Below are 227,838 nucleotides of genomic sequence, written 5' to 3'. Positions count from 1 at the left end.
GGGCGGCGCGGCGCGCAGGAGCCGACGGTCGCGGCCTGAATTCAGTCCTCGCCGCGTTCGGCATCCGCGGCGACTACCGGCGGCAGATCCCCCGGCGGCGGATCGCCGAGCCAGCGCCGCGCGCCGGGCCCCGAGCGCGCGGCCCGGTCGTTGGGATTGGTCAGCTTGCAGCGCTTGAGCGACAGGCACCCGCAGCCGATGCAGTGGTCCAGGTCGATATCGAGCCGTTCCAGCTCCTCGATCTTGTCCCTCACGCGCTGCTTCCATCCTGCCGAGAGCCGCTGCCAGTCGCGATTGGCCGGCAGCTTGGCGGTGGGCAGGCTGGCCAGTTGCCCGGCGATCTCGTCCAGGGAATAGCCGATGCGCTGCGCGAACACGATGAAGGCGATGCGGCGCAGCGAGGAGCGCGGGAACGAGCGCCGGCTGCTGCCCTGCCGCACCGATTCGATCAGCCCGCGCGATTCGTAGAAACGCAGCGCCGAGGCGGCCACGCCGCTGCGTTTGGCCACCTCGCTGATCGGCATCAGCGGGTCCGGGGTCTTGCGCTGGACGGTCATTCGAGCCTCCCGAAAATTTTCCGTTTTCTTCAAGTTCACTTGAGCTTTCAGGCTGTCCGCCACTCTAGTCCTCGAGATGCTGATACGGCGTGACGGTGGATGAAATGAGACGAATGAGCATGAATATGCGAGATGCGAGCATTAATCAACTCGCCTGACGCGCCTAAACTGGCTTCACCGTCACAGCCGTGACGACCCACTGAAACCAGGAGCGCACCATGTCCCGTCTGTCCACCCTCGCCGTCGCCGATGCAACCGGCAGCACCGCCGAACTGTTCACGAAGATCCGCAAGGCCGTCGGCAAGGTGCCGAACGCCTACGCGACGATCGGCACCCACCATCCCGAAGCGCTGGCCGCCATGCTCGGCATCGACGCGATCCTGGCCGGCGGCACGCTGAGCAAGGCCGAGATCGAGACGATCAAGCTCGCCGTCAGCGAGAACGCCGGCTGTGACTACTGTATTGCCGCCCATACGCTGGCCGGCAAGTTCGCCGGGCTGTCGCCGGAAGCAATGCGCCAGATCCGCGCCGGCGAGCCGACCGGCGATGTGAAGCGCGACGCGCTGGTGACCTATGTGCGCAGCGTGGTGAGCACGCGCGGCACGGTGCCGGCCGAGCAGCTCGACCACTTCATCGCGGCCGGCTTCACGGAACGTCAGGTGATCGAGGTCAGCCTCGCGATCGCGTCGATCACGTTCACCAACCTCGTGAATCGCGCCAACGACACGACGCTGGATTTTCCGGCGGTGGCGTGAGGGGAGGTAAGCGCGGCGAGCCTGGCCGAAAGGGCCGTGCCGCGTATCGGAAGGCCGGGGCCGCGGCGCGAGGGGTGACTCGCGCGGGCCCGCAAGGGGCCGGTGCCCGGCAGCCTGACTGGCTGCGGGCCGCCGGCTTCGGCCTTACTGCGCGCGTTGCGCGAGGCCGGCCGTCAGCAGCTCGGTCAACAGGCCGGTCATGCCTTCGGGATGATCGGCCGCCTGCTTCTGCAGGTCCGCGACCAACTCGACATTGAGCTTGCAGGCGAACGGCACCAGGCCTTGCGCCTGCTCGATGCGACGGCGCTCGCGCCGATCGAGCGCGGCCGTGTCGGTTGCGCCCTTGCCGAAGCGCTGCGAGCTCGATGCCTTCATCGATTGCGTCAGCTTCAGCGCCTTGTTCTTTTCCAGATCCGTCTTCTTCATTGCCATCGTCGGCACCACCTTGGGTTCAAATGGGTGCGATTGTACGCATCGCGGTGGGTAAGCGGAGCGATAGGTCGTGGCTTGCTCGTATTTATGCGCAGTGGGGCGCGTTTTTGTTGCGCGCGTGTCCGGTACCGGCAATCGGATGACTGGCGGTTTGTCCGAAATTTGTAGTACTTTTTCGGACGCACTAAAAAAATAAAACTTTTTGCGCATAAACCGCCAACGCCCTCCCGCCACGGCCCCGGCCGCATTGCCGGCTACAATGCGGCAGCCCGGAATTCACGACTGATCCCATATCGCATGACCCAAGCTTCCCGCGCGTTCCTGCTCGGCCCCCTGCTGAAAGGGGTATCGCGCTCGTTCTACCTGACGCTCGCCGTGCTGCCGGTCGGCATGCGCGATCCGATCGGTCTGGCCTATCTGCTGGCCCGCGCGGCCGACACGATCGCCGACACTTCCCTGCTGCCGCCGGCGCGGCGCCTCGAATGGCTGCTGTCGCTGCGCGCGCAGGTCAATGGCCGGCCCGACGAGGCCGCGCTGCGCAGCATCGCCGCCGAGGTGGCGGGCCAGCAGACCGATTCCGACGAGAAGGTGCTGCTCGAGTCGCTGGGCCCGGCGCTCGGGATCCTGGCGCAGCTCGACGACGCCGATCGCGCGGCCGTGCGCGGCATCGTCACGACGCTGAGCGAGGGCATGGAATTCGACCTGGTCACGTTCCCGGACGAAACCTCGGGGCAACTGGTCGCGTTGCCCGACGATGCCGCGCTCGATCGCTACACCTACATGGTGGCCGGCTGCGTCGGCGAGTTCTGGACCACCATGACCTTCCTGCACGAGCCCGGCGTGGTGAAGCGCGATGCCGACGAGATGAAGGCGCTAGGGATCCGCTTCGGCAAGGCGCTGCAGCTCACCAACGTGCTGCGCGACGCGGCCAAGGACCTGCGGATCGGCCGCTGCTACCTGCCCGCCGATCGCCTCGCGCGCGGGCGCATCGCACCCGGCGACCTGCTCGGCCAGGATGCCTCGCAGCTCGCGCGTCCGGTGATGTTCGACCTGGTGCGCGTCGCGCTGGCGCATTACCGTGCCGGCATCGACTACACCTTCGCGATCCCGCCGCGCGCGATGCGGCTGCGGCTGGCCTGCATCTGGCCGATCGTGATCGGCTTGATGACCTTGCGGCTGCTGGTGTCGAACCCGAACTGGATCGAGCCGGGCCGCGCCTCGAAGGTGCGTCGCAACGAGGTCTACAAGGCGGTGGCGTGGTCGATCCCGCGTTCGCTCTCGAATGGCTCGCTGCGTCGCTGGTTCGATCGCCTGCTCGGTGATATCGAGCGGGTGCTCGACGCCGCCGTGGTCGCGCGTCACCGTTGAGACGTGGCGCGGCCGGCGCGGTGAGCCGGCCAGCCGCGATATCGTCGAACAGCGGCGCGCCCTGCGCCCTGCATCCTCGCCTGCCTTGATCTCGAGCGCTTCGGCATTCGCCTGAAGCCTCGCTTCTCCCTCCCGCCTTTCCCTTGCGTCGCCCGTCGCTTGCTCGATTTTCGCGATCTTTCCAAAAAATTTGAAAATACTTCAAGCGTCGGCCTAATTATCAATATCGACCGTCGTATTCAGAATGGGCACCGGTTCTTCACCGCCCAGGGCGAATCATGCAACTCGATCACGCGACCATCGTCACCGACCAGCTCGACAGCACCTGCCGCTTCCTGGCCGAGGTGGTCGGCCTGACGCGCGGCGCGCGTCCGCCGTTCGCGGTGGACGGCGGCTGGTTCTATGCCGCCGGCCGCCCGGTGATCCACGTGGTGCGCGCCACCGTGGCGGCCATGGCCGCGCGCAGCGTGCCGCGCATCGATCACCTCGCGCTGCGCATCGAGGATCGCGACGAATGGCATGCCCTGGTCGAACGCCTGGACCATCGCGGCATCGGCTACCAGCTCAGCGAAGTGCCGCTGTCGAACGAGTTGCAGTTGTTCGTGGCGCTCGCGCCCGGCGTCGCCTTCGAATTCGTCACCGCGCTGGGCCCGGCCGCGTATTGAGCCCCGCGCAGGCCGCTTCCGTCTTCCCAAACCCGAATCCAAACCGATCCACTTCTCGCCTGGAACACATCGACCATGAGCACTGCAGAACTCTTCAGCCCCGCCAAACTGGCCGGCCACGACACCGCCCACCGCATCGTGATGGCGCCGATGACGCGTGCCCGCAGCACCCAGCCCGGCGACATCCCGAACGCGATGAATGCGCGCTACTACGCGCAGCGTGCCTCGGCGGCGCTGATCGTGACCGAGGCCAGCCAGATCACGCCGCAGGGCAAGGGGTATTCATTCACGCCCGGCATCCACAGCGATGCGCAGCGCGAAGGCTGGCGCCTGGTGACCGATGCCGTGCATGCCGAGGGCGGCCGCATCTTCCTGCAGCTGTGGCACGTCGGGCGCATGTCGCATCCCGATTTCCACGGCGGCGAACTGCCGGTGGCGCCCTCGGCGGTGCCCTTCGACGGCCAGATCTGGAAGGTCGATCCGGCCACCGGCATCGGCGCGATGGTGGACTGCCCGACGCCGCGCGAGCTGCGCCATGAGGAGATCCGGCAGATCGTGCAGGACTTCCGCCAGGCCGCGCGCAGGGCGATCGAGGCCGGCTTCGACGGCGTCGAGATCCACGGCGCGAACGGCTACCTGGTCGATCAGTTCCTGCGCACCACCTCGAACCGACGCGAGGACGAATACGGCGGCTCGCGCGAGAACCGCCTGCGCTTCCTGCAGGAGGTGGTCGACGCGGTGGCCGCGGAAGTGGGCGCCGAGCGCACCGCGATCCGCCTCGCGCCGTTCCTGACCGCGCGCGGCATGGCCTGCCCCGACATCCTGCCGACCATCCTCGACGCGGCGGCCTGGCTGCAGGCGCGCGGCATCGCCTACCTGCACCTGGTCGAGGCCGACTGGGACGATGCCCCGCAATTCACCGAAAGCTTCCGCCGCGAGATCCGCGAGCGCTTCGCGCGGCCGATCATCGTGGCGGGCAAGTACGACCTCGAGCGCGCCAACTGGGTGCTGGCGAACGGTTATGCCGATTTCATCGCGTTCGGACGCAAGTTCGTCGCCAATCCGGACCTGCCGCGACGGCTCGCCGAAGGCCTGCCGCTGGCCGATTTCGACGGCGCCACGCTGTTCGGCGGCGACGAGCGCGGCTACAGCGACTACCCGGTGCTGGCCCGCTGAGCGGCGCGTGGCTCTCGAATCACGAGGCGCGCATTTCACGAGCGATGAACAAGGATGGAGGTCAAGATGAAAACCCGATCGATACAAGCAAGTACGGGGCTGGCAGCCGCGGCCCTGGCGTTGATGGCGATCTTCGCGTCGCCGGCCATCGCCGCACCGAACGGCGACGATCAACTGGTGCAGCCGAAGCAGTTGATCGTCGACCATAGCCTGCCGCCGCAACAACTGGCCGCGCAGATTCGCGCGGCCCGGCTCTACGACACGTTCTGGACCACCGGCGACGAGGCACAGGCACGCGAGGCGCTTGCTCCCGACTTCATGGACCGCACCTTGCCGCCGGGTCGGCCGCAAGGCCTGGCCGGGCCGCTGGCGGCCTCGAAGGGATTTCATGCCGCGGTGCCCGACGTGCATGCCGAGGTCGAGCAGATGATCGTGGCCGGCGACCGCGTGATCACGCACCTGCGCTTTCGCGGACACTTCAGCGGCAGCTTCCAGGGCGTGCAGGGCAAGGGCCAGCCGGTCGACTTCATCGCCACCGACATCTACCGGATCCGCGACGGCCGGATCGCCGAGAACTGGCATCTGGAGGACAACCTGACGTTCCTGCGGCAACTGGGCGTCGTGAAGCCCTGAACCAGGGCGCATCGCAAGGGCGCCCGGGCGGGCGTCCATCGGCAATCATCGAAGGGAGGAAGGCATCATGAATTTCGACGGCAAGCAGGTACTGGTGGTGGGCGGCAGCTCGGGCATCGGCGAGGCGGCGGCGCGCGCCTTCGTCGAACGCGGCGCGACGGTGACCATCGTCTCGCGCGACAGCGGCAAGCTGGCCGCCAGCGCGGCGCGGATCGGCCAGGGCGTGCGCACCGGCGTGATGGACATCACCGACGAGGCGAGCGTGCGCGCCTTCCTCGATGCGGCGGGCGAGTTCGACCATGTGGTGGTGTCGGCGGCGCAGACGGCCACCGGCCCGGTGCGCGGTCTCGAACTGAAGGACGCGCAGGCCGCGATGGACAGCAAGTTCTGGGGCGCCTACCGCGTCGCGCGGGCGGCGCGGATCCGCGAGGGCGGCTCGCTCACGCTGGTTTCGGGCTTCCTCAGCGTGAGGCCGAGCAGCGCATCGGTGCTGCAGGGGGCGATCAATGCCGCGCTCGAGGCGCTGGCTCGCGGCCTCGCGCTGGAGCTGTCGCCGGTGCGCGTCAATACCGTTTCGCCGGGGATGATCGCGACGCCGCTATGGTCGAAGCTCGACGAGGCCGCGCGCGAGAAGATGTACGCGGGCGCGGCGGCACGCCTGCCGGCGCGGCGCGTGGGGCAGCCGGAGGATGTCGCGAACGCGATCGTCTATCTCGCCGCGACGCCTTATGCGACCGGCTCGACCGTGCTGGTCGACGGCGGCGGCGCGATCGCCTGAGGCGAGGCCCGCCCGATTTCTCCCGCGCGCCCGTTCGTGTGGCGCGCGCCTCGCGTTACCATGCCCCTGCCGCGCCGAAGCGCTGCGCGGCGCCGTCCGGGCGCTGCCGTGCCCGGCCCGATCACGCTCCCGCCATCACGCGACCCGCCAGCATGGACAACCTCGGCGACATCCGTCTCTTCGTGGAAGCCGCGAACCTAGGCAGCCTGTCGGCGGCCGGCCGCAAGCTCGGCCTCTCGCCGGCGGCGGCCAGCGCGCGGCTGATCAAGCTGGAGGGCGCGTTGAGCACGCAGTTGTTCGAGCGCTCGACGCGCAAGCTGCGCCTGACCGACGAGGGGCGGCTCTATCTCGCGCATTGCCAGCACGCGCTGCAGACGCTCGACGACGCGCGCAGCGCGCTGCAGCTCGGGCGCGCCTCGATCGGCGGCGCGCTGCGCGTGTCGGCGACCTCGGATTTCGGCCGCGTGGTGCTGCGCCGCTGGCTCGACGAATTCAACGACCTGCATCCGCAGGTGGCGCTGAGCCTGGTGCTGGCCGATTCGCTGTCGAACCTGCTGCACGACGACATCGACCTGGCGATCCGCTTCGGCTTGCCGGCCGACAGCGGCATGGTCGCCAAGCGCCTGGCCGACAACCGCCGCGTGCTGTGCGCCTCGCCCGCCTACCTGGCCGCGCATGGCGCGCCGCGCCATCCCGAGGAACTCGGCGAGCATCGTTTCGTGCTGCTCAGTTCCTCGGCCGGGGTGGCGAACCAGTGGAAGTTCTCGCGCGAGGGCGAGACGGTGCAGGTGAGCGCGCCGCTGGCGCGCGCCCGGCAGACCAACGACGGCGCGCTGGCGCGGGAATGGGCGATCGAGGGACGCGGCGTGGTGATGAAGTCGATCTGGGACGTGGGCGCGGACCTGCGCGCGGGGCGGCTGGTGATGCTGCTGCCCGAGTGGCGCTGCCCCGAGATGCCGGTGCACGCGCTGTTCCAGCGCAGCCAGTACCTGGCGCCGCGGGTGCGTGCGCTGCTCGACTTCCTGCAGGAACGATTCGGCGAGGCCGCCGAGGAGATCGCGCCGTTCCTGCGTTGAGCGGCGCGCCGCCACGTCGGCGCCGAAGTGCCCGGGCCTACCTGGTGACGGCGAACAGCGTGAGGTTCATGAAGATCTTGAAGGCGTAGCCGAGCGCGACCGCGCCGGCCACGCCGCCCATCCAGAGCAGGACGAACCACAGCCAGCCCGGCAGGCGGCGCTTGCCGCCGGCTGCGGCGGCGCGGTTTTCAGTGGTGGTAGTAGTGCTGGTCTTCATGGCGGATCTTGCCCCGGAATACCCAGTAGCCCAAGGTCGTGTAGGCGATGATGATCGGGATGATCACGGCCGCGCCGACCAGGGTGAAGACCTGGCTCGAATGCGGCGCGGCCGCCTGCCAGATCGTGACGCTGCGCGGGATCGCATACGGGAACAGGCTCACCAGCAGGCCGATGTAGCCGAGCGCGACGATCGCCAGCGCGAGCACGAAGGGCAGCGTATCACGGCGCTGGCGCACCGCGCGAACCATCCAGGCCCCGCAGGCCACCACCAGGAACGGTACCGGCATCAGGTAGACGAACAGGCCCGAGCCGAACCAGCGCTGCGCCACGGCGGGCTCCTGCAGCGGCGTCCACAGGCTGACGATGCCGATCAAGGCCAGCAGCACCAGGGTCAGCGGCAGCACCACGCGATGCAGGCGGCGCTGCAGGTCGCCCTCGGTCTTCGCCACCAGCCAGCAGCAGCCGAGCAACGCGTAGGTGGCCACCAGGCCCAGTCCGGTCAGCAGCGAGAAGGCGCTGAGCCAGCCGAACGGGTCGCCCGCGAACTGGCCGTCGCGCACCGGGATGCCCTGCAGGTAGGCGCCCAGCGCGATGCCCTGGAAGAAGGTCGCGCCGGCCGAGCCGCCGATGAAGGCCAGGTCCCACAGATGCTTGGTGCGGCGCGCCTTGGCGCGCAGCTCGAAGGACACGCCGCGGAAGATCAGGCAGACCAGCATGAAGATCAGCGGCAGGTAGAGCCCCGACAAGACCGTCGAGTAGACGACGGGGAAGGCCGCGAACAGCCCGGCGCCGCCCAGCACCAGCCAGGTCTCGTTGCCGTCCCAGACCGGCGCGACGGTGTTCATCATCAGGTCGCGCTCGCGTTCGTCGGGAAAGAAGGGGAAGACGATGCCGATGCCGAGGTCGAAGCCGTCGAGCACCACGTACATGAAGAGGCCGAGCGCGATGATCGCTGCCCAGATGACGGTGATGTCCATGATGGTTCCTTGTGCGTGTTCTGTCGTGGCCGAGGCGTTCAGGCCGCGTCGATCATCTGCTCGGGCGCGGACAGCGGGCGGCGGCCCGATTGCTCGCCGTGGCGCTTGCCGCCATCGTCGCCGTGCGGGCCTTGCGGCGCGTCCGGCAGCGCCGGGCCGGCGTTGATCAGCTTCAGCAGGTAGTAGATGCCGGTGCCGAACACCAGGAAGTAGACGCAGATGAAGGTCAGCAGCGACAGCCCGACCTGCTGCGTGGTCAGCGGCGAGGCGGCGTTGGCGGTGCGCATCACGCCGTACACGACCCAGGGCTGACGGCCGGCCTCGGTGGTGATCCAGCCGGCCAGCAGCGTGATGAAGCCGGTCGGCCCCATCACCAGCGCGAGCTTGTGGAACCAGCGCGCCTCGTAGAGGCGACCGCGGCGGCGCAGCAGCCAGCCGGCCAGTGCCAGGCCGATCATCGCGAAGCCCAGGCCGACCATCACGCGGAAGGTCCAGAACACCAGGGTCGAGTTCGGCCGGTCCTCGGCAGGGAAGCTCTTCAGGCCGCGGATCTCGCCGTCCCAGCTGTGCGTGAGGATCAGGCTGCCGAGGTGCGGCACCTTGAGCGCGTAATGGGTGGTTTCGGCCTGCATGTCGGGGATGCCGAACAGGTTCAGCGCGGTGCCGCCCTGCTCGGTTTCCCACAGACCCTCGATCGCGGCGATCTTGGCCGGCTGGTACTTGAGCGTGTTGATGCCGTGCTGGTCGCCGACCACCGCCTGGATCGGCGCGAGGATCAGCAGCAGGCCCAGCGCCATCGAGAACATGGTGGTGACGGTCTTGTCGCGGCGACCCTTGAGCAGGTGCCAGGCGCCCGTGGCGGCCACCACCAGCGCGGCGACGATGAAGGCCGCGATCGCCATGTGGGCGAGCCGGTACGGGAACGAGGGATTGAAGATGATCTTGAGCCAGTCGGTCGGCACCACGCGGCCGTCGACGATCTCGAAACCCTGCGGGGTCTGCATCCAGCTGTTGGAGGCGAGGATCCAGAAGGTCGAGATCAGCGTGCCGATCGCCACCATCAGGGTCGCGCCGAAGTGGGCGCGCGGGCTCACGCGGTTCCAGCCGAACAGCATGATGCCGAGGAAGCCGGCCTCGAGGAAGAAGGCGGTCATCACCTCATACATCAGCAGCGGGCCGGTGACGGCGCCGGCGAAGCTCGAGAAGCCGCCCCAGTTGGTGCCGAACTCGTAGCTCATCACCACGCCCGACACCACGCCCATCCCGAAGGCCACCGCGAAGATCTTCGACCAGTAGAGGCAAAGCGTCTTGTAGTGCGGCTCGCCGGTCTTCAGCCATCGATACTCGAGTACCGCGATGAAGCTCGCGAGGCCGATGCTGAGGGCGGGGAAGACGATGTGGAACGAGACCGTGAAGGCGAACTGCAGGCGGGCCAGATCCAGGGCAGACAGGGCGGTTTCCATGAGCGTGTGACCGATCGTGCGACGGCCGCGGGCGGGTGCCGGGCGGCCCTCCCTTCGCCGCGCGATACATCGCGGCATCGGGGATGTGGGCAGTATCGGGATCGCGATTCCTCGGTGAAATGTGCCAACTCGTCGCACTTTGTGCGCGCGGTTTTCCTGCTCTCGATCAATATCGAGATAACGCGTTGATAAGCATCAAAAAAATGGCGGCCGATCGGTGAGGGCTTGGATGCGGTGGCGCGCCGCACCTGCGGCAATCAACCGCTATATCCGGGAGGGGGCGGGGGCAAGGCGGGAGGTTGCGACAGCGCGGCATCGGGCGAGCCATATGCAGCGCGAAGCGGCGGCGGCGGGCGGGTATTTTCGCTTGCCTGTCGTATCGCTTCCACTGCGCTGACGAAGCCGCCGAGGTGGCGTGCCAGGCCGCCTTCCCAAATATTTCCGCGCGTTACCGGGTAATGCGGATCGAACGATGAAAGACCATTCCGCCATCATCTCGACACGCTTGTAACGACCGGCAAAATCCTTGCGCAGACTCGTAATTGAAGTCGCGGCACGCGCGAGTAGCGTCTCGGGTATCGACAATCGCGGGGCCAGTGTCCCGTGTATCCCGGAGCGTGAAGTGAGCAAACTGAAGATCGTGCTCGGCGTCGCGGCGATCGCCGCCGTGACCGCCACGAGTGCCGCCCATGCGGCGCGGGTGGGGGTGTTCATCGGCCCAGGCTGGGGTCCCGGCTGGGGGCCGTATTGGGGGCCACCGCCCATCTACTACGCGCCGCCGCCGCTGGTCGCGGTGCCGGTCGAGCCGGCGCCGCCGCCCGAGTATGTCGAGCAGGGCCAGCCCGAACCGGCGCCGCCGCCGCCCGATGCCGGCGCGCCGCCGCTGCAGCCGGGTTATTGGTATTACTGCAACGCCTCGCGTCGCTACTACCCCTATGTGAAGACCTGCTCGTCGGGCTGGCGTGAAGTGCCGGCCCGGCCGCCGCAATGATGACGAGGCGAGCCATGAGATTCGAAATTCGCAATGGCGGGCGCTGGGCGCTCGTCGCGGCCGGCGTCGGCTTGCTGAGCGCCTGCGCGGTGATGCCGCCCGGACCCAGCGTGATGGCCTTGCCCGGCACTGGCAAGAGCTTCGACCAGTTCCAGGTCGACGACGGCAACTGCCGTCAGTACGCCGCCAACCAGGTCGGCGGCGTGTCGGCCAACCAGGCGGCCACCGCGAGCGCGGTCGGCAGCGCGGCGATCGGCACCGCGCTCGGCGCGGCGGCCGGCGCGGCCTTCAACGGCGGACGCGGCGCGGCGGTCGGCGCGGGTGCCGGCTTGCTCGCGGGCAGCGTGGTCGGCATGGGCACCGCGCAGGGCTCGGCTTATGACGTGCAGCGTCGCTACGACTACGCGTACATGCAATGCATGTACGCGGCCGGCGATCGCGTGCCGGTGCCGGGCCGCGTGCGCGGCGGGGCCTATGGTGGCAACGGTGGTGGCTATGGTGGCGGCGCGTATGGCGGACCGCCGCCGAACGCGGGCTACCAGGGCGGTGCTTATGGCGGCAATCGCGGATATACGCCGCCTCCGCCGCCCGACATGCCGCCACCGGATTGATTGACCTGTCGCATGACCCGGCATGATGTGATGCATGCGCGCCGCGCATCGCATCACATCGCGTCGAATCGCTGCGGCGGGCTCGACGGCATCATGCGAGGCGACGCATCACGCGCTTTCCTCCGACCACGACAAGCGACGATACCCTCGACGAGGCACCTCGTCCGAGCGCTTCCACGCATTTCCCCGTCTCTTCATCTCCCCTCGTTAATCCTTCGTAATCCGGTCTTTCATCGTGCCGGCATTAGCTTCTCACGCTAGTAATCACAAACTTCGAGATTTCGGCGAGAGGCCTTCGCAAGGTCCCGCGACCTATCGTGTCGAATTTCGGAACGCATGTATGGTTTATGTCTTCTTTCCAGGAATATCAGTTGCGCGCGCAACTGATATTGCAACCCATTCGCATTTTTCGCCATCATCCATCCCGCCGACTTGCCAATTTCCGCTGAAACCTGGGCAGTCGTGAGCGCGTGCGGATGGCCACGAACCCGATAAACCTCGGGATAAACCATGCATATGCAATGTTTTCGAAGCACGGGTTGGCTCCGACCCCGAGGGTTCGCATGTCAATACTTTGATCAAGCTCAAGTTGTCTGCAAATAGGGAGCTTTAGCGGAAGGGGCACGTGTCGATATTGCGGGTATTCGCAGGCGGGAACGCGCCGTGCGTCCGCTCACGGTATCGTGCGGCGTCGATGCGCTGCGATACCCGACGTTCCGAATCGGTGCCTTCCAGTGCGGGCGAATGCACTGCGATCGTGCAAGGGCCGGTGTGACGCGGTTCGAATCGGCCGGCATTTTTGGCGGCAGCGGCTAATCCTCGTTTCACACATTCCACGGTTTTGGTAACGGTTATTTACAGTCGTATATGGGAAAAGCCGGGACGATCGATTACCATTTTTTAATCAACTAATTTCTGAGAGATGCTCCGCGAGATGGAAGATTCATCGACACCTCCATTGAAACTGGTAGGCCTCACCACGCGACTCTATACGCGCGTCGTCGACAGGCCCTTGCGCGAACTCGGTTTCGCGCTCAGCCAGGTCCCCGTGCTGGGCCTTTTGAAGGTTTCCGGTGCCTTGTCGCAGGCCGAGCTTGCCCGGCGCATGCAGGTCGAGCAGCCGAGCATGGCGCAGTTGCTCAACCGCATGGAGCGCGACGGCCTGGTATGTCGCGTGCCCGACCCGGCCGACAAGCGCAGCCGCCTGATCTCCCTGACCGAGGATGCGATGCGCAAGCTGCCCGAGGGCAAGGCCGTGCTCGACGAGGCCGGGCGCATCGCGCTCGACGGCTTCAGCGAGGACGAGCGCGCGCAACTCGCTACCCTGCTATGCCGCGTCAACGCGAATCTCGAACGCGCGGTGCAGGCCGATGGCACGGGTCGCGACCTGCATGTCTGTTGCGAGGAAAACGCCTGATTGTTCGCGATCGCCGGTTTCACTGCAAGGGATACCGGTCTGTATTGTTTCGGGGTTCACTGCCCGTTTTCATGCCTCGGCACGCAAGCGCGCAGTGAATTGCGTACACTCGGATTTTTTCCAGGTTCACGCGTCGGCGATGCCGACGCTTCTCCGAGGACGCCCCGATGATCGATCTACGTAGCGATACCGTGACTCGCCCGAGCCAGCCGATGCTGGCCGCGATGACTGCCGCCGAACTCGGCGACGACGTCTGGGGCGATGATCCGACCGTCGCACGATTGCAGGCCGCGGTGGCCGAGCGGGCCGGCAAGGAAGCCGGCCTGTTCTTTCCGAGCGGCACGCAGAGCAATCTCGCGGCGCTGATGGCCCATTGCGGGCGAGGCGACGAATACCTGGTAGGCCAGCAGGCCCATACCTACAAATACGAAGGCGGCGGCGCGGCGGTGCTCGGCAGCATCCAGCCGCAGCCGATCGACAATGCCGCCGACGGCACGCTGCCGCTCGAGCGGATCGCCGCCGCGATCAAGCCCATCGACAACCACTTCGCGCGCACGCGCCTGCTCGCGCTCGAGAACACCATCGGCGGCAAGGTGCTGCCGGCCGGTTATGTCGACGAGGCCACCGCGCTGGCGCGCGGCAAGGGCCTGGCCACCCACCTGGACGGCGCGCGCGTGTGCAATGCGGCGGTGGCGAGCGGCAAGCCGCTCGCGGCGCTGTGCGCGCCGTTCGATACCATCTCGATCTGTTTCTCGAAGGGGCTCGGCGCGCCGGTCGGCTCGGTGCTGGTGGGCAGCCGCGCGCTGCTGGAGAGCGCCGCGCGCTGGCGCAAGGTGCTCGGCGGCGGGATGCGCCAGTCGGGCGTGCTGGCGGCAGCCTGTCTGTACGCGCTCGACCATCATGTCGAGAGCCTCGCCGAGGATCACGCGAACGCCGCGCGCCTGGGCGAGGGCCTGGCGCGCATCGAGCAGGTGAAGGTGCTCTCGCAGGCCACCAACATGGTGTTCGCGCAATTCCCCGAGGCCGACTGCGCGCCGCTCGAAGCCTGGCTGAAAACGCGCGGAATCCTCACGCAGATGCTCTATGCCTCGCGCTTCGTCACGCATCGCGACGTGTCGGGCGATGATATCGATACCTTCGTCGAGGCGGTGGGCGCGTACTTCGCGCAGAAGGGGCGCGGCTGAGCGATGCGCATCGCGGCCCGCGCGCGATGCGCGGGCGGTTGCGTTGCCCTGCCGCTTCCCCGATCTCGTTTCCTATTCGCTTTCACCGGCCCCTCAGGCCGGCACCATCACCGGCGGCGCCCCGTCGCCCGTCTCGATCATCTTCACCGCGAAACCGAAACAGCGCTCGATCAGCGCCGGCCGCATCACCTCGGCCGGCGTGCCTTCGGCCAACACCTCGCCGTCGGCCAGCAGCGCGACGCGATCGGCATGGCGCGCGGCCAGGTTCGGATCGTGGACGATCGTCAGCACGCCGAGCCGCCAGTCGCGCGCCAACTCGCGCACCGTGCCGAGCAGATGGTGCTGGTGCGCGAGGTCGAGCGCCGCGGTCGGCTCGTCCAGCAGCAGATAGCGCGGCGCGGCGCCGGCGTCTCGCGCGTCGTGCTCGGGCCAGAGTTGCGCGAGCACGCGCGCGAACTGCACGCGCGCCAGCTCGCCGCCCGACAGGGTCGTCACGTCGCGGCCGGCCAGTGCGCCGGCGCCGGCCAGCACCAGCGACTCGCGCACGATCTCGTGGTCGCGCGCGGCGATCGCGCCGGCGCGTCGCGTATGCGGATAACGCCCGAGCATCACCAGTTCGTCGGCGACGAAGGGAAAGGCCGGCTGCGCGGCTTGCGGCAGCACCGCGCGCAGGCGCGCCAGCGCGGCGGCGCCGAGATGCTCGAGCGCTGCGCCGTTCAGCGTCACGCGCCCGCCCAGGCGCACCTGGCGCGCGGCGCCCGCGCCGTGGAATTCACCGGCCAGGGCCTTGAGCAAGGTGCTCTTGCCGGCGCCGTTGGGGCCCAGCAAGGCGGTCACGGCGCCCGGCACGAGCCGCAGCGAGAGCCCGCGCAGCACTTCGGTGCGGCCGCGGGCGATGGAGAGACGATCGGCGATCAGCATGGGAGGACTCGAAGTGCGCCGCATCAGCCGCCGAGCGCGTCGCGGCTCTTGCGCAGCAGCGCGAGAAAGAACGGCGCGCCGATCAGCGCGGTCAGGATGCCGAGCGGAATCTCGACGGGCGCGACCACGGTGCGCGCGACCAGGTCGGCCACCACCACCAGCAGCGCGCCGAGCAGGGCCGCGCCCGGCATCACCACGCGCTGGTCGGGCCCGCAGACGAGCCGCACGCAATGCGGCGCGACCAGGCCGATGAAGCCGATCACGCCGGTGCAGGAAACCAGCGCGCCGATGCCGAGCGCGGTGGCGGCCAGCACGCCGCGCTTGACGCGCTTTACCGGCACGCCCAGGTGCAGGGCCTCCGCCTCGCCGAGCTGCAGGGCATTGAGCGCGTCGCGTTCGCGCGCGAGCCAGGCGGTGCCGGCCAGCGTCAGCGGCGCAACCGCCGCCAGCGTCGACCATTGCGCGCCGCCCACGCTGCCGAGGCTCCAGAAGGTCAGCGAGCGCAGTTGCGCATCGCTGGCGATATAGGTGAGCAGGCCGATCGCCGCGCCGGCCAGTGCATTGATCGCGATGCCGGCCAGCAACAGCAGCGGCAGCGCGAGCCGGCCGCGCGTGGCGGCGAGCCGATAGACCAGGGCGGCCACCGCCAGCGCGCCGGCGAACGCGGCCAGCGGCAGCCAGCCGGCCGGAATGGTTGTGGACGCAAGCATCGGGCCGAGCACGATCAGGCCGGCCGCGCCAAGGGCCGCGCCGCTCGAGACGCCGACCAGGCCAGGATCCGCGAGCGGATTGCGGAACAGTGCCTGCATCGCCGCGCCGGCCGTGCCGAAACCGATGCCGACCAGGGCCGCGAGCACCACGCGCGGCGCGCGGATCTCGAGCAGGACCGCGCGCGCCTGCTGCAACGAGGCATCGGGCGCGAACAGCGCGGCCAGCAATTGCGCGGGCGTCAGGCGGTAGGCGCCGATGCAGCTGGCGGCCAGCATCGCGAGCAGCAGCGCGATGGCGGTGGCGGCCAGCATCGCGCGCGCGATCGTGCGACGCCGCGCGATCGCCGAGGTGCCGGTGTGAGCGGCCGGTCCGCTGCCGGCGAGCGTGGAGAGGCCGGGCATCAGGTGGTGGTCGGATCGGTGACGGCAGCGGCCGAGGCATCGCGCCCCTGGCCGGCGGTCGCGCTGGACGAGGCGCAGCCGGCCTCGAGCGGATCCTGATACGCGTCCACCGCGAAGGCGGAGCCGGAAGCGGGGTTCGCCGCGGCGGTGCCGGGCTGCTGGAGGTCGAAGGCGCCGGCCGGCGCCACGCGGCGCAGTCGGCGGAACAGCGGATGTCGGTGCATGGGATCTCCCGTTGAGGCGTCGAGCTTGGCTGGCTCGGTGGCAGATCCACCTGGCTGGCGTGCCGCCGACCTGCCGGGCCGGCGAAAGACAGTCGTAAAGCTGCGATCTTAGATGAGAATGATTATCAGTACAACGCCGGGTAGTCGTATTTCATGGGCAAAAGCACGAGTTGACCGATCCAATAAGCAACTAACGGTCGATCGCGACGAACCCCTTCAAGCCGGGGCGCGGCCTGGCGCCAGCCCGTCGTCCCCGTTGCCGTCCAGCCGGCAAGGACGGACGGGGAAAATGCCGGGCATAAACGAAGATAAGCGGGTGTGTAAACGACTCATGGCCCGGATCGCTCCGGGCCATGCAAAGGCAAAACCAAACCGCTCACGCGGCCAATCGAGCCCGCGGGCCCGACGTCCCGGCCTATTTCGCAGCCGCCGCCGTGGCGGCCGGCTGCGCGGCCTTGGCGTCGCGCACCACCTGGGCGACCTGTTCGACGAACTCGCGCTCGACGCTGACCACGGCCTCGCGCTTGCCCTCGGCGGTATCGACCATCAGCCGGTAGGTGACGTCCTGGGTGATCCAGGTCAGGTAGCCGACCACGGCCAGCATCGCGCCGACCACGATGCCGCCGCTGACGGCATAGACCGCGCCGGCCGCGATCGCGGCCACGCCGATCAGCGAGATCAGGATCGGCACGACCGCGTTCTTGTTGACGGTGACCACGGTCAGGTCGCGAATCTCGCGCAGCGGGAACACCAGCCCGGCGCAGGACAGGCCGTTGCGGGTCACGCTGACGCCACGTTCGTTGAATGCGTTTTCCATGGATGAGATGCGTAGCGGAAAACGGGGAGGGTAGCAGAATTCCCGCCGCGCCTGCCCGTGACGGCCGGCTGGCGGGATGACGACGATCAGGAAACCTGAATGCCGCGCCGCCGCGAACGGCGCGTCAGAACAGCGAGGCGCCGTCCTCGTAGAGCCGGCCCGGCACGTGCGAGGCGACCGCCTCGGCGATCTGCTCGTCGGTGCTTTCGGCGGGGACGATGCGGCGTCGTGCGGGGGCGTCGAGGTGCATGGTCCACTCGACCAGCCGATAAGGTCGGCCCCAGGGACGTTGCATGGCCACCGAGACGCGGCAGCTCTGGACCGGGAACGCGTGCTCGCGCGTCAGAATCATGGGGAGATGGCTGAAAACAATATCTTCGATCATCGTTTCCTCCGGTCCTGTCTCGTCCGGTGGCGGCTGCCGCCCGGCATACGATCAAAAAAAAAGCCGCCGATGCTCAGGCGGCCAACAGGGGGGGTGAGAGGATGCTCTCAATCCAGAATTAAATGAAACTTAAAAGCCGAAAAAAAACGCCCCGCCGGATGGCGAGGCGTTTCTGCCGTAGTGTCTTCGCGAGTGAAGCGCTTGCTTAGAACTTGTGGCGGATGCCGACGCGAGCAGCGATCTGGTTCTTCGAACCCGTGCCCGACGTGTTGAAGTAGCTGGTGCTCGAGCCGATCTGCGCTTGCACGCCGTGGCCCGAAGCCTGCTGGTAGACAGCCAGGGCATACACGTCGGTGCGCTTGGACAGCGCGTAGTCGACCGTGCCGTTGACCTGGTTCCAGTGGTACGAGTTGCCGCCTTGCGTGGCGTTCGAATACGTGTAGCCGACGGCGCCCGACAGCGCCGGCGTCAGCGCGTACTTCAGGCCCGCTTCGTACGCGTTGTACTTGGTGCCGGCCAGGTTGATCGCGTCGAACTGCGTGTTCGTCCACAGCAGCCATGCCGTTGCCGGGCCCCAGACGTAGCGGCCGCCGACGCCGAAGGTGCGCAGGTCACGCACCGTGCCCGTGCCGATGTTGGCGATCGTCGTCGAGAACGACGGCGTTGCCTGGCCCGGGAAGCGGATGTCCGTGTAGGCCGCGCCGATCGAGGCCGGGCCGTTCGCGTAGTTCACGCCGAAGCTGTAGGCGCGCGACGAGCCCGCCGTGGTGGTCGTGCCGACCGTCGTCGAGTTCGCGCCGGCGAACGCGCCAGCCTGGTTCGAGAAGCCGTACAAGGCGCCGAACGTGAAGCCGTAGTAGTTCGCGCTCTGGTACTTGACCGAGTTGTTGATGCGGCTCGAGGTCAACTGGTCGATGTCGTTGACGTGGTAAGCGTAGTTACCGACGACCGTGTTGCCACCCGTCGAGTAGCTCGAGCCGAGGATGTCGGTCGAGAACGAGTACTGGCGGCCGAACGTGACCGTGCCGTATTGCGTCTGGCTCAGGCCGACGTAGGCTTGACGGCCGAACATCGCGCCGCCCTGGCCCAGCGTGCCGTTGCCGCTGTTGAAGCCGTTTTCGAGCACGAAGATCGCCTTCAGGCCACCACCGAGGTCTTCCGTGCCGCGCAGGCCCCAACGGCTGCCCTGTGCGACGCCGTCGTCGTACTTGAACAGCTTGCTCGAACCGCCGGCGGCGTTCTTGCTGTGGTTAACGTAGCTGATACCGGCGTCGATGACGCCGTACAGCGTGACGCTGCTTTGGGCGTGGGCAGCGCTGGCCGTGGCGGCGAGCATGGCAGTGGTCAACAGTTTCTTGTTCAAGGCAATCTCCGAGCGAAATAAGGTTGTGCGGTTCCGCGCTCTTGAAGGCGTTTGGAAGGAACGGAGCGCACTTTATCGGCGGGGCAGGTAATGAATGTGACAGCGATTGTCATAGTTCAGAATGTAGCGCCCGCACCACAGCAGGCGATATGACGGTTGCGCCCGCAATCGATATGACGATTCCACGTTTGCTTTTCGCGCAACAGCATCGATGCCCATCAGCAATGCTTGGTTGGACCGACCGGCCGGTCATGCGAGCATGCGCCGCTCGTTCATGGCAGAAGAGGGGATCGCAATGCGGCGTTATTCGGGGTGGTTCGCGCAGGTTTCGCGTCTTGCCGTGGTCGGCGGGACCTTGTCGGTCGCGCTGATGTCGGCGGCCCGGGCGGATGGCACGCCGCTGCGGATCGGCACCATGAGCGGACCGGATGCGCAGATCTGGACGGAAGTGGCGAAAGTGGCCGCTCACGACGGATTGCCGATCAAGGTGATCGAATTCAACGATTACGTGCAGCCGAACGCGGCGCTCGATTCCGGCGATCTCGACGCCAACGGCTTTCAGCACCAGCCCTTCCTCGACAGCCAGATCAAGCAGCGCGGCTACAGGATCGTCAGCGTCGGGCTGACCTATACCGCGCCGATGGGCTTCTATTCGAAGAAGATCAAGTCGCTGAAGGACCTGCCGGTGGGCGCCAAGGTCGGCATCCAGAACGATCCCTCGAACGGCAACCGTGCCTTGCTGCTGCTGCAGAAGTACGGCGTCATCAAGCTGAAACCGGGCGTCGGCGGCAATGGCGTGAACGCCACGCCGCTGGACGTGGCCGAGAACCCGAAGAAGATCCGCATCGTCGAGCTCGATTCGGCCCAGTTGCCGCGCGCGCTGCCCGACCTGGACGCCGCCTCGATCAATACCGACTACGCCGTCAAGGCGGGCCTCACGCCGGTCAAGGACGCGATCGCGATCGAGGATCTCAAGGGCCCCTACGCGAACCTGATCGCGGTGCGCGCGCAGGATCGCGACAAGCCCTGGGTGAAGAAGCTGGTGGCGGCCTACGAATCGGACGACGTGCGCAAGTTCATCGACGCGAAGTTCAACGGCGCGATCGTGCCGGCGTTCTGAGGGGCTGACTTGCCGGGCAAGGCCGGCAGGGGGAAGCGGCCCGAGTGACGGGCCGCGACGGGGAGGATCGACCGTGGGTCATGACGGCCGGCAGCCGCGTAGCGACGCGTTGCCGGCCGTTTTGTATCGCGGCCGCCGAGGATGGCGGCAAACCCGGGCGCGGGAGGCCGCCGGAGCTCAGGCCGACAGCAGCGAGCCGCTGCGGAACGGCGTATTGCCGGCGATCCGCGCCACTTCCATGCCGGCGGTGGCGAAGCGCACCACCTGGCGCGCGTAGAGCACGCCGCGCACGCTGGCCTTGAGCGTGACCACCCGGTCGGTCAGCGGATCGACGATATCGGCGATCTCCTGGCCCGGCTCCACCACGATGCCCACCGGCGTGCGGAACACCAGCACGCCCGATACCGGCGCCACCAGCGGCTCGGTGCCGGCCAGCGGGGTGGCGGGATGGGCCAGCGGCGGCAGCGGCGCCGGGGTGCCGTCGATCGAGCCGCGCAGGGTCAGGTAATCGACGATCGCCTGCGCGTCGCGCTCGGCGAATTCGTAGGACACGTCACGCTCGCTGCGCAGCTCGACCGTCACCGAGATCGCGCCGTTCGGGATCGGGAAGCGGCTGCCGAAGCGCTCGCGCAGCTCCGACCAGCAGAAGCTGTGGACCTCGTCGAACGGGTTGCCGACCGAATTGAGCGCGAGCAGCGAGGCCTGGGCGTCCAGGTAGCGCGCCAGCGGCTCGACGTCCTCCCACAGATCGGGGTTCGTATAGAGGTGCATCACGGCGTCGTTGTCGCAATGCAGGTCGAGCACCACGTCGGCGTCGAAGGACAGGCGCTGCAGCGCGAGCCGCTGCGATTCGAGCTCGGTGCGCGGCTTCTGCTCGTCGAGCGCCTCGCGCACCGCCGCGCGCACGGCCAGCAGGTTCTGCGCCGCGTCCTTGCTCAGCCGGCCCTCGATGCGCGGCATCACCAGCGCGGCCAGGTCGTGGAAGTTGCGGTTGAAGTTCTGCATGGTGTTCAGCTCGAAGCGGCCGAGATGGTCGCCGAACACGTGCTGGGACAGGCCGATCGGGTTCGGCACCGGCACCACCACGATTTCGTCGCGCAGTCGCCCGGCCGCCTCGAGCGCGGCGAAATGGCGGCGCAGCAGGGTCGCGACGAGCATGCCGGGCAGTTCGTCGGCATGCAGCGACGACTGGATATAGACCTTCTTCCCGCTGCGCGGACCGTAATGGAAGCTGGTGATGTGGCGTTCGGTGCCGAGCGCGGGGGAAATCAGCGGATGGGTCAGCGTTTGCATGATCGGGGGGCGGGCGGCCTGGGCCGCCGAGCGGAGTCGTCAGGAACGGGGAAACGACGATTGTACGTTGCGCGCGGCAAGCGGGGGCGCCGGGCGGAGGATCCCGGCCGAGCGGCTCGGGCGCGCGCTCGCGCGGGCACCTGCCGCGCCAATGACAACGGGCCCCGAAGGGCCCGTCGGCTGCCGCGTCGCGGCGGGATTTACTTGCCGTAGACGTCGAAATCGAAGTACTTCTTGGCGATCTTGTCGTACGTGCCGTCCTTGCGCATCGCGGCGATCGCGCCGTCGATCTTCGCCTTCAGGTCGGTGTCTTCCTTGCGCAGGCCCACGCCGGCGCCTTCGCCGAGCGTCTTCGGATCGTCGATGTCGCCACCGGCGAACGCGTAGCCCTTGCCGCGCGGCGTCTTCAGGAAGCCGATCTCGGCCTGCACGGCATCCTGCAGCGTGGCGTCGAGGCGGCCCGACAGCAGGTCGGCGTAGACCTGGTCCTGGTTCTGGTAAGGCACCACCGTCACGCCCTTGGGCGCCCAGTAGGTCTTCGCGTAGGTTTCCTGGATCGTGCCCTGCTCCACGCCCACCGTCTTGCCCTTGAGCGAATCGGCGGTCGGCAGCAGCTTGGCGCCGTCCTTGGCGACCAGGCGCGTCGGCGTGTTGAACAGCTTGGCCGAGAAGGCGATCTGTTCGGCGCGCTGCGGCGTCATCGACATCGACGACAGCACGCCGTCGAACTTGCGGGCCTTCAGTGCCGGGATCATCCCGTCGAAGTCGTTCTCGACCCACACGCACTTCGCGGCGATGCGGCGGCAGATTTCGTTGCCCAGGTCGATGTCGAAGCCGACCAGCTTGCCGTCCGCGCCCTTCGATTCGAACGGCGGGTAGCTCGCGTCGACGCCGAAGCGGACCGTCGACCAGTCTTTTGCGTAGGCGCCGCCTGCCGACACGGCAAGCAGGGCAACCGTCAGGGCCGCCAGAACTTTTTTCACTATGACTCCTCGTTGTACGGTGGTTTGCGCGCGGTCGTGCCGCATTGCGCTCCGCCCGGTGCGGCTGCTGCCGGGCTGACTGGAAACGCCCGCCCGATGCGGACGAGCGTTCGCGGAACATTATCAAGACAAAAAGCCGAGCGGGTGCCTAGTGGAAGCCCGGATAGCGGGACGCGCCCACGAGGGGCGGGTTTTGTTGAGCTTTTCGGAAGAATGTAAGAAACCTTTCGGTAATTGATGCCGAAACCGGTTTGGGCGCGAGCGCGTGCACCGCGCGAGTGCATGGCTCGTATTTCGGCCTTCAGCCCAGCGTATCGGCCGCCGCCTGCTTCAGGCAGGCGATGAACTGCGTGACCGCTGGCGTCGGCAGCAGGTCGCGGCGCGACAGGATCGACAGTTCGTAGTTCGGCAGCGTCTCCTCGATGGCGGCGATGCGGATTCCCAGCGGCGCGACCATCTCGGCCAGCGGCTTGGTGAAGCAGCCGATCACGTCCGAGCGCGACACCAGGCCGAGCGTGACCGAGAACGAGGAGGGCGCGCGCAGCAGGCGGCGGGGCAGCGGCAGCCCGTGGGTGGTGAACATCGCCATCATGACGCTGTGCGGAAAATCCTCGGCGTCCACCGTCACGATCCATTCGGCGTCGAGCAGCTCGGCGAGGCTGCGTGCCTTGGCGAGCGGATGGCCGGCGCGCATCACGATCACGAATTCAGTGGACAGCAGCGGCGTCTGCACGAACTCGCGATCGAGCGCCGGGATGTGATGGATCGCGGCCAGGTCGAGCGTGCCGTTGCCGAGCTGCGTCATGGCCTCGGGCACCGACAGCTCGGCCAGGTGCAACTGCACGCTCGGCATGGTGGCGCGGAATTTCTGCACCGCGCGCGGCAGCGCGGTCAGCGCGATCGAGGGCATGGTGGCGACCGCCACCCGCCCCGACATTTCGCCCTTCACCTGCTCGACCGCCTCCACCGCGCGGCGCATGTCGCCGAGCAACTGCTCGGCGCGCGGCAGCAGGGCATGGCCGCAGGCGGTCAGCTCGACGCCGCGCACGCTGCGCACCATCAGCTCGGCGTTCAGCGCGTGCTCGATCTCGCGGATCGTGTGCGTGATCGCCGGCTGGGTGACGCCGAGCTCGCGCGCGGCGGCGCGCAGGCTGCGATGATGCGCGGCGGCCACGAAGGCCTGCAACTGCGCGAGATTAAGAGGATTGCGAATACGGGTCATCGAGGCGGTCCGGAGTGAAGACATCATGCGAGCATCATGGCGCATCGCGCCGCGATTTGGTTGCGCGCGGGAACATATTGCCGTGCGGCAAGCGCAACGCGAGGCGATCCGAGCGGCGACGGATCGGCCGGCCAGGGCATCGAGGCGAGCAATGATCGCGGCGCGCGACGCCGTCATTGTTGCGGCGATTGTTGCCCCTCGCAATGCAATGCCGGGCAGGCGCGCCCGCCTCGCGGCACGATTTCGCCGGATCCGTCATGCTGCACGTCCGTGCTTCGTTGCACCATCGATCGTGCCTTGATGCATTGCCGCAAAACCTCGACCCTCATCGTTTCGACATGAAGCGCGGCTACGCTGCGCGGCACGTGCGGGTTGCAGGGTCCCAGATGCCGGGTGTTAGTTTTTTCGATTCCCGTCGATCAAATAATCCAATTTCCGCTTGGCAAATGCAGCGTTTAGTATTCACCAGCACGATGATTGACGAGCACCTGGCATTCCCGGCTCCTCCTCCCCCACGAGCCGGGCAAGCGTTAGCGAACAAGGAGAATACAGATGTCGAATGAGGCGAAGTGTCCGTTCAACCACTCGGCCGGCGGCGGCACCACCAATCGCGATTGGTGGCCCAAGCAGCTGCGCGTCGATCTGCTGAATCAGCATTCCAATCGTTCCAATCCGCTTGGCGAGAGTTTCGACTATCGCAAGGAATTCAAGCAACTGGACTACAGTGCGCTCAAGGCCGACCTGAAGAAGGTCCTGACCGACTCGCAGGCGTGGTGGCCGGCCGACTGGGGCAGCTACGCGGGCTTGTTCATCCGCATGGCCTGGCACAGCGCCGGCACCTACCGCATGGTCGACGGCCGCGGCGGCGCGGGGCGCGGCCAGCAGCGCTTCGCACCCCTGAACTCGTGGCCCGACAACGTCAGCCTGGACAAGGCGCGTCGTCTGCTGTGGCCGGTCAAGCAGAAGTACGGCCAGAAAATCTCGTGGGCCGACCTGATCATCCTGGCGGGCAATGTCGCGCTGGAAAATTCGGGTTTCCGCACCTTCGGTTTCGCGGCAGGCCGCGAAGACGTGTGGGAGCCGGACCTGGACGTGAACTGGGGTGACGAGAAGGCCTGGCTGTCGCACCGCAATCCGGAAACGCTCAAGGACAATCCGCTGTCCGCGACCGAAATGGGCCTGATCTACGTGAACCCGGAAGGTCCGAACGCCAGCGGCGATCCGGCTTCCGCGGCGCCGGCGATCCGCGCGACCTTCGGCAACATGGCGATGAACGACGAGGAAATCGTCGCGCTCATCGCCGGCGGCCACACGCTCGGCAAGACGCACGGCGCGGGCTCGGCAGACCACGTCGGTGCCGATCCGGAAGCTGCCTCGCTCGAAACGCAGGGCCTGGGCTGGACCAGCAGCTTCGGCAGCGGCGCGGGCGCCGACGCCATCACCTCCGGCCTCGAGGTGGTCTGGACGCAGACGCCGACGCAGTGGAGCAATTACTTCTTCGAGAACCTGTTCAAGTACGAATGGGTGCAGACGCGCAGCCCGGCCGGTGCCATTCAGTTCGAGGCGAAGGATGCGCCGGACCTGATTCCCGACCCTTTCGATCCGTCGAAGAAGCGCAAGCCGACGATGCTGGTGACCGACCTCACGCTGCGCTACGACCCGGAATTCGAAAAGATCTCGCGTCGCTTCCTGGGCGACCCGCAGGCGTTCAACGAAGCCTTCGCGCGTGCATGGTTCAAGCTGACCCACCGCGACATGGGCCCGAAGGCACGCTACCTCGGCCCGGAAATCCCGAAGGAAGACCTGCTCTGGCAAGACCCGCTGCCGGCTGCCACGCACCAGCCGAGCGCCGCCGATATCGCCGATCTGAAGGAAAAGATCGCCGCGTCGGGGCTGTCGGTCGGTGAGCTGGTGTCGGTCGCATGGGCCTCGGCCTCGACCTTCCGCGGCGGCGACAAGCGCGGCGGCGCCAACGGCGCCCGGCTTGCCCTGGCGCCGCAGAAGGACTGGGCGGTCAACAAGGCCGCCGTCGACGTGCTGCCCAGGCTGCAGGCCATCCAGGCCGCGTCGGGCAAGGCATCGCTGGCCGACGTGATCGTGCTGGCTGGCGTGGTTGGCGTCGAGCAGGCCGCGGCCGCCGCGGGCGTGAAGATCGATGTCCCGTTCGCACCGGGTCGCGTCGATGCGCGCCAGGACCAGACCGATGTCGAATCCGTGTCGGTGCTCGAGCCGGTCGCCGACGGCTTCCGCAACTATCGTCGCGTGGAAGGCGGTCCGTCGACCGAGGCCTTGCTGATCGACAAGGCGCAACTGCTGACCTTGACGGCGCCGGAATTGACCGTGCTGGTCGGTGGCCTGCGCGTGCTTGGCGCGAACTTCGACGGCAGCCGGCACGGCGTGTTCACCGATCGCGTCGGCGTGCTGAGCAACGATTTCTTCGTGAACCTGCTGGACATGGGTACCGAGTGGAAGGCTGCCGACGCGAGCGCCGAAGTGTACGAAGGGCGCGACCGCGCGAGCGGCGAGGTGAAGTACACCGGCACCCGCGCGGACCTGGTATTCGGCTCCAATGCGGTACTGCGGGCGCTGGCCGAGGTGTACGCGAGCGGCGACGCGAAGCGCAAGTTCGTCGAGGACTTCGTCGCGGCCTGGACCAAGGTGATGAACCTGGATCGTTTCGATCTGGGCTGATCCGGTCTCGCGAGCGTGAAGTGAGCGTATGATCCGCCGGGCCGACTGGCCCGGATCGAAGCCGAGGACGGCCGATCGCAAGATCGGCCGTTTTCTTTTGGCGCCGCCGGGCCGCCATCGATGGAGCCACGAGATGACGAATGCCGAAATCCTGCCGATCGCGACGCCGATCACCGACGCCCTGGTGCAGGGCGCGCTCGAACTCGAGACCACCGCGCGCGGCGTGCTGGTCCATCGCCTGCCGGCCTGGGCGCGCTCGCGCGGGCTCGACGCGCAGTTCGCGATGGTCGAGGCGCAGCCCTCGGGCGTGCGCCTGGTGTTCCGCACCCGCGCCAGCGCGATCGAACTCGATACGCTGCCGACGCGTTATCGCTATGCCGGCGTGCCGGCCCGGCCGCCCGGTGTCTACGACCTGCTGGTGGACGGCGCGCGGGTCGCGCAGGCCAGCGCCGAGGGCGGCGACACCGTGGTGATCTCGCTCGGCACGGGCGCGGCCAGCCACGAACCCGGCGCGGCCGCCACGCTGCGCTTCGCCGGCCTGCCCACGCACGACAAGCGCGTCGAGCTCTGGCTGCCGCACAACGAGGCCACGCTGCTGGTGGCGCTGCGCAGCGACGCCGCCCTCGAACCGGTCGGCGACGACGGCCGGCGCGTCTGGCTGCATCACGGCAGCTCGATCAGCCAGGGCTCGAACGCGGCGAGCCCCTCGACGATCTGGCCGGCGCTGGCCGCCGCGCGGGCCGGCGTCAGCCTGCTCAATCTCGGCTTCGGCGGCAGCGCGCTGCTCGATCCCTTCGTGGCACGCACCATGCGTGACACGCGCGCCGACCTGATCAGCCTGAAACTCGGCATCAACCTCGTCAACGCCGACCTGATGCGCCAGCGCGCGTTCGCGCCGGCCGTGCACGGCTTTCTCGACACGATCCGCGATGGCCATCCCGACACGCCGCTGCTGGTGGTCTCGCCGATCCATTGCGAGATCCACGAGCGCACGCCGGGCCCCGGCGCGTTCGATCTGGAGGCACTGGCCAGCGGCAAGGTGCTGTTTCGCGCCACCGGCGAGCCGGGCGAGCGCGCGGCCGGCAAGCTGACGCTCGAATTCATTCGCGAGGCCTTGCAGCGGATCGTGGCGCAGCGCGCGGCCACGGATCCGAACCTGCACTATCTCGATGGCCTCGCGCTGTACGGCGCCGAGGACGAGGCCGAGCTGCCCTTGCCGGACCGGCTACATCCCGATGCGGAGGCGCATCGGCGTATCGCCGAGCGCTTCGTGGCTCGCGCCTTCGAGGGCGGCGGCGCATTCCGTTGAGCGAGAATCGCCGGCGGCTCGCCGGCGACGACCCGACTCAGAAGTTCACCACGGTGCGCAAGCCCGCCACCACCTCGTTGCCGATCCTGCGCGCCGAGCCGCCGTTCGCGGGCAGGTAATAACCGCCGCTGGGCCGCACGATGTATTGCAGGTCGCCCTGCAGCATCCACCATGGCGCGACCTGGTACTGGTAGGTCGCCTCGAACACCGTCTCGTTGATGCGCTTCGCGCCGGCGATGCCGAGCGCCGCGCCGGCCGCGGCGTCCACGTTCAGCGTGGCGTTGGTGTAGCCGATCGCGAGGCCCGCCGTGTCGTTGTCGCGGCCGTCGAACGGCGCCTTCAACGCGATGCCGGCCTGCGCCGAGAAGCTCACCGAGTTGCGATTGTCGGGCGCGCCCATCACGCGCGTGAACACGCCGAGCGAGCGCGCCGCGTTGCCGGCCGAGCGCCACACCATCTGGTCCGCCACCGCGTAGGCGCCGTAGTTGCCGCGATGCGTTCGCGCGATGCCGTTCGAGGCCGGCGAGTCGAGCGGCAGGCCGCTGCTGTCCTGGCGCGGATCGTCGAAACGTCCCGAGAGATACCAGAAGCCGAGCCGGTAGGTGCCGGGCAAGCCGCTCGGCCTGGCGTCGGACGCATCGCCCTGCGCCTGGTTGAGCGCGTATTGCAGCTCGCCGATCCATAGCGCGCCGTCATGCAGGTTGAAGCGCGTGCCGTGCGCGTTGCCTTGCTGCGCGTCGTTCTGCGCGCTGCCGCCCGGGTAGCCGTCGAACACGCCGGCCAGCACCGTGATCGCCGGGCTCGGCTTGAGCTTCAGGCGCGCGCCGAGCGAGGAGAGCGGATAGGCGGGGCCGCCGCCGGGCATGTCGACCGAGGGCAGCACCGGCCAGCCGAAGGTGGCATTGGCGAAGCTGCTCGCGTACTGGCTCAGCATGAATTCCTGGTCGAGGCTCTGCTGGCCGATGCGCAGGTCGGCCGCGCCGCCCGCGAACTGCTGCCCGTACCAGAGCTCCCAGAGCCGCGTGCCCGCGTTCGCCTCCACGCCGCTGACGGCTTGTTGGGCGCCCAGCGCGCGCGCGCTGAGGTTGCTGCCGTGGATCTGCAGCGCGCTGACATTGAAGGTGCCGCCGGCCAGGCCGAACAGCTTGCCGGTATCGACGCTGAGGGTGCCTTGCGTGAGGCCGTCGTAGGCGCCGATCCGCTGCGTGCCGCCGCTGGCGTTGCGGAAGTATTCGCTGGTTTCCTGCAGCGCCAGCGCGATGCCGAGCGTGTCGAGCGCGGGGCGCAGCCCGCCCATGTCGCCGAACAGGACGGCGCGTTGCCAGAGCCCGGTAGGCGAGGCGTCGTCGCCGCCGGGCGCGGCGGCGGGCGTCTCCTGCGCATGCGCCGACGCGGCGGCGAGGATCGAGACGGTGGCGGCGAGCATCGCGAACGGCCGAGGCTGGCAGGGCGTGGCCGAAGCGAAGGGCTTGGATGCGCGCGGCGAACGCGTGGGCAACTGCTTGAGGGCGAGTGTTTTCATCGGCTTGCAGGGAGTGTGGTTGTCGACGACGAGGGGACGTCGCACATCGCGGGCATGAATCGGCTGCGGCGCCCGCGAGGCGCGTAACGCGGGATTCAGTCGCGCCGGGGCGCGTCGGCTGCGGTGCCGTCCTGCCTGTCCGCCCGGCGGGAATCCTGCACCGGTTCCGATACGGCTTGATGACGGCGCGGCGCCGGCGCCGGGCCCGGGGCAGCATAGGCTCGCGGATCGGCGGCGGGCGGCAGGCAGCCGCCGAGCGCGTCGTCGCGGTTGGTAAAGTAGGAATGCGAAACGAAAAGGAATTGCTGCACGTACATGATGCACCTCCGCTTCGCCCGCGTCGGGCGAAAGCGATCCATGGCCGAGGCGGGCAGGCCGCATCGGGTGTTCGAGGCAGGGGAGCGTGCTGGGGCGGCCGTGATCGGGCCGGGGAGGCGCGCTGCACCGTCAATACGGGCAGCGGCTACGGGAAAGGCAGGCGCTAGCGCGTATTGGTCCTGGGGTCGCCGGGCAGGGCCGGCGAACGACTGTCGCTACTAGGCTGGGGTTCCATGATGAATCGGCTTGGGTTCGAGACAGGGCGGATTCTATGCCGCGTCCGTCACGCGGCGCAACAAAAAAATGCTTCGCAGTGCAGGGGATATTCGAATCGTCGGCGGCGCGCCGCGCGGCGGCGGCTTCATGCCTCGAAGGCGGCACGAAGCGCGTAAGAAGGGCGTAATAAAAATCCTGCGAAAGACGGTTGACGCCTCGAATCCGACCGCGCAGAATTCGCCCGTTTTCCGACTGAAGGTCATCCATCTTGGACAGTAGCAGTAGTCGATCTCCGATCTCTCTTTCCGCCTGACCGGCGGGACTCCACGCGCTGATTCCCATCTCGCCGCCGTCCCGCCAGCAGGCAGGACGGTGCGCGCCGAAGTTCCCCTTGCTTCCCGTGCACCCTCATTGGTGCGGCCTCGAGCCGTTGCCGACGCACGTCCGTTGCCGGATGCCTGCGTTCGCGACGTCCCGGGCCGTATGGATCAACACGCCCGTATCGATGCCGATACGAAGGGAGGGTTCGATATCGCGCGCCGCTTCATGCCGATATCCCGCAGCACAGTGATCCACGACGAGCCGCGCTGATCCCCGTGATCCGGCGCCGGCCGGCGCGTGCCAGCGCCGGCCCATCCGACGACCGAAACGGCAGCCCGCCGCGGCTTGCCGCCTTGCGTATCCGCATCCGTCATCGCGTGCGGGGCATGCCGTTTTCGTCGTCCATCGATCCATCGTTTTCGCGACCTCCCGAGGCGGCATGCATTCCCGGCATGCGGCTCGCGTCGTCGCGCCCTTTCGACGAGACACCCCATGTCCACTTCCCCGCAATTCCCGCCGACGCAGGCCAACCACGCGGTCCTCGACGAGGCCCATCTGGGCGACATCCGCGGCGCGCTCGGCACCATCGAGCGGCACGACACCGCGCCGCGCAAGGGCTGGCTCGCGCGCTGGCGCACCCTGCTGGCGATCCTCGGCCCCGGCCTGATCGTGATGGTCGGCGACAACGATGCCGGCGCGTTCGGCACCTACACGCAGGCCGGCCAGAACTACGGCACCACCCTGCTCTGGACGCTGATGCTGCTGATCCCCGTGCTCTACGTGAACCAGGAGATGGTGGCGCGGCTGGGCGCGGTGACCGGCGTGGGCCACGCGCGCCTGATCTTTGCGCGCTTCGGCCGCTTCTGGGGGGCGTTCAGCGCGATCGACCTGTTCGTGCTCAACGCGCTGACCATCGTCACCGAGTTCATCGGCGTCACTTTCGCGCTGCATTATTTCGGCCTGCCGAAGGTGCCGGGCGTGATCGGCGCGGCGCTGATCACCATCGCGGCGGTCTGCACCGGCAGCTTCCGGCGCTTCGAGCGTTTCGCGCTGGTGCTGGTGGCCGGCAGCCTGCTGCTGGTGCCGGTGCTGCACGCGGTGCACCCGCCCGCCTCGCGGATGCTGCACGACTTCCTGGTGCCGGGCTGGCCCGCGCATTCGAAGCTGGCCGACGTGATGCTGCTGGTGATCGGCATCGTCGGCACCACGGTGGCGCCCTGGCAGTTGTTCTTCCAGCAGAGCTACGTGGTCGACAAGCGCATCACGCCGGCCTTCAGCCGCTACGAGAAGCTCGACCTCTGGCTCGGCATCGGCCTGGTGATGATCGGCGCGGTGGCGATGATCAGCTTCTGCGCGGCGATGTACGCCGGCAAGCCCGAGTTCGGCAACTTCACCGATGCGGGCGCCGTGCTCGCCGCGCTCGACAAGTACGTGGGCAGCTACCCGGCCACGGTGTTCGCGATCGCGCTGCTCGATGCCTGCGTGATCGGCGCGGCGGCCGTCTCGCTGGCCACCGCCTACGCGGTCGGCGACGTGTTCGGCGTGCGCCATTCGCTGCATCGCCCGGTGCACCAGGCGAAGTGGTTCTATGTCGCCTACGCCGGCCTGATCGCGCTGGCCGCCACCGTCACCCTGGTGTCGAGCGACGCCTTCCTCGGCTTCCTGACCAATGCCGTGCAGGCGCTGGCCGGCGTGCTGCTGCCCAGCGCGACGGTATTCCTGCTGCTGCTCTGCAACGATCGCTCGGTGCTCGGCCCCTGGTGCAACGGCAAGTGGCTGAACCTGTTCACCGGCGCGGTCGTGTGGGTGCTGGTGATGCTGTCGGTCGTGCTGACCGCCGCCACCGTGTTTCCCGACATCAGCGGCGAGACCATCGTCGACATCCTCGCGGGCGGCAGCGCGCTCGGCGTGGTCGGCTTCGTCTGCACGCGGTTCTATCGCCACAGCCGCTTCCCGCGGCGCGCGATCGGCGCGCAGCGCTGGAGCGACGAGGAGAAGCGCGTCTGGCGCATGGCGCCGATCGAGCAACTGCCCGCGCCCTCGATGCCGATGGAAAGCAAGCTGTGGATGGCGGTGCTGCGCGGCTATCTGGTGGTGGCGGTGGCGATGATCGGCTACGAGATCGTGCGCTCGGCGCTGAACTGATCGCGTGCCGATGAGGGACGGCCAGCGCGACCCCGGCGGGCGCGCCGGCCGTTTCCTGTTTCAGCGCCGTGCCGCGATCAGGCGCGCGCGGCGCGGCGGCTCGCCAGCAGCGCGTCGAGCAGCACGCGCACGCGCAGCGGCACGTGGCGCTGGCTGGGATAGACCAGCGAGATCGGCAGCGGCGGTGCGCGATGGCGCTTGAGCACCTCGACCAGCTCGCCGGTCTCGAGCGCCCGGGTGGCCAGGTAGCGCGGCGTCTGCACCAGCCCGAGCCCGGCGACGGCCGCCTCGATCAGGGCCTCTCCGTCGCCGAGATGCATGCGGCTGTCGGGCGTGAGCGAGCGCTCGCGGCGGCCGCTGCGGAAATGCCAGGCGCGCTCGCGGCCTGTCGAAGGCACGCGAAACAGCAGGCAGGTGTGCTCGCCGAGCTCGTCGAGTGACGAGGGCTCGCCGTGCTGTTCGAGATAGGTCGGGCTCGCGTAGGTGCAGAAGTATTGCGCGTCGAACTGCCGTCCCACCAGGCTCGAATCGGCCAGCGGGCCGATCCGGATCGCGGCGTCGAGCCCGTCCTTGACGACGTCCACCGTGCGATCGGAAAAGCGCGCGTCGATCGTCAACGCAGGATGCCGCGCGTGCAGCTGCCTGAGCACCGGCATCACCACCTGCTTGCCGTAGCTGAGCGGCATGTCGATGCGCAGCGTGCCGCGCACTTCGCCGCGCGCCTCGATGGCGGCGGTCTCCAGCGACTCGACTTCCTCCAGGATCAGCCGGCAGCGCGCGTGGATTTCCTCGCCTTCCTTGGAGAGCGTGACCTGCCGCGTGGTGCGATGGAACAGGCGCACGCCGAGCCTCGCCTCGAGCCGCGCGATGTTCTTGGCGATGGTCGACGGCGAGAGCCCCAGCTCGCGCGCGGCGGCCGCGAAACTGGCGTGACGGGCCGCGGCGGCGAACGAGGCGAGCAGGTCGAGACCGATCATGGGCGCTCCGGCGATTGAGGACAGGCAGTCATGAATATTGTGGCCGCGCGGGGCATGCGCGGCCCGATTTGCCGCGACTATACTGCAGCCCATCGAATCCGGCGAACCCGGTGGTGCGCGGCCGAGGCGAGATGGCGAAGGCGTTCGCGAGACAGGGCGATCATGCCGCCGGAAGCCCCTCGTTCGTGCCGTTGCCGCATGCTCCGCCCGCTTGCCGATCCTTCCCATCCACCGAGACAGGAGCCGATCATGAGCACCAGGCACGACCAACACTACGCATCGCAGTACCGGAAGTTCGAGGACGAACGCACGCGCCCGGTACGCGACCTGCTGTTCGCGGTGCCCGACATCGCGGTGCGCGAGGCGGTCGACATCGGCTGCGGCCCCGGCAACTCCACCGAGATGCTGGCCGCGCGTTTTCCGCAAGCGCGGGTGAGCGGCCTCGACAGCTCGGCCGACATGCTGGCCTCGGCGCGCCAGCGCCTGCCCCGGCTGAACTTCGAGCAGGTCGACATTTCCGCCTGGGACGCGCCGGGGCCATTCGACCTGATCCTCGCCAACGCGGTGCTGCAGTGGGTGCCCGACCACCCGGTGCTGTTCCCGAAGCTGCTCGGCAAGCTCGCCGAGGGGGGCGTGCTGGCGGTGCAGATGCCCGACAACCTCGACGAGCCCGCGCATCGCATCATGCGCGAGGTGGCCGCCGACGGCCCCTGGGCCGCGAAGCTCGGCGGCGCCGAACGCACCATGCGCTTCGGCGCGGATTGGTACTTCTCGCTGCTCCGGCCGCTGGCCGCGCGTGTCGACGTCTGGCGCACCGTCTATCACCACCAGCTCGAGGGCGGCGCCGACGCGGTGGTCGAGTGGTTCAAGGGCAGCGCGCTGCGGCCCTTCCTGGCGAGGCTCGACGAGCGGGAACAGGCTGCCTTCCTGGCCCGCTATCGCGAGGCGATCGCGGATGCCTATCGCATCTACGAGGACGGCACCGTGCTGCTGCCGTTCCCGCGCCTGTTCATCGTCGCGACGCGCTGAAACGACCCGGCCCCCGAGCGCGGCCGCCCGCGCTCGCGCTCACATCGGGATTTCCGAGGTCAGCTTGATCTTCTGCGTCGGGATCTCGGTCTTGACGCTCTGCACGCCGGGGATCCGCGTCAGGTGCTCGGCCTGGAAGCGCCGGTATTCCTCCAGGTCGGCCACTACCACGCGCAGCAGGAAATCGCAGTCGCCCGCCATCAGGTGGCACTCCACCACGTCGGGCAGCAGGCGCACCGCGTCGGCGAAACGGTCGACCGTGTCCGAATCCTGCGCCTTGAGCCAGACGCGCACGAACACGCTGAGCGCCTTGCCGACCTTCGAGGCATCCACCACCGCCACGTACTTCTCGATCACGCCGGCCTCCTCCAGCAGGCGCACGCGCCGCAGGCAGGGCGAGGGCGACAGCCCGACCTCGTCGGCCAGGCGGATGTTCTGCATGCGCCCGTCGCGCTGCAGCGCCTGCAGGATGCGCCGATCGATGGCATCGAGCTTGAATTGGCCTTTCATTCCAATATCTCCATATTAATTGGCATCCAGTGCCAAATTATTTGGTTTGTCTGGCAACTACGCAACCCGATTTCATGGCGTTTGGCGGAGAATGCTACCCCGCAAGGAGGTAGTGATGAGTCGTTTGCTTACGTCGGATGCTGTATTGAAGGGGCCGGTGGCCGCGTCGGAATTTGCCCGCGGAATGCGGGCCGCGGTGCCGGTGATGATGGGTTTCATTCCGTTCGCGCTGGTGCTCGGCGCACAGGCGGCGCAGAAGGGCCTGAGCGTGCTCGAGGTGCCGCTGATGGCGGGCATGAATTTCGGTGGCGGTTCCGAGTTCGCGGCCGTGCGGCTGTGGACCTCGCCGCCGCATATCGCGCTGATCGTCGCGATGTCGTTCCTGGTCAATGCGCGCCATATCCTGATGGGCGCGGCGCTGGCGCCGCTGCTGCGCCACGTGCCGCTGCCGCGCGCGCTCGCCGCGCTGTTCCTGATGTGCGACGAAAGCTGGGCGATGGCGCTGGCCGATGCCGGCGCGCGCCGCTCGGATCGCGTCAGCATGCGCTATTACGCGGGCATCGCGCTGTGCCTGTGGGGCACCTGGGTGTCGTTCACGGCGCTGGGCGCCGGCCTCGGCCCGGTGCTCGGCGATGTCGAGCGCTACGGCTTCGACATGGCCTTCACGGCCGTCTTCCTGGTGTTGCTGCGCGGCATGTGGAAGGGCGTGCGCGCCTGCCATCCCTGGCTGGTCAGCCTGGTGGTGGCGGCGGTGGTCTACCGGCTGGTGCCGGGTGCGGCCTGGTACGTGCCGGCCGGCGCCTGCGCGGGCCTCGTGGCCGCCTCGATCGCGGCTTGGCGCATGGAGGCGCGCGATGCTTGACTGGCCCACCCTGGTCACCATCGTGCTGATGGCGGCCTCCACCTACCTGACGCGCATCCTCGGCTACGTGGCGCTGCGCGATCGCACGCCGGGGCCGCGCCTGCGCGCCGTGATGGAGAACGTGCCCGGCTGCGTGCTGATCTCGGTGATCGCGCCCGCCTTCGTGGCGCGCGACCCGGCCGACCTGCTGGCGCTGGCCATCACCTTGCTCGCCTCGACGCGCTTGTCCCTGCTGCCGACGGTGCTGATCGGCATCGCCAGCGCCGGTTTGCTGCGGCACCTGATGGGCTGACGGCGCGCGCGGGGCGCTTGGACCGAGCCACGGGTGACCGCCCCGGCATCCACGCGCCAGGTTCATGACAGCGATCGGGTGTACGCTCGCCCGGCTGACGCCCGGGCCGCGTATCCCGCGCGGCCCGCTTCGACCCAGGAGCGAGAACATGCCGTTTATTGCAGGATTGAACCGCCGCATCCGTCTGCTTGCCCTCGGCGCCGCCGCCATGGCCGCGCTGCTTCCCGCCGCCGGCCATGCCCAGCCCACGGGCACGCCGCCCGTGGGCAGCCAGGTCGCCACGCCCGACAACGCGGTCCTGCTGACCATCTTCCTCAAGCACGACCAGTCGCGCCCGCTCAGCGAGTTGAACGCGCAATTGGCGAAGCAGGGTTTCTACAAGGCGTTTCCGCCGCCGGGCGTGGAGGTCGTGAGCTGGTACGTGGCGATGGGGATCGGACAGGTGATCACGCTGCGCCTGCCGGCCTCGCGCGTGCGCGAGGTGAACCGCGTGCTCGAGGACACCGCCTGGGGTGCGTATCGCACCGAGTTCTACCCGACCTACGACTACAAGGCGATCGGGCTGGCCGAGCACGACAAGGGGAAGTGAGCATCTCGCACCCGGCGGCTTCGGGTGCGCCGGCTCAGGCGCCGCGCTTGCGCCGCGTGGCGCCCTTGCGTTCCGGCTTGACCTGCACCAGGTACTGGCAGATCAGCCGATCCCCGCGCAGGCAGCATTGCGTCACCGGGTTGCCGGTCGCCTCCGAGAAGAAGGCGGCCAGCGCCTTGCAGACGCAGGGCGCGCTGCGCGTCGCGCCGCCCAGCGGGCAACTGTAGTTGCGCACCATCACGCCGTCCTCGACCGGCACCGCCTCGGTGCTGGCGCCGAGCGAATCGGCCGCGCTCATCGCGCGCGCCAGGTCGGCCGCGAAATCGGCACCCGGCGCGAGGCCGCCCTCGCTGGTCTTTTCCCGATGATTACGGCGCGTTCCGCCGCGTATCCGGTGTCGTTCGCGCGGCGCCATAAGTAAGGCACCGCGCTCGGCTGCCGGGCGTCAGCCCGGCAGCTACAGCGTGACGAGCAAGGGCTCGATCGCGCGAATCTCGCTTTCGGCGGCCGGCTGCCCGGCGCTCAGATGCGCGATCAGGTCGAGCGTGGTCGAGGCGCGCGTCAGCATCAGGCAGCTCGCCTCGCGGTCGTGCACGCGCGTCGCGTGCCAGGTGCCGGGCGCCATGCAGACACCTTCGCCGACGGGGATCCCGAAGGCGCGCAGGGTGGCCGGATCGGGCGCGCCGCTCGCGTCGGAGCGCGCCACCACGTGCACCACGGGGGCGGTGAGCGGCACGATCGCCTGCTGCGTCACGCGATGCAGTTCCAGCGAGGCGATCCGCATGTCGCGATTGCGATAGCTCACCCAGAGGATCTCGGGCTGGCCGCCGGCGCCGGCATCGAACAGATGCTCGCGCCAGAAATCGGAAGCCGGGCTCAGGAAGGCCGGCGTGTCGCCGCCCGCGCGCACCGGCTTGCCGAGCTTCCAGCCATAGGGTTCGAAGCGGGCGGCGTCGAGCGTTTCGAGGCGGATCGGGCGCAACTGGGCAGCGGAGCTGGGCATGGAAGGGTCCAGGATCGAAACAAAAGGGCGAAGTCGTTCGCGCGAGGATCGAGGCGTGACGAAGCGCCCCTCAAGCCTCCGGAATCGGCAGCCGCGACGAGAACTTCACCTCGCGCAGCGCCAGGCTCGACTGGATCGAGGCGATGCCGGCCTGGCGGCGCAGCACGCGCTCGACGAACTCGCCGTAGGCGTCCAGGTCGGCCGCCACCACCTCCAGCAGGTAGTCGGCATCGCCGGTGATCTTGTGGCAGGACAGCACCTCGGGCCGGCTGCGGATCACCGCCTCGAAATCGTCGGCGGTGTTGTCCGAGTGGATGTGGAAGCGCACGTGCACGAAGGCCAGCAGGTTCAGGCCGACCGCGCGGCGATCGATATTGGCCTGGTAGCCGGTGATCACGCCCTGGTCCTCCAGCAGCTTGCGGCGCCGCCAGCAAGGCGTGACGCTCAGCGCGAGTTGCTCGCCTAGCGCGGCGTTCGACAGCGCGCCATCGTCCTGCAGCAGACGCAGCATGGAACGATCGACGGCATCCATTTCGGTTTTTGGGCGATTTGTGCTCATGGGAATCGATAAGTAGGCGTTTTTTCCGGAAGTGTAGACTTTCGCGCAAGCGAAAGCAAAATCATTGCGGTGCCGGATGCGTAGACTGTTTCGCAGCCTTTTCACCCGGTTGCCTCCATGCTCACCATCTACAGCAGCGCCCACGGCCTGCACCGCGGCGTCGAACTGAAGGACGGCGCGATCACCGAATCCTTCGAGAAACCCATGCGCGCCGAGACGGTGCTGGCGCGCGTCAACGCCACCTCGCTCGGCGACGTGATCGCGCCGCGCGACTACGATCCGTCGAGCTACGTGGGCGCCCACAGCGCGCGCTACGTCGATTTCCTGTCCCGCGCCTGGCGCGACTGGCTCGCCACCGGCCGCGACTGCCAGGCCCTGCCGCTGGTGTGGCCGGTACGCGGCCTGCCCTCGGCGCGCATGCCGGCCTTCATCGACGGCCAGCTCGGCTTCTTCTCGATCGATGCCGGCTCGCCCATCAACGCCGGCACCTGGGAGGCCGTTCGCTCGAGCGCGAACAGCGCGCTGACCGGCGTCGACACGCTGCTCGACGGCGAAGGCGCGCGCTCGGCCTTCGCGCTGTGCCGCCCACCCGGCCATCATGCCGGCCACGAAACCATGGGCGGCTACTGCTACCTCAACAACGCGGCGATCGCCGCGCAACGCGCCATCACGCGCGGCGCGAAACGCGTGGCGATCCTCGATGTCGATTTCCATCACGGCAACGGCACGCAGGACATCTTCTACGCCCGCGACGACGTACTGTTCGTCTCGATCCACGGCGACCCTTCGGTGTCCTTCCCGTACTTCTCGGGCTACGCCGACGAGCGCGGCAGCGGCGCCGGCGAGGGCTTCAACCTGAACCTGCCGCTGCCCAGGGGCACCGCCATCGACGGCTTCGCGAGGGCGCTGCAACAGGCCGGCGAGCGAATCGCGCGGCATGCGCCCGAGCTGCTGGTGGTGTCGCTCGGCGTGGACACCTTCGAACACGACCCGATCAGCCATTTCCGCCTGCGCACCGCCGACTATCCGCGCGTGGGCGGGATCATCGCGCGCCTCGGCATCCCGACCCTGTTCGTGATGGAAGGCGGCTACATGGTCGACGAAATCGGCATCAACGCCGTCAACGTGCTGCTGGGTTTCGAGGCGCGCGCCTGACGCGCCCCGGGCCCGGAACGCGGGCCCGCCCCATGAAGCGCGCGCCGCTCGCGCGGGCGCGCCCCGGCAGCCGCCAACCAGGAGGAGCAGGAACCATGACGCGATATCTCGACGTCGCCGATGTTGCAGCACTGATCCAGGACGCGGGCATCGCGCGCGTGCTGGGCTCGATGGCCAGCTATATCGAGCAGGACTACCGCCGCTGGCACAGCTTCGAGAAGACCGCGCGGCTCGCCAGCCATTCGAGCGCGGGCGTGATCGAGCTGATGCCGACCGCCGACGCGCGCCACTACTCGTTCAAGTACGTGAACGGCCATCCCGGGAACACGCGCGCCGAGCTGCCGACCGTGATGGCCTTCGGCGTGCTGGCCGAGGTCGCCACCGGTTATCCGCTGCTGTTGAGCGAGATGACGCTGACCACGGCGGTGCGCACCGCCGCCACCTCGGCGCTGTTCGCGCGTTTCCTGGCGCGGCCCGATTCGGTGTCGATGGCGCTGGTCGGCAACGGCGCGCAGGCCGAATTCCAGGCGATCGCCTTCCACGAGCTGCTCGGCATCGAGGAGCTGCGCGTGTTCGATGTCGACGCGGCCGCCACCGACAAGCTGGTCGCGAACCTCGCGCCGTTCCGGCGCCTGCGTATCGTGCGCTGCGGCTCGACCGCCGAGGCCGTGCGCGGCGCCGACATCGTCACCACCGTGACCGCCGACAAGACCAAGGCCACCATCCTGAGCGCCGACATGCTCGAGGCCGGCATGCACGTCAACGCGGTCGGCGGCGATTGCCCGGGCAAGACCGAGCTCGATCCCGAGCTGCTGCGCCGCGCGCGCGTGGTGGTCGAGTACGAGCCGCAGACGCGCATCGAAGGCGACATCCAGCGGCTCGAGGCCGACTTCCCGGTGATCGAGTTCCATCGCATCGTGTCCGGCGAGCAGAAGGGGCGCGAGTCCGAGACGCAGGTGACGGTATTCGACTCGGTCGGCTTCGCGCTGGAGGATTTCTCGGCGCTGCGCTACCTGCACGCGGCCACGCGCGAGCGCGGCATCGGCACCGATCTCGAGCTGGTGCCGGCCCTGCGCGATCCGAAGGATCTGTATGGCCACGCGAGCGCATCGATCCCGGCCCGTGACGTCGCGCGCGAGCGCCATGCCGCGAACTGGACGGCGCCGGCGGCGCGCGCCGAGGCGATCACCCGACAATGACCAGCCCGATGGGAGACAACAAGATGCCATACCTGAGAACCACCCTGGCCGTCGCGGCCCTGTCGTGCGCGGCCGGCGCCGCCCAGGCCGACGACGTGGTGAGGATCGGCCACGTCGCGCCGCTCACGGGCGGCATGGCCCACCTCGGCAAGGACAGCGAGAACGGCGCGCGGCTCGCGATCGACGAGATCAACGCGAGCGGCCTCACCATCGCGGGCCGGCGCGTGACGCTGCAGCTCGATGCGCAGGACGACGCGGGCGACCCCCGCACCGCCACCCAGGTCGCGCAGAAGCTCGCCGACGACAAGGTGGTCGGCGTGGTCGGCCACCTGAACTCCGGCACTTCGATCCCCGCCTCGCGCATCTACAAGGAAGCCGGCGTGGTGCAGATCTCGCAGGCCGCCACCAATCCCGGCTACACGCAGCAGGGTTTCAGCACCACCTACCGGGTGGTGGCCACCGACGCGCAGCAGGGCCCCGCGATTGCCAGCTACGCGGCCAGGGCGATGGGCGTGAAGACGGTGGCGATCGTCGACGACGCCACCGCCTACGGCCAGGGCCTCGCCGATTCGTTCGCGAAGGCCGCGCAGGCGGCCGGCATCAAGGTGCTCTCGCGCGACGCGACCAACGACAAGGCCGTCGACTTCCGCGCGATCCTCACCCGCATCAAGGGCGAGAATCCCGATGCCGTGATGTACGGCGGGATGGACGCGACGGGCGGGCCGTTCACGCGCCAGGCGCGCCAGCTCGGCCTGCGCGGCAAGATCCTGAGCGGCGACGGCGTGTGTTCGACCGACGTGATCAAGCTGGCCGGGCCGGCGGCCGACAACATCGTCTGCTCGGTGGCCGGCATGGCGCTGGAGAAGATGCCGGGCGGTGCCGAGTTCGCGCGCAAGTACGAGGCGCGCTATCACCAGCCGATGCAGGTGTATGCACCGTTCTCGTACGACGCCGTGCAGATCATCGTCGCCGCCATGAAGCGCGCCAACTCGACCGATCCCGCCAAGGTGCTGGCGGCGATGCCGGCCACCGATCATCACGGCGTGATCGGCGAGACCAGCTTCACCGCGCAGGGCGATCTCAGGCACGGCGCGATCTCGATGTTCACCTATCGCGACGGCAGGAAGGTGCTGCTCGACGTGGTGAAGCTGTAGGCGGAATGCGCGCCGCGCGGGATCGATCCGGGCGGCGCGCATGCCGTGAATCGGCGCGATCCGACGTGCCGCTTCCGATTGATCGATCCCACAGATTGATCCATCGATAAAAAGCATTTCCTTGCCCGCCACGTCGCTGGCAAAGTGTGACGCTCGATGACCGGGCGTCGGGGGCGCGCCGCCGCCGTCGCTGCCCCGGCAAGGTGCAGCCGCCGCGAGCCCCGAGCGCCTGGCGCGCGTCCTTCCTTCGAGCCCGGCCGCCTGACACGCGGATCTCACCCGCCTCGTGTACAGTGCCGACCTCGCGCATCGCTGCGCCCCGGCGTGTCCGTCCCGCCCGCGCGTCCTTCTTCAACCCCGTGTTTCAGTCCTGGATTCCCTATGTCTGGCAGTTCCGACGTCGCCGGCGACGTCATTTCCGTTTCCGCCGAGCTTTCCCCGCGGCACACGCGTCGCGCCCTGTTCGCGCTCGGCGTGGGCGGTTTTGGCATCGGTACCGGCGAATTCGTGATCATGGGCCTGCTGCCCAACGCGGCCGGCGACCTGGGCGTGTCGATCCCGAGCGCCGGTTACCTGATCAGCATCTACGCGCTCGGCGTGGTGATCGGCGCGCCGGTGTTCGCCGTGCTCGGCGCGCGCTGGCCGCGCCGCTCGCTGCTGATCGCGCTGATGCTGTTCTTCGCGCTCGGCAATCTCGCCAGCGCGATCGTGCCGGGTTTCGCCGGCGTGGCCGCGGCTCGCTTCCTGAGCGGGCTGCCGCACGGCACCTATTTCGGCGTCGCGGCGCTGGTGGCGGCCGGGCTGGTGCCGCGCGAGACGCGCGCGCAGGCGGTGGCCAGCGTGTTCCTCGGGCTGACCATCGCGACCCTGCTCGGCGTGCCGATGGTGGCGGCGATCGGCGAATGGCTGGGCTGGCGCGCGGCCTTCGCGATCGTCGGCGCGATCGGCGCGCTGACCGCCGTGCTGGTGCGCTGCTGGGTGCCCTTCATGCCCGGCGACGCGGCCGCCAACCCGCTGCGCGAGATGGGCGCGCTGCGCCGCAAGCAGGTGCTGCTCACGCTCGCCACCGGCGCGATCGGCTTCGGCGGGCTGTTCTCGGTGTTCAGCTACGTCAAGCCCACCATGACCGAGCTCGCCCACCTGCCGGTGGCCGCGGTGCCGATCGTGCTGGCGCTGTTCGGGATCGGCACGGTGGCCGGCAACCTGCTCGGCGCGCGCTTCGCCGATCGCGCGCTCGATCGCACCGCGCGATACGTGCTGGTCTGGACCGTGCTGGTCACCGGCGCGTTCTGGTTCACCGCGCACTACGCGGTGGCGGGTTCGATCAACGTGCTGCTGGTGGGCACCGTGATGGCGCTCGGCGCGATCCTGCAGACGCGCCTGATGGACGTGGCCGGCGACGCGCAGACGCTGGCCGCCGCGCTCAACCATTCCGCCTTCAATATCGCCAACGCGCTGGGCGCCTGGCTCGGCGGCCTCGCCATCGACGCCGGCATGGGCTGGTCCTCGACGGGCTGGGTCGGCGCGCTGCTGGCGATCTGCGGGCTGGCCGTGCATCACTGGGCGGTGGTCGACATGCGCCGGCATCCCGAGCATCACCCGGCCCAGCCGATGTGAGGCGAGGGGCGCGCCGGCCATGGCGCGCTCCTCGCGCGGGCTTCAGCGCGTCGGCGCCGGCCCCGCGCCGATGCGCGTGCGCAACAGCACGTAGGGCTTCCGCCGCTGGTCCTGGCCGCCATGGAAGCCGGGCTGCCGCGCCAGCTGGTTGGCCGTGAAGTACAGGTAGCCGTCCGGGCCGACCGACAATGTGTCGGGCCACAGCACGCGCGGGTCGTGCACGATGGTGGTCCACTCGCCGCCGGGCGCGAGCTTGCGGATCGAATCGTGCTCGTAGTCGCCCGCGTAGATCACGCCGTTCGCATCGACGGCCAGCCCGTCCGAGGCGCCTTTTTCCCCGAGATCGACCACCGCCGCCGCGACCTGCGCCTCGCTCGCCGCGGGATCGCGCAGCAGCGCGGTGGGCACCGCGTACAGGCGCCGGCTCGACAGCGCGCAGTAGTAGAGCGTCTTGCCGTCGGGCGACAGGGCGATGCCGTCCGAGGCGATCGCCAGCGGCGTGCTGCTGCCGTCGGCCTGGCGCAGCTTCATGGTCTCGCCGTCGAACACCGGCGAGAATGTCGGATCCGCCGAGGTCGAAGGGTCGCCCGTGAGACGGCGCAGCGCGCTGCCGCTGGCGAGATCGACCACGATGATGCCGCCCGTGCCGCTCAACGAGGAATCCGTCACGTAGGCCACCCCGGCACGGCCGACGCGGAAGTCGAAGCGCACGTCGTTCACGTAGGTGCGCGCGCGCATCACCTCGGCCGGGAACACGATGGTCTTCACGATGCGGTTGGTCTTCAGGTCGATCGCGACCAGCTTCGCGCCGCCGGCCAGCGGGTTCGCGAAATTCGGCGCGGCCGTGTCGAGCACCCACAGCCGGCCCTGGCCGTCGGCCACCACGCTCTGCACGCTGAGGAAGCTGTCGGCGGGGCGATGCGGATCGGCGCGATTGATCTCGGCGTCGGGGTAGGGCACCACCTTGCCGTCCTTCAGCTCGCCGACCGTGAACGGCACCTCGTCGCCCCAGCGCGGGTAGTTGACGAAGATGCGGCCGGTCTCGGTGACGGTCACGCCGGTCGGCATCGCGTCGTGGAAGGTGGCGACCGTCTCGAGCGCGCCGTAGCTGCGCTCGACGGCCAGCGAGGCGGCTGCCGGCGCCGCGGGAGTCGCCGCAAGCGCCGCGGCCGGCAGCGCGCCGAACGCGGTCGCGCAGGCGAATGCGAGGGCGCCCAGGCCGTGGCGCAGGCGGGGGAAGGTCGAAGGCATGGCTGGCACGAGGGTTCTCCTGGTCGAAATCGAGGGATGCTTGAAGCAGCGAAGCAAGACGGAACGCATTGTCCGTCGTGCCGCTTTCCTCAAAAACGGGGAAAATCGGGCAGCACTTTCACTGCGGTAATGAAAATGATCCGGATCGACGACCTTGGCCTGTTCGTGCGCACCGCGGCGCTGGGCAGCTTCTCGAACGCGGCGCGCGAGGCCGGGCTGCTGCCGGGGCAGGTCAGCGCGGCGATCCAGCGGCTCGAGCGCGAACTCGACATCCGCCTGTTCGCGCGCTCGACGCGCAGCCTGAAGCTGACCGCCGAGGGCGAGCAGTACCTGCCCTATGCGCAGGAGGTGCTCGCCACGCTCAGCGAGGGCCGCGACCGCCTGCACGGCGAGCGCCAGGTGCTGCGCGGCAGCCTGCGCATCTCGGCGCCGTCCGACCTCGGGCGTAACGTACTGCCGCGCTGGCTCGGCGAGTTTCGCGAGGCGCATCCGGGGCTGGTGCTGAAGCTGTCGCTGTCGGACGAGCTGGCCGACGTGTTCCGCGATCCTGTCGACGTGGCGCTGCGCTACGGCGTGGCCGAGCACGGCAGCTTCGTCGCGTTGCCGCTGGCCGAGCACAACCGGCGCGTGCTGGTGGCCTCGCCCGACTATCTCGCGCGACATGGCCGGCCCGCCTCGCTCGACGAGCTGGGCGCGCATCGCTGCCTGCTGTTCGTGCGCGGCGGGCGCGTCTACGACCGCTGGGTGTTTCCGGAGGGCGAGGGGCGGCGGCTGGTGGCGGTGGGCGGCGGCCTGCATTGCGACGACGCCGACCTGGCGCGCCGCTGGGCCGTCGACGGCTTCGGCGTGGCCTACAAGTCCTGGCTCGACGTGCATCACGACGTGCGGGCCGGCCGCCTGGAGGTGCTGGTGCCGAACCAGCCCGGCGAACCCGCGCCGCTCAACCTGGTCTGCCCGCATCGCCGGCAGTTCTCGCCCGCGGTGCGCTACCTGCACGCGATGCTGCGCGAGCGCATCGCGCCGATGGCCGAGGCGCAGCGCGCCCACGTCGGCTACCAGGAGCCGGCGCGGCGCGCGCCCTGAGCGCCGCCGCGCGCCTTATTGCAGGTCGGCCAGGAAGGGCGACTTGAGCGTCCTGGGCGGGAAGCTCGGCGTGCCCGTCTGCGAGGTGAAGCTGTAGCGCAGGTAGACGGCCCCCAGCCACTCGCGATACTGGTAGGCGTTGCCGTAGGAGGCCATCGCGCCCACCGCGAGCTGCGGGGCGAGCTGGTACTCGCCGCTGGCGAACAGCGAATAGGCCACGCCGGTCTTGCTCTGGCCCGGGTAGATCGCGTTCTGGTCGAGCACCAGGGAGGTGGTCGAATTGGCCACCGCCGCGTTCATGTTGGCCGCCGCGCTGCCCTGCAGGCCCGCGTCGAGCGGGAAGTAGGGCACCGAGTTCTGGCGATAGTGCTGCATGCCGATCGAGCCCTTCACGTCGTAGGAAAAGGGCCCGTTGCGGCCCGCGTATTCGAGCGGGATGTTCAGGATCACGTACTGCTGCGGGCTGAAGTAGCCGCCCTGGCCGTAGGTGAAGTACGACTGGTTGCGCGCGAAGCTCATCCAGGTGCCGTTGATGCCGGCCGTCAGCGTCTGCTGCGCGTCCTTGTAGAGCCGCGTGTAGAAGCCGCCGCCCACCTTGCCCTCGATGTTGCTGCGCACGTGGTGGCCGTTGTAGTACATCAGCTCACCGTTCACGTAGAGGCCGTTGGTGCCGTCGTCCCAGGCCAGCGCCGAGCGCGCGCCGCTCTTCACCACCCCACCCCAGTCCAGGCCCGTGCTCAGGTCGTGCGCGCCGGCATAGGAGGCCAGGCTGTCGGTCACCGCCTGGCGCGTGACCGCCAGCGAATACGAGACCTTGTCGCTGGCCTGGCCGGTGTAGCGCAGCTCGCCGATCACGTTCTGGTAGCGGAAGCCGACCGGCGTGGTGCCCACGCTGGCCTTCAGCGAAGGCGTCTCGTAGCCGATCGACAGGCCCACGCCGGTATCGGTCTGCGAGCCGAAGCTGGTGCCGCTGCGCGCGAGGTTGTTGGCCAGGCCCGCGCCGAAGCGCGCGTGGGTCTGCACGTCGTTGGTGGCCGAGCCGGCGTCGAGCGTGACGGGCGTCGCCGTCACCACCACGTGGCCGTTGCCGGCCTTGATGCGGCCTTCGATCGGCGCCTCGATGTCGGTCAGGCTCGACAGGCCTTCCTCGCCGGCGCGATTGCGGAACACCAGGCCGCTCGACACGGTGCTGGCCTCGTCGCGGTTGATCGCCGCCAGTTCGTCGGCCACGCCGAGCGTCTGCGGGTTGGCCGCCGCCGCCGGCACGCCGCCCGCGCCGTTCGCGGCCACGGCCGCCGCCGCGTAGGGTTGCGCGTAGCCGGCGGGCGGCGGCGGGATGTAGGCGGCCTGCTGCTGCGGATAGGGCGGCTGCGGCGTATAGGGTTGCGGCTGGTAGGCCGGTGGCGGATAGGCGCCCGGTGCATAGGGCTGCGGCGCATAGCCTTGCTGCTGCGGATACGGAGCCTGGCCGTAGTAGCGCTGCTGCTGTGCGTAGACCGGTTGCGCGGCGGCGCGCGTGGTGTTCTTGCGCGCGGTGCCGCGTCGTGCCGACTGCGGGCGGGCCGTCGCGGCCGGGGCTTCATAGCCCTGGGCATAACCGGACGAAGCCGCCTGCGCGGCCGGCGACATCGGCCAGGGCGTGGTGCCGTAGGGCTGCTGCGTGTAGGCCGGGGCCGGCGGCGCATAGGTTTGCGGCGGCTGGGCATAGCCTTGCTGCGCATAGCCCTGCTGCGGATAAGCCTGGGGCGCGTAGCCCGCTTGCTGCGGATACGGCTGCTGCTGCCCGTAGCCCTGCGGGGCATATCCCTGCTGCGGATACGGCTGCGGTGCATAGCCTTGCTGCGGATAGGCGGGCGGCTGCGCATAGCCCTGCGGCTGTGCATAAGCCTGTTGCTGCGCATACGGCTGTGGCGCATAGCCCTGCTGCGCATACCCTCCCGGTGCATAAGCCGCCGGCGCGTTCGGTGCCTCGGGCGCGTACTGCGCATAAGGCTGCAGCGGCCGCGCCGGGCCGCCCGATTCGCCGCCGCCATAACCGTCGGGACCATAACCGCTGCCCGTATCGACGCGCGCGCGCGGGCGCGACGCCGGGGCGGGCGCGACGTAGGGCGCGGGTTGCGCCGGGGGCAGGTAGGCAGGCACGGTCGGAACGGATGACGAAGGATTGAACGAGGAGGGGCGCGCCGGGCCGGCCGGCGCGAAGAAATTCACGGCGCTGCCGCTGGGCGCATCGGGGTCGCGCGCCACGTCGACGGCGGTCTTGCCCTCGAACGGATTGGTGCCGGGCAGCGGATTCGCGCCGATCGGCCGGCTCAGCGCCTCCCAGCCGCGCGGCACGGGCAGCCCGCCCGGCAGCGTGACGGTCGCCGCGCGCGCGCCGACCGGCGTCGAGCTCGCCACCAGCGAGCGCTTCAGGTATTGCGCGGCCAGCGGCAGCTTGCCTTCGGCGCGGTACATGCGGCCCACCGCGGCCAGCGTGACGGGATCGTCGGGCGCGGCGGCGAGGGCCGCCTGCGCGAGCTGCTCGGCCTCGCTCCAGGCGCGCGCGCCCGAGGCCGCGTAGAGCGCGGCCAGCCGCAGGCCGGCATCGCCGGGGTTGCGCCTGAGCGCGATGCGATAGCAGGTCAGTGCATTGGCCGGGTCCCCCGCCGAGGTATAGAGCCGCGCCAGCGCGCCCTGCAGGTCGGGGTCCTCGGGCATCGCCGCGAGCCAGGGCGCCATCACCGCGTAGGCGCCGGCCAGGTCGCCGCTCTGGCGTACCAGATCGGCGCGGCGCACCACGATGGCGAGGTTGATGCGATCGAACTCGGCGTGCTGCGCGGCACTCATCGGCGTGGCCTGCAGGCGGCGCATCTCGTCGCCGAGCAGGCCGTCCTGGTGATTGGCCAGCAGCAGGTTGGCGTATTGCAGGCGCAGGTCGAGGTCGGCCGGCGCGGCCGCCATCGCGCCCTGCACCAGTTGCATGGCGTGCGCCGGATCGCCGGCCGCCAGGTAGCCGCCGGCCAACTGGCCCATCATTGCCGGGTCCGCCTGCGCCACCGGCTCGGCCGCGCGCAGCATCGCCAGCGCCTGGGCGTTCTGGCCGCGCCGGGCCATCTGCCCGGCCAGTTCGGATTGCTGGGCCAGCCACAGGCGGCGCTGCAGCTCGCCCATCGCGGCGGTGCGCTGGGCGGGCGCGACGCGGTCCAGCATGCGCAGGCCGTCGCCGTAGTCGTGGGTCTGCTCGGCCAGCAGCGCGCCCGCGTAGAGCGCGTCGGGCATGTCGGGATGCGCGGCGAGCAGGCCGTCCATCATGCTGCGCGCCGAGGCCACCGCGCCCTGGCGCACGTAGATGCGCGCCAGGTCCAGGCGCAGCCAGGGATCGTCGGGACTGCCGACCAGGGCGTCCTCGAACAGGCTGCGCGCGCGGCCCAGGTCGCCCTGCGCCTCGGCGGCGCGCGCCTGGGCGGCCTCGGCGGTGCCGCGCAGCCGGTCCAGGCCGCCGGCCTTGGCCTGCTGCTCGGCGGTGAGCTGGTTGGCGAACTGCAGCGCCTCGTCGCCGCGCCCCTGGGCGGCCAGCGCGCCCACCAGGCCGCGGATCGCGTCGGGGTTGTCGGCCTGGCGGCGCAGCGCCATCCGGTAGGCCTGCTCGGCGCCGCGCGGGTCGTGGTTGGCCAGCAGCAGCTCGCCGAGCATCAGCTGGGCGGCCGGCTCGGACGGATCGGTCGCAATCGCGTGCTCGAACAGCGACTTGGCCTTCGCCACGTCGCCGCGATTCTGCGCGACCAGCGCGTCGCTCGCGTCGCTCCAGTAGCCGGCGCTCTTCAGCGCCTCGCGCCAGCGCGACGGGTCGCCGCCGCGCGAGGCACGCTCGAGATCGCTGCGGGCCTCGCGGAAATGCTCCTGCTTGAGCTCGACGATGCCCAGGCCGCCCAGCGCGTCGGTGTCGTTCGGCGCGCCGGCGAGCACGGCGTCGAAGCGCGCGCGCGCGGTGGCGAGGTCGTTGCGGTCGAGCGCCGCGAAACCGTCGCCGATGGCGCGGCCGCGCGCGCTGTCGGCCACCTGCTGCGCGCTGCGCGCGTCGCTGGCCTTTTCCTGCAGCACCATCGCGTCGTAGCGCGCCTTCACCGCCGGGTCGTTCGGCACGAGCTTGAAGTAGGCGTCGAACATCGGCTGGTCCGAAGGCCGCGCGGCCAGCCACAGCAGCGCCTGCCGCCAGCTTTCGCGGGCCTGCCGGCCGAACTTCGCGTCGCCGGTGAGCTGCTGCAGGCGCGCGATGCCGTCGCGGCGCGTGACATCGCGATAGGTCAGGTGCTGCGCATAGGCCAGCGCGTAGCGCGGGTCGTCGGGGTTGTCGCGCGCCAGCGCCTCCAGACCCTTGCGTGCCTGGTCCCAGCCGTTGGGCGTGGCGGCGAGCGCCTGGTAATACTCGAGGCGCAGCTCGGGCGTGGCGGGCGCGCCTTCCATCGCCTTCTGGTACTGCTCCACCGCCGAGGCGCTGTGGCCCGACTGGGCCAGGCGCCGCGCGTCGTTGACGGTCTGGTCGCGCGGCGAGGACTGGCCCAGCCGCCGGCCCAGTTCGTCGATGCCGGGATAGTTCGGCGCGACCTGGCGCAGCCGGTCCAGATAGGCCGCGGACTGGCCGCCGTCCTTGCGGTCGGCCATCACGAAACCCATGCCGAGCAGCGCGTCGGGCTGCTTCGCGTCGATCCCGAGCACCTTCTTCCAGGCCTGCTCGGCCAGGTCGCTGCGGCCATGCGCCTGCCAGTACTTGCCCTGGTCGATCAGCGCCTGCAGCGCGTCGGAGCCGGCGGCCAGGGCATGCGGCGCGTGGCCGAGCGCGAGCGCGCCGGCCAGCGCCAGGGCGGCGGCGAGCGAGGCCCGGCGCGGGGCGAGGAAGAACTTCATCGACATGCCTCACTCCATGCGGGCAGCAGTCGGCCGCTCGCGTCGAAGCGGTAGCGGCCCTCCACGGCGCCCCCGCCGAACAGGCCGAGCACGCGGTCGTAGTAGACGGGGCCGCGGCCCGGCGCGTCGGCATCGAGCGCGCTCAGGCGGGCACGCGCCAGCGCCAGGCCGCGCGCGTCGCCGAGCGCGGCGAAGTACGGCGCGAGCGCGCCCCAGTAGCTGAGCGGGCCTTCGCCGCTGCCCACGCCGGTGGCGACCGCCACCTTCTCGGGCGGCACGCCGCTTTGCGCGACCTGCGCGGCCATCCCGCGCAGCGCGTCGAGCCAGGGACGGGCCAGCGGATCGGCGGGATTCGCGAGGCCGGCCCACAGGTAGGTGCGGATCGCGTCGTAGCTGCCGAGGTCGCCCGTGCGCGGATCGACCACCACCTGCCCGGCGCGCCAGGCCGCCCAGTCGGGCGCGAAGCCGCGCGGCGAGGCGCCGGCCACCAGCCGCAGGCCGTTCCTGGCGATGGCGTTCCATGGGCCGCCCAGTTCGCCCGCCAGCGCGCGCAGCACCGGCAGCGGCAGGTAGCTCGGATTCAGGCGCGTCACGTCGCCCTCGACGAAGCCTTGCGGGCCCGGCAGCAGCATCGGACCGAGCCCGGCCAGCTCGACCACCTCGCGGCGCGCGATCTGCGCGGCCAGCGCCGCGCCGAGCGCGCTGTAGTCGGGCACGTGCCAGAGCCGCCCGGCTTCCAGCAGGTCGTAGGCGATCCACAGGTCGGCATCGGCCGCCGAATTCGGATCGAGCACGCCCCAGCCGCCGTCGGCCCTGCGGCCCCACAGCCAGGCGGGCAGGCGCGCGTCCTTGGCGTCGAAGTGGCCGCCGGCCAGGTTGGCGCGGGTCCATGCCAGGATGCGCCCGAAGCTGTCGCGATCGTTGGCCACCAGCGCGAAGAACAGGCCGTAGGACTGGCCTTCCGAGGTCGACTGCTGGGCCGGCGTGCTGGCGTCGAACACGCGGCCGTCGGGCTGCACGATGTGCGCGAGGAAGGCGCGATAGGCGGGCCATTCGCCGCAACGCGGCGCGGCGACGATCGGCGCGGCGTTCGCCGCGGCGCGTGCCGTGGCGGCGTGGGCAGGCATGACGTTCGCCAGGCCGGCGCAGGCCGAGGCCAGCATCGCGGCCGCCAGCGAGGCCTTGGCGGCGAGGGCGCGCAGGCCCCCGTGAGGAACGGAACGGTTCATCGCATCAATCCTGCAGGCGGCGCGCCGCGATACGGCGCAGCGCTCGATACAACAGGGCGGCCATCGCGATCGCCGCGAGCACGCCGCCGAGCACCAGCAGCAGCGGATGCGAGGACAGCGCCCAGCGCAGGTACTCGAACGGCGGCAGCGTGCCGAGGTAGTAGCTGTCGCCGTTGGTGGTGACCGTCACCGAGCGGCCGTGCACCACGTCCATCGCGCCCTGCACCTGGGGCAGCACGTCGGCGTCGAGCAGGGCCGAGGTGATCTCGGCTTCCGATTCGCCCGGCGAGCTGATCAGCGCGACCACGCTGCGGCCGGCGCGCAGCGGCGATTCGAAGCCGGTGATCAGCGCGCTGTCGCCGTTGCTGACCAGCGAGAGGTCGGCGCGCGCCGGGGTGCGCTCGATGCCGTGCGGGCCGTGCCACCAGTTGGCGATGCGCGGGCCGAGGTCGGACAGCGTGAAGCGGCTGGTCTCGCCGTCGCTGGAGAACGGCATCGACTTGGCCCAGCGCTGCAGCAGCGGCTGGCGCCCCGGGCCGCCGATCATCAGCAGGTCCTTGTCGGCGAGGCTGTCGACCTGGCCGGGGCCGGCCACCGTCACGCCGGTCACCGGGTAGCCGGTCGATTCGCCCATCCGGCCCATGGCCAGCAGGAACAGGCTGTAGTCGCCCGGGGTGGCTTCGTCGGGCAGGATCGCGGCAGTCTGCGAGAGATCGGCCAGGCGTGTGAACGGGAAGCCGCTGTTGGCGAACGCGGCCAGGTCGGGCAGCGCCATGTAGTGAGGGAACGGCGAGAGGTCGAGGGTCGAGTCGGGGTCGATCGTGCCTCCCACGTTCGGCAGCAGCGCGCCCGCGCAGTCGCCGGTGTTCGGGATGTCGTAGTAGTACTGCAGGTTCAGTTGCGAGTGCGGGGTCAGCAGCAGCGGCGGGATCTGCACGATGTGGCGCGCGCTGCCGGTATCGCCCGACTCGGCGCCCAGGCGCCCCAGGAAGCGCGCGATGCTGAAGCGCGAGGGGTCGACCGCCGGGATCTGCAGGGAGCGCACGAAGCGGTTGTTGACGTTGATGTTCAGCGAGGAGCGATCCGGGCGCGGGCGCACCGAATAGCGGTAGCGCAGGTCGAGCGAGGCGCCGTTGGTGTTCCACATGAACAGGTCGGGCGGCACCCGCATGGTCAGCGAGATCGCGCCGGCGTCGTAGCCCTTCACCGACAGCGCGCGCGTGTCGGCCAGCTCGCCGAGCCGCACCGGGCGCGAGGTCGGCAGCCAGTTCGGCGCGTCGTAGGGCTGGCGCGGCTTGAGCGTGACCAGCTGGGTGATGGTGGTGCTGGTGCCCGACAGCACATTCTGGCCCAGCGCCAGCGCCGCCGCGGCGGTCTTCAGTTCGTCGCCGTTGCGGCCCAGCACCAGCAGCAGCGAGCCGCGCGCGTTGTCGTCGCGCGCCATCACCGCGATGGTCGGGCCGCTGATGGCGGGCAGCGTGAGGCCGGCCGGATGCGAATCGGCCAGCGCGAACAGCACCGCGTTGCCGGCCAGCGGCAGGCTGCCGACCTGGGCCGGGAACAGCGCGCCGCGATAGCCCGCCAGCGAGCCGAACCACGAGGCCAGCGTGCCGGCCGCCTCCAGCGTGGCCGGGTCGGGCTTGTCGGCGAACACGAAGGGCAGCTCGAGGCGGCGCACGTCGCGGCGGTCGAAGAAGGGCGCGGGCAGCGCGCCCAGCTCCGGCTTGACCGGCAGCGAGGCGTAGCTGAGGTCCAGCGAGCTGGCGTTGCTGACGGTGGCCCACAGCGTGGAGTTGGCCGGATCCTCGCAGCGCCGCGTGTAATGGCCCACCAGCTGGACGTTGAGGTGGTTGAACTCGGTGATGAAGCGCGGATCGAGCGGCACGTCGCGCGCCACCGTGGTGCCGGCCTGCGCCTGCGGCACCGGCAAGGTGGCGGCCACCTCGCCGTTGATCAGCACCTTGAGCTGCGACATGTCGGGCAGCAGGGCCGGCGAGTAGCTGTAGATCAGGTGCAGGGTGGCGGCCGTCACCACCTCGTCGTTGCGTACCGAGAAGGGCACGCCGTTCTGGCCGTCGGTGCCGCGCAACTGCAGCGGGTCGAGCGCGCCGAGATCGGCGAAGCTGAGCGTCTGGCGGCGCCCGCCCGGCACCAGGGTGCCGGGGTTGGCGGTGGTCGGCGCTCGCAGGCCGAGCAGCTTCTGCTGCTCCGGTGGCAACGGCGGCGCGACCGGCGCGAAGGCCGGCTGGCTGCCGGCGCGCGGGTCGAACTGGCGAGCCGCGCTGGGCGCGCCGACCGAGCCGACCGAGAGCGCGCCGTCGCTCGCGGCGTGGCCGCCGCCGGGCGTGGCCGCCGCGCCGGCCGATGCGGCCTGGGCGCTTGCATCGGCCGCCGCGCCCGCGCTCGCGGCATGGGCGCTCGCGAACGGCGCCAGCGTCAACTGGAAGGCGAGCCCGGCGGCCAGGGCGCGGGCCAGGCGCGGCAGCCGCGCGGGATTTCCGGCGCGGCCGCGGTCGCGGGCGGCAGGCGCGCTCGGCTCGTCGGTGGCGATATGGGGCGCTGCCCCGTCCTGCGCGGCGGCGCAGGCCGCGTTGCCGGCCCGCTCCCGCGCGTGCTCGTCGGCGCGATGGCCGGCCGCGTGCGCGGCCGGGTCCCGGCCCCAATGCGGCGCGCGCGCGCCGTCATGCGAGGCCGCAACGCGCGCGCTGCCGCCCTCGCCCGCTCGAGGGCGTGTCATGGCGATTCCTTTCTTCATCTGCCGTCGCAGTCCGTGATCCGGTTCAGCGGCCCGAGCGCCGTTTCCAGGTGCGCAAGTCCGCATAGAGGTGTTCGAAGAGATTCCAGATGCCGCGTGCGCCGGCCGACAGCACGCTGCCGAGCGCACGCAGCGGCGCGTCGGGCTTCCTGCCCTCGGCCCAGCCGGTCCACGCGTCGGCGCGCGCGAAGGTGGTCTTCACGAAATTGAATTCCTGGTCCTTGGTCATCTCGACGAAGCGCAGGCCGGCACGGCCCGGCGCCGAGAAGCTGACGATCGCGCGGAACGCGTATTCCTCGTCGCCGCGGAACAGCGAGACCGTCACGCGCTCGTGCAGCGGCACCGAGATGTTCTGCGGCAGGGCCACGCCCACGCCGCCCTCGGAGTAGTCGATGGTCTCGCAGGCGAGCGTGCGGCCGGTGCCGAAGCGCAGCATCACCGGCATCTTCATCGCCACCCGGTGCACCGCGCGCACCTGCTTCTGCTCGGCCGCGGCGGCCACGCTGGCGCCCAGGATCAGCATGTTGTAGGTGGTCCAGCCGAGGTTGAGGATGGTGGTGTACACCTCGCTGCGCACGCTCCAGTGCGTGTGGATGTGCCAGAGGCCGATCAGGAAGCCGAGCAGGTTCAGGATCAGCAGCAGCAGGTAGGGCCGCGAGATGGCCCAGTCGAAATACTTCTGCTCGATCATGCCGCCCTTGGCCGTCACGTTGAACTTGCCGAGCTTCGGATTGATCAGGGCCAGCAGGGTGGGCGGCGTGATGTAGGAGGCCAGCACCGATTCGTAGACCTCGGCCCAGAACGAATGGCGGAACTGGCTCTGCATGCGAGAGTTGGTGGCGTTGGCGTGCAGCATGTGGGGCATCGCGAACAGCGCGATGGTCACCGCCGAGGCCTGGATCACGTGGGCCCCGAAGAACAGGAACGAGAGCGGCGCGGTCAGGAACACCAGGCGCGGGATGCCGTAGAAGAAGTGCATCATCCCGTTCAGGTAGCAGATCCGCTGCGCGAGCGACAGGCCGCGGCCCATCAGCGGATTGTCGATGCGGAAGATCTGCGTCATGCCGCGCGCCCAGCGGATGCGCTGGCCGATGTGGCCGGACAGGCTCTCGGTGGCCAGGCCCGCGGCCATCGGGATCGCCAGGTAGGCGGTGGTGTAGCCGAGCCGGTGCAGCTTGAGCGCCGTGTGGGCGTCCTCGGTGACGGTCTCCACCGCGATGCCGCCGATCTCCTCCACCATCGAGCGGCGCAGCACCGCGCAGGAGCCGCAGAAGAAGGTGGCGTTCCACAGGTCGTTGCCGTCCTGCACCAGCCCGTAGAACAGCTCGCCCTCGTTGGGCACCTTGCGGAAGGTGCCGAGATTGCGCTCGAACGGGTCGGCCGAGAAGAAGTGGTGGGGCGTCTGCAGCATCGACAGCTTCTTGTCGTGCAGGAACCAGCCCAGGCAGATCTGCAGGAACGAGCGGGTCGGGATGTGATCGCAGTCGAACACCGCGAAGAACTCGCCGTGGGTGATCTTCAGCGCCTCGTTGATGTTGCCGGCCTTGGCGTGGCGGTTGTGGGCGCGGATCGTCCAGTTCACGCCCACTTCCTCGCAGAAGGCCTTGAACTCGGGGCGGCGGCCGTCGTCGAGCACGTGGATGGTCAGCTTCTCGGGCGGGTAGTCGAGCGCGAGCGCGGCGTAGATGGTGGGCTTCACCACCGACAGCGGCTCGTTGTAGGTGGGGATGAACACGTCGACGGTGGGCCAGTCGGCGCGCGAGGCCGGCAGCGGGCGCGGCTTGCGCTTGAGCGGCCAGGCGGTCTGGAAATAGCCGAGCAGCAGGATCAGCGCCGCGTACACCTCGGCGGCCACCAGCAGCAGGCCCCAGGCCGCGTCGAGCGGATGCGACCAGTAGGTGGTCTCGGTCAGGCGCCAGACCATATAGCGGCCGGTGGCGATCACCGACAGCATCATCATCACCAGGGTGGCGTAATGGCCTTCGATGCGGCGGAACAGCAGCGCGGCCGCGAAGCAGCAGGCCGCGAAGATCAGTTGCTGGCCGTTGGACAGCGGCACCGTGAAGACGAAGAACAGCGCGCCGGCCGAGAACAGCGAGAGCAGCACGATCACCGGCAGGCTGCCGAACAGGCGCGCGTCGACGAAGCGTTCGAGGCGCGAGCCGCCGCGCCGCAGCGGCTTGCCGGGCTTGGCTGGCTGGCGGGCGGACACGGCGGCGCGCGGCGCGGCCTGCGCCGTGGCGTGACGGGTGGATTTCATGCGGCGTTTCCTTTCTCGGCGGGCTCGTCGCTGCCGAGCGCATCCAGCAGCCAGGCCGCGCAGGCACGCAGGTCGGCCGAGACCTGGCTGACCGGGTCGTAGCGCACGATGGTGGTGTTGCAGGCCAGCGATTCGCTGACGCCCTCGTCGTCGTGGATCACGCCGGGAAACATGTGCTTGCCGAGCATGTCGCGCAGTACCCGCAGCACGTCCTTGTTGAGCTGGCGCGACTGGTCGATCTGGTTGACCACGTAGCCCTCGCCGATGAAGTCTGGCCGCGAGGCCGCGTAGGCGTCGATCATGCGCTGCATCTGCGGGATCGCCGCGTAGGAGGCGGCGTCGGCGAACACCACGTTGACCGCGAAATGCGCGGCCGTCAGCGCGGCGCGCGTGAAGGCCGAGGAGCCGGGCGGGGTGTCGATGATGACGATGTCGTCCTCGCCCAGGCGCAGGTCGTCGATGCCGCGCGCGAGCCAGCCCGGATCGTCGTCGAGGCGCCGCTCGAACAGGTGCTGCTCCTGCTCCACCAGCGCGCCGAACGCGAGCACCGTCACGCCGTCGTCGCCGTCGACCATCGCGCCCTGCCAGAGCGAGCCGGCCAGCCCCGCGCGCGACAGGCCGTCGACGCTGTCGAGCGGCACGCCGAAGTACAGGCGCAGCGAGTTCTGCGGATCGAGGTCGATCGCCACCACGTGGCGGCCCTGCGAGGCGATCACCGAGGCGAGGTTGGCGGCGAGCGTGGTCTTGCCGACCCCGCCCTTCGCCGACACGACACTGACGACCTTCATGAGCGTGGCGCTCCACGCAGGAACCACGGGCGGCGCGGCGCCTCGGCGGCGGATTTCGGCGCGGCCGGGGCCGGCGCGCTGCCGCCGTGGCGCAGGCGCGTGAACAGCGAGTCGAGCCGTTCGCCGTCGGCCTCGGCGGCGCCGGCACGTTGCGGCTGGCCCGGCCGGGCCGGCGCGCCGGCGGCCAGCTTCTTCAGGGCCGGGGCCGGCTGGAGCGGCACCGGCGCGCGGCCGAGCGGGTCGTGCGAGGGCAGCCGCGCGGCGGCGCCGATCGGCGCGGTGAAGATGCCGCGCGCCATCGCGCGGCGCGGCGGTTCGGCCGTGCGCGGCAGGGCGAGTCGCGGCGCGATCTGGGCCGCCGCGCGCGACAGCGACATCGGCGCCGCCGGGGGGGGCGCGGCGGGCGGCGTCGGGATCGTGGCTGGGGCGGCGGTTGCGGTCACGGTTGCGGCGGGCGCCGGCGGCGCGGCCGGGGCAAAGCCCGCGCCCGCAGGCGCGGTTGCGGCCGGCGCGACGACCACCGGCGTCACCGCCGAGGGCGGTACCGAGACGGCATCGCGCGGCGCCAGCGAGGCCTGCAGCGGCGCGAGCAGCGTGGCGGCGGGCGAGGCGGGCTCGGCCGCGGCGGTGTCGGCGCCGGCTGCTGCGGCAGCCAGTGCGACAGCCGGCGCGGCGAGTTCGGCCGGCTCGGCGGCCATCGCGGCCGCGTCGGGCGCCGGCGTGAAGCGGTAGGTCGAACCTTCGGGCGCGGCGGGCGCCGGCTGCGGCGCGATCGCGGGCGGCACGTCGCGGCGCGGCGAGCGCGTGAACAGCGGGGCGGTGCTGCGCAACACCGCGTGGGTGCGATTCTGCGTGGCGGCCTTGCCGCGCGCGCCGGCCTCGGCCGGCGATGCCGCCGCGCGCGCCTCGTCGGGCTGGCCGGAGGCGGCCGCCAGCTCGGCCTGGCGCGGATCGATCATGCCGAGCAGCGGCCAGCGGCGGCGCGCATCGAGGGCTTCGTTCTCCATCCGGATTTCCTGGTAACTGCTTGCATCTCCGCCGAACCGGTCGAAGAGGGCTTTGACATCGCGCGAGGTGTTCATGTGTTTCGTGAATCCAGTGAGCCGGCCGCGAGCGGCCCGGCTGTTGGCGGGCTACGCGCTGCGGCGGGGGTCAGACCGTATCGGAGGTCAGCAGGAATTCGACGGCGAACCCGTCGTCCTCGCTGCCCGATTGCACGACCGTGAGCTGGCTTGCCCCCATCGCGTCGAGCCAGGTCTGGTAGCTGCCTTGCAGGAAGGCCGGCATCCAGGCCAGGGCGCCGTTGCCGAAGGCCGTGATCGGCGCGCCGCAGTGGACGATGCGCAGGTGGCTGCCCTGGTCCGACAATTCCACGTATCCCCAGCGGACCGAGGCCCAGTGCAGGTTCAGGGCATGCTCGAGATCGGCGGTGGATTCGCAGGGGGCGAGCGCGTGCTCCCCCGCATAACGGCATCCGACGCGAAACATTAAGTGACGCAGTTCGTCGGGGCTCAGTTGCGATTCGAATTCCTCGGCCAGCGCGCGCAGGAAACCACGCCATTGGGAGGAAAGATTCTGCTCGAGCAGGAAATCAACGGCAGTCGGCATGAACGGCGCTCGCACGATAAATCTGAAGAAATCCGGGCGCGTGAGTACCCGGCTCCAAAACTAGCAGGCACAAACGGCAAAGTTTTTAAGTATCGCTTGCATCAAATCCATTAGCAAACTCCGTCAATGACGAGTCGAATTTCCCGGTGAATTTTTCCGGTAATTCCGTGGTTGATGCATCGAGATGACAAAGTCATTACAGCGCGCGATGGACACTCCGCGTCGACTGTTCGAGACCGGGTCCGAGCCACGGCCGCACCGGCACTGGTGCAAGCGAGGCCATCATCGCGCAGGATCGGCCACCGTTTGTTACAGGAATGGAAACTTCCTTCCGCCGCTTCAAGACGAGCGGTAAAAAACGGACGTTCAGCGAGGCAATGCCGATTGTCGACAATCGATGGCGCCCGCTTCGCATGCAACGCGGCGTGTCGCGAACCTGCCACGCGGTGGTATGACCGGTCGGCCCCGACGACGGACCAGTCGGTACAGGCGCCGCGCGCCGGGGCGTTTCGTGATCGGCGCGGATCCGCGTCCGGGCGCGATCATCGCCGCGAATAGCATTTCGTTATACGGCGGATTTATTTTTCTTCATCGACTCGCTTCCGATGCCGCGCCGACAATCCGGCCAGCACAACACGGCATGCCGCGCCCGCCGGCCGGCAGCCTTCGGAGATGAAGTCATGGAAGTCACGCAGCAATCCGCGCAGGTCCCCTCGTCGCAAGCCGAGCCCGTCGACGACGGCCGCTGGCAGTTCTGGGTCGATCGCGGCGGCACCTTCACCGACATCGTCGCGCGCCGGCCCGACGGCCGGCTGCTCACCCACAAGCTGCTGTCGGACAACCCCGAGCGCTATCGCGACGCGGTGGTGCAGGGGATCCGCGAGCTGATCGGCGTCGGTCCCGGCGAGCCGCTGCCGCGCGAGCGCATCGAGGTGATCAAGATGGGCACCACGGTGGCGACCAATGCGCTGCTCGAGCGCAAGGGCGCGCGCACCCTGCTGGCGATCACGGCCGGATTCGCCGACCAGTTGCGGATCGGCTACCAGGAGCGCCCCGACATCTTCGCGCGCCATATCGAGCTGCCGGCGCAGATGTACGAGCGGGTGGCCGAGATCGAGGAGCGCGTCGACGCGCAGGGCCGCGTGCTGCGCGCGCTCGACGAGGACGCCGCGCGCCGCGCGCTGCGCTCGGCGCGCGAGGCCGGCATCGAGGCGATCGCGATCGTGCTGATGCACGGTTACCGGTTCCCGGCCCACGAGCTGCGGGTGGCCGAGCTGGCCCGCGAATGCGGCTTCGCGCAGATCTCGGTGAGCCACCAGGTCAGCCCGCTGATGAAGCTGGTCGGGCGCGGCGATACCACGGTGGTGGACGCCTACCTGTCGCCGGTGCTGCGCGACTACGTGAACCGCGTCACCGAGCACACCGGCGAGGTGCGCCTGATGTTCATGCAGTCCAGCGGCGGGCTGGTGGACGCCGCGCGCTTCCAGGGCAAGGACGCGATCCTGTCGGGGCCGGCCGGCGGCATCGTCGGCGCGGTGCGCACCAGCGAGGCGGCCGGCGAGCGCCGCGTGATCGGCTTCGACATGGGCGGCACCTCCACCGACGTGGCGCATTACGACGGCGCCTACGAGCGCGTGTTCGAGACGCGCGTGGCCGGCGTGCGCGTGCGCGCGCCGATGATGGACATCCACACCGTGGCGGCCGGCGGCGGCTCGATCTGCAGCTTCGAGCACGGCCGCTTCAAGGTCGGCCCCGAATCGGCCGGCGCCTATCCGGGCCCGGCCTCGTATCGCAACGGCGGCCCGCTGACCGTGACCGACTGCAACGTGATGCTGGGCCGCGTGCAGCCGGCGCATTTCCCGCATGTGTTCGGCAGCCGGGGCGACCTGCCGCTCGACGTGACGATCGTGCGCGCCAAATTTGCCGAACTGGCGCGCCGCATCGAGCGCGAGACCGGCCGCGCGATGAGCGGCGAGGCGGTGGCCGAAGGTTTCCTGGCGGTGGCCGTCGACAACATGGCGCAGGCCATCAAGACCATCTCGGTCGAGCGCGGCCACGACCTGGCCGACTACGCGCTGTGCGCCTTCGGCGGCGCGGGCGGCCAGCACGCCTGCGCGGTGGCCGACCAGCTCGGCATGCGGCGCATCGTGCTGCATCCGTTCGCGGGCGTGCTGTCGGCCTTCGGCATGGGCCTGGCCGACCTGCGCGTGCTGCGCGAGCATGCCGTCGAGGCGCCGCTCGAGGCCGGCACGCCCGCCGCGCTGGCGGCCGTGTTCGCGCGGCTCGAGGGCGAGGCGCTCGAGGCGATCCTGGCGCAGCGCGTGCCGCGCGAGGCGCTGCGGGCCACCCGCGCGGCGCGCCTCAAGTATCGCGATACCGATTCGACGCTGGAGGTGCCGTTCGGCGAGGCGCCGGAGATGGCCGCCGCCTTCGAGGCATTGCACCGCAAGCGCTACGGCTTCGCGATGCACGACAAGCCGCTGGTGGTCGAATCGGTGGTGGTGGAGGCGATCGGCCTGAGCGAGCCGCCCACCCTGCACGGCGCCGCGCCGCGCAACGCCAACCCGGCGGCCGCGGCCGGCAGCGAGGCCAGCCTGTTCGCCGGCGCCCGCGCGCTGACGGTGCCGCTGCATGCGCGTCGCGATCTCGCGATCGGCGCGAGCCTGGCCGGCCCCGCGCTGATCACCGAGGAAATCTCGACCATCGTGCTGGCCGAGGGCTGGACCGCCTGCGTGCTGGAGGACGGCACGCTGCGCCTGGACCGCGTCGAGGCGGCCGGCGCGGCGCACGCGATCACCACCGCGCGCGACCCGGTGCACCTGGAGATCTTCAACAACCTGTTCATGTCGATCGCGCAGCAGATGGGCGTGACGCTGGAGAAGACCTCGTACTCGGTCAACATGAAGGAGCGGCTCGACTTCTCCTGCGCGATCTTCGATCGCGAGGGCGGGCTGATCGCGAACGCGCCGCATATCCCCGTGCATCTGGGCTCGATGAGCGACAGCGTGCAGAGCGTGATCCGCGAGCACGGCGCGAGCCTCGGGCGCGGCGACGTGTTCATGCTCAACGTGCCCTACAACGGCGGTACCCACCTGCCCGACATCACGGTGGTGATGCCGGTGCACGGCGCGGCGGGCGAGCTGCTGTTCTACGTGGCCGCGCGCGGCCACCACGGCGACGTCGGCGGCATCACGCCGGGCTCGATGCCGCCCGACAGCACCACCATCGAGGAAGAGGGCGTGCTGCTCGACAACGTGCGCATCGTCGCGGCGGGCCGCTTCCTGGAGGACGAGGTGCGCGCGCTGTTCGCCGCCGGCCCCTGGCCGAGCCGCAACATCGACCAGAACATCGCCGACCTGACCGCCCAGATCGCCGCCTGCGAATGCGGCGCGAGCGAGCTGCTGCGGGTGGCGGGGCGCTACGGCGCCGAGGTGGTGCTGGCCTACATGGGCCACGTGCAGGCCAATGCCGAGGAGGCGGTGCGCGCCGCGCTGCTGTCCCTGTCGGACGGCGAGTTCGCCTACGAGATGGACGACGGCGCGGTGATCCGCGTGCGCGTCACGATCGACCGCGAACGGCGTGCCGCGCGCGTCGACTTCACCGGCACCAGCGCGCAGCGCGGCAGCAACTTCAACGCGCCGCGCTCGATCTGCAAGGCGGCCGTGCTCTACGTGTTCCGCACCTTGCTGACCGACGCGATCCCGATGAACGAGGGTGTGCTGCGGCCCATCGAGATCGTGATCCCGCACGGCTCGATGCTCAACCCGGCCTACCCGGCCGCGGTGGTGGCCGGCAATGTCGAGGTCTCGCAATCGGTGACCGACGCGCTTTATGGCGCGCTTGCGGTGCTGGCGGGTTCTCAGGGTACGATGAACAACTTCACGTTCGGCGACGATGCCCAGCAGTACTACGAGACCATCGCCGGCGGTTCGGGCGCGGGCGGCACGCATCCGGGCACCTCGGCGGTACAGACGCACATGACGAATTCGCGGATGACCGACCCGGAGGTGATCGAGTGGCGCTTCCCGGTGCTGGTCGAGCAGCACGCGATCCGCGTCGGCAGCGGCGGCGCGGGGCGGCAGGCGGGCGGCGACGGCGCGGTGCGGCGCATCCGCTTCCTGCGCAGCCTGAGCGCCAACATCCTCGCCAACCGCCGCCGCGTGCCGCCGTTCGGGCTGGCGGGCGGGGCGCCCGGCAGCGTCGGGCGCAACTGGATCGAGCGGGCCGGCGGCGCCGTCGAGCAGTTCGGCGCGACCCACACGACCACCGTCCACGCGGGCGACGTGTTCGTGATCGAGACGCCGGGCGGCGGCGGTTATGGCCGCCCGGCTTCGGCATGACGGCGGACGTGAACAGCGACAAACCAACAGGCGCACGGCAGCCGCGGCTCAGGCGGCGCACGCGCGCAGGCAAGGCGGTCCCGCCCGCGCGGCGGGGCCGTTCTCTTTCCCGGCAACAGGAGATCCTTCCATGCAGTCAACCGTGAACCTGTACCCGCTGATCGGCGTCGTGCTGATCGTGGCGGGCTTCGTCCTGCGTTTCAACCCGATGCTGATCGTGATGGTGGCGGCGATCGTCACCGGCCTGGCCGCGCATTTCCCGCTCCAGCACGTGCTGGCCGCGATCGGCGCGGGTTTCGTCAAGACCCGTGTGATCGCACTGATCACCCTGCTGCCGCTGGCGGTGATCGGCCTGCTGGAGCGGCACGGCCTGCGCGAGCGGGCCCAGATCTGGATCGGCAACATCCGCGCGGCCACGCCGGGGCGCCTGCTGGTGGCCTACCTGCTGGTGCGCGAGCTGACCGCCGCGGTGGGCCTGACCGGGCTCGGCGGCCATCCGCAGATGGTCCGCCCGCTGGTCGCGCCGATGGCCGAAGGCGCCGCGCAATCGCGCTTCGGCCGCTTCGGCGAGGCGGTGCGCGAGCGGCTGCGCGCCTTCGCGGCCTCGGCCGACAACATCGGCCTGTTCTTCGGCGAGGACGTGTTCGTGGCCTTCGGCGCGATCGTGCTGATGGTCACCTTCCTGAAGGAGGCGGGCGTGATCGTCGAGCCGATGCACGTCGCGCTGTACGGCATCCCGACCGCGATCTCGGCCTTCCTGATCCACGGCTTCCGGCTCTGGCGCCTCGACGGCTGGCTGGCGCGCGAGGCCGCGGCCTTGCCCGCCTCGGCCCAGGCGTCGAACGATGAGGCGCGCGCGCAGGGAGAACAGGCATGATCGTCACGCTCGACTGGTTCTTCTGGCTGCTGGGCCTGCTGCTGATCGTGATCGGCGGCGTGATCGTCAGCGATCGCGCGCATCCCAGGCGCTTCCTGGCCGGCGCTTTCTGGATCGTCTACGGCATCGTGTTCCTGGCCGGCGACCGGCTGCCGCCCGAGGTGGTCGGCGCGCTGGTGGTGGCGATGGCGCTGGTGGCCGGCTTCGGCGGCGTGGTGGGCGCCAAACCCAAGGTGCCCGACGAGGCGACGCGGCGCGCGAGCGCGCTGCGCCTGGGCAACCGCCTGTTCCTGCCGGCCCTGACGATTCCGCTGGTGACCGTGATCGGCACCCTGCTGGCGCCGCACCTGGTGTTCGGCGGCACCGCGCTGATCGACCCGAAGAACGCGACCCTGGTCTCGTTCGGGATCGGCTGCGTGATCGCCTTCGGCTTCGCCTGCCGGCTCACCGGCGATGGTCCGAAGCAGGGCGTGCTGGAGGCGCGCCGGCTGATCGACGCGGTGTCGTGGGCGGTGGTGCTGCCGCAGATGCTCGGCATGCTGGGCCTGGTGTTCGCCGATGCCGGCGTGGGCAAGGCCATCGCGCACCTGAGCACCGCCTATATCAGCCTCGACGCGCGCTTCCTGGCGGTGGCCGTGTACTGCATCGGCATGGCGCTGTTCGCGGCGATCATGGGCAACGGCTTCGCGGCCTTCCCGGTGATGACGGGCGGCATCGGCGTGCCGGTGCTGATCGGCGTGTTCCATGCCAACCCGGCGCCGCTGGCCGCGATCGGCATGTTCTCGGGCTATTGCGGCACCCTGCTCACGCCGATGGCCGCCAACTTCAACATCGTGCCGGCCGCGCTGCTCGAACTGCGCGACAAGTACGGCGTGATCCGCGCCCAGGCGCCGACCGCGCTGTGCCTGCTGGTGGTCAATGTCTTCCTGCTGTATTTGCTGATGTAAGCGCCGCGCGTCGCTCAATCCTCTTTCCTCTCCTGGCGCCCGTCGTCGAGTCCGACGAGCGGGCGCGTTTCCCATGATCTGGCCGCTTGGCCGGCGACGCCGGTCATGACGCATTTCACGACCGGCGACGACGCGAAGCTGAGCGACGCGATGTTCGAGTCCTATCGCGACACGATCGTCGTGCAGGGGGCAATCTGATCGCCGCGATCGCGCAGGCGATCGAGTGAAGCGCGGCGGGTGGGGATGTTGCCGCTGTTCAGCGGGTTTTTTCCGAGGTATATGCTGGGACGGACCCGGCGGCGCACCCCACCGCGCCGCCGGCAGCGAAGGAGACGTACGTGAACCTGAAGTTCCTCGAGACCTTCATCTGGGTCGCGAAGCTGCGCAGTTTCAGCCTCGCGGCGGAAAAGCTGCATTCGACGCAGGCCGCCATCTCGAGCCGCATCTCGGTGCTCGAGCAGGAACTGGGCGCCAAGCTGCTCAAGCGCGACCCCAAGGGCGTGACGCTCACGCGCGAGGGCGAGCGCGTGCTGCGCCACGCCGAGCAGGTCAGCCAGTCGATGACCCAGCTCTACGAATCGCTGCAGGGCGAGAAGTTCGCCTACGGCACGATCCGGATCGGCGCGATGGACAGCGCGATCCATTCCTGGTTCGTCGATTTCGTTGCCGACGTGATGGCGCATTACCCGAACCTCGATATCGAGGTGACCTCGGATACCGCGCTCAACCTCAACGAGCAGTTGCGGCGCGGCATGCTCGACATGGTGATCCAGACCGACATGCTGCGCGACGAGACGATCCGCAGCATCGAGGTGCTGGAGCTGTCGGTGGTGTGGATCGCGGCGGCCAACTCGCGCGTGATGGGCCTGCAGCCCGAGGACACGCCCACCTCGGCGCTGCGCCGGCTCGGCGTCGAGCGGCTGATCACCTATTCGCGCCACTCGCGCCCGCACCAGGACCTGCTGCGGCTGATGCAGTCCTACGGCATCGGCGAGGCGCGCGTGAGCTGCGTGAACTCGGTGGCCGCGATGATCCAGCTCACCCAGGCCGGCTTCGGGGTGGCCGCGATGCCGCCCGCGCTGGTGCCGGTGCCGCTCGAGAAGGGCACGCTGCGCCGGCTCGACGGCATCGAGGTGCCGCCGCCGCTGCCCTTCGTGATCGCCTGGCGCACCGGCTCCGAATGGACCGAGCGGCTGGTCGAGATCGCCGTGGAGACCGTGCGCAAGTACGGCGCGCGGCTCGGCGAGGATGCCGCGCGCATCATCGTCTAGGCGGCGTTTCCCTTCTTTTCGCGTCTTCCGCGCGCGAGGCCGTGGTGGTGTCGCGCGCCTGCGTTCGCCCGTCGCGCACCGCGCCCTTGGTATTCGAAATCCTTATGCGCGCGATTTAATTTTCAAGTTCGACCTGCCGAATCGGCCATAACAGAATCAGCCCTGCCCGGAGATCGTTGCCGCGCAAGCCGTGCATCGCAGACTGCGAGCCACGGCGCGCGTTCGACACCGAGCAGGGGTTGCCGGCGGCGCATGGCCTCGCGCGATGCGCCGCCGGTTGGCGAAAGCCGCGGGGAAGATCGACGCGCGCGGCCTGGCGAATCGAAATCAATCAGGAAAACGAATGAAGAAGATCATCGGCGATATCGGTATCGGTATCGGGCTGGCGCTCGCCTGCGGGCTCGCGCATGCGCAATCGAGCGTCACCCTCTATGGCCTGATCGACGAGGCGATACGCTTCCAGAGCTCGGCCGCCGGCAATACGGTCGGCATCAACGAAGGCGCCGTCAACGGCAACCGCTTCGGCCTGAAGGGCGTGGAGGAACTGGGCGGCGGCACGCGCGCGATCTTCCAGCTCGAATCGGGCTTCAATATCGCCAACGGCAAGTCCGACCAGCAAGGGCAGCTGTTCGGGCGCTTCGCCTGGGTCGGCCTGCAGAGCGATCGCTTCGGCACCGTCAAGCTCGGGCGCCAGTATGGCGGCATCTACAACTTCTATGCCTTCAACTTCGACCCGATCGGCGGCGGCAACATCAACGCGACCGACTGGTCGCTGTTCCTGGTGGGCATCCGCTTCGACAACACGCTGCAATACGAGAAGGACCTGGGGCCGGTCACGCTGCAGGTGCAGCATGCCTTCGGCGGCCAGCCCGGCAGCGCCGTGTCGGGCAGCACCAGCACCGCCTCGCTGATCTATCGCTTTGGCGGCGGCAAGCTCGGCATCGCCGGCGCGCAGTCGAAGGACGGCGGCGGCCACAAGCTGGTGGTCGGCTCGCTCGGCGGCACCTATGCCTGGGGGCCGCTCGCGCTCTACCTGTACGGCATCGACGCGCGCCGCGACGCCGGTTTCAACGTGGCGGCGGCCAATAGCGGCGGGCCGCTGGCCAATACCAGCATCGTCGGCAATGCCACCACCGCGTCGGGCCCGCAGGGCAGCGCGCGCGACGACGTGTTCGTGCGGGTCGGCGCGTCCTGGCAGCTCGCGCCGCAATGGCGCGTGATCGGCTCCTATGCCTACGATCACGCGAACAATGTCTCGCCCGGCCGCAGCGGCACGACGCAGACCGTCTACGGCATCGTCGACTACCTGCTCAGCAAGCGCACCGACGTCTATCTCGAGGTGGACCACAGCCATCTGTCCGGTGCCTCGGTCGACGATCCGAACGGGCCGCTGAACTTCGCCGGCAAGGCCAACAACTTCGGGGCGAGCCTGAGCCTGCGCACGGTGTTCTGAGGCGCGGCTCAGGGCCCGGCGGCCGGCGCGGGCGGGCCGCCCGCCGCCACCAGCTTCGCGTAATCGCCGGCGGAGATGCCGCGCGCATGGCTCAGAAAAGCGGCCAGCTGCCAGATTTCATGGTCGTCGAAGCTCTTGCCGAAGGCCGGCATGGCCGTCATGCGCACGCCGTTGCGGATGGTCCAGAACATCAGGGGCGGCTTGTTGCGGCGCGTGGCGGCCAGCAGCAGCGGCGCGGCCGGCAGAATGCCTTGCGCGATCGGCCCGGGCGGCTGCCCCGGCGCGCCGTGGCAGGCCACGCAGGTGGCCGCGTAGCGCCGCGCGCCGGCGGCCAGGTTCGCCTCGCTCATCAGGTCGGGCGGGGCGACGATGCCTTGCGCATGGCGGTGCAGCGAGTGTTCGTAGGTGCTGTGAAGCGCCCAGGCGACCAGCGGGTTATGAGGCGGGATGGCGGAGACGTCGTAGTAGCCGGAATAGATCAGGCCTAGCGCGCCGGCCGCGCCGGCGAGTGCGGTGGCCGCCAGCGTCAGGCAGACGGTCTTGAACGGAAAGCGTGAAGTGGGCATGGCGCGGCGTTCAGCGGGAGAGGGTTGGGCCGTCGGCGATCGAACCGCCGTGTATCGTGCTTGCCACGCTCGTCACGTGGCGCATCGTGGCGGCCTCGCCGACAGCGGGGCTCGTCGGGACCGGCGCCGCGGCGAGGGCCGAGGCACCGCCGGCCGCCAGCCGCGCTTCGGCGGCCTGGATGTCGGCCGGGAATTCGAGCGGCTCGCGCAGCGGATCGAAGCCGGCCTGCTCGATGCGCACCAGCTCGGCCCGCACCTGGGCGCGGCTCGTTTGCGCATGGCCGGCCTGCGAATAGCAGGCCAGGCAGGCCGCCAGCAGCGAGGCGGCGCGTGCCGCCCGGATCGGGAATCGCATCATGGGCTCCTTGCCCGCCCACCATGGGCGAGGCGGCCGCGGCGTCGTGGGGAGACGGCGGGGCGATGAAGGCGATTCTGGCCGCGCGGGCGTCGCGCGATGCTGACGCGTTCATTACCGATTTGTCATCTGTGCCGCGCCGGGCCGCTCGCACGGGGCGCTGCCGGCCCGCGCCGATTACATTTTCGTCATCCGCGCGCGTGGCCGGCACGAACGGCGCGAATCCCGGTACCATCGGCGCGTATCAACCTGGTGGGAGCGCGCGGTGCGAATCCTGGTAGTCGAAGACGAGCCGAAGACGGGCGCCTATCTGAAGAAGGGGCTCGAGGAATCGGGCATGAGCGTGGACCTGGCGACCGACGGCGCCGACGGGCTGCTGCTCGCCGAGGAGGAGCCCTACGACGTGATCGTGCTCGACGTGATGCTGCCCGTGCTCGACGGCTGGGCGGTGCTGCAGCGGCTGCGCGCGAGCAAGGCCACGCCGGTGCTGTTCCTGACCGCGCGCGACGATGTCGAGGACCGCGTGCGCGGGCTCGAACTCGGTGCCGACGACTACCTCGTCAAGCCCTTCGCCTTCGTCGAGCTGCTGGCCCGGGTGCGCACCCTGGCGCGCCGCGGGCCGCCGCGCGAATCGGAATGGATCGCGATCGGCGACCTGGAGATCGACGTGCTGCGCCGCCGCGTGCGGCGCGGCGCGACCCGCATCGAGCTGACGCCGCGCGAGTTCGCGCTGCTGCACCTGCTCGCGCGTCGCCAGGGCGAGGTGCTGAGCCGCACGCAGATCGCCTCCTATGTCTGGGACATGAACTTCGACAGCGATACCAACGTGGTGGACGTGGCGATCCGCCGGCTGCGCGTGAAGATCGACGATGACTTTCCCGTCAAGCTGGTCCATACCGTGCGCGGCGTCGGCTACGTGCTCGAACTGAAGGACGAGGCGCCCTGATGCGCGCGCGTTCGCTGACGGCCGCGCTCGCCGTCGCCTTCGGCGCGATGACGCTGGCCGTGTTCGCGCTGGTCGGCAGCTACGTGTACCTGCAACTGGACCGGCAGGTCAGCGAGCAGAGCGACCTCGACGTGGTGCTGGCCGCGCGCCATGCGCGGCGCCTGGCCGAGGAGCTGGCCTCGGCCGAGGACGTGCGCGCGCATGCCGAGCGGCTGAGCAGCGTGGTGTTCGGCAACAACGCGCTGTCCTTCGCGGCCGCCGCCGAGGACGGACGGCTGCTGGCCTCGCGCAATCTCGCGATCACCCTGCCGGGCGATGCGGCCATTGCCACGCCGCGCGCCGATATGCGCGACCCGGACGCTGGCGAGGACGAGCTCGCGCCGAAGGCGGCGAGCCGCGCCGAGGCAGGGGCCGGCGCCGGCCTCGACACGCTTGGGCTGGCCGCGATCGTGCCGCGCGGCACCCCGCATGTGGACCCGGCCGCGCGCATCGTCGGCAAGCAGATCGTCGCCTGGGCCACGCGCGGCGGGATGCCGGTGCACGGCATGGTGGTCGACGCGCGGCTGCGCGACGGCACGCGCGTGGCGCTGATGCTCGCCCGCAACCTGCGCGACGGCCGCGCGCTGCTGGACCGCTATCGCGACACGCTGTGGCTGGCCGGCGGCGTGGGCGCGGCGCTCTCGATGCTGGTCGGTTATGCCCTGATCCGCCTGTCGCTGCGGCCGTTGCGCGGGGTGGTGGCCGATACCGGCCGCATCACGGTCGACCGGCTCGACACGCGGCTCGACGCGGGGCGCGTGCCGCGCGAGCTGGCGCCGCTGGTCGAGGCCGTCAACGCGATGCTGGCGCGCCTGCAACGGGGCTTTCGCCAGCTCTCGCAGTTCAGCGCCGACCTGGCTCACGACCTGCGCACGCCGCTCAACAACATGCGCGGCGCCACCGAGGTGGCGCTCGGCCGGCCGCGCACGGCGGCCGAATACGAGGCGCTGCTGGAATCGAACCTGGAGGAATACGAGCGCCTGTCGCGCATGATCGAGAACGTGCTGTTCCTCGCGCGCGCCGAGCATCCCGGCTTCGTCACGCATCGGCGCGACTTCGAGGTGCGCGAGGAACTGCTGCGCATCGCCGGTTATTTCGAGGGGCTCGCCGACGAGGCCGGCCTGCAACTGCGGGTGGAGGGCGGCGGGCGGCTGAGCGCCGAGCTGGAGCTGTTCCGCCGCGCGATCGGCAACCTGCTGGCCAATGCGCTGCGCTACACGCCGCGCGGCGGCGAGATCCGGCTGGCCGCGCGCGAGAGCGCCGAGGCGCTGACCATCAGCGTGACCAACCCCGGCGAGCCGATCGCACCGGAGCTGCTGGAGCGCATCTTCGACCGCTTCTATCGCGCCGATCCGGCACGCAGCCGCCAGGCGCCCGGCACCGGCGGCGTGGCCGGGCTGGGCCTGGCGATCGTGCGTTCGGTGATGGAGCTGCATGGCGGCACCGCGTATGCCGAAAGCGATGCCGGCGGCACGCGCTTCGTGCTGACGTTTCCGCGCGAGACGTCGGCCTGAGCCGACAAGGCCGCGCGAGGCGCCAGGCGATCGGCGCCCGCGCGCCAACGCGATGCGCATCGGCGCCGGCACGCGCCGCTCGCCCGCTCAGGCCTCGACCGCGCGCTCGAAGTCCGGCGTGCGATACAGCTCCTCGGGAATCCCGCCGAGCCGCGAGGGATGCAGCTTCGGCCCGAGCCCGTAATACTCCAGGAAGCTCATGATCAGCGGGCGCCGCTTGTCGGGATCGATGCGGTTCGGGTGGCCGTCCATCAGGATCGCGCGGTCCACGTGCACGCGCGTGATGCGCGCTGCCAGGATCGCGATGAAACCGGACATCGGGCCTTCGGCGTCGTAGGCGTGCTCGTCCTCCAGCACGGCTTCCAGTTGCACCGGGCATTCGGCCACGCGCGGCGCGAGCACCGTCTCGGCAGGCAGGGCCGTCAGCCCGGCCACGCCGAACTTGTCCTGCTCGTGGCGATAGCCGCGCTCCGGTTCTTGCCGTGTAATCGGGCATGAAACGAATCCGAATCCGGCAAACCAGCTTCGCGCTCGCGGGCACGCGCGATGCTTCGTGTCAGGCGAGCCCGGCCTCGCGTGCGGGTGCGTCGGCGCGAGCCGCATTCGGCGCCCCTGCATTGCGCCACGGCCCCATGCGAGGATGCGAGGTCGATCGGCGTCCGCGGCCCGGCATGCAGTGTTTCTCGGTCTTTCCAGCCACCGGCCCTGACGTCGCCGCCCACCCGTGCGCCGCGCTCGCCATGCGAGGCGGCCTACCTGCGGAGATGCAACGATGGCCGATCCCGCCAATCCCGATTCCTCTTCCCCGGCCGCCCGGCCGGCCGCGCACGATGCGCTCGGCCACCTGCTCGACAGCCTTCACCAGCATGGCTTCCTGCGCGTCGCGCACGACTTCGTCGATACGAATAGCCATGTCGCCGGCATGCTGTCCGGCCTCGACCAGCCGGTGGTGCAGAACGGCATGCAGAACCTGATCGTGCTGCTGACCGCCCTGTCGCGCATCCCGCCCGAGCAACTGGAGCGCACCGCGCTGGCCGCCGGCGATGCGATCCGGCATGTCACGAGCTGGCAGCCGGCCGCGCATCACGACACGGCGCCCGGCGTGGCGGGCGCGTATCGGCTGCTGCACGACGAGGCGCTGTGGCAGGCGCTGATGCCCTTGCTCGAAGCGCTGAAGGTATTCTCCGAGGGGCTGTCGCGCGGGCGGCCCGTCGCGAACGGCGGCGCGAATGGGACCTGAGCGACGCACGCGGCTCGGGTGACATAGGCGGATCGGGCTTCGAGGATGCCGCTGCCCGAGCCACGGCCGCCGCCACTGTCTCGCGCGAGCGGCGCGGCTCAGGCGCGGCCCAGCCCGTCGTAGAGCCCGCGCTCGAAGCGCCCGTAGAGATCGACCACGCGCGCGTCGTAGAACGGCAGCATCTGCGTGAACAGCGCCCCCGTCACGCGCTTGACGGGATCGATCCAGAAGTAGGTGTTCAGCAGCCCGGCCCAGCTACCCGAGCCGGCGCCGCGCCCGTGCGGCCCCGGCTCGCTGTTGAGATCGAAGGACAGCCCCCACTTGTGCGTCGCGCCGGGGAACTGGTCGAAGCTGTTCGACCAGGCCGGCTGGGCCGTCTTCATTTCGCGGACCTGAAGATCGCCGAGCTGGTTGCGGAACATGCTCGCCACGGTGTCGGGCCGCAGCAGCCGCTCGCCGCGCCAGGCGCCGCCGTTCAGCAGCATCTGCAGGAAGGCGAGGTAGTCGCGCGGGGTGCTGAACAGCCCGCCGCCGCCCATGAAGAACTCGGGCCGCTGGTTGGTCTCGAAGGGTTCCGGCCTCAGCGAGCCATCGGCCTGGCGCCGATGCAGCGTGGCGACGCGGCGCTTCTGCGCGCTGCCGATCAGGAAGCCCGTATCGCGCATGCCGAGCGGCGCGAAGATCCGTTCGCGGAACGCCACCTCCAGCGACTGGTCGGTCACCGCCTCCACCAGCTTGCCCACCCAATCCATGCCGATGCCGTATTGCCAGCGCTCGCCCGGCTCGAATTCGAGCGGGGCCGCGAAGGCGCCGTTCAGCGAGTAGCCGATGTCGGGCATGCCCGTGACCTGTTCGTAGCGGCCCAGCGCCTCGCTCCAGATGCTGTAGGTGTAGCCCGAGGTATGCGTGAGCAGGTGGCGCACCGTGATCGCGCGGCGCGCCGGGCGCAGCCTGGGCTGGCCGGCCGCGTCGAAGCCCTCCAGCACCTGGGGCGCCTTCAGTTGCGGCAGGATCTCGGCGGCGGGCTGGTCGAGCGCGAGCCGGCCCTGCTCGATCAACTGCATGCAGGCGGTGGCGGTGATCGCCTTGGTCATCGACAGCATCCAGAACACCGTATCGGGGCCGATCGGCTCGCCGGCCGCGTTGGCCGGGCCGCGCGCGCCCTGGTAGGCGAGCCCGCGCTCGGTGGCGGCCATCGCCACCACGCTCTTGAGCGTGCCGTCGTCGACGGCTTTTTGCAGGCAGGCGTCGAGCGCCGCGCGCGGCGAGGCGCCCAGCGAGCGGATGTCGAGCGGCGCGGCGGCGCTCGCTTCGGCGGCGCGCGCCTCGCGGTTGGCCAACCGGCCCAGGCTCGCGGCGGCCAGCAGGCCCGAGGCGCCTTTCAGCCATTGTCGGCGGGGGATTCGTGTGCTCATGGGGGCTCCGTGTCGGATGCGGATCGTTCGGGGATGTCGAGGCGCATTCTGGCGAAGCGGGGCGGTGTACGAACATGGCCCGCGCGGCAGCACACTGGTGCGCGGCGCTCAGCAATCGGGCGCCGGGAAGGCTCGGGACGGTACAGTCGAATAGTGCATTTTTGGTTCTTTTTCTTGACCCTCGCCAGCCGCAGAATGGGCCCCGAGTTCAAGGAGAACCCAGTGAAAACCACCCCCATCCTGATATCCACGCTGCTGGCCCTGGGCGCCGCGCTGGCCGGCCCTGCCGGCGCCGCCACCACCACCACCGCCGAAAGCGGCACGGCCGCCGGCGCGCCCGCTGAAACCGTCAAGCCGAATTTCTCGCACGCGCTGCCGAACCTGCCCGGCAAGTCGCTGATGGCGGTCGAGGTCGACTACCCGCCCGGTGGCGCCTCGCGCCCGCATCATCACGCGCATTCGGCCTTCATCTATGCCTATGTCTTATCGGGCCATGTCAGGAGCCAGATCGACGGCCAGCCCGAACGCGTCTACGGCCCCGGCGAATCCTTCTACGAAATGCCCGGCGCCCACCACCAGGTCAGCCGCAACGCCAGCGCGAGCGAGCCGGCCAAGCTGCTGGCCGTGTTCGTGGTCGACAGCGGCGATGCCCCCCTCACCATCAACGATCGATAGGAGTCTCGAATGTCTCAACGTCTCGATTACCGCAAGGCCTCCCCGGCCGGCACCAAGGCCCTCGGCGGCGTGTACGCGCACATTCTTCAATGCGGGCTGGAGGAGCGCCTGGTCGACCTCGTCTACCTGCGCGTCAGCCAGATCAACGGCTGTGCCTACTGCATCGACATGCACACGCGAGACCTGCTGAGGAAGGGCGACAAGCTCGAACGCGTGGTGCTGGTGCCGGTGTGGCAAGAGGCCGGCGCGCTGTTCGACGAGCGCGAGCGCGCGGCGCTGGCCTGGGCAGAGAGCGTCACCCGGGTATCGGAAACGGGCGTGCCCGACGCCGCGTTCGAGGCGGCGCGCGCCGTGTTCGGCGAGCAGGAGCTGTCGGACCTGAGCATCGCGATCGGTCTGATGAATGCCTACAACCGGCTCGCGATCAGCTTCCGCGCCGTGCCGCAGGCGGTGGTCGACGCGGCGCGCTGAGCCGGGTTTTCATGCTTCGTCCGCGGCGTCGCGCGCGGCAAGCCGATAACGCCGCAATATCTTCACGAAATTGCGCACCGTCGGCGACGCCTCGCGGGGCCGATGGATCAGCGCGATGCCGGTGGCCAGCGGCCGCCCCTGCAGCGCGTGGAAGCTCACGCCGTCCACCTGCACCTGCCGCATCGAGGCCGGCACCACCGCCACCCCGAAGCCCGCCGACACGAGATTGCCGGCCGACGAGATCTGCGGCGATTCCATGCTGATCGCCGGCGAGAATCCCGCAGCGTGGCACGCGCCGAGGATCGAGTCGTAGAGATTCGGGCCGATCCCGCGCGGAAAGATGATCAGCGGATCGGCGGCCAGGTCGGCCAGCGCGACGCGCTTGCGGCGCCCCAGCCGGTGCCCGTTCGGCAGCACCGCGATCATCTCCTCGTCGGCCAGCGGCTCGACGATCAGCTCGCCGCATTGCAGCGGCATGCGCACCATCGCGGCGTCGATCCGGCCCGCCGCCACCTTCTCCAGCAGCGCCACGCTATTGCTCTCCTCGCAGGCCACCTGCACGCGCGGGTAGGCGTGGCGAAAGCGCTGCATGGTCAGCGCGATCGCCGGATGGAACACCGTCGAGCCGGCGAAGCCGAGCGACAGCCGCCCGGTCTCGCCGCGCCCGGCGTTGCGCGTCTCCACCAGCGCGCGCTCGGCATCCTCGACGATGCGCCGCGCGCGCTCGTGCAGCAGGCGCCCGGCCTCGGTCAGCTCGACGCGGCGCGGATGGCGCACGAACAGGCGCGTGCCGATCTCGCGCTCGAGCTTGAGGATCTGCTGGCTCAGCGGCGGCTGCGCGATGCCGAGCGAGGCCGCCGCCTCGGTGAAATGCAGGTGCTCGGCGACGGCCAGGAAGTAGCGGAGCTGGCGGAATTCCATATCGATTTCGTCTCCAAATCGCGTTATCGAGATATTGGACTAATGATGGAGGCGATTCTAAGCTTTCCTTCATCGGCCAGGCGCATCGCACGGCCTCCCAGACACGGAGAACATCATGACGGCAGCACCCGTAACCGGTTCGGACCTGCGCAAGCCAGGCGGCGAGCCGCTGCTGGCGGCGCTGCGCGGCATCGTCGGCGGCGGCCAGGTGCTGACCGGCGAGGCCGCCACGCGCCGCTATCGCACCGGCTACCGCTTCGGCTCGGGGCGCGCGCTGGCGGTGGTGCGGCCCGGCTCGCTGGTCGAGCAGTGGAAGGTGCTGGAAGCCTGCGTGGCGGCCGGCGTGATCGTCATCACCCAGGCTTCGAACACGGGGCTGACCGGCGGCTCGACGCCCGACGGCGACGATTACGATCGCGATATCGTGATCGTCAGCACCACGCGCATGAAGACGGTGCACCTGATCGACGAGGGCCGCCAGGTGGTCTGCCTGCCCGGCGCGACGCTCGACCAGCTCGAGCAGACGCTCAAGCCGCTGGGCCGCGAGCCGCATTCGGTGATCGGCTCCAGTTGCATCGGCGCCTCGGTGTTCGGCGGCGTCTGCAACAACTCGGGCGGCGCGCTGGTGCAGCGCGGCCCCGCCTACACGGAGATGGCGGTGTTCGCGCGCGTCGATGCGGACGGCCGGCTGCAGCTGGTGAACCATCTCGGCATCGAACTGGGCACCGATCCGGTCACGGTGCTCGATCGCATCGAGCGCCGCGATTTCAGCGAGGCCGAGATCTGCCACGACGCGGGCGCTGCCTCCGACCACCATTACGCCGAGGAAGTGCGCGAGATCGACGCCGATACGCCGGCCCGCTACAACGCCGATCCGCGCCGGCTGCACGAGGCTTCCGGCTCGGCCGGCAAGCTGATGGTGTTCGCGGTGCGGCTCGACACCTTCCCCGTCGAGCAGGGCGCGAAGGTGTTCTATATCGGCACCAACGATCCCGCCGAGCTGAGCGAGATCCGCCGCATTGCGCTGCGCGAGCTGCCGCAACTGCCGATCTCGGGCGAGTACCTGCATCGCGACGCCTTCGACATCGCCGAAACCTACGGCAAGGACACCTTCCTCGCGATCCACTATCTGGGCACCTCGCGCCTGCCGGCGCTGTTCGGCCTGAAGAGCCGCTTCGACGCGATCGCCGCTCGGCTGCGCTTGCTGCCCGCGCATCTGAGCGATCGCCTGCTGCAAGCGGCCAGTCGCCTGTTCCCGAGCCACCTGCCGGCGCGCATGAAGGCCTATCGCGAGCGCTTCGAGCACCACCTGATGCTGAAGGTGCCGGCGGGCAGCGTGGAAGCCGCGCGCGAGCGCCTGGGCGCCTATTTCGCCAAGGCCGGCGGCGAGTTCTTCGAATGCACCGAGCAAGAGGGCGCCAAGGCCTTCCTGCACCGTTTCGCGGCGGCCGGCGCGGCGGTCCGCTATCGCGCGATTCATGCGAAGGAAGTGGAGGACATCGTCGCGCTCGACATCGCGCTGCGCCGCAACGATCGCGACTGGGTCGAGACGCTGCCCAGGGAGATCGACGACGAGATCTCGATCAAGCTCTACTACGGCCATTTCCTCTGCCACGTATTCCATCAGGACTACATCGTTCGCAAGGGCCGCGACTGCCTCGATCTGGAGCATCGCATGTGGAGCCTGCTCGACGCGCGCGGCGCCGAATATCCGGCCGAGCACAACGTCGGCCACCTGTATCGCGCCAAGCCGGCGCTGGCCGAGTTCTATCGCGAGCTGGACCCCTGCAATTGTTTCAATCCGGGGATCGGCCAGATGTCGAAATTCGCCAATTATCGCGAGCCCGAGGCGCGCCACGAGGCGGCGCTGCCGTAACAAAACAAAAGAGCTTGCAAGACGCTGCAAGACACCTGTCGATTCACCAACCCGTCGCCGCCAGATCATTACAATAGCGAGCGACGTGGCCGACCCGGCCGCCGTTCCCAGCGTGCCGACCGGATCGCGCGCCGCCGGAATCTTTCCGCGGCCCGGCTGTCGAACGCCCGATCCGCCGGCAGGCGCGTCGCGAGGCCAGCGCCGCGCGAACCGCCGGCGCCGTCGGCGGGCCGGCGGCGCGCGAGCGGCCGGATGCGCCAGCGGTGGGTGACCGCGCGCATCACGATCCATCCGAGAGGCAACGGTTGCCGGGCGCGCGCATGCGAAGCCGGCCGCCGGTATGCGAAACGACAAGACGCGGCGAATCATGCACAGACGACATTTCCCGGTGGGCGGCTCGCATCCGCTCGCCATGTATGGCCGGCGCCGGTCGCGCCTGATCGTGGCCGCCACGGGCCAGAGGGCCGCCGGGGCCATGCGCGCGGCCGCCTTCAGTGCCTTCACTGCCTTCACTGCCGCCGCGACCGGCCGTGCCTTGCCGGAAGCCGCGTGCCGTGCCGCCGTGGCCGGCCGCGTCCTGCCGGCGCCCGAGCGCGTCGCCGCCGTCGCGCATCCCGCCTGTCGAACCGCGTGCCGTCTCGCGCGCCGCGCTGAATCCAGGCCCGCATGAACTTTTCGCGCTTCTTCATCCGCCGGCCGGTCGCCACCACCCTGCTCGCGCTCGGCATCGCGCTGTCGGGCCTGTTCGCCTTCGTCAAGCTGCCGGTCTCGCCGCTGCCGCGCGTCGACTTCCCGACCATCTCGGTGTTCGCCAACCTGCCCGGCGCGAGCCCGGCCACCGTCTCCACCAGCGTGACCAGCCCGCTGGAGCGGCACCTGGGCTCGATCGCCGGGGTCACCCAGATGACCTCGACCAGCTCGCTCGGCAATGCGCTGATCAGCCTGCAGTTCGTGCTCGAACGCGACCTGAACGGCGCCGCGCGCGACGTGCAGGCAGCCATCAACGCGGCGCGCGCCGACCTGCCCGCCAGCCTCAAGAGCAATCCCACCTTCCAGAAGGTCAACCTGGCCGACACCCCGATCATGGTGCTGTCGGTCACCTCGGATATCGCGCCGCCCTCGCGCGTCTACGACGCGGCCTCCACCGTGCTGCAGCAGGCGCTTTCGCAGATCGAGGGGATCGGCGAGGTGGACGTGTTCGGCGCGGCAAGCCCGGCGGTGCGCGTCGAGCTCGAGCCGCATGCGCTGTTCCATTACGGCATCGGCCTGGAGGACGTGCGCGCGGCGCTCGCCTCGGCCAACGCCAACAGCCCGAAGGGCATGATCGAGGTCGGGCCGAACCGCTACCAGCTCTATACCAACGACCAGGCCTCGCAGGCCTCGCAGTATCGCGACCTGGTGGTGGCCTACCGCAACAACGCGGCGGTGCGGCTCACCGACGTGGGCAGCGTGATCGACTCGGTCGAGGACCTGCGCAACCTGGGCCTGGCCAACGGCAAGCGCGCCGTGCTGGTGATCCTCTATCGTTCGCCGGGCGCCAACATCATCGACGCGGTCGACCGCGTCAAGGCCGCGCTGCCCAGGCTGTCCGCCGCGCTGCCGCCCGACGTCGACCTCGGCTCGGTGCTGGACCGCTCGGTGACGATCCGCTCCTCTCTGGCCGATACCGAGCACACGCTGGTGGTGGCGGTCGCGCTGGTGGTGATGGTGGTGTTCGTGTTCCTGCGCAACTGGCGCGCCACGCTGATCCCGACCGCCGCGGTGCCGGTCTCGATCATCGGCACCTTCGGCGCGATGTACGTGCTGGGCTTCTCGATCGACAACCTCTCGCTGATGGCGCTGATCGTGGCCACCGGCTTCGTGGTCGACGACGCGGTGGTGGTGCTCGAGAACATCATGCGCCACATCGAGAACGGCAAGCCGCGCATGCAGGCCGCGCTCGACGGCGCGCGCGAGGTGGGCTTCACGGTGGTGTCGATCAGCCTCTCGCTGATCGCCGTGTTCCTGCCGATCCTGCTGATGACGGGGCTGATCGGGCGGCTGTTCCGCGAGTTCGCGATGACGCTGTCGCTGGCGATCGCCGTGTCGCTGGTGGTCTCGCTCACGCTCACGCCGATGATGTGCGCGCGCCTGCTGCCCGAGGCCGGCAGCCATCGAAAGGAAGGGCGCCTGTCGCGCTGGCTGGAGCGCGGCTTCGAGCGCCTGCAATCCGGCTACGACCGCACCTTGCAGTGGGCATTGCGGCACCGGCGCATCACGCTGCTGTCGCTGATCGCGACGGTGGGGCTCAACATGGCGCTGTTCGTGGTGGTGCCCAAGGGCTTCTTCCCGCAGCAGGACACCGGCGTGCTGATCGGCGGCATCCAGGTGGACCAGTCCACCTCGTTCCAGGCCATGCAGCTCAAGTTCGCCGAGATGATGAAGATCATCCAGTCGGACCCGAACGTGCTGAGCATCGCGGGCTTTCGCGGCGGGCGCACCACCAATGCCGGCTTCATGTTCGTGACGCTGAAGGACAAGCAGGACCGCAGGCTCAGCGCCGACCAGATCATCGAGCACCTGCGCCCGCAGCTCGAACGCGTGTCGGGCGCGCAGACCTTCCTGCAGGCCGCGCAGGACCTGGGCGGGGGCGGCGGGCGGCAGACCAACGCGCAATACCAGTTCTCGCTGTACGGCGACTCGCCCGAGGAACTCTACAAGTGGGGCGACAAGCTGGCCGCCGCGCTCAAGAAGAAGCCGCAGCTCACTGACGTCAACTCCGACCAGCAGCAGGGCGGCCTGGAGGCGATGGTCCATATCGACCGCGCCACCGCCGCGCGCCTGGGCATCACGCCGCTGCAGATCGACAACACGCTGTACGACGCCTTCGGGCAGCGCCAGGTCTCGACCATCTACAACCCGCTGAACCAGTACCACGTGGTGATGGAACTCGCGCCGAAATACTGGCAGGACCCGGAGATGCTCAAGCAGGTGTGGATCAGCACCACCGGCGGCAGCGCCAGCGGCGTGGCGCAGACCAATGCCGCGGCCGGCACCTTCGTGGCGAATGCGGCGCGGGCCTCGGGCGCGGGCGCGCCGCAGGCGGGCTCGGCCGCGGTGGCGACCGATTCGGCGCGCAACGCGGCGCTCAATTCGATCGCGGCCACCGGCAAGGCCGGCACCTCCTCGGGCGAGGCGGTGTCCACCTCGAAGTCGACCATGATCCCGCTCTCGGCGATCGCCAGCTTCGGGCCCGGCACCACGCCGATCGCGATCAACCACGAAGGGCCCTTCGTGGCCGTGACGATCTCCTTCAACCTGCCGCCCGGCAAGGCCTTGTCCGACGCGCGCACGGTGATCTACCAGACCATGCGGGAGATCGGCGTGCCGGCCAGCATCAATGCCGGCTTCTCGGGCACCGCCGAGGAGTTCGAGAAGGCGCTGCGCGACCAGTTGCTGCTGATCATCGCGGCGCTGGCGGCGATCTACATCGTGCTCGGCATCCTCTACGAGAGCTACATCCACCCGATCACGATCCTCTCGACCCTGCCTTCGGCCGGCGTGGGCGCACTGCTGGCGCTGCTGATCTCGGGCACCGAGTTCGACATCATCGGGCTGATCGGCATCTTCCTGCTGATCGGTATCGTCAAGAAGAACGCGATCCTGATGATCGACTACGCGGTGGTGGCCGCGCGCGAGGGCAAGTCCTCGTTCGAGGCGATCCACGAGGCCTGCCGGCTGCGTTTCCGGCCGATCCTGATGACCACCATGGCCGCTTTGTTCGGCACCCTGCCGCTGGTGTTCGGCCATGGCGACGGCGCCGAGCTGCGCGCGCCGCTCGGCATCACGCTGGCCGGCGGGCTGATCGTCTCGCAGGTGCTGACGCTCTACACCACGCCGGTGGTCTATCTCTACATGGACCGGCTGCGGCTGTGGTCGGAGCGGCGCCGCGCGCGGCGCGCGGGGCTGCCGCCGGCGGCGGGGGCTTGAGGCGGGACGACGGGACGCGGGCGATGAGGCAGGTGCTGGCTGCCTGGCGTGTTTCGCGCGCCGTTTCCGCGTGTGTCGCGTCGTCCGCCTTGCCGCCAGGTCCGGCGAACCCGTCCGCGGCCCGTCTTTCAACAGCGGCCAGCAAGCCGCGCCCGCCGAACTCACAGCGCGTCCACCCCGAGCGAGCGGCGCGGCGCCAGGTGATCCGCCACCCAGCCGACCAGCGGCGTGTCGCCCAGCGCGAGCAGCAGGATCTGCGGCGAGAACTGCAGGGCCATCACGATGCCGACCGCGCGGGCGCTTGCTGGCTGAGCCCGGTCAGCACCAGCAGTCCTGCGCGGTACGCTGCATCCAGGTACCGATGTTCGACACCAGGGCGCCGCCGGCCCGGCGTCGGTAGTTGGGAGGTGCGCAGGGAATGGAACATGGGGATCGAGTCGAGGAATCGGGGACGGGACGCCCTGGATCGAACCCGGCATCGCGCGTTGACGAATCCTAATCGTATTAGGCAAAATGCAAATCCAATTCGGATTCTGCCTTCCCGTCTCCATGAAAGTCGATCTCGACCGCATCCGCACCGAAGCTGTCTCGCTGGCCAACCGTCACGGCCTCGAGTCGCTGTCGATCGGCGAACTGGCCGCCGCGCTCGGCATCCGGCCGCCCTCGCTCTACACGCATGTCGACGGGCTCGGCGCGGTGCGCCGCCTGCTCGCGCTGCATGGCCTGCGCGAACTCGAGCAGGGCGTGGCGCGGCTCACCGCCGGCAAGTCGGGGCCGGACGCGATCCGCGCGCTGCTGAACGGCTATCGCCAGTTCGCGCGTAACAATCCCGGCGTCTACTCGGCCATGCTGGCCACCACCGACCGCGAGGATCCGGAGCGGCGCGAGTCGGTCGAACGCCTGGTGCAGACGCTGACGGCCTCGCTGCACGATTACGCCTTCGAGGGCCCGCAGCAGGTGCACGTGTTCCGCTGCCTGCGCAGCCTGGTGCACGGCTTCGTCTCGCTGGAGGCGAACGGCGCGCTGAACAACCCGGTCAGCCGCGACGAGAGTTTCGAGTGGATGGTCGAGGCCTTCCTGCGCATGCTGGCGCCCTATGCGAGGCGTGCTCCGGCCGCGCGATCGCCAGGCGGCGCGGCCTGAGGCGCCATTCACGATTCACCGGCCCGATCCGCCGATCCGCCGAGCCGGCCCCTTCCCATTGATCCAGGAGGCGCGATGCGCGATTCCGAGATGTCCCCGTTCTCGATGTACCAGTTGATGGAGCCGGCGCAGCGCGCCGATCCCTATCCCTGGTATCGCCGCCTTCGCGATGCGCGGCCGATCTGCCGCGATCCCCATGTCGGCAGCCTGCTGGTCGCGCGCCATGCCGAGGTGGCCGCGGTGCTCGAGAATCCCGCCTTCTCCGCGGCGCGGCTCGGCATGAGCGAAAGCGACGATCCCGTCGAACGCGAGATCGGCAGGACGCTCGGCGAGCAGATGCTGTTTCTCGATCCGCCCGACCACACGCGCCTGCGCAAGCTGTTCGCGAAGGCCTTCACGCCGCGCCGGCTCGACGCGTTCCGGCCGCGCATCGAGGCGCTGACGCACCAGTTGCTCGACGCCTGCGTGGGCCGCCGCGCCGATTTCATCGGCGAGTTCGCGGTGCCGCTGCCGGTGATGGCGATCGCGCTGGTGCTCGGCGTGCCGACCGGGGAACGCGAACGGCTGCATGCCTGGTCGCTGGCCTTCGGCAGCATCATCAGCGGACGGCCGTTGACGGTCGAGGAAGTCGGGCAGGCGCAGCGCGGCATCGCCGAATTCCGCCAGTATTTCGCCGAGCTGATCGCGGCGCGCCGCGCGGTGCCCGAGGACGACATGCTCAGCGACCTGGTGGCGGCCGAGGAAGCCGGCGACCGGCTCGACGAGGGCGAGCTGATCTCGAACCTGATCCTGCTGCTCGCGGCGGGCCATGCCACCACCACGCACCTGCTCGGCAACGGCCTGCTCGCGCTGGCGGGCGAGCGCGAGCAATGGCGGCGCTTCGTGTCGGAGCCCTCGCTGGCGCCGACGCTGATCAGCGAGCTGCTGCGCTTCGATGCGCCGGTGCAGGTGACCGGGCGCGAGGCGCGCGAGGATGTCGAGCTGGACGGCATGACGATCCCCAAAGGCCAGTACGTGCATCTGCTGCTCGGCGCCGCCAACCGCGACGAGCGCCAATACGCCGAGCCGGACCGGCTCGACATCGGCCGCACCGGCACGCGCATGATGTCGTTCGGGCATGGCATTCATACCTGCCTGGGCGCGGTGCTGGCCCGCATCGAGGCGCAGATCGTGTTCGGTGCCCTGGCCGAGCGTTTTCCCGATTTCGAGGTGCACGAGCAGGACGCCGAGCGCACCGCCACCATCTCCTTCCGCGGCCTGCGCAGCCTGCCCGTGACGCTGCGCTGAGCCAGTCATGAAGCCGGACCGCGCCTTCGGACGCCGATCCGGCCATCCGGCGCGCATGCGCCGCCGCGCGTTTCGAGTCATCAGGCATCCGAATCGATCGGCTTGCCTTTCCCAACCCTCGTCGTTCCCGTTTCATGGATTCCACCATGCATCTGCTGACTTCCTTCCTGGCCGGCGCTTTTCTCTGCAACTGCATTCCGCACCTGGTGGCGGGCCTGCAGGGGCGGCCGTTCCCCACGCCGTTCGCGACCCCGCGCGGCGTCGGCCTGTCCTCGCCGCTGGTCAATTTCCTGTGGGGCGCCTTCAATCTCGCGGTCGGCCTGTTCCGCTTCGAGCGCTTTCCGATCAGCCTCGGCCTGAATCCCGAATGCGCGGCGATGGCGCTGGGCGCGCTGCTGCTCGGCATCTACCTGTCGCGTCATTTCGGCAAGGTGCGCCGCGAAGCCGGCTGGTGATCTCGAATGGGCCTGCCTGGCGGGGGCCCATGTCGATGGCGCGAGCCGCGCGAAGGCGGCGCGGGCTGAAAAAGACGGCGGGCGCGCTGGATCGCGCGCCCGCCTCAAGCACCACTCGCTGGGATCGACAAGGGCTCGCCGGCCGGCTTCAGTGCACCACCACCACGCCGTGCGGCCAGTAGGCGGCGCGCACCCTCACCACCGGGTAGGCCGGCGCCACGTAGGCGCGCGGCACGACCACCGGCGCGAGCACCACCGGGGGCGGCACGCGCACCACCGGCGCGGCCACCACCACCGGCGGCGAGACATGGACGGGCGGCGGCACATAGACCGGCACGGCCGGCACCACGGGCACCACCGGCACGCCGACGCCGACGAACAAGCCGGCAAAGGCCGGCGGGGCGAGCAGGGCCGTCGACAGGGCGGCGGCCAGGAACAGGGAGCGCTGTTTCATCGGGAATCCTCGGGAACGGAAGAAGCGAGCCCGCGATGACGAGCCCAGGACGAAGCCTAGCCAGGGCGCCGATGACAATCTGTCGGCAATCGATGTCAATCCATGTCAGGCGGCGGCTGGGCGGGGAAGGGCGGGCTCGACATGGTTTGACATGAATTCGCAACAGCTTTGCGGAAAACGGCCGCCTACAGTGGCGGCGTCGATCGAACGGCGTCGTGCGGGCAGCCAGCCCCGGCGGGCGCCGCGTCGACGCCGCCGCGGTGCCGGGCGCCGCCGACTCCGGCGTTGGCCACCGGCCGGCACCGTGCCTTTCGCCAGCAGCCTTTCGTTCCCGATCGATGCCCCCATGCCTGCTTTCCGTTCGATTCCGTCTTCCGTCCCGCGCCGTCGTGCTTCCGGTCGCGCCCGTCATGCCAGCCGCATGGCGCTGGGGCTGCTGGCCCTGGCCGCCGGCTCCGCCGCGCACGCCCAACTGGCGCCCGGCGCCAGCCTCAATCTCGACGTGGTGGCGACGCCGCGCTACGCTGGCGCCTCGGCCTACCGCGTGCTGCCGCTGCCCTCGGTGGTGCTGCCGAGCGGCGCGATACCGCGGCTCACCTTCTTCACCGAGGGGCTCGACGGCGGCGCGGCCTGGGCGCTCGGCCCGCACCTGAGCGTGGGCCCGCTGATCGGCTTCTCGATCGGCCGCAAGCAGGACGACGCGACCATCCTGAACGGCACGGGCGACCTGAAGAATTCGTTCCAGTACGGCGCCTTCGTGCACTGGCAGGCCGACCGGCTCGGGTTGAACGTGAAATTCCTGCAATCGGCGCGCGGCGGCTACGGCAACCAGGTCACGCTCGGCGCGTCCTATGCCTTGCTCGCGCTGCCGCGCGACCGCGTGACGATTTCCACCGACGCGGTCTGGTCGAACGGCCCGGCCGCGCAGACCGATTTCGGCATCGACGGCGCGCAGGCGGCCGGCAGTCTCGCGCATCTGCCCGTGTACTCGGCCTCGTCGGGCTTCTCGAACGTCGACCTGAGGCTCGCCTACGAGCACCGCTTCGATGCTCACTGGTCGCTGCGCGCCTCGGCGGGCGTCGGCACCCTGCTCGGCGACGCGGCCGACAGCCCGATCGTGGAGCGGCGCACCAGCGTGTTCGGCACGCTGGGCGTGGGCTATCGCTTCTGAACCCGAGCGTCGGTTTTTGACTGATCCATACTTGGCGCGGCGAGGGCGTCGATGCATGATGCGCTGCCGCGCCAGGGGCATCCCCCTGAAGGACCATCCGATGACACGACCTATCCGGCTCGCCACTTTGCTGGCGATCTCGCTGGCCGCCTCCGCCGCTTTCGCGCAGGGCGCGGGGCTGCAGCAGTTGCAGGCGCGCTTCGCCGCCGCCGACACCGATCACGACGGCAAGCTCACGCCGGCCGAGGCGCGGGCCGGCATGCCGCGCGTGGCGCAGCACTTCGCGGAGATCGACGCCGATCACAAGGGCTACCTGACGCTCGACGACATCGAACGCTTCCTGGCCGCGCGCCGCGCCCGCCCGGCACCATGAGCGCGCAGCAAGCCGCGAGCGCGCCGGGCCTCGCGCCCGGCCGCATCATCGTGCTCGACGACGAGGCCGAGATCCGCAACATGCTCGAACGCTTCCTGGTCTCGCACGGCTTCGAGGTGCGCACCGCCAAGAGCGGCCCGCAACTGGAGGTGTTCCTGGAGCGCCATCCCTACGACCTGCTGATCCTCGACGTGATGATGCCGGGCGAGGACGGTCTGTCGATCTGCCGCCGGCTGCGCGCGCGGGGCGAGACGCTGCCGATCCTGATGCTGACCGCGCGGGGTGACCCCGCCGACCGCGTGATCGGCCTCGAACTGGGCGCCGACGATTACCTGGCGAAACCCTTCGTGCCGGGAGAGTTGCTGGCGCGCGTGCGCGCCATGCTGCGGCGCCGGCAGATGCTGCTGCGCCAGCGTGATGCGATCGCCGGCGTGCCGCAGGAGCGCGAGTCGGTCGCGCTGCGCTTCGGGCCGTTCCGGCTGGAGGTCGGCCAGCAATTGCTGTATCGCGACGACACGCGGGTGGAGATCGGCCAGGCGGAAATGCGCCTGCTCTGCGCGCTGGCGCAGACGCCGAACCGCCCGGTGAGCCGCGCCAACCTGATCGAGCGCGCGCGCGGGCCGCATTACGACGCGGCGCAGCGCAGCGTCGACGTGCAGGTGTTGCGGGTGCGCCAGATCCTCGAGGCCGACGCGGCCGCGCCGCGCCACATCCGCACCGTATGGGGCGTGGGCTACATGCTGATCGCGGAGCTCGACGCATGAGGATGCCCTGGCCGCGCTCGCTGCTGGGCCGCCATCTGCTGTTGCTGAGCGCCGTGGTGCTGGCCAGCATGCTGTCGACCTTCGCGGTTTTCTTCGCCTTCATCCAGAATCCGCGCATCGACGAGGCCGCCGCGCTGGTGGCCTCGCAGACGCGCATGGTGGCGCAACTGCTGACCGCGCTGCCGCCCGAGGCGCGCCGCCGCGAGCTGCTCGCGATCAACGGCGGCGAGCCGGCGACGCCGCCGCCGGATTCGGTCGATCGCACCCACGGCTACATGCCGACGCGTTTCCTGCGGCACCTCAGGCGCAATCTGCCGCCCGACACGCAGATCCGCTGGCAGCGCGGCACGGGCCGTTTCATCTGGGTTCGGATGCGCATCGACGGGCAGCCCGAATGGGTGGTGATCCCGTTGAGCACGGGCCTGGGCCTCTCCCTGCCCTTGGGCTTGATCGCCGAGCTGCTTGCCCTGGCGGTGTTCCCGGCGCTGGGCGCCTGGTTCATGCAGCGGCACATGGCGGGCAGGCTGAGCCGGCTGGCGCGCGCGGCCAAGGCGGTGGAGCGCGGCGCCTGGCCCGCGCCGGTGCCGACCGACGGGCCGCGCGAGCTGGCCACCGTGGCCGAGACCTTCAACCGGATGGTGGCCTCGCTGGCCGAGCTCGATGCCACGCGCGCCGAGCTGCTGGCCGGCGTCTCGCACGACATCCGCACGCCGCTGACCAAGCTGCGCATGGCGATCGCCGCGCCCGAGGCCTTCGAGGCGCCCTCGGCGAGCGCCGAGCGCTTCGTGGCCGAGATCGACGCGATCGTCGAGCAGTTCATCGACTACGCGCGCGGCTGGGACAGCGAGGCGGCCGTGCCCGGCGATCTCAACGCGCTGGCCGGGCAGCTCGCGGCCGACTATGTCGGGCTGGGTTACGGCTTCGCGCTGTCGCTCGCGCCGCTGCCGCCGCATGCGTATCGCCCGACCGGTATGCAGCGGCTGCTGATGAACCTGATGCACAACGCGGTGGTCCACGGCAGGCTCGGCCTCGCGGTGCGCAGCTGGGCCGAGCCCGGCGCGGTGCTGATCAGCGTGGAGGACAGCGGGCCCGGCGTGCCGGCCGACCAGTTGCCCCTGCTCAAGCGGCCGTTCCGGCGCGGCGACGATCCCGATCGCCCGCCCGGCTCGGGGCTGGGGCTGGCGATCGCCGAGCGCATCGCGCGCCAGCACGGCGGCCGGCTCGACCTGAGCCTGCGCGAGGGCGGCGGGCTGGCGGCCACGCTGCGCCTGCCGGCGGCGCGCGACTGAGGCACGCGACCGAGACGCGCCGGCTCAGATCTTCCGCAGCCGGCGCGAATACGACAATCCGTAGGAAGGCGAACGGAATTGCAGGATCGGGTCGTCGGTCGCCTCGATGCCGTCGGCCATCACCAGCGGATCGAAGTTGATGCCGTAGCTCGGTGCCTGCTCCTGCTGCATCGCGCTCGACAGCGTCAGCGTGCCGGCGTGGATCTCGCGTCGCTCCTTCGGCCACAGCAGGGTGGGGTTGATCACCGGGTCGCCCGGCTCGCCGATCGAGACGATCATGTCCCACAGCGCCGGGCCGCGCTGCAGCCGTTCCATCAGGCGCGGTTCCAGGAAATCGCGCGGCGCGTCCTTCATCTGCGCATCGGTCAGCGAGCGCTCGCCGTCGCGCGGCACGAAGCGCCAGCGCACCATCGTCACCTTGCCGCCGCGATCCACGAAGCGGAAGGTGTGGATGCCGTAGAACGCGCAGTTCGTGTAGCTCCAGGGCGGATTCACGGTGCCGAGGAAATGCGCCTGCGCGGCGTGGTCGGGATGGGTGGCGAGGAAGTGCTTGAACACCGCCGGGTCCGGCTTGCCGGTGGCGGGGTCGGGCGTCAGCGCGAAGAACTTGTCGATGAAGGTCTTCGGCATGGTGGCGAAGAACATCGGCGTATGCAGCATCGTCATGTGCTGCAGGGCGCCGCCGGGCAGGCGGAACTGCAGGCCGACGCCGCGCGTGCTGCGCTCGGTGTCGGCCGCGTCGGGGTCGCCGCCGGCCAGCGAGAAGCGGCCCACCACCTCGATGGTCTCGCCGCTGAACAGCAGCGAACGCGACAGCTCGGCCGCCGCCGGGCTGCCGACGAACTGGCCGAGCACGCCCACGCCCTTGGTGTGGTTGCGGCGCTTGGCAGGATGCACGCCGTAGGCGCTCTCCAGCGAGTCGAGCGCGTGCTGCGCGTCGGCTTCGCCGTATTCGTTGCCGACGGCGGGATGGGCGGCATCGCCCGCCGTGGCCGATGCGGCCGTTGCCGCCTGCGCGGCGACGGGCAGGCCCACCATCGGCGCGACGGCGCCGGCCACGGTCAGGCGCGTGGCGGCGGAAAGGAAGGAGCGGCGGCTCGATTCGGAAGTCTTGTCGGTCATGTTCTTGATCCTGTCGATGTGGGGGTGACATCGGGGTGAACAGACTTGGCGAGGGCTTATTCCGGTAAGCGGCGCGAATCCGGCGCGGAATTTTGTAATGGCATGTGTTGGGATGTTGCGGGGTGACGCGCGCGGGGTACCGGTCGTCCGTCGCGAAACAGGTGAGCCCGGCTCGGCAAAAAAAATCCGCCCGACTGGGCGGGCGGAGAAGAGAGGCCGGTCACCATGCGCGTGACCGGTATGGATAGTGATCCGGCGCGCCGCCCCGAACAATCGGAAGACTCCTAAAAACGGCGATGCCGAAGAAATTTTCTGCCTCGTGAAGCTGACCGCCGACAGGCCTCACCAGCCGAACTTGGCCTCGACGCCGACATAATCGGCATTGCGCGCGCCGAGCGCCCGCAGCGAATCCCCGACGTTGAAATGCACGGCTTCCAGCGCGAGCGCCACGTTATCGCTGACCAGCCAGTCGGCGCGCAGCTGCGCATACATGCCGGTCCAGCGGCTGCCGTGGCCCGCCGTGCCCGGCACCACCGCCATGCCCTGTCCATAGACGGCATCGGCCGCGGTCTCGCGCCACTGGAAGCCGAGCGCCGTCATCAGCGTGAGTGTCGGCGCGAGCTTGAACGTCAGCGAAGGCTTCACGTGGATCAGGTTGCTGTAGCCCGTGTAGCCGGCCAGCGTGAAGTAATAGCCGTTCGGGAACAGCGGGTTGAAGGTGCCGACGTGGCCGTTGCCGGGATGGCTGTCGCCGGAGGCGCCGTCCACCTGCAGGCCGAGGCGCGGCGCGCCGGGCAGCGAGGCAAAGGTATAGCCGCCGAGCATGCCGAAGGCCCAGGCGCCGATGCTGGCCGCGCCCACGTGCCCGGTCTGCCCCATCGCTTCCACGTCCCAGTCGAACGGCGCGCGCTTGCCGGCGTAGCGCATGTCGAACACGTCGCGCCGCTCGTTGCCGGCGGCATCGATAAAGCGCGCGCCGTCGCGCTCGTAGCGCGACCAGTAGGCCGACAGGTCGCCGGGGCCGAAGCTGCTGCGCTCGACGCGCAGGCCGCTGAACTTCAGGTGGCGGTTCGAGGTGTCGTCGAAGCTGTCGAGATCGCGATACTGCACCGGCCGCGTGAGATAGCCGATGAAGCGCCACTGGCCGATCTCGTAGTCGCCCCACAGCGCATCGAAGGCTTGCCGCACGTTGGGGCCGTCGCGCACGGCGATGAAGCGCTGCAGGTCGAAGGCCATCTCCTGGCGGCCGATGCGCGCCTTCACGGTGCCGGCGCCGAGCTGGCCGACGTAGGCGACGAAGGCCTGCTCCAGGTCGAGCGGGTTCTTGTCGACGGGCGACACCGAATCCTTGCCGAATGGGCGCGCATCCTCGAGTTGCACGAAGGCCTGCACGTGCTCGCCGAAACGCGCATCGGCATGGACTTGCGCGCGCTGGATCACGTAGCCGTCGGCGCGGCCGCTGCCGAGCCCGAACAAGGGCGCGTCGTTGAATTCGAAGCGCTCTCGCAGGTTCGCGCCGAGCGAGAGATACCAGCTCGGGTCGCCCGACAGCGGAATGTACTTGAGCGCGTCGAGCGGCTTGCGCGGCAGGCAGGGATCGGCGAGCGCGCCCCAGTTTTCCTGCCAGCGATTGAAGCCCGGCACGGGACGTTGCGCCTTGCAGGCTGCGTCGGGCGTCTGGGGCGGTGTTTGTGCCGAGGCCGCCGCCTTGGGTTCGCCGCCGGTTTCGTCCGCGATCTCGGCGGCGGCGGCCGCGCCGGCACCCGTCAGCAGCAGGCCCGCGATCGCCGCGATGCCGGCGGCTCGTTCGATGCGACGCGCGCGTGGCGTGGTCGAGCTCATGATCTCCTCGTGATGATTGGCGGATGCCATCGTGGAAACGATGGAAGCACCGCGCCGGCGCGGTCGCGCGGCGCGGCGGGCGATGTCACGCACGCCCGGCGGCGGCGTGTTCTCGCGTATCGGTGAAGATCGCCAGCCAGGCCAGCGCCAGCGTGGGCGCGAGCAGGGCCCAGAAGCCGAACTGCCGCCAGCCGAGCGCGCCGGCCACGGCGCCGCCCGCGAACGCGGCGATGGCCGGCAGCATCTTCGAGAAGCGTGCACGCACGGCGGCGCGCGCGGCGCTGTCCAGATGCGGCGACAGCAGATCCACCGCGTCGAGGATCGCCTGCGTGACGTTGCCCGTCATTACCGTGTTCGGCACGCCGGGCCGCGCGATCAGGCGCGGATGCGCGTTCTGCACGCCCATCGCGAAGGCGCCCAGCATGCCGGCGGCCACCGCCGCCAGGTCGTCGGGCCCGCCCACCGGCGAGGCGGCCACGCCGGCCAGGCAGAAGCCGAACATCAGCACGGCCTGGGCGGCATGCAGCAGGCGCGCGCCCTGGCGCGCGTGATGCACGGGCAGGGCACGCACCAGCAGGCTGCTGCCGGCCACGCCCGCCACGAAGGCGGGGAACACCGCCAGCTTCAGCAGCAGGCCCTGGCCGGAGCCGGCCGCGCCCGCGCCGATCAGCACGAAGTTGCCGGTCACGTGGGCGGTGAACAGGCCGAACAGCGCGACGAAGCTGAGCGTGTCGACGAAGCCGGCAACCGCGGCCAGCAGCGTGTCCTCGTGCTTCATTGCGCGGCGCTGGCGTGGATCTCGGCGATGTAGCCGCCCGGGAACTGCACAATCGCGGCTTCACGGCCGTCCGAGCTGAACGGCGCGACCAGCGTCTTGACGCCGGCCGCCTCGGCCTTCTTCAGCGTCGCGGCCAGGTCGGCCACTTCGTAGCCGGTCATCTCGTGCCCGAACGGGTAGGGCAGGTGGCCGTCGGTGACCAGCACGGTCATCTTGCCGAAGCCCGATTCGAGGCGCACGCGGCGGTAGGTGTCGCCGGGGCGGCCGATTTCCACGCCGGGCGCCTTGCGCACGTCGGATACCAGCTTGCCGTGCGAGAACGCCAGGAAGTCGCGGATCAGCTTGCCAGCGCTCTGGGCCGAGACGTAGACGCGGTTCTCGGGCACCGTCTGCAGCGCCTCGTAGCTGGGCGCCTGGTTGTGCCAGTAGAGCTGCATGTTGACGCCGCCGGGCCAGGTCACCACCGCATCGCGGCCGATCGGATCGGGGAAGGTGTCGACGATCACGTCGGCGCCGTGCGCGCGCGCCGACTTCACGGCCGCGTCCATGTCGCTCACCAGGTAGCCGGTGCGCTCGGCACCGAACGGCCAGGGCACCGGCGTCTTGAAGCCGAACACCGAGATCGTGCCGGCCGGCGTGAACACCAGTTGCGACATGGTCTGGCTCGGCGTGGGCGTGACCTGGAACACGCCCTGCTTGGACTTGCTGCCGCCGAAGGTGGCCACGAAGCTGTCGGTGAAGCGGTCGAAGTCCTCGGGCGCGACATAGACGTGGGTGGTGTCGTACTGCGGGCCGACGGCGAGCGACGGCGCGGCGGCCGTGGCCGGCGTCTTCGCGAAGGAGGCCTTGGCGAAGGCGGCCGGCGCGGTGAAGGCACCGGCGGTGCCGGCCGCGATCATCAGGGCCAGCAGGGTGGAGCGAATCGGATTCATGAACGGTGTTCCTTGTGGTTTGGTTTATTTCGCAGTGCCGCGGGATATCGATGGATGGTGGGCGGCGAATCAGGCGCGGCCGTGGTCGGCCGTATCGCGACTATCGCTGAGCAGGGTGGCGAGCGCCAGTGCCGCGATCAGGCCCAGGTGCTCGAAGAAGCTGTTGAGCGCTATGAAGCGCGCGGCGCCGGCGAGGTTCCAGAAATCGTTGGCCACCAGCATCGCGACCAGGGTCAGCGCCGCCAGGCCGCCGGCGCCGAGCCAGGTCAGGCGCCGCGCGATCACGCACAGCGAGCCGCCGATCTCCACCACGATCGCGAGCGCGGCCCACAGGGCCGGCGGATGCAGGCCGAAATGCGCCTGCTCGGCGATGGCGGCATCGAAGTGCAGCAGCTTGTCGATGCCGCCGACCAGGTAGGCGGAGACCAGCGCGAGCCGCAGCAGCGGCGCGACCCAGGCCGGCGCGAGCAGGGCGCGCACCCATGCCGGATTGCCGGCGAGCAGCGGGGCGGCCATCTCAGATTGCCCAGCAGGAGCAGCCGAAGGCACCCCAGAAGCCCTTGGCGTCCGAGGTCGGCAGCGACTTGTTCCAGGCGCTGGCATGCGCGTGGCCGTGCAGCGTGCAGGCGCTGTCGCAGGCGCACAGCGCGGCGGCCGCGGCGCGTTGCAGCGGCGCGCCTTCGCGCTGCGTCGCGCCCCAGCCGCCGTAGCCGCCGTAGCTGCGGGCGGGCGACCAGTCGGGCATGGCGGGCGGGATCGGCGCGTCGTGTTGCGAGAACGGCCCGGCGCCCCAGACGATGCGCCCGCCCACCACGGTCAGCAGCGCGGTGGTGCCGGCGATGTCGTCCTCGGCGCAGCCGAAGAAGTCGCGGTCGGGCACCATCAGGTCGGCGAGCTGGCCCACCGCGATGCGCCCCTTGCGCCCTTCCTCGTTCGAGAACCAGGTCACGTACTCCGTCCACATGCGCAGCGCGGTCTCGCGATCGAGCAGGCTGTGCCGCGGGTAGAGGCGCATGCCGCCCACCGTCTTGCCGGTCACCAGCCAGGCCAGCGAGATCCACGGGTTGTAGGAAGCCACGCGCGTGGCATCGGTGCCGGCCGAAACCTTGAGGCCCTTCTCCAGCATCTTCGCCACCGGTGGTGTGGCCTCGGCGGCCTGGGCGCCGTAGCGCTCGACGAAGTATTCGCCCTGGTAGGCCATCCGGTGCTGCACGGCCACCCCGCCGCCGAGCGCGGCGATGCGGTCCATCGAGCGCTCCGAGATGGTTTCGGCGTGATCGAAGAACCAGTGGATGCCGTCCAGCGGAATATCGCGGTCGACCTTCTCGAACACGTCGAGCGCGCGGCTGATGGTTTCGTCGTAGGTGGCATGCAGGCGCCACGGCCAGCGGTTCTGTGCCAGCACGCGCACCACGCCTTCCAGTTCGCCCTCCATCTCGGGCGGCAGCTCGGGGCGCGCCACGCGGAAGTCCTCGAAGTCGGCGGCCGAGAACACCAGCATCTCGCCCGCGCCGTTGTGGCGGAAGTAGTCGCTGCCGTCGTGATAGGTGACGGACTGGGTCCAGTTCACGAAGTCCTCCTTCTCGGCCTTGGGCTTCTGCGTGAACAGGTTGTAGGCGATGCGCACCGTCATCTGGCCGGCGTCGTGCAGCTTGCGGATCACCTCGTAGTCGTCGGGGTAGTTCTGCGAGCCGCCGCCCGCGTCGATCGCGCCCGTCACGCCCAGGCGGTTCAGCTCGCGCATGAAGTGGCGCGTCGAGTTGGCCTGGTATTCCTCGGGCAGCTTGGGACCCTTGGCCAGCGTCGCGTAGAGGATGGTCGCGTTGGGGTTGGCCAGCAGCAGGCCGGTGGGGTTGCCGGCCGCGTCGCGCAGGATGGTGCCGCCCGGCGGCTCGGGCGTGTCCCTGGTATAGCCGACCACGCGCAGCGCGGCCGCGTTCAGCAGCGCGCGATCGTAGAGATGGAGGATGAACACCGGCGTGTCGGGCGCCGCCGCGTTCAGTTCCTCGATGGTCGGCAGGCGCTTCTCGACGAACTGGTGCTCGGTGAAGCCGCCTACCACGCGCACCCATTGCGGCGCGGGCGTAACCGCCACCTGCTGCTTGAGCATCTCCATGGCGAGCGCCAGCGAGGGCACGCCGTCCCAGCGCAGCTCCATGTTGTAGTTGAGGCCGCCGCGGATCAGGTGCAGGTGGTTGTCGATCAGGCCCGGCAGCACTGGGCGGCCCTGCAGGTCGATCACGCGCGTGGCGTCGCCGGCCAGCGGCATGATCTCGGCGTCGTCGCCGACAGCGATGAAGCTGCCGTCGGCGATCGCCACCGCGCTGACGACGGGCCTGGCGCGATCGAGCGTGGTGATCCTGCCGTTGTGCAGGATCAGGTCGGGTTGCTTGTCGCTTGCATTCACGAGCGTTTCCTTTCGGGTTTGAGTGGGAAGGTGGGCTAGAAGCCGAGCCACAGCCGCAGCGAGGGCACGGCCTGCGCGCCGATCAGCATGCCGAGCAGGCCGACCAGGGCGATCAGCGGCGGCGCCGGCGAGCGCACGCGGATCGCGCTGTAGATCACGCCGATCAATGCGCCCGCCGCGAGCGATACCCAATAAGATTTCATGCGCTCAGCCTCTCGATCGAATTAGAATCCGGAGCGTCGTGTCCGGATCCGCGTCGCCGATCACGCGATCGACGGGTACCACATCGTTTAACTATCCTTAGCGTCGAACCAGGCGCGCGGGACCTTCACTCCCCACCCGCACATGCAAGCTCTTCCTGATCTCGAAGCCTGGGCCATCTTCGCGCGCGTCGTCGAGACCGGCTCGTTCGCGAAGACCGCCAACCTGCTGGGCATCTCGCAACCGACCGTCTCGAAGGCGATCGCGCGCCTCGAGCAGCGCCTCGGCACCATGCTGCTGTACCGCACCTCGCGCAAGCTCTCGCTCACGCCTACCGGCGAGCTGCTGCGCGATCGCGCGATCCAGTTGCTCGCCGATGCCGAGATGATCGAGAACGAGGCCTCGGCGCAGGCGCTCGAACCTCACGGCACGGTGCGCCTGAACGCGCCGATGTCGTTCGGGCTGCGCCATCTCTCGCCGCTGCTGCCGGCCTTTCTCGAGCGCTATCCCGGCGTCGACGTCGACCTCGTGCTGACCGACCAGATCATCGACATCGTCTCCAGCGGCTGCGACGTCGCGATCCGCATCGCCGATCTCAGCGATTCCTCGCTGCGCGCGCGACGCCTCTGCGCGGTGCATCGTCCGCTGGTCGCCTCGCCCGAGTACCTGGAGCGGCATGGCCGCCCCGAGCATCCGCGCGATCTCGATCGGCACGTCAGCATGATCTACACCAACCTGCCCTCGCCCGATTACTGGCGATTCCGGCATGTCGACTCCGACCAGGAGTTCGCCGTGCCGGTGCGCGGCCGCATGCGCACCAACAACGCCGACGTGATCCTGCCCGCGCTGCTGGCCGGGCAGGGCATCGCCTTGCAGCCGGAGTTCCTGGTCTGGGATGCGTTGAAGAGCGGCGCGCTGGAGCGCGTCATGTGCGACTGGCGCATCTCCGACATCAACGTCAACCTGGTGACGCCGCCCGGCATGCTGCGTGCCGCGCGCGTCACGGTGCTGCTCGATTTCCTCGTCGAGCACCTGGCGCATGCACCTTGGGCGCTGTCCGGGGACTGAATCGAAACAGGGCCGCGAGCGACTCGCGCGCGGCATCCCGAGCCGGTGCTCGGCTTACTTCGCCGGCACCGCCGCGAGGATTTCGTGCTGCCCGGCCGTGCGCTGCGCGGCCTTGTGCACCATCGTGTAGGCATAGTCGACGCCGAGGCCGTAGGCGCCCGAGTGCTCCTTGGCGATCGCCATCACGGCGTCGTAGCTGTCGCGGCGCGCCCAGTCGCGCTGCCACTCGAGCATCACCTGCTGCCAGGTGACGGGGACCACGCCGGCCTGGATCATCCGCTGCATCGCGTAGTCGTGCGCATCCTGCGAGGTGCCGCCCGATGCGTCCGCCACCATGTAGATCTCGTAGCCGCCTTCGAGCATCGCGCACAGCGCGAAGGTGGTGTTGCAGACCTCGGTCCACAGGCCCGACACGACCACCTTCTTGCGGCCGTTCGCGGCCAGCGCGTCGCGCACCTTCTGGTCGTCCCAGGAATTCATCGAGGTGCGTTCGAGCACCTTCTGGCCCGGGAACACGTCGAGCAGTTCGGGATAGGTGTAGCCGGAGAAACTTTCACTCTCGACGGTGGTGATGGTGGTGGGCACCTTGAAGACCTTGGCGGCCTTGGCCAGCGCGACGACGTTGTTCTTCAGCGTCTGGCGGTCGATCGACTGGACGCCGAAGGCCATTTGCGGCTGCTGGTCGATGATGATCAGTTGGCTGTTTTGCGGCGTGAGAACTTCAAGCTTCGAATCGCTCATGAGGTGGCGTCCTTCGATTGGGGAGAGGAGAGCGGCGCGGCCGGATGGCGCGACCGGGGAAACCGTGCACGTGGCAGGGCGCCGGAACGGGGCACGATCCGGCGGCAATCATTTGACACGCAATCGCGGCGCCAAGAAATCCAAGAAACGGAATGGCTTCGATTCCAAAAACCGCCCCTCGAAAGTGCCGTTCCACGCTTTCTTTCTTCATGCGAACCGGCTAGTCTTGCGGACGTCCGGCCGTGCGACGGCGAGCGCCGGCATCTCGTGAAAAGGAGCGGCCCGATGAAGGCTTATGTGTTGTCCCTGCTTGCCGGTCTGCTGGCCGGCGTGGTGTATGGCGCGATCGGCGTGGCTTCGCCGGCGCCGCCCGTGATCGCGCTGCTGGGGCTGCTGGGGATGTTGGCGGGGGAGCAGATCCTGCCGGTGGCGCGGCGGATCCTGGCGGGGCATCGCCTGTCGGCCGCGTGGCGCGAGGCGAAGTGCAACCAGCACATGTTCGGCGCCTTGCCGGGCGGCCCGGGCGCGGGCGGCGGCGCGACGCGGCGCGAGCCGTCGTGATGCGGCGAGGGCGGCGGCGATGCGCGGCGCGAGGCCGCGATCGTTGCGCCCGCAAGCTTCCCTAGAGATTCACAGCAGGTCGGCGCGCAGCTCGCGAACGCGTCTCGCGTGAGGCTGACTTGCGGCATGCGCTGCTCGGCGGCGATCCTCTCCGACCCGAGGCTTCCGCCGGGCCGCCCAAATCAGGCGCCGGGGCCGAGGATCTCGCGCACAGCCGTCATTTCGTCCATCAGCTCGCGGGCCGAGGCGTCGATGCGCTCGCGCGCGAAGGCGTCGATCTCGATGCCGTTCACCACGCGGTAGCCGCCCGCCTCGCAGGTTACCGGCATGCCGTAGACGAGCCCGGCCGGGATGCCGTATTCGCCGCTCGAGACGATGCTCATCGAGACCCAGCGGCCGTCGCTGCCCAGCACCCAGTCGTGCATCTGGTCGATCGCCGCGTTCGCGGCCGAGGCGGCCGACGAGGCGCCGCGCGCCTCGATGATGGCGGTGCCGCGACGCGCCACCTCGGGGATGAAGACCTCGCGGTTCCAGGCTTCGTCGTCGATCCTGGCCGGCAGCGGCTGGCCGTCGGCGAGCGCGTGCCGGTAGTCGGCGTACATGGTGGGCGAGTGATTGCCCCAGACGGCCAGTTGCGTGATCGCGCCGACCTCGACGCCGCAGCGCGCCGCGAGCTGCGAGGCGGCGCGATTGTGGTCGAGCCGGATCATCGCGGTGATGGCGTCGGGCGGCAGGTCCGGGGCGAAGCGGCGCGCGACCCAGGCGTTGGTGTTGGCGGGATTGCCCACCACCAGCGCCTTGACCGAGCGCTGCGCGACCTCGTTGAGCGCCTCGCCCTGGGTGCGGAAGATCGCGGCGTTGGCGGCCAGCAGGTCGCGCCGCTCCATACCCTTGCCGCGCGGGCGCGAGCCGACCAGCAGCGCGTAGTCGGCATCGCGGAAGGCCTGGCGCGGATCGTCGCTGATCTCGATGCCGGCCAGCAGCGGGAAGGCGCAATCCTCCAGCTCCATCACCACGCCGCGCAGGGCGGGCATCGCCTGGGGCAGTTCCAGCAACTGGAGGATCACGGGCTGCTGCTTGCCGAGCAGGTCGCCGTTGGCGATGCGAAACAGCAGCGAATAGGCGATCTGGCCGGCCGCGCCGGTCACGGCGACGCGTTTGACGGGTAGGTTGGGCATGGTGCGCTCCTTGGGTGGGCTTGGGGCCGGCGCCCGCCGTGCGTGTCACGACTGGCGGGCGCCGTTTCGTATGGCTCAAGCATCCCAGAGGCGGCGCATGCGCGCCAATACAGAAAAACGATTCGCGCCATGCCTTTGCGGCATGGCGCGAGGGCGCTCAATGCGCCTGCTGCCACTGCTTCATGGTGCGGATCTCGGTGCGCTGGGCGGCGACGATCCCGGCCGCGAGCTTCCTCATCGCGGGGTCCTTGCCGTAGCGCAGTTCCACCTCGGCCATGTCGATCGCGCCCTGATGATGCGGAATCATGTGGGCGACGAAATCCTTGTCGGCGTCGCCCGTGTAGGGCGGCGCGCTCATGCCCTGCATCATCTTCTGGTCGGCGTTCTGGAAGGCGGTGGTGGAGCCGGCCGGGCCGTCGCTCGGCGCGGACATCTTCATGCCTTGCATGGCGGGAGCAGCGCCTTGTTGCGCGCTGGCGAACGCCGGCGCGCCCAGCAAGGCGGCGGCTGCCGCGAGCGGCAGGATGGAGCGGAGTGCATGTCGGAATGTCATCTGGCTTCTCACTTTGACTGGGGAATGGCGAAGTGTGCGAGGCCGGCGCGCAGGTTGTGTGCCCGCGGGGCTCGTCACGGGGCATATCGTCAAGCTTGCCATGGTGGGAAGGTCAAGGAGGAATGAAGGCCATCGTGATTCGCTGGAAGGAGCGATAACTTTTACTAATCACGGTGAAAAATCCCGCATCTTATATAGCGGGATTTGGCTGGCTATAGTCCGCCCCATCGACCCCCACCCGGCGCACCGCGCCCCGGAGCCCCTGATGACCGCCAATGCCACCGCAGCCCGCTACACCGAAATCCCCGATCTCGCCGACGACGTTCCCGACCTGCTCGACATCCGCCACCACATCCACCGCCATCCCGAACTGGCCTTCGAGGAGGTGGCGACGGCGGCGCTGGTCGCCGGCAAGCTCGAAAGCTGGGGCTGGCAGGTCACGCGCGGGGTGGGCGAGACGGGCGTGGTCGGCACGCTGACGGTGGGCGAGGGCCGGCGCCGGATCGGCATCCGCGCCGACATGGACGCCCTGCCGATCCTGGAAGCCACCGGCCTGCCCTACGCGAGCGAGACGCACGGCAAGATGCACGCCTGCGGCCACGACGGCCATACCACCATGCTGCTCGGCGCCGCCCGCCATCTGGCGCGCACCCGCAACTTCTCGGGCACGGTGCACCTGTACTTCCAGCCGGCCGAGGAAAAGGGCGTGGACAGCGGCGCCCAGCGCATGATCGCCGACGGCCTGTTCGAACGCTTCCCCTGCGACGCCGTGTTCGGCATGCACAACCATCCCGGCGCGGAGCCGGGCAAGTTCCTGATGCGGCGCGGGCCGTTCATGGCGGCGGGCGATCGCGCCGTGATCGAGATCGAGGGCGTGGGCGGCCACGCGGCGCGCCCGCACCTGGCGGTCGACACGGTGGTGGTCGCGGCCAGCATCGTGATGGCCCTGCAGACCATCGTCTCGCGCAACCTCGATCCCTCGCAGGCGGCGGTGGTCACCATCGGCACCATGCACGCGGGCACCGTCAACAACGTGATCCCGCAGCGCGCGCGGCTCGAGTTGAGCGTGCGTTCGTTCAGCGAAACGGTGCGCGCGCAACTGAAACGCCGGATCACCGAGATCGCCGAGGCGCAGGCGGCCAGCTACGGCGCCAAGGCCATCGTCGACTATGTCGACGGCTACCCCGTGGTGGTCAACTCCGACGAGGAAACCGATTTCGCGGCGCAGGTCGCCAAGGAACTGGTGGGCGAGGCCAACGTCGTCGAGCAGACCGACCCGCTGATGGGCAGCGAGGATTTCGCCTACATGCTGCAGCAGCGCCCGGGTTCCTTCGTGCGGCTGGGCAACGGCGTGGGCGAGGACGGCTGCATGGTCCACAACCCGCATTACGACTTCAACGATCACAACCTGCCGATCGGCGCGGCCTTCTGGACGCGGCTCGTCGAGCGTTACCTGTCGCGCTGAGATCGCGCCGGCATCCTGCGTCGCCACGAACGCGGCGACGCATCGCCCCGCGTGATCCATCGAGCCCGTTTCCAACCATCCAGCAAGGGAGAAGCCGCATGCGCGACGAGCAACTGACGCTTCGCATCGACGAAACACCGGACGCCGCCGCGCCTGCCCGGCTGTCCGCGCGCGGCGCCGTGGTGGCGGCCGTGATCGGCAACTGGCTCGAATTCTTCGATTTCACCGTGTATGGATTCTTCGCGGTCCTGATCGGCAAGCTGTATTTCCCGGCCGGCGACGCGACTACCTCGCTGCTGCTGTCGGTGGCGACCTTCGCGGCCGGCTTCTTCACGCGGCCGCTCGGCAGCGTGCTGCTCGGCGTCCATGCCGACCGGCGCGGCCGCAAGGCGGCGCTGAACCTCACCATCATGCTGATGGCGATCGGCACGGGCTTGATCGCGATCGCGCCCACCTACGCGCAGATCGGCGTGTTCGCGCCCGTCATCATCGTGTTCGCGCGGTTGCTGCAGGGCTTTTCGCAAGGCGGCGAATTCGGCGCGGCCACGTCCACCCTGCTGGAACAGGGCGATCGGGCGAAGCGCGGTTTCCGCGCGAGCTGGCAGCTTGCCACGCAAGGCGGCGCGGCCTTGATGGGCTCCGGGCTCGCGGCGTTGCTGTCGAATGTGCTGACCAAGGACGCGCTGGAGAGCTGGGGCTGGCGCATTCCCTTCGTGGTCGGCCTGTCGATCGCGCCGGTCGGCATGCTGCTGCGCCGCCGGCTCGCCGAGGAGCCCGGCGCGGCCTCGCACGCGATCGACGGCGGCGTGTTGCGCGAGCTGTTCACGCAGCACGCGCGCACGGTGCTGCTGATCACGCTGACGGTGATGGGCGGCACGGTCTCCACCTACATCCTGACGTTCTACATGCCGACCTACGCGATCCACACGCTGGGCCTGCCGATGAAGCTGTCGATGTTCGTCGGGGTGGCGTCGAGTTGCGTGATCCTGGTGATGTGCCCGGTGTTCGGCTGGCTCTCCGACAAGGTGGGCAGCCGCAAGCTGCCGATCTTCGTCGGGCGCGGCACGCTGGTGTTGCTGCTGTTTCCGGCCTTCATGCTGATGAATCGCTATCCGACGCTGTCGGTGGTGATGCCGCTGACCTCGCTGATGCTGCTGTTCTTCTCGATGGGCTCGGCCTCGGAGTTCGCGCTGATGTGCGAATCGTTCCCGCGCCGGATCCGCGCGACGGGCATCTCGATCGCCTATGCGCTGGCGGTCACGATCTTCGGCGGCACGGCGCAGTTGGTCGCCACCTGGCTGGTGCGCGTGACCGGCAATCGCCTCGCGCCGGCCTGGTACGTGGCGGTTTGCGTGCTGCTGTCGCTGGTGGCGGTGTCGCTGCTCAGGGAGACGGCGAAGGACGAGGGCGAGGCGGGTTGAGGCAGTTGCCGGCGCGCCGTGCTCGATACCTCGCCGGTGGCGGTGGAGTATTCGATCACGGATCTCGGCAGGACGCTGCAGGTCCCGTTCGGCGCGGTGTATGACTGGTCGATCCAGCACCTGCATGTCATCGAGGAGGCGCAGCGTGCGTATGATCGGCAGGCGCGGGCGTGAGACCGTCTGGCGCAGTGACGAGAGGCCGTGGCCGGCATCGCGCCTCATTGACGAGATACGCTCGCCTCCGTACACTGGCGGCGTTTGTCAAGGCGTTTCGTGAGCGGATGAGCATTGGCGGTATCGATGCGAGACGAGCGTGCTGCCCACCGGGTCCTGCACACCAGCAGGCGCAAGAGAAGTCCGCAGGCATGTCATCGTGCCTGGGAAAGGCCCTTCGGGGCCTTTTTCTTTTTCGGCCGAGCATTCTCCTGTTCCTGGTACACGCCGGCAACCAGTCCGACCAGGGACCTGAATCGCCACCTTTGCGCGCCGGTCGACGCGGCCAGGTTTCTCAAATATGCGCTCTTCACGTACATGTTGAGAGCGGGTAGCAGGGAGGCGTGGTTTTTCGTCAGGCTGAAGAACAAGGAATAGTCTCGTGGCCCGTCTGCCATTGGCAGAACCACCTGCGCCACATAGGTATAGCTTTCCCTCGACCAATAAATCATTCCCCCGAGCATGCCGGCAATGACGGTAGGGAGTTGCCGCGGCACCAGTAGCGCGTTTCGTCGAAGGCGCGCAGTTCTCCCCGATGCGTGTATCGATGTTCGTCACCATGGATGTCGTCACGAAAGCTCACGGTGAAGCAATGGCATCCAAATCGAACGACGATCGATACGCTGATCGGTGGTTTGCCGGCAGGAGACAAGGGCACCTGCAATATCATCGGTTGCAGGTGCTCCAGCGTGTATTGCTGTCCTCGGAACCGCTTCGCTGCGAAATGATTCATGGATGGCCGTGCGCAAGGTCGTTCGGAACGAACAGAGTCGTGACCTATAAACGGATCCGCACCGGCGCGTCGAGACGTATATCGTCGCGGTATCCTTGGCACCGCGTGTTGTTGTTCATGCGTTGTAGGCCGTTGGATATATGCTTGTTGGCAGGCTCATGTCTGGTCGGCAATGACGATTTGGTATCTCGCCGGCCTGCCGGGCCATCGCAGTGACCCGGGAGCCGTCGTGTCGATCGACCGTGCCGTGCATCCAGAGGAAATCCCTTCCCCCTTTCCATGCAGCCTTCGCCGATGATCACCCTCCGCCCCCTCACAGCCGACGATTTCGACCGCTTCTGGCCGACCTTCCAGGTCATCGCCGCCGCGCAGGAAACCTACGCCTACGACCCGGCCATCACCAGGGAGGCGGCGCGCTCGCTATGGATCGACCTGCCGCTCCACACCTTCGTCGCCGAGCAGGACGGCGAGCTGCTGGGCTCCTACTACCTGAAGCCGAACGCGGCCGGCCCGGGCAATCACGTCTGCAATTGCGGCTACATGGTGGCGCCCGCCGCGCGCGGCAAGGGCGTCGCGCAGCGCATGTGCGAGCACTCGCTGCAGGTGGCGCGCGAGGCAGGCTTCCTGGCGATGCAGTTCAATTCGGTAGTCGCGACCAACGAGGTTGCCGTCGCGCTGTGGAAGAAGATGGGATTCGAGGTGGTGGGCACGCTGCCGCGCGCCTATCGCCATGCCAGGCTCGGCCTGGTCGACTGCCTCGTGATGTACCGCTGGCTCGGCGAGCCGGATCCGGCCGCCTGAAACGTCGAGGCCGCCGCGCGCCATGATAGGCGCGCGGCGGCCCTTGCCTTGCCGCTGATGCCCGACGCGGCAGCCGCCGCTCGAATCAGGCCGCCGACGCCGATTCCGAACCCTGCGCCGCGCCGATCGACGCGTAGCTGCCGGTGCCTTCCGGCCAGGGCGTCAGCACCTCGAAACCGTGCTCGGTCACGACCACCATGTGCTCCCATTGCGCCGACAGCGAGCGGTCGCGCGTCACGACGGTCCAGCCGTCCGAGAGCTGCTTGGTTTCCGCCTTGCCGGCATTGAGCATCGGCTCGATGGTGAAGATCATGCCCGGCACCAGCTTGAGCCCGATGCCGGGCCGGCCGTAATGGAGCACCTGCGGCTCGTCGTGATAGACGGTGCCGATGCCGTGCCCGCAGTACTCGCGTACCACGCTGTAGCCGGCCGCGTGCGCCACGCTCTGGATGGCATGGCCGACATCGCCGAGCGTCGCGCCCGGCCTGACGGCGAGGATCCCGGCGCGCATCGCCTCGTAGGTGGTGTCCACCAGGTGCCGGGCGGCGGGCGCGGGTTCGCCGACGTAGTACATGCGGCTCGTGTCGCCGAACCAGCCGTCCTTGATCACCGCGACGTCGATATTGATGATGTCGCCGTCCTCGAGCACGTGCGCCGAGGGGATGCCGTGGCAGACCACATGGTTGACCGAGGCGCAGATCGTCTTCGGGAAGCCGTGATAGCCGATGTTGGCGGGCGTCGCCTTCTGCACGTTGACGATGTACTCGCGGCACAGCGTATCGAGTTCGTCGGTGGTGACGCCGGGCTTCACATGCTCGCCGATCATCTGCAGCACCTCGGCCGCGAGCTTGCCCGCCACGCGCGATTGCGCGATTTCCGCCTTCGAGCGGAGCGTGATTTTCGGAGCGCGCGCCATCACGCCACCTGCGGCAGTGAAGTTTCGTCGGGCGCCTGCTGGACCTCCGCGCGCAGCAGCATCTGGCAGATCTCGCCGTAGCTCAGCGTCGGATTCAGTTCGGCCAGCATGCCCACGCGCAGCCAGTGCTCGGCCTGCGCATTGATCGAGCGGCTCAGCGCGCCGCTGGTGCGGCGCAGGGAGTCGTGCATCGACTCGGAGATTTTGATGATTCCCATGTTGCCCTATTTATATGAAATGTAGCTGTTTCGCATATTAGCAGAAATAAACCGGGCTGCCACGGGTCGACTGCCGCCCCACATCGGGCAGGCTTGCCCGCCGGTCGGCTATGATGCCTGTCCTCTCCGAAGTCGCTCCTCATGATCTCCATCCGTAATGTCACCCTGCGCCGCGGCGTCAATGTCGTGCTCGATCGCGCATCCGTCGTCTTCACGCCGGGGGAAAAAAAAAAATCGGCCTGGTCGGCCGCAATGGCGCCGGCAAGTCGTCCTTCTTCGGCCTTCTCAACGGCACGCTGCATGAAGACGGCGGCGAGTTTTCGATTCCCGCCGCGTGGAAGATGGGCCAGGTCGCGCAGGATATGCCCGAGACCGAGCAGAGCGCGACCGACTTCGTGATCGAGGGCGACACCGTGCTGCTGGCCGCGCAGGCCGAGGTGGCCGCCGCGGAGGCCAGCGACGACGGCATGCGCATGGCGGAGGCTTACATGGCCCTGCACGACGCCGGTGCGCATGACGCTCCCTCGCGGGCGCAGGCGCTGATTCTCGGTCTTGGCTTCAGTGAGGCGCAGCTCGACCAGCCGGTCAACAGTTTCTCCGGCGGCTGGCGCATGCGGCTCCAGTTGGCGCGCGCCCTGATGTGCCCGTCGGACCTGCTGCTGCTCGACGAACCGACCAATCACCTGGATCTCGACGCCCTGGTCTGGCTGGAAGCGTGGCTCAAGCGCTACCAGGGAACCCTGGTGGTGATCAGCCACGATCGCGAATTCCTCGACGCGGTGACGCAGGTGACCGTGCACGTCGACAACGCGAAGCTGGTGCGTTACGGCGGCAACTACAGCAAGTTCGAGGAGATGCGTGCCGAGCAGATGGTCTTGCAGCAGGCTGCGATGGCGAGGCAGGCGGACAAAATCGCCCACCTGCAGAAGTTCATCGATCGTTTCAAGGCCAAGGCCTCGAAGGCGAAGCAGGCGCAGAGCCGGGTCAAGGCGCTCGAGCGCATGGAGAAGATCGCGCCGGTGCTGGCCGACGCGGAATTCAGCTTCGAGTTCAAGGAGCCGCTCAACGTGCCGAACCCGCTGCTGTCGATGCTGGACGCGAGCTTCGGTTACCCCGCGCCGGACGACGCGGCGCCGGGTACGCCGCCGACCGTCATCGTGCGAGGCATCAATCGTTCCGTGCTGGCCGGGCAGCGCATCGGCATCCTCGGTGCCAACGGGCAGGGCAAATCCACGCTGGTGAAAACGGTGGCCCACGCGCTGGCACCGATCGCGGGCGAGATCAGCGAAGGCAAGGGCCTGAACATCGGCTACTTCGCCCAGCAGGAACTCGACGTGCTGCGTCCTCTCGATACGCCGATCGAGCACATGATCCGCCTGGCCAGGGACACGCCGGCGCACATGCGCGCGCCTGGTCAGAGCGGCACGGAACAATCGCTGCGCACTTTCCTCGGCAGCTTCAATTTCAGCGGCGACATGGTCCATCAGCAGGTCGGCACGATGAGCGGCGGGGAAAAGGCGAGGCTCGTGCTGTGCATGATCGTGTGGCAGCGCCCCAACCTGCTGCTGCTCGACGAGCCGACCAACCATCTGGACCTGGCCACCCGCGAGGCGCTGGGCATGGCGCTCAATGAGTTCGAGGGCACCGTGATGCTGGTCAGCCACGACCGGTCGCTGCTGCGCGCGGTGTGCGACGAGTTCTGGCTCGTGACCAAGGGGGGCGTGGAGCCCTTCGACGGCGACCTGGACGATTACCAGCAGTTCCTGCGCGACGAGGCTCGTCGCATGCGCGAGCAGGCTAGCCTGCAGTGAGTGTGCGTTGCATGAGTATTCTGGGATAAACGTTGTGAGCTGCGATGAACTGATCGATTGTGTCGTCGCACCGCATTTACGGGATTTTCGCTGAGTCGAGAGCTGGTGGATGCCCTGGTCTCACTGCCTGAATTTTCACAACGATGCGCATGGCTTTGCACGATCACCAATGGTCATCGAGGTTCTTCCGTTCGCAATGGACGGAGCCCACCACCAATTGCATGAATCGAGCGCGGGTTCCGTCGGCTTCAAAGCTTGAAAGCAGCGGTGGCTACAACGCCGCGATGGCCTCCTGCACGACGGGCAGATGAGCCTTCCGGAAATGACACGCCGCCACCACCAGCGCACCGATCCCGCTGCCTGCGGCGCCCACCACCAGCGCGGCCTTGGCCTTCGGATGCGATATCAGGTGTGCGCCGGCATTCAGCGCCTTGCCCACCGTGGTGCAGTAGAACCGCACCATCGGAAGCGCCGGATATTCCCCTTCCTCGGCGTAGGCGATAGCAAGACTGCGCAGCAGCAGGTTCACGATGTTGCAACCCAGTTCGCCGAGCGCCAGCCCCTTGTGGGAAACCGCATAGGCCGCTTCTTCCATGCCCTCGGGCAACTTGTACAGCATGTACTTCACGCTGTGCTGGGCTAGCACGACAAACCAGGCCAGCGTATCGAGCTCGCGCGACATGCGCGACGGAATTCGCTTGCGGTCGCGAACCAGCTTGTACGCGCCATATACCGGCGTCGCCAGATGCGCCAGCACACCGAGGGTCCAGAAAACCCATTTGACTTTCCCGATGGCCTTTTGCTTGACGACGCTCGCCGCCGCCGACAACGCCCCGCTCATGACCGAATAAAAGCTGATGCAGCTCGAAACAACATCCTTGAGCACGGCGGCGATTGACAAAAGGCCGTCGGACTGCACCGCCACCACGTCGTCGGTCGGCAGGCGCACCCTGGCCACCGCCTGAATGTCGACCTTGGGGAAAATCAGCTTGAAGAGGATCGTGCCCATCACGGCGGGCGGCAGCAGCACGAGATCGATGATCGAGAATGACAGATCCTTCTTCTCCCCGCTGATCAGCTCCCACAGTTTCTCGATCAGCGGCGAACGGATGCGTGCGAACATCACCGCGCGGAAGGCATCGAGCAGCGCCGCCAGGGTATCGATCATGGCAAGGCACAGGTCCTTGCCCATCGTCAGCGCGTTTTCCGCGATGTTGAGCCCGACCGCCGCCACCACCTCCTTGATCTTCTCGAAGCTCAGATCGAGGATCGACGGATTGCCATCCGGGAAGATCGAGCGGATCGCGCCGCCGATATCGCTGCCCATGTTCGAGAGGTTGTCGAGCTGGCGATTGAATACGTCCATCATGCCGGGCCCGGTGTCCGGCATGTCGGGCAGCTCGATATCGATAAACGCCTTCGTGACGTTGCCGAACTGCTCCATGATCCACGAGCCTGGACCACTGTTGACGGCCGCGTCCTGGCCGTCGGCGCCCTGCTTGCGCGCCGCCGCGATCTCCTGTTCGCCGACCGGGCGCGACACCGGGAAACCGTGACTGCGCTTGATGTCCTGCACCTTGCGGATGCCGTCGTCGAAGAAACCGGCCACGATCGGCCGCAAACCCTGCACGTCCTTCCTGAGCGCCTTCAGCTGATCCTCGAAACCGTCACGGACGCTATTGCGCACCGCGATGATGTCGTCCCAGTCGAACAGGAACTTGAGGAAGTCCCAGACATCCTCGGCGGCTGTCTTGATGGAGGCCCACAGCCATTTGAAGAACGAGCCGATTTCCTCGAGCGTGTTGAGGATGAAGCGGCCGACCCTGCCGCCGATCTCGCAGATGAATTCGATCACGTCGGTGGCCTTGCGCACCACGAAACGCACTGCATCGGTGGCCGCATTGGCGATCATCTCCCAGGTATCCGAAAGCGAGACCCCGGTACCGAACAGGCCCGACGAGGTGCGCCCCGCCTGGCTCGCGAGGCGGTTCGCAGTGGTCTGATCGATCGGCTGCAGGCCGCCGGCGCCGTCCGAGGCCAGCCCCCAGCTATACCCATCCGGCAGGCTGGCCGCCGCGACCCGCGAGGAAAAGATCTCGCCCTCATTCACCAGCCAGATGCCGTCGGCGCCGCCGGACTTGCTGGTGGCAAGCTGAGCGGCCTGCTTGAGCGACTGCACGAGCGCGTCGAGCGAGTCGGCCTCGTTGCCGGTGCGCCACGCGTCGCCGAGCAGCGGCTGGCCGTCGGCCTTACTGGCCTTGCGCAGATCGTCGGCCGTGAGTGTACCGAAGCGCTGATAGAGGCTCGAAGCCGGATTGATATCGATCGCTTGCGCCCAGTGATCAACCTTGAGCCGGTAAGTCGCCGGGCTGAACGACAGCGCGCGGTTGCTGAGCGTGAGCTTGCCGTCGGCGGGAATGTCGAGCACCGCGTCGTTGCCGGGATAGACGAAATGGCTATGGCCGTTTAGCACGATGGTCGACGCCACCGAAGCGGACAGACGCACGCGCCCCGCCGCCGGCAAGCCGTTGTCGTTCTTGAACGCCACCACGGTCTGGAACGTCAGCAGCTTCGTGGCCGCACCGACATCCGCGACGGTAATGGGTTCATCCTGCCAGATGCCCCGGGCGTCGCGCACCAGCGAACTGGTGCCCCCTTCGTCGTGGATCACCAGCACGGAGGCGCTCAGATGCGTATCGCCTGGCACCGCGGCGATTTCATGCACGCCGCGCCGCAGCACCAGCGGCTCGCTCCACGGCGCCGGCGCACGCTGCCCCGGCTCCAACGCAGGCCGGCTGGCGACCAGCAATCGCCCGGCGTTATCGAGTGCCCACACCGTGACCGCACCATCAGCCGCCTCGGCAACCAGCAGACGCTCGACGCCGGGCGCGACGTCCTCGCTCATCACCGTTTCGAAGATCGCGTCCTCCTGCTCCTCGAAATCCTCGGCGGCCAGCCGTTGCACGCCGCGGCCGCCCGTGTAGAGATCGGCACCCGCGCCGGGGCGGTTCAGCCCCATCGACAGCACGTTGGCGCCGCCCGGGCAATCGAGCGGAAAAAACGGCGTGGCCACCGGATTGCCGTTTGCATCGAGCGTCGGCACCTTGCGCGTGATCACCACGCGCTTGCCCTTGTGATTGGTGCCGAGCACGTGCAGCGCTGCGTCGCCTTCCACGCCGCCGACCTGGAAATCGGCGATATCGGTCAGGTCGATCGCCGTGCTGTAGACGAGGCCGCCGCTCTGGAAGCTGCCGGGCCGCCGCTGGCGGATCACGAAGGTATTGGCCAGTACGCCCGCGCCGGCGGACATCAGCGTTAGCCAGCCGCCGTCCGCTTCCTGCACCACGCGCATGCCGTCGACCTTGAGCGCGTCGCGCGTGCCGTAGTTGTTCCAGGGCAGCGCGCTCCAGTCGTCGTCGCGCGTGCTCACGTCATAGGCGATCAGGATCTGGCTCGGATTGCCCGGCGCGGACGAATCGACGGCGACCGCCAGCGTGACCTTGTCGTCGTCGGCCGTCCAGGCGGCCGCGAAGGCGCGCACCGTCCCTTTGGCGATGTGGGCGAAGCTGGCGGACAGATCTATCGTTTCATAGCTGGCCGGCAGCTCGGTCCCGCCATTGGCGACGCGCCGCAGCAGCCGCAGATGCTGCGCGCTGCCGGTGCTCAGGAGCATTGGCGCGAGTGCCTCCGGGCGATGGTCGGGAATCGCGACCACGGTCGGTTGATAACGGCTGCCCGCGCTGGCGGCGGCCAGATCGGCGGCGCCGAAGGCGCGCGCGGGTTCAAGGTAATCGAGCAGTTGGCTGTCCACCGTGAAGGAAACGGGGGTCCCGTTGAGCTCGGTGGTGTTGAAGCGCTTGACGGCGGGCGTGTTCATGGCGGTGAGGTCGGTGAAGATAGCGGGAAGCGGATGACGGCATTCGCGAAACAGGCAGGAGCCGCATAGCGTGCTCCCCGGCGATTCAATGGGACGGCGCCATCATTTCGGCTTTAGCGAGGTGCGATAGACCACGTCGAGAAGCAGATCGCGGCCCGGTCCGATGCGCGGCTTCGAGAAACCAAAGGCTTCGCCGCCGGGCGGAATGATCGCGAAGTCCTTGAGCCGCAGATTGAGCTTGCCGAACACCTCCTCCAGCATGCGCTGGATCTTCTCGCGGATGGCATCGGAAAAGCCGGTGGCCTGCGAGCGGTCCCATGCATCGTTGTTGAACACGCTGACGAAAACGTTGCTGCTCGATGCCTCCGACGTCTGCACGGGCGTGCCGATCTCGATGGTGATCTGCGGGCTGATCTCGCAGATCACGCCGTCGCTGTTGGCGATGAAAACCAGCTTGCCAGCGATCGGCACCACGGTTTTGGCCCACGCATCGGTATTGCCCCACGCGGTGTCGCGCTTGCGAGACAGCTCGATGACGAAGGCGCCGCTCACGGCATAACCTTCGCCGGCTGAGGGCGTCAAATCGAGGCTCAGGCTTTTCTGCAGCAGGAACTTGACCTTGTTGTCGTCCTCTCTGCCCTCCCATTCGTATCGGTTCTGCGCTGGCGACGAGCGGATCGACACCTTGCCGGTGGTATCGTCCCAGGCCGGCGTTTCGGTCAACAGCAAGTGATGTTCGGGATACGGATATTCGACTTCGGGCTTCGTGACTTTGCGCCCGAGTTTCGCTTCGGCCGCCTGGTTAGCCTGCTCCATTGCGTCGTATTGTTCCGGCAGCGCCTTGCGGAAAATCTCCGCCAGCAGCCGGGCGACGCGGCCGCTGCGCAGCACCATCGCGCCCGCCGCCGTGGCCTGCCTACCTTCCACCCGGTCCGGCGTGAGCCAGCTGCCCAGCGCGCCCAGCGCGTTGTCGAGCGGCCCGCCGTGGGCCGGCATGGGCCGGCCGTCGACCACCGTGCACAGGTAATCGAGCGAGCTCGGGCTGGCCTTGGCGCCATGCGCCGGCGGCCTCGTTACCTTGAAGCGCAGATCGTTGATCGACAGGCTCGGCTCGACTTTCGGCGCGTGCGGACGCATCGTCGTGTTCAGCAGGAACCGCCCGACCGGATTGCCGTCGGGCGTTCGGTCGCGAGCAAAGTAATCGCGCATGAAGAGCGCGAACTGATCGTCGAGCTCCTGGCGCAACGCCACAATGTTTTCCGGCCGGGCCAGGAATTTTTCCGCATAACCCGCATGTCTGAAGCGCTGGGCGCTCTGCTCCACACCTGGCACTGACAGGCCGAAGCCGCTCACGATATCGAGGGTCGTGAGATTCAGGAACAGGCATTCGATCGTGAACGCGCCGGCGCCCTGGCTACCGCTCAATGCCGCGACGGTCCGGGCGGTCTGCGCATCGAGGCTGTACAGCTGCTCCGGCCTCACCTCGTTTTGGACCAGCGTGGCAGTGAACCAGAATTTCAGGCCCGTCAGGTCCAGCGACGCGCTACGCTTGCCCACCGTCTTGGCGACAGCGCCCGAGGCGATCTCGAAGGTCACAATCACATCGTGCAGCGACTGCCGCGCCGGATCGACCGACACGACCGGCGGCTGCAAACGCAGATCGAGGCGGTAGTGCAAATCGTTATCGGCTTCGCCGTCCTCGCTTTCCTTGACGACTTCCTTGTTGCAGACACTGAGCCCCGCAGTGCCGTGATGCCATTTCTGCCAGGCGCTGGCGAGCTGGACATTGATGCTCTTGAGCGTCAGCGAGACGGCGATGTCGAAGTCCTTCAGGATGTTCTGGGTGCTGTCCTCGATTTTCTCGAACTGCGGCGTATCGGACATGATGATGGCCTTGGTAGCGTTGTTTTTACGGGTCACACTTGCCGCGCGGCGCCAGCGATGTTGCGGCGCCGCCGGTTACTCTCGGAATTCCTTCACCTCATGCTCCGGATGAGCCGGGTCGGGGACACCCCGCTTGCACGGCGCGTCCGGCAGCAGCGCGGGCCATGTCAGCCCGGTCACGGCATCCGGCACGAGGCCGGTCCGCGCCATCAACCGTTCCAGCAAAACATCCGCGCCGGCGTCGGGATCGGCTTGCAGCAGGCCTGCGAGCTGCCCGACCACCACGGCCACCGCGCCGCTGGTATCGCCCGGCGGCCCCGGCTGTGCGAACAGCGTGGTGGCGCAGCCGCTGCCGAACGAACGATGCAGGCGCTGGCTTGACCATTTCACGCCGAACGGCGTACCCGCGAGCGGGTCGCCGTCGAGCGCGCCCACGCTGACGGTTTCCCGCAGGATCGCGGGCCACGCCATGCCCTGCTGCTGCGCCTCGCGAAAGCGCGGATACAGATTGCCGGCTGCCGCGACCGTCAGCACGCCTGCGCCGCGCAAGGCCGCGATCGTCCGGCGCAGCGCACTATCCTCGAACAGCGTGTCGGCGCGGTAATGAAACATGTCGCCGAAAGCCGCGCAGATCACCGATGGGCCCAGCTCGGGCAACCGTTCCAGTACCCAGGCAAAACCGGCCTCGATGGCCTCAGTGCTGCGCAGCCAGCCGTTCTCGTCGACGATCCGCACCAGCGCGAGCCGCGCCTGCGGACACTGGGCCAGCACGGTTTCGGCGACGCGCGTGCCGTGTTCGTTGCACCGCGCGAACAAGCCGCCTTCGTCGCTCAGATCGATGCCGCCGCAAAGCCGCCGCGCCGCCTCGCTGTGCCGAAGCAAGCCGGAATCGAGCAGACAGACCGTGACCGGCGCTTTCATTTCCGGGCCTAGAACGTCGACTTGAACTTGATTGCCATGCGGCAAGGTGCCGGTATCGGCGTAACCGGGGGGCGCCCGGCTCGAACCGGCGAAATCGTGCGGGCATGCGTGTGCGCTGGAAGATTGGCCTGCCCGCAAAGCGCCGCGCCCGGCATTTGCGCTGAAGCGCTCCCCTGGCGACGCGCCGTGGCGGCCCTCTGGTTCAGTGGCATGCCGGTCGTAAATACGCCCGTGAAAATGGGCAGGCAATAATTGATCTTGCCGTCCCCGCCGTAATGCGCGCCGATGATAGAAAAAGCGCGGGATGTTGCGCGATCAACAGCGTTCGGCCATCGCAGGGAAGCCATCCTGCCGGCAAGACATTTCCCGCGGACATCGTCACGGCCCCCTACAAATGACTCGCCATTCATTTTTTATCCTCGCTTGGTCTGGTCACGCTTTTTTATTGCGAGCAACTTCTCGTGCACCTCCACGCTCGCGATGGAAAGGCGCCGCACCGGCTCTGGCCACGCCAGTCGTGAGACACCCCGTGCTCATGCTGTCAGGCGGTCGCAATTTATATCGTCGCAAGGCTATCCCAGCTTGACGACGCCGACGAGCCGAAACGATTGCAGAACGGTCGAAAAGATTTGCGGGAAGGAAAAATATTGAAGAATCGATTGCGCCCCGACCTGCCTCGGGACGCCGCCGTTTTTCGCCCGCCCCCATCTCGAAAATATGGAAAAATGCGCCCATGACCACGGGGATCCACACAGGCGACGGGCACCTGCACGGGTTGCGCGTACTGATCGTCGACGACAATCGCGAAGACCGTATGCTGCTCATGGATTTCCTGAGCCAGCAGCGTTGCCGCGTCTACCTGGCGAGCGACGGCCGCGACGGTTACGGCAAGGCGCAAGCCGTGCTGCCGGACCTGATCCTGATGGACATCACCATGCCCGTCTGCGACGGCCTTACCGCCTGCCACCTGCTCAAGGCCGATCCGGCCACTCGCGCCATTCCGCTGATTTTCCTGAGCGCAGCCGGCATGCCGCACGAGCGTGTTGCAGGCCTTGCGGCGGGCGCCGTCGATTACGTGACCAAACCGTTTAATTTCGAGGAAGTGCGGCTGCGGCTCGGCATTCATCTGCGGGGCAAGCTCGCGCGCCAGACGGCGGACGAAACCGAAGTCGACGTGGCATCGGGCACGGGCGGCGGCGCCAATACGCTCGACATGGCCCTGTTTCGCGCGGCCCGTAAACTACTGCTGATCCAGCTCGACGACACGCCCGTACTCGCGCGTCTGGCCCGCGCCGTCGGCACCAACGCGCACCGGCTCAATCTCGCCTTTCGGCGTTGCGTCGGCATGACGGTGTTCGACTTCTTGCGCGAGGCGCGCATGAAGGAGGCAAGGCGACTCCTGAGCGAAACCGCGCTTGACGTGCAGACCATCGCCAGCTCGCTCGGCTACGGCACGCGCAGTAATTTTTCCACCGCGTTCCGCAAGCATTTCGGCTTCGCGCCGAGAGCGCTGCGCCAGCCCAAAGACGAGGATGCCTGATCATGCGCGCGCCTCATGTGGTGTGGCGCCCGCTAGCCCTCGCTCTCTCTTTGTGCTCGCTGTTACCGCTGCTTGCGCTGGTCCTGCTGATGACGCGTCCAGCCAACGTCGAGGCTGGGGAAAGCGGACCCGCCGTCGAGGTCATCGATCTGGCGCGGCTGGCACCCCAGTTGCCGCTGACGCGTCAGCTGGCGCTGCTGGAGGACCCTGGTGGCCAACTCGATGCCGCTGCCGCGCTCGCCTCTCCCAACTGGCAGCCCGCGACGCCCGCCGCGCTCACCCGGGGCTATAGCGCCTCGGCGTTCTGGCTCACGGGCACGCTCGAGAACAGCGGCCGCCAGGAGGTGACGCGCTGGTTGTCGGTCGCCGTGGTGCGGCTCGAAGACGTGCGCTATTTCCGCTTCGCGCCTGGCGACGACCGTCCGCGGGAAACCGTGCTCGCGGGCAACCGCGAACCGCTCCTCAGCCGGCCCGTCAAAACGGCGCTGTCGGTTTTCCCCATCACGCTCGCGCCGGGCGAACGGATGCGTTTTGCACTGCGCATCCAGAGCCGTTCGTCGGTCAGCATGGCGGCCGACCTCTGGACGCCCGGCGCGTTCCGTGACACCGAGCAACAGGGCGCGATGGGCGAAATGCTGCTGGTCGGCTCGCTGCTGACCATCACCGTCTACGCGCTGTGCCTCGGCTTCAGCCGGCGCGATCCCGTGTTCCTGCTGCTCGCAGGTACCGTGCTCTGCGACATCGCTTACGACCTGGCTTTTCGCGGCTATCTCTATCGTTACGTTCTGGTTGACGGCGGCGAATGGGTGCTACGCGCGCCGAGCATCGCTGGCGCCATCACCACCGCACTGTTCAGCGCGATGGCGATGGCCTATGCCGAACTCGAACGGATTCCGTACTGGAAATGGACTTACCGCGCGTTGATCGCGTTGCAGTGCCTGTTCGGCCTCTGGAGCGCCATCGGCGACTATCGGGTCAGCGCGAATTTCGCGCTCGATAGCATCTTTCTGTGCAACCTCGTCTGGATCGTCTCGATGCTCGACGGGTGGCGGCGCGGTCACGCCAATGCGCGACTGTTTCTGCTCGCCTTCGCGATCGACTGCGCCACGCTGTTCCTGCGGATCGCCTTTCTTTACGGCATACTGCCCGAGCGCTGGGGTGCGGGCATTGCCTGGGACAATCTGTCTGTACTTTTGATGATGATCCTGACAGTGAGCGGACGCGCGATGCACCTCGAACGGCAACAGCAACGGGCCCAGCAGGCGCTGCTCGACGAGCGGGCGCGCGAGCAGGAGCGGCTCGAACGCGCCGTCGGCGAGCGCACCGAGGCGCTGCACACGGCCCTGATCGCTGCCGGTGAAGCGAACCGCGCGAAAACGGACTTTCTCGCGCGGGTCAGCCACGATCTGCGTACACCACTGACCTCGATCATCGGCTTTGCCGACCTCGTGCAGGCGGGCGGCCGTGAGGACGCCGCGCGCGGTGGCATCATCCGCCGAAGCGCCACACACATGCTCCACATGGTCAACGACCTGATCGATTTTGCCGCCGGCCGGGATACGGATGCGCTGCACCCAGCGCCCGTCTATACCCATGCGCTGCTCGACGCGCTCTCGAACGAGGCGCAAAGCCTTGCCGGCAAGGCCGGCCTGCGCTTCGTGCTCGACCTGCGCAATGAAGTACCGCCGATTCTCGAACTCGACGACAAACGCATCCGCCAGATCGTCGGCAATCTCGTCGACAACGCCATCAAATTCACGCGCGCGGGCACCGTTACCTTGTCGGTCGACTGCCGGAGCGAGCCGCCCGCGACCGCGGCGGTCGCCCTGATGATCGCGGTCAGTGACACCGGATGCGGCATCGCCGTCGAGGCACAGAGCCGGATTTTCGAGCCGTTCCATCGCCTCGATGCGGCGCGCAGCCTGCCGGGCATCGGGCTCGGGCTCGCCATCGTCAAGCATTGGGTGTCGCGCATGAACGGTATGCTGACTTTGGATAGCACACCGGGCCTCGGCACGACCATCACGTTGACGATTCCGTCGCGCATCGTCCCCGAAGCTGATGCGGCCCGGCATCATCTTTCCGATACAGCAGGTGTGTTGCCGTCGATCGCCGGCAATGGCCTACGGATCTGGGTCGCAGAGGATGCCGCAGAAATCCGGCAGTTTCTGGACGATGAGCTGTCGAATCTCGGCTTCGAGGTGGAGACGATGCCGGACGGCGCGGCGCTGATCCAGCGGGTTATCGGGGCGCGCGGGCCTCGGCCCGATCTCGTGCTGACCGATCACACGATGCCTCGCGCGGGCGGCGCGGCGGTGCTGGCAGCGGTACGGCAGCACTTTCCGACGGCGCCGGTCGTGGTGCTTTCCGCGCTACCGCAAGCTGTCAAGGAAACTCGGGGAAATGGCGATGCCGCCGGCTACGACGCGTGCCTGCTCAAGCCAGTCAATCTGCCGGAACTGCACAACACCTTGGCGCGCCTGCTGGGGCTGGCCCGGGAGAGCACCGCGGGGCCACCACAGGGCGAGGAGGCGCCGCTGGTGCGTCCGTCGATGCATGCTCTTGCCGAGGCGCGGCAACTGATCGGCCTGGGCGCGATCACGGATCTGGTCGACTGGGCCGACGGGCTTGCCGCACGCGACCGGCGATGCGCGACATTTGCCCTGAAGGTGCAGCAATTGGCGAGGCTTGGAGAGTTGGGGGAATTGCGGGTGCTTCTCGAAAAATAATCGACGATTTGCGTAGGCCACATTAAATGTGTCAACTCACGTGCTGGCTCGCATTGGCAACGCGCGGAGACATGTGCAGCATGGATTCGCGGATTCGAAATATTAATGTCGACGACCGGGCACGCGGTATCGATTTTTTCGGTTGTATCAGGCAGTAGTCGGCCAACAGCCGCCATTGATGCACCATTCCCGTGGTCACGCCTTCTTGACGAATTCCGATTTCAGGCTCATGGCACCAAAGCCATCGATCTTGCAATCGATATCGTGGTCACTGTCCACCAGCCGGATATTTTTTACCTTGGTGCCCATCTTGATCACGCCAGCCGAACCCTTCAGTTTCAAGTCCTTGATGACCGTGACGGTATCCCCATCCTGCAGGACATTTCCGGCTGAATCGCGATAAACCCTGTCAACTGTTTCGGTCGGCACAGTTGCTTGCCCCGACCATTCATGCGCACACTCCGGGCAAGTGTAGAGGCTCCCATCTTCGTATGTGAACTCGGAATTGCATTTTGGGCAGGGGGGCAATGCGCTCATGTGTAATCCTTGGTGCCTGACGAGGGCAATGAAAGCGCGAAAGTATAGCGTGTCCGGTACGTTGGTCATCCTGCCCCGCTCACCACGTCACCATGTTGAGCGTCCGCTTTCGGGATGCCTGACCGTCGGCTTTGGGTTGCGGATTCAACCCGTCGATGCAACGAATTGATGAAAACGTTCAGTCGGTGTATCGAAGTCTAGTATCTTCCTCGGGTCGAAATCGATGCCGGCTTCACGCCGGACGCAGCGGCTCAAGCGTCGATCGGGGCGGCCTTGTCCGGCCTCTCCCTTCCCAAGACATCAGAGCGATGCCGGGCACCTGATCCAGCCGACGAATCGACTTCAGCCGGCTCATGGAGCATACCGCGAGGTCGATCAGCCGAATCGGCTGGCGCACCGCTACGGGCGGTGAGACGCATCCATGTGGTTCAGGTCTGCCTGGCAAACCGGGAGAGAGATTCCCGGAATCGCGGCGTCACGAAATCGAGAAAGCGTCGCAATTTCAGCGGCATCATGTTGCGGGAAACGTGGACGAGCTGGATCGGCACCGGGTCGAGCTCGAAGGAATCCAGCACGATCTCGAGCTTGCCGGCGTCGACGGCCTCTGCAACGTGATAGTGCAGCAGTTGCGTGAATCCGAGACCGCGAATCGCGGCGTCGACCGCCGCATCGGGCGACGAAACCTGCAGCCGCGGAGAAATGGGGAGGATGACCAGCCGGCCTGTGTCCGGACACCGAAAGCTCCAGTCCGGCGAGAACATCGGTCCGTTGAATCTCACGCAAGGCATGTCCGCCAGATCTGCGGGCGTGCCGGGAATCCCTCGTTTCTCGAGCAAAGCGGGACTCGCGCACACGACCGGACGAAATGCGCCGATTCGCGTCGCAATCAGACTGCTGTCGGGCAGTCTGCCGATACGAACCGCCACGTCGACGTGCGCTTCGACCAGATCGACATTGCGGTTCGATTGCGTCAGCGTGACATCGATCTCGGGAAATTCGTCCAGGAAGTCCAGGATTTGCGGCAGCACGTAGAGTCGCCCGAGGAGCACCGGCGTGGCGATTGTGAGCTCTCCGCGCGGTACCGTGAACTCTCCCGTCGCCTCGCGTTCCTGTTCGGCGACCAGATCCAGAATCTGCCGGGCCGTGGCCGCGTAGGCCACGCCCGCATCCGTCAGCGCGAGCTTGCGCGTCGTGCGCGTGAGCAGGCGCGTGCCCAATTGTTCTTCGAGATCGGTCACCCGGCGCGTGAGCGTTGGTACCGGCACGTTCATTTCCCGTGCTGCGGCCGAGAAACTGCCTTTCTCTATCGCCGCGAGCAGCATCGTCATGGCTTCGAGTCGGTCCACGTCACTTGTCCATTTTTTGAGGAAATGAAAATCGATTTTAGTGGATTCACCACCGGGGCGCCGGGCGGCATGATGCGCTTCATCGACGTTCATTCATTGCTCAAGGACCAGTCCATGCAGGCCTCCACCCTTTTTTCTCCCGGTGCGCTTGGTGAAATCCATGTCTCGAACTGTATCGCAATGGCACCGCTGACGCGGGCGCGCGCCGACCTTGAAGGCGTGCAGACGGCTCTCGCTGCCGAATATTACAGCCAACGCGCATCGGCCGGATTGATCGTTGCCGAAGCCACCAATGTTTCCCGCCAGGGGCGCGGTTATGCGTATACCCCAGGCATCTACACTGAAGAGCAGGCGCGGGCCTGGCGGCGGGTGACCGATGCGGTCCATGACGCCGCTGGGACGATCGTGTTGCAGCTTCTGCATACCGGCCGGATTTCGCATGTGAACCTACATGGAGGTTCTCGCTCACCCGTCGCGCCGTCGGCGATCCAGGCCCGCGGCACGGTGTTGACCGCGACCGGCATGCTGCCGCCGTCCATGCCTCGTGCATTGCGTGCGGACGAGATTCCCGGCGTGATCGACGAGTACCGGCACGCGGCCCGGATGGCGGAAGAGGCGGGATTCGACGGCGTCGAGATTCACATGGGTAACTGCTTCCTGCTCGAGCAATTCCTGCGGGACAGCACGAATCATCGGGACGACCGATATGGCGGTTCGATCGAGAACCGGCTGCGCCTGCCTGTCGAGGTCGCCGAGGCCGTGGCCGCGATCTGGGGTGCCGGGCATGTGGGTGTGCGATTGTCGCCGGTCAAGACCACGATCGGCGAGACGCCGCTCGACAGCGATCCTCAGTCGACATACGAGCGACTTGTCGAAAGGCTCGGCTCGCTAGGCCTCGCCTACCTGCACTGCATCGAGGAGCGGGTGCCGGCCGGAACAGCGGAGGCATTCGATTTCCGCGCTTTGCGCCGTGCGTTCGACGGCGCGTACATCGCCAACAGCGGCTATGACCGCGCGCTGGCGATCGAGGCGATCTCGAACGGCCATGCCGACATGGTCGCTTTCGGCAAGGCGTTTATCGGCAACCCGGATCTGGTCGAGCGCTTGCGTCTGGACCGGCCGCTGGCGGAGGCGTCGACTCAAACGTACTACGGCGGCGGCGCGCAAGGGTACACGGACTACGCCCGGTACCAGGCCGCCTGATCTGCACCGGTTCGAGCAGCCGACAGCTGCAACGTCACTCCCTCGTCGTTGATATCAACGGCGGCTTATCCAACCATGAATATTTGCATTCCTATTTAAATGTTAAATGAAGGAAGAAAAATGAAACTGAAGAACAAGGTTGCACTGATCACCGGCGGCACGTCGGGCATCGGTCTGGAAACCGCGAAACTGTTTCGCGCAGAAGGTGCCTCGGTTGTCGTGCTCGGCTCGAACGCCGAGCGTCTCGCCGTGGCCGGCGAGGAGATTGGCGGGGATGCGCTGTTGTTGTCGGCCGATCTTCGCAAGCCGGCCGATATCGAACGCGCCATCGAAGCGATACGCACCAAATTCGGTCGTATCGACGTCGTGTTCGCCAATGCGGGCGCCGGCAAGGTGGTGCCGCTCGAGGCTGTCACCCCGGAGCTGATCGACGAGCATTTTTCGCTGAATTTCACCGGGCTGCTGCTGACGATCCAGAAGGCCGTGCCGCTCATGCCGAAGGGCGGCAGCGTGGTGGCGACGACGTCGTTCCTCGACACCGTCGGCATGCCGGGCCTATCGCTGCTGGCCGCGACCAAGGCCGCGGTCCGGTCGCTGGTCCGCACGCTGGGAGCGGAGCTGGCACCACGTGGTATCCGCGTGAATGCCGTCAGCCCGGGTGCGATCACGACGCCGTTCTACGGCAAGCTCGGGTTGACCGACGAGCAACTCGCCGCAACTGCGGCGGCGATCCAGGCCAAGGTGCCGTTGCAGCGCTTCGGCGAGTCGATGGAAATCGCGAGGAGTGTGCTGTTTCTCGCCAGTGACGACTCGTCGTACACGACGGGCGTCGAACTGGTGGTCGACGGCGGCTTGACGCAATTCTAACGATCGTCGGAAACCGAACCGGAACGGAGTATGCGAGCGGGCTTGCCGGCATCGTTGCGGCAAGCCTTGTCCGGATCGTTCGCGGTTCAAGCAGCGCTTTTTCAACCCGGCAGAACCTGAAAGTGAAAACACGCACTCTCTTGGCCGCGGCAGTCGCGTTGACCACCAGCCTCGCCACACAGGCGGAACCGCTGGCGTCGATCTCGAGTACGACTTCCTATCATCGTGCCACGGTCGACGGCATACGGATTTTCTATCGTGAGGCCGGTCCCGAGGACGCGGTCGATCCGCTATGAAGTACGTTTTCGATCCGGCCGCGTGATGCAGCCTGGTTGCTATCTGTTTGTTTAGCTAAAGGATTCGTGATGGACCGCCGCCTTCTTGTGCTCGCCCTCGGCATGTTTGCGCTGGGCACCGATAGTTTCGTCGTCGCCGGCATTCTGCCGCAGATTTCCCATGTGTTTCACGCGAGCATCGGCGCGGCGGGGCAGATGACCACGGCCTATGCGCTGACCTATGCGTTGCTCGCGCCGACGATTGCAGCGCTGGCCGCCGGTATTCCGCGTAAGAGACTGTTGCTGATCGGTCTTGGACTGTTTGTCGTTTCGAACCTGGCAACGACGATCGCGCCCAGCCTCGGCCTGGCGCTGCTGGCGCGCGTACTGGCCGGAGTGGGAGCGGCAACGTTCTCACCGACCGCGACAGGGGCGGGAGCCATGCTGGTACCGCCGGAGCGCCGCGGTTTCGCCTTGTCGGTGATCGTCGCGGGACTGACTACGGCGACTGCTCTTGGTTCGCCCATCGGAGCAGTCATCGGGGGGCTCAGCGACTGGCGGTGGACGTTCGTGTTCGTCGCTGCGTTGGGCGGCGTTGCATTCATCGGCGTGTGGGCGCTGTTGCCCGAGATGGAGCTTGCGCCCGCCATCACGCTCGGAAAGCGCATTGCGCCAATTGCCGATGCGCGTGTGGCACTGACACTGGCAACGACGTTGCTTGCCATGAGCGGCATTTTCACGGTCTACACCTATTTCTCGGTGGTATTCGATCATGCCGTGGGCGGCCAGGCCATCGTGCTCGGCGTACTGCTGGTGATGTGGGGGGCGACGGGCACGGTATCCAATCTCCTTGCCGGGCGATTGATCGACTCGTTCGGCTCGCACAAGGTGATCGTGCTGATGTTGGGGCTGCTCGTGGTCGATATGGTTTCCTTTCCGTGGACGAGCCTGCACGTCTGGAGTGCCGCGCTGGCCATCGCGGTGGGGCGTTTGCGGATGGGGCATACTCGTTCCGCAGCAGCACCGGCTTGTTACGCTGGCGCCCGCCATTGCGCCGGTCCTGATCGGACTGAATACGGCGGGCACTTATTTTGGCGTAACGGCGGCCGGCATTATCGGCGCGGCGGCGATCCCCGTCATCGGAGGACATCGACTCGGGTTTGTCGCCGCAGTGCTGGTAGCCCTTGCGCTACTGGTGTCCGAATTGGCGACGCGGCGCATCATGGCCGCATCAGGACGGCGGCCGGCCGAGGTCGTATCACCGGTTTGACGATCCCGCTGGCATGGAAAGGGACGCCGGGCATGGCTTTTTGCTTAGCCAGTCTCTGTCGCCACTGCCCATGGCATCATGGCTGAATCAGGTTTGTATATCGCCTGCGCCGCGGTCATATCGCTCGACTGCAACAAGATCGACGTTTGGCTCCGAAAAGCGCCATCGATGTCACCAGGTCCGGACAGTCCGTTTCGGGTCGGATAGCGCCCGCCGGTAGAGGTACACGCTCGCTTTCCCTTTGCTTGAAAGGAGATTGTCATGCAAACCGAGAGTGTCTTCGTTGGCCACCGCGTGCCATGGAACAAGGGCAAGCTCACCGGGCAGAAGCCGTCGTTAAAGCTCCGAGAAATCTGGGCGATTCGGACGAGACTTCAGATGACGTCGAACCTTCGTGGTCTCGCCATGTTCAATCTCGCAATTGATAGCAAGCTCCGAGCGTGCGATCTTACGTGGTTGCAGATTCAGGATGCCCGCCACGGAAGCCGCGTGGCGTCTAGGGCGACGATCATGCAGCAGAAGACCCAGCGGCCCGTGCAATTCGAGATCACGGAGCAGACCCGTGAGAGTCTCGAAGCTTGGATCGAAGCGCGGAGACTGAAGGCGGGGGATTTTCTGTTCCCGAGCTGGTTGCATACGTCACCGCATCTGTCGACGCACCAATATGCCAGGCTGGTGCCTCGCTGGATTGCGTCGATTGGCCGACGTATGGTACCCACACGATGCGCCGCCCAAAAGCTTCGCTGATCTACCGACGGAGGAAGAACCTTCGGGCGGTCGCCTGCCGGCCAGAAAGAGACAGTCGGCACCTCATCGCGAATCGTTGTCAATCCGATGACCCTGCAAGAAAAGGTGCTGTTCCGGAATTCTCGACGCTGAGGTGCAGATGAACCAGATTCGTATTGGTGACCTTGGAGATTGCGACGGCATCGTCTCGCTCCTCGCGCATTACAGTCTTCCGGTGGCTGATTTGGTACCGGAGCCTCCGGCGGGACTTCGATTTTTTATTGCGGAAGACACTACCGAACAACGCCTAATGGGGTGCATTGGCCTGCAGCAGTTCGACCAACTCGGGCTGGTACGGTCCTTTGCGGTTTCACCAGACTGCCGAAATCAGGGCGTAGGCATTCGGTTGCTGGATGAGCTGTACCGGCACGCGCGGCTAGTGAGCATCAGACATCTCTACCTTCTGACCACGACAGCTACTGCTTACCTCAGTGGTCTGGGCTATCAAATCATCTCGCGCGATGCTGTGCCGAGTGCAATACAACATTCGGCTGAATTCTCTTCTTTGTGCCCAGCGTCTGCCGTGGCCATGACGCGTTCGCTCCGGGCGGGCCAGTAATCGACGACAAGTTTAATGTCCGCTATCCGGCGAGTTGGCCGGCTGTTTCGGATCGGCTGCTGCCGACCGAGCCCGGGCGCAGCTACGCGGAGACGTAGGGCGACTCCCGGCCAGGATCAGACGTCCCGCCGTGATACAGTCTATCGGCAATCTCTTGTATATCTGCACATCACCGAGGGCAAGCATGTCGCTACGCGCTGATACGATCCACATCGAATCACTACGGCTTTCCATTCGACCGTTTACCGCTGGGGACGCTCAGGACGCATTCGGCTGCATTACCCATTCGCTCACACGTTTCATGTCGTGGGAGCCCCCTGCTGACCGATCCGAATTCGACCAAATCTGGCGGGGATGGATCTCGACGATCGCCGGAGGGACGGACTACGTATTCACGATTCGTCACCGGGACAGCAGCGATTTCATTGGATTGGCCGGCCTTCATGATGTGCAGAATGGAGGCGCGGTATTAGGTATCTGGATACGGGAAGATTGTCACGCGCAAGGCTTCGGCCGCGAGGCTGTGAGCATCGTAGCGAAATGGGCTAGCACGATGCTCGGTCTGAAAAGCTTTACATACCCAGTCGCCGAGCGAAATTACCCGAGCCGCCGCATCGCCGAGGCTCTCGGTGGGGTCATCACGGATCGGAAAGAGACGCCAAAGTATCAATCCATCATATATCGGATACCTGATCAGTCGATGCGGTGAGTCGTGGGATACAAACCGAACGCCGTCGGTCGGCCAGTTCAGGTCGTTCGACATAGATACCTGAATCGATTCTCGTAGAACGGATGATCGCTTTCAGGAAAACCGCGCGGCCGTAGAGGGTGGATCTGCGATGGTCGCGCGTCGCAGGGGGCCAGCCGTGTTCGGCCAGGAGCGGACGGTCGTGGCTCGTGGACGATCTCTGTCAGAACGTCGGCGCGCCGATCTGCAACGGTCGTTCGGACGCGACCACACACCTTCGCCAAACGTTTCCACAGTTGATCCTTTCAACTGAAGCATTTGATATGGATCGGATGGCATTGCAGGCATAATCGCAGGATACAAGCAGTTGATCTGACGTTCACTGCGATGGCCGGGGTGGTCGCTGGCAGTGTTCGTTGATCCGCGGTGGCCGATATGACGGCGGGGCAACATCATTCGGCCTCAACTCTCGTTTGCTCATTCGAATCGACTGAATCGTGACGCAACTCCAAGGAAAGACGTTTGCGGGCAAGAGGCTCGCATTCACCGGTGGCGGATCGGCTGGGCACGTTGTCCCTTTGCTCCCATTGATGGAAGATGCTTCGGCACACGGGGCAGAGATCCGATACATGGGCTCCGTCGCGGGCATCGAGAAATCAATCATCGCCGCGACGGGCATACCCTACGTCGCCCTGCACACGACAAAGCTGAGACGGTCATTCACCATCAGCAACCTTGCAATACCTTGGCGCCTGGTACGCGGCATACGCGATGCGATCCGATTCTTCAAACGATACGAACCGGATGTACTGATTTCAAAAGGCGGGTTTGTATCCGTGCCGGCTGTGATCGCAGCGTGGTTGACCAGGGTACCTATCGTGTCCCATGAGTCAGATCTGACCACGGGCCTCGCAAATCGGATAGCGTTGCCGTTCTGTACCTCAATGTGTACCGCGTTGCCACTTTCCCTTGTCAAAGGACGAGTTACGAGCAAGCACGTATTTACCGGGATTCCGATCCGGCGCGAATTCGTTAGTGCGAAGAAATCAGTTGTTTCTACACCCTGTAAACCCACGCTACTTGTGTTCGGTGGCAGCCTGGGCGCAAGTGCGATAAATACCGCGATCCGGGCTGCACTTCCTTCGTTAGTGGGTTATCGCGTTGTGCATATATGCGGGCGAGGGAATATTGACACGAATTACGATACGCCCGATTACATTCAGCATGAGTTTGTGACTGAAGGAATAGCTACCCTGATGCAAGAGGCGGAGGTCGTTCTCTGCCGCGCCGGCATGACTTCCATCCTCGAGCTTCTTTATCTGGAAAAGCCGGCAGTACTAGTGCCGCTTGGAAAAGCCGCGAGCCGCGGTGACCAGCTTGACAACGCGAAGCTATTCGAGGACTTGGGCATCTTCCAAACGTTGCGCGAAGAGGCGATCGCAACTGAACTTCTCCCAAAGCTGCAGGTTGCACGAGAACGTCGCATCGAATCGCAGCGGGCGATACAACAACTCGGCCTCCAATTCAGCACCGCTCCAATCTTACGGCTCTTGGTTGACGTAATAAACTCGAAAGCGAGGATCTCGGGCAGTTGAGTTCGATTCGGATCGCAAAATACACCACGTCGGTTTTAGGATGAATCGTTCTCGCGCATCCAGACGGTCGCTATCGAGCCGCACCGGGCGACGTCCGGCCAGGAACGGACACTGGTTCTCGGTGCCAGAATCATCGACAATCCGACGATGGGGCATTTATCGGAACCGGTTAGACGCACAATAGAATTCGGAATGGCGCGATGACGAATGTACTCATAGACACGACTAAAATTACGGACTGGCCTTCATTCCATCGGGTCTTCTCGCAGATCTTTGGTTTTCCCTCGTTTTATGGCAACAACATGGACGCGTTGGTTGACTGTTTGGGTTATCTCGACGATCCCGAGGCCGAGATGACGAGCTTGCATGTCAGGCCGGGAGAGACGTTGGCGATACAGCTTGGCGCTGTCGTCAGTTTCAGGAGGCGCTGTCCAGACCTATTCGAGGCTTTGCAAGACGCGTGCGCTTTCGTGAACTGGCGTCGTACGCGCGAGCATGGGGCCGCTTTGATCGCATTGTCGTACTATGACTGAATCGAACGGCGCACTGCGGCTAGAAACGGACGGTCGACAAGATGCTGGAGATCGCCAACAATCGGTAGTGTTACAGAGGATACGGTCGTGCAAAAGCAGCTTTTGCCTACGCTCCAGGGACGCGGCATCGGGGCGCATCTGGGCCGTGAATTGCTGCCGTCGGCAGAGGTCTCCAGTGTATCTGTCTAGTCATTAGGGTTTCATTCAATATAATGAGAATCTTATGAATTATTGCCCTGAGAAATTCGGTGGTGACATTGAAAAAACCTAATCGTTCCACGCATCGAGATCAACGGATATGGCGCGTTTATATTGACGGGGCCATCGAGTTGCGGAAAGGGTGAGGTGGCCAAGGCGCTCTGCAAATTGCTGAGCATCCCGGAAGAGCGTTGGCTTTCAATGGGAAGTATCTTGAGGCATGCATATGAGCGGGCCTACGCTTCGCCAGAATTTATGCGAACTTTGTCTGAGCGATACCAAATTGGAAACGGCACAAGGTTATTTGAAAGCATCGATGCGTCTGACGAAGTCGTTGCGAAGGTTACATCCCAGCAGGAAAATCTCACCCAATTTCTTCGTAGCCGTCGACAAGACGCATCGGGAGAAAACGCTTGGCAAAGCGTCTCGTCGTTGGAATGGCTGGAATACTGTACCGTTCATGGATTACTGGTGCCGAACCGCTGGACTCAATTGCTAATTGAGGCGCATCTGGATTTACTAGCGTTGTCTACTGAACGGCCCTTCATCATCGATGGTTATCCACGGACCAAGGCAGCGGCCAAACATCTACTGGACGTTTTCCAGCGCGATGGGATTCCGATATTTAAGGTGTTGCACCTTAGCATTAGCAAGCAGGAAATGCTGCAGCGCGCGGAGAGGCGGCAAAGAGTAGATGATAGTTTTTCTTCTCTACTCAAGCGTTACGAGTTTTATGTTGAAAGCGTGCAGCCAAGCGTTGACTACTTAAAAGAGCGCCTTGGCTCTGAAAAAATTGCGCTAATTGATGCGCATCAGCCGGATTACGACGAAATTGATGGTGTCAAGACCTTAAATTTAACGCGGTCGATAAACAATGTGGTGCATTCTTCATTGGTAAACATTGGCCTTTCTAGAATATTGAGTGACGCACTTATTGCGTCCTGCTCATGAGCAAGGCGGTGAGTATTTGCAACTAATGCATGCATGTCGCCTCGTCGTCGCCTCCTTGCTGGTGCATAAAGAGACAACTGGGGCACTCTGATTTCATGAAGCAGCCACGTTTATGCAATCAATCTGAACGGCAGCTCTCGAAATATTTGAGTATCTCCGTCGGGTCGGAACGGCCAGTCAACACCACGGCGTGGATCATTGGCAATCGACCCAATTCGCGCCAGGAAATCCAAACACTATGTCAAAACTGACAGGTATTTTTTGGGACTGTCGATATCTCTATCTCAGAGGTGTCGGCCAGTTGGACGACGAGACATTACGACTTGTTCTTTTGGAGGCAGCCGAAGGTGGTGCCGTCGACTCGACAAAGCTCGGTTTTGACCGGTCCCCTAAGCTGATCGACATACTGAAGGGGGCGCGCGATCGAGCATCTGCCCGGATGTCGCATATTTGATATCCGCTGGTCTAGCTACATTGCGTACTCTGTTGTCAATGAGAGCTACGCGTTGGGGGAGCCCGAGTCTTCGACGGGTCAGGGAAACTCTTCAGGGAATACATTCGCTCCGAGTATCTCAACTACATGCGCAAGGCGTCATGGGCCTGCGATGACACCCAGGTCCTTACAAGCATTGGGCTGCGTATTGCCTAAATCACGTCGTTGATGTTGCATCTCCATCCGAACCGGAAATTACCGTGGAGATTGCGGCGATTTGAAGAGTGGGGGGAAATCACCCTGGTGAGGCGGGGGCACATCGAGAATCCGGCCTTGCGGACTGCCCCTGATAGATATTGTTTTTCATTCAAATAGTTGCTGTCTGGTTGCCACGCCGGCGCTTTTCGGGCCGATCGTCGAAAACGCGGAACAAGAAATTAAAGTCAGGATGGAAGGGCTACGTTCCTATTCATTTCGGACATTCTCCCGGCACACGTGAGTCGGCTCGTCGAGATGTGTGATTCAGGGCTATCAAGACAGGCTTTGCCTTTCTGTGCGCAAAGATCCTGTCAGGTGACGAAGTTCGTCCAGCAGTTTGACGGCGGGCGTGGGTAGCGTGCCCCGCCGGCGTCGGAACGCTGTCAAGGTACGTTGCGCATCCAGGCCTTCGATATTCAGGGCATCGATGACGCCCGCTTTGCTTTCAGTGTCGTACATGGGTTCGGCCATCCATGAGACAAAGCCACATCGAGCCACCAGGCTTTTGAGCACGGTGACCGAACGGGTCTCGACCGCAATGGCTGGCATTGGGAGACCGCGGGCCCTGAAGGTTTCCTGCATGTGGGCATAAGGCCCGGTTCCCTTGGGGGTGAGTGCCCACCGTTGCGTCAATGTGTCATCGAGTCGAAGACCGCGCTTCGCGCGTAACGGATGATCGAGTGCCGCGACCACGAAACTCCTGTCGGTCCACGAGCAATCGCAGAGTGCAGCGACATCCTCGGTTTCGTCTCCCGATGTGCAAAGCGCCAAGTCAATTTCATAAGCGAGCAAGCCCTCGACGAGACGATCCCACACGCCTTCGATCACCTCGACGCGCAGATTGGGCCACTTCTTGAGCACACACGCGATGGCCATCGGCAAGATGAGGCTTGCTATGCTGCCCACCGCCCCAACCTTGATCACGCCTTTCGCCAGGCCGCGCATCGCGTTCAATTCCTCGTGCGCCTGTTCCGCCTCCCTTTGCAGCAACATCGCATGCGGCATCAATGCTTCGCCCAGCGCGGTCAACTGCATCCCTTTGGTGTGGCGTTCGAAAAGCGGCGCCCCGACGGATTCCTCGAGCCGCTTGATCGATCTGCTCAGCGCCGGCTGCGTCATGTTCAGCATGGTCGCGGCTCGTCCCAGGCTACCCGCGGAGACGATCGTGGTGAACATCATCAACTGCTGCAGATTGAAACTCAACGTGACGAACCCGCTTGAAAAGGACAAAGGGAGAAAACGCGATCCCGGCGCGCCCCGGGGGCTGACTAGGTGTCTTCCCTGAAACGGATCGCCGTGTTCGCTCATTGCGGCTACCACCAAGCCCGTGACGACGGCGGATAGCCTTGCCCAGCAGGGCTTCGAGGCGAAGTGTGACTATCCGGCAAGCCGATTGAGGCATGCCTAAATGTAATGACTTTTGGCATATTTGGCAATTTTCAAACAAGGATATCGAATCCCATACTGCGGCTCATCCAGTTACCGCCAGCCTGAGTGGTGAACCGCAGAGGATTCGAGATGCAACGAAACACAAGTGGGCAGCCGACCGTTCGCGATGCCGTCGTGGACTTGATGCGGCGACTCGGAATGACGTCCGTGTTTGCCAATCCCGGCTCGACCGAGCTACCGATGTTCCGCGACTTCCCGGCGGACTTCCGGTACGTGCTCGGGTTGCAGGAGGCGGTCGTGGTCGGTATGGCGGACGGGTATGCCCAAGCGACCGGCAGTGCCGCCCTGGTCAATCTGCATTCGGCGGCAGGTGTCGGCAACGCGATGGGCAACATCTTCACGGCCTTCAAGAACCGGACGCCGCTGATCATTACGGCCGGCCAGCAGGCCCGTTCGATCTTGCCGTTCGACCCGTTTCTGTCGGCATCGCAAGCAACCGAGCTGCCGCGGCCCTACGTGAAGTGGAGCATTGAACCGGCTCGTGCCGCGGATGTTCCGCTGGCCCTCGCCCGTGCCTACCACGTGGCGATGCAGGAGCCGCGTGGCCCGGTGTTCGTTTCCATTCCGGTCGACGACTGGGATCAACCGGCCGACTTGGTCGAGGTGACCCGGGTCAGCACCCGGTTCCGCCCGGATCCGATACGCATCGCGGAGATCGGCGACGCGTTGGACAGTTGTAAACGGCCGGCTATCGTCGTCGGCGCGGAACTCGATCGTGCCGATGCCTGGAACGAGGCAATCCAGCTGGCCGAGCGTCACAACGCGCGGGTTTATGTTGCGCCGATGTCGTCACGCTGCAGCTTCCCTGAAGATCATCGACTTTTCGCCGGCTTCCTGCCGGCGATGCGCGAAAAAATCGTTCGGATGCTGAGCGGGCATGACCTGATCTTCGCCGTCGGGGCGCCGGCTTTTGCGTATCACGTCGAAGGCAGTGGCCCGCATGTGCCCGATGGCTCGGCGTTGTACCAGCTCATCGACGATCCGGCTACCGCTGCGTGGACGCCGGTCGGCATGTCGGTGGTGGCGAACATTCGCCTGGGGCTGGCAGATCTGCTCGCCCGTCCGGCACCGCAAGGCCGGCCTCTGCCGGCGCCGCGCGAGATCGTCGATCGAGTCGAGCCCGCGGCAGTGATGTCCGTCGCCTATGCGTTGCAGACGCTGTCAGAGGTCCGTAACGCAGCGGATATCGTGGTCGAGGAGGCGCCCAGTTCGCGCCCCGTCATGCAACGTCATTTGCCGTTCACGCGCAGTCAGACGTTCTACACGATGGCAAGCGGCGGTCTGGGTTACGGCATGCCCGCGGCGGTCGGCGTGGCTTTGGCCAAACCCGGTCGCCGCGTGATCGGTCTCATCGGCGACGGCTCGACGATGTATTCGCCGCAAGCGATCTATAGCGCGGTCCAACTCGATCTTCCGATCACATTCGTGATCCTCAATAACTCGCGCTACGCCGCCTTGCAGGAATTCGCGCCTGTGTTCGGCTTCTCCGCGTCGGATCCGGTACAGGGCACCGACCTCCCGGGGCTGGATTTCGTTTCCCTGGCCAACAGCATGGGGTGCGAAGGAGTTCGAGTGAGCGACGCGTCGTCGTTGAAGTCCGCGCTGGAAGGCGCGTTGTCGTCGGGGAAGACGCGCCTCGTAGAAATCGTCGTGGCCTGACCGTGAGCCGGTGATTCGACAGCCAGGCTTTTCAAGAATATCCCAGGAGACGGAAATGAATCAGGTAACGATGTTGATCAACGGCGAGCGTGCGATGGCTCGCGATGGCGCGACGTTCGAGCGCCGCAACCCGCTCGATAACACAATTGCCTCGACGGCGCCGGCCGCGACTGTCGCCGATGCGCAAGCCGCGGTGCATGCTGCGGCCGCCGCGTTTCCGGCGTGGTCGGCGATGGGCCCCGGCGAGCGACGCGCTTTATTGAGCCGTGCCGCGGATGCGCTCGAAGAAAAGGGCGATGCTTTCGCGCTGGCAATGGCAACCGAAACGGGCGCGTCCCGCCTGTGGGCGGACTTCAACGTCAAGCTCGCGGCCGACGGGCTGCGTGAAGCGGCTGCGATGATCACGCAGATTTCGGGCGAGGTGATTCCGTCGGACGTGCCCGGCAGTCTCGCCCTGGCGGTTCGGCAAGCCGCCGGCGTTGTGCTGGGGATCGCACCGTGGAACGCTCCGGTCATTCTGGGCGTGCGTGCAATCGCGTTGCCGCTGGCGTGCGGCAACACCGTCGTGCTCAAAGGTTCCGAAACGTGCCCCGCGACCCACAGCCTCATCGTCGAGGCGTTACAGGACGCCGGACTGCCGCGCGGCGTCGTGAACTTCGTCACGAACGCGCCGGCGAATGCGGGCGACATCGTCGAAGCGATCATTGCCGAGCCGTCGGTCAGGCGGGTGAACTTCACGGGTTCGACGCGCGTCGGCCGCATTGTCGCGACTCAGTGCGCGAAATATCTGAAGCCTTCGGTACTCGAACTCGGTGGCAAGGCGCCGTTTCTGGTGCTTCACGATGCCGATATCGAAGCTGCCGTTCAAGGCGCGGTATTCGGGGCATTCGCCAATTCCGGCCAGATCTGCATGTCGACCGAACGCATCGTCGTCGACACGACGATCGCCGACGAATTCGTCGCGCGACTGGCCGAAAAAGTGCGGAGCCTGCCGCTGGGCGATCCGAGAGAGGGCCCGGTCGTCCTCGGTTCGGTGGTGGACATGACGACCGTCAGGCGATGCAACGACCTGATCGACGACGCGCTGGCGAAAGGCGCGACCCTGGTATGCGGCGGGAAAGCCGAGACCACGCTCATGCCGGCCACGTTGCTCGATCACGTGACGGCGGACATGCATATCTATCGGGCGGAGTCGTTCGGGCCCGTCAAGGCGATCGTTCGTGTCAATGGTGACGAAGAGGCCATCGCCTGCGCCAATGCCAATGAATATGGCCTGTCGGCAGCAGTCTTCAGTCGTGACGTTGCACGTGCGTTGACGGTAGCGAAGCGTATCGAGTCCGGGCTTTGCCACGTCAATGGACCGACGGTTCACGACGAGGCGCAAATGCCGTTTGGCGGGATGAAGTCCAGTGGATTCGGGCATTTCGGCGGCAAGGCGGGAATCGCGGAATTTACCGATTTGCGCTGGATCACAGTACAAACCACGCCTCGTCACTATCCGTTCTGATCGTCGTCGCGGTCGGCACGCGTGCTTTTCACCGTTGAAGCGATGGGCTTCCGGATGATCGGCGAGAACAAAATAACAACCCCATGTCGTTGAGACGCCTTCGCTGCTGGAATGACGAGCGATCGGTTCAAGGAGACTGCAATGCCTGTCGTCAATGTCGAGTTGTCGCTCGATCGCGCCCGGTTCGAGTTTGACCGTCACGTCGGAAAATGGTTAATCAGGGTTGCGATTCAAACTCCACCGGTCTGGCCGGGAGAGCGAAATGAACGATCGTAATCCGCTTCTGCCGACCATAGACATCGGCCGCACTCTCGATGAGGGACCGTTCTCGGCATTCCAGCGGACGGTCGTCCTGCTCGCCGCGCTTGCGATCGTGATGGATGGATTCGATGGGCAACTCATCGGGTTCGCCATTCCTAGCTTGATCAAGGAATGGGGTATCACGCGCAACGCATTTGCGCCCGCCGTTGCCGCCGGCCTGGTCGGCATGGGAATAGGCAGCGCGTTCGCCGGGCTGTTCGCGGACCGGTTCGGTCGGCGCTGGGCAATCATCGGAAGCGTGCTCGTATTCGGCTTGGCGACGAGTTCGATTGCGCTATCGCCGGACGCCATGACCATCGCCATCCTGCGTTTCTTCGCGGGACTGGGTATCGGCGGCGCACTGCCGAGCGCGACGACGATGACGGCGGAATTTACTCCAGCTCGCCGGCGAACGCTCGCGGTGACCGCAACCATCGTGTGCGTACCACTGGGGGGCATGCTTGCTGGACTGTTCGCGAACATCGTGCTGCCGCGTTATGGCTGGCGCGGGCTCTTTCTGATTGGCGGCACGCTTCCCGTCGCACTGGCACTCCTGCTGTATTTCATCATGCCTGAATCGCCGCGTTATCTTGCGCGCCATCAAGAACGTTGGAATGAACTGGGTCGCCTGCTGGCCCGCATGTCCCGCTCGATTCAGTCGGACGCCATATTCGCCGATCAGAAGGAGCAGAAGGCGGGGCAGCGTCCAGGCTTTCGTGCGCTGTTCGCAGACCGTCAAGGCCGAGACACGCTGGCAATCTGGGTCGCTTTCTTCATGAACCTGGTCGCGGTCTATAGCGCATTCAGTTGGCTGCCGACGATGCTAGCAGGCGAAGGGCTCAGTCCTTCGGTGGCGGGTTCAGGCCTTACCGCCTACAACCTCGGCGGCGTATTCGGTGCAATGGGCTGCGCGCTGGCGATCGGTCGGTTCGGGTCGCGCTGGCCTTTGCTCGTGTGCTGCCTGATGGCATCCGCGAGCGCGCTTTTCCTGCGTGGTCTCGACGTCTCTGCCCACGCGAGCTTGCTCGTGTTCGGAATCGGTTTGCACGGCCTGTTCGTCAACGCGGTGCAGTCGACGATGTATGCCCTTTGCGCGTACGTCTATCCCACCGAAATTCGCGCGACCGGGACCGCGTCCGCGCTCGCGTTTGGACGGCTCGGCGCAATTCTCAGCGCGTTCGCGGGAGCCATCGTGATCACGCAGGGTGGAGCGTCTGCGTACCTGGGCATGCTGGGTGGCGCGATGGCGATGGTCTTTATCTGCCTGATGACCGTGCGTCGCCATATTCCGCCCATCAAGGGCGTCCGGGATTAGTGTCGAGGGCGACGTATGTTGCGAACTCCGCGCAGAGCACGTAACGACATCGCTCATGTTGAACCGAATGACGCAAAGCGTCTGACAGTACCTTCAGTTGGAGATAGCATGCGCACTCAAGTAGGCATTATTGGCGCCGGTCCCGCCGGTCTTCTTCTTTCTCATCTTTTGCATCTGAAAGGTATCGAGTCCGTCGTGCTTGAGACCCGCGCACGCGAGCAGATCGAATCGACGATCAGGGCGGGTGTACTCGAGCAGGGAACGATGGACCTGCTTGAAGCTTCCGGTGTCGGTGACCGAATGAAGATGGAAGGTGCGTTGCATCACGGCTTTGAACTCGCGTTCGACGGAAAGCGGCGGCGCATCGACCTCAAGGCGTTAACCGGGCGCGCCATCACCGTCTATGCGCAGCACGAAGTCATCAAGGATCTGATGGCGGCTCGCATTGCTGCGGGCGGCTCGATCCTGTTTGGTGTCGCGGATGTCTCGATTCACGACGTCGACACGTCGGCCCCGTCGATACGGTTCGTGCATCAAGGGCAATCGCATACGCTGAACTGTGATTTCGTGATCGGATGCGACGGTTCGCAAGGGGTGTCCCGTTCGGCGATTCCCGAGAGCGTTCGGCGCGATTTCGAGCGCGTCTATCCGTTCGGTTGGTTCGGCATCCTGGTCGAAGGTGCGCCCTCCGCAGACGAGCTGATCTATGCACGTCATGATCGTGGGTTTGCCTTGGTAAGCACTCGCTCGCCGACAGTTCAGCGCATGTATTTCCAGTGCGACCCGAAAGATTCAGTCGACAACTGGTCCGACGACCGGATCTGGGCCGAAATGCATGCACGCGTCGACTCTGCTGATGGTCAATGCGTTGTCGACGGGAAGATTTTTCAGAAGAATATCGTTGGCATGAGGAGCTTCGTTTCGACGACGATGCAGCACGGCCGACTGTTTCTTGCCGGTGACGCCGCTCATATCGTTCCTCCTACCGGAGCAAAAGGTCTCAATCTGGCAGTCTCCGACGTACGCATCCTGAGCCGTGGACTCGACGCGTATTACCGGACCGGCGATGAAGCGCAACTCGCTTCGTACAGCGAGCTTGCGCTGAAACGGATCTGGCGCGCCGAGCACTTCTCCTACTGGATGACCCGCATGATGCATCGCCTCGACGATGCCTCGCCGTTCGAACAGCAGTTGCAGGTTGCCGAACTCGAACATGTGACCACGTCCGAGACTGCGGCGAGGTCCATGGCGGAAAACTATGTTGGCAGCGTTGTCGTTTAGCTTTCGACATATGTGCCGTTGCTCGGTCGTCTTCCGGCTCGGACGATCGACGCTGACGTGCGAAACCGGCTTGCGGCGCGCCTCGTGTTTTTCGCATCGCGATTCACTCTGACAGTATCCCAATCATGACAACAGGATCTCCCGGCATTTTCTCCGTTAGCGACTATCGTGAGGCAGCCAGACGGCGACTGCCGCGCATGGTGTTCGACTATCTGGAGGGCGCGGCGGATGATGAATCGGGATTGACGCATAATCGTTCGGCGTTCGACAGATTGCAGTTGTTGCCGCGCCGGCTGTCGGACGTCAGCACACGAGAGCAGTCGGTGGTGCTTTTAGGCCGGCGGATTCCACTGCCGCTGGTGATCGCGCCGACGGGCCTCAACAGCGCGTTCTGGCCGAAGGGCGACCTCGCACTTGCGCGCGCGGCGGGAAAGGCAGGCATTCCGTTTGCCCTATCGACGGCTTCCAACATGTCGATCGAGGAGGTGGCAAAAGGGGCCGATGGAGAACTGTGGTTTCAACTGTATGTTGTTCATCGCAACCTCGCGAAGAGCCTGGTCAATCGTGCCCGCTCGGCGCGCTATTCGACGTTGATCCTCACCACCGATGTCGCGGTCAACGGCTTCCGCCGACGCGATCTTCGCAACGGCTTTGCCATGCCCTTCAAGGTAAGTGCACGTGCGGCCGTCGATGGACTGTCGCACCCGCGTTGGCTTTGGTCTTATCTGATGAACGGCATGCCGGAGTTGAAGAATTTCGCGACGGACGATGCGTCGGACACGGCCTCCCAGGCCGCGATTCTTCGCCGGCAGATGGATGCCAGCTTCAGTTGGGACGATCTATGCCGTCTGCGGGACGAATGGCCGGGCAAACTCCTCGTCAAGGGCATCGCGACGGCCGACGATGCCGCGCGCTGCGTCGAACTCGGCGTGGACGGCGTCATCGTTTCGAACCATGGCGGCAGGCAACTCGCCGATCTGCCCGCGACAGCCGACGTGCTGCCGGATATTGTCGAGTGCACCTCGGGCGCGGCGGTCATGCTCGACAGCGGCGTACGGACGGGGGCTGATGTCGTCAAGGCGATCGCGCTGGGGGCACATGCCGTGATGCTGGGGCGCGCCACCCTGTACGGGCTGGCTGCCAGAGGGGAAATCGGCGTGAGCGACGTCATCGAGATGATCCGACAGGAAACGGACCGGACGCTCGCGCTCATCGGTTGTCGTTCGCTGGTCGATCTCGATCGCAGCTATATTTCGAGGCGGCCGTCTTAGGCAACCGCGTATTGACGGCGGATTTTGGATGCGCAATTGTTCGTGACAGCGATCCCGCGTATTTGCCGCCGGAACCTTGTGCCATGAATACCGTGACGACTACGGATCATTACCATCGCGACGACAGGCTTTTGGCATGGGCCGATCAGGTTCGGGCCAGTTGCGTCCCTATGGCTTTCAGGACCGACTCCGATCAGGGATTTCATGGCGAGATTTCCAGCGTGAACACGGGCGGAGTGTGCGTGTCTCGGATCTCGGCGGTCGATCATGTCGCGGCTCATGACTGGGACGACGTGCGGCGCACGGCGGACGACTACCTGCTCGTGTCGATACAGACCGAGGGACGAGGTGCGATCGAGCAGGATGCCCGCACCGCGTTCGTCGGTCCTACGGACATGGTGCTGTTCGACTCGTCGCGCAATTTCGTCTGGCACTTCTCCGGGCAGCATTACACGATCCGCTTTCCTCGCCAGGCGCTGGAGAAGCTGGTGCCGTGCGGCCGGCAGCACACCGCCGTGCGGATTCCCGCGGCCACCGGGATAGGCCGAATCGCTGCGGACCATGTCGCGTCGCTGCACCGAGCGCTTTCATCGGACGAAGGCGTCATGACCGGTTGCGAGAGGCTTGGCAACGTGTCTGCCAACTTGGTCGCGCTGGCGTTGGCGGATTATTTCAACACGGTTCCGCTGCCCAGATCCAACGTGAAAGAGATGCATCTGCTTCGGGCACGCGCATTGATAAAGGATCGGATTAACGAGCCGGAACTGGGACCCGAACAGATCGCCGACGAACTGGGGGTTTCCAGCCGTTACCTTTACCGGCTGTTTGCCGAGGCCGGGGAGTCGATCGGCGAGACCATCTGCACGACCAGACTCAACGGGTGCGGCGAGTGGCTTCAGCAACGCGCGTACGCCAATCTCTCGATTACCGATATCGCGATGGCATGGGGCTTCAATAATGCATCGCATTTCAGTCGCACGTTTCGACGTCACTTCGGCATGTCTGCACGCGACTACCGGGCGATGCATCGCGACGCTGGTTGAATCGCCCCCGAGCGCGCTGCGCGGCGATGCCGCCTGCTGGCAGCATAAGTAAAAATCCTGTTCTGTCAGAGTCAAGCGTCCACCATATTGTCCCCGGACACTTTCTCCACAACGTTGCGGGCGTCCCGTCCCGCGAGTCGTGGAGGAGTATCTTGGCTCTCAACCATCCCCAATATAAGGCGGCTGTCGTGCAGGCCGCTCCGGCGTTCCTCGATCTTCAGGCCGGAATCGAAAAGTCCATACGCCTGATCGAAGAGGCCGCGCGGGCCGGCGCCGACCTGATCGCATTTCCCGAAGTATGGCTGCCGGGCTATCCGTTCTACATCTGGCTCGGTACGCCGGCCTGGTATATGAGCAAGGGCTATGTTCAGCGTTACTTCGACAACTCGCTGAGCTACGACAGTCCGCAAGCCGATGCGCTGAGGGATGCGGCAAGGAAAAACCGTATCACGGTGGTGATGGGCCTCTCGGAGCGCAAGGGTCACTCGCTGTATATCTCCCAATGGGTGATCGGCCCCGACGGGGAAACTCTCCTGCAGCGACAGAAACTCAAGCCCACCCACCTCGAGCGCACGGTTTTCGGTGATGGGGAGGGCAGCGGGCTGAGCGTGATCGACAGCCCGCTGGGAAAGCTCGGCGCGCTGTGTTGTGCCGAGCATGTGCAGCCTCTGACCAAAGCCGCCATGTATGCGCAAGGCGAACAGGTTCATGTCGCCGCTTGGCCGAGCTTTTCCCTCTATGAATTTGCCAGCGCATTGAGCCACCAGGTAAACAACGCGGTTTCGCGGACCTATGCCGTCGAAGGCGGGTGCTTCGTCCTCGCGCCTTCGACCGTCGTCACCGAGGAGATGGTCGAGAGCCTTTGCGACACCGCGGACAAACGTCAGCTGTTGCGGGCAGGCGGCGGCCATAGCGTGGGATACGGGCCCGACGGGGCAGAGCTGTTCGACAAAATGGACGAAACCGCGGAAGGCCTGCTCTATGCCGATATCGATCTCGGCCTGCAATCGCTTTCGAAGTGCATTTTCGATCCCGTGGGACATTACTCGCGGCCCGACATTCTGCGTTTGCTGATCGACCGGCGACCGCGGGCCCCTGTCGTCGAGATTTTCGATAGAACGCCTGAAGAGGTGATCGGCGATGATCAAACCTCATCGAACAACAACTGTCCGTCCGAGCCAGCGAGAAGTGGCGGAGATCGGTAGTGCGGCCGCCGGGCTCGCCATGTCGTTCGATGGCGAGCCGGTTGGAGATTTCGTGTCGCTGCCGTGTGGGCTTGATACCGATTAAAGCGGGATAGCATTTTGGGAACAGATGACCATCCAGTCAAGACAATATAATTAGGATATCGACATGAAGTACAAAGAAAATAGAAGCTACGAATGGAAGATGGTCGTCTTGCTTGCGGTGCTGTTCGGCATCGTCGGTCTCGATCGTCTGGTCATCGTGTACCTGTTCCCGGTTCTTCTGCCGGATCTCAAGCTGAACAACACGCAGGCAGGCGCCATCGCATCGATTCTCGCGTTGACCTGGGCCATTTCGACCTGGGTGCTCGGGAGTCTGTCCGACCGTCATGGACGTCGCAAGATTCTGCTCGGGTCGTCGATCTTCTTCTCGATGATGACGTCCTTTACCGGCGTCGCCAAGTCGTTCCACAGCATGCTGCTGGTGCGCGGCCTTCTTGGCGTGGGCGAAGGGGGCGTCTTCAGCGCCAGCGTCGCGACCATCGACGAGATATCGACGCCGAGCCGGCGCGGCTTGAATCTAGGCATTCATCAGTCATTCTTCCCGCTTCTGGGTATTGGTCTCGGGCCGATCATCGCGACCCAGCTCGTGATGCACATGCACTGGGAGTGGGTGTTTTTCGTGCTCGGCATCCCGGGGCTTTTGCTGACCTTCGTGATTGGCCGGACCATGCGCAAGACGGAGGCCGATCGCGACACGCAGGTCCGGTCGGCATCGGACGGCCCGCTAACCGTGCTGAAGTACAAGAACATCTGGTTGACCACGGTCATCGGATCGCTCTTTCAGACGGGCCTGTTCGTGTTCTCGACGTTCGTCGCGCTCTATCTGACCAAAGTGGTGGGTCTCAGCCTCGGCACGGTCGGCCTGATTATCTCCGGATGGGGCTTCGGCGGATTTCTCGGGATGATCGTCGTTCCGGCGATATCGGATCGGGTCGGGCGGCGTATCGTGCTCGTCGTTTCCGCGGCTTGCTATGGCATCCTGATGTTGGCATTCGTTCTTTGTCAGGCATCTCCGATCGTGATGTTCGCCAACCTCTTTGCTGCCGGGATTTGCGGCTTCGGCATCGCGCCGCTCTTCCTTGCGGTGATTCCCTGCGAATCCGTACCATCCACGCTGACCGGCTCGGCCGTCGGCGTTCCAACCGCTGTCAGCGAACTCGTCGGTGGGGTCCTGATGCCCGTGGTGGCAGGTGGGCTCGCCGACACGTTCGGTCTGGGTTATCCGATGCTGATCGTCGGATGTGTGTCGTTGGTGAGCGCGTTTGTCGGGATGTTTCTCGACGAAACGGTGCGGGCCGTGACCTCGACGCATTCTGTCTCGAACATCGACGCGGCATGAACGTCGGAGATGAGGCGGCGCTGCCAGGGTTGACTGCGTCGTCGTCATTTCTGACGATGTGCTCCAAAAAAGCCGGAGCGCAATCTGCGAAGACCGAAATGCAAGAGAGACGCAGATGCCAACCCTGCCGCAGCTTTCAGTCGTCGATGCAAAAGACGCGATCGATCGAGGTGAGATTTCCTGCCTGGAATACGTTCAGGCGCTGGTGGATCAACAGTCCAAAACCGAGTCGTTGAACGGGTTCGCATATTTCGACCCCGAGACGTTGTTGCGATCGGCGCGGGCCCACGACGAAGCGCTGGCAACCCGAATAGGCCGGATGTCGCTTGCCGGCATTCCATTGGCCATCAAGGACAACATCGACTGCACGGGCATGCCGACAGCCGCTGGAACGGCAGCGCTACGCTACGCCGTGCCGAGAGCGAATGCGCCTGTCGTGGCACGCGTGGTCGAAGCGGGTGCGTTGGCCGCCGGCAAGGCCAGCATGCACGAACTCGCTTTCGGCTGTACCAACGAAAACGGATTCTTCGGTCCGGTCCGCAACCCGTATGACCCGGCCAGAATCCCCGGGGGAAGCAGCGGCGGGTCTGCCGTGCTGGTGGCAAGCGGTGCGGTGCCGGCGTCGCTCGGCACCGACACGGGCGGATCGGTGCGAATACCGGCGGCGCTATGCGGACTGGTCGGCTTTCGTCCTACGCATGGACGTTATCCGTCCGAGGGCGTCGTACCGATATCGCCCACGCGCGACACGGTCGGCCCGATCGCCCGCACCGTATCCGACGTGATGTTGCTGGACGAGATCCTGTCGGGAAGCGGTTCGGTGCTTCCCGTTGTCGACAGCGCACATGATTTTCGGCTGGCAGTACCGTACTCGACGATGTGGGAGGCGCTGTCGCCCGATGCTCGGCCGGTACTCGAACGTTCGCTGCAGAAGCTCAAGGACGCAGGCTTCGAACTGATCGACATGGACCTGCGGCGTTATCCGTTTTTTCGTGCGCGCGAGAGCGCAGCCATTCCTTTCTTCGAGTTTGCCGATGCCGTGGCCCGCTATCTGGAAACAGGGGGCGTGGCCGTGACGTTCCCGGAGATCGTTGCCCAGATCAAGAGTCCGGATGTGGTCCGGATCGTCGGCGACATCCTGGGGGCCGGCGCGATTTCCACGACCGAATACGCCGAAGCGCTGCTCGCGCGAGAGCGGTCGCGCGCGTCTTACGTGGCGTGTCTTCGCGAAGTGGAGGCAGACGCACTGTTGTTTCCCACCGTTCTGATTCCGGCTTGCAACATCGGCTCTGAAACCGTGGCGGTCGGATCGGAAGAGCTCGATGTCTTTGCCGCGTACACCCGAAATACCGAACCGGGCAGCAACGCGGGGGTACCCGGCATCACCGTGCCGGCAGGCCTGACCCAGGATGGGCTCCCGGTTGGATTGGCGCTGGACGGTGTTCCGCATTCGGATCGGCGAATCCTGCAGATCGGCAAGGCAATGGAGCGCGTTCTGTGTGCAGCGACGTTCCCGCGACTCGACGCGCACATTTGATCCATCCGGCAACGGCTTAACGAGAAAGGCAAGCAAATGAATCGTCGAAATATCCTGAAAAGTATTGCGCTCGGTGCTGCAAGTGCCGCAGTGGGTGTCGGAGGGCTCGTGCCGGCATCGGTACGCGCGGCAAACCAACCGCTGAAGTTGGCGCTGATGGCGCCGATGAGCGGGCCTGCCGCATTTTTCGGTCAAGCCTGCAAAAATAGCGCAGCGATGGCGGTCGAGGAGATCAATGCGCGCGGTGGCGTGTTGGGTCGCCCGCTCGAGTTGCGGGTGGGGGACGCCGGCGCCGCACCTTCCGAATCCGCGCAGACGGCACTCCGCCTCTGGAAGCGCGACAAGGCGGAGGTCTTCGTCGGATCGCACGATAGTGCCGTCCGGACCGCGCTGGAAAGCCTTTTTCGGGGCCAGGTGCCTTACTTCTACACGCCGATGTACGAGGGGGGCGATTGCGCGAAGGGGACGTTCTTCGTTGGCGAGACCCCCGCGCAGCAATTGACGCCGGTCATTCCGTGGTTGACCGCCAAGCACCAGGTCAAGCGCTGGTTCCTGATCGGCAACGACTACATCTGGCCGCGCAAGTCGAACGAAGTGGCGAAAAAGGCGATTCAGGGGGCCGGCGCGACCGTGGTCGGCGAAGAATACGTTCCATTCGACGTCGACAACTTCGACGCGGTGCTTGGCAAGATCCGGGACAGCAAGGCGGATGCGGTGTTCATCACGCTGGTAGGCGGGTCGGCCGTCACATTCAACAGAAGTTTCGCGAGCTTCGGTCTCAGCGACAAGATGATCCGTTTCGGCACGATGATCGAAGAAAACACGTTGATCGGCATCGGCGCGTCCAACTCCCGGAATCTATACTCCGCATCCGGCTTTTTCTCGACGCCGACCGCAACCTCCGCGCAGTTTCTGGAGCGCTATCACAAGCAGTTCGGCGCTTCTGCGGTGTTGAGCAGCATCGGCGAGTCGACATACGAAGGCATCCTGATGTATGACGCGATGGCCAGGAAGGCGAGCTCCGTGTCGATCGGCGATCTGAACAAGGCTTCCGACGGGGCAAGCTACAAAGGCCCGCGCGGCGTGGTCACGATGAAGTCTCGAAACGTGACGGCCGACATTTTCCTCGCGAAGGCGTCAGGCGCGCGCTACGACATCGTCAAGACGTTCTCGCAACTTGGCTCGGCCGAGACCTGTGCGAGCGGTGTGGGCGCGGGTTGAAGTCATGCTGCTTTCCTATTTTCTCAATCTCGGTTACGCGTGTGCGGCCCTTGCGCTCACGACGATAGGCCTGGCAATCGTGTTCGGGTTGCTGGGCGTCCTGAACATGGCGCATGGCGAGTTCGTCATGCTCGGCGCGTACTCGGTGGTCGTCGTGCAGCGTCTCGGGTTATCCGCTTTGCTTGCCGTACCTCTGGCGATCGTCGTCTGCGCTGCTATCGGATGGATTGTCGAACGCCTGCTGGTTCGTCCTTTGTATCAGCGGCCATTCGATACCTTGCTCGCAACCTGGGGCGTTGCGATCCTTCTGCGTGAAGGTGTGGCCGCATTGTTCGGAAAGGGTTACCAGGACGTGACAGGTGCGGATGGCGCGTCGATCGATGTCCTGGGCACCCAGTATCCGGCGTTCCGGCTTGCGGTGATGCTCGCGGTGGGTGTGGCGTTCGCCGGGCTCGCGGCATGGTACAGCCGCAGCCAGATGGGCGGGCGGATTCGAGGCATGGTCGCGAATCCGCTTCTTGCCAAGGCGGTCGGCATCAATACGCCCCGACTTGCCAGCGGCACTTTCATCATGGGTGTGGTGCTCGCCGGGTTGGCGGGGGTGCTGCTCGCACCGATCGTGCGGGTCGAGCCGTACATGGGCCTCGACTATCTTCTCAATTCGTTTTTCGTGCTCGTCGTCGGCGGCTTGGGCAGCTTGCTCGGTCTCGCGGTCGGCACGTTGGTCATAGGTGGAACGCAGGTCGCGGTGTCGAGTTTCATCGATCAGACGTCGGGTTATACCGCTGTGCTGATCCTGTCCATCTATTTCTTGTGGAGTCGCCCGAATGGCCTCGTCTCGCGCCGTTGAAACGGCTCTCCAGGTTGCCACGGCGGCAATTCTTCTGAGTTTGCCGATGTGGGCCGGCGACTACAGTGCAAACCAGATCGGGCTTCTGTTGCTGTATGGAATGGCGACGCAAAGCGTTGCCTTGTGCTGGGGGAATTCAGGCTTTCTGCCGCTCGGCCAAAGTCTGTTCTTCGGGCTGGGCGCATATGTCAGTGCCTTCGTATTGCGCAGCGCAGCCGCGGACGGCGGCGAATGGCAGATCATTCTGCTCCCGCTTGCAATCGCGGTACCGGCAACCCTGGCTTATGCAATTGGATTCATCGTCTTTGCTCGTCGGATCGACAGTGGGCCGTTTTTCTCGTTGATTACCCTTGCGTTATGCATGTTGGGGTTTCTGGTAGCGAATCAATGGAGCAGCGTAACCGGCGGCTTCAACGGGCTCACCGATATCCCCGACCTGCCGATGACCGACAGGTATGGAAATCTGTATTACGTGATCGCGGCGGCCGCGGTTGTCGTCACGGCACTGATCACCTGGTTGAGCCGCAGACCGATCGGGACGCTCTGGGCAGCCGTCTCGGAGAATGAAGATCGCCTCCAGTTTTTTGGATTCGCGACGCACAAACTGAAGGCTGCCGCTTTCGGCCTGTCGGGCGCGATCGCGGGGCTGGGTGGTGCGCTGTATGCGCCTCACGAGGGGCTGGTCGGTCCTCAGGCACTCGGTGTCGCGTTGTCGGCGCAGTTCGTCATCTGGGCAGCCGTCGGCGGGAAGCGCAGTCCGTTGGGCGCGCAGCTCGGTGCCGTCGTGATCGGGCTCCTCGCAGCGACTTGGCGTGACCTGTTCACCTATTGGGAAGTGCTGGTTGCGCTGATTTTCATCGGTGTGGTGCGGCTTTTTCCCGATGGCCTGGCCGGTGCGGCTGCCGCGCTTGCGCGTATCGCGGGTCTGCGCGTGGCGAACACCATTCCGGAGAAACGGATCGATGCTCACGATATCGAGACGATCGACCTGCGAGCGGCTCAATCTACGCTGCTCAGTTTCAGGAAGGTGGAAGTCAGCCAGGGCGGCGTCGACATTCTCAACGGGCTCGACCTCGAAGTGGGAGCAGGAGTCGTCAATTGCTTCATCGGCCCCAATGGCGCCGGGAAGACGTCGACATTCAACGCAATGACTGGCCGCTTGCCGGTCCGGTCAGGTGAAATTCACTTTCGGGGGGCCGAAATTTCGTCCTCTCAGGCCTGGCAAGTCGCCCGACTGGGTGTCGGCCGCAAGTTTCAGATTCCTACTGTTTTTGCGCAGTTGTCCGTCAACGAGAATCTTCAGATCGCCCTGTGGGCGAACCGGATACGTGCTCGAGAGATGCTGACCGCGGCGCCGCTGCACTGGAATTCGCTTCAACGCGTTCGCACGCTTGAAAAATTCGGGTTTCTCGAGCCGAATATGGCCGTTCGTGCGGGCGAACTTTCTCAAGGGATGCGCCAGATGCTGGAGTTCGCGATGGTGGCGATCACCGAGCCGCGTTTGCTGCTCCTCGACGAACCGTGCGCCGGCCTATCGGCGCACGAAACCCGTCACATGATGGACGCAATCACGTCGACCGTGGGCGAACTGGACGCGTCGGCCATCGTCATCGAGCACGACATGAGCGCGCTCGAAAAGATCGCCGACAACGTGGTGGTCCTCCATCAGGGAAGAAGCCTCGCGGTCGGCTCTCTGGCGCAGATCAAGATGTCGGAAGACGTCAAGGCCGTCTACTCGGGAGGAAGAAAGTGAGCGAATGCCGGCGAGAAGCAGTGTTGAGGTTTTCATCGATCGTCGCGGGCTATGGCGACACGATGGTGCTCAAGGGCATCGACGGCGAGGTGGCCGCGGGCAACGTCCTGGGTGTATTCGGCCGCAACGGCGTGGGCAAGTCGACGCTCATGCGCGCTTTGACGGGCGTCATCCAGCCTGCGTCCGGCGCGGTCATTGTCAACGGCGGTGAGGTCGGCAATGTGCTGTCGCATCAGCGGCGACGTTCAGGGATGAGCTATGCGCCGCAGGAGCGGGTCGTCTTCGATAATTTGAGCGTCTCGGACAACCTGACACTCGGATTCAACACCAGAAACCTGGACGCATACGACGATTTGCTCGGGATTTTCCCGCGTCTGAAAGAGCGGTTGTTCCAACCGGCCGGCAAGCTGAGCGGTGGTGAGAAGAAGTTGCTTTCCTTCGCCAGGGTCGTCGCGGAACGCTCGCCTCTCACGCTGATCGACGAGCCGTCGGAAGGTGTTCAGCAGGAGAACCTGGAACGAATGGCATTCGTCATCCGGTCTCGAATCGCGGAAGGGGCGGCGTTCGTGGTCGTCGAGCAGAACCTGACGTTTCTCACGTCGATCGCCGACAGCTTCATCGGTCTGGATCATGGAGAAGTCGTGCTGTCGGGTGACTCGGTCGATATGTCTCGCGATCAGCTCGAAGCGGTATTGGCAGTGTAGCCTCTCGCATTCGAGGATTCGTCGCGTCGTGCGTACGTGGCCGTAGACCGCGCCGTCCAATCGTCACGACGGCGCGGTCGTCCTGGCCGTGACGATGGAGGCAGCAAGTTCCGCGCGGTTGGAGAATCCCTTCTTGTCCATGATTCGCCGCAAATGGGTGCGTACGGTCGACAAGCTGATGCAGAGAAGACGGCCGATATCCTGATCGGTACAACCCTTTGCGACAAGCTGCGCGATTTCGCTCTCGCGATCCGTGAGCCCGGTCGCGCTGTCTGTCCGACGTTTGATGGCGCGGCAAAGGAACGGCTCGATCGCGTCGAGCAAGAGTTTGTCACGCATCTCGAACTCAGGCCGATTCCTGGTTCGCCAGATTCTCAGGTCGCTCAACTGGCGTTCGCCGTCGAAGACAAACACGTTGATTCCGTGATGCAAGCCATCCTGCGCGAGAAACTCGTTGTAGAACTCGCTGTTCTCCAGCGCAGGCCGGTCCATCACTTCCTCCACCAACGTGGCCCTGCGCAGCTTGCAGAGCTGCGCCGTCATCGGGTCATTGTGCTGGTACCAGCTCGTGTAGCGACGCACGTGATCCGAGTCGACGTTGACCGCAATCGGGTCCACGTAGACCTCTCTTTCGGCATCCCAGTTGTAGGACACGCAGAAATCGGATCGCAGCAGCCGGGTCAGGTCTGACAAGACGACGCGCCTTACATCCACGATCGGTCCGAGTTCTTCGAGCCGTCCGATGATGTCGCCGAAAAGCCGGAGTTCGTCGAGCGTGAGATCGTGAACTTGTGGCTTCAAGGGGGCCTCATCGGTAGGTGGAATCGGGAGGCAGCATGCACGACATGCCTCGAAAGACTGGTTCGCATTACACATCAAGCGTAGCAGGGCAAAAAATCCCGATCAGCAACGAATTTCACTGCCGTGGCTTGTCCGTTGTATTCACGCCGCAGTCAGGTCCACTGCCTATTGCAGATCGGAAGGGCGGTTCGCGCGGGCGCTTGAATTTCTTGAACACGAGCTCAGACCAGGGTTTCCCCGTCGATATTTCTAACGATGGGGCTCAAAAAACCGTGCTCATAGAGTAGACGCGCAGTGGGAAGCGGACGTGCCGAGACTGCTCGTTGTAGCGGGGCAAGCTGGAGGATTACCCGCAGACGCCTGCCCATTGACAAAACGATTCCGATGCATGCCAAGCGGGACGTTTTCCTCAGTCATTTTCGTCAACGAAAGCTACGCAGAAAATCAGGATAGCGATATGAATATGGTCATCAAGCGGAGCATGGCGATGTGCGCCGCGGTCGGATGCGGCGTGGCACATGCACAGTCCTCAGTGACGCTGTACGGGCTGATGGATGCGGGTATTACGTACTCGAACAATGCGACATCGAGCACCGGACATGGCGCGCTCGTGCAGTTCACGTCCGGGTCTTCGCAGGGAGATCGCTGGGGGCTGACGGGTAAAGAGGACCTGGGTGGCGGACTCAAGGCGATCTTCACGCTCGAAAGCGGCTTTCAGCTTTCCAACGGAGCCTTGGCGCAGAGCGGGCTGTTGTTCAATCGCGCGGCCTTCATCGGCCTTGACGGGCGCTTCGGCACGCTGACGTTCGGGCGACAGTACGATTTCATCGGCGATATCTTCCCGGCGTACTCGATTGCGGGGAACACGGCTGCGGGTATCCTCGGGTGGGGAATCCCGGCGTATGCGGCTCGCGGGTATACGCTCGATAACCGGCTGTGGGGCGATAACGTCAATAACTCGGTGAAGTATCTTTCGCCCGCGATTTCAGGTTTCAGTGTCGGCGCCATGTATGGCTTCGGCAATGTCGCCGGCTCGTTGGGCACCAACAGCTCGATGAATTTTCTGCTGAACTACAGCCGAGGCGGGCTCGCCGCATCGCTGTCGTATTTCAAGCAGCATAACGCGACCAGTTCCGCGAACTTGACGGAATACGCAGGCGGTGCAACTTACAGCGTGGGGGACGCGCAGATTTTTGGTGTCGTTACCGATGTTCAGTTGAGCAGCGGCACCCAGGCTAGAGCGCTGACCTACGACGGTGGCATGACTTACTTTGTCAGGCCCGATATTTCGCTTGGAGCAGGGTTCCAGTTTCAACAGCGCAACAACGGCGTCGGCAGCGCGAACCAGGTGACCATCGGGGCGGATTACTTCCTTTCCAAGCGGACGGACGTGTATTTCGTTGGCGCGCTCGCGCATGATCATGCGCAGGGCGCTCAGATCGAAGCAGGGCTCGGATCGCCGTCCAGCACGAGTTTTCAGACTGCGGCCCGGATCGGCATTCGCCACAAGTTCTGACTCTCGCGAGTGGCCACGGCATGTATATCGCACAAAGGGTTGGGCAAGGATGGGCGATTCCCTGCGGTGTCATGGACGGCCGCAGGGATTGACATCACTTTGATGTCAATCATTTCACGATCTGCCGAAGATGAAGCGGGCCACGAGGACAACGTATTTAGCAGACGTGTCCAACACCCTACGGCGGGATCGGCGCCGCGCCATGTATGTTCCGAGCAGCGCCGCAACCTGCCTCAGCCCGCCTCGGCCGCCGGCAGCGCCAGCGTCACCGTGGTGCCCTGCCATGCCGCGCTGCGCACGCGGATCTCTCCCGCATGGCGCTCCATCACCGCCTTCACGAAGGCCATCCCGAGCCCGACGCCCTTGGTTTCGGGCTGGCCGTCGAGGCGGAAGCGCCGGTAGCGCTCGAACAGCCGCGCCTGGTCGGCGATGTCGATGCCGTAGCCGTGGTCGCGGATCACGCAGCGCACGGTGGCGCGGTCCTCGCTCAATTCGACCGAGCATTCGACGCGCGTGTGCGCCTCGCTGTACTTGACGGCATTGGCGAGCAGGTTGATCAGCGCGCGCGAGAGCAGCGCCGGGTCGCCGCGCACCAGCGCATCCTCGCGGCGCGCCACGTCGTCGATCACGATTGCCTTCTCGCGCGCGAGCGGCCAGACCGCGTCGCGCGCCTCGTTCATCAGGTCGGCGAGGTTGACCGGCACCGGCTCGTATTCGCCGGCCTCGGCGCGCGACATCTGCGCGAAGCCGTCGGCCATCGCCAGCGTGTGGCGCGCGAGCCTGTCGATGCGCGCGAGCCGCTCGCGCGGCACGCAATCGGGCGGGCAGGCGCCCGGCGCCTCGTCCGGCTGGTTGACGAGCACGATCACCGAGGTCAGCGGCGCGCGCATGTCGTGCGAGAACAGCGTCAGCATGTCGTCGCGCTGCCGCTCCAGCACGTTGCGGCGGACATAGGCGCGGCGCAAGGTGTCGAGCGCCTCGCTGACATGCCGGATTTCCAGGCTCGCGCCGGCCGGCACGGTGATCGGCGAGACGTCGCCCTCGCTCAAGGCGATGATGCGCCGGCGCAGGTGGTCCAGCGGGATCAGCAGGGCGCGGCGGGTGCTGCGCACCAGCGCATACAGGATCGCGAGGCTGAGCAGGGTGGCGACGATCGAGATCGCCACGCGCAGGCGCGCCAGGTTGCGGTAGGCGGTGGCGCGCGCCTGCGCCGACTCGATCACGCGATCGCGCAATTGCTCGGAGGGCTGGAACATCGGCACGATGCGCCGCGAGAAGTCGGCGGCGCTGGTCGAATAGCGGCCGTCGCGGCCCTCGGTGAAGGTCTGGTCGACCAGCGGCACGATGCCGTTGTCGAGCGCGCTGTTCAGGCGCATGAAGTCGACCGCGATCGCCGGGTTGGCGAGCTGCGGCACCACCGCCCCGGCGATCAGCGAGCGCAACTGCTCGATGCGCCCGCGCATCAGCATGATCTGCGAGAGCCGCTCGGGATCGAGCGGCTGCCTCAGGAACATCGGCGCGATGAACAGCGAGCCGAGCCGGCCGGAGTATTCGCGCAGGTCGCCGAGCAGGCGCGCGAGCAGCAGTGCGCCGGCCACGTCGGGGTTGCCGAGCGTGGCGTGGGTGGACAGGTCGTCGATCAGCGGCGCGAGCGCGTCGACGATCCCGAACAGGCGTACCTGCACCTGCACGATCTGCCGCTCGGTGCGCGCGGCGCTCGGTTGCGCGGCCAGCGCGTCCACCTCCCGGCGTGCCGCCGCCAGCCGCGCGATGATCAGGTCGAGCGCGCCGCGCAGGCCTTCGGGGTCGGTCGGCCCGAGATTCGAGGCATGGGCCAGGCCGTCGCGGAATGCGGCCAGGGCCGCGTCGGAGCGCTCGCGTGCCTCGGCGAGGTTGCGCCGCTCGACGGCATCGTCGCCGCGCAGGTGGGCGAGCTGGTCGTTGGTCGGCCCGCGTTCGGCCGAGACCCGGTTGGCGGCCACCATCGCGACGCGCACCAGCTCGAAGGCGCGCAGGTCCGCGTTGCCCTGGCGGTAGCGCGCGTAGCTGTTCGCAAGGATCGTGCCGCACAGCAGCGCCAGCATCGCCACCACCAGCGTGAGGCCGATGCGCATCCTCTGCTGGATCGTCAGCTGGCGTAGGCCCGGCCTGGGCAGCGGGTTCAGGGAGAAAAATCGGCGCATGGCGCATTACCCATACAGTGGATCCGGGCGACCGCGCCGGTGCCGGACCCGTGATCCGGACGCGGGGCCGGTGGGCTAGCCGGCCGGGCGGCCAGTTGTGCGCCGATATTAGCGGAATCCGGGAGCGCCGAAAGCGGGAAGATGCGAGCAGTGCGGGGCGCGCGAGGCGACGCCGGCTTCGCGAAGCGGGGCGGTGAGCCGTGGCCGGCGGGGATGCCGGCAGCGGGTGCTGCGCAATCAGCCCGAGGTGTCGCCGCGCCCGGCCGGTTTGCCGGGCGTCCTGGCTTCGGGCTGCCGAGAGTTCAGGCGATGCCGATGCGCCACTGCCCTTGCGGCAGCGTGCCGTTCACGGCGAAATCGCCGACGATGCGTTCGCGGTAGATGCGCGGGTTGTGCGAGGCGATGGTGCGCGCATTGCGCCAGTAGCGGTCCAGGCCGTTGCCGCGCAGCGTCGCCGAGGCGCCGAGCGCGTCGAACACGCTGCCGGTGGCGTCGAGCACGAGTTCGATGACCACCGCCTGGGCCTGCCAGATCTCGAGCTCGGCCTCGGCGATGGCGGTCGCACCCGGGTTCGCGGTCGCGCCGTCGAGCCTGGCCTGCGCCGGCTGGGTAGAGGCAGCCGCGGCCTGCGTGGCGCGCTCGAGCGCGCGGGCCGCCTGCGCCACGGCCGCCGCCGCCGCCCAGGCTTGCGAGCGGGCGCGGCCGATCACCTGCAGCACCTGCGCATCGTCGGCGGGCCGCGCGGCCGGCGCGTGGCTGTAGCTGCGGCGGCGCGCGGCCACCTGCGCCGCCGCGTCGTTGACGGCCGCGCGGGCGATGCCGGCCAGCGTGGCCAGGTGCACCAGTTGATAGAACGCTTCCGAGTAATCGAAGGGCGCGCGCTCGACGATCTCGCGCTCGTCGACGGGCACCGCCACGAAACGGCTGGTGCCGCTGGCGGTGAGGCGCTGCCCCATGCCGTCCCAGTCGTCGATCACCTCCACGCCGCTCGCGCGGCGGTCGATGGTGACGCTGACATAGGCGTCGTTCGGGTCGGTCGCGCCGACATGGATCCAATCGGCGAACAGCGAGCCGGTGGTGTAGAACTTGGTGCCGTCCAGGCGCCAGCCGTGCTCGCCGCGCGTGAGGCGCGTGCCGAACTGCGACTGCTTCGCGTCGCCGCTCTCGGACCACGCGCCGCCGACGATATCGCCCTTCGCGAGCCGCGTGAGCCAGGTGTCGCGGCGCGCGGCGGGGCTGCCGAGCACATGCTCGACGAAGCCGAAATGCGCGCGCAGCGCCTGGGTCGGGTTCGAATCGGCTTCGGACAGCTCGATCAGCAGCTCGAAGAATTCAGGCAGGCCGAGCCCGAGCCCGCCGTATTCGCGCGGCACGCGCACGGCGGTGAAGCCGGCGTCGCGCAGCCAGTCGATGGTCTCGAAGGGCAGGCGGCGCTCGATCTCGCTGGCGACCGCCTGCTCGCGGATACGCGCGAACAGCGGGCGGAACGGGGCCACCAGGCCCGCGTAGGCGTCGCGGGGTGGCTCGCCCCAGGCGGTGGCCGCGGCGAGATCGGAAGGCAGGGCGGAAGCGCGATCTTGGGACATGGAGGAAAAACCTGGGTCGGAGTCGGGAAAAACGGCAGCGCTCAGGCCACCGCACCACGGCGCCCGGCGAAGCTGATCGCGAGCACCGCCAGGATCAGCGCGCCGGTGGCCACCTGCTGCCAGTAGAAATTCCAGCCGATCAGCAGCAGGCCGTTGGCGACCAGGCTCAGCAGCAGTACGCCGAGCAGGGTGCCCGGCACGCTCGGCCGCCGCGCCGGCGACAGCGTGGTGCCGATGAAGGTGGCGCCGATCGCGTTGAGCAGGAAGCCGTTGCCGGACAGCGGCACATAGGCCTTGACGGTGGACGACAGCAGCAGCCCGACCACGCCATAGACCAGCGCGCTGGCCACGAAGCCGGCCGTGACGATGGCCGCCACCGGCAGCCCCGAATGGCGGGCCACGCCGGGCTGCACGCCGAAGGCGACGGCGGCGCGGCCGAAGCTCGACCAGGCCAGCGCGGCATGCACGGCCAGCGCCAGCACCGCCACGATCAGGAGCGGCACCGGCACGCCGCCGAGCCGGCCGTGCGCGAGCGCGCCGAACAGCGGCGGCAGGGCCAGGTTCAGCAGGTAGACGGGCTGGCCGCCGTCGGTGGCGAGCTGCTGGACGGTCTGGCCGATGAACAGGGTGCCGAGCGTGGCGAGGAAGGGTGCGATGCCGATCCGCGCGATCAGCAGGCTGTTGAACAGGCCCACCGCCGCGGCCGCCGCCAGGCCGCCGGCCAGCGCGAGCGGCACGCCGACATGATGGGCGCACAGCAGCACGAAGGCGAGGCTGGCCAGGTCGATCGCGCTGCCCAGCGAGAGATCGACGGCGCCCAGCGACAGTGCGAGGGTCATGCCGAGCGCGGCGATCGCGAGCAGCGCGAAGTTGTTGAGCAGCACGTCGGCCAGGTTGCCGGGCCGCGCGAAGCCGGGCGCGAACACGGCGAAGAACAGGATCACGGCCAGCAGCGCGCCGACCAGGGTGAAGCGCCGCGGCGAGCCGAGGCGCGCGAGGGCGCACAGGCGGGCTTCAGTCATGGGCTCGGCTCCCGGCATGACGGCGGCGCACGATCGCGGTGGTCGCGACCACGAACAGGATCAGCACGCCTTCCACGCCGTTGACCCAGTAGCTCGACACGTTGTCGAGCTGGAAGCCGTTGCCGATCACGCCGATGAACAGCACCGCCAGCAGCGTGCCGGGAATGGTCGGTACCAGGCGGCGCGAGAACACCACGCCGAGCAGGGCGGCGGCCACCACGGTCAGCAGGTTGTCGCCGGCGCCGGGCGAGCTGCCGCTCAGCAGGGCGAGGTTGGCCAGCGCGGCCAGCGCCGCCGCCAGCCCGCTCAGCACGTAGCTGGCCGCGATCGCGCGGTTCACGCGCAGGCCAGCCGCGCGGGCTGCCTCGGGATGCGCGCCCACCGCGTGCAGGCGCAGCCCGAAGGGCGTGCGATGGATCAGCAGCGCGAACACGGCGGCCGCCGCCAGCAGCGCGAGCGCGAGGGTGGGCACGCCGGCGATGCCGTCGCCGAGCAGGAAGGCGAGCAGCGGCGAGCTGGCCGGCACCGAGGTGTTCTGCGTGAGCACCAGTTCGAAGCCGGCGCACAGGTTCATGGTGGTCAGCGTGGCGAGCAGCGGGTAGATGCGCAGCACGATCACCGCGAAGGCATTGAGCGCGCCGACCGCCGCGCCGGCCGCCAGCGTCAGCGCGAGCGCCAGGCCGGGCGAGATGCCGGCGCGCAACGCGACGGCATACACGGCGGCACACAAGCCGAGGTTGGCGGCCACCGACAGGTCGAGGCCGCCGCGGATCGGGTCGGCGCCGCCGCCGATCAGCACCACCGTCAGGCCGAAGCCGAGCAGGCCGACCACGGCCGATTGCTGGACCACGTTGGCGAGATTGGCGAGCGTCAGGAACAGCGGCGAGCTGAGCGCGAACACCGCCAGCACGGCGGCGAAGGCGAGCGCCGCGCCGCTGCGCAGCCACCATTGCGCGCCGGGCAGCGGCAGGCGGCGGCCCGGGCGCGGCGTGGCCGGCGCGTCGCCGCCGGCGGCCGCGTCGGGCCGGGCGTCGAGGACCTTGCTCATGCCGCCACCTCGCTGCGTGCCTGGCCGCGCTCGAAGGCATCGCCGCCGCGCGCGCCGGTGGCCCAGGCGAGCAGTTCGTGGCGGTCGGTGTCGCGCGTGACGAGCTCGCGAACCAGGCGGCCGCGCGCCATCACCAGCACGCGGTCGGTGATGCCGAGCAGCTCGATCAGGTCGCTCGAGAACAGCAGCACGCTGGCGCCCTCGCGCGCGAGGCGCTCCAGCAGCCGGTAGATCTCGTGCTTCGCGCCGATGTCGACGCCGATGGTCGGCTCGTCGAGCAGATAGACATGCGAGGCGCGACTCAGCCACTTGGCGAGCGCGACCTTCTGCTGGTTGCCGCCCGAGAGCTGGCGCACCGGGGCGTCGCTGCCGGGCGCGCGGATCGCGAGCGCCTCGATCAGGCCCGCCACGATGCCGGTTTCCCGCGCGCGGGCCACCAGGCCGAAGCGGCTCACGCGCCCGAGGCTGGCCAGCGAGATGTTCTCTCGCACCGACAACGCGGGCGCCACGCCGTGCGCGCGGCGGTCCTCCGGCACGAAGGCGATGCCCTGGCGCACCGCGTCGCGCGGCGAGCGCAGGCGCAGCGCGCGGCCGTCGAGCGCGAGGCTGCCGCTCACGCCGCGTTCGAGCCCGAACAGGCTGCGCACCAGCGGCTTGCCGCCCGAGCCGAGCAGGCCCGTCACGCCGACGATTTCCCCGCGGCCCACCGAGAACGACACGTCCTCGAAGCGGCCCGGCGCCGACCATGCCTGCACGCGCAGGCGCGCGGGGCCGATCGCGCGCGGCGCGGCCTGCGCGCCCGACGGCGCGTCCTCGCCGATCATCGCGGCCACCATGGCCTCCACCGAGCTTGCGCGCGCATCGAAATGAGCGACATCCGCGCCGTCGCGCAGCACCGTCACGCCGTCGCAAACCTGGGCGATCTCGTTGAGGTAGTGCGAGACATAGAGAATGGTCTGCCCGCGCTCGCGCAGATGCTCGATGGTGCGCAGCAGGCGCTGCACCTCGCGGCTCACCAGCGCGGCGGTGGGCTCGTCGAACACCAGGATGGCCGGCTGCTCCACCAGCACGCGCGTGATCTGCACCAGTTGCTGCTCGGCCACGCTCAGTTCGCCGATCAGCCGATCGGGCGGCAGCGTCACGCCGAAATGCGCATCGAGCGCGTCGAGCGCCGCGCGCCGCATCCGGCGCCGGTCTAGCAGGCGCAGCGAGCCGGCCGCGCGCGGCCCGAAGGCGGGTTCGCGGCCCAGCCACAGCGCCTCGGCCACCGTCAGCGTCGGCGCCAGCAGGCGTTCCTGGTGGATGAAGCCGATCCCGGCCGCGCCGCGTCGCGCGAGACCGTCCACCTCGATGCTTCCCGCGTCGGCCTCATGGATGCCGGCCAGGATCTTGATCAGGGTGGACTTGCCCGCGCCGTTCTGGCCGATCAGGCCGTGCACGGTGCCGCGCGGCACCGTCAGCGAGGCGCCGCGCAGGGCCGGCACGCCGTCGAAACGCTTGACGATGCCGCGCAGCGCCAGCGCGGGCGGCGTGCTGGCCGGCCCGCTCATTTCGTTGCAGCCGCGACGGGCTGGGCCTGGCCGAGCGTCTGCTGCAGCGAGCCGGCATTGTCCTTGGTCACCAGCAGCGAGGGCACGTAGGTATAGGGCGGCAGCGAGCGGTCGCCCGCCAGGTAGCGCGCCACGTTGTCGGCGGCGGTCTTGCCGATCAGCGCCGGCTGCTGCGCCACCACCGCGCCGGCGCTCGACTTCGGATCCTTGACCAGCGCCACCACGTCGGGGCTGCCGTCCACCGCGTAGGTGCGGATCTCGCCGCGATGCGCGGCGTCCACGGCCTGCGTGGCGCCCACCTGCGGCACGTCCCAGGCCGACCAGATCGCCGAGATCTGCCCCTTCGGGTACTTGGTCAGCAACTGGCTGACTTGCGCATAGGCGTTCTGCACCGTGTTCGGGATCACGTCGCGCAGCTCGGGCTCGATGATGTGGACCTTCGGGTAGTACTTCAGCACCGCCTTCAACTGGTCGTAGCGGATTGCGCAGACCGGCACGCCGTAGAAGCCGTTGAACACCAGGATGTTGCCCTCGCCGTGGATGTCGTTGACCAGCTTCAGCGCCAGTTGCTCGCCGATGAAGAAGTTGTCCGAGGTGGTGTCGTTGATGCTGGCCGGCGAGGCGGTGTCGATCGTGAACAGCGGGATGCCGGCCTGGCGGATCTTCTGCAGCCAGGGCTCGAGCACCGAGGCGGTGCCGAGCTGCTCGATGATCGCGTCGGGCTTCTGCGCGATCAGCGTCTGGATCTGGGCGATCTGGCGGTTGTCGTTGCGGCCCGCATCGAGCGCGATCGGCGTGCCGCCGAGGCGCTTGATCTCGTCGATGGCGCCCTGGTAGGCCTTCAGATCCCAGTAATGATCGGTGCCGGCGGCCGTGATGCCGATCCGCTTGCCCTTCAGCGAGGGCACCGGCGCGTTGTCGGGCGCGGCCTGCGCTTGCGCGGACGGCGCCGGCAGGGCCAGCGGCACCACTAGCGCGGCGGCCACGGCGATTGACGACAAGCGGGCGGCGAAATCGACGCGGAAGCGGCGGCGGGTGACACGAGGGGCACGAACGGGGCGAGTGGGGCGGAGGCGGGAGCGGAGCGTCATCGAGGCACGAGTCAGGTCGGGAGAACGTCGGAACCGGCTGCGATCGAGCCGGATCAGCAGCAATCTAATCGGCGGCCCCGGCCTCGCGAAACCATCGATTTGCGCTTTGGTTATGAGCACCGGCCTGAAGTGCTTTGCCGGTTTTCCACGCGTTGCATCTGACGCGGGGTGGATTGTCGACGCGATGCGGCGCAATGGGGGGAATCGTTGCGCTTCGCGGCGCCTATCGCCGGCCTCGATTGACAAGGCCGGCGGCCGCCTGCAAGCTCCGCGCTTCCCATTTTTTCTCGATGCGCGAGCGCCGGCCCCAGGGCGCGTGGCGCACCTCGAGTTGTTCAGGACTTCGCATGAAGAAACGTTGGATCGCCGGCATCGTGGTGCTCGTCGTGATCGGCGCGGGCGCCGGCCTGGCGCTGGCCGGCCGAGAGCTGTCGCGGGTGGTGCCGGTCGCCAACGGCATGACGCGCGTCTCGTTCGACGGCAACGACGGCTACGTGATACGCAGCTGGCGCGAGAACTACAACGCGCATGGCTTCGACATGATCAGCTTCCACTTCGTCGACAAGGCCAATGGCGGCCAGTGGAACCTGGTGCCGCTGTACGGCGCGCCGGGCAAGCCCGGGGCCAAGGGCGCCGACGACGACGAAATCGACACGCTGACCGTGAACGGCGGCGCAGACTGCCTGCTGCAGGATTTCCGCCTGCTGAAGGCGGCGGCGGGGCAGCCGATGCGGCTGATCGTGGCGACGCGCGAGATGGGCGACAACTACGCGGCTTCGGAGACGGTGCGCTTCAGCGACTACGTGCTGACGCGCAACGACGACGGCACGATCGGCTGGCCGCCGCTGTACTTCAAGCTGGTCAAGCGCACGCAGTCGACCGGCAGATATTGCGACGTGAACGAGGCCTTTGACCGTGAACGGCATCTCGGCACGCTGAGCGGCGTGGCGCATTGATGGGGTGATTCGCTTCGAAGCGCGGCGTTCGTGGCGAATCGATGGGCCTAGCGCGGCGGCGCGGCTTCGGCCGCCAGGTTCGGCCCGGCGGCATGGTTGCCGCGCTCGCCCGCCGCGCGAGCCAGGCGCCGCGTGGCCCATTGCACCAGCATGGCCGTCGCGCAGGCGGTGCCGAAGGCGAGCGGGATCGGCCAATGCGGCAGCGCATACGCCAGCGCCAGGCAGAAGGCGACGAAGGAGAAGCGTCCCAGCACCATCCCCCGCAGCAGGGCGATCGCGAAACCGGCGCCATGCGCGCGATGCGAGGAGACGGCCAGCACGCTGCCGAGCAGCGGAAACACGGCGAGCAGCCCGCTCCATGCCGGGCCCGCGCGATTCGACAGCGCGGTGACGGCGAGCGTGAGCAGCGCGCCGGCCAGCATGCGGCCGGCCAGGTCGCGGCGGGCGAGCGGCAGGTTCGCCGCGCCGGCCGCGCCACGCGGCAGGAAGGCCTGCCCGAAGGCGATCGCGGCCAGCGCCGCGAGGGCCGCCGCGAGCGGCGTGCCGGGCAGCCGCGCCAGCGCCGCGGCCGCCATCGCCCAGACCAGCAGGCCGGCGCCCAGCGCGATCGGCCAGGCGCGGGCGCGGCAGGTCCAGGCATAGGTGAAATTGAAGGCCTCGGATGCCAGAATGGCGGCCAGCGACAGCAGGGCCGCCTGCGCGCCGAACGCCGGGCCGTGCTCGAGAACCAGCAGGAACAGGATCGGGCCGGCCACCACCGGCAGCCCGGCCAGCCAGCCGGCGATCGACGGCCCCCACCAGGTGCCGGACATCGAGACCACGAGCAGGAACAGCGGGACGAGCGTCAGCTTGAGCGCGAGCATGGCGGGAGCGGGTAAAGCTGGATGATACCCGCGCGCGGTTCCGGATCGAAACATCACCACCAGCCAACGAGAGAGCCATGCCGATCCCCTCCACCCTGTTGTTCCTGCCGGGCGCCTCGGGCGATACCGGCTTCTGGCGGCCGCTGGCCGATCGCCTCGAAGCCACGGCCGGGCGCGAGATCCTCGCCTATCCCGGCTTTGGCGGCGAGCCCGCCGATCCGTCGATCCACGATATCGACGACCTGCTGGAGCGCGTGCTGGCACGCATCGAGGGCCCCACCGCGCTGATCGCGCAATCGATGGGCGGCGTGCTGGCGGTGCGCGCCGCGCTCGCCCGGCCCGAGCGGGTCACGCACCTGGTGCTGTGCGTGAGCTCGGGCGGCGTCGACATGGCCGCCCTGGGCGCGCGGGATTGGCGCGCCGATTTCCTCGCGAACAACGGACATCTGCCGGATTGGTTCGTCGCCAGCCGGGGTGAGCTCGGCGAGCGCTTGCCGGCCATCGCGCAGCCGTCCCTGCTGATCTGGGGCGACGACGATCCTTACAGCCCCGTCGCCGTCGGCGAGCGGCTGCATGGCCTGCTTCCCGATTCGGCCCTGCACGTGGTGCCGGGCGGCCGGCACGATCTGGCCCGCGTTCATGCGGCCTCGCTGGCGCCGCTGGTCGACGCTCATCTGCGGCGCTGAACGCCGCCGCATCCCCTCCGCATCTTCGCCGCTCCTTCGCCGCTTCTCCGCCTCGTGCGGGGCTCGTGCCCGGCACCGCGCCATCGTTTCCGCCTTCCCTCAGCGCCGGGTTCGCATCTTGCGCCTGCCTTGCCGACGACTCGCGGCGCGTGCGGCACCGATGTGCCGCCGCGCCTCGCCAAGCCTTGCCGCGCCGCCCGCGCCGGCATGGCGAGGCGGGCGCCGCCGCCGGTCCCTGTCGGGCACGGCCGTGTAGTTTTTGCACGCCGCCGCGCCCGATGTGATTCCGGCCCGATCGCGCCCCGCCATGTTCGCCGCCTCGCGGTCTCGTGCATTGGCGCGCATCGCGGGCCCCAACCCCACAACCCGCCGCGGAGGAAACACATGGCCAAATCGAAAACGCCCCAGGATGCCGGCACCGTCATCGGCAAGGGCGGCGAAACGCATCAACAGCACACCGGCCAGGGCAAGCACGATCCCGAGGTGCTGACCACCAATTTCGGCATCCCCGTTTCGGACAACCAGAACAGCCTGCGCGCCGGCGAACGCGGCCCGACGCTGCTGGAAGACTTCGTGCTGCGCGAGAAGATCTTCCATTTCGACCACGAGCGGATTCCCGAGCGCATCGTGCACGCGCGCGGCAGCGGCGCGCACGGCGTGTTCCGCTGCACCAGGGCGATTCCCGAGCTCACGCGCGCCAGCCTGTTCCAGAAGGTGGGCGACGAGGTGCCGGTGTTCGTGCGCTTCTCCACCGTGGCCGGCGGCGCGGGCTCGGTCGACACGCCGCGCGACGTGCGCGGCTTCGCCGTCAAGTTCTATACGCAGGAGGGCAACTGGGACCTGGTCGGCAACAACATCCCGGTGTTCTTCATCCAGGACGCGATCAAGTTTCCCGACCTGATCCACAGCGTGAAGATGGAGGCCGATCGCGGTTATCCGCAGGCGGCTTCCGCGCACGACACGTTCTGGGATTTCGCGAGCCTGATGCCCGAAAGCACCCACATGCTGATGTGGGCGATGTCGGATCGCGCGATCCCGCGCTCGCTGCGCATGATGCAGGGCTTCGGCGTGCATACCTTCCGCTTCGTCAACGCGAAGGGTCAGGGCAAGTACGTGAAGTTCCACTGGAAGCCGGTGCTCGGGGTGCAGTCGACCGTCTGGGACGAGGCGGTGAAGATCGCCGGCGCGGACCCGGACTATCATCGCCGCGACCTGTTCGAGGCGATCGAGGCCGGCGATTTTCCCGAATGGGACCTCGGCATCCAGGTGTTCGACGAGGCCTGGGCCGCGAAGCAGCCCTACGACGTGCTCGACGCCACCAAGCTGATCCCCGAGGAGGAGATCCCGGTCGAGCCGATCGGCCGGCTCACGCTGAACGCCAACGCGAGGAACTTCTTCGCCGAGACCGAGCAGGCCGCCTTCCTGCCCTCGAACGTGGTGCCGGGCGTCGATTTCACCAACGACCCGCTGCTGCAGGGGCGCCTGTTCAGCTATCTCGACACGCAGAAGTCGCGGCTGGGTACCACCAACTTCCACCAGATCCCGATCAACGCGCCGCGCTGCCCGTTCCACAACATGCAGCGCGACGGGATGATGCAGACCCAGGTGCCGGAAGGCCGCGCGAACTACGAGCCGAACTCGCTGGCCGACGCGGGCGAGCCGGGCGGGCCGCGCGAGGCGCCGGCCGAGGGCTTCACCACCTTCGAGGCCAATGCCGAGCGCAACGATCCCTCGGAGAAGCTGCGCGTGCGCGCCGAGCTGTTCGCCGACCACTACAGCCAGGCGCGGCTCTTTTTCCGCTCGCTGCAGCCGATCGAGCAGGCGCACCTGGCCTCGGCCTTCGTGTTCGAGCTGTCGAAGGTGTCGCTCGAGGCGGTGCGCTCGCGCATGGTGTCGAGGCTGCGCAACGTCGACGAGTCGCTCGCGCAGCGCGTCGCCGACGGCCTCGCGATCGCGCTGCCGCCGGCCGCGCCGCCCGCGCGCGAGCCGATCGACATGAAGCCGTCGCCGGCGCTGTCGATCGTCGGCAACGCGAAGCACACCGTGCAGGGCCGCAAGATCGGCATCCTGTTCGACGAGGGTTCGGACAAGGCGGAGATCGACAAGCTGGTGGCCGCGATCGAGAAGGCCGGCGGCCGCGCGATGCTGATCGCGCCGAAGGTCGGCGGCATCGCCGTGAAGGGCGGCACGCTGAGCGCCGACGGGCAACTGGCCGGCTCGCCCTCGGTGCTGGTCGACGCGGTGGCGCTGGTGCTGGCGAAGGACGCGGCCGAGCGACTGGCGGCCGATTCGGCGGCGATCGCCTTCGTGCTCGACGCCTATGCGCACCTGAAGGCGATCGGGCATACGCCCGGCGCGCAGCCCCTGCTGGATCGGGCCGGCGTGCAGGCCGACGCGGGCGTGACGGGGCTCGGCGATGCCTTCGTGAAGGCGGCGGGGCAGCGCTTCTTCGATCGCGAGCCGACGCTGCGCACGCTGGCCTGAGCGCGGGCAAGCCGGCGCCTGGCCCCGAGGCCAGGTGCCGGCCTCGGCTCGAGCCCGAGCGCGCAAAGGAAACGGGCCGGTCGCGAGGCGCGCGCGATGCACGTCTTCGCGACCGGCCCGCGATGCGGTGCGCGCGGCCTGGACGGCCCGCGCGCCCGATCCTGGCGTGACCGTTACAGGCCGACCGAGATCAGCCCCGGGATCGCCACGTCGGGATTGACGTCGGCGTCGTAGTCGACACCGGCGATCTCGAAGCCGAACAGGCGCAGGAACTCGTGCTTGTAGCCGGCGAAATCGGTCAGCTCGTAGAGGTTCTCGTTGGTGACCTGGTTCCACAGCGCCTGCACCTTGCCCTGCACCTGCGGATCGAGTTCCTTGTAGTCGGCGCGCAGGCGGCCGTCCTCGTCGATATGCGGCGTTGAGCCGTACATCGTGTCGTGCAGCAGCCCATAGACCTGCTCGATGCAGCCTTCGTGCGTGCCGGCTTCCTTCATCACCTTGAACAGCAGGGAGAGGTACAGCGGCATCATCGGGATCGCCGAGCTGGCTTGCGTGACGACCGCCTTGAGCACCGCCACGCGCGCGTCGCCGCCGGTGGCGGAAAGCGTCTCGCGCAGGCCGATCACGGTCTTGTCGAGATCCTTCTTGGCCGCGCCGATCGAGCCGTTCCAGTAGATGTCGTGGGTGATCTGCTCGCCGAGGTAGGTGAAGGCGGTGGTCTTGGCGCCCGGGGCCAGCACGCCGGCCTGGTTCAGCGCGTCGATCCACATCTGCCAGTCCTCGCCGCCCATCACCGCCACGGTGTTGTCGATCTCTTCCTGCGAGGCCGGCTCGAGCACGGTGTCCTTGATCACTTCCTTGTCGGTGTCGAGGCCGCGGAAGGCCACGCTCTTGCCGATCGGCTTGAGCGTGGAGTTGTGCACCACGCCCGTCTTCGGATGCGTGCGGCGCGGCGAGGCCAGGCTGTAGACCACCAGGTCGACCTGGCCGAGATCGGCCTTGATGGTGTCGATGGTGACGCGCTTGACCTCGTTGGAGAAGGCGTCGCCGTTGATGGTCCGGGCGTAGCGGCCCTCGGCCTTGGCGAACTTCTCGAAGGCGGCGCTGTTGTACCAGCCGGCCGTGCCGGGCTTGGTCTCGCTGCCGGGGCGCTCGAAGCACACGCCCAGCGTGTCGGCCTGCGAGCCGAAGGCGGCCGAGATGCGCGCGGCGAGGCCGTAGCCGGTCGACGAGCCGATCACCAGCACCTTCTTGGGGCCGTTGGCGATCGGGCCTTGCTTGACGACGTAGTCGATCTGTTCCTTGACGTTCGCTTCACAGCCGGCAGGATGAGTGGTCACGCAGATGAAGCCACGCACGCGCGGTTTGATGATCATGAAAGCCCCTGAATACGGTAAGCGTCGAAGTTCGACGGACGGAAACGCCGTGCATTGTAATGGAAGCCCCGCGGGGCGCGAACGATTGCGGGGCGGGGCATCCGACCCTGGCCGCGGCGGGCGCGACGGCCGGGCGGCCGTCGATATGTATTTCCCTGGCGCCGGATATCCGGTACGCCGCCGCGCCGGCTTGGCGCCGGCGTCTCGTTCATTTTGTAATCCCGGGGCTCGCGAGTTCGGGCGGCTCGGGCGCCCTTGCTCTGTCAGGCCTTCGGCTCGCCGATTCCACCCGCCAGCATCGCCTCGGCGATGTCGTGCCGCCCCTGCCCGCGCAGGCCCTCGGCCGCGCCCTGCACGTCGCGCGCCGTCTTGTTCTGGCCCAGCTTGAGCTTGCCTTCGAAGCGCGTGATCTCGATCTCGATGCCGACGATGGCCTTCAGCATCTCGTCGAGATAGTCGGCCGGCGCATCGCCCATCTTCCAGGGCACCGGCTGCGCGGCCTCGTGGCGGCGCGTCAGCTTCGCCACCACGCCGCGCACGTAGCGTTCGTCGTCGCGCACCGTGATCCGGCCGTGCGCGTGCGCGACCGCGTAGTTCCAGGTCGGCACCTGGCGGTGCGCCTCGTGCTTGCTCGGGTACCAGTTCGGCGAGATGTAGGCGTCCATCGCGCGGAACATCACCAGCACCGGGTCGCCGTTCGCGACCTGCCGCCAGACCGGGTTGGCGCGCGCCACGTGGGCATGCAGCACGCCCAGGCTGCCGGCCGCCGGATCGAGCTCGAACGGGAGGTGGTTCGCGTCGAGTCCGTCGGCGCCGTGCGTGACCAGCGTGCCGAACGGGTGGGCGGCGATCAGCGCGTGCAACACCTCGGGGCGGGCTTCGTTGAAATGGGCGGGCAGGTACATGGCGGCTCCGGGTGGGGCGGGCGGCGGCGCGTCGGTGGGCTGGCGCGGCGTCCGATAGTCGAATTCGCGTATTCTGCTAGCTGTCTGGCTCAGGATAAAGAGCCAGTTTCCTGTCATTTCAATGGACCAGAATCGATGGCTCGTACCGCCCGGTCGCCTGCCGTTCCCGCGCTCGGCCCGCTCGACCGCGCCGCCGGCCAACTGAGCCGCCAGCTCGCGCAGGCCTTGCGCGACGCGATCCGGCGCGGTGGCCTGCTGCCCGGCGAACCGTTGCCGGCCACGCGCCAGCTCGCGGCGGCGCTCGGTCTGGCGCGCGGCACCGTGATCGAGGCCTTCGAGCAACTGGTCGCCGAGGGTTTCCTGGTTTCACGCGGGCGCACCGGCACCTGGGTGGCGCCGGCGCTGAGCCTGCCTGTCGCGGCGATGGGATTGCGTCCCGGGGAGGTGCGGCCGGGGCGGGATGCCGAGCCGGCTTCACGGGTGGGGCGGGCAGGGGCGGTTGGTGGAGTTGGCGGAGCCGCTGGAACCACCGGAGCCGCTGGAATTGCCGAAGTCGCCGAAGCCACCAAGAGCGCCGAAGCCGGCGACTCGCGCCGCCACACGGCGAGCGTGACCGGCGAGAATCCAGCCGGGCCGAGCCGCCTGCCCGGCCCGGCGGCCATGTACGCCGCGATCGCCGCCGATTTCGAGCCCTTGCCGCCGATCCCGTTCGCGGTCTCGGTGCCGGGCGGCGCGACGCTGCCCGATGCGGCCTGGCGGCGGCTCGGCAACCGGCTGCGCGCTCGCGGCCCGGCCGCGCCGTCGGGCTACGGCGACACGCGCGGCGTGGACGCCTTGCGCGAGGCGATCGCCGCTTACGTGCGCCGCGCGCGCTCGGTGCGTTGCGAGGCGGCCCAGGTGATCGTCACCAGCGGCACCCAGCAGGGGCTCTACCTGGCCGCCCAGGTGCTGCTCGGCGAGGGCGAGCGCGCCTGGGTCGAGAACCCGGCCTATCGCGGCATCACCGCGATCCTCGAGAGCACCGGGCGGCGCGAGGCCATCGTGCGCGTGCCGGTCGACGCCGAAGGGCTCGATGTCGATGCCGGGCTGCGCCTGGCGCCCGAGGCGCGCGCCGCCTTCGTCACGCCCTCGCACCAGTACCCGCTCGGCATGCCCTTGAGCGTGGCGCGCCGCGACGCGCTGCTCGACTGGGCCCGCGCGCGCGACGCCTGGATCGTCGAGGACGATTACGACAGCGAGCTGCGCTATGCCGGCCATCCCTTCCCGGCGATGCAGGGGCTGGACCCGCGGCGCGTGGTCTATCTCGGCACCTTCAGCAAGATCCTGTTTCCCTCGCTGCGGCTCGGCTACGCGATCGTGCCGCCGGAGCTGGTCGCCGCGTTTCGCGGCGCGCGCGTGCTGATGGACCGCCATCCGCCCGAGGCCGACCAGCACGTGCTGGCCGCCTTCATCGGCGAGGGCCATCTCGACCGGCACATCCGGCGCGTGCGCGGCGTCTACGCGGCGAGCCGCGCCCGGCTGATCGCCACGCTCGACGCGGCCTTGCCGCCCGAACTGGCCTGGCGCGAGCCGAGCGACCAGGGCATGCACCTGGTGCTCTGGCTCGCGCCGGGCCTCGACGATCGCCGCGTGGCGGCCGCCGCGCTGGAGGCGGGCGTCGCGGTGCGGCCGGTGTCGCCGATGTATGCGCCGGGCACGGCGCGAGCCGGGCTGGTGCTCGGCTTCGGGGGCTATGACGAGGCGGTGATGGAGGCGGCGGCGCGGCGGTTGGCGGCGGTGATCGTGGCCGCCGCGAAGTAGGCCCGGCACGGCGCGCTTCATCATGCGCGTCGAGGTCGCGGGCGATGCGTTTCCCGCTTGATCGTCGGCAAGGCTATCTCTTTTCAGGTTCGCTACGCTGCCGGTTCGGTTTCAATCCGGTGCATCGTTGCGATCCGGCTTGCCCGGTCCATCTCGATGCCGGCATTCGTCCGGCAACCCCATCTTCCTGTTCGCGACAAGGAATCGTCCGGGCCCCAGGTCCGACGCGCGGCGTCGGCTCGGGCGCGCGGCACCGATTCCAGGCGACGCGACGATGCCATTCCTGATTCACCCAGGCCGGCGGCCAGCACCGGTCGCATTTCGGGAGCATCGCATGACGACGCGGCATGATCCGGCCGGCACCCGGCCGCAGGCATTCCAGGACCTCGACCAGGCGGCTGCGCAGGCGCGGGCCGTGGTGGAGGAATGGAAGTCCGAGCAGGTCTATCCGTTTCCAGATGAGCCGGGCACCTCGATCGAGCAGATCGAGCGGCAGGTGTTCGACATCGTGGCGGTGCATGTCGCCCGCCATCTCCCCGGCTTCGACGCGATCCAGCGCCGCAGCAAGGCGTTCCAGCTTCGCATGTTGAGGCAGGCGATCGAGACCAGCCCCGCGTCGCTGCAGCTCATCCTCGACGAGGTGCTGCGCCTGCCGAAGCCGCAGCGCGACGAGCTCGCCCATCTGCTGCGCGATACCTCGCTGTCGTCGATCATCGGCGCGAGCCGGGTCGTCTCCGAGCGCCTGCGTTTCATCGCGGGGCTCGAAGTGCTGTTGTTCGATCCCGAACCGAAACGGCGCCTGAAGGAGCGCACGCAGCTGCATCGCATCGTCGCGGAGAACTGCTGGCTGTTCGGCGAGGAGTACAGCCTGTCGGTCGACGATCAATCGCTGACGGCCGTGCTGGCCGAGCACCGGAAATGGCTGGGCCGCGATCTCGTCATCGACGCGCCGGTGAAGCCTGTCTCGCGCACGCGCGGCATCGTCGACCTGATGCTGTCGAAGGCGACCCGGTCGCATCGCGCGAATGGCCTGTCGCATCTGATCGTCGAGCTGAAGGCGCCGCGGGTGAAGATCGGCTCGGAGGAGATCACGCAGATCCAGGCCCATGCCTTCAGCGTGATGCGCGACCCTCGCTTTTCGATGGTGAAGGTGAACTGGAATTTCTGGGTGATCGGCGACGAACTGGCGCCTTATGCCGAGGCACTCGCCCAGGACGATACCGGCCTGATCTACGCGAAGGCGAACGTGACGATCCAGGTGAAGACCTGGGCGCAGATCCTCGACGAGAACCGTTCCCGCCTGCAGTTCTTCCTGGACAAGTTCGACTTGCAGATCGACCGGGCCGCCTCGCTTGCTTATCTGCGAGATCGCTACGCCGACTACCTGGAAGGCGTGTTCGAGGTGCGGGAACCCTTGGCGCCGTGGGGCGGCGCTCCAGCCTCCAGCGGCCAATCCGATGCGCCGTCGCACAACCCGGCACGAGGGGCACGCCATGTCGATACGTAAAGGCTGCCCGATCTGCGATCGTGACCCGCTGCTGAGCCATCCCGCTCGTTACGCGAAAGCGCCGGGACAAACGAACCTGGCCACCCCGGCGCATTTCCCTCCAAAAGCAACTAACCAGCCTCCCTCTCCCGCCCCGAACCCTTACAATCGCGGGCACGTTGCCGGCCGCCAACCGGCAACGTGACATACACGCCAACGGGAGCCCGCCATGTCACGTTCGGGACGTCTGCTCAACCTGCTGGAACTGCTGCGCGCCAGGCGCCGCCCCGTCACGGCGGCGCAGCTCGCCGCCGATCTGGCCGTATCGGAGCGCACCATCTATCGCGACATCGCCGAACTGATCGCGCAGGGCGCCCCGATCGAGGGCAGTGCCGGCGTCGGCTACCTGCTGCGCGCCGGCCATTTCCTGCCGCCGCTGATGTTCGCGCGCGAGGAGATCGAGGCGATCGTGCTGGGGCTCCACTATGTCGACCAGCGCGGCGACGAGATCCTGAAGACGGCCGCGGCGGCCGCGCTGGCCAAGATCGCTGCGGTGCTGCCGCCCGATGCCGGCGCGACGCTCGACGCGCCGCTCGCCATGCCGGGGCCGCCCGCGCCCTCGTTTCCCGCCAACGTGGTCGAGCTGGGCCGGCTGCGCGCGGCGATCCGTGCCGAGCGGCGGCTCGAGATCGTCTATGTGGACGTGGCCGGCAGCCAGTCGCATCGCATCGTCTGGCCGGTCCAGATCGGCTTCATGGACAACGCGCGCGTGCTGGCCGCCTGGTGCGAACTGCGCGAAGCCTTCCGCACCTTCCGCACCGACCGGATCCAGGCCGCCACCGAGCTCGACCGCTACCCGGCGCGGCGCGCGGCCCTGATGCGCGGGCTGCATGCGCAACTGGCGCTGTCCCTGCAGTCTCCTGACAAAAACTGACAGCGTGATCGGCGAAGCTGCGGGCTTTCCGATCACGCGCGCGCGGTCCTCCGCGCGGCCACCGTGCCATGTCCACCCAGGCTCCCGATTCTCCTGATTCCGTCGATTCCCCGGTCCTTCTCAAGGACTCGATGGGCGAACGGCAATTCCGTTCGCTGCTCTCCACGCTGAAACTGATCGAACGCAGCTTCGACACGCGGCGCTTCCTGGCGGTCGCGCTCGATGGCCTCGACGAGCTGTCGCTGATGGCGCGCGTGCGTCGCGCCAGCCTCGCGATCGAGGCCGGCGCGCAAGCGCTGCCGGGCGGCTACGACACCGTGCTGACGCTGCTGGCCGAGGCCGCGCCGCACCTGGGCGGCGGCTTCCTGTCGCTGGTCGCGCCCGACTACGTCGGCCAGTTCGGCCGTCACGACTTCGATCGCTCGATGGCGGCGCTGGCCTTCTTCACGCGCTTCGGCAGCTCGGAATTCGCGGTGCGCGAATTCCTGCGCGACGATCCGCGACGCGCGCTGGCCACGCTGCGCGACTGGTCCCGGCACGAGGACCAAGCCGTGCGCCGGCTGGCCAGCGAAGGCAGCCGGCCGCGCCTGCCCTGGTCGTTCCGGCTGCGCGAGATCGAGGCCGATCCCGCGCTGGCCGCGCCGATCCTCGACAATCTGCGCGCCGACCCGAGCGACTACGTGCGCCGCTCGGTGGCCAACCACCTGAACGACGTCACCAAGCTGCATCCGGATTGGGTGCTGGAACGTGCCGCCGCATGGGGCGTCGACGATGCCGGCACGCGCTGGATCGTCCGGCATGCGCTGCGCACGCTGGTCAAGCGCGGCGACGCGCGGGCGCTGGCGCTGCTCGGCGCGAGCGGCGCGGCGAGGATCGAAGCGGTGCCGTTCGCGGTGACGCCGGCGCGCATCGAACTCGGCGAGACGGTCACGCTGGCCGCCGAGCTGGTCTCCACGGCGCCGGACGCGCAGCGGCTGGTGATCGATTATCGGATCGGCTACGTGAAGAAGAACGGCAGCACCGCGCACAAGGTCTTCAAGCTCAGGGAGCTGACGCTGGCGCCGGGGCAGCGCATCGATATCGTGCGCAGCCAGCGGATCCGCGATTTCACGACGCGCACGCATTACGCGGGGCGCCATGGCGTCGAGCTGATCGTGAACGGCGCGGTGGTGGCGCAGGCGCATTTCGACCTCGCCTGCTGAGTCGAGCGGGGCGGCCCGGCGCCGGGGGCGGCCTTCAGCGGCCGTCGGTCTGGCGCGAGCCGAACACCGGCAGCCGCCAGCCGAAGTACAGCGAGGACAGCCGGATCGCCACGCAGGAGCCGATCGCGAGCCAGGGCGCGAGCGTCGGCAGCCAGTTGGTGCGCAGCGAGACGACCTCGACGGTCGCGCCGAACAGGGCGGCCAGCGCGTAGATCTCGCGCTGCAGGATGGCCGGCACGCGCGACAGCAGCACGTCGCGGATCACGCCGCCGCCCACCGCGCTGAACATGCCCAGCAGGATCGCGACCTCGGCGCTCCCGCTGTAGGCCAGCGCCTTCTGCGCGCCGGCCACGGCAAACATGCCGAGCCCGATCGCATCGAACAGCAGCACCGGGTAACGCAGCCGCCGGACCTTCTGGTAGGCGGCGATGGTCAGCGCCGCGGCGACCAGCGACACCAGCAGATAACTCCAGTTCGAGAGGCCGGCCGGCGGCACGGCGCCGATGCAGACGTCGCGCACGATGCCGCCGCCGCAGGCGACGATGAAGGTGACGAAGGCCACGCCGAACAGGTCGAGGCGCCGCTGGCGGGCCGCCACGGCGCCGCTGATCGCGAATGCGAAGGTGCCCGTCAGGTCCAGCAGCGTGTAGGCGACGTGGCCGTTCATGCGCGCGGCTCCGAGGGAGCGCGGCGGCTGGCCGGGTAAGCCGCCGGCAGGCCGGCGGAGCGGCCGCGCGGGCGCGGCGAGGGCAGCGCGATGGCGCTGGTCGGGAGGGAGAACGGGGACATCATCGTCGATCGGAGCTTGAGCGAGGTAACGATGATAGGCAGATGCTCGAAAACTGCAACCGTCGACGCCCGGCGCGGGCGCCGGCCCCGCCTTGCAGGGGCTCAGGTGCCGCCCAGCAGGGCCTTGCGGAACACGGTGGGCGCCACGCCGTGCGCGTCGCGGAAGCGATGGCTGAAATGCGCGGCATTCGCGTAGCCGCACTGCTCGGCGACCTGCGCGAGCGGCAGCGCGGTGCCGCGCAGCAGCTCGCGGGCGCGGGCCAGCCGCTGCTCGGCGATCCAGGCATGCGGCGGCGCGCCGAACGAGACCCGGAACATGCGCGCGAAATGGTATTCCGACAGCGCGGCGAGATCGGCCAGCTCGCCGAGCGTGATCGACTGCCCGAGGCTCGCGTCCACATAATCGCGCACGCGCCGGCGCACCGTCGGCGACAGCCCGCCGGTACGCGGCACGCCGCTGCGCACCACGCTCTGCTCGCGCAGCAGCCGGCTCAGTACCTCGTGGGCGGTTTCGTTGGCGCGCAGGCGGCCGTCGACGTCGTCCCAGCTTTCCAGCAGCAGCGAGCGGCACAGCTCGGCGATGCGCGGATCCTCGAAGTAGGTGCGATCGGCCAGTTCCAGCTCGCGCGGTTCGCGGTCCAGTTCGCGCACGGCGCGGCGCGCGAAGTGCTCGGGCAGGAAGTAGAGATGCATGAAATGCATCTGGCCGCGCACCCACCAGCGCGATTCGTGGTCGCCGGGCAGCGCGCAGAGCCGGCTCGGCGCGCCGTAGCCGGGCACCCGCTGCCGCTCGGTGCGATAACCGCCCGCCAGGTAGCACGACAGCGTGTGATGGCCGGGCTGCTCGTAGACGGTTTCGGCGATCTCGGTCTCGCGCGTCCATTCGGCGATCGCGAGGTGGTCGCCCAGCCAGGCGAAGCGCTCGAGCCGGGCGTCCGCCTCGGCCAGCGTGCGGCAGACCGACTGCAGGCCGAACGGCAGCTCCGCCGCGCCGGCCAGCTCGGAGGCGGACGCGGGCGGTTCGACGAGGATCGGGGCGGATGGGCGGACGGAGCTCATGTGCGCAGTATAGGGGCGCGCGCGCGGCCGCGCCGGGCCGTAACGGAAAGACCGCAATTCCGGACAAGTGCCCGGACATGGGCGGCGGCACAGTAGCTGCCGGGGATCGACCGATTCCCGCTTCCTCACCTTTTTCCTGCCGCCGCGTCTCATGAATCTTCTGCTTTATGCCGTCACCGTGCTGATCTGGGGCACCACCTGGATCGCCATCAAATGGCAGCTCGACAGCGTGCCGCCGCCCATCTCGATCGCCTTGCGCTTCTGGATCGCCGCGGCCGTGCTGTTCCTGCTGCTGCGCGTGCTGCGCCGGCCGATCCGGCCGCCGCGCGAGGCTTGGCGCTTCCTGGTCGCGCAGGGCGTGGCGCTGTTTTGTCTGAACTTTCTGTGCTTCTACTACGCCGAGCGCGTGGTGCCGAGCGGACTGGTGGCCGTGGTGTTCTCGATCGCGCCGCTGCTGAACGCGATCAACGGCCGGATCTTCCTGGGCCGGCCGCTGCAGCCCACCGCGATCGCCGGCGCGCTGCTGGGCCTGGTCGGCATCGGCTGCCTGTTCTACCAGCAGATGGCGGGGCATCTCGGCGACGCGGCCACCTGGCGCGGCCTGGTGATCGCCTTCGCGGGCACCATGTGCTTCTCCACCGGCAGCCTGCTGTCGAGCCGGATGCAGGCGATGGGGCTGCACCCGCTCACCACCAACAGCTGGGCGATGCTGATCGGCGCCGCGGTGCTCACGCTCGGCTCGGCCGTGGCGGGGCTGTCCTTCGTGCCCGAGATGACGCCGCGCTATCTCGGCGCGCTGGCCTACCTGGCGCTGCCGGGCTCGGTGATCGGCTTCACCTCCTACCTGATGCTGGTCGGCCGGATCGGGCCGGAGCGCGCGGCTTACTGCACGGTGCTGTTCCCGTTCGTGGCGCTGAGCGCGTCGACGCTGTTCGAGGGCTATCGCTGGTCGACGCTGGCGGTGATCGGGCTGGTGCTGGTGGTGGCGGGGAACCTGGTGGCCTTCGATCTGGGACGCAAGCTGTTCCTGCGGCGGCGCGGGCTGGCCTGAGCAGTTCGGCCGTCATGACCAGATCCCAGCGGAAATCGCGCACGCGCGCCAGCACCGCCATGTCGGCCATGTCAGCGTTCGACAGGGTGGCGAGCAGATAGGGCTGATGCAGGCGCCGCAAACCGGGGATGACATCCGGCCAGGTGTGCAATCGCTGCCAGATGTCGTTCAGGTTCTCGGGATCCGCCTGCAACAGGCTGTCCAGGCCACGCCGTCGACGCGTGCTTTCCAGCGCGTCGAGCCGCAATGCGGCCAGGCTTTGCCACGGGCGCTGGCCATCGAAAATCGCCTTGAATCCGGCCAGCAGCAGCCCCGACCATTCGGTGGCGATGGCGGGCCAGTCGATTTCCGGCCCTCGCGCCTTGCTCAGCGCGCGGCCCTCCTCGACGATGCTGCTCCAATAGTCGGTGCAGGTGCCATAGACGTCGAACACCAGCGCCTTGATGCCGTTCGGTCCGGCGGGCGCGCCGCTGACAGGCGTGCCGGCGGCCGGCATCGACTGGGCCAGGACCGACGCGCTCGGCGTCAAGGCGGCGGCGACACCCGCCACGAGCAGGCCGCGCCGGGAGGGCAGGATGGCATCGCCGCCGCCGGAATCCGTCTGCGCGGGCCGGTCGCCGTGTTGGAGGCCTGTGCCGCTTGCAGGCGGGGGGAAGGCTGACTACGGCGTGTGTTCATGAGGCAGGGACCTTTGAGGGATGCGTCCCACGGTGTTGTGGATACAACCAATTGGCCGAAGCTCAGCCAGGGCGACCGGGGGCCACCTCGGCGCAAGCCGCGGCAACTACCGATCAGGCATCGTCACTGGAGTACCGGAACGTATGGCGTTTGTGTCGCGAGACGGCACTTTTGTATCTGCAGGTATCGGGAGCTGTCGCGGATACATGCGAATACAAAGGCGAAGCCGAGAATCCTCGATCGATTGTCAATTTTCACGAATCGAATTCAATCCAATCCCGCCGATTCGACACAAAACAGCGAAGCCCCGAAAACTAAACTGCATGCGCCGAGGGTTAACGCAGGTGTGCATGACTGCTTCGCAAAACAATACTGATCCTGGCCGCGTTTACCATGCTGTTTTATCAAAATACCTAAACAACTCGTCAATCGCGATTCAGCGAGGGAACCGGGCCGTCTTGCGCCAGCAATTCGTGAGTTCCACCCCCAAGACTGGAGAACGACATGCCATCGGCACCGCGTCGAAAATTCCTCGGTTACAGCTCGGCCCTGGTGGCGAGCGCCTGCCTGCCCGCCTGCAATGGTGACGGCACCGACCCCGTCGCTCCCGTCGCCGACGATCATCGCGGCGTCCCCGACACGCCGCCTGGTACGCCGCCGGCCACGTCGCTCGACAATCTCGCCGCCTCGCGCGAGATCAGCGGTCAATGGACCTTCATCGCCGCGTCCGAGCAGCCCGCGCTCGGCGGCGCGCAGCTCTCGAGCCCGCAAGGGCCGGCCGGCATGTCCGCGGCAACGGTGCCCGGCACCGCCCTCGACAGCATGCTCGCCAACGGCAAGTATCCCGATCCGTTCCACGGCCGGATCGTGACCGACACGATTCCCGATACGCTGAAGGACACCGATTACTGGTATCGCACGCGCTTCGCGACACCGCCGCTGCACGCGGGGCAGCGCCTGTGGCTGCGTTTGGACGGCGTGAACTACCGCGCCGAGATCTGGCTCAACGGCAGCCAGGTCGGCACGCTGGCGGGTGCTTTCAGGCACGGCTATTTCGACGTCACGCGCCTGGTCGCGCCGGCCGGCGGCGAGGCATGGCTGGCGGTGCGCGCGATCAAGCTCGACTTCTCGGAAGGCCCGCTCGAGCCGAGCTATGGCAGCGGCGTGACGCGCGGCGGCCGCAACGGCGGGCCGACCGGCATCACGCTGAAGAACGGCCCGAGCTTCTTCTGCTCGGCCGGCTGGGACTGGTTGCCGACGATTCCCGATCGCAACCTCGGCATCTGGCAGCCCGTGTCCTGGTTCAGCACCGGCGCGATCCGCATCGCCGACCTGCGCGTGGACAGCACGCTCTCCGACGACCTGGGCAGCGCGCAACTGCAGCTCGACCTCTCGCTCGACAATCGCTCGGGCGCCACGGTCGCGGCCACGGTGACGGGGCGCATCGGCGAACACATCGCGTTCCGCCGCGCCATCTCGATTCCCGCCGCCGACCAGCCGAGCACGATCACGCTCACGCCCGCCGAGGTTCCCGAGCTGGCCTTGTCGAACCCGAAGCTCTGGTGGCCGAACGGTTATGGCGAGCCGAACCTGTACGCGGTCTCGGTGTCGATCGAGCTGCTGGGCCAGGTATCGGACACGCGCAGCGTGAACATCGGCCTGCGCCGCATCGACTATTCGCGCGATATCGGGCAGGGCAAGCAGTTGAGCATCAGCGTCAACAAGCTGCCGATCCTGGTGATGGGCGGCAACTGGGGCCTCGACGAGGCGCTCAAGCGGATTCCGCGCGAGCGTCTGTTCAACCAGGTGCGCCTGCATCGCGACGCCAACCTGAACCTGATCCGCAACTGGAACGGCCAGAGCACGAGCCGCGATTTCTTCGATGCCTGCGATGCCTACGGCATCCTCGTCTGGCAGGACTTCTTCTATTCGACCGAGGCGAACGGCGCGGGCCCGGCCAACCTGCCGCGCGATCTCGACAATATCCGCGACGTGATCGTGCATTTCCGCAACCATCCGTCGATCCTGCTCTGGTGCGGCGGCAACGAGGGCTCGCCGCCCGCCGCGCTGGTCAGCGGGCTCGATGCGCTGGTGAAGGAGCTCGACCCGAAGCGGCTGTGCCTGACGAGCTCGGCGGGCGATACCGGCGCGGGTGCCGTCAACGGCTATTCCTCGGGCGGGCCCTACAACTGGACCACGCCCAAATCGGCCTTCACGCGCAGCTACGGCAGGACCGCCACGGCCTTCCACAACGAGGTGGGCTCGCATTCGATCCCGACGCTCGAGTTCGTGAAATCGATGCTGCCGCCTTCGTCGTGGGAATGCCCCGACGATTACTGGGCCGATCGCGACATGAACGGCAACGGCGCCACCTACCCGCAGGTCGGCAACAAGCAGGGCGGCGCGGGCTATATCGCGGCGACCGCATTCCGCTACGGCGAGATCCGCAATCTCGCCGACTTCGTGCGCAAGGCGCAGATGATGAACTACGAATGCATCCGCTCGATCTACGAGGCGAATGCGGCCGTGATGATCGGCCCGGCGGCGGGCGCGATCACCTCGCCCGCCACCGGCGTGATCATGTGGATGACGAATCCGGCGCAGCCCAGCTTCGTCTGGCAGATGTACAGCCATGATCTCGAGCAGCATTCGTCCTTCTTCGCGGTCCGGCACGGCTGCCGCCGCGTGAACGCGATCCTCGACGCGAATAGCTTCGACCTGACGATCGCCAACCACACGGCGAAGCCGGTGGGCGGCAGCCTCGAGGCGCGCGTCTACAACCTCGACAGCTCGCTGGTCGGCGTCGCCACGCCGAGCATCGCGGGCGTGGCACCGACTTCGTATCAGGTGGTGGCGAACCTGCGTACCCTGATCGCGGGCGCTGCCTCGTCCGTGTGCCTGGTCGCGCTGATCCTGCGCGATGCCGGCGGCACGACGCTTGCCGAGAATCTCTACTGGTACGAGAAGAGCGGCGCGGACAGCAGCTACGTGACGCTCGACACGATCACGCCGGCTGCTGTCTCGATCCAGGCCTCGTCCGACGAGCCGGACGAAACGAGCACGCGCATCACGGTCGAGGTGGCGAACATCGGCGGCAGCATCGCGCTGATGACGCATCTGCAACTGTTCGACCGCGCCAGCGGCGAGCGCATCCTGCCGGCCTTCTACAGCGACAACTACCTGAACCTGCTGCCGGGCGCGAGGCGGCGCGTCGTGATCGACGTCCCGCATGCGAAGGGAAGGCCGATATCGTCGGCGGCGCTGCGTGTCGACGGCTGGAAGCTCGACCGCGCCAGGTCGAGGCTGAGCCTGGGCGGCATGCCGGTGATCTTCAACGACGCGGCGCTCGACGTCGCGCCGGCCGTGGCCACGTTCGGCAAGTGCTGAGGCGATAAAAAACAGGCGGGCCCGGTTGTCCCGGGCCCGCCTGTGCGTTTCACCGACTCAGTGCCGCGAGGCCGGCGGCGGCGCGAATGCCGTGTTCGGATCGCGGCCATCCCATTGCGCGATCCAGGCATCGTTCGGCGTCGAGCCCATCACGAAGTCGAGCTTGCCGCCGGCCGCCATCTCCTCGTGCGTGATGTAGGGCCGATGCAGCGGCGTGCCGTTCAGCGTGACCGACTGCACGTAGCGATGGGTCGAGGAGGGCGGTGCGCCGCTCGCCGTATGCGCCGTGATGGTGAACGTGCGCGATCCCTGGAAGCGCAGCGCGCTGCCGTTCGCGCCGCCGCTCGCGCTCGGGATGTGGATGCTGGCTTCCTCGAACAGCGGCGTGCCGAAGTAATAGACGCCGCCCACCGGGTTGAGCGAATAGATCCCCATCGCCGACAGCACGTACCAGGCCGAGAGCTGGCCGAAGTCGTCGTTGCCGGGGATGCCCGAGGCGCGCACGCGGCGCGGATCGTCCTGCGCGGTCTTCAGGCTGCTGCTGCTCAGTTCGCCGCGATCGCGCGCGGTGAGCGTGAGCGAGTACAGCTCGTCCATCACCGTGCGCACGAGATCCTGCGTCTTCGACGGCGTGCCGGCCACGTCGTAGAGATAGGGCATCTGGTTGGCCGGCTCGTTGCCGGCGACGTACTGGCCGATGCGGCCGGTCAGGTCCGGAAATCCCTGGCCGTTGAGGTAGCCGAGCGGGTTCTTCGGGTTGAAGGCCTGGTCGAGTTGCGCGCTGAAGCCGGTCTTGCCGCCGAGCACAGAGATCAGTCCGGGGAAGTCGTGGAAGACGTTCCAGGTGTCGATCCACGAGTTGGCTTCCGAGTAATCGGTCTTCTCGGCCGCGGCCGGGTCGAAATTGCTCGACCAGTTGCCCGAGCCGCTCTTGGGCACCGCGAAGATCCAGCCGTTGTACCTGACCGGGTTGTAGACGTTGCGGTAGTTGCCGCTGCGCGTCAGGTAGGGCTGCCAGGCCGAATCGCCCTTGCCGGCAGCCTGGCCGACGCGGGCCGTGGCCCAGTCGTCGAAGGCATAGTCCTGGGTGGTGGAGACCGAGGCGTTGTCGCCCGAGTAGACGTAGCCCTTGCTGCGGTACTGGTCGAAGCCATGGGCGCTGGCGCCCTGGGTGGTGGTGAGGGCGGTCCAGATGTCGTCGGTGCTCGCGCTGGTGAGGTGCTTCAGGTAGGCATCGGCGATCAGCGGAATCGCTGGGTGGCCCGCCATCGTGAAGGTTTCGGTCTGCGCGAGCGGCCAGACCGGCAACTCGCCCTTGCCGTTCTGCTTGAACTGCGTGAGCAGCGACTTGACCCAGCCGTCGACGCGCTCCGGCTGCACCAGGGTCATCAACGGCGATTGCGCGCGGAACGTATCCCACAGCGAGAACGAGGAGGAATAATCGAAGCCAGGCGCCGCATGCTTGCTGGTGGTGGGCGGCGAGCTGCTGCCGTCGTTGCTCGAATCCATGCCGACATAGCTGCCGTCGGCATTGTTGTACAGCGTCGGCCCGAGCATCGCGTGATAGAGCGAGGTGTAGAACATGGTGCGCTGGTCGTCGGTGCCGCCCTTGATGCGGATCCGTCCGAGCGCGGCGGCCCAGGTCTGTTCGGCGCCGGCCTTCACCTCGTTGAAGGGCTTGGCGCCCACTTCGGCGGCGAGGTTGGCGGTGGCGTCGGCCACGCTCGACGGCGAGATGCCGACGTTCACGGTCAGCGGCGCGTCGCCCGTAGTGGCCGTGCCGAAGCTCAGGTAGGCGGTGCTGCCGTCGGCGCTGAAATTCACCTGCTTGTCGAAGGGCTGCGAAAAGCGCGCGATGAAATAGGTCGGCTTGTTGTTGGCCCAGTTGTTGGTGATCTGCCAGCCGGCGATGGTGCGCTCGTCGATCACCTGGATCTTGCCGCTCGCGAGCGTCCCGCCGATCGGGCTGGCGATGCTGACGATCATGGCGCGTTTCTGCGTCGATGCGCTCGGGAAGTAGCTGTAGCGATGCACGCCGGCATGGGCGGTAGCCGTCAGCTCGGCGAGGATGGCCGCGCCCTTCACGTTCCAGGGCGTCTTGCCGGTGCCCTCGGGCGCCATGCGCACGCGGTAGTAGCCGGGGCTGGCGCTCTCGTCGGCGTGGCTGAAGCGTGCGTTGTAGGTGACCGAGCTGCCCTTGATGCTGGCCAGCGTGGCCGCGTCGACCGGCGCGAGCGTCGGCAGGAAGCGCACCTCGCCGCCCGAGCCGATACCGGCGCCCGACAGGTGCGTATGCGTGAAGCCGGTGATGTACGGATCGTCGTATTGGTAGCCCGAGGTGCGATCCCAGTCCCAGGGCAGGGCGCTCGGGCCGCCCGTCGTGTCGGGGCCGAGCTGGACCATGCCGAACGGCACGGTCGCGCCGGGATAGGTGTGGCCATGCCCGCGAATGCCGCTGCTCCAATTCGCCTTGATGTCGAGATTGGCCGTGCCGATGATGGGATCGACGCTGCGCAGCAACCGGGCGGTGTCCACCGCGTCGGCCGATGTGTTGCTGCCGTTTGTCCGCGTGCTGTTGCTGCTGTTGGTGTCGGCGGCCCCCGCGCCTGAACGCGCCACGCCGATGCCGCCCGCGTCGCCGTTGTCGCCGCCGCAGCCGGCCAATACCACCGCGACGCCGATGCCAAGCATGTTTCGTAGTTTCATCGTCTGCTCCGTCTCTGTATCAACTGCTTGTCGAGGGCGCATGGCCCGGATTCTTATTGCATGTCGTCAGGCGCGCGAGTGCGGATGAATGGTAGGAATCCGTAGCATTGGTCCGCATGACGAGGATGCCGCATGGATTTGGCCGCAGCAAAGGCTCCCCCAGCCGTGCGGATTCCCGTCAGGAAAGAATTGCCGCACGGATTGGCTGTTCATCGAATTTTTTCCGGCCTGATTTATCGAACGCGGATGTCAACCAGAGGCGAGGACATCTATCGACAGCGTGCCAGAGAGACAGGCGGTGAACTACTCGGAGTATTCCGAATTTTTATTCTGTTTATCTAAACATTTTATCGATTGAATTCTGTTTTTAATGTAATGGGTTTAACTGTTTTCCGTTGCGATTCATTCGGCATGTGCCGCGATCGGCAGCTTGCCGCCGGAGCCGGGCCGGCATTGCTTCATCGCCTCGAAGAACGCCGCCACCAGCCGGCTTTCGCGCCGCTCGCGCAGGCAGCACACATGGATATGCGTGCTGACCGGGTCACCCTCGATTCTCACCGGCCGCAGCCGGGCGTCGTCGGGCACGTATTCGGACAGCGAGACCGTGCCCACGCCGAGCCCGCGCGCGACGGCCTCGCGCAGCGCCTCGCGGCTGCCGATCTCCATGGCGATGCGCGGCGCGGCGCCGATCGCGCCGAGTGCGTCCTCCAGCGCGCGTCGCGTGGTCGAGCCGGCTTCGCGCATCAGCAAGGGTACGGTGGCCAGTTCGGCCAGCGTGATCGATTCGCGCGCCGCGAACGGATGCGCCGCGCCGACGAAGGCGATCACCGGGTAGCTCGCGTAGGGCGCCATCTCGTAGCGCTCGTCGCTGAACGAGCGCGCGATCACGCCGACGTCGCAGGCGTAGTCGTCCAGGTCGTTGAGCACGCTCTCCGAATTGCCGAGCGTGACGGCCAGCTGCATGCGCGGATGCGCGGTATGGAAGGCCTCGATGATCTCGGTCACGTGGAACGGGCTGACGGCGCCGATCCGCAGCACGCCGCGCGTGAGCTCGCCGCTGTCGTGCAGCAGCGAGCGCGCGTCGTTCTCCAGGCCGTTGATCTGGCGAGCGAGCGGCAGGAAGTCGAGGCCGACCGTCGACAGCTCGACACGCCGTCCGCGGCGATGGAACAACTGCACGCCATGTTCCTGTTCGAGCGCCTGGACTTGCGAGGTGATGGTGGTCTGGCTGGTGGCGAGCGCGCGGGCCGCCGCCGTGAAGCCGCCGTGCTGGACCACGGCGAGGAAGGCACGAATCTGGGTCAGGGTCATCGGTTGCGCATGAGATGGGCCGGCAAGGAGCGGGCGCGGGCCGATCGATCCTGTCGAATCGGCCCTTAAAAAGCGGCCTTTCCTGTGAAGATGGGTCGATCGGCCCGCAAGCCCCGTCCCGCCTGGGTGTTCAAGGGGCGAACGATGATTCAACGATTTTTTCGATGGATCGATTCGATTTGACCGGGTAGTTCGATCATAGACCGGTCATGTTGCAAAACTATGCTGGCGGCCGTGATCCACTTTTCCCGGAGCCCAGCCATGCTGCAGCGATCCGCCCCCCTCGATGCCGCCCACCGCGCCTATCGCGGCCCCGTTACCACCGCGATCTTCGACTGGGCCGGCACGGTGCTCGATTTCGGCTGTCTCGCGCCCGTCCATGCATTTCGTGAGGTGTTCGAAGCAGCCGGCGTGCCGATCAGCGAAGCCGAGGCGCGCGCGCCGATGGGCGCCGCCAAGCGCGAGCACATCGAACTGATCCTGGAGGATGTCGAGGTGCAGGCGCGCTGGCGCGCCGCGCGCGGCGCCGCCTCGACCGATGCCGATATCGACATGCTCTACGCGCACTTCCTGATCGCCGACGAACGCAATGTCGAGCGCTACAGCGACCTGATCCCCGGCGCGCTCGACACCATCGCCACGCTGCGAGCGCGCGGCATCCGCATCGGCAGCACCACCGGTTACCCGCGCGAGGTCATGCAGCACCTGCAGCCGCTGGCCGAGCGTCACGGCTATCGTCCCGACCACTGCTGCACGGTCAGCGACGTGGCGCGCGGCCGTCCCTATCCCGACATGTGCCTGGCCAATGCGCTGGCGCTCGGCGCGCCCGACGTGCGCAGCTGCGTGGTGGTCGACGACAGCCCCACCGGCCTCGAATCGGGCCTGGCCGCGGGCATGTGGACGGTGGGCATCGTCGCCAGCGGCAACGAGGTGGGCCTCTCGCTGGCCGAGTGGCAGGCGCTCGACGCGGCCGCGCGCGATGCGCGCGTGGCGCCGGCGCGCGAGCGCATCGCCCGCACCGGCGCGCACTACGTGATCGACAGCATCGCCGACCTGCCGGCCGTGATCGACTCGATCGGCGAACGCCTGGCCGCCGGAGACACGGCGTGAGCGACTGGCAATTCCACAACCCGGTGCGCGTGCGCTTCGGCGTCGACGCGCTGGACGTCATCGGCGAGGTGCTGGCGGGCCGCGCCTACGCGATCGTCACCTATCCGGACGCGGCCTTCCTCGCGCCCTGCGCGCGCATCGAGGCGATCGCCGGCCCGGCGCTGCTGCGCATCGATTCGGTCGAGTCCAACCCATCGGTGACGATGCTGCGCGAGGCCTGCGCGGCACTGGCCGCGCTGCCGGCCATGCCTGAGGTGCTGGTGGCGCTCGGCGGCGGCTCGGTGATGGATACCGCCAAGGTGCTGGCGGCCGAGCACGGCCGGCTGGAGCCGGTGCTGGCCTGGATCGCCGACGGCAGGACGCGCCGCGCCGAGCGGGCCCTGCCGATCGTCGCGATCCCGACCACCTCGGGCACCGGCAGCGAAGTGACCTCCTGGGCGACCGTGTGGGACCCCGAGCACGACCGCAAGCTCTCGCTGGCGCGCGACGATCTCTACCCCGAGACGGTGCTGGTCGATCCGCGCCTGGTGGTCGGGCTGCCGCCCGCGCCGACGCTGGCCAGCGGGCTCGATGCGCTGTCGCACGCGCTGGAGAGCATCTGGAACCGCAATGCGAACCCGGTCACGCGCGGCCTGGCCGTGGATGCCGCGCGCGAGATCCTGCAGGCGCTACCGCGCGTGATGGCCGCGCCCGGCGATCTCGACGCGCGCTCGGCAATGGCGCTCGGCGCGCTGCGCGCGGGCCTGGCCTTCTCGAACACGCGCACCGCGCTGGCCCACAACATCTCGTATGCGATCACGCTGCATCACGGCGTGGCGCACGGCATGGCCTGCTCGTTCTGCCTGCCGGCGGTGATGCGCTCGGCGATCGGCGCCGATGCGGCCTGCGATCGCGCGCTGGCCGAGGTGTTCGGCGGCCTCGAGGCCGCCCCGCGCATGCTGGAGCAGTTCCTGGAATCGCTCGGCGTGCGCTGCGAACCCGCGGCCTACGGCATCGAGCAGGACGAATGGCAGGACATCGTCGCAAGCGCCTTCGAGGGCGCGCGCGGCCGCAATTTCATCGGCGCGCCCGCGCGCTTTCCCCAATTCGATTTCCCGGACTTGGCACTGAGCGTGCCCTCGCCGTGATCGTCAGGAGAACTTCATGACCTCGTCTCAACCCGTGCGGACCGATGCGCTGTCGCGTCTGGACAATATGCCGTGGACCTGGTTCCACACGCTGCTGGTCGCCGCGCTCGGCGTCGGCTGGGCGCTCGACTCGTTCGAGACCAACATCATCGGCAGCGTGTTCGGCGTGCTGAAGAGCCAGTGGCACCTGAGCTCGGCGCAAGGCTCGCTGGCCGTGACGATCTGGGTGTTCGGCATGCTGGTGGGCGCGATCGCGTTCGGCTACCTGGCCGACCGATTCGGCCGCAAGCGCCTGTTCCTCGCCACCCTGCTCTGGTACGCCTGCTTCAGCGTGCTGACGATCTTCTCCTGGAACTACGAGTCCTTCCTGTTCTTCCGCGCCATGACGGCGCTGGCGGTGGGCGGCGAGTATTCGGCGGTGACCGCGACGATGGGCGAGTTCATCCCGCGCCGCCATCGCGGCAAGACCGATTCGCTGATCCTGTCGGGCTTCCCGGTGGGCGCGCTGCTGTCGGCCGCGATCTCCTACTTCGTGCTGAACAACCTGCCGGCCGACGTGGCCTGGCGCGTCGGCTTCGGGCTCGGTACCACCATGGCGCTGCTGTTCTTCTGGATCCGCCGCGTGATTCCCGAATCGCCGCGCTGGCTGCTGCAGCAGGGCCGCCTCGCCGAGGCCGAGGCGATCGTCGCCGCGATCGCCGGCAGCGCCGAGCGCCCCGGCGTGAGCGAGGCCGACCGCGAACTGGCCCGCAAGCGCTATGAGCCGGCGCTGTTCACGCCCTCGCAGCCGGCTTTCTGGCGCAACGTGCGCGAGCTGTTCGGCGCCTACCGGCTGCGCTGCGGCCTGGCCAGCGCGCTGAACTTCTCGCAGGCCGCCGTGGTGTATGGCGTGCTCTCGCTGATGGCGCTGGTGATCCTGCCGTACATGAAGGTGCCGGCCGGCGACATGCCGCTCTACTACGTCTACGGCAACGCGGCCGCGCTGGTCGGCGGGCTGACCGCCTCGGTGCTGGTGGAGGCCTGGGGGCGGCGCACTTCGCTGCTGGTCAGCTACAGCTTCACGGTGGCGGCGATCGTGCTGATCTACATGATGCACACGCTGCCGGGCATGGTGGCCGGCTACTGCCTGATCCAGTTCGGCGTGACCTGGGCCTACATCTCGGGCTACGTGGTGTCCTCGGAAGTGCTGCCGACGCGAATCCGCGCCACCGGCCTCGGTGTCTCGGTGGCGGTGGGCCGGGTCGGCGCGATGGTGGCGCCGCTGATGCTGACCAACGTCTACGCGGCGACCGGCACGCCCTCGGCCGCGCTGATCGGGCTGCTGCTGCTGGCCTTGCCCGGCCCGTTGGCCGCGCTGCTCTGGTTCGTGAACGGCCGCGAAACGCGCAACGTCTCGCTCGAGGAAGGCAGCGCCGACAACGGCACGGCCCACCAGGCCGGCTGGACCCCGCGCGCGGCGACCGCGCAATGAGCATGCCGCAATGAAAAGGGCGGGGCGGCCGCTTCCGGCTCGCCCCGCCCGAGGCGGTTCGCGTCACGGCGCGACACGGTGAGCGTGTCGCGCCGTTTTCGTTTTTGCGCGACGCGCTCTATCGCGCCGCGTGCCTCCACCTCATGCGCTCAGGCTTTCGCGCAGGCGATGAAGGCGTTCTCGAGATCGGCGATCAGGTCGTCGCCGTGTTCGAGGCCGATCGAGATGCGGATCAGGCCTTCGCTGACGCCGGCCTTCTCGCGCGCCGCGGCCGACACGCCCGAATGGGTGGTCGAGGCGGGATGGCAGACCAGCGATTCCGAGCCGCCCAGGCTGACCGCCGACTTGAACAGGCGCAGCGCGTTGATGAAGCGGAAGGCCTGCGCGCGGCCGCCGTTCAGCACGAAGGCGAAGGTCGAGCCGGCGCCCGTGCAATGGCGCTTGTAGACCGCCTGGTAGGCATCGTCGAGGATGGTTTCCGGGTGGAACACCTCGACCTTCTGGTGCGGATTGTCCACCAGCCAGCGCGCCACGCGGCTGGCCGTCTGGGTGGCCTGGGTCATGCGCAGCACCACGGTTTCCATCGAGCGCAGCAGCATCCACGAGGAATGCGGATCGAGCTGCGAGCCGAACGCGCCGCGAATCGAGCGCACCTTGGTGATCATCGCCTTGCTGCCCGTCACGCCGCCGGCCACCAGGTCGCTGTGGCCGCCCACGTACTTGGTCAGCGAATAGACCGAGAGATCGACGCGATGCGCGGCCGGCTTCTGGAAGATCGGGCCGAGCAGGGTGTTGTCGCAGACCGAGATCGGGCGATAGCCGTGACGCTGCTCGAAGGCGTCGATCTCGGCCACCATGCCGTCGAGGTCGATGATCGAGTTGGTCGGGTTGGCCGGCGTCTCGATGTAGACCAGGCGCACCGGGCCTTTCTTGGCGGCGGTCTCGAGCGCGTCGCGGATCGACTGCGGGGACAGGCCGTTCTCGATCGCCTCGGTGCCGATGCCCCATTCGGGGAAGATCTTCGAGATCAGCGTTTCCGTGCCGCCATAGAGCGGCACCGATTGCACGATCTGGTCGCCCGGGCGCAGGAAGGCGAGGAACACGGTGGAGATCGCCGACATGCCGCTGGAGGTGACGGCCGCGGCTTCCGAGCCGTCGAGCAGGGCCAGGCGATCCTCGACGATCTCGAGGTTCGGGTGGTTGAAGCGGCTGTAGACGAGGCCGGCCGCCTCGCCTTCGGGCAGCGGCTTGCGGCCCGAGACGATGTCGAAGAATTCGGCGCCGTCCTCGGCGGACTTGAAGGCGAAGGTGGAGGTCAGGAACACCGGCGGCTTGACGGCACCCTCGGAGAGGAAGGGATCGTAGCCATACGACATCATCTGGGTCTCGGGATGCAGGGGGCGTCCGTTGAGATCCTTCTTGTGATAGTTCGAATAGGTCATGGTGAGAGCCCTCGTCTTTTGAATGAGAGAACGCCGTCGCCCGAACGCGTGCGTCACCGCGCAAACCGCGTCGGGCGACGGCGGAGTTGCGCTCAGTGTAGAGTTGCCCGGCCAGAATATTCGTTCCTTTTCGTTCCCGCAAATCCTATAATTTGGAACGATCTTTCCCGAAAGGCCAATCGATGAATAAAGGCAGTCGCAGCGTCGAGATTGATGCGACCGACATGAAAATACTTCAGATTGTTCAGGAGAACGGGCGACTCAGTAATGCCGAGATCGCGGAGCAGGTTTCGCTGTCGCCCTCGCCTTGCTGGAAGCGCCTGAAGCGGCTCGAGTCGAGCGGCATGATCCGCGGCTACCAGGCCATGCTGGACCGCCGCATGCTCGGCTTCGGCGTGGTGGCCTTCGTCAATATCTCGCTCGACAACCACACGCAGAAGGTCTGCCGCGCCTTCGAGGCCGGCGTGATGGCGATGCCCGAGGTGATCGCCTGCCACAACACCACCGGCGCGCACGACTACCTGCTGCAGATCCTCGCCGAGGATTTCGATACCTATTCCGAATTCGTGCTCGACCGCCTGCGCACGCTGCCCGGTGTGAAGGAAATGCTCAGCACCGTGTCGATGCGCGAGCTGAAATCCTCGGTGAAGCTGCCCTTGCGTTGACGATGGCGCCGAAGCGCATTGGTTCTCGTCGCGGCGCGCGCGGCTTCAATCGTGTTGCGCTGCGATCGAAGGCAGCTTGTCGTCGAGACGCACGATCCAGCCGCGCGGCGAGCGCTTCAATTCGATCCCGCTGAGCGGCGCGATATCGATACGCAGCATCGCTTCGGGCGAGATGCCGAGCGCATGCGCGAGCGCGGCGCGCAGCACGGCCGCGTGCGTGACGGCGACGAAACTGCCGCTCGCCGGCAGCGCATCGAGCCAGGCGCTGACGCGCCGCAGCACCTCGAGATGCGATTCGCCGCCGGGCGGCGCGGCGGCCGGATCGGTGATCCAGGCTTCGAGCTGTTCCGGCGCGTCGTTCGCTATCGCCATCAATTTTCTGCCGCGCCAGCGGCCCGCATCGAGGTCGGAGAGGGCGGGTTCGGGCTCGGCATCCAGGCCGAGCGCCTCGGCGGTCTGCCGCGCGCGCAGCGCCGGCGAACTGAGCGCGCGGGCTTCGCGCGGCCAGCGCCAATGCGCGGCGGCGCGTGCCGCTTCGGCCAGGCCGCGTGCGTCGAGCGGCGCGTCGTCGGGGAAGCTGCCGGCGCGCAGTTCGGCATTCGCGGCGTGAGAGATCAGTCGGACGGTGAGCGTCATCGTTTCATTGTGTTCGGCGAGGCGCTCCGGCATGGCGGCGCGCGATTTCCGTTCACCGCCCATCTTGCGTAGAATCCAGCCGTTGCGATGTGCGGAAGCCGGTGCGAAGCCGGCGCGGTCGCGCCACTGTAACCGGGGAGCCGGCCTTCCCGGAAGCCAGACCTGCACATGGAGCATCCTTTCATTCCGTTGACAGTCATTGTCGAGCGGGGCGCGTCATCCCCTGGAGAGTCGAATATGTCCGAAGCCACCCTCAAGCCGGTTGCCGTGCCGGCGCCCATCCCCGTCCGCGAGCTGATGCCGTGGATCGTGTTCGGCGGCCTGCTGATGCTGCTGGCGCTGTACTTCGTCGGCGCCGAGCAAGGCGCGACCTCGATCGTGCCGGGCATGTACGTGCATGAGTTCGTGCACGACGCGCGCCACCTGCTCGGCTTCCCCTGCCACTGACGGGGGCTCCATGGTCGGAAAACTGTTGGTACGCGGGATGCTGGCCGGCATCGCCGCGGGGATTCTCGTGTTCGGCTTCGCCCGTTTCGCCGGCGAGCCGCAGGTCGATCAGGCCATCGCCTTCGAGGAAAAGATCGATGCGGCCAAGGGCGAGGCGCCCGAGCCGGAACTCGTCAGCCGCCCGACGCAGGCCGGACTTGGCCTGGGCACCGGCGTGATCGTCTATGGCGCCGCGCTCGGCGGGCTGTTCGCGCTGAGCTTCGCCTTCGTGCACGGCCGCATCGGCAGCCGCCAGCCGCGCACGCTGTCGGCCTGCCTCGCGGCGGCCGCCTTCGTCTCGCTGGTGATCGTGCCGAACCTCAAGTACCCGGCGAACCCGCCCTCGGTGGGCGACCCGGACACCATCGGCTATCGCACCGGGCTGTTCTTCCTGATGATCGCGATCTCGATCGCGGTCGGCGTGTTCTCGCTGAACTTCCGGCGCTCGCTGGCCGCGCGCATGGGGCAGTGGAATGCCTCGATCGTGGCGGGGCTGCTCTATATCGCGATCCTCGTCGCCGTGCAGTTCGCGCTGCCCACCATCAACGAGGTGCCGGCCGCGTTCCCGGCCGTGGTGCTGTGGAAGTTCCGCGTCGCCGCGATCGGCATGCAGGCGATTCTGTGGGCCACCATCGGCCTGCTGTTCGGCGCGCTGGTCGAGCGCAGCGGGCTGGTTGCCGCGCCGCGTCGCGGCAACGCGCCGATCGCGCTGTAGGCGCCGCGCGCGATACCCCCCTCGCCGCCCCGGCGCGGCACCGGCGATGCAACGGCCACCTCGGTGGCCGTTCGCCTTTATACTGACCCCGCCCTGTTTTATCCGCGAGGTTCCCCTCCCGTGAAGATCCGCGTTGCCTTCGTCGCCGAGCTGGCCGTCAATTTCGTGCTGCCGTGGGTGGTGTACCGGCTCGCCCTGCCGAGCTGGGGAGAATCGGGCGCGCTGTATGCCTCGGCCGTGCCGCCGCTGCTGTGGGGTGTCGTCGAGTTCGCCAGGACGCGGCGCGTGGATGCGCTCTCCGCCATCGCGCTGCTCGGTATCGCGCTGTCGATCGCCTTGATGGCCGGCGGCGGCAGCCCGCGCCTGCTGCTGGTGCGCGAGTCCTTCGTGTCGGGCACGATCGGCGTGGTGTTCCTGGTGTCGCTGGTTTTCAAGCGGCCGATCACCTATTACCTGACGCGCGCCACCGTGGCGCGCGAAGGCGAGGGCGGCGTGGAACGCTTCGAGCGTTTGTGGGAGGACAGTGCCTCGGTGCGTTCGGCCCTGCGTCTCATCACGCTGATGTGGGGGCTCGGGCTGGTGATCGAGTGCAGCGTGCGTAGCTGGTGTGCCTGGAACTGGCCGATCGAGCGCACCTTGGTGGTTACGCCGATCCTCAGCTATGTGACCTTCGGCGGCTTGATGGTCTGGACCTTCTGGCTGCGCAAGCGGCTGCGCGGCCGGGTGCAGGTGGGCGAGGCTACGCTCTGAGCGTTGGGTCGTTCAGCCCAAGGCGCGCTTAGCTCGCGGCGACGTGCCGGTAGTAGAAGGTGGTGCCGCACGGCGCGCCATCCGGCATCAGCGCGAAGCCGGGCACGTCGCCCACGCGCTGCCAGCCCGCGCGGCGATAGAGCCGCTCCGCGGCGCCTCCCGTGACGGTATCGAGTACCAGCACGGTCTTTCCTTCCTCTGATGCGATCGCCTCGACGGCCTGCATCAACGCCTCGCCCACGCCTTGCCGGCGCGCGCGCCGATGCACCAGCATCTTCGCGATATCGGCGCGATGCGGCTGGTTTTCCGGTTGCGCGGTGATCATCTGCACCGTGCCGATCGTGATGCCGGCTGCGTCCTCGGCCACCAGCAGCACGCGCCGGCCGAGCGCGACCTCGTCGGCGACGCCTTGCCAGAAGCGCAGCGCGGTGTCGCGCGCAATCGGCAGCATGAAGCTGACCGAGGCGCCGCCTTCGACGCAGTCGATCAACACCTCGGCGAGTTCGGGAATCTTCGCGCGGGCCTCGTCGGCGTCGAGGCGGCGGATGCGGGGGGCTTGGATGGGCATGGTTCGGGAGGTCATGATGGCTCGGATCAGCGCGTGCTCAGTGCCACCAGGTAGCGGGCGGGCCGGCGCGTGGGGTTGTGGAATTGCATCGGGCTGTCGAGCCGCATCGCCACGCAGTCGCCGGCTTCGAGCCGCCAGGCGGTGGTGCCGGCGGTGATCTCCATCACGCCTTCGAGCAGCCAGATCTGCTGGTGGATGTCGGCGTCGCGCGCGCTGGTGTCGAAGTGGACGCGTGCGCCGGGTGGGAAATGCACCTCGACGAGCTGGATCGGCGAGCGCAGCGCCGGCGAGAGTTGGCGGCGTTGGTAGCCCGAGGCGGGGTCGGTCCATAGCGGTTGATCGGCGGCGCGGGCGATCGGCGAGGGGGCTTCGCTCTCGCCGCTTTCGCCGAATAGCGAGGAGAGGGGCACGGCCAGCGCGGTGGCGAGCTTGTCGAGCACGACGGCGGTCGGGCTGCTCTGGCCGCGTTCGATCAGGGAAATGTTCGAGCGGCTCACGCCGCTGTGCTCGGCCAGTGTTTCGAGCGACCAGCCGCGGGCATCGCGCAGGACGCGCAGGCGTTCGGCGATTCGGTCATGGACGGTCATCGTGCCGATTCCAGTTTGTTGGAAATGTTGTCCAGTAAATTAGAATAACGGGAATCGTCTGTCAATGCCCAGGTATCGAGAACCGTGCGGCAGGGCGCCAGGACATCTAAGACTGGCGCCCGGTTTTTGCGACCATGAAACGCCGGCGCTTTTCGATCGAACAGATTGTGACGGTACTGAAACAGGCGGAACCGGGGATGCCGCTGGCGGATCTGATTCGCCGGGTCGGTATTCCGGTGCAGACGTTTTATGGCTGGAAGAAGCCCTGCGCAGGCATGCAGTCGGATCGGATGCGCGAGCACGAGCGGTTGCAGGACGAGAAGGCTCGGCTGCAGAAGCGGGTGGCGCAGCCGAGCCTGGGCGTGGCGATCCTGCAGGATGCGGCTTCGAAAATGTGATCAGGGGGTTGGCCCAGCTGCGCCTGATGCGCGAGCAGATAGCGCTAGCAACGCCCGCGCACCTCCCGTCTCATATGCCGCGCCCGTGCGCTGTGGCGACTCAAGCGGAAAAATCAATCACCATGCGTCCCTGGATGTCGCCCTGATGCATCTTGGAGAAAATGCTATTTATATCCTCGAGCTTCGCGGTGCTGACCGTCGCCGCAACTTTCCCTTCTCCGGCAAAATTGAGCGCCTCCTGAAGGTCGAGGCGCGTTCCGACAATCGATCCGCGAACGGTCACACCGTTCAGCACGGTATCGAAAATTGATAACGGGAAATCGCCGGGTGGCAGACCATTCAACGATACGGTGCCACCCCGGCCCACCATCCCCATCGCCTGGGCAAACGCTGACCGGGAGACGGCAGTGACGAGCACGCCGCGTGCGCCTCCCACGGCTGAGCGCACAAACCGTACGGGGTCCTCATGCTTGGCATTGACGGCCAGCGCGGCACCGAGTCGCTTCGCCAGGTCGAGTTTCTCGTCGTCGATGTCGACGGCAATGACGTTGAGGCCCATTGCCTTGGCGTATTGAACCGCCAGATGTCCCAAGCCACCGATCCCCGAGATCACCACCCAATCGTCCGGCTTCGTGTCGGTGACCTTCAATCCTTTGTATACGGTCACACCGGCACATAGGATCGGAGCGACATCGACAAACGAGATGTTGTCGGGAAGATGCCCGACGAAGTTCGGATCGGCGACCACGTATTCAGCAAAACTCCCGTTGACCGAATATCCGGTGTTCTGTTGGGACTCGCACAACGTTTCCCAACCGCCGAGACAGTGTCTGCAGTGACCGCAGGTGGTATAGAGCCACGGCACGCCGACGCGGTCGCCCTCCAGGACATGCTTGACGCCCGCGCCAAGGCCGACGACATGGCCGACGCCTTCGTGCCCGGGAATGAACGGCGGCTTCGGCTTGACTGGCCAATCGCCTTCGGCGGCATGCAAATCAGTATGGCACACGCCGGTGGCCGCGATCTTCACCAGGATCTGGCCAGGCCCGGGCGTTGGTACGGGAACTTCCTCGATCGCGAGCGGCTTGCCGAACTCGCGGACCACTGCCGCCTTCATCGTCTTTGACATGAAACGCTCCTTGGCATGAGAGGGAGGTCATGCATCATCGAATCAATTGCACGACCGCATTGGGCTCCACGGCGGCTGTGCTGGACCGCCGCCGCGGGGCCAGACGGTTAAAAACGGGCATCGATATCGACGATATCGATGAGTTTGTGGTTGACGAACTCCTTGAGCCCGAGATCGAGCAGCTCCCGGCCATAGCCAGAGCGGCGAATTCCGCCGAAAGGCAGATCGGCCTCCACCTTGGTGGGGTGATTGACGAACACCATGCCCGTCGAGATCTGCCGCGCCACCCGCGCGCCGCGCTCGACATCCCGCGTAAAGATCGATCCGCCGAGGCCAAACGGCGAATCATTGGCGATCTGTATGGCATGCGCTTCATCCCTGGCCCGGAACAGCATCGATACCGGTCCGAAAAACTCCCAGTAGCGGGCCGGGTTGTCCTCGAGAATCTCGGTCAGGATGGTCGGCTGGACGAAAGCGCCCTGCGTCGGCACAGTCGCGCCCACCGTTTCCGCCTTTGCGCCATGCGCCACCGCCTCCTGTATCTTCATCGTGATATCGTCGACCGCCGCGCGCGAAGAGAGCGGTGCCAATGTCGTTTCGGGATGGAATGGGTCGCCGCACCTGAGTTCGGCCACGCCTTGTCGGTACCGGTCGAGAAAGGCGTCGTACACGGCGTCGAGCACAATCATCCGCTTCGACGACACGCAGACCTGCCCTCCGTTCCAATGCCGGCCGAACACGGCCCATTTGACCGTTTTTTCCAGATCGGCGTCGTCGAGCACGACGAACGCATCGGCACCGCCGAGTTCCATCGTCGACTTCTTGAGCGCCTTGCCCGCGACTGCGGCGACGGTCGCACCGGCTTCCTCGGAGCCCGTCAAGGCCACGCCATGCACGCGCGCGTCGCGGATGATCAACTCGACTTGACTGCGAGTCGCGTAGAGGTTGATGAAGGCGCCTTCCGGAAGGCCTGCCTCACGCATCAAACGCTCGAAGGCAGCCGCACACTGGGGAACGTTCGAGGCATGTTTGAGCAGCATGGTGTTCCCTGCGGAAAGCTGCGGCGCGATAATGCGGGCAATCTGGTAGTAAGGGAAATTCCACGGTTCGATCGCAAGCAGTACGCCGAGCGGCTCATAGACGATCTCCGCCTGCCCTTCCGCGGGGTCCGCCACGGAAAGCCTTCGCGGCTCAAGCAACGTGGCGGCATGCTCGGCGTAGTAGTCGAAAATGCGGGCCGACAAGTCGACTTCCGCTTTCGCCTCGGCATACAGCTTTCCCATTTCAAGGGTTAGCAGGCGAGCGTAGGCGTCGCGGTCTCGACGCAGCAGATCCGCTGCTTTCCGCAGGATCGCGGCGCGCACCGGGAACGGCGTATCGCGCCAGCCCAAAAATGCTTCATGCGCGCTGCCGATCGCGCGGACGACATCGGCATCGGTCGCGGAGGGAAACGTCTTCACTACTTCCCCGGTGTACGGGTTGATCGTCGCGTAAGCCATCTTGCTATCCTTACAAAAAATACCCATGTTCAGACAACGACTTCCTTGAGCGCCTGGACCATTTGCGTGAGCACGGCCAGCGCGTCGCCATAAACCATGCTGCAATTGCTTTGATAAAAGAGCAGGTTCTCGACGCCCGCATAACCTCTGCCTTGACCACGCTTGATGACGAACACTTGGTGCGCCTGATTGACGTTGAGAATCGGCATGCCATACACGGGTGAAGACTTTTCCGTTAAGGCGGCCGGGTTCACGACATCGTTTGCACCGATGACGAGCGCGACGTCGGTGGAGGCGAATGCATCGTTGATCTCCTCCATGTCGAAGATGATGTCGTACGGCACGCCAGCCTCTGCCAGCAGGACGTTCATATGGCCCGGCATGCGCCCGGCGACCGGGTGCATCGCGAACTTCACGTCGACATCGGCCGCCTGGAGCAGTTTGACGAACTCGTAGAGCTTCTGTTGCGCCTGGGCGACCGCAAGGCCATAACCGGGAACAATGATGACGCTCGAGGCATAACGCATGTTGATGGCCGCGTCGGTGGCATCGGTCGCCTTGATGTTTCCATGCATCGCGCCGGGCTCGCCTGCCGGAGCATCACCAAAGTTACTGAACAGCACGTTCGACAGAGAACGATTCATCGCTTTGGCCATTAGCACCGTCAACAGCGTGCCGGCAGATCCGACGACCATACCTGCGATCATCAATGCAGGACTTGCTAGTGTGTAGCCCTCGAGTCCCACCGCAAGCCCTGTGAAGGCGTTGTAGAGGGAGATAACTACCGGCATGTCGGCCCCGCCGATCGGAAAGGTCATAAGCATGCCGAATAAAATAGCGGATGCGAAAAACGCGATAGCCAGCACATGACCGGAAGCACTTGCGTGCGGCACAACCACCAGCGCGGCACCGAGCGCCAAGCTGGCGACAAAGACAGCCGCGTTGACGATGCGCTGTCCGGCGAATCGCCACGGCTTCTCGATCTTGCCATCGAGCTTGGCCCAGGCGACCGCCGACCCGGTCAGCGAAATCGAACCGATCAGAGCACCGATGAGCATGACACCGGACACCAGCATGTCCGGGATACCGCCCTGCACCAGCTCGGCAGCGGCTATCGCGGCGGCGGCCCCGCCTCCCATACCGTTATAGAGCGCGATCATCTGTGGCATGCCGGTCATCTGTACCTTTCGACCGGTCCACGTCGCCCAGCCGCCACCGACAACCAACGCGAGCAGTGCCAGCATCAAATTTTCGAAAACCCTGCCGGATGCCTCCGCCGGAAGTTCCGCGATCACCAGGAATGCGGCGGCGATCGCGAAGACCATCCCTATGCCGGCGACCTTGATCCCGGACAGCGCTGTCACCGGCGATGACATTCGTTTGAGCCCGAAGATAAACAATGTGGCCGCCACAATCCCACTCAACTGCTCGATATCGATGAACATGAATCAGCCCTTTTTCTTGTCCGTCGCGCGGAACATGGCCAGCATGCGGTCTGTCACCACGTAACCGCCGGCGGTATTCGCGGCGCCGAGCACGACCGCGATAAAACCGACGATCTGTCCCGTCACGCTGGTGGCCATCAATAACGTGTGCAACGCTCCCACCACCACGATTCCGTGGATGAAATTCGATCCCGACATCAGCGGTGTGTGAAGAATCGACGGCACCCGGCTGATTACCTCGTAACCCGTGAAGGCGGCGAGCATGAAAATGTAAAGCGCGGTCATCAGTGTCATGATCAGTCCCAGATCATTCGGCAACGTAAAGGCGAGCCTGACGACATTGCGCCAGAGAGCGCCAACGGCTAGCGAACCGTACCCTCGTGCGTCACGGCAGTTCCCGCGAGGATCTCATCGCTGAAATCGATATGCAGCTCGCCGTCCTTGACGAGCAACCCGACGAAATTCAAAAGATTCTTGGCGTAGAGCTCGCTGGCATGCTGACTCAGCATGGAAGGCACGTTGCAGGGCCCGATTATCGTGACCGGCCCGATTTCCACCGTTTTACCCGCCTCGGTACCTTCGCAGTTCCCGCCGCTTTCAGCACCGAGATCGACGATGACGGCGCCGGGTTTCATCCTCCTGATCTGCGCGGCCGAGACGAGCCTCGGTGCACGGCGTCCTGGCACCGACGCGGTTGTGATGATCATGTCGGCTTCGGAGATATGCTTGTCCAGTACCTCGGCGACGCGGTGCTTTTCGTCTTCGGATAGTTCCCGCGCATACCCGCCCTCGCCACGGGCGTCGATCCCGGTGTCGACAAATTTGGAACCAAGAGAGAGCGCCTGCTCCCGCGTTTCTGGACGTACGTCATAACCCTCCGTCATTGCTCCGAGCCGGTGAGCGGTGGCGAGCGCTTGGAGGCCGGCTACGCCCAGTCCCAGCACCAGCACTTTTGCTGCGCGCAATGAGCCGACCGCTGTTGTCAACATCGGCAGGATGCGTGGCAGATGGACCGCGCCGAGAAGTGGCGCGTAATAGCCTGCGAGAGCCGCTTGGCTGGACAGCGCATCCATCGCCTGCGCCCGGCTAATCCGCGGTATCCGCTCCATGGCGAAGCTCGTGATACGCCGAGCGCGCAGTGCCTCGATTAGGTCCGTATTATCCGGGGCCTGCAAAAATGAAATCAGAATCGCGCCCGGTTTAAGTGCATTGATGATCTCCACCGGGGGTGCCTGTACCGCGAGCAAGATATCTGCATCGGCCGCAATGCGAAAGCGATCTGAATAAAAATCGACTTGTTCGTAATCTTTATCTAGGAACTTCGCTTTCATGCTGGCGCCGGACTCCATATATATCCGCACGCCAAGTCGCTGCAGGCGAGAAGTGACGGCCGGCACAAGCGCTACACGACTTTCGCCGGCCTGAGTTTCTTTCAAGATTGATACGATCATGGTCATAATGCCACCAGAATTTTCATTAATTTATACCAAACGATAATTTCATTCCGCATTCAAAAAAACGTACGTGGTCAATGAGATTTGATGGGAGTCAAAAGATTCTTAGATGAATTCTTCACACGAAATCGAGGGTTTGCAGGAGCGCGGGTGGTGCGAGTCGCTTTGAGAATTCAGGGTTGATCCGCCGGGCCGGTATTTCGGAGCAGACCTTTTATCGCTGGAAGAGGCAGTACGCGGGCATGCAGTCGGATCAGGTGCGCGAGCTTGAGCAGTTGCAAGACGAGAATGCTCGACTGAAGAAGCTGGTTGCGGAGTTGAGCCTGGACAAGGCGGTCCTGCAGGACGTGGCTTCAAGAAAATGGCCCGGCCCGCGCTGAGGCATGACGGGGTGGCCTATGTAGTGAGCCACTACGGATTGACGATGAGGCGGGCCTGTCGGCTCATGAAGCAACCACGCAGTGTCCAGTACTACCGTAGCGTCAAGGATCTCCGTCCCGAACTTCGTTCGCGTATGCGCGAGATTGCGTACCCCCGGGTGCGATATGGCTATCGGCGCGTCCATGTGCTGTTGCGCCGCGAAGCCTGGCAGTTGGGCAGGAACCAGGCTTGCCGCTGTATTGCGAGGAACAACTGCCGTTGCGTTCGAGATTGCCGAAGCACCGCAAGATGGTCCTGCCCCGGGTGGCGAAGGTCGTGCCGGCCAAACCGAACGATGCCTGGAGCATGGATTTCGTGGCTGACCAACTGGCTGATGGTTCAAAATTCCATACCTTGACCGTGGTGGATGTATTCACCAAGGAGGCCCTGGCCATCGAGGTCGGACAGCGTCTAAAGGGCGAGCACGCGGTATCGGCACTCAATCGCATCGCGGCTCGACGCGGCGCCCCACGGCATGTGTTCGTGGACAACGGCAGTGAATTTTCCGGGCGGCTGCTCGACATGTGGGCGTATCACCATCAAGCCAAAATCGACTTCAGCCGACCGGGCAAACCGACGGACAATTGCCAACTCGTAAGTCTTGATCGCTTGTAAATCGCGGGAACTAACAACTCCCCCGCAGCACGGACCATCAGTCAACACCGCGGCATTGCCGAGACAACGCTTCGCCCATCCGATGGCGTCTCCCGGTGCTTCACGGCAAGGGTGCCGACACGAAAGCTGGTAGAGGCGGCGAGCCGGATCGTGATGAGCGCGCCTCGACACTAATGACGCGAGTTCGTTCCATATGTGAGAGATGTTGCACATTCCCGCCCACTTCAATGTACCAGGTGAATCAACTCCATTTCGACTTGACGTGAAACCCTCGCATCGAGAGGCGATTTACCAGCATCGATGAAAATTAGGAAAGCTCGTGCAAACCCGCGCAGTGCCCTGCCGTGAAATCGAGGCGTGCCGCTTGACCCTTGGCCTCGACAGGCTTCGCTGCTTCCGATCGGCGGTAGCGGCAGCGGTGTTCAGAACTTATGCCAATCCGACTGCGATGCGTGTGCTGGCGAACCAGCCGTCGTTAATGCAAGCCCCCTTACCTCGGCCGCGTACAACGGGAACATTGCCTCGCGCCATCCGCGCGCGTGGCGTGAGCGTGCTCGCTTCGGGACTTTTGTCGGGCATGCTGGCACGGATTGAGGAGATGCGAAACACCGAGATCATGTCCTTTAACCTCAAAGACTGAGAGGACATCGACTGTGCGGCTGCGGCCGCTTCTTCCACGAGCGCAGCGTTCTGCTGCGTCACCCCATCCATTTGCGTGACTGCCTGATTGATTTGCTCGATACCCTTGCGTCGTTCTTGCGAGGCGGCAGAGATCTCCTCCATGAGGTCGGTAGGCCTCGCAGCGTCGCGCGTCGAACGGTATTAGCCATCGACCGGACATCGCTGAGCGCCTGGACCGTTGGCAAGATGGCACCAGGGATTTCATCGGTTTTCTGATGCACCTTACCGATCTGCCATATCGCCATCGCTCCGATCGCACCGACGAGCCCCACCGAAATGGCGAAACCCATTGCGAGCCGGTCACCACCAATCTTCAGATTCACGAGAGGCGGCATTGCATTCTCCTCATAAAAGAGGGAGACATCCAAAAGACAAATGAAATTACGACGCCCACGCGGCTTGCTGAAGTCCGATAAGTGTTTGTCCTGATTCAAGTCGGGAACTACGACGCGCGGAATTTTTAGCGGGTTGCCTGGTTTATGGAATTCATAGGAGGCTCCGCAATTAATACTCTCACCAGATGCTGGCCGGCAACGCTTCATCGGGCAGTTGTTTCTGGACATAGGTCTTTCCCGACTTCACGCGCATGCGGACGATCGAATTCGGCAGCAATCGCACCAAACCATGCCGACGCGACAACACGTTGAAAAGACGTCTCGCGCAACGCCGAGGGACGTTTCATCGCCCGAGCAGCATCGCGCTACGCCAGTGCGCTTGACCTCGATGGACAGCTTCGCCAATGAGGTCATCGCGAGCGGCGCGGCCCGCCCGACGGCGGCAGCACCAGCACGTTCTGGCTGGTGCCGCCGTCAGTCGGTTTTCGTGAGCCGATGGATAAGTACGAATGCGAGTTAGTATTATCGGCCTGCCATTGATTTGATTTTAATCAAATCGAATTTGTCGCGAAATTTCGCAATTCGAGATGCATACGTAGCATGGGTGATTGAAAATTTTTGTGTCGAGAAGGACCCCGAAAGGAAAACCCCAGTAGAGTGGAGCCAACTTGTTGCTTAACCTGCATGTGACGCAAGAACGCTAAAAATGGTTGGGGTGGCGTGTATGCCTGCGCCGCTCGATACCGCAAAAAACGGCTAGTACGCGAAAAAGTCAGGAGAAAATCAATGTTCGGGGATCGGGGTAAGCTTGCCTGCGACGGGGAAGCCGGCAGTTCCTGCTCGTCCAATGGCGATGAGCGTGCGCGGGAGTCCAAGCGGCTGATGGCGCTGGAAGCGCTGCAAATACTTAATACATTGCCAGAAGAGGCTTACGACCGGATCGTGCGGCGCGTCAGCCAGTTCTTTTCAGTGCCCATCTGCGTGATCTCGTTCATGGATCACGACGCGCAATGGTTCAAGGCGAAAATCGGTGTGGAGATTCAATCGACGCCACGCGAATCGTCGTTCTCTCAGGCTGCGTTGGAAGCGGACGGGGTGTTCGTCGTGGAGGATACCCACGACTGCGCGCGTTTCGCGAACCACCCGGCGGTGTGCGGCGAGCCAGGTATACGCTTCTACGCGGGCATAGCGCTCGCCGTGGAACATGATCAAAAGATCGGCATCCTGTGTGTCGTGGACACGCAGCCACGTGTGTTCGACGGTGCGGCGCGCGCCGCCTTGGAGGATTTCGCGGCCATTGCCGTGGACGAGTTGCATCTGCGGCTGCGCACGCGCCGCCTCGAGGCCGAACTGCTTGCACGTCGGGAGGCCGAGGCGGCAGCACTACTGGCGCAAAAGGAGCGCGCCGATTTCCTCGCGATGGTCACGCACGAGTTGCGCACGCCGCTCAACGCGATCGTGGGCATCGCGTCGATGATGTGCCAGTGCGACGCGGAGCTGCCGGACCTTCCCGGTGCAACCGCGCTGCTGGAATCGGCCGAGCACCTGACGCGTCAGCTCAACGAAGTGCTTGACCTCGCGCGGATCGAGGCCAACGGCTTCACGTTTCGCCGCGAGCCTTTCGACCTGCGCCGGGAACTGCGTTGCGCGCTCGACGTCTTCAGGCCGCAGGCCGCGGCCAAGGGGGTGGCCCTGGCCTTGCACGTCGACGCTGCGACTCCCGCACTGGTGCTCGGCGATCGCACGCGCGTCGCGCAGGTGCTGCTGAACCTGTTGTCGAACGCGTTGAAGTTCACCGCTCGCGGCGGGATCACGGTGACGGCGATTGTGCGCCCTGGCTACGAGAAGGATGGCGAGATCGCGATTGACGTCATCGATACCGGCATCGGAATGGAAGCACATGCCGCACTCGAGTTGGGTTCTCAGTTCGTACAGGCTGGACCGGAGATCCGCACCGGCTACGGTGGTACTGGCCTCGGCCTCGCCGTCTGCAGGCGGCTGGTCCAGGGGATGGGCGGGAGCCTTGATGTCGAAAGCACGCTCGACGTAGGCACGCGTATTGGCTTCACGGTGCCGTGCGGTTTGCCGCCCTGCCACGAACTTGACGATGCGCGAGCGCTCGAACCTGCGGCGGCACTCCGCCGCGGCGACCATCTCGTGCTGGTGGCGGACGACGACGCGGTCAGCAGGAAAATCGTCGTCGCAATGCTGGCCCGCCTCGGCTACCGAGTGGAGGCGTGCGCGAGTGGTCGTGCAGCGCTGGTCGCACTGCGCGAACGGCCGTTCGACGTTGCGATCTTGGATATGCAGATGCCAGATCTCGACGGCATCTCGCTGGCCCGGGAGCTTCATATGCAGTCAGAGTTCGGTGCCACGGTGCCGTTGATTGCGCTGACGGGGCAATCGAGGCCCGACGATGCGCGCATCGAGCGTCTGTTCAACGCCTACCTTGTCAAACCCGCCAGCGCTTCGGCACTCGACAATGTGATCGCGACGATATTGGCGCGACGCGATTGCGTCGTGCCACGCACGCGGCCGGAGTCGCTCGCATGACGACGTCCATGAGCCCGGCCTGGCAGGCCGCCGCCGCGCGGCCTTACCGGCGCTGTATCGGCTGGATCGGCACCACGGCGCTTGCCATGGGCGGCAGCAATCAGAGCCTGTTCCTGATCGCGGCGCTGTTTGCCGGCCAGGGCGACATCCCGGGGCAGGGCAGCGCAGCCGTGCCGCTCCTCGCGCTCGGGCTGCTGCTGGGCTATGCGGCACTGCCGGGGTGGATCGAACTGGTGATGATGTCGCCGCATCGCGTCGGCGGCATCGCGGCGGCCTGTACCGAGGCGTTCAAGCCGTATGGGCGGATCCTGTCGCCGCTAGTCGCCACCTGCTACTGGTGGGGCTGGGTGCCCACCTGTGGGCTCACGGCGATCCTGTCCGCCACGGCGATCCATGAGTGGTATCTGCCCGGTGTACCGATCGGCGTGCTGGCGTGCGGCCTGCTCGCGGTGTTCACGGCGCTGAACCTACGCGGTATCGAGACGGTGACGCGCCTGGCGATCCCGATCGCCACCTGCTCGGCCGCGCTCGCGCTGGTCTCTGGGCTCGCGCCCGTGCTGAGCGGCGCGACAGACTGGCAGCGCGCCGTCGATTTCAAGCTGACGACGCCGTTTGCCGGCTGGTTCGGCGGCCTCACGTCGCTGATGGCGGGCCTGTATCTGGTGGGCTTCGCGGCACCGGCTTTCGAGGCGGCCGCCTGCCATGCAGGCGAGACGAAGCAGCCCGAGCGCAACGTGCCGCGCGCCATGAAGGCGAGCGCGGCGCTGGCGTCGATCTATTTCGTCGCGCTGCCGATCGTGTGGCTCGGCACGTTGGGTGCGCGCCCGCTAGGCGGGGATCTCGGGCAGGTTCTGGGGCCGACCTTCGCGCCGTTATTCGGCGCGTTGGCGAAACCGGCCGCGCTGTGGTTCATGATGTTCAACATGTTTCATGGCACGATTCAGCCGCTGGCCGGCGCGGCGCGCACCCTGTCGCAAATCGCGGACGACGGCTTCGCGCCGCGCTGGCTGTCGGTGCGCAATCGGCGCGACGTTCCCGTCTATGCCACGCTCGCGACGGCCGGCGTCGCGATTGTATTCCTGCTGATCGGCGATCCGATCTGGCTCGTCGCGGCGGCGAACTTCACCTATCTGATCGGCATTGCCGCGCCGAGCATCGCGGTCTGGCTGCTGAGGCGCAACGCGCCCGATGCCCCGCGGCCCTACCGGGCGCCGCGTCATATGATCGGCCTCGGCGTGGCGGCTGCCGTTGTCTGGCTCATGGCGACGGTGCTGGGATTCGAGCAGTTCGGCTTGCCCACCGTGGTGTTCGGCCTCGCGATGGCGTATTCCGGTGCTGTGGTGTACGCATGGCGCTGCTGGGAGGACCGACGCCGCGCCGGGCTGCCTGGCCTTGCATCCACGCTGCATCTGCAACTGACGGGGGCGATGCTGGCAGTGTTGGCGCTGGACGGGGCCGGTTACATCCTCGCCGTTTCGCGCCTGCCGTCCGACCAGATCGCACTTCGCACGGCGCTCGAGGATATTTTCGTGGTGGTCGCGCTGCTGACAATCACGGTGGGAATCGTGCTGCCTGGGATGATCGCGCATGCCGCGGAGGAGATAGGCGCGGCGGCACGGCAATTGGCGACCGGCACATTGCGGGATTTTTCGAGGGCGATGGGGGCATTGGGCCGCGGCGATCTCGATGCGGCTCACGCGAAGATCGATATTCGCCGGGTGCAGGTTAATGCCCGCAACGAGCTTGGCGAGATGGCCGTGAGCTTCGACGCCTTGCAGAAAGAGGTGGCGTCCGCGGCGCTCGGCCTCGACGATGCACGTGAAGGGCTGCGCAGTGCACGCGAGCGTCTGACGGTTGCGAATCGATCGTTGCAACAACGTGTTGCCGAACAGCTGCAACTTACCGGCGAACTGATCGCGACCAAGAACAGCGCTGAAATCGCCAATGCCGCCAAGAATCAGTTCATGGCCCGCATGAGCCATGAGTTGAGGACCCCGTTGAACGGCGTACTGGGGCCGGCCGACCTGCTGCTTGAACGCGCGCACGATGCCGGGGAGCGCGCGCTGCTGAAGGTGATACGGGAGTCAGGCGTCGCGCTCAGGAGCGTGATCGAGCAGATCCTCGATATCGCGCAGATCGAGGCCGGCGTGCTGACAATCAATCGCCGTCCCGTTGCGCCGCTGGCGCTGATCCGTCGGACGAGCGATCCGTTCCGAGGCGATGCGCACGGCAAGGGGCTCGCGTTTACCGTCCTGTGCGAGGGCGATGATCAACTGGTGTGGTCGGACCCGGAGCGGCTCGCGCAAATCGTTGCCAGCTTGTTGTCGAACGCGGTGAAGTTCACTGCGTGCGGTGCGGTCGAACTGCGCGCGACGCTCCGGCCGCCGGTGGGGGCGACGGTTGACCTGCACCTGAGCGTGCGTGATTCGGGGCGGGGCATCGCGGCCGGCGAGCACGAGGGGGTGTTCGCCTCGTTCGCGCAAGCCGATGAATCGCGAACGCGCGACAGCGACGGGGCAGGCGTGGGCCTGTTCCTCGTGCGTGAGCTAGTCCGGCGCCTGGACGGCGTGCTATCGCTCGACAGCGCGCCGGGCCGGGGGTCGCATTTCACTGTCACGCTGCCGCTCGCCATGTACGATGGGTTCGACGCGGGGCACGACGTGACCGGCTTCCCGTCAGGGGCCACGGCCCGCGGCGAGGCCGACCTTGCAGAAACGGCAGCGTCACCGGACGAGGTAGGGCCGGCGTGGTCGGAGCCGGTGACACCGCCCATGATCTTGCTGGCGGAGGACAATCCCACCAATCGCGCAGTAGCGCTCGCGATGCTGAGTCGGCTCGGGCTGCACGCGCAGGTCGCGAGCGATGGCGAGCAGGCGGTTCAGCTCTACGAACGCGGGTATTTCGATCTGGTGCTGATGGACTGCCACATGCCCGGCATGGACGGCCTGGCTGCTGCTGCTGCCATTCGCACGATGGAGCGCGCACGCGGCATGCCGCACGTTCCGATCGTCGCGATCACGGCCGACCTGACCTCGGCCAACTTGGTCCAGTGCCGCTCGGTCGGCATCGACGACGTGATCGCGAAGCCGATCACGTTTGCCGAATTCGCTGTCTCGATCCGGGAACACCTGCCGCTACCGACGCGGGATACCCAACCGCCTGTGAGTCCGCTGTGCGACGGCACGCCGTCCGCGCCGGCATCGCGCGACCCGGCGGCACCGATTGACTGTCTGGCCCAGGCAGTGATCGACGAGCCGAGCATCGCGGCCCTGTTCGAGCTGACCGACGACGACACGCCCGATCTCGCTCACGACATCATCGCCACCTATCTTGCCAATGCCGGCTCGCAGGTGGCTGCGCTCGTGGACGTGCTCCAGCGCGGCGAGTTACATGAAGCCGCCAAGATCGCGCATACGCTCAAATCCAGCAGCGCGTACGTTGGTGCGCTGGGCTTTGCCGCACTCATGACCGACATCGAACGACGGGCCGAGTCCGGTACGGTGGACGCCCGACAGCTTGCGCGGCAGATCGTCGGGGTGTATGTGCTGGTGCGAGGCAAGTTGACCGCATTGTTGGTCGAGGGCAACGTCGATGGCTGAGCGATTCGCGTCCGTCGCAGGCGTCACTCTGGTCGTCGATGATGACGTCGTTCAGCGCATGACGCTCCAGGCGATGCTTCGCAAGCTCGGCCGCCCCTGCCTGACGGCGGCCAGCTTGCGCGAGGCGCGCGCGCAGCTCGCCGACGCGCGCGTCACCTGCGTGCTGCTTGACTTGAGGCTCGACGGCGAGGCAGGCCTCGACCTGTTGAGCAGCTTCGGCGGCCCCTCCAGCGCCTGCTCGCTCATCCTCATGAGCGGATGCGATGCACGCACGCGCGCGGCTACGGTCAAGCTGGCCCAAGCCTGCGGGGTCCGGGTGGCTGGCTCGCTCGGCAAGCCGGTCCGGGAGGACGAACTGGTGGCAATGCTCCGGGCGTCGCCCACCGACGCGTGGTCGTCGTCGCCGAAAGCGGCGCCGTGCATTACTGCCGGCGATATCCGCCTAGCCCTCGCCGTGCACCACATCAAGCCCCAGTTCCAGCCGAAAATCTCGCTCACGACTGGCCTGCCGGTGGGCGTCGAGGCGCTGGCGCGTTGGCAATGCCCGCTGCTCGGCACGGTGGCCCCCGACGTCTTCGTGCCCGCCGCGGAAGCGGCGGGTGAAACGCTCGCGCTGACCGAACTGATGCTGGCCGAGTCGTTGGCCGCCTGCGCGCGCTGGCGCACGTGCCACCCACACCTGACGGTGGCTGTGAACGTGCCGCCACCCGTCATCGGCCAAGCGCTCGCGGCCACTGTCACGCGCCTGCTCAGGCAGCACGGCTTGCCGCCTTCGTCCCTGGTGCTGGAAATCACGGAAAACCGCCTGGTTAGCGATTCCCTTGAAACCGCAGGGCTGCTTACGCGTTTTCGCATCGAAGGCGTTCAGCTCTCGATCGACGATTTCGGTACGGGCTACTCGTCGTTGGTGTCGCTGCTACGGATTCCTTTCAACGAAATCAAGCTCGATCGACTGTTTGTCTCGAACGCGCTGAGCGATCCTGACGCCGACCGAATCCTACGGGCAGTGATTGCGATGAGCGAAGAAATGGGCCTGCGCTGCGTGGCCGAGGGCGTCGATTCGGTCGAGATTCGCGATCGCCTGTCGCGCTACGGCTGCGGCGTGGGGCAGGGCTGGCTGTGGTCAAAGGCGATGAGCGAAGACGAATTGCTTGTATGGCTCGATATGTTTTGTTCGCGCACGGCGCTGCCGGCACAGTCCGTGCCGTGCGGGCAAAAGAGCTGACCTGAGCAGGAGGAGAAGATGCCGCGAAGCAAAGCGAATCAATTGACGCGCAGTGAGTTTTCATTCGTGTCTACTCAAACGATCGCGCTGATCGATCAGGCCTGTGGTGCGGCGGGGTTCGCCACGTGGCCGGATCTCGTGACGGCGGCCCGCGGCGGGGCGCTGTTCAAACTGACGTTCGCGGAGCGGCGACCGGCGAATTTCGTCAAGGAGTTCGCCGCGCTAATCAAGTCATACGGCCTTGGGCTATGCGCCGATAATGCGCTGGAGGTTTACCTGGGCGTTCCGGCTGCCTTGAAGCCGGTGATCGATACCGGCAAGAGCGCGCCGGCCATGAGGCTGCATGATCTGGGCAGCCTGCAGCAGGCGCAGGACGGCGCCGTGGCCGTCTCGGGAGCATGCCGCTCAGCCGGCATCAAGTATGAGCGGCGCGGTGCATCGCTAGAACTCGAAGGTGTCAACGTACTCGTCCTCGACGATGACGAGGTGTCGCGCAAGGTGATCTCGGCGATGCTCAAACGCGCCGGCTCCCAGGTGTCGGCATGCGCCGAGGCCGAGGCCGCGTTCGCGCTGCTGAAGCGGGCGCCGCCCGACGTCGTTGTGCTTGACGTCGTGCTGGGTGGAGCGCTCGACGGATTCGAGTTCTGTCGAGTCATGCGCGCGAGCGAACAGTACGCGCAGTTGCCCGCGATCTTCGTGACAGGGCAGGCGGGGCTGCAGTCGCGCGCACGAGCTCGGGAAGTGCGTGCTTCGGCGTTTCTGGAAAAACCCCTGCAGGGAGACCGGCTGCGTGCCGCGGTGAGCGGGCTGGCTCGGCACCTGCAGCCGGCTGGCTGACGCGTGGCTACAGCCGCACGGCGCTTTCCGTGACGTGCGTTCGTGATCGATGTGTTCACCCGTCGTATCGCCGGCTAGCGCTTCAGTTCGTCTACGACCGTGGACCTTGTCTGGATGTACTTGAGCAGACACTGTACGCTCGCCAGCCGGGCACCGATGAGGCTTTGATGCACCACTCCGGTAGAGCCGCCCAAGAGGTCAGGAATTCGGGAGGTCGAACGTCTGGCCGAAGCGGGTATCGAGCCGCCCGTCGGCAGTCGTGGCGACAGCTACGATGACGCACTCGCTGAGACGATCAACGGCATGTCCAAGACGGAACTGATTCATCGGCGTGCCCATGGACAACGAGGGAATCCCTCGAACTGGCTACTCTGGAAAGGCCTAGTACTACCCTCGTTGACGGCTGGTACCACTCAACTATATTCCGCCGGCCGAGGCTTAGACAGACGACTACAGGCAACTCGCAAACACTGCTGACGCGCCAGTATGACGTAAGTCTCTTGAGGTCCATATCGTCACTTTCATGTCGCCCCCGATATTCAGCACGCACCATCGTTTCCAAATGTCAGTGGAAACGGAATGCTCGATCGAACGAACGCCGTCATTCAGCGTTAACGGAGCCCCCGGACGTTGCTGAAGAAAATTTTCATTCGCGCTCCCACTGACGCGAGGCCGGCGTCAGCGCCGGCGCGATGGCGCCGGAGAACGGGTTGGCAGCCGTATGCCGGCTCAAAACGTTGGCCACCTGGTTCGGCTTACCCGCCGAAGCAACGGGTATAAAAAAATGCTGGTGGCCGAATGCCGGCACACCAGCAAATACCTTTCGGTAGGCACGAGGCTCAAAAGCGGGACCCCGTCAGATCCATGTTAGGTAAACGAAAGAATAAATTGTGTCTAGATTGTTATATCAACCGACTGGAGGGCGCCGTATCGGGCTTTGGCGAGTGCACGCGCGCGCCTGATGTGACGTACAGGAGACTGATGCCTGCATCAGGCGTGGCTTCCCGGCGCCACCGTGCAGCGGTTTGCATTGCCGTGTGTCGCGTTTGCGACGACGTGCAGCTCGCATGTCAGGGAGCATGGTTTTCAGGCCGCGGCATCGGCTACCGTGAGGCAGGAAGGTGCCTGTAACGTCGACCATTCCCTCGAGTCAGCACCTTTTGCCCCTCGGAGACCGGTCCCGTAGCGTATTGGATGGACGGCTGTACTAGTCGTGCTTCTCCGATCGAACGAGGCCACGGCAAGTTCTCTTGCGCCGTCCGCTTCCATGTCTCGATGAAAAGTTCATACTTTCGGCACATTCTTACATTGCAGTACGCCAAGAATAAAGCTGAAAGAATCGACATGTGGGAGACGTGATGGACGACACCCAAGTTGGGCCCCCGCCGTTTGGCATATGGACGTGGTGTGCGTTGCTGTTGGCACTTGAGCCGATTGCCGAGGAGCTTGCGCACACGTATGTGCGGCGCCACCCGGATGCTCCAATGAGATGGTTCACGCTGCACCAACTCGAACTTGAAGCATTGGATCGGCTCGAAGGTTTGCCTAAACAGGATCCTGGGTTGCTCGCATTGTTGCGAAGTGACATCGTCACGATGGGCCTTCCTAAGGTCGACAAACCCGTCATCTTGAATAGCGACCATTTCGTCCCCGTCGTTGCCGCAGAGATATGGCGTGCCTATCGCCGTCTGAAAGATCTACGACACACCGGTGGGCTAGCGATCTCACGGTGAGCGGCCAATCATACGAAAAGCTCGGAAATGGCGGCTAATCTCAGGTCGCGAAATCGTAGTCGGCTTGATGTTTTGAGTTAGCCAGCCATAAATTTCCATGACTAATTAAAAATGCGAAAGCGGTGATCTCGTGGTCCTGCTGGACGCTTGCCAAGTGGGCGGCAATGGCTTCTCCCAGCCGGTGTCGCGTGCATTCGGCCAGGTGTGTTCGGCGTGAGCTTTGGTCATACGGATGCCGGCGGGATATCTCGATATCAGGATAAACACCAAATCTCTTCAGCAACTCTGGCGTATGCCGTAACTACATTTGCATTGTCGTCGCCTTGTATTTTCACGTGGAGATTGAAGAAATGACTTTCCTGATCAATCTGAAGATTGGAAGCCGGCTCGCGGCAGGATTCGGGCTGTCCCTTGCGTTCGTTTGCTTGCTTGGAGCAATGGCGCTGTGGCAGATCGGGCAGGTCTATCAAGAAGCGGAGAGGATATCTACCGTTGTTGTGCCGACCGTGCAAACGCTTGGCGACTTGCGTTCTCAAGCCAATGCTGTTCGGCGGGCGACGCTTCGCGGCCTCCTTGAAGCGGACCAGCATGGGCGAGATGTACAACGTCTGGCCCACGATACGGCTTTGCGGCAGTACGACTCGGTGTTCTCGCGTTACAAATCATTGGCGACGTCGACTGGTGGCGCACAAGTGGTGCGAGAGATCGAATCCGAATGGTCGGATTTTCAGAAGTTAAACCAACGACAGATCGATGCAATGGCTCGGGGACAGACGGACGTACCCGAAATCCGTGAATTGGCGACCAAGGCATCCGCTGAAAAATTCGCTAGTTTTGTCAAGGTGGTCGATTCCGCGGTACAGGCCAGCCGGGAGCAAAGTGACGCAGCGAGTGCTGCGGCATCGGCGAGCTATCGTGAGGCGGTGATCGAGACAGGGTTGCTTGTGGCGATAGCGTTTGCTGCCGGAACTGGGATAGCTATCCTGATTACCCGCTCGATCACTCGGCCCCTTGCGCGAGCGGTATTCGTCGCGCAGACCGTTGCGCAAGGCGATTTGACCTCGGAGATCAATATATCGGGCAAAGACGAGACGGCAATGCTCCTGGCGGCACTGAAAGAGATGAACGAGCGGCTGGCGCGCATGGTAGGAGACATTCAGCAGAGCGCAGATAGTATCGCTACGGCATCTTCTGAAATTGCAGCCGGCAACGTCGACCTCAGCCAACGGACCGAGGAACAGGCTGCGTCGCTGGAAGAAACGGCCGCGAGTATGGAGCAACTGACGTCGACCGTAAAGCAGAACGCCGATAACGCGGCTCAAGGTAGCACGGTGGCGCAAAATGCTTCGGAGGTGGCCGTGCGCGGCGGTCATGTCGTGAGCCGGGTCGTCGAGACGATGGACGAAATCAGCGCGAGGACAGATCGCATGTCCACGATCATCGCTGCCATTGAGGGCATTGCGTTCCAGACCAACATTCTCGCTCTTAATGCTGCGGTTGAAGCCGCGCGTGCCGGCGAGCAGGGGCGGGGATTCGCGGTCGTCGCCGGTGAGGTGCGCTCGCTTGCCCAGCGTAGCGCGACCGCCGCGAAAGAGATCAAAGACCTGATTACCGAATCGGCCGACGGAGTGCGAAAAGGCTCAGAACTGGTGGCGGAGGCCGGCGTCACCATGAAGGAAGTGGTGGGCGCTGTTGCTCGCGTCACTGACCTTATGGAAGAAATTTCGGCTGCCTCACAAGAGCAGCGCAAGGGAATCGAGCAAGTCAATCAGGCCGTCACTCAGATGGACGAAGTCACCCAGCAGAATGCCGCCCTGGTGGAGGAATCGGCTGCGGCGGCTCAGTCGATGTCATCTCAATCCAGCGGCCTGAAAGAGATGATCTCGGTATTTCGCATATCAAAATATAGGAACATCGCGGCGCCGGATAGCCATTGTGCGGCGATCCCAGTAACCGCTCCAGCACAGAGGATGAAGGATAGGCTGTCCGCATCGCGGGGACGAAAGTTGTCTCCTGCCGCAAGTGTCTCGCCGGCTGCTGCGTCGTCATCCGATTGGCAAACTTTCTGAACGCGACAAGTAAAGGTCTCTAGCGGGGTGCGGTTGCACGGCAGCGCACGCTAAACGTTGTCTCAACCGAGCATGGAGTCGTGTCGCTTGCCCTGCTGTCGAGCTCTCGCAGGCGGATCATGCAAGAGGCGTATGTGCATGTTTGCTGCTGGCCCTTTTCGCTGGCGTGGCACGCGCTTGCTCGGCGCAGCACGATTGCCGCGAAGCGCATCAAGGATCTCATTGCCGAATCAGTCGACGGAGTTAGGAAGGATGCGGGATCGGTAACAGAGGTTGGTGCCACCATGAAAAAAGTGGTGAGCGCCGTTCGTGCGCGTCACACCTGATGGAGGGATTTGGGGTGCCTCCCAAGAGTCGCGAACGAGAATCGAGCAAATGAATCGGGTCGTCGCTCAGATCGACGAAGTCACCTAACAGTGTGCCGCTCTGGTGGCTTAGGTTGCCTCGGCTCAGTCGACGGCTCTGCCGGTCTTTACTCAAGCGGGGCGCAATGTAGCGTTTTGTATATGAATGATATCCACGACTTGTTAATCAGCCTGCTGCAGGTGCGCGAGATATTGCTTGCTCCGATTCGCTCGATGCTTAACGAGTTCTCGTTAACGGAGCAGCAGTGGCGGATTGTTCTGGTTCTTGCTCAGGAAGATGTCGCCGGAATCAGGCCAGGACAAATTGCGAAGCAATGTTGCATTCTCGATCCGAGCCTTACCGGCATACTGAGGAGGTTGGAGCGTGATGGTGTTGTTATGCGGGAAATTTCGAATGTCGATTCTCGAGCGCAGCTGATTAAATTGACGGCATATGGGGAAAGGCTATTTTTGACGATAAAGTCCAGGATGGAGGCTCGATATCGTTTGATCGAGGAGGTGTATGGGTGTGAAAATTTGCAAAATATATCTTCTGCGCTTCGGGGATTGAGGGAGCAGGGAATTCGGGGGGCTCGAATCGTTTGATAACTTTCCCATGTATCAAGCCAGCGTCGGATGCGCACGCGGCCGCTCGCGATTCGCCTGGATAACTCTCTCGGCTTCGCGGGTGAGTTCGTCATGGCTGACGTTCAAGCGGATCATATGCGGGGGAGGCACCGGTTTCGGAGCGCCAGCCGCTTGCCGGTAGCCGGTGCCACGCACGATTTCGGCGACACGCGCTTACTTGATTGCCCGGGTTTTCGCGGTGATCCAGTCCATCCCGGCGAGCAAGACCGCGGACACCACGAATGTCATGTGCACGGCGATGCCCCATACGATGGTTTGAAGGCCGACCCTGTCGAGCGACAGAAATCCCCTCAGTACCTCGATGGCCGATATCGCGACGATCGATGCCATCAGCTTCAACTTGATATCGGTGAATCCCACATGCCCTATCCACTCGGGCGTATCTTCGTGACCACCGAGCTTCAATCTGGACACGAAATTCTGGTAGCCGCCGAAGATAATCATGAGCAACAGGTTCGCCATCAAGGACAGATCGACGAGCGACAGCACGCCGAGAATGACGTCTTCCACTTCGCTATCCAGCACGGTCGTGGCGAGATGCCAGAACTCCTGGCAAAACTTGACCAATAGCATGACCATGCCGAAGGCCAAGCCCGCATAGATCGGCGCCAGTACCCAACGACTTGCAAACAGGCCATGTTCAAATAAGCGCTCGGCGAAATTGGAAGCGTGGCCTTTAGTTTTTTCCGTTGGTCGCATCATGTTCCTCCATGCCGAGTGCTCCGGCGTTTTCCGTTCCATCGGCCCATCGTGGCGCACGCGGCATCGCTCGCCCACCTTGCGGCCCCAAGTTCATGCACTGGCGAATACACTGGAAAATCGAAGCTGTTACGAGGGAAAAAGCGTTTCCAGTCTAACCGAGATGACTCCCGCTTCCCGGAAAAATCCACGTGAGGCCGGCATGGTTGTTGCGCGGGTTGCCCGCGTCGCGCGAGGCTTTTTCAGGTCTGCCGCCCCATCGCGCCAGCCGCTCAGACCGCTTCGCTCACGCGCGGCGAGGCGCGCGTCCTGAGCCATTGCTCGAGTGCTTCGTTCGACATCGGCCTGGCATAGTAGAAGCCCTGCAGTTCGTCGCAGCCGATGCGCTTGAGCGCGTTCGCCTCGTGCGCCTGCTCGACGCCCTCGGCCACCACGCGCAATCCCAGCTCGTGCCCGAGTTCGACGATGGCGCGGATCACGGCGAGATCGGCGAGCGCATCGAGCCTGCCGTTCACGAACGCGCGGTCGATCTTGAGCCGGTCGAGCGGGAAGCGATGCAGATAGCTGAGGCTCGAATAGCCGGTGCCGAAATCATCGAGCGAGAGCTTCACGCCCAGCGCGCGGATCTCGTTGACGGTGTCGAGATAGTGATCGACGCTCTCCATCAGCACGGTTTCGGTGATTTCGAGTTCGAGGCTGTCCGGCTTGACGTCGTGGGCCGTCAGACCGTCGCGCAGCTTGTCGACCAGTTGCGCGTCGTCGCGCAACTGCACCACCGAGAGGTTGATCGACACGCGGATCTCGGGCAGGCCCGCGGCGCGCCAGCGCGCGATCTGGCGGCACGCTTCGTCGATCACCCAGGCTCCGATCGGCACGATGAGGCGCGTTTCCTCCGCGATCGGGATGAATTGCGAGGGCGGCACCATGCCCAGATGCGGGTGCTTCCAGCGCAGCAGCGCCTCCACGCTCAGCAACTGGTCCGTCGCGGCCTGCACGCAGGGCTGGTATTCGAGCCACAGCTCGCGGCGCTCCACCGAGGTGCGCAGATGGGTTTCGAGTTCGAGGCGGTGGCGCACGCTTTCGGCCATCTCGGGCGAGAAGAACTTGACGAGATTGCGGCCGCCCGATTTCGCGCGGTACATCGCGGCATCGGCATTCTGCATCAGCGTCTCGATGTCCTCGCCGTGATCCGGATACAGCGCGATGCCGATGCTGCACGCCACCTGCAACGTCATGCCGCCGATCTGGTGCGGCTCCTGCATGAGCGGCAGCAGCCGTTCGTCGAGCAGGTGCGCCACGTCGGCCGCGCTGCCCGCGCCGCCGAGCAGGACCGTGAATTCGTCGCCGCCGAGCCGGCTCACGGTGTCGCCCGCACGCACCGACTGCAGCAAGCGTTGCGAGACCGAGCGCAGCAGCCCGTCGCCGGCGTGATGGCCGAACGTGTCGTTGATGTCCTTGAAGCGGTCGAGATCGATGAACAGCACTGCCACGCGGCTGTCGTTGTGCCGCGCCTGCTCGATCGCGGCACCGAGCCGCCTGGTGAACAGCGCGCGGTTGGGCAGCTCGGTGAGCACATCGTGTTCGGCGAGGAACCGGATGCGCGCCTCGCTCTTCTTGCGGTCGGTGATATCGATCAGCGTGCAGATGTAATGGGAAACCGCACCGTGCTTGTCACGCACGGCGCTGATCATGAGCCAGGCCGGATAGTCGCCGCCCGCGCGCCGGCGCACCACGGCCTCGCCGTTCCAGACGCTCGAGATGTCCACCAGCGCCGCGAGCCGGGACATCAGCGGCTGGTCGCTTCCGCTTGCCAGGACGAAGTTGGGCAGCGTGCCGCTGATCTTCTCGGCGCGATAGCCGGTGGCGCGATAGAACGAGGCGTTCGCGGTCAGCAGGCGGCGCTCGCTGTCGAGGATCAGGATTGCCTCCGACGAGGCCTCGAATACCTTCGCCCACAGTTCGAGGCGTTGCTCCATCAGCTTGATCTGGTTGATCGGCGTGAACGCGGTGAGTACCGCGTCGCGTCCCTGGAATTCGAGGCGGCGCGCCGAGAGCATGGCCCAGGTGGGTTCCTCGCTCGCCCTCCAGCGCACCTCGAACTGGTCGACGGCATCGCGGTCGGAGAGCTGCTGGAAGAAGCGCGCGCGCACCGCCGAATCGAGCCCCAAGGCCCACGGGTCCGAGGTGCAGCCGTTGAGCCAGTAGAGTGCCGGATGGTTGGCGTGCAGCACCTCGTGGCCGGGTACCGCGGTGACCATCATCGGTACCGGCGTGGCCTCCACCAGCGCGTGCTGTGCCTGCGCGGCGCGCGCGCTGGCGGCGAGTTCCTTCTGCACGTCGCGTTCGTGATCGAGCTGCGCGAGCATGTCGTTGAACCCGCTGACGAGCTGGCCGATTTCGTCCTGGCTGTGCCACGTGGCACGCTGGCCGTGGTCGCCCGTGCGGCGCACGGTGTCCATCACGCGCGCGAGCTGGCGCAGCGGCCGCGAGATCTGCTGGGCCACCAGGTAGACCATCGAGAGAATGCCGCAGAGCAGGAACAGCGCGGTGCCGAGGTGCAGCCACATGCGCGAGAACAGCGCGCTCACGCGTGAGTGCAGCAGTGTGTCGAGTTCGGCGCCGGTGGCGCGCCAGGCGTCGCCCGCGCGGGCCACCAGCGCCTGCTGGGCCGCGTCGGCGGCCGCGCGCGAGGCGGCGTCGGCGCCGCCCGCCGCCACCACCAGGCGCGCGGCGTCGCGATAGGCCTCGATCGCCGCGAGCAACTGCCCGGTCGGCGCGGAGAGCGTTCGCTGCACGCCGGCGTTGGCGGCGCCCGCCTCGGCGAAATCGGAGCGCAGTCCCTGCGCGACGGCGTCGAGCTGGCCTTCGAGCACGAGATAACGGGTGCTCAACTCGCGCCGGCTCCGGGTATCGTCGGTGCCTGCGCGCAGGCGCTGGCCGATGCCGTCCACTGCATCGAGCAGCGCGGGGTAGCGCAGCACGGACAGCGACATCGAGTAATAGCTGTCGAGATCGGGGTCGAGGATCAGGTTCGACTGGTTGCCTACCCGCGTGATCAGATCGCGGCAGGCCGTGAACGCGTCGCGCAGGACCCCGGCGCGATTCACCGGCGACGCATGGGCAAGCGCGTCGAGCGCGGCGCGCAGGCGCGCGTTCAGCTCGCCGCTTTGCAGCCCCGCGCCGTACTGCTGCTCGGCGGCGGACAGCGCGGCTTCGGTGCGCGCGATCTCGCGCACGCCGAGGTGCCCGTCGGCGCTGAGCGTGGCGACTTGCACCAGCGCCTCGCGCACACTGGTCAGGTAGGCGTTGCCGACGATCTCCTTTTGCGAGAAATCGATGGACATGTATTTCTCGTGGATCAGGATGCCGCTGATATAGACGACCGCGCTCAGGTCGAGCAGGTAGATCAGCAGCAGCTTGCGGCCGACCCGCAAGCGCCCGAGCAGTCGAAAGAACAGGTTGTGTTGCATCGCATGCGCCAGGATGACACCAAGGGTTGCCGCCGAGCTTCATACGGGAAGGCGGCGTGTCTGGAAGCGTCATCGCGGAGTCCGCGCGCGCTCGCTCCCTGGCTAACGGCAGCGTCGCGTGGGGGCTTTAGCGCGCGAGTGTGGAATCGCCCCGGCGGTGCGGGGATGCTTCGGCGTGGTGCACTTGCACCGCCGTGGCGCTGAGGGGGAAGCGCCGAAGTGCGACGCGGTTGTGTTGAATCGACCTTGGTGGCGTGGCCCCGACAGTCGCGGCCCATTCGTCTCGCGATGCCGGCATGCAAGTGAAACAGGTTTGCGCCGTCGCTAGCTCGTTGGGCAGGTCACCGCAATCTTGACCGTATCTTTACTCTCGACCATGAGCCCCAACATGCTGCCAATTTCCAAGGTGGAACGGTTTGCCATTGAATACGCATGGAGCTATGTATTGCCGAAACGACAGTTGAGCTCCCAGAGAGCCGTCTTGTTCGAGTCCCAACGAAGTAGGGTATTGATCGCTCGGTACGTCCCCCACCGCACATCCACATGCTCGCGTGAAAGGACAAGGTCCTTGCCGGTGCAATCCAAGCCGAAGCAATACTCGGGAATGACAAAAACGTCAGCCGGCCAGTGTTCGCGATCGGTGAAATGCGCAACAGGAATCGACGCCTGACTTTTCAGGCGTCGCACCGTGTTTCGCGACCCAAGGCCGACTTCTTCCCGGCACTCCCTGATTGCTGCCTGCAACGGCGTTTCGCCGACTTCTCCACCTCCAGCCACACCTTGCCAATGGCCGTCGTCTGAACGCTTGAGAGCAGCGAATGTAATTCCTTTGTTCCCGATACGATACGGGATGGCAAGAACCTGAAACGGTGCGCGCATCGACTCCTCCCTCAAGGCGCTAATTGTCGTCCGGGCGTTGCGACGACGGAATCCTTACGCTTTGATCCAGTTCGGCTCGCCGCCCGAGATGGGGTTGATGCCATCAGTTGCCCGGAGATTTTCGCGGAATGCCGGTTGCGCGATCGCCAAACGGATATGTCGGGCGTGCAACCAACTCGCCAACAAGCTCTGCTTTGAATATGCTGTCGCGTCATGAATTTTCCTATAGGAAGCCGAATTTCGGATTGGCACCCTTGAATCCCGAGATAATCGAATGGGTTCTCTCGGCCGTATCAATCCAGAGCGCCTCGGGTAAGGTGCAGAAGCGCGCCAGGGATAGTAGGGAGCTAATATGCCGAAGCATGATGGCGCAGTGCAGGACTTCTTTTTCGGCATCGTGCAATTGACGCTGACTTTCATAGCCACCAAGAAACGCGTTCCAAAGCGTTCCTGCCTCCGATCTCTTCTGAACGATAAGGTGCCATGCAGGCGTCGCAAGGTCCATTACGTAGGGGCCGAACCCACATTCATCGAAGTCGAAAAAAGTAACTTTCTCGTCGAGCATTCGTACATTGCCTGCCCATACATCGCCATGGCAGGGCCCGAACGGCAAGGTGGAACGAGTCAACGTGGATGGCAGATGGGTGCATTCCCGTTCAATCTGCTGTGCGATAGCCAGACCCGTTGCCCCGATTTTCTCCAAAGACCTGATGGAATCCCGAATGGTTGCAGAAGGATCCATTGGCCTTGAAAAGGGCAAAGGAACTCGACGAGCGGCCTCATGGAGAATGGCTAGCGCTTGCCCTAGCTGCTTCATGTCGCTTACATCCGACCTGGGTACCCACCCTTCCGCCGCCTCGAACATGCAAGCCAGACGCGTTTCATCTTCGTCGAGCACTTCCGAGAGAAGGGCGCCGTCTACGTTCGGGAGCGGTCTTGCCACCGCCACCCCGACCATGTCAGGAAGCTGGTGGAGGAGATGAAGTTCAAAATCAATCTCCTCTCGCGATCGGCCACTCCGCCGAAAGAGCCGCAAATAACGCGGCTGAGCGCCGCTCTTCTCGATGCGGTAGATCTTGTTGATACCATCTTGCACCAAGACAGCCCCGTCGATATGGTGGCCGAATAGATGGGAAAGGCGAGCTAGATCCATTTCGCACGCGACGTGGGTAGGCGGATCTCGGAAGGTTACTTTTTTTTCGTAAAACTCTCCATATCGTCAACGATTGCTTTTAGGGCGAGCCGACAGACCACTCCGGATCGAAAGCAAACAACCACCCGAGCCGCTTCCTGAGCCTTGGCCAGCAACACTCCGCAGGCCCGATGCATCGAACCCTCATGCATCGAAAAGCGCTTCGCTTTCCTTGAAGGCATCGATCAGGTGCTGCATCACCACGCGCAGCGTCGGCACGTTCCGGTCCTGCCTGCGTATGAGCAGCCACATATCTCGCGAAGGAGGCGTTGGCCCCAGCGCGCACGGGCTCAGTCCAGGTAGACATCGGCCCAGGTAGTGGGGGAGCAGGGCCACCCCCGCGCCGTCGCGCGCCGCAATGGCTTGCAGGATGTGATTCTCGGCACGCAGCGACACACGAGCGTGTGGGAATTGTTGCCTCAGCCAGCTCGTGCCCGGCATGTCGGCGCTTTCCTCGTTGAAACTCACGAACACGGGCGGTTCTCCGCGCTCGATTCGTTCGCACTGCGATGTCGCGCCATAGAAGCCGAATGCCATGCTGCCGAGTGGCTTGGCGATGAGGTCCGCGTCGACGAGGCTGCCCACGCGCACGGCGATATCCGCCTTGTGACGGTCGAGGCTGACCGAACGAAGGTTGGTCGCGAGATCGATGTCGATACCGGGATGGGACTCGGTGAGCTGGGTGAGGCGCGCAAGGAGGAAGCCCTGCGACAGCGCGGGCGGCGCATTGATGCGCACCAGGCCTCGAAGGCTGCCGTCGTCTTCGCCTGCCCCTGAATGCCGCATCGTCTGCGCCGCGGATTCCATTTCCGCTGCCACCTGCAAGGCGTCTTTTCCGGCCGGCGTCAGCACGTATCCCTCCGGCCTGCGCTCGACCAGTTTGCGACCCACGCTCTCCTCGAGCGACTGGACACGGCGGGCCACCGTCGCATGATTGACGCGCAGTGCGCGTGCCGTGGCGGACAGGCTTCCATAGCGTCCCAGCGCCAGGAAAATCCGCATGTCCTGCCAGTCGAATTCTGTGCGTTTTCTATCAGTCATTGCGCAAGGATAGCGACTCCTCTTTCCCGAAGTCCAGCGATAACCTGCTTGCCATACCACGAGATGCAAGGGCATCCGGGTTCAATCAACAGTCAGGAGAAAGATCATGAGTCAAAAGAAGGTAGCCATTGTCACCGGCGCTTCGCAGGGAATGGGCGAGGGCATCGTCAACGGTTTTCGCGCCCGTGGCTACGGCGTCGTCGCCACGTCGCGCTCGATTCAGCCCTCGGCCGATCCGGATGTCGTGACCGTCGCGGGCGACATCGGTGACCCGGAGACAGGCAAGCGCGTGGTCGCGGCAGCCCTGGACAAATTTGGCCGCATCGACACGCTGGTGAACAACGCCGGCATCTTTATCGGCAAGGCATTCACCGACTATACCGAGGAAGATTACCGGCTCAAGCTGAAGACCAACCTCGACGGTTTTTTCTTCACCACCCAGCAGGTCATTCCGGTGATGTTGAAGCAGGGCAGCGGACATGTCGTCCAGATCACGGCCTCGACGGCGGAATTCGCCAGCTCGCTTTCCCCCGCATTCATCGCGATGCTGACGAAGGGCGGGATGAATTCCGCCACCAAGAGCATGGCGATCGAATATGCCACGCGCGGCATCCGCGTGAACGCGGTGGCGCCGGGCGTCATCCGCACTCCCATGCACGATCCGAGCATGGTGGAGAAGCTGGCCGCCTTCCATCCCATGAACAAGCTGGGTGAGGTCGAGGATATCGTGCGAGCGGTGCTCTACCTCGAGGACGCCGCCTTCTCGACCGGCGAAATTCTTCACGTCGACGGCGGACTGATCGCCGGGCGTTGACCTGCACGGGAGGCGCGCAACGAGCGCCTCCCTTCTTTCCGGAGAACCGTATGCCGATCGTGAACATCCTGGTGACGCGCGAGGGTACCAGTCCTGGCGCGGAGCGCACGACCCGCGAGCAGAAAGCCGCCGTGTACAAAGGTATCGCCGACCTGCTGTTTACCGTCATGGGCAAGCCGCATGAAGATACGACCGTTGTTTTCCACGAACACGAGATCGATGATTTCGGACAGGGCGGGCTGCCGCTGTCCGACTACCGCGAGCAACGCGCTCGGGATCGTCAGGTGGACATTGCGGATTCAACCGGTCGACGCAACGGGGGTGAAGAAATCGTCGTGCCGGCGGTCTGTTCGCTCAAGTGACGACTTTTTCGCTTGACCGGCTATCTTGCTGAACAGAAGTTCGTCCAGCGTGCCACGGTAACGCCAGGATTCGACGTGAACAATTAGTCAATCCGGTGCCAGCGACCAGATTCCGGGCACACAGCGGCCGGTGCGCCGTTCGACCAGACTTGCTCCTCATCCAGGTGCAGCGCGGTCGCTGGGGCAACGTCGAAGACGACCTCGAGCGCTTGCCCAACCTGGGCGTCTTCGATGGGAAGCTCCCAAGTCAGGAATATCTGGATGCAATCCTGGTCCGGCGCGAAATCGACCGCGTTAAAGCCGCTACTGTGGCGCTGGATGACGCCATGAGGCTGGCCCGTGTCGAATATCACGGCTGTTCCCCGGGTCAGGGGGATGCGATGGCCCGTGGAGGGAAAATGCAAGTCCAGCCCCCGGTCCTCGCTCAGGAAGAGATTGCAGAAGGCCGCACCGCCATATTGCGCACCGTCATGGTGGTACCTCGCGCCACGACACGCCATGAGGGCTACGTCGCTGGAAGCAAGCACGGTGGGCAGCCCCATTGCGCATGTCCAGTCGGACATTGCCTGCACGCAGCGCTTGTAGTCCGGCCAGCGCGCTTGCGTTCGCGCCAAAGGCATTGCCTCGACATCCCCTGGTTCCAGTACGAGCCGCGACGATGTCTCTCTTTCCCAATCGGCAAGCACGCGTGCGGAGGGAACAGGCACGTCGACCGTGCCTGATAGAACGATGTCACTGACGCGTCGACTGCGGATGGCGTCGCCGCTCCAGAAATAGGAAGTCAGCATGTTTCGAATTCGATGCTGTCGAAGGGGGAGGTGCGCGATTGTAACGATTTAGTGGGGTGACGTTGGTGGAAATCGGGTAGCGAGGGGCTTTTGATTGCTGTTGGTGGAAGGGCAGAAACGGGTTGGGAGCAGCCTGCGGCATTCGCGGGCTTCCGGCCAGGAACGAACAGTCCCACAGTCGACGCCCGGTATAGATCTTTAACAATCGACCCGATTCTAGCTGGGAGCTCCGAACACTATGTCAAAACTGACAGATATTTTTTTGGACTGCCGATATCTCTATCTCAGAGGTATCGGCCAAGTCTCTTCATGGCCGTTGAATGTCGGCTTCAGGCTATGTCGAACGAGCGCTTCGGGTCGAACTGCGCCGGTCGCGCGTTGCTGAGTAGCGGCCGACCGTGTTCGGCCACAACCTGCCGTTCAAAGAGGAAGTATGCCTGCCCTTGGAACGGCCGCAAAGGCGATGAAAGCTGACCGACGACCTGGGGCGCGTTCCCGGGAGTAAACGTGGCAGAGGTTGCTGCCGAGCGTAGCGTTGATCTGCGTCACACGGACGAGGACAGCGTGCGAGCAGACTACTTTCGAATCAGTTGCCGCAAATTGATGGTCATCCATGAACACCGGACAAGGACGCATCGGAGCGTACAGCCTGGTCGCACCCGCTTTCCTTGTCACGCTCAGTCTGGCTGGTGCGTGGTGGGGTTTTCCAGCGAATGTCCGGCTCTTGCGTGCCACCGCTATCGTTACAGCCTGGGCAGGAACCGGCTTGCTGGTGGGCGGCCTGGCCTTGATGGTACGCGAGCCGCGCTGGGCTGCCTTAATGGGCGGGCTAGATCTGATGTACGAGTGGCATCATCGCAGCGGTGTCATCGGCTACACACTGCTTCTGTGTCACCCGTTGGTGTTGGGTATGGCCGCGCTGGAGGAGTCGCCCCACGCGGCATGGCTGGCCATTGCACCGTGGCATCTGAATTGGCCTGAGTGGTTGGGCTGGTTTGGGCTACTCTTTCTGATGGCCGGCCTCGCGACCACTTTCAGCAGGCGCATCGGCTATCGGCGCTGGAGAGTATGTCACTTCCTCGCTGCCATAGGCGTGATTGGCGGACTGTCCCATATCTTCGCTTTGCTGGATGAACCAGGAGCCTCACTCGGGTTCATGGCGCTCGCAGCAATGGCACTCATATGGCGGTTGCTGGCTACCGACAGTGCCCTGACTTCCCATCCCTTCCGGGTCACTCAGGTTGCATCGAATGCTGCCGGTGTCGTGGAGGCGTCGCTCGCTCCGTGTGGAGGCGCACTGGTGATTGCTCCTGGGCAGTTCGTGCTTGCGGCATTTGTCGATGGTCCTGCCTATCGGGGTTGCGGAGAATTCCATCCCTTTTCTGTCAGCAGGATCGGTCCGGGCGGTGCGCTCTCGGTCGCCATCAAAGCCCTGGGGCCATGCACCAGTCGCATCCAGTCTCTGAAGCCAGGCGCGCTGGTGCGATTGCAGGGGCCCTTTGGTCGGTTTTTGGCAGACAACGAAGACAGGCCGCAACTCTGGATTGCAGGCGGTATAGGTATCACTCCTTTTATGGCAGCGATCCGTAGCGGGGAAATGCCCAAGGCGACGACGACCCTGATCTACGTATTCCGTGACGAGAGCGATGGTGCATTCCTTGACGAGTTGAAGGACCGGGCTCGCCTCTCCCCGGGTTTCGAGCTCATAGCGCAAGCCTGCGGCGAGTCTCCGCCTGATGTGCTGGCCATGTTATCCCGGGTGACCGACCTCCCGAAAAGACAGGTGCAAATCTGTGGCCCAGTCGGGCTGGTTAATGCCGTCACCACGACGCTCCGTGAACTAGGTCAGCCTGTTCAATCCATCCACTACGAGAGCTTCGACTTCCGCTAATGCGCCGCCTTTTCATTATCTCCACGATGCTTTTCTGGCTGGCCATAGGCGGATTCTGGGCGGCTGACCTTTCGCTAACTGAATCGCCCGATACGCAGGCAGTCGCAGCACCCGAAAAGAGCTTTACGCTGACTGAGATTGCGCGCCATGCCACAGGCAAAGACTGCTGGATGGCTATTCGAGGTCAGGTTTATGACTTCACCGCATACGTGCCGCAACATCCCGCAGATTCTTCCGTCTTTGTACCTTGGTGCGGCAAGGAGGCCAGCGAGGCTTACGAGACCAAGGCTAAGGGTCGCCCACACTCACCCTACGCCGACCAGTTGATGACCAGGTACCGCATCGGCGTATTGGCTGCGCCGAACTGAGCTTGGCGGGACCATCGCAGAAAGAGTTCAATGAGGGTAATGCCTCATTTGCGATGCCCCTATTATCGGCCACGGGGCCGACGTGCTGCGCGGTTGTATAGCGCGCAGATATTGGGCTATGTCCGCCGCCGCGTCGCGAGCGCTACGCATTACACCGACAAGCGTCGCAGAGGCGGCGCCGCACCACTCGCCGTAACCGACAAACCATAAGCGTTCCTCGTCGCTGGCGCGCGTCCCATCTGTGCTCGGCAATCCGTCGGCGCCACAGATCTGTAGTGGGTCAATATGTTTGAGCGCGGGGCGGGACCCGGTGCACCAGATCACGACATCGACGCGGGAATGCGTGCCGTCGCTCCAGACGACGCCGTCTGTACCGAAACGGCTGAACGGACGCATTGCGTGCAGAACGCCTTGCGCACGCGCCTCCCGTATAGGGGCCACCATGACGATGTCGCCCAATCCTCCTACCGACGCCATCATCGTGTGCCCGTCGCGCAGAGCCCGCCATTTGGCTGTCGCGCGTTCGAACAAGACCCGGCCATCCACGTCGTCTGGAAGAAAAACGGGTTCCTGCAATGTCACCCACGTAGCGTTGCAGACGGTCGATACCTCTGCCAGGATTTGTGCGCCTGAGTTGCCGCCGCCCACCACCAGCACGTTTTGTCCGTGCAGATCGTCAGGATTGCGATATTGCGCCGAATGCATCTGGCGACCCCGAAAGTTTTCGCGTCCTGGGTAGTCCGGGACATAGGGCGCGCTCCAGGTGCCGGTCGCGCTCACGACTGCCCTTGCCAGCGATTCTTCGTGATCGGTGGTGACCAGCAGGCCATCCTGAGCGCGTGAAACCGATTTGACATGAACGGGGCGCCGGACAGGGAAGTGATAACGGTCCTCATATCGCGCCAGATAGTCGATGACCTCGTTGCGCGACGGGTACGTGTCGTGAGATACCCGTCTTGACATACGTCAAAAAGGTTGCGACTGCCCCTGCCATCATGGCAGGCCGTCAATGCGGAAACAGAACCGTATGGGCGCCCAGGCCCCGTACAAACCCATCGCGTCATCTGAACCTGAAGAAAGGTGGGACGACCCTTGGCACCGTCGCACCAGCACTGTATTGGCCCGCGCGACCTGCCGTATAACCCGATCCCACGTCCTTCCTTTGAGGAGCAAGCTCATGAGCAACGTTGAAGTTGTCCTGTGCAGCCCGGTACGTACCGCAATTGGCACCTACGGCGGGGCCCTTCGGGACGTGCCAGCGCCGACTCTTGGCGCTGCCGTTATCCGTGAAAGCCTCAAGCGCGCAGGATTGCCCGCCGACAAGGTCCATTCGCTCGTCATGGGCAATGTCATTCAGGCCGGTGTAAAGATGAATCCGGGGCGGCAGGCCGGCATCGCTGCGGGATTGCCGGTCGACGTTCCGGCGCTAACGGTCAACCGCGTGTGTGGGTCAGGCGCGCAAGCCATCGCCAGTGCGGCCACCGAAATCTGGGCAGGCATGATCGAATGCGCGATCGCAGGTGGCATGGAAAACATGGATCGCAGCCCCTATCTGCTGCCGCAAGGGCGCTGGGGTGCCCGGATGGGCGACGTAACGTTGTTCGACAGCATGCTGCTCGATGGCCTCAACGATGCCTTTAGCGGCCAGCATTCGGGCTGGCACACTGAAGACCTGGTGGCGAAGTGTGGCATCTCTCGCGAGGACCAGGATCGTTGGGCGCTGCGCTCTCAGCAACGCTTTGCACAGGCTCAGGACGCCGGCTTCTTCGATGCCGAAATCGTGCCGCTGGAAGTGCCGGGTCGCAAAGGGCCGACGGTGTTTGTCCGCGACGAGCACAATCGGCCAGACACCAGCGCCGAATCGCTGGCCCGACTCAAACCGGCCTTTCGCAAGGACGGGACGATTACCGCAGGCAACGCGCCCGGCCTGAACAGTGGTGCAGCTGCGTTGGTCGTCGCCGAGCGAAGCTGGGTCGAACGCAATGGCCTGACACCAATGGCCCGGCTGGTCAGTTATGGCGTGGGAGCCGTGGACCCCGGCTTCTTCGGCCTGGGCCCGATTCCCGCGGTGCGAAAGGCTATTGCACGCGCCGGCTGGTCAGTATCCGATGTCGATCGCGTGGAGATCAACGAGGCGTTCGCGGCGATCGCACTGGCGTGCCTGCGCGAGCTCGGCTTTGCGGAAGACGTTGTAAATGCAGAGGGTGGCGCGATTGCTCATGGTCATCCGATCGGTGCGAGCGGCGCGGTGCTGACCACGCGGCTGTTGCATCAGTTGCAGCGTGGCGGCGGGCGGCGCGGGATCGTGACGCTGTGCATTGGCGGAGGGCAGGGCATCGCGCTAGCGCTCGAACTTCTGTGAACGCCTCGTAGTGGTGACGCCCGAATGCCATGCTCCGTTGAATGGTGAGCCACCATCGACTTGCGAGCACCACGGCGCTTGACCTGGGCTGGATCGTTAGCAGGCCGTTGAAATACCTCGACCGATTCGTCACGATATAGCCACCCTGATCCCGAGACGCGAAGACCGCATGCGAGGCGCCGACAGCTACAA

General features: G+C 66.6%; 195 protein-coding genes, 7 pseudogenes and 1 riboswitch (1 of these 203 only partly in view). Of the genes and pseudogenes, 114 read left to right on the top strand and 88 right to left on the bottom strand.

Translation table 11 applies throughout. The features are described 5' to 3' along the window. On the top strand, positions 1 to 39 hold the 3' end of the coding sequence (locus FB600_RS15445) for a LysR family transcriptional regulator (RefSeq protein WP_013691597.1). It extends 894 nt beyond the left edge of the window; 39 of the gene's 933 nt are visible here — the last part of the coding sequence; its start codon lies beyond the left edge, outside the window; its stop codon occupies positions 37 to 39. Between the two features lie 2 nt (positions 40 to 41). On the opposite strand, the gene soxR is transcribed toward FB600_RS15445, so the two are convergent. After that, entirely contained in the window at positions 42 to 557 is a 516-nt protein-coding gene (gene soxR / locus FB600_RS15440) for a redox-sensitive transcriptional activator SoxR (protein ID WP_096752065.1), read from the bottom strand. Between the two features lie 218 nt (positions 558 to 775). Between soxR and FB600_RS15435 the strand changes: the two genes are divergently transcribed. Further along, positions 776 to 1,312: a carboxymuconolactone decarboxylase family protein gene (locus FB600_RS15435; RefSeq protein ID WP_036028655.1), complete on the top strand. Its 537-nt coding sequence runs from the start codon at positions 776 to 778 to the stop codon at positions 1,310 to 1,312. A gap of 144 nt (positions 1,313 to 1,456) precedes the next feature. On the opposite strand, the gene FB600_RS15430 is transcribed toward FB600_RS15435, so the two are convergent. Next, on the bottom strand, positions 1,457 to 1,744 hold the full coding sequence (locus tag FB600_RS15430) for a hypothetical protein (protein WP_025099366.1): 288 nt from the start codon (positions 1,742 to 1,744) through the stop codon (positions 1,457 to 1,459). A gap of 297 nt (positions 1,745 to 2,041) precedes the next feature. Between FB600_RS15430 and FB600_RS15425 the strand changes: the two genes are divergently transcribed. The 6 genes from FB600_RS15425 to FB600_RS15400 all read left to right on the top strand — a co-directional run bounded on the left by FB600_RS15425 (position 2,042) and on the right by FB600_RS15400 (position 7,440). Beyond that, on the top strand, positions 2,042 to 3,112 hold the full coding sequence (locus tag FB600_RS15425; RefSeq protein ID WP_025099365.1) for a phytoene/squalene synthase family protein: 1,071 nt from the start codon (positions 2,042 to 2,044) through the stop codon (positions 3,110 to 3,112). A gap of 278 nt (positions 3,113 to 3,390) precedes the next feature. After that, positions 3,391 to 3,777: a VOC family protein gene (locus FB600_RS15420; protein ID WP_096752062.1), complete on the top strand. Its 387-nt coding sequence runs from the start codon at positions 3,391 to 3,393 to the stop codon at positions 3,775 to 3,777. A gap of 75 nt (positions 3,778 to 3,852) precedes the next feature. Further along, positions 3,853 to 4,953 (top strand): alkene reductase, encoded by a 1,101-nt coding sequence (locus FB600_RS15415; RefSeq protein ID WP_145756996.1) that lies wholly within the window; start codon positions 3,853 to 3,855, stop codon positions 4,951 to 4,953. Between the two features lie 54 nt (positions 4,954 to 5,007). Beyond that, the gene (locus tag FB600_RS15410; RefSeq protein WP_105829466.1) at positions 5,008 to 5,586 is read left to right on the top strand and encodes an ester cyclase; all 579 of its coding nucleotides are present in this window, start codon (positions 5,008 to 5,010) and stop codon (positions 5,584 to 5,586) included. A 67-nt stretch (positions 5,587 to 5,653) separates the two neighbouring features. Then, complete coding sequence (locus FB600_RS15405) at positions 5,654 to 6,364, top strand: SDR family oxidoreductase (RefSeq protein ID WP_029950627.1); 711 nt, start codon at positions 5,654 to 5,656, stop codon at positions 6,362 to 6,364. A 152-nt stretch (positions 6,365 to 6,516) separates the two neighbouring features. Further along, positions 6,517 to 7,440: a LysR family transcriptional regulator gene (locus FB600_RS15400; protein ID WP_096752061.1), complete on the top strand. Its 924-nt coding sequence runs from the start codon at positions 6,517 to 6,519 to the stop codon at positions 7,438 to 7,440. A 37-nt stretch (positions 7,441 to 7,477) separates the two neighbouring features. On the opposite strand, the gene FB600_RS15395 is transcribed toward FB600_RS15400, so the two are convergent. From FB600_RS15395 to FB600_RS15385, 3 genes are read right to left on the bottom strand one after another with little or no spacing between them, the layout of a single operon-like run. After that, positions 7,478 to 7,657 carry a hypothetical protein gene (locus FB600_RS15395; RefSeq protein ID WP_013691587.1) on the bottom strand — a complete coding sequence of 60 codons (180 nt, stop codon included), beginning with the start codon at positions 7,655 to 7,657 and terminating at the stop codon, positions 7,478 to 7,480. Continuing rightward, complete coding sequence (cydB, locus tag FB600_RS15390) at positions 7,629 to 8,636, bottom strand: cytochrome d ubiquinol oxidase subunit II (RefSeq protein WP_013691586.1); 1,008 nt, start codon at positions 8,634 to 8,636, stop codon at positions 7,629 to 7,631. The genes FB600_RS15395 and cydB overlap by 29 nt, the downstream gene beginning before the upstream one ends. 38 nt (positions 8,637 to 8,674) lie before the next feature. Next, positions 8,675 to 10,099, bottom strand: coding sequence for a cytochrome ubiquinol oxidase subunit I (locus FB600_RS15385; RefSeq protein ID WP_013691585.1), 1,425 nt, complete (start codon positions 10,097 to 10,099; stop codon positions 8,675 to 8,677). A gap of 622 nt (positions 10,100 to 10,721) precedes the next feature. Here FB600_RS15385 and FB600_RS15380 point away from each other — a divergent pair. The 4 genes from FB600_RS15380 to ltaE all read left to right on the top strand — a co-directional run bounded on the left by FB600_RS15380 (position 10,722) and on the right by ltaE (position 14,302). Next, complete coding sequence (locus tag FB600_RS15380; RefSeq protein WP_096752059.1) at positions 10,722 to 11,090, top strand: hypothetical protein; 369 nt, start codon at positions 10,722 to 10,724, stop codon at positions 11,088 to 11,090. Between the two features lie 14 nt (positions 11,091 to 11,104). After that, the gene (locus FB600_RS15375; RefSeq protein WP_096752058.1) at positions 11,105 to 11,701 is read left to right on the top strand and encodes a YMGG-like glycine zipper-containing protein; all 597 of its coding nucleotides are present in this window, start codon (positions 11,105 to 11,107) and stop codon (positions 11,699 to 11,701) included. A 958-nt stretch (positions 11,702 to 12,659) separates the two neighbouring features. Next, entirely contained in the window at positions 12,660 to 13,118 is a 459-nt protein-coding gene (locus FB600_RS15370) for a MarR family winged helix-turn-helix transcriptional regulator (RefSeq protein WP_227742705.1), read from the top strand. A gap of 167 nt (positions 13,119 to 13,285) precedes the next feature. Next, positions 13,286 to 14,302, top strand: a complete 1,017-nt coding sequence (ltaE, locus tag FB600_RS15365; RefSeq protein ID WP_013691581.1) for a low-specificity L-threonine aldolase — start codon at positions 13,286 to 13,288, stop codon at positions 14,300 to 14,302. Positions 14,303 to 14,395: 93 nt separating this feature from the next. On the opposite strand, the gene FB600_RS15360 is transcribed toward ltaE, so the two are convergent. From FB600_RS15360 to FB600_RS15335, 6 genes are all read right to left on the bottom strand, one after another. After that, positions 14,396 to 15,223 (bottom strand): heme ABC transporter ATP-binding protein, encoded by an 828-nt coding sequence (locus FB600_RS15360; protein ID WP_096752057.1) that lies wholly within the window; start codon positions 15,221 to 15,223, stop codon positions 14,396 to 14,398. Between the two features lie 23 nt (positions 15,224 to 15,246). Then, positions 15,247 to 16,335, bottom strand: coding sequence for a FecCD family ABC transporter permease (locus FB600_RS15355; protein ID WP_145756997.1), 1,089 nt, complete (start codon positions 16,333 to 16,335; stop codon positions 15,247 to 15,249). Continuing rightward, positions 16,335 to 16,559, bottom strand: coding sequence for a hypothetical protein (locus FB600_RS15350; protein ID WP_096752055.1), 225 nt, complete (start codon positions 16,557 to 16,559; stop codon positions 16,335 to 16,337). Before FB600_RS15350 ends, FB600_RS15355 begins: the two co-directional genes overlap by 1 nt. Before the next feature lie 415 nt (positions 16,560 to 16,974). Beyond that, positions 16,975 to 17,376 (bottom strand): DUF6232 family protein, encoded by a 402-nt coding sequence (locus FB600_RS15345; RefSeq protein ID WP_098151396.1) that lies wholly within the window; start codon positions 17,374 to 17,376, stop codon positions 16,975 to 16,977. Positions 17,377 to 17,500: 124 nt separating this feature from the next. After that, the gene (locus tag FB600_RS15340; protein WP_013691577.1) at positions 17,501 to 17,761 is read right to left on the bottom strand and encodes a DUF2866 domain-containing protein; all 261 of its coding nucleotides are present in this window, start codon (positions 17,759 to 17,761) and stop codon (positions 17,501 to 17,503) included. Positions 17,762 to 17,966: 205 nt separating this feature from the next. Next, positions 17,967 to 19,124, bottom strand: coding sequence for a porin (locus FB600_RS15335; protein WP_145756998.1), 1,158 nt, complete (start codon positions 19,122 to 19,124; stop codon positions 17,967 to 17,969). Between the two features lie 370 nt (positions 19,125 to 19,494). Between FB600_RS15335 and FB600_RS15330 the strand changes: the two genes are divergently transcribed. Beyond that, on the top strand, positions 19,495 to 20,244 hold the full coding sequence (locus FB600_RS15330; protein WP_261383403.1) for a MetQ/NlpA family ABC transporter substrate-binding protein: 750 nt from the start codon (positions 19,495 to 19,497) through the stop codon (positions 20,242 to 20,244). Between the two features lie 177 nt (positions 20,245 to 20,421). Here FB600_RS15330 and FB600_RS15325 read toward each other — a convergent pair whose 3' ends face one another. The 3 genes from FB600_RS15325 to FB600_RS15315 all read right to left on the bottom strand — a co-directional run bounded on the left by FB600_RS15325 (position 20,422) and on the right by FB600_RS15315 (position 23,742). Beyond that, entirely contained in the window at positions 20,422 to 21,537 is a 1,116-nt protein-coding gene (locus FB600_RS15325) for a succinylglutamate desuccinylase/aspartoacylase family protein (protein WP_145757000.1), read from the bottom strand. 200 nt (positions 21,538 to 21,737) lie between these two features. Beyond that, positions 21,738 to 22,520 (bottom strand): ABC transporter substrate-binding protein, encoded by a 783-nt coding sequence (locus FB600_RS15320; protein ID WP_013691573.1) that lies wholly within the window; start codon positions 22,518 to 22,520, stop codon positions 21,738 to 21,740. A 301-nt stretch (positions 22,521 to 22,821) separates the two neighbouring features. Then, a complete protein-coding gene (locus FB600_RS15315; RefSeq protein ID WP_036028691.1) occupies positions 22,822 to 23,742 on the bottom strand; it encodes a LysR family transcriptional regulator in 921 nt (306 codons plus the stop codon). A 257-nt stretch (positions 23,743 to 23,999) separates the two neighbouring features. Here FB600_RS15315 and FB600_RS15310 point away from each other — a divergent pair, with 257 nt between their 5' ends. The 3 genes from FB600_RS15310 (at position 24,000) to FB600_RS15300 (ending at position 27,742) form a co-directional block, all read left to right on the top strand. Further along, positions 24,000 to 24,305, top strand: a complete 306-nt coding sequence (locus tag FB600_RS15310) for a hypothetical protein (protein ID WP_145757001.1) — start codon at positions 24,000 to 24,002, stop codon at positions 24,303 to 24,305. Beyond that, a complete protein-coding gene (katG, locus tag FB600_RS15305) occupies positions 24,295 to 26,433 on the top strand; it encodes a catalase/peroxidase HPI (protein ID WP_105829460.1) in 2,139 nt (712 codons plus the stop codon). Before FB600_RS15310 ends, katG begins: the two co-directional genes overlap by 11 nt. A 133-nt stretch (positions 26,434 to 26,566) precedes the next feature. Next, positions 26,567 to 27,742, top strand: coding sequence for a GDSL-type esterase/lipase family protein (locus tag FB600_RS15300; RefSeq protein ID WP_096752053.1), 1,176 nt, complete (start codon positions 26,567 to 26,569; stop codon positions 27,740 to 27,742). A gap of 37 nt (positions 27,743 to 27,779) precedes the next feature. Here FB600_RS15300 and FB600_RS15295 read toward each other — a convergent pair whose 3' ends face one another. Together FB600_RS15295 and FB600_RS15290 are read right to left on the bottom strand one after the other, a co-directional pair. Then, positions 27,780 to 29,168 (bottom strand): carbohydrate porin, encoded by a 1,389-nt coding sequence (locus FB600_RS15295; protein ID WP_409995225.1) that lies wholly within the window; start codon positions 29,166 to 29,168, stop codon positions 27,780 to 27,782. A gap of 191 nt (positions 29,169 to 29,359) precedes the next feature. Beyond that, positions 29,360 to 29,581, bottom strand: a complete 222-nt coding sequence (locus FB600_RS15290) for a hypothetical protein (RefSeq protein ID WP_145757003.1) — start codon at positions 29,579 to 29,581, stop codon at positions 29,360 to 29,362. 247 nt (positions 29,582 to 29,828) lie between these two features. Between FB600_RS15290 and FB600_RS15285 the strand changes: the two genes are divergently transcribed. Further along, a complete protein-coding gene (locus FB600_RS15285) occupies positions 29,829 to 30,077 on the top strand; it encodes a hypothetical protein (protein ID WP_124076605.1) in 249 nt (82 codons plus the stop codon). A gap of 534 nt (positions 30,078 to 30,611) precedes the next feature. Next, positions 30,612 to 32,264: an NRAMP family divalent metal transporter gene (locus tag FB600_RS15280; protein WP_096752050.1), complete on the top strand. Its 1,653-nt coding sequence runs from the start codon at positions 30,612 to 30,614 to the stop codon at positions 32,262 to 32,264. A gap of 77 nt (positions 32,265 to 32,341) precedes the next feature. Here FB600_RS15280 and FB600_RS15275 read toward each other — a convergent pair whose 3' ends face one another. Next, positions 32,342 to 33,241 carry a LysR family transcriptional regulator gene (locus tag FB600_RS15275; RefSeq protein WP_098151388.1) on the bottom strand — a complete coding sequence of 300 codons (900 nt, stop codon included), beginning with the start codon at positions 33,239 to 33,241 and terminating at the stop codon, positions 32,342 to 32,344. Between the two features lie 249 nt (positions 33,242 to 33,490). Between FB600_RS15275 and tam the strand changes: the two genes are divergently transcribed. Next, complete coding sequence (gene tam / locus FB600_RS15270; RefSeq protein WP_145757004.1) at positions 33,491 to 34,270, top strand: trans-aconitate 2-methyltransferase; 780 nt, start codon at positions 33,491 to 33,493, stop codon at positions 34,268 to 34,270. A 39-nt stretch (positions 34,271 to 34,309) separates the two neighbouring features. Here the strand turns inward: tam and FB600_RS15265 are convergent, their stop codons facing one another. Further along, on the bottom strand, positions 34,310 to 34,780 hold the full coding sequence (locus tag FB600_RS15265) for an Lrp/AsnC family transcriptional regulator (protein WP_036055274.1): 471 nt from the start codon (positions 34,778 to 34,780) through the stop codon (positions 34,310 to 34,312). 115 nt (positions 34,781 to 34,895) lie between these two features. Here FB600_RS15265 and FB600_RS15260 point away from each other — a divergent pair, with 115 nt between their 5' ends. From FB600_RS15260 to FB600_RS15250, 3 genes are all read left to right on the top strand, one after another. After that, positions 34,896 to 35,642 carry an AzlC family ABC transporter permease gene (locus tag FB600_RS15260; protein ID WP_145757005.1) on the top strand — a complete coding sequence of 249 codons (747 nt, stop codon included), beginning with the start codon at positions 34,896 to 34,898 and terminating at the stop codon, positions 35,640 to 35,642. Continuing rightward, positions 35,635 to 35,934, top strand: a complete 300-nt coding sequence (locus tag FB600_RS15255; protein WP_096752047.1) for an AzlD family protein — start codon at positions 35,635 to 35,637, stop codon at positions 35,932 to 35,934. The genes FB600_RS15260 and FB600_RS15255 overlap by 8 nt, the downstream gene beginning before the upstream one ends. A 208-nt stretch (positions 35,935 to 36,142) precedes the next feature. Then, the gene (locus FB600_RS15250) at positions 36,143 to 36,523 is read left to right on the top strand and encodes a hypothetical protein (protein ID WP_373421852.1); all 381 of its coding nucleotides are present in this window, start codon (positions 36,143 to 36,145) and stop codon (positions 36,521 to 36,523) included. 34 nt (positions 36,524 to 36,557) lie between these two features. Here the strand turns inward: FB600_RS15250 and FB600_RS37210 are convergent, their stop codons facing one another. From FB600_RS37210 to FB600_RS15235, 3 genes are all read right to left on the bottom strand, one after another. Beyond that, positions 36,558 to 36,821, bottom strand: coding sequence for a hypothetical protein (locus tag FB600_RS37210; RefSeq protein WP_155296514.1), 264 nt, complete (start codon positions 36,819 to 36,821; stop codon positions 36,558 to 36,560). 159 nt (positions 36,822 to 36,980) lie between these two features. Further along, entirely contained in the window at positions 36,981 to 37,526 is a 546-nt protein-coding gene (locus FB600_RS15240) for an ureidoglycolate lyase (protein ID WP_096752045.1), read from the bottom strand. Between the two features lie 70 nt (positions 37,527 to 37,596). Beyond that, positions 37,597 to 38,085 (bottom strand): Lrp/AsnC family transcriptional regulator, encoded by a 489-nt coding sequence (locus FB600_RS15235; RefSeq protein WP_096752044.1) that lies wholly within the window; start codon positions 38,083 to 38,085, stop codon positions 37,597 to 37,599. Positions 38,086 to 38,202: 117 nt separating this feature from the next. Between FB600_RS15235 and FB600_RS15230 the strand changes: the two genes are divergently transcribed. The 4 genes from FB600_RS15230 (at position 38,203) to FB600_RS15215 (ending at position 43,210) form a co-directional block, all read left to right on the top strand. Then, a complete protein-coding gene (locus FB600_RS15230) occupies positions 38,203 to 39,240 on the top strand; it encodes a histone deacetylase family protein (protein WP_145757006.1) in 1,038 nt (345 codons plus the stop codon). A gap of 95 nt (positions 39,241 to 39,335) precedes the next feature. Next, positions 39,336 to 40,439 carry an ornithine cyclodeaminase gene (locus FB600_RS15225; protein ID WP_105820460.1) on the top strand — a complete coding sequence of 368 codons (1,104 nt, stop codon included), beginning with the start codon at positions 39,336 to 39,338 and terminating at the stop codon, positions 40,437 to 40,439. Positions 40,440 to 40,462: 23 nt separating this feature from the next. Then, entirely contained in the window at positions 40,463 to 41,593 is a 1,131-nt protein-coding gene (locus FB600_RS15220; protein ID WP_105820467.1) for a branched-chain amino acid ABC transporter substrate-binding protein, read from the top strand. 381 nt (positions 41,594 to 41,974) lie between these two features. Continuing rightward, a complete protein-coding gene (locus FB600_RS15215; protein WP_145757007.1) occupies positions 41,975 to 43,210 on the top strand; it encodes an MFS transporter in 1,236 nt (411 codons plus the stop codon). 42 nt (positions 43,211 to 43,252) lie between these two features. Here FB600_RS15215 and FB600_RS15210 read toward each other — a convergent pair whose 3' ends face one another. Further along, positions 43,253 to 44,461: an L-dopachrome tautomerase-related protein gene (locus FB600_RS15210; protein WP_409995226.1), complete on the bottom strand. Its 1,209-nt coding sequence runs from the start codon at positions 44,459 to 44,461 to the stop codon at positions 43,253 to 43,255. 135 nt (positions 44,462 to 44,596) lie between these two features. On the opposite strand from FB600_RS15210, the gene FB600_RS15205 reads away from it, so the two are divergent. After that, on the top strand, positions 44,597 to 45,544 hold the full coding sequence (locus tag FB600_RS15205; RefSeq protein WP_025099174.1) for a LysR family transcriptional regulator: 948 nt from the start codon (positions 44,597 to 44,599) through the stop codon (positions 45,542 to 45,544). Between the two features lie 15 nt (positions 45,545 to 45,559). Here FB600_RS15205 and FB600_RS15200 read toward each other — a convergent pair whose 3' ends face one another. From FB600_RS15200 to bcsD, 7 genes are all read right to left on the bottom strand, one after another. Next, positions 45,560 to 50,437 (bottom strand): cellulose biosynthesis protein BcsC, encoded by a 4,878-nt coding sequence (locus FB600_RS15200; RefSeq protein ID WP_145757009.1) that lies wholly within the window; start codon positions 50,435 to 50,437, stop codon positions 45,560 to 45,562. Beyond that, entirely contained in the window at positions 50,428 to 51,660 is a 1,233-nt protein-coding gene (gene bcsZ, locus FB600_RS15195; protein ID WP_096752037.1) for a cellulose synthase complex periplasmic endoglucanase BcsZ, read from the bottom strand. Before bcsZ ends, FB600_RS15200 begins: the two co-directional genes overlap by 10 nt. 4 nt (positions 51,661 to 51,664) lie before the next feature. Continuing rightward, positions 51,665 to 54,397 carry a cellulose biosynthesis cyclic di-GMP-binding regulatory protein BcsB gene (gene bcsB, locus FB600_RS15190; RefSeq protein ID WP_145757010.1) on the bottom strand — a complete coding sequence of 911 codons (2,733 nt, stop codon included), beginning with the start codon at positions 54,395 to 54,397 and terminating at the stop codon, positions 51,665 to 51,667. Positions 54,398 to 54,440: 43 nt separating this feature from the next. Continuing rightward, on the bottom strand, positions 54,441 to 56,675 hold the full coding sequence (bcsA, locus tag FB600_RS15185) for a UDP-forming cellulose synthase catalytic subunit (protein WP_227743976.1): 2,235 nt from the start codon (positions 56,673 to 56,675) through the stop codon (positions 54,441 to 54,443). Next, a complete protein-coding gene (gene bcsQ / locus FB600_RS15180; RefSeq protein ID WP_047839196.1) occupies positions 56,672 to 57,463 on the bottom strand; it encodes a cellulose biosynthesis protein BcsQ in 792 nt (263 codons plus the stop codon). The genes bcsA and bcsQ overlap by 4 nt, the downstream gene beginning before the upstream one ends. Then, positions 57,460 to 58,545, bottom strand: coding sequence for a cellulose biosynthesis protein BcsP (gene bcsP / locus FB600_RS15175; RefSeq protein WP_261383387.1), 1,086 nt, complete (start codon positions 58,543 to 58,545; stop codon positions 57,460 to 57,462). Before bcsP ends, bcsQ begins: the two co-directional genes overlap by 4 nt. Before the next feature lie 70 nt (positions 58,546 to 58,615). Then, a complete protein-coding gene (bcsD, locus tag FB600_RS15170) occupies positions 58,616 to 59,071 on the bottom strand; it encodes a cellulose biosynthesis protein BcsD (RefSeq protein WP_013691540.1) in 456 nt (151 codons plus the stop codon). Between the two features lie 680 nt (positions 59,072 to 59,751). Here bcsD and FB600_RS15165 point away from each other — a divergent pair. From FB600_RS15165 to FB600_RS15145, 5 genes are all read left to right on the top strand, one after another. Further along, positions 59,752 to 63,411 (top strand): hydantoinase B/oxoprolinase family protein, encoded by a 3,660-nt coding sequence (locus tag FB600_RS15165; RefSeq protein WP_145757012.1) that lies wholly within the window; start codon positions 59,752 to 59,754, stop codon positions 63,409 to 63,411. A gap of 130 nt (positions 63,412 to 63,541) precedes the next feature. Next, on the top strand, positions 63,542 to 64,288 hold the full coding sequence (locus FB600_RS15160; protein WP_096752032.1) for a DUF969 domain-containing protein: 747 nt from the start codon (positions 63,542 to 63,544) through the stop codon (positions 64,286 to 64,288). Beyond that, positions 64,285 to 65,235 carry a DUF979 domain-containing protein gene (locus FB600_RS15155; protein WP_105820452.1) on the top strand — a complete coding sequence of 317 codons (951 nt, stop codon included), beginning with the start codon at positions 64,285 to 64,287 and terminating at the stop codon, positions 65,233 to 65,235. The genes FB600_RS15160 and FB600_RS15155 overlap by 4 nt, the downstream gene beginning before the upstream one ends. A 338-nt stretch (positions 65,236 to 65,573) precedes the next feature. After that, positions 65,574 to 66,506 (top strand): LysR family transcriptional regulator, encoded by a 933-nt coding sequence (locus FB600_RS15150; RefSeq protein ID WP_098182266.1) that lies wholly within the window; start codon positions 65,574 to 65,576, stop codon positions 66,504 to 66,506. Between the two features lie 343 nt (positions 66,507 to 66,849). After that, positions 66,850 to 67,959 (top strand): porin, encoded by a 1,110-nt coding sequence (locus tag FB600_RS15145; protein WP_098151371.1) that lies wholly within the window; start codon positions 66,850 to 66,852, stop codon positions 67,957 to 67,959. Between the two features lie 8 nt (positions 67,960 to 67,967). Here FB600_RS15145 and FB600_RS15140 read toward each other — a convergent pair whose 3' ends face one another. Further along, positions 67,968 to 68,525 carry a c-type cytochrome gene (locus FB600_RS15140; RefSeq protein WP_145757013.1) on the bottom strand — a complete coding sequence of 186 codons (558 nt, stop codon included), beginning with the start codon at positions 68,523 to 68,525 and terminating at the stop codon, positions 67,968 to 67,970. A 10-nt stretch (positions 68,526 to 68,535) separates the two neighbouring features. Further along, positions 68,536 to 68,883 carry a DUF4148 domain-containing protein gene (locus tag FB600_RS15135; protein WP_098151370.1) on the bottom strand — a complete coding sequence of 116 codons (348 nt, stop codon included), beginning with the start codon at positions 68,881 to 68,883 and terminating at the stop codon, positions 68,536 to 68,538. A 262-nt stretch (positions 68,884 to 69,145) separates the two neighbouring features. On the opposite strand from FB600_RS15135, the gene FB600_RS15130 reads away from it, so the two are divergent. Further along, positions 69,146 to 69,826 carry a heavy metal response regulator transcription factor gene (locus FB600_RS15130; RefSeq protein WP_096752027.1) on the top strand — a complete coding sequence of 227 codons (681 nt, stop codon included), beginning with the start codon at positions 69,146 to 69,148 and terminating at the stop codon, positions 69,824 to 69,826. Continuing rightward, a complete protein-coding gene (locus FB600_RS15125) occupies positions 69,823 to 71,379 on the top strand; it encodes a heavy metal sensor histidine kinase (protein ID WP_096752026.1) in 1,557 nt (518 codons plus the stop codon). Before FB600_RS15130 ends, FB600_RS15125 begins: the two co-directional genes overlap by 4 nt. A gap of 87 nt (positions 71,380 to 71,466) precedes the next feature. Here the strand turns inward: FB600_RS15125 and FB600_RS15120 are convergent, their stop codons facing one another. Next, positions 71,467 to 71,814, bottom strand: a complete 348-nt coding sequence (locus FB600_RS15120) for a hypothetical protein (RefSeq protein WP_175427821.1) — start codon at positions 71,812 to 71,814, stop codon at positions 71,467 to 71,469. Between the two features lie 337 nt (positions 71,815 to 72,151). On the opposite strand from FB600_RS15120, the gene FB600_RS15115 reads away from it, so the two are divergent. Next, positions 72,152 to 72,619 carry a hypothetical protein gene (locus FB600_RS15115; protein ID WP_096752025.1) on the top strand — a complete coding sequence of 156 codons (468 nt, stop codon included), beginning with the start codon at positions 72,152 to 72,154 and terminating at the stop codon, positions 72,617 to 72,619. Positions 72,620 to 72,717: 98 nt separating this feature from the next. Here FB600_RS15115 and FB600_RS15110 read toward each other — a convergent pair whose 3' ends face one another. Then, positions 72,718 to 74,034, bottom strand: a complete 1,317-nt coding sequence (locus FB600_RS15110; protein ID WP_145757014.1) for a serine hydrolase domain-containing protein — start codon at positions 74,032 to 74,034, stop codon at positions 72,718 to 72,720. 222 nt (positions 74,035 to 74,256) lie between these two features. Between FB600_RS15110 and FB600_RS15105 the strand changes: the two genes are divergently transcribed. Both FB600_RS15105 and FB600_RS15100 read left to right on the top strand, forming a co-directional pair. After that, complete coding sequence (locus FB600_RS15105; RefSeq protein WP_227742704.1) at positions 74,257 to 74,709, top strand: cupin domain-containing protein; 453 nt, start codon at positions 74,257 to 74,259, stop codon at positions 74,707 to 74,709. A 9-nt stretch (positions 74,710 to 74,718) separates the two neighbouring features. After that, positions 74,719 to 75,180: a carboxymuconolactone decarboxylase family protein gene (locus FB600_RS15100; protein ID WP_096752022.1), complete on the top strand. Its 462-nt coding sequence runs from the start codon at positions 74,719 to 74,721 to the stop codon at positions 75,178 to 75,180. Between the two features lie 9 nt (positions 75,181 to 75,189). On the opposite strand, the gene FB600_RS15095 is transcribed toward FB600_RS15100, so the two are convergent. After that, on the bottom strand, positions 75,190 to 76,101 hold the full coding sequence (locus FB600_RS15095; protein WP_096752021.1) for a LysR family transcriptional regulator: 912 nt from the start codon (positions 76,099 to 76,101) through the stop codon (positions 75,190 to 75,192). Between the two features lie 115 nt (positions 76,102 to 76,216). Between FB600_RS15095 and dld the strand changes: the two genes are divergently transcribed. From dld to FB600_RS15080, 3 genes are all read left to right on the top strand, one after another. Beyond that, on the top strand, positions 76,217 to 77,977 hold the full coding sequence (gene dld, locus FB600_RS15090) for a D-lactate dehydrogenase (protein ID WP_098182265.1): 1,761 nt from the start codon (positions 76,217 to 76,219) through the stop codon (positions 77,975 to 77,977). 340 nt (positions 77,978 to 78,317) lie between these two features. Next, the gene (locus tag FB600_RS15085) at positions 78,318 to 78,647 is read left to right on the top strand and encodes a hypothetical protein (RefSeq protein ID WP_127837720.1); all 330 of its coding nucleotides are present in this window, start codon (positions 78,318 to 78,320) and stop codon (positions 78,645 to 78,647) included. After that, positions 78,644 to 81,946: an efflux RND transporter permease subunit gene (locus tag FB600_RS15080; protein ID WP_145757015.1), complete on the top strand. Its 3,303-nt coding sequence runs from the start codon at positions 78,644 to 78,646 to the stop codon at positions 81,944 to 81,946. The genes FB600_RS15085 and FB600_RS15080 overlap by 4 nt, the downstream gene beginning before the upstream one ends. A gap of 179 nt (positions 81,947 to 82,125) precedes the next feature. On the opposite strand, the pseudogene FB600_RS15075 reads toward FB600_RS15080, so the two are convergent. Further along, a pseudogene (locus FB600_RS15075) lies at positions 82,126 to 82,297 on the bottom strand (MFS transporter); the annotation flags it as partial. A gap of 198 nt (positions 82,298 to 82,495) precedes the next feature. On the opposite strand from FB600_RS15075, the gene FB600_RS15070 reads away from it, so the two are divergent. The 3 genes from FB600_RS15070 (at position 82,496) to FB600_RS15060 (ending at position 84,831) form a co-directional block, all read left to right on the top strand. Next, positions 82,496 to 83,089, top strand: coding sequence for a TetR/AcrR family transcriptional regulator (locus FB600_RS15070; RefSeq protein ID WP_186016759.1), 594 nt, complete (start codon positions 82,496 to 82,498; stop codon positions 83,087 to 83,089). Between the two features lie 75 nt (positions 83,090 to 83,164). Then, positions 83,165 to 84,376, top strand: coding sequence for a cytochrome P450 (locus FB600_RS15065; protein WP_145757016.1), 1,212 nt, complete (start codon positions 83,165 to 83,167; stop codon positions 84,374 to 84,376). Between the two features lie 146 nt (positions 84,377 to 84,522). Then, positions 84,523 to 84,831 carry a hypothetical protein gene (locus FB600_RS15060; RefSeq protein WP_013691520.1) on the top strand — a complete coding sequence of 103 codons (309 nt, stop codon included), beginning with the start codon at positions 84,523 to 84,525 and terminating at the stop codon, positions 84,829 to 84,831. Positions 84,832 to 84,979: 148 nt separating this feature from the next. Here the strand turns inward: FB600_RS15060 and FB600_RS15055 are convergent, their stop codons facing one another. After that, positions 84,980 to 85,285 (bottom strand): hypothetical protein, encoded by a 306-nt coding sequence (locus FB600_RS15055; RefSeq protein WP_096752015.1) that lies wholly within the window; start codon positions 85,283 to 85,285, stop codon positions 84,980 to 84,982. Positions 85,286 to 85,631: 346 nt separating this feature from the next. Between FB600_RS15055 and FB600_RS15050 the strand changes: the two genes are divergently transcribed. The 4 genes from FB600_RS15050 (at position 85,632) to FB600_RS15035 (ending at position 88,882) form a co-directional block, all read left to right on the top strand. After that, positions 85,632 to 86,456 carry a MipA/OmpV family protein gene (locus FB600_RS15050; RefSeq protein ID WP_145757017.1) on the top strand — a complete coding sequence of 275 codons (825 nt, stop codon included), beginning with the start codon at positions 85,632 to 85,634 and terminating at the stop codon, positions 86,454 to 86,456. Positions 86,457 to 86,556: 100 nt separating this feature from the next. After that, positions 86,557 to 86,829, top strand: a complete 273-nt coding sequence (locus tag FB600_RS15045) for an EF-hand domain-containing protein (RefSeq protein WP_096752928.1) — start codon at positions 86,557 to 86,559, stop codon at positions 86,827 to 86,829. Beyond that, complete coding sequence (locus FB600_RS15040) at positions 86,826 to 87,593, top strand: response regulator (protein WP_096752013.1); 768 nt, start codon at positions 86,826 to 86,828, stop codon at positions 87,591 to 87,593. Before FB600_RS15045 ends, FB600_RS15040 begins: the two co-directional genes overlap by 4 nt. Continuing rightward, a complete protein-coding gene (locus tag FB600_RS15035; protein ID WP_098151364.1) occupies positions 87,590 to 88,882 on the top strand; it encodes an ATP-binding protein in 1,293 nt (430 codons plus the stop codon). The genes FB600_RS15040 and FB600_RS15035 overlap by 4 nt, the downstream gene beginning before the upstream one ends. A 24-nt stretch (positions 88,883 to 88,906) precedes the next feature. Here the strand turns inward: FB600_RS15035 and FB600_RS15030 are convergent, their stop codons facing one another. The 7 genes from FB600_RS15030 to FB600_RS15000 form a co-directional block, all read right to left on the bottom strand. Then, positions 88,907 to 90,004: a catalase family peroxidase gene (locus FB600_RS15030; protein WP_098151363.1), complete on the bottom strand. Its 1,098-nt coding sequence runs from the start codon at positions 90,002 to 90,004 to the stop codon at positions 88,907 to 88,909. A 342-nt stretch (positions 90,005 to 90,346) separates the two neighbouring features. Further along, positions 90,347 to 91,846 (bottom strand): alginate export family protein, encoded by a 1,500-nt coding sequence (locus FB600_RS15025; RefSeq protein WP_145757068.1) that lies wholly within the window; start codon positions 91,844 to 91,846, stop codon positions 90,347 to 90,349. Between the two features lie 85 nt (positions 91,847 to 91,931). Continuing rightward, positions 91,932 to 92,624 carry a YoaK family protein gene (locus FB600_RS15020; RefSeq protein WP_096752010.1) on the bottom strand — a complete coding sequence of 231 codons (693 nt, stop codon included), beginning with the start codon at positions 92,622 to 92,624 and terminating at the stop codon, positions 91,932 to 91,934. Then, complete coding sequence (locus FB600_RS15015) at positions 92,621 to 93,556, bottom strand: VOC family protein (RefSeq protein WP_096752009.1); 936 nt, start codon at positions 93,554 to 93,556, stop codon at positions 92,621 to 92,623. Before FB600_RS15015 ends, FB600_RS15020 begins: the two co-directional genes overlap by 4 nt. 69 nt (positions 93,557 to 93,625) lie before the next feature. Continuing rightward, complete coding sequence (locus FB600_RS15010; protein ID WP_145757018.1) at positions 93,626 to 94,072, bottom strand: DoxX family protein; 447 nt, start codon at positions 94,070 to 94,072, stop codon at positions 93,626 to 93,628. Position 94,073: 1 nt separating this feature from the next. Continuing rightward, a complete protein-coding gene (locus FB600_RS15005; RefSeq protein WP_096752007.1) occupies positions 94,074 to 95,963 on the bottom strand; it encodes an amidohydrolase in 1,890 nt (629 codons plus the stop codon). Between the two features lie 35 nt (positions 95,964 to 95,998). Then, positions 95,999 to 96,166 (bottom strand): DUF1427 family protein, encoded by a 168-nt coding sequence (locus tag FB600_RS15000; protein WP_013691509.1) that lies wholly within the window; start codon positions 96,164 to 96,166, stop codon positions 95,999 to 96,001. Positions 96,167 to 96,308: 142 nt separating this feature from the next. Between FB600_RS15000 and FB600_RS14995 the strand changes: the two genes are divergently transcribed. Then, positions 96,309 to 97,232 carry a LysR family transcriptional regulator gene (locus FB600_RS14995; RefSeq protein WP_096752006.1) on the top strand — a complete coding sequence of 308 codons (924 nt, stop codon included), beginning with the start codon at positions 96,309 to 96,311 and terminating at the stop codon, positions 97,230 to 97,232. Between the two features lie 54 nt (positions 97,233 to 97,286). On the opposite strand, the gene FB600_RS14990 is transcribed toward FB600_RS14995, so the two are convergent. Continuing rightward, on the bottom strand, positions 97,287 to 97,973 hold the full coding sequence (locus FB600_RS14990; protein WP_145757019.1) for a hydrolase: 687 nt from the start codon (positions 97,971 to 97,973) through the stop codon (positions 97,287 to 97,289). Positions 97,974 to 98,258: 285 nt separating this feature from the next. Here FB600_RS14990 and FB600_RS14985 point away from each other — a divergent pair, with 285 nt between their 5' ends. After that, positions 98,259 to 98,534 (top strand): DUF1427 family protein, encoded by a 276-nt coding sequence (locus FB600_RS14985; protein ID WP_013691506.1) that lies wholly within the window; start codon positions 98,259 to 98,261, stop codon positions 98,532 to 98,534. Positions 98,535 to 98,716: 182 nt separating this feature from the next. Here FB600_RS14985 and FB600_RS14980 read toward each other — a convergent pair whose 3' ends face one another. Both FB600_RS14980 and FB600_RS14975 read right to left on the bottom strand, forming a co-directional pair. Next, complete coding sequence (locus FB600_RS14980; protein ID WP_145757020.1) at positions 98,717 to 99,712, bottom strand: malate dehydrogenase; 996 nt, start codon at positions 99,710 to 99,712, stop codon at positions 98,717 to 98,719. Between the two features lie 157 nt (positions 99,713 to 99,869). Continuing rightward, on the bottom strand, positions 99,870 to 100,265 hold the full coding sequence (locus FB600_RS14975; RefSeq protein WP_096752005.1) for a DUF305 domain-containing protein: 396 nt from the start codon (positions 100,263 to 100,265) through the stop codon (positions 99,870 to 99,872). A gap of 265 nt (positions 100,266 to 100,530) precedes the next feature. Here FB600_RS14975 and FB600_RS14970 point away from each other — a divergent pair, with 265 nt between their 5' ends. From FB600_RS14970 to FB600_RS14960, 3 genes are all read left to right on the top strand, one after another. Further along, positions 100,531 to 101,730 carry a M20 aminoacylase family protein gene (locus FB600_RS14970; RefSeq protein ID WP_096752004.1) on the top strand — a complete coding sequence of 400 codons (1,200 nt, stop codon included), beginning with the start codon at positions 100,531 to 100,533 and terminating at the stop codon, positions 101,728 to 101,730. Between the two features lie 98 nt (positions 101,731 to 101,828). Further along, positions 101,829 to 103,151 carry an MFS transporter gene (locus FB600_RS14965; RefSeq protein WP_172878014.1) on the top strand — a complete coding sequence of 441 codons (1,323 nt, stop codon included), beginning with the start codon at positions 101,829 to 101,831 and terminating at the stop codon, positions 103,149 to 103,151. A gap of 18 nt (positions 103,152 to 103,169) precedes the next feature. Beyond that, complete coding sequence (locus FB600_RS14960; RefSeq protein WP_098182261.1) at positions 103,170 to 103,325, top strand: winged helix-turn-helix transcriptional regulator; 156 nt, start codon at positions 103,170 to 103,172, stop codon at positions 103,323 to 103,325. 487 nt (positions 103,326 to 103,812) lie between these two features. Here FB600_RS14960 and FB600_RS14955 read toward each other — a convergent pair whose 3' ends face one another. Further along, positions 103,813 to 104,097: a hypothetical protein gene (locus FB600_RS14955; RefSeq protein WP_127837719.1), complete on the bottom strand. Its 285-nt coding sequence runs from the start codon at positions 104,095 to 104,097 to the stop codon at positions 103,813 to 103,815. Positions 104,098 to 104,391: 294 nt separating this feature from the next. Between FB600_RS14955 and FB600_RS14950 the strand changes: the two genes are divergently transcribed. Beyond that, positions 104,392 to 104,898 carry a GNAT family N-acetyltransferase gene (locus FB600_RS14950; RefSeq protein ID WP_098183257.1) on the top strand — a complete coding sequence of 169 codons (507 nt, stop codon included), beginning with the start codon at positions 104,392 to 104,394 and terminating at the stop codon, positions 104,896 to 104,898. A gap of 85 nt (positions 104,899 to 104,983) precedes the next feature. Here FB600_RS14950 and map read toward each other — a convergent pair whose 3' ends face one another. Together map and FB600_RS14940 are read right to left on the bottom strand one after the other, a co-directional pair. Further along, the gene (map, locus tag FB600_RS14945) at positions 104,984 to 105,814 is read right to left on the bottom strand and encodes a type I methionyl aminopeptidase (protein WP_013691500.1); all 831 of its coding nucleotides are present in this window, start codon (positions 105,812 to 105,814) and stop codon (positions 104,984 to 104,986) included. Next, the gene (locus FB600_RS14940) at positions 105,814 to 106,032 is read right to left on the bottom strand and encodes a ParD-like family protein (RefSeq protein ID WP_013691499.1); all 219 of its coding nucleotides are present in this window, start codon (positions 106,030 to 106,032) and stop codon (positions 105,814 to 105,816) included. Before FB600_RS14940 ends, map begins: the two co-directional genes overlap by 1 nt. A gap of 141 nt (positions 106,033 to 106,173) precedes the next feature. On the opposite strand from FB600_RS14940, the pseudogene FB600_RS14935 reads away from it, so the two are divergent. After that, positions 106,174 to 107,843 (top strand): annotated as a pseudogene (locus tag FB600_RS14935) (ABC-F family ATP-binding cassette domain-containing protein). A 271-nt stretch (positions 107,844 to 108,114) separates the two neighbouring features. On the opposite strand, the gene FB600_RS14930 reads toward FB600_RS14935, so the two are convergent. Then, complete coding sequence (locus tag FB600_RS14930; RefSeq protein WP_261383385.1) at positions 108,115 to 111,195, bottom strand: hypothetical protein; 3,081 nt, start codon at positions 111,193 to 111,195, stop codon at positions 108,115 to 108,117. 291 nt (positions 111,196 to 111,486) lie between these two features. Here FB600_RS14930 and FB600_RS37735 point away from each other — a divergent pair, with 291 nt between their 5' ends. Continuing rightward, on the top strand, positions 111,487 to 111,789 hold the full coding sequence (locus FB600_RS37735; RefSeq protein ID WP_227742701.1) for a hypothetical protein: 303 nt from the start codon (positions 111,487 to 111,489) through the stop codon (positions 111,787 to 111,789). A 33-nt stretch (positions 111,790 to 111,822) separates the two neighbouring features. On the opposite strand, the gene FB600_RS14925 is transcribed toward FB600_RS37735, so the two are convergent. The 3 genes from FB600_RS14925 to FB600_RS38160 all read right to left on the bottom strand — a co-directional run bounded on the left by FB600_RS14925 (position 111,823) and on the right by FB600_RS38160 (position 114,901). Next, positions 111,823 to 113,604 carry a hypothetical protein gene (locus FB600_RS14925; protein ID WP_145757022.1) on the bottom strand — a complete coding sequence of 594 codons (1,782 nt, stop codon included), beginning with the start codon at positions 113,602 to 113,604 and terminating at the stop codon, positions 111,823 to 111,825. A 75-nt stretch (positions 113,605 to 113,679) separates the two neighbouring features. Beyond that, entirely contained in the window at positions 113,680 to 114,525 is an 846-nt protein-coding gene (locus FB600_RS14920; RefSeq protein ID WP_145757023.1) for a S8 family peptidase, read from the bottom strand. 202 nt (positions 114,526 to 114,727) lie between these two features. Further along, the gene (locus FB600_RS38160) at positions 114,728 to 114,901 is read right to left on the bottom strand and encodes a phage tail protein (protein WP_098151354.1); all 174 of its coding nucleotides are present in this window, start codon (positions 114,899 to 114,901) and stop codon (positions 114,728 to 114,730) included. Between the two features lie 357 nt (positions 114,902 to 115,258). On the opposite strand from FB600_RS38160, the gene FB600_RS14910 reads away from it, so the two are divergent. Both FB600_RS14910 and FB600_RS14905 read left to right on the top strand, forming a co-directional pair. Further along, a complete protein-coding gene (locus FB600_RS14910) occupies positions 115,259 to 116,065 on the top strand; it encodes a DNA-binding response regulator (RefSeq protein WP_013691495.1) in 807 nt (268 codons plus the stop codon). 2 nt (positions 116,066 to 116,067) lie between these two features. Continuing rightward, the gene (locus FB600_RS14905; protein ID WP_145757024.1) at positions 116,068 to 118,794 is read left to right on the top strand and encodes a hybrid sensor histidine kinase/response regulator; all 2,727 of its coding nucleotides are present in this window, start codon (positions 116,068 to 116,070) and stop codon (positions 118,792 to 118,794) included. Between the two features lie 195 nt (positions 118,795 to 118,989). Here the strand turns inward: FB600_RS14905 and FB600_RS14900 are convergent, their stop codons facing one another. Together FB600_RS14900 and FB600_RS14895 are read right to left on the bottom strand one after the other, a co-directional pair. Continuing rightward, positions 118,990 to 119,331 carry a zinc ribbon domain-containing protein YjdM gene (locus tag FB600_RS14900; protein ID WP_036030409.1) on the bottom strand — a complete coding sequence of 114 codons (342 nt, stop codon included), beginning with the start codon at positions 119,329 to 119,331 and terminating at the stop codon, positions 118,990 to 118,992. A gap of 428 nt (positions 119,332 to 119,759) precedes the next feature. Next, positions 119,760 to 120,770 carry a LysR family transcriptional regulator gene (locus tag FB600_RS14895; RefSeq protein WP_145757025.1) on the bottom strand — a complete coding sequence of 337 codons (1,011 nt, stop codon included), beginning with the start codon at positions 120,768 to 120,770 and terminating at the stop codon, positions 119,760 to 119,762. Here FB600_RS14895 and FB600_RS14890 point away from each other — a divergent pair. The 10 genes and pseudogenes from FB600_RS14890 to FB600_RS14840 all read left to right on the top strand — a co-directional run bounded on the left by FB600_RS14890 (position 120,747) and on the right by FB600_RS14840 (position 130,056). Then, on the top strand, positions 120,747 to 121,880 hold the full coding sequence (locus FB600_RS14890; protein ID WP_409995221.1) for an alkene reductase: 1,134 nt from the start codon (positions 120,747 to 120,749) through the stop codon (positions 121,878 to 121,880). The genes FB600_RS14895 and FB600_RS14890 overlap by 24 nt on opposite strands. A gap of 120 nt (positions 121,881 to 122,000) precedes the next feature. Continuing rightward, the gene (locus tag FB600_RS14885; protein ID WP_145757026.1) at positions 122,001 to 122,747 is read left to right on the top strand and encodes an SDR family oxidoreductase; all 747 of its coding nucleotides are present in this window, start codon (positions 122,001 to 122,003) and stop codon (positions 122,745 to 122,747) included. Positions 122,748 to 123,112: 365 nt separating this feature from the next. After that, the gene (locus tag FB600_RS14875) at positions 123,113 to 124,378 is read left to right on the top strand and encodes an MFS transporter (protein ID WP_315898310.1); all 1,266 of its coding nucleotides are present in this window, start codon (positions 123,113 to 123,115) and stop codon (positions 124,376 to 124,378) included. Between the two features lie 175 nt (positions 124,379 to 124,553). Beyond that, positions 124,554 to 125,182, top strand: a pseudogene (locus FB600_RS14870) (tyrosine-type recombinase/integrase). After that, positions 125,179 to 125,637, top strand: coding sequence for an arsenic resistance N-acetyltransferase ArsN2 (arsN2, locus tag FB600_RS14865; RefSeq protein ID WP_145757027.1), 459 nt, complete (start codon positions 125,179 to 125,181; stop codon positions 125,635 to 125,637). Before FB600_RS14870 ends, arsN2 begins: the two are co-directional and overlap by 4 nt. A 184-nt stretch (positions 125,638 to 125,821) precedes the next feature. Next, positions 125,822 to 126,346 carry a GNAT family N-acetyltransferase gene (locus FB600_RS14860; protein WP_145757028.1) on the top strand — a complete coding sequence of 175 codons (525 nt, stop codon included), beginning with the start codon at positions 125,822 to 125,824 and terminating at the stop codon, positions 126,344 to 126,346. Positions 126,347 to 126,822: 476 nt separating this feature from the next. Further along, positions 126,823 to 127,920 (top strand): UDP-N-acetylglucosamine--N-acetylmuramyl-(pentapeptide) pyrophosphoryl-undecaprenol N-acetylglucosamine transferase, encoded by a 1,098-nt coding sequence (locus FB600_RS14855; protein WP_145757029.1) that lies wholly within the window; start codon positions 126,823 to 126,825, stop codon positions 127,918 to 127,920. A gap of 200 nt (positions 127,921 to 128,120) precedes the next feature. Then, positions 128,121 to 128,453 (top strand): barstar family protein, encoded by a 333-nt coding sequence (locus FB600_RS14850; protein ID WP_103693544.1) that lies wholly within the window; start codon positions 128,121 to 128,123, stop codon positions 128,451 to 128,453. A 345-nt stretch (positions 128,454 to 128,798) separates the two neighbouring features. Continuing rightward, a complete protein-coding gene (locus FB600_RS14845; protein ID WP_145757030.1) occupies positions 128,799 to 129,602 on the top strand; it encodes a nucleoside monophosphate kinase in 804 nt (267 codons plus the stop codon). 238 nt (positions 129,603 to 129,840) lie between these two features. Beyond that, positions 129,841 to 130,056: a hypothetical protein gene (locus tag FB600_RS14840; protein WP_145757031.1), complete on the top strand. Its 216-nt coding sequence runs from the start codon at positions 129,841 to 129,843 to the stop codon at positions 130,054 to 130,056. A gap of 510 nt (positions 130,057 to 130,566) precedes the next feature. Here FB600_RS14840 and FB600_RS14835 read toward each other — a convergent pair. Further along, the gene (locus FB600_RS14835; protein ID WP_145757071.1) at positions 130,567 to 131,496 is read right to left on the bottom strand and encodes a LysR family transcriptional regulator; all 930 of its coding nucleotides are present in this window, start codon (positions 131,494 to 131,496) and stop codon (positions 130,567 to 130,569) included. 315 nt (positions 131,497 to 131,811) lie between these two features. Here FB600_RS14835 and mdlC point away from each other — a divergent pair, with 315 nt between their 5' ends. The 13 genes from mdlC to FB600_RS14770 all read left to right on the top strand — a co-directional run bounded on the left by mdlC (position 131,812) and on the right by FB600_RS14770 (position 148,769). Continuing rightward, entirely contained in the window at positions 131,812 to 133,401 is a 1,590-nt protein-coding gene (gene mdlC, locus FB600_RS14830; protein ID WP_145757032.1) for a benzoylformate decarboxylase, read from the top strand. A 55-nt stretch (positions 133,402 to 133,456) separates the two neighbouring features. Next, positions 133,457 to 134,908 carry an aldehyde dehydrogenase gene (locus tag FB600_RS14825; protein ID WP_145757033.1) on the top strand — a complete coding sequence of 484 codons (1,452 nt, stop codon included), beginning with the start codon at positions 133,457 to 133,459 and terminating at the stop codon, positions 134,906 to 134,908. A gap of 262 nt (positions 134,909 to 135,170) precedes the next feature. Next, the gene (locus FB600_RS14820) at positions 135,171 to 136,523 is read left to right on the top strand and encodes an MFS transporter (protein ID WP_036030415.1); all 1,353 of its coding nucleotides are present in this window, start codon (positions 135,171 to 135,173) and stop codon (positions 136,521 to 136,523) included. Positions 136,524 to 136,631: 108 nt separating this feature from the next. After that, complete coding sequence (locus tag FB600_RS14815; RefSeq protein ID WP_036030418.1) at positions 136,632 to 137,804, top strand: 4-hydroxybenzoate 3-monooxygenase; 1,173 nt, start codon at positions 136,632 to 136,634, stop codon at positions 137,802 to 137,804. Between the two features lie 125 nt (positions 137,805 to 137,929). Then, positions 137,930 to 139,075 carry an alpha-hydroxy-acid oxidizing protein gene (locus FB600_RS14810; protein WP_145757034.1) on the top strand — a complete coding sequence of 382 codons (1,146 nt, stop codon included), beginning with the start codon at positions 137,930 to 137,932 and terminating at the stop codon, positions 139,073 to 139,075. An 83-nt stretch (positions 139,076 to 139,158) separates the two neighbouring features. Beyond that, positions 139,159 to 140,118, top strand: coding sequence for a helix-turn-helix domain-containing protein (locus FB600_RS14805; protein WP_145757035.1), 960 nt, complete (start codon positions 139,159 to 139,161; stop codon positions 140,116 to 140,118). A 152-nt stretch (positions 140,119 to 140,270) separates the two neighbouring features. After that, positions 140,271 to 141,323 carry a carbon-nitrogen hydrolase family protein gene (locus tag FB600_RS14800; protein ID WP_052142690.1) on the top strand — a complete coding sequence of 351 codons (1,053 nt, stop codon included), beginning with the start codon at positions 140,271 to 140,273 and terminating at the stop codon, positions 141,321 to 141,323. 148 nt (positions 141,324 to 141,471) lie between these two features. After that, a complete protein-coding gene (locus FB600_RS14795) occupies positions 141,472 to 142,704 on the top strand; it encodes an MFS transporter (RefSeq protein WP_222432921.1) in 1,233 nt (410 codons plus the stop codon). 115 nt (positions 142,705 to 142,819) lie between these two features. Continuing rightward, complete coding sequence (iaaH, locus tag FB600_RS14790) at positions 142,820 to 144,241, top strand: indoleacetamide hydrolase (RefSeq protein WP_145757036.1); 1,422 nt, start codon at positions 142,820 to 142,822, stop codon at positions 144,239 to 144,241. 36 nt (positions 144,242 to 144,277) lie between these two features. Continuing rightward, positions 144,278 to 145,462, top strand: a complete 1,185-nt coding sequence (locus FB600_RS14785; RefSeq protein ID WP_145757037.1) for a substrate-binding domain-containing protein — start codon at positions 144,278 to 144,280, stop codon at positions 145,460 to 145,462. Positions 145,463 to 145,466: 4 nt separating this feature from the next. Continuing rightward, entirely contained in the window at positions 145,467 to 146,312 is an 846-nt protein-coding gene (locus tag FB600_RS14780; protein WP_145757038.1) for a branched-chain amino acid ABC transporter permease, read from the top strand. Next, complete coding sequence (locus tag FB600_RS14775; RefSeq protein ID WP_145757039.1) at positions 146,290 to 148,065, top strand: ABC transporter permease subunit; 1,776 nt, start codon at positions 146,290 to 146,292, stop codon at positions 148,063 to 148,065. Before FB600_RS14780 ends, FB600_RS14775 begins: the two co-directional genes overlap by 23 nt. Next, on the top strand, positions 148,062 to 148,769 hold the full coding sequence (locus FB600_RS14770) for an ABC transporter ATP-binding protein (protein ID WP_244102710.1): 708 nt from the start codon (positions 148,062 to 148,064) through the stop codon (positions 148,767 to 148,769). The genes FB600_RS14775 and FB600_RS14770 overlap by 4 nt, the downstream gene beginning before the upstream one ends. Positions 148,770 to 148,832: 63 nt before the next feature. Here the strand turns inward: FB600_RS14770 and FB600_RS14765 are convergent, their stop codons facing one another. Then, complete coding sequence (locus FB600_RS14765) at positions 148,833 to 149,570, bottom strand: helix-turn-helix transcriptional regulator (protein WP_244102711.1); 738 nt, start codon at positions 149,568 to 149,570, stop codon at positions 148,833 to 148,835. Between the two features lie 457 nt (positions 149,571 to 150,027). On the opposite strand from FB600_RS14765, the gene FB600_RS14760 reads away from it, so the two are divergent. Continuing rightward, the gene (locus tag FB600_RS14760) at positions 150,028 to 151,086 is read left to right on the top strand and encodes a porin (RefSeq protein ID WP_261383383.1); all 1,059 of its coding nucleotides are present in this window, start codon (positions 150,028 to 150,030) and stop codon (positions 151,084 to 151,086) included. Between the two features lie 233 nt (positions 151,087 to 151,319). Here FB600_RS14760 and FB600_RS14755 read toward each other — a convergent pair whose 3' ends face one another. The 6 genes from FB600_RS14755 to FB600_RS14730 form a co-directional block, all read right to left on the bottom strand. After that, positions 151,320 to 153,269, bottom strand: a complete 1,950-nt coding sequence (locus FB600_RS14755) for a HAMP domain-containing histidine kinase (RefSeq protein ID WP_145757041.1) — start codon at positions 153,267 to 153,269, stop codon at positions 151,320 to 151,322. Between the two features lie 302 nt (positions 153,270 to 153,571). Beyond that, positions 153,572 to 154,855 carry an acyl-CoA dehydrogenase family protein gene (locus FB600_RS14750; protein WP_145757042.1) on the bottom strand — a complete coding sequence of 428 codons (1,284 nt, stop codon included), beginning with the start codon at positions 154,853 to 154,855 and terminating at the stop codon, positions 153,572 to 153,574. A 41-nt stretch (positions 154,856 to 154,896) separates the two neighbouring features. After that, entirely contained in the window at positions 154,897 to 155,877 is a 981-nt protein-coding gene (locus FB600_RS14745) for an ABC transporter permease (RefSeq protein WP_046574996.1), read from the bottom strand. Continuing rightward, positions 155,870 to 156,925, bottom strand: coding sequence for an ABC transporter permease (locus FB600_RS14740; RefSeq protein WP_145757043.1), 1,056 nt, complete (start codon positions 156,923 to 156,925; stop codon positions 155,870 to 155,872). Before FB600_RS14740 ends, FB600_RS14745 begins: the two co-directional genes overlap by 8 nt. Then, positions 156,922 to 158,475 (bottom strand): sugar ABC transporter ATP-binding protein, encoded by a 1,554-nt coding sequence (locus FB600_RS14735; protein ID WP_145757044.1) that lies wholly within the window; start codon positions 158,473 to 158,475, stop codon positions 156,922 to 156,924. Before FB600_RS14735 ends, FB600_RS14740 begins: the two co-directional genes overlap by 4 nt. Then, positions 158,472 to 159,476 carry a sugar ABC transporter substrate-binding protein gene (locus tag FB600_RS14730; protein ID WP_096751986.1) on the bottom strand — a complete coding sequence of 335 codons (1,005 nt, stop codon included), beginning with the start codon at positions 159,474 to 159,476 and terminating at the stop codon, positions 158,472 to 158,474. The genes FB600_RS14735 and FB600_RS14730 overlap by 4 nt, the downstream gene beginning before the upstream one ends. Before the next feature lie 437 nt (positions 159,477 to 159,913). Here FB600_RS14730 and FB600_RS14725 point away from each other — a divergent pair, with 437 nt between their 5' ends. Then, entirely contained in the window at positions 159,914 to 160,522 is a 609-nt protein-coding gene (locus tag FB600_RS14725) for a hypothetical protein (RefSeq protein ID WP_036055331.1), read from the top strand. A 47-nt stretch (positions 160,523 to 160,569) separates the two neighbouring features. On the opposite strand, the gene FB600_RS14720 is transcribed toward FB600_RS14725, so the two are convergent. Then, positions 160,570 to 161,385 (bottom strand): hypothetical protein, encoded by an 816-nt coding sequence (locus FB600_RS14720; protein ID WP_145757045.1) that lies wholly within the window; start codon positions 161,383 to 161,385, stop codon positions 160,570 to 160,572. Positions 161,386 to 161,462: 77 nt separating this feature from the next. Between FB600_RS14720 and FB600_RS14715 the strand changes: the two genes are divergently transcribed. Together FB600_RS14715 and FB600_RS14710 are read left to right on the top strand one after the other, a co-directional pair. Then, positions 161,463 to 162,071 carry an alpha/beta fold hydrolase gene (locus FB600_RS14715; protein ID WP_145757046.1) on the top strand — a complete coding sequence of 203 codons (609 nt, stop codon included), beginning with the start codon at positions 161,463 to 161,465 and terminating at the stop codon, positions 162,069 to 162,071. Between the two features lie 384 nt (positions 162,072 to 162,455). Next, positions 162,456 to 164,555, top strand: coding sequence for a catalase (locus FB600_RS14710; protein WP_096751983.1), 2,100 nt, complete (start codon positions 162,456 to 162,458; stop codon positions 164,553 to 164,555). 173 nt (positions 164,556 to 164,728) lie between these two features. Here FB600_RS14710 and fabV read toward each other — a convergent pair whose 3' ends face one another. Then, entirely contained in the window at positions 164,729 to 165,931 is a 1,203-nt protein-coding gene (gene fabV / locus FB600_RS14705) for an enoyl-ACP reductase FabV (RefSeq protein WP_145757047.1), read from the bottom strand. 263 nt (positions 165,932 to 166,194) lie between these two features. Beyond that, positions 166,195 to 166,836: an FMN-binding negative transcriptional regulator gene (locus FB600_RS14700; RefSeq protein ID WP_098151338.1), complete on the bottom strand. Its 642-nt coding sequence runs from the start codon at positions 166,834 to 166,836 to the stop codon at positions 166,195 to 166,197. A gap of 135 nt (positions 166,837 to 166,971) precedes the next feature. Between FB600_RS14700 and FB600_RS14695 the strand changes: the two genes are divergently transcribed. The 4 genes from FB600_RS14695 to FB600_RS14680 all read left to right on the top strand — a co-directional run bounded on the left by FB600_RS14695 (position 166,972) and on the right by FB600_RS14680 (position 172,258). Then, complete coding sequence (locus FB600_RS14695; protein WP_145757048.1) at positions 166,972 to 168,636, top strand: PLP-dependent aminotransferase family protein; 1,665 nt, start codon at positions 166,972 to 166,974, stop codon at positions 168,634 to 168,636. A 334-nt stretch (positions 168,637 to 168,970) separates the two neighbouring features. Then, positions 168,971 to 170,143 (top strand): histidine kinase, encoded by a 1,173-nt coding sequence (locus FB600_RS14690; RefSeq protein WP_145757049.1) that lies wholly within the window; start codon positions 168,971 to 168,973, stop codon positions 170,141 to 170,143. Positions 170,144 to 170,351: 208 nt separating this feature from the next. Continuing rightward, a complete protein-coding gene (locus FB600_RS14685) occupies positions 170,352 to 171,056 on the top strand; it encodes a helix-turn-helix transcriptional regulator (RefSeq protein ID WP_013691476.1) in 705 nt (234 codons plus the stop codon). A 131-nt stretch (positions 171,057 to 171,187) separates the two neighbouring features. Then, positions 171,188 to 172,258, top strand: coding sequence for a DNA alkylation repair protein (locus tag FB600_RS14680; protein ID WP_145757076.1), 1,071 nt, complete (start codon positions 171,188 to 171,190; stop codon positions 172,256 to 172,258). Positions 172,259 to 172,292: 34 nt separating this feature from the next. Here the strand turns inward: FB600_RS14680 and FB600_RS14675 are convergent, their stop codons facing one another. Together FB600_RS14675 and FB600_RS14670 are read right to left on the bottom strand one after the other, a co-directional pair. Continuing rightward, the gene (locus FB600_RS14675; RefSeq protein ID WP_145757050.1) at positions 172,293 to 172,925 is read right to left on the bottom strand and encodes a trimeric intracellular cation channel family protein; all 633 of its coding nucleotides are present in this window, start codon (positions 172,923 to 172,925) and stop codon (positions 172,293 to 172,295) included. Positions 172,926 to 173,149: 224 nt separating this feature from the next. Then, positions 173,150 to 174,106 (bottom strand): helix-turn-helix domain-containing protein, encoded by a 957-nt coding sequence (locus FB600_RS14670; RefSeq protein WP_145757051.1) that lies wholly within the window; start codon positions 174,104 to 174,106, stop codon positions 173,150 to 173,152. A gap of 151 nt (positions 174,107 to 174,257) precedes the next feature. Here FB600_RS14670 and FB600_RS14665 point away from each other — a divergent pair, with 151 nt between their 5' ends. From FB600_RS14665 to FB600_RS14655, 3 genes are all read left to right on the top strand, one after another. Continuing rightward, entirely contained in the window at positions 174,258 to 175,157 is a 900-nt protein-coding gene (locus tag FB600_RS14665) for a DMT family transporter (RefSeq protein WP_046575017.1), read from the top strand. Between the two features lie 106 nt (positions 175,158 to 175,263). Next, a complete protein-coding gene (locus tag FB600_RS37205; RefSeq protein ID WP_186467862.1) occupies positions 175,264 to 175,818 on the top strand; it encodes a hypothetical protein in 555 nt (184 codons plus the stop codon). A gap of 521 nt (positions 175,819 to 176,339) precedes the next feature. After that, positions 176,340 to 179,222, top strand: coding sequence for a glycoside hydrolase family 2 protein (locus FB600_RS14655; protein WP_145757052.1), 2,883 nt, complete (start codon positions 176,340 to 176,342; stop codon positions 179,220 to 179,222). Positions 179,223 to 179,279: 57 nt separating this feature from the next. On the opposite strand, the gene FB600_RS14650 is transcribed toward FB600_RS14655, so the two are convergent. Both FB600_RS14650 and FB600_RS14645 read right to left on the bottom strand, forming a co-directional pair. Beyond that, positions 179,280 to 181,928, bottom strand: a complete 2,649-nt coding sequence (locus FB600_RS14650) for a GH92 family glycosyl hydrolase (RefSeq protein WP_145757053.1) — start codon at positions 181,926 to 181,928, stop codon at positions 179,280 to 179,282. 402 nt (positions 181,929 to 182,330) lie between these two features. Beyond that, the gene (locus FB600_RS14645; RefSeq protein WP_145757054.1) at positions 182,331 to 183,239 is read right to left on the bottom strand and encodes a LysR substrate-binding domain-containing protein; all 909 of its coding nucleotides are present in this window, start codon (positions 183,237 to 183,239) and stop codon (positions 182,331 to 182,333) included. 261 nt (positions 183,240 to 183,500) lie between these two features. Here FB600_RS14645 and phnX point away from each other — a divergent pair, with 261 nt between their 5' ends. Genes phnX through FB600_RS14630 form a run of 3 tightly spaced genes read left to right on the top strand, consistent with a single transcriptional unit; the run spans position 183,501 to position 186,947 of the window. Continuing rightward, a complete protein-coding gene (phnX, locus tag FB600_RS14640; RefSeq protein ID WP_098182245.1) occupies positions 183,501 to 184,349 on the top strand; it encodes a phosphonoacetaldehyde hydrolase in 849 nt (282 codons plus the stop codon). Further along, entirely contained in the window at positions 184,346 to 185,476 is a 1,131-nt protein-coding gene (psrA, locus tag FB600_RS14635; protein WP_145757055.1) for an iron-containing alcohol dehydrogenase PsrA, read from the top strand. The genes phnX and psrA overlap by 4 nt, the downstream gene beginning before the upstream one ends. A 16-nt stretch (positions 185,477 to 185,492) precedes the next feature. Further along, positions 185,493 to 186,947 carry an MFS transporter gene (locus tag FB600_RS14630; RefSeq protein ID WP_096751970.1) on the top strand — a complete coding sequence of 485 codons (1,455 nt, stop codon included), beginning with the start codon at positions 185,493 to 185,495 and terminating at the stop codon, positions 186,945 to 186,947. A 149-nt stretch (positions 186,948 to 187,096) separates the two neighbouring features. Here the strand turns inward: FB600_RS14630 and FB600_RS14625 are convergent, their stop codons facing one another. Beyond that, a complete protein-coding gene (locus FB600_RS14625) occupies positions 187,097 to 188,389 on the bottom strand; it encodes a cystathionine gamma-synthase family protein (RefSeq protein WP_013691464.1) in 1,293 nt (430 codons plus the stop codon). Between the two features lie 182 nt (positions 188,390 to 188,571). Between FB600_RS14625 and FB600_RS14620 the strand changes: the two genes are divergently transcribed. Next, on the top strand, positions 188,572 to 189,054 hold the full coding sequence (locus FB600_RS14620) for an Lrp/AsnC family transcriptional regulator (RefSeq protein ID WP_013691463.1): 483 nt from the start codon (positions 188,572 to 188,574) through the stop codon (positions 189,052 to 189,054). A 45-nt stretch (positions 189,055 to 189,099) separates the two neighbouring features. Here FB600_RS14620 and FB600_RS14615 read toward each other — a convergent pair whose 3' ends face one another. Continuing rightward, complete coding sequence (locus tag FB600_RS14615) at positions 189,100 to 189,690, bottom strand: histidine phosphatase family protein (protein WP_096752925.1); 591 nt, start codon at positions 189,688 to 189,690, stop codon at positions 189,100 to 189,102. Positions 189,691 to 189,783: 93 nt separating this feature from the next. Continuing rightward, positions 189,784 to 189,852, top strand: a riboswitch (cobalamin riboswitch). A gap of 75 nt (positions 189,853 to 189,927) precedes the next feature. Between FB600_RS14615 and FB600_RS14610 the strand changes: the two genes are divergently transcribed. From FB600_RS14610 to FB600_RS14600, 3 genes are all read left to right on the top strand, one after another. Beyond that, positions 189,928 to 190,137, top strand: coding sequence for a CbtB domain-containing protein (locus tag FB600_RS14610; RefSeq protein WP_017918960.1), 210 nt, complete (start codon positions 189,928 to 189,930; stop codon positions 190,135 to 190,137). Between the two features lie 10 nt (positions 190,138 to 190,147). Continuing rightward, the gene (locus FB600_RS14605; RefSeq protein WP_145757056.1) at positions 190,148 to 190,891 is read left to right on the top strand and encodes a CbtA family protein; all 744 of its coding nucleotides are present in this window, start codon (positions 190,148 to 190,150) and stop codon (positions 190,889 to 190,891) included. A 120-nt stretch (positions 190,892 to 191,011) separates the two neighbouring features. Then, a complete protein-coding gene (locus FB600_RS14600; protein ID WP_145757057.1) occupies positions 191,012 to 191,641 on the top strand; it encodes a VC0807 family protein in 630 nt (209 codons plus the stop codon). Between the two features lie 28 nt (positions 191,642 to 191,669). Here the strand turns inward: FB600_RS14600 and FB600_RS14595 are convergent, their stop codons facing one another. Then, a complete protein-coding gene (locus tag FB600_RS14595; RefSeq protein WP_096751967.1) occupies positions 191,670 to 192,224 on the bottom strand; it encodes a GNAT family N-acetyltransferase in 555 nt (184 codons plus the stop codon). 11 nt (positions 192,225 to 192,235) lie between these two features. Continuing rightward, on the bottom strand, positions 192,236 to 192,796 hold the full coding sequence (locus FB600_RS14590; RefSeq protein WP_096751966.1) for a helix-turn-helix domain-containing protein: 561 nt from the start codon (positions 192,794 to 192,796) through the stop codon (positions 192,236 to 192,238). A 134-nt stretch (positions 192,797 to 192,930) separates the two neighbouring features. On the opposite strand from FB600_RS14590, the pseudogene FB600_RS14585 reads away from it, so the two are divergent. Beyond that, positions 192,931 to 193,188 (top strand): annotated as a pseudogene (locus FB600_RS14585) (transposase); the annotation flags it as partial. A gap of 106 nt (positions 193,189 to 193,294) precedes the next feature. Here FB600_RS14585 and adhP read toward each other — a convergent pair. From adhP to FB600_RS14560, 5 genes are all read right to left on the bottom strand, one after another. Beyond that, a complete protein-coding gene (adhP, locus tag FB600_RS14580; protein ID WP_145757058.1) occupies positions 193,295 to 194,323 on the bottom strand; it encodes an alcohol dehydrogenase AdhP in 1,029 nt (342 codons plus the stop codon). 107 nt (positions 194,324 to 194,430) lie between these two features. Further along, positions 194,431 to 195,822, bottom strand: a complete 1,392-nt coding sequence (locus FB600_RS14575) for an NAD-dependent succinate-semialdehyde dehydrogenase (RefSeq protein WP_098153122.1) — start codon at positions 195,820 to 195,822, stop codon at positions 194,431 to 194,433. Positions 195,823 to 195,851: 29 nt separating this feature from the next. After that, on the bottom strand, positions 195,852 to 197,267 hold the full coding sequence (locus tag FB600_RS14570; RefSeq protein WP_046575043.1) for an NAD(P)(+) transhydrogenase (Re/Si-specific) subunit beta: 1,416 nt from the start codon (positions 197,265 to 197,267) through the stop codon (positions 195,852 to 195,854). 3 nt (positions 197,268 to 197,270) lie between these two features. Then, positions 197,271 to 197,561 (bottom strand): NAD(P) transhydrogenase subunit alpha, encoded by a 291-nt coding sequence (locus tag FB600_RS14565; RefSeq protein WP_096751963.1) that lies wholly within the window; start codon positions 197,559 to 197,561, stop codon positions 197,271 to 197,273. A gap of 68 nt (positions 197,562 to 197,629) precedes the next feature. Then, complete coding sequence (locus FB600_RS14560) at positions 197,630 to 198,724, bottom strand: NAD(P) transhydrogenase subunit alpha (protein WP_098151326.1); 1,095 nt, start codon at positions 198,722 to 198,724, stop codon at positions 197,630 to 197,632. Between the two features lie 176 nt (positions 198,725 to 198,900). Between FB600_RS14560 and FB600_RS37730 the strand changes: the two are divergent. Next, positions 198,901 to 199,726 (top strand): annotated as a pseudogene (locus FB600_RS37730) (IS3 family transposase); the annotation flags it as partial. Between the two features lie 452 nt (positions 199,727 to 200,178). On the opposite strand, the pseudogene FB600_RS37725 reads toward FB600_RS37730, so the two are convergent. Together FB600_RS37725 and FB600_RS14540 are read right to left on the bottom strand one after the other, a co-directional pair. Continuing rightward, positions 200,179 to 200,554 (bottom strand): annotated as a pseudogene (locus FB600_RS37725) (methyl-accepting chemotaxis protein); the annotation flags it as partial. After that, positions 200,455 to 201,000: a hypothetical protein gene (locus FB600_RS14540; RefSeq protein WP_145757059.1), complete on the bottom strand. Its 546-nt coding sequence runs from the start codon at positions 200,998 to 201,000 to the stop codon at positions 200,455 to 200,457. The gene FB600_RS14540 and the pseudogene FB600_RS37725, both read right to left, overlap by 100 nt. A 558-nt stretch (positions 201,001 to 201,558) precedes the next feature. Between FB600_RS14540 and FB600_RS14535 the strand changes: the two genes are divergently transcribed. From FB600_RS14535 to FB600_RS14495, 9 genes and pseudogenes are all read left to right on the top strand, one after another. Then, the gene (locus FB600_RS14535; protein WP_223996747.1) at positions 201,559 to 203,325 is read left to right on the top strand and encodes an ATP-binding protein; all 1,767 of its coding nucleotides are present in this window, start codon (positions 201,559 to 201,561) and stop codon (positions 203,323 to 203,325) included. Then, positions 203,322 to 206,924 (top strand): ATP-binding protein, encoded by a 3,603-nt coding sequence (locus FB600_RS14530; RefSeq protein ID WP_145757060.1) that lies wholly within the window; start codon positions 203,322 to 203,324, stop codon positions 206,922 to 206,924. Before FB600_RS14535 ends, FB600_RS14530 begins: the two co-directional genes overlap by 4 nt. Beyond that, positions 206,917 to 208,149: an EAL domain-containing protein gene (locus tag FB600_RS14525; RefSeq protein WP_145757061.1), complete on the top strand. Its 1,233-nt coding sequence runs from the start codon at positions 206,917 to 206,919 to the stop codon at positions 208,147 to 208,149. The genes FB600_RS14530 and FB600_RS14525 overlap by 8 nt, the downstream gene beginning before the upstream one ends. 18 nt (positions 208,150 to 208,167) lie before the next feature. Continuing rightward, positions 208,168 to 208,986: a PleD family two-component system response regulator gene (locus FB600_RS14520; RefSeq protein ID WP_233630402.1), complete on the top strand. Its 819-nt coding sequence runs from the start codon at positions 208,168 to 208,170 to the stop codon at positions 208,984 to 208,986. 36 nt (positions 208,987 to 209,022) lie between these two features. Next, positions 209,023 to 209,428 (top strand): annotated as a pseudogene (locus FB600_RS14515) (IS3 family transposase); the annotation flags it as partial. A 916-nt stretch (positions 209,429 to 210,344) separates the two neighbouring features. Beyond that, complete coding sequence (locus tag FB600_RS14510) at positions 210,345 to 210,719, top strand: hypothetical protein (RefSeq protein ID WP_127837717.1); 375 nt, start codon at positions 210,345 to 210,347, stop codon at positions 210,717 to 210,719. Between the two features lie 350 nt (positions 210,720 to 211,069). Next, positions 211,070 to 212,788, top strand: a complete 1,719-nt coding sequence (locus FB600_RS14505; protein WP_098182239.1) for a methyl-accepting chemotaxis protein — start codon at positions 211,070 to 211,072, stop codon at positions 212,786 to 212,788. A gap of 80 nt (positions 212,789 to 212,868) precedes the next feature. Next, positions 212,869 to 213,114, top strand: a complete 246-nt coding sequence (locus FB600_RS14500) for a hypothetical protein (protein WP_127837716.1) — start codon at positions 212,869 to 212,871, stop codon at positions 213,112 to 213,114. Positions 213,115 to 213,294: 180 nt separating this feature from the next. Beyond that, on the top strand, positions 213,295 to 213,738 hold the full coding sequence (locus FB600_RS14495; protein WP_164467624.1) for a MarR family transcriptional regulator: 444 nt from the start codon (positions 213,295 to 213,297) through the stop codon (positions 213,736 to 213,738). Between the two features lie 195 nt (positions 213,739 to 213,933). On the opposite strand, the gene FB600_RS14490 is transcribed toward FB600_RS14495, so the two are convergent. The 5 genes from FB600_RS14490 to FB600_RS14470 all read right to left on the bottom strand — a co-directional run bounded on the left by FB600_RS14490 (position 213,934) and on the right by FB600_RS14470 (position 221,022). Further along, a complete protein-coding gene (locus FB600_RS14490) occupies positions 213,934 to 214,521 on the bottom strand; it encodes a TIGR00645 family protein (RefSeq protein WP_223996743.1) in 588 nt (195 codons plus the stop codon). Positions 214,522 to 214,751: 230 nt separating this feature from the next. Further along, positions 214,752 to 217,949: an EAL domain-containing protein gene (locus FB600_RS14485; RefSeq protein WP_145757062.1), complete on the bottom strand. Its 3,198-nt coding sequence runs from the start codon at positions 217,947 to 217,949 to the stop codon at positions 214,752 to 214,754. A gap of 438 nt (positions 217,950 to 218,387) precedes the next feature. Next, positions 218,388 to 218,828 (bottom strand): NUDIX domain-containing protein, encoded by a 441-nt coding sequence (locus tag FB600_RS14480; RefSeq protein WP_080959462.1) that lies wholly within the window; start codon positions 218,826 to 218,828, stop codon positions 218,388 to 218,390. Between the two features lie 223 nt (positions 218,829 to 219,051). Continuing rightward, positions 219,052 to 219,981, bottom strand: a complete 930-nt coding sequence (locus FB600_RS14475; RefSeq protein ID WP_145757063.1) for a phosphotransferase enzyme family protein — start codon at positions 219,979 to 219,981, stop codon at positions 219,052 to 219,054. A gap of 183 nt (positions 219,982 to 220,164) precedes the next feature. Further along, entirely contained in the window at positions 220,165 to 221,022 is an 858-nt protein-coding gene (locus FB600_RS14470) for a LysR family transcriptional regulator (protein ID WP_244098669.1), read from the bottom strand. A 145-nt stretch (positions 221,023 to 221,167) separates the two neighbouring features. Here FB600_RS14470 and FB600_RS14465 point away from each other — a divergent pair, with 145 nt between their 5' ends. Both FB600_RS14465 and FB600_RS14460 read left to right on the top strand, forming a co-directional pair. Further along, the gene (locus FB600_RS14465; protein WP_080959464.1) at positions 221,168 to 221,875 is read left to right on the top strand and encodes an SDR family NAD(P)-dependent oxidoreductase; all 708 of its coding nucleotides are present in this window, start codon (positions 221,168 to 221,170) and stop codon (positions 221,873 to 221,875) included. Between the two features lie 50 nt (positions 221,876 to 221,925). After that, a complete protein-coding gene (locus FB600_RS14460; RefSeq protein ID WP_145757064.1) occupies positions 221,926 to 222,237 on the top strand; it encodes a tautomerase family protein in 312 nt (103 codons plus the stop codon). Positions 222,238 to 222,320: 83 nt separating this feature from the next. On the opposite strand, the gene FB600_RS14455 is transcribed toward FB600_RS14460, so the two are convergent. After that, a complete protein-coding gene (locus tag FB600_RS14455; protein ID WP_046575061.1) occupies positions 222,321 to 223,025 on the bottom strand; it encodes a hypothetical protein in 705 nt (234 codons plus the stop codon). A 613-nt stretch (positions 223,026 to 223,638) separates the two neighbouring features. Here FB600_RS14455 and FB600_RS14450 point away from each other — a divergent pair. Next, positions 223,639 to 224,916, top strand: coding sequence for a ferric reductase-like transmembrane domain-containing protein (locus FB600_RS14450; RefSeq protein WP_145757065.1), 1,278 nt, complete (start codon positions 223,639 to 223,641; stop codon positions 224,914 to 224,916). After that, positions 224,916 to 225,284, top strand: a complete 369-nt coding sequence (locus FB600_RS14445) for a cytochrome b5 domain-containing protein (protein WP_046575067.1) — start codon at positions 224,916 to 224,918, stop codon at positions 225,282 to 225,284. The genes FB600_RS14450 and FB600_RS14445 overlap by 1 nt, the downstream gene beginning before the upstream one ends. A 27-nt stretch (positions 225,285 to 225,311) precedes the next feature. Here the strand turns inward: FB600_RS14445 and FB600_RS14440 are convergent, their stop codons facing one another. Then, positions 225,312 to 226,247, bottom strand: a complete 936-nt coding sequence (locus FB600_RS14440) for an NAD(P)-binding domain-containing protein (protein WP_145757066.1) — start codon at positions 226,245 to 226,247, stop codon at positions 225,312 to 225,314. A gap of 214 nt (positions 226,248 to 226,461) precedes the next feature. On the opposite strand from FB600_RS14440, the gene FB600_RS14435 reads away from it, so the two are divergent. Then, positions 226,462 to 227,646, top strand: coding sequence for a thiolase family protein (locus FB600_RS14435; RefSeq protein ID WP_046575071.1), 1,185 nt, complete (start codon positions 226,462 to 226,464; stop codon positions 227,644 to 227,646). Positions 227,647 to 227,838 lie beyond the last annotated feature (192 nt).

This window comes from Burkholderia sp. SJZ089 (genome assembly GCF_007828315.1).
Lineage (GTDB): Bacteria > Pseudomonadota > Gammaproteobacteria > Burkholderiales > Burkholderiaceae > Burkholderia > Burkholderia gladioli.
The sequence above is the reverse complement of the archived record's forward strand: the minus strand, read 5'-3'. Positions and strand labels throughout refer to the sequence as shown.

Bases quoted from the DNA above. Each gene is read 5' to 3' on its own strand.
- FB600_RS15110 (WP_145757014.1), bottom strand. From the start codon at position 74,034: ATGAGCACACGAATCCCCCGCCGACAATGGCTGAAAGGCGCCTCGGGC.
- FB600_RS14725 (WP_036055331.1), top strand. From the start codon at position 159,914: ATGAAGAAACGTTGGATCGCCGGCATCGTGGTGCTCGTCGTGATCGGC.
- FB600_RS14620 (WP_013691463.1), top strand. From the start codon at position 188,572: ATGAATAAAGGCAGTCGCAGCGTCGAGATTGATGCGACCGACATGAAA.
- map (WP_013691500.1), bottom strand. From the start codon at position 105,814: ATGGCGCGCGCTCCGAAAATCACGCTCCGCTCGAAGGCGGAAATCGCG.
- FB600_RS15255 (WP_096752047.1), top strand. From the start codon at position 35,635: ATGCTTGACTGGCCCACCCTGGTCACCATCGTGCTGATGGCGGCCTCC.
- FB600_RS15265 (WP_036055274.1), bottom strand. From the start codon at position 34,780: ATGAAAGGCCAATTCAAGCTCGATGCCATCGATCGGCGCATCCTGCAG.
- FB600_RS14750 (WP_145757042.1), bottom strand. From the start codon at position 154,855: ATGTCCCAAGATCGCGCTTCCGCCCTGCCTTCCGATCTCGCCGCGGCC.
- FB600_RS14485 (WP_145757062.1), bottom strand. From the start codon at position 217,949: ATGCAACACAACCTGTTCTTTCGACTGCTCGGGCGCTTGCGGGTCGGC.
- FB600_RS15420 (WP_096752062.1), top strand. From the start codon at position 3,391: ATGCAACTCGATCACGCGACCATCGTCACCGACCAGCTCGACAGCACC.
- katG (WP_105829460.1), top strand. From the start codon at position 24,295: ATGTCGAATGAGGCGAAGTGTCCGTTCAACCACTCGGCCGGCGGCGGC.
- FB600_RS15145 (WP_098151371.1), top strand. From the start codon at position 66,850: ATGAAGAAGATCATCGGCGATATCGGTATCGGTATCGGGCTGGCGCTC.
- FB600_RS15235 (WP_096752044.1), bottom strand. From the start codon at position 38,085: ATGAGCACAAATCGCCCAAAAACCGAAATGGATGCCGTCGATCGTTCC.
- FB600_RS14610 (WP_017918960.1), top strand. From the start codon at position 189,928: ATGTCCGAAGCCACCCTCAAGCCGGTTGCCGTGCCGGCGCCCATCCCC.
- FB600_RS15430 (WP_025099366.1), bottom strand. From the start codon at position 1,744: ATGGCAATGAAGAAGACGGATCTGGAAAAGAACAAGGCGCTGAAGCTG.
- FB600_RS14455 (WP_046575061.1), bottom strand. From the start codon at position 223,025: ATGCTGACTTCCTATTTCTGGAGCGGCGACGCCATCCGCAGTCGACGC.
- FB600_RS15435 (WP_036028655.1), top strand. From the start codon at position 776: ATGTCCCGTCTGTCCACCCTCGCCGTCGCCGATGCAACCGGCAGCACC.
- FB600_RS14910 (WP_013691495.1), top strand. From the start codon at position 115,259: ATGACCACGGGGATCCACACAGGCGACGGGCACCTGCACGGGTTGCGC.
- FB600_RS15060 (WP_013691520.1), top strand. From the start codon at position 84,523: ATGCATCTGCTGACTTCCTTCCTGGCCGGCGCTTTTCTCTGCAACTGC.
- FB600_RS14720 (WP_145757045.1), bottom strand. From the start codon at position 161,385: ATGCTCGCGCTCAAGCTGACGCTCGTCCCGCTGTTCCTGCTCGTGGTC.
- FB600_RS14525 (WP_145757061.1), top strand. From the start codon at position 206,917: ATGGCTGAGCGATTCGCGTCCGTCGCAGGCGTCACTCTGGTCGTCGAT.
- FB600_RS15065 (WP_145757016.1), top strand. From the start codon at position 83,165: ATGCGCGATTCCGAGATGTCCCCGTTCTCGATGTACCAGTTGATGGAG.
- FB600_RS14675 (WP_145757050.1), bottom strand. From the start codon at position 172,925: ATGAACGGCCACGTCGCCTACACGCTGCTGGACCTGACGGGCACCTTC.
- FB600_RS14825 (WP_145757033.1), top strand. From the start codon at position 133,457: ATGAATCAGGTAACGATGTTGATCAACGGCGAGCGTGCGATGGCTCGC.
- FB600_RS14965 (WP_172878014.1), top strand. From the start codon at position 101,829: ATGCGCGACGAGCAACTGACGCTTCGCATCGACGAAACACCGGACGCC.
- FB600_RS14460 (WP_145757064.1), top strand. From the start codon at position 221,926: ATGCCGATCGTGAACATCCTGGTGACGCGCGAGGGTACCAGTCCTGGC.
- bcsB (WP_145757010.1), bottom strand. From the start codon at position 54,397: ATGACACGCCCTCGAGCGGGCGAGGGCGGCAGCGCGCGCGTTGCGGCC.
- FB600_RS15205 (WP_025099174.1), top strand. From the start codon at position 44,597: ATGATCCGGATCGACGACCTTGGCCTGTTCGTGCGCACCGCGGCGCTG.
- FB600_RS15160 (WP_096752032.1), top strand. From the start codon at position 63,542: ATGCAGTCAACCGTGAACCTGTACCCGCTGATCGGCGTCGTGCTGATC.
- iaaH (WP_145757036.1), top strand. From the start codon at position 142,820: ATGCCAACCCTGCCGCAGCTTTCAGTCGTCGATGCAAAAGACGCGATC.
- FB600_RS15095 (WP_096752021.1), bottom strand. From the start codon at position 76,101: ATGGAATTCCGCCAGCTCCGCTACTTCCTGGCCGTCGCCGAGCACCTG.
- FB600_RS15325 (WP_145757000.1), bottom strand. From the start codon at position 21,537: ATGCAAACGCTGACCCATCCGCTGATTTCCCCCGCGCTCGGCACCGAA.
- FB600_RS14645 (WP_145757054.1), bottom strand. From the start codon at position 183,239: ATGACCCTGACCCAGATTCGTGCCTTCCTCGCCGTGGTCCAGCACGGC.
- cydB (WP_013691586.1), bottom strand. From the start codon at position 8,636: ATGGACATCACCGTCATCTGGGCAGCGATCATCGCGCTCGGCCTCTTC.
- FB600_RS37205 (WP_186467862.1), top strand. From the start codon at position 175,264: ATGCAGGCGCCGCAAACCGGGGATGACATCCGGCCAGGTGTGCAATCG.
- FB600_RS14805 (WP_145757035.1), top strand. From the start codon at position 139,159: ATGAATACCGTGACGACTACGGATCATTACCATCGCGACGACAGGCTT.
- FB600_RS15040 (WP_096752013.1), top strand. From the start codon at position 86,826: ATGAGCGCGCAGCAAGCCGCGAGCGCGCCGGGCCTCGCGCCCGGCCGC.
- FB600_RS14900 (WP_036030409.1), bottom strand. From the start codon at position 119,331: ATGAGCGCATTGCCCCCCTGCCCAAAATGCAATTCCGAGTTCACATAC.
- mdlC (WP_145757032.1), top strand. From the start codon at position 131,812: ATGCAACGAAACACAAGTGGGCAGCCGACCGTTCGCGATGCCGTCGTG.
- FB600_RS14650 (WP_145757053.1), bottom strand. From the start codon at position 181,928: ATGAAACTACGAAACATGCTTGGCATCGGCGTCGCGGTGGTATTGGCC.
- FB600_RS14840 (WP_145757031.1), top strand. From the start codon at position 129,841: ATGTCAAAACTGACAGGTATTTTTTGGGACTGTCGATATCTCTATCTC.
- FB600_RS15395 (WP_013691587.1), bottom strand. From the start codon at position 7,657: ATGAAGACCAGCACTACTACCACCACTGAAAACCGCGCCGCCGCAGCC.
- FB600_RS14595 (WP_096751967.1), bottom strand. From the start codon at position 192,224: ATGACCTCCCGAACCATGCCCATCCAAGCCCCCCGCATCCGCCGCCTC.
- FB600_RS14505 (WP_098182239.1), top strand. From the start codon at position 211,070: ATGACTTTCCTGATCAATCTGAAGATTGGAAGCCGGCTCGCGGCAGGA.
- FB600_RS15035 (WP_098151364.1), top strand. From the start codon at position 87,590: ATGAGGATGCCCTGGCCGCGCTCGCTGCTGGGCCGCCATCTGCTGTTG.
- FB600_RS14955 (WP_127837719.1), bottom strand. From the start codon at position 104,097: ATGAATCATTTCGCAGCGAAGCGGTTCCGAGGACAGCAATACACGCTG.
- FB600_RS15135 (WP_098151370.1), bottom strand. From the start codon at position 68,883: ATGATGCGATTCCCGATCCGGGCGGCACGCGCCGCCTCGCTGCTGGCG.
- FB600_RS14820 (WP_036030415.1), top strand. From the start codon at position 135,171: ATGAACGATCGTAATCCGCTTCTGCCGACCATAGACATCGGCCGCACT.
- FB600_RS14810 (WP_145757034.1), top strand. From the start codon at position 137,930: ATGACAACAGGATCTCCCGGCATTTTCTCCGTTAGCGACTATCGTGAG.
- FB600_RS14685 (WP_013691476.1), top strand. From the start codon at position 170,352: ATGTCACGTTCGGGACGTCTGCTCAACCTGCTGGAACTGCTGCGCGCC.
- FB600_RS15230 (WP_145757006.1), top strand. From the start codon at position 38,203: ATGCTCACCATCTACAGCAGCGCCCACGGCCTGCACCGCGGCGTCGAA.
- FB600_RS15350 (WP_096752055.1), bottom strand. From the start codon at position 16,559: ATGCACCGACATCCGCTGTTCCGCCGACTGCGCCGCGTGGCGCCGGCC.
- FB600_RS15360 (WP_096752057.1), bottom strand. From the start codon at position 15,223: ATGCTGATCGCCGATCGTCTCTCCATCGCCCGCGGCCGCACCGAAGTG.
- FB600_RS14930 (WP_261383385.1), bottom strand. From the start codon at position 111,195: ATGCGCGTGGTGCAGGAAGCGGACGGCGGCTGGCTAACGCTGATGTCC.
- FB600_RS14680 (WP_145757076.1), top strand. From the start codon at position 171,188: ATGGGCGAACGGCAATTCCGTTCGCTGCTCTCCACGCTGAAACTGATC.
- FB600_RS15100 (WP_096752022.1), top strand. From the start codon at position 74,719: ATGTCTCAACGTCTCGATTACCGCAAGGCCTCCCCGGCCGGCACCAAG.
- bcsD (WP_013691540.1), bottom strand. From the start codon at position 59,071: ATGCCGACTGCCGTTGATTTCCTGCTCGAGCAGAATCTTTCCTCCCAA.
- FB600_RS15315 (WP_036028691.1), bottom strand. From the start codon at position 23,742: ATGACCCGTATTCGCAATCCTCTTAATCTCGCGCAGTTGCAGGCCTTC.
- bcsA (WP_227743976.1), bottom strand. From the start codon at position 56,675: ATGAAATCCACCCGTCACGCCACGGCGCAGGCCGCGCCGCGCGCCGCC.
- FB600_RS14985 (WP_013691506.1), top strand. From the start codon at position 98,259: ATGAAGGCTTATGTGTTGTCCCTGCTTGCCGGTCTGCTGGCCGGCGTG.
- FB600_RS14530 (WP_145757060.1), top strand. From the start codon at position 203,322: ATGACGACGTCCATGAGCCCGGCCTGGCAGGCCGCCGCCGCGCGGCCT.
- FB600_RS14565 (WP_096751963.1), bottom strand. From the start codon at position 197,561: ATGACACTGATGACCGCGCTTTACATTTTCATGCTCGCCGCCTTCACG.
- dld (WP_098182265.1), top strand. From the start codon at position 76,217: ATGACGGCAGCACCCGTAACCGGTTCGGACCTGCGCAAGCCAGGCGGC.
- FB600_RS15220 (WP_105820467.1), top strand. From the start codon at position 40,463: ATGCCATACCTGAGAACCACCCTGGCCGTCGCGGCCCTGTCGTGCGCG.
- FB600_RS14510 (WP_127837717.1), top strand. From the start codon at position 210,345: ATGGACGACACCCAAGTTGGGCCCCCGCCGTTTGGCATATGGACGTGG.
- FB600_RS14665 (WP_046575017.1), top strand. From the start codon at position 174,258: ATGAATCTTCTGCTTTATGCCGTCACCGTGCTGATCTGGGGCACCACC.
- FB600_RS15385 (WP_013691585.1), bottom strand. From the start codon at position 10,099: ATGGAAACCGCCCTGTCTGCCCTGGATCTGGCCCGCCTGCAGTTCGCC.
- FB600_RS14890 (WP_409995221.1), top strand. From the start codon at position 120,747: ATGATGCGCTTCATCGACGTTCATTCATTGCTCAAGGACCAGTCCATG.
- FB600_RS15310 (WP_145757001.1), top strand. From the start codon at position 24,000: ATGCTGCACGTCCGTGCTTCGTTGCACCATCGATCGTGCCTTGATGCA.
- FB600_RS15050 (WP_145757017.1), top strand. From the start codon at position 85,632: ATGCCTGCTTTCCGTTCGATTCCGTCTTCCGTCCCGCGCCGTCGTGCT.
- FB600_RS14535 (WP_223996747.1), top strand. From the start codon at position 201,559: ATGTTCGGGGATCGGGGTAAGCTTGCCTGCGACGGGGAAGCCGGCAGT.
- FB600_RS14710 (WP_096751983.1), top strand. From the start codon at position 162,456: ATGGCCAAATCGAAAACGCCCCAGGATGCCGGCACCGTCATCGGCAAG.
- FB600_RS14490 (WP_223996743.1), bottom strand. From the start codon at position 214,521: ATGGAACGGAAAACGCCGGAGCACTCGGCATGGAGGAACATGATGCGA.
- FB600_RS15000 (WP_013691509.1), bottom strand. From the start codon at position 96,166: ATGAAATCTTATTGGGTATCGCTCGCGGCGGGCGCATTGATCGGCGTG.
- FB600_RS37735 (WP_227742701.1), top strand. From the start codon at position 111,487: ATGCTGCGCGCTGCCGGTGCTCAGGAGCATTGGCGCGAGTGCCTCCGG.
- FB600_RS14445 (WP_046575067.1), top strand. From the start codon at position 224,916: ATGCGCCGCCTTTTCATTATCTCCACGATGCTTTTCTGGCTGGCCATA.
- FB600_RS14745 (WP_046574996.1), bottom strand. From the start codon at position 155,877: ATGACTGAAGCCCGCCTGTGCGCCCTCGCGCGCCTCGGCTCGCCGCGG.
- FB600_RS14970 (WP_096752004.1), top strand. From the start codon at position 100,531: ATGACCGCCAATGCCACCGCAGCCCGCTACACCGAAATCCCCGATCTC.
- FB600_RS15280 (WP_096752050.1), top strand. From the start codon at position 30,612: ATGTCCACTTCCCCGCAATTCCCGCCGACGCAGGCCAACCACGCGGTC.
- FB600_RS14775 (WP_145757039.1), top strand. From the start codon at position 146,290: ATGGCCTCGTCTCGCGCCGTTGAAACGGCTCTCCAGGTTGCCACGGCG.
- FB600_RS14795 (WP_222432921.1), top strand. From the start codon at position 141,472: ATGAAGTACAAAGAAAATAGAAGCTACGAATGGAAGATGGTCGTCTTG.
- FB600_RS14560 (WP_098151326.1), bottom strand. From the start codon at position 198,724: ATGACCATGATCGTATCAATCTTGAAAGAAACTCAGGCCGGCGAAAGT.
- FB600_RS15070 (WP_186016759.1), top strand. From the start codon at position 82,496: ATGAAAGTCGATCTCGACCGCATCCGCACCGAAGCTGTCTCGCTGGCC.
- FB600_RS14980 (WP_145757020.1), bottom strand. From the start codon at position 99,712: ATGCCCAACCTACCCGTCAAACGCGTCGCCGTGACCGGCGCGGCCGGC.
- tam (WP_145757004.1), top strand. From the start codon at position 33,491: ATGAGCACCAGGCACGACCAACACTACGCATCGCAGTACCGGAAGTTC.
- FB600_RS14850 (WP_103693544.1), top strand. From the start codon at position 128,121: ATGACGAATGTACTCATAGACACGACTAAAATTACGGACTGGCCTTCA.
- FB600_RS15030 (WP_098151363.1), bottom strand. From the start codon at position 90,004: ATGACCGACAAGACTTCCGAATCGAGCCGCCGCTCCTTCCTTTCCGCC.
- FB600_RS15210 (WP_409995226.1), bottom strand. From the start codon at position 44,461: ATGCCTTCGACCTTCCCCCGCCTGCGCCACGGCCTGGGCGCCCTCGCA.
- FB600_RS15375 (WP_096752058.1), top strand. From the start codon at position 11,105: ATGAGATTCGAAATTCGCAATGGCGGGCGCTGGGCGCTCGTCGCGGCC.
- FB600_RS14920 (WP_145757023.1), bottom strand. From the start codon at position 114,525: ATGAAAGCGCCGGTCACGGTCTGTCTGCTCGATTCCGGCTTGCTTCGG.
- FB600_RS14670 (WP_145757051.1), bottom strand. From the start codon at position 174,106: ATGAGCTCCGTCCGCCCATCCGCCCCGATCCTCGTCGAACCGCCCGCG.
- FB600_RS14885 (WP_145757026.1), top strand. From the start codon at position 122,001: ATGAAACTGAAGAACAAGGTTGCACTGATCACCGGCGGCACGTCGGGC.
- FB600_RS14755 (WP_145757041.1), bottom strand. From the start codon at position 153,269: ATGCGCCGATTTTTCTCCCTGAACCCGCTGCCCAGGCCGGGCCTACGC.
- FB600_RS14740 (WP_145757043.1), bottom strand. From the start codon at position 156,925: ATGAGCAAGGTCCTCGACGCCCGGCCCGACGCGGCCGCCGGCGGCGAC.
- FB600_RS14630 (WP_096751970.1), top strand. From the start codon at position 185,493: ATGACCTCGTCTCAACCCGTGCGGACCGATGCGCTGTCGCGTCTGGAC.
- FB600_RS15275 (WP_098151388.1), bottom strand. From the start codon at position 33,241: ATGATCGGTCTCGACCTGCTCGCCTCGTTCGCCGCCGCGGCCCGTCAC.
- FB600_RS15080 (WP_145757015.1), top strand. From the start codon at position 78,644: ATGAACTTTTCGCGCTTCTTCATCCGCCGGCCGGTCGCCACCACCCTG.
- FB600_RS15250 (WP_373421852.1), top strand. From the start codon at position 36,143: ATGGCCGCGCTGCTTCCCGCCGCCGGCCATGCCCAGCCCACGGGCACG.
- FB600_RS15400 (WP_096752061.1), top strand. From the start codon at position 6,517: ATGGACAACCTCGGCGACATCCGTCTCTTCGTGGAAGCCGCGAACCTA.
- FB600_RS14780 (WP_145757038.1), top strand. From the start codon at position 145,467: ATGCTGCTTTCCTATTTTCTCAATCTCGGTTACGCGTGTGCGGCCCTT.
- FB600_RS15025 (WP_145757068.1), bottom strand. From the start codon at position 91,846: ATGAGCTCGACCACGCCACGCGCGCGTCGCATCGAACGAGCCGCCGGC.
- bcsZ (WP_096752037.1), bottom strand. From the start codon at position 51,660: ATGAACCGTTCCGTTCCTCACGGGGGCCTGCGCGCCCTCGCCGCCAAG.
- soxR (WP_096752065.1), bottom strand. From the start codon at position 557: ATGACCGTCCAGCGCAAGACCCCGGACCCGCTGATGCCGATCAGCGAG.
- FB600_RS15015 (WP_096752009.1), bottom strand. From the start codon at position 93,556: ATGAATCCGATTCGCTCCACCCTGCTGGCCCTGATGATCGCGGCCGGC.
- FB600_RS14435 (WP_046575071.1), top strand. From the start codon at position 226,462: ATGAGCAACGTTGAAGTTGTCCTGTGCAGCCCGGTACGTACCGCAATT.
- FB600_RS14475 (WP_145757063.1), bottom strand. From the start codon at position 219,981: ATGGATCTAGCTCGCCTTTCCCATCTATTCGGCCACCATATCGACGGG.
- FB600_RS14925 (WP_145757022.1), bottom strand. From the start codon at position 113,604: ATGTCCGATACGCCGCAGTTCGAGAAAATCGAGGACAGCACCCAGAAC.
- FB600_RS14625 (WP_013691464.1), bottom strand. From the start codon at position 188,389: ATGACCTATTCGAACTATCACAAGAAGGATCTCAACGGACGCCCCCTG.
- FB600_RS15290 (WP_145757003.1), bottom strand. From the start codon at position 29,581: ATGTACGTGCAGCAATTCCTTTTCGTTTCGCATTCCTACTTTACCAAC.
- FB600_RS15085 (WP_127837720.1), top strand. From the start codon at position 78,318: ATGCGAAACGACAAGACGCGGCGAATCATGCACAGACGACATTTCCCG.
- FB600_RS14760 (WP_261383383.1), top strand. From the start codon at position 150,028: ATGAATATGGTCATCAAGCGGAGCATGGCGATGTGCGCCGCGGTCGGA.
- FB600_RS14905 (WP_145757024.1), top strand. From the start codon at position 116,068: ATGCGCGCGCCTCATGTGGTGTGGCGCCCGCTAGCCCTCGCTCTCTCT.
- FB600_RS14465 (WP_080959464.1), top strand. From the start codon at position 221,168: ATGAGTCAAAAGAAGGTAGCCATTGTCACCGGCGCTTCGCAGGGAATG.
- FB600_RS15055 (WP_096752015.1), bottom strand. From the start codon at position 85,285: ATGAAACAGCGCTCCCTGTTCCTGGCCGCCGCCCTGTCGACGGCCCTG.
- FB600_RS14570 (WP_046575043.1), bottom strand. From the start codon at position 197,267: ATGTTCATCGATATCGAGCAGTTGAGTGGGATTGTGGCGGCCACATTG.
- fabV (WP_145757047.1), bottom strand. From the start codon at position 165,931: ATGATCATCAAACCGCGCGTGCGTGGCTTCATCTGCGTGACCACTCAT.
- FB600_RS14605 (WP_145757056.1), top strand. From the start codon at position 190,148: ATGGTCGGAAAACTGTTGGTACGCGGGATGCTGGCCGGCATCGCCGCG.
- FB600_RS14940 (WP_013691499.1), bottom strand. From the start codon at position 106,032: ATGGGAATCATCAAAATCTCCGAGTCGATGCACGACTCCCTGCGCCGC.
- FB600_RS15045 (WP_096752928.1), top strand. From the start codon at position 86,557: ATGACACGACCTATCCGGCTCGCCACTTTGCTGGCGATCTCGCTGGCC.
- FB600_RS15240 (WP_096752045.1), bottom strand. From the start codon at position 37,526: ATGCCCAGCTCCGCTGCCCAGTTGCGCCCGATCCGCCTCGAAACGCTC.
- FB600_RS15345 (WP_098151396.1), bottom strand. From the start codon at position 17,376: ATGGAAAACGCATTCAACGAACGTGGCGTCAGCGTGACCCGCAACGGC.
- FB600_RS15010 (WP_145757018.1), bottom strand. From the start codon at position 94,072: ATGGCCGCCCCGCTGCTCGCCGGCAATCCGGCATGGGTGCGCGCCCTG.
- FB600_RS14470 (WP_244098669.1), bottom strand. From the start codon at position 221,022: ATGCGGATTTTCCTGGCGCTGGGACGCTATGGAAGCCTGTCCGCCACG.
- FB600_RS37210 (WP_155296514.1), bottom strand. From the start codon at position 36,821: ATGAGCGCGGCCGATTCGCTCGGCGCCAGCACCGAGGCGGTGCCGGTC.
- FB600_RS14860 (WP_145757028.1), top strand. From the start codon at position 125,822: ATGTCGCTACGCGCTGATACGATCCACATCGAATCACTACGGCTTTCC.
- FB600_RS14990 (WP_145757019.1), bottom strand. From the start codon at position 97,973: ATGAGCGATTCGAAGCTTGAAGTTCTCACGCCGCAAAACAGCCAACTG.
- FB600_RS15260 (WP_145757005.1), top strand. From the start codon at position 34,896: ATGAGTCGTTTGCTTACGTCGGATGCTGTATTGAAGGGGCCGGTGGCC.
- FB600_RS14480 (WP_080959462.1), bottom strand. From the start codon at position 218,828: ATGCGCGCACCGTTTCAGGTTCTTGCCATCCCGTATCGTATCGGGAAC.
- FB600_RS38160 (WP_098151354.1), bottom strand. From the start codon at position 114,901: ATGTCCGCGGGAAATGTCTTGCCGGCAGGATGGCTTCCCTGCGATGGC.
- FB600_RS15425 (WP_025099365.1), top strand. From the start codon at position 2,042: ATGACCCAAGCTTCCCGCGCGTTCCTGCTCGGCCCCCTGCTGAAAGGG.
- FB600_RS15330 (WP_261383403.1), top strand. From the start codon at position 19,495: ATGTCGGCGGCCCGGGCGGATGGCACGCCGCTGCGGATCGGCACCATG.
- FB600_RS15155 (WP_105820452.1), top strand. From the start codon at position 64,285: ATGATCGTCACGCTCGACTGGTTCTTCTGGCTGCTGGGCCTGCTGCTG.
- bcsP (WP_261383387.1), bottom strand. From the start codon at position 58,545: ATGAACACCTCGCGCGATGTCAAAGCCCTCTTCGACCGGTTCGGCGGA.
- FB600_RS15340 (WP_013691577.1), bottom strand. From the start codon at position 17,761: ATGATCGAAGATATTGTTTTCAGCCATCTCCCCATGATTCTGACGCGC.
- FB600_RS15405 (WP_029950627.1), top strand. From the start codon at position 5,654: ATGAATTTCGACGGCAAGCAGGTACTGGTGGTGGGCGGCAGCTCGGGC.
- bcsQ (WP_047839196.1), bottom strand. From the start codon at position 57,463: ATGAAGGTCGTCAGTGTCGTGTCGGCGAAGGGCGGGGTCGGCAAGACC.
- FB600_RS15020 (WP_096752010.1), bottom strand. From the start codon at position 92,624: ATGAAGCACGAGGACACGCTGCTGGCCGCGGTTGCCGGCTTCGTCGAC.
- FB600_RS15140 (WP_145757013.1), bottom strand. From the start codon at position 68,525: ATGCCCACTTCACGCTTTCCGTTCAAGACCGTCTGCCTGACGCTGGCG.
- FB600_RS14700 (WP_098151338.1), bottom strand. From the start codon at position 166,836: ATGTACCTGCCCGCCCATTTCAACGAAGCCCGCCCCGAGGTGTTGCAC.
- FB600_RS14895 (WP_145757025.1), bottom strand. From the start codon at position 120,770: ATGAACGTCGATGAAGCGCATCATGCCGCCCGGCGCCCCGGTGGTGAA.
- FB600_RS14440 (WP_145757066.1), bottom strand. From the start codon at position 226,247: ATGTCAAGACGGGTATCTCACGACACGTACCCGTCGCGCAACGAGGTC.
- adhP (WP_145757058.1), bottom strand. From the start codon at position 194,323: ATGTCAAAGACGATGAAGGCGGCAGTGGTCCGCGAGTTCGGCAAGCCG.
- FB600_RS14590 (WP_096751966.1), bottom strand. From the start codon at position 192,796: ATGACCGTCCATGACCGAATCGCCGAACGCCTGCGCGTCCTGCGCGAT.
- FB600_RS15115 (WP_096752025.1), top strand. From the start codon at position 72,152: ATGGCCGATCCCGCCAATCCCGATTCCTCTTCCCCGGCCGCCCGGCCG.
- arsN2 (WP_145757027.1), top strand. From the start codon at position 125,179: ATGAACCAGATTCGTATTGGTGACCTTGGAGATTGCGACGGCATCGTC.
- ltaE (WP_013691581.1), top strand. From the start codon at position 13,286: ATGATCGATCTACGTAGCGATACCGTGACTCGCCCGAGCCAGCCGATG.
- FB600_RS15300 (WP_096752053.1), top strand. From the start codon at position 26,567: ATGACGAATGCCGAAATCCTGCCGATCGCGACGCCGATCACCGACGCC.
- FB600_RS15295 (WP_409995225.1), bottom strand. From the start codon at position 29,168: ATGCTCGCCGCCACCGTCTCGATCCTCGCCGCCGCGTCGGCGCATGCG.
- FB600_RS14690 (WP_145757049.1), top strand. From the start codon at position 168,971: ATGACGACGCGGCATGATCCGGCCGGCACCCGGCCGCAGGCATTCCAG.
- FB600_RS14495 (WP_164467624.1), top strand. From the start codon at position 213,295: ATGAATGATATCCACGACTTGTTAATCAGCCTGCTGCAGGTGCGCGAG.
- FB600_RS15200 (WP_145757009.1), bottom strand. From the start codon at position 50,437: ATGTCGATGAAGTTCTTCCTCGCCCCGCGCCGGGCCTCGCTCGCCGCC.
- FB600_RS14715 (WP_145757046.1), top strand. From the start codon at position 161,463: ATGCCGATCCCCTCCACCCTGTTGTTCCTGCCGGGCGCCTCGGGCGAT.
- FB600_RS15225 (WP_105820460.1), top strand. From the start codon at position 39,336: ATGACGCGATATCTCGACGTCGCCGATGTTGCAGCACTGATCCAGGAC.
- FB600_RS14450 (WP_145757065.1), top strand. From the start codon at position 223,639: ATGAACACCGGACAAGGACGCATCGGAGCGTACAGCCTGGTCGCACCC.
- FB600_RS15410 (WP_105829466.1), top strand. From the start codon at position 5,008: ATGGAGGTCAAGATGAAAACCCGATCGATACAAGCAAGTACGGGGCTG.
- FB600_RS14695 (WP_145757048.1), top strand. From the start codon at position 166,972: ATGGCTCGTACCGCCCGGTCGCCTGCCGTTCCCGCGCTCGGCCCGCTC.
- FB600_RS14615 (WP_096752925.1), bottom strand. From the start codon at position 189,690: ATGACGCTCACCGTCCGACTGATCTCTCACGCCGCGAATGCCGAACTG.
- FB600_RS14950 (WP_098183257.1), top strand. From the start codon at position 104,392: ATGATCACCCTCCGCCCCCTCACAGCCGACGATTTCGACCGCTTCTGG.
- FB600_RS14975 (WP_096752005.1), bottom strand. From the start codon at position 100,265: ATGACATTCCGACATGCACTCCGCTCCATCCTGCCGCTCGCGGCAGCC.
- FB600_RS14995 (WP_096752006.1), top strand. From the start codon at position 96,309: ATGCAAGCTCTTCCTGATCTCGAAGCCTGGGCCATCTTCGCGCGCGTC.
- FB600_RS14815 (WP_036030418.1), top strand. From the start codon at position 136,632: ATGCGCACTCAAGTAGGCATTATTGGCGCCGGTCCCGCCGGTCTTCTT.
- FB600_RS15415 (WP_145756996.1), top strand. From the start codon at position 3,853: ATGAGCACTGCAGAACTCTTCAGCCCCGCCAAACTGGCCGGCCACGAC.
- FB600_RS14785 (WP_145757037.1), top strand. From the start codon at position 144,278: ATGAATCGTCGAAATATCCTGAAAAGTATTGCGCTCGGTGCTGCAAGT.
- FB600_RS14875 (WP_315898310.1), top strand. From the start codon at position 123,113: ATGGACCGCCGCCTTCTTGTGCTCGCCCTCGGCATGTTTGCGCTGGGC.
- FB600_RS14540 (WP_145757059.1), bottom strand. From the start codon at position 201,000: ATGTCCAGAAACAACTGCCCGATGAAGCGTTGCCGGCCAGCATCTGGT.
- phnX (WP_098182245.1), top strand. From the start codon at position 183,501: ATGCTGCAGCGATCCGCCCCCCTCGATGCCGCCCACCGCGCCTATCGC.
- FB600_RS15215 (WP_145757007.1), top strand. From the start codon at position 41,975: ATGTCTGGCAGTTCCGACGTCGCCGGCGACGTCATTTCCGTTTCCGCC.
- FB600_RS14575 (WP_098153122.1), bottom strand. From the start codon at position 195,822: ATGGCTTACGCGACGATCAACCCGTACACCGGGGAAGTAGTGAAGACG.
- FB600_RS14735 (WP_145757044.1), bottom strand. From the start codon at position 158,475: ATGAGCGGGCCGGCCAGCACGCCGCCCGCGCTGGCGCTGCGCGGCATC.
- FB600_RS15165 (WP_145757012.1), top strand. From the start codon at position 59,752: ATGGAAGTCACGCAGCAATCCGCGCAGGTCCCCTCGTCGCAAGCCGAG.
- FB600_RS15355 (WP_145756997.1), bottom strand. From the start codon at position 16,335: ATGCCCGGCCTCTCCACGCTCGCCGGCAGCGGACCGGCCGCTCACACC.
- FB600_RS14655 (WP_145757052.1), top strand. From the start codon at position 176,340: ATGCCATCGGCACCGCGTCGAAAATTCCTCGGTTACAGCTCGGCCCTG.
- FB600_RS14520 (WP_233630402.1), top strand. From the start codon at position 208,168: ATGCCGCGAAGCAAAGCGAATCAATTGACGCGCAGTGAGTTTTCATTC.